General features: G+C 67.1%; 171 protein-coding genes, 2 tRNA genes, 1 pseudogene and 1 riboswitch. Of the genes and pseudogenes, 91 read left to right on the top strand and 83 right to left on the bottom strand.

The genetic code is table 11. The features are described 5' to 3' along the window. Positions 1-520 (bottom strand): annotated as a pseudogene (locus AC1DFE_RS05670) (hypothetical protein); the annotation flags it as partial. Between the two features lie 410 nt (positions 521-930). On the opposite strand from AC1DFE_RS05670, the gene AC1DFE_RS05665 reads away from it, so the two are divergent. Both AC1DFE_RS05665 and AC1DFE_RS05660 read left to right on the top strand, forming a co-directional pair. Continuing rightward, positions 931-1,803: a PRC and DUF2382 domain-containing protein gene (locus AC1DFE_RS05665; RefSeq protein ID WP_476904926.1), complete on the top strand. Its 873-nt coding sequence runs from the start codon at positions 931-933 to the stop codon at positions 1,801-1,803. 102 nt (positions 1,804-1,905) lie between these two features. Beyond that, the gene (locus AC1DFE_RS05660; protein WP_476904925.1) at positions 1,906-2,625 is read left to right on the top strand and encodes a MarR family winged helix-turn-helix transcriptional regulator; all 720 of its coding nucleotides are present in this window, start codon (positions 1,906-1,908) and stop codon (positions 2,623-2,625) included. A 123-nt stretch (positions 2,626-2,748) separates the two neighbouring features. Here the strand turns inward: AC1DFE_RS05660 and AC1DFE_RS05655 are convergent, their stop codons facing one another. Together AC1DFE_RS05655 and AC1DFE_RS05650 are read right to left on the bottom strand one after the other, a co-directional pair. Continuing rightward, positions 2,749-2,925: a hypothetical protein gene (locus AC1DFE_RS05655; protein WP_476904924.1), complete on the bottom strand. Its 177-nt coding sequence runs from the start codon at positions 2,923-2,925 to the stop codon at positions 2,749-2,751. Positions 2,926-3,013: 88 nt separating this feature from the next. Next, entirely contained in the window at positions 3,014-3,367 is a 354-nt protein-coding gene (locus AC1DFE_RS05650; protein WP_476904923.1) for a hypothetical protein, read from the bottom strand. Positions 3,368-4,353: 986 nt separating this feature from the next. On the opposite strand from AC1DFE_RS05650, the gene AC1DFE_RS05645 reads away from it, so the two are divergent. Beyond that, positions 4,354-4,545, top strand: a complete 192-nt coding sequence (locus AC1DFE_RS05645) for a hypothetical protein (protein ID WP_476904922.1) — start codon at positions 4,354-4,356, stop codon at positions 4,543-4,545. A gap of 150 nt (positions 4,546-4,695) precedes the next feature. On the opposite strand, the gene AC1DFE_RS05640 is transcribed toward AC1DFE_RS05645, so the two are convergent. Continuing rightward, positions 4,696-5,157 carry a DUF4383 domain-containing protein gene (locus tag AC1DFE_RS05640; protein WP_476904921.1) on the bottom strand — a complete coding sequence of 154 codons (462 nt, stop codon included), beginning with the start codon at positions 5,155-5,157 and terminating at the stop codon, positions 4,696-4,698. Between the two features lie 177 nt (positions 5,158-5,334). Between AC1DFE_RS05640 and AC1DFE_RS05635 the strand changes: the two genes are divergently transcribed. Further along, positions 5,335-6,654, top strand: a complete 1,320-nt coding sequence (locus AC1DFE_RS05635) for a cell division protein PerM (RefSeq protein WP_476904920.1) — start codon at positions 5,335-5,337, stop codon at positions 6,652-6,654. A gap of 28 nt (positions 6,655-6,682) precedes the next feature. On the opposite strand, the gene AC1DFE_RS05630 is transcribed toward AC1DFE_RS05635, so the two are convergent. Further along, the gene (locus tag AC1DFE_RS05630; protein ID WP_476904919.1) at positions 6,683-7,126 is read right to left on the bottom strand and encodes a hypothetical protein; all 444 of its coding nucleotides are present in this window, start codon (positions 7,124-7,126) and stop codon (positions 6,683-6,685) included. A gap of 39 nt (positions 7,127-7,165) precedes the next feature. Between AC1DFE_RS05630 and purN the strand changes: the two genes are divergently transcribed. Then, the gene (gene purN / locus AC1DFE_RS05625; RefSeq protein ID WP_476904918.1) at positions 7,166-7,741 is read left to right on the top strand and encodes a phosphoribosylglycinamide formyltransferase; all 576 of its coding nucleotides are present in this window, start codon (positions 7,166-7,168) and stop codon (positions 7,739-7,741) included. 48 nt (positions 7,742-7,789) lie between these two features. Here the strand turns inward: purN and AC1DFE_RS05620 are convergent, their stop codons facing one another. Together AC1DFE_RS05620 and AC1DFE_RS05615 are read right to left on the bottom strand one after the other, a co-directional pair. Next, on the bottom strand, positions 7,790-8,425 hold the full coding sequence (locus AC1DFE_RS05620; protein ID WP_476904917.1) for a hypothetical protein: 636 nt from the start codon (positions 8,423-8,425) through the stop codon (positions 7,790-7,792). 454 nt (positions 8,426-8,879) lie between these two features. Further along, the gene (locus tag AC1DFE_RS05615) at positions 8,880-10,232 is read right to left on the bottom strand and encodes an MFS transporter (RefSeq protein ID WP_476904916.1); all 1,353 of its coding nucleotides are present in this window, start codon (positions 10,230-10,232) and stop codon (positions 8,880-8,882) included. Positions 10,233-10,477: 245 nt separating this feature from the next. Between AC1DFE_RS05615 and purH the strand changes: the two genes are divergently transcribed. Then, on the top strand, positions 10,478-12,148 hold the full coding sequence (purH, locus tag AC1DFE_RS05610) for a bifunctional phosphoribosylaminoimidazolecarboxamide formyltransferase/IMP cyclohydrolase (RefSeq protein ID WP_476904915.1): 1,671 nt from the start codon (positions 10,478-10,480) through the stop codon (positions 12,146-12,148). Positions 12,149-12,283: 135 nt separating this feature from the next. Here purH and AC1DFE_RS05605 read toward each other — a convergent pair whose 3' ends face one another. Both AC1DFE_RS05605 and AC1DFE_RS05600 read right to left on the bottom strand, forming a co-directional pair. After that, the gene (locus AC1DFE_RS05605; RefSeq protein WP_476904914.1) at positions 12,284-12,418 is read right to left on the bottom strand and encodes a hypothetical protein; all 135 of its coding nucleotides are present in this window, start codon (positions 12,416-12,418) and stop codon (positions 12,284-12,286) included. 28 nt (positions 12,419-12,446) lie between these two features. After that, a complete protein-coding gene (locus tag AC1DFE_RS05600) occupies positions 12,447-13,448 on the bottom strand; it encodes a trypsin-like serine peptidase (protein WP_476904913.1) in 1,002 nt (333 codons plus the stop codon). A gap of 304 nt (positions 13,449-13,752) precedes the next feature. Between AC1DFE_RS05600 and AC1DFE_RS05595 the strand changes: the two genes are divergently transcribed. Then, positions 13,753-15,972: an NADP-dependent isocitrate dehydrogenase gene (locus AC1DFE_RS05595; protein WP_476904912.1), complete on the top strand. Its 2,220-nt coding sequence runs from the start codon at positions 13,753-13,755 to the stop codon at positions 15,970-15,972. Between the two features lie 118 nt (positions 15,973-16,090). Here the strand turns inward: AC1DFE_RS05595 and AC1DFE_RS05590 are convergent, their stop codons facing one another. Beyond that, on the bottom strand, positions 16,091-16,834 hold the full coding sequence (locus tag AC1DFE_RS05590) for an SRPBCC family protein (RefSeq protein ID WP_476904911.1): 744 nt from the start codon (positions 16,832-16,834) through the stop codon (positions 16,091-16,093). Positions 16,835-17,104: 270 nt separating this feature from the next. On the opposite strand from AC1DFE_RS05590, the gene AC1DFE_RS05585 reads away from it, so the two are divergent. Further along, positions 17,105-19,321 (top strand): catalase, encoded by a 2,217-nt coding sequence (locus AC1DFE_RS05585; RefSeq protein WP_476904910.1) that lies wholly within the window; start codon positions 17,105-17,107, stop codon positions 19,319-19,321. A gap of 71 nt (positions 19,322-19,392) precedes the next feature. Here the strand turns inward: AC1DFE_RS05585 and AC1DFE_RS05580 are convergent, their stop codons facing one another. From AC1DFE_RS05580 to AC1DFE_RS05530, 11 genes are all read right to left on the bottom strand, one after another. Then, entirely contained in the window at positions 19,393-19,917 is a 525-nt protein-coding gene (locus AC1DFE_RS05580; RefSeq protein WP_476904909.1) for a mucin-associated surface protein, read from the bottom strand. Further along, positions 19,914-21,104, bottom strand: a complete 1,191-nt coding sequence (locus AC1DFE_RS05575; protein WP_476904908.1) for a serine/threonine-protein kinase — start codon at positions 21,102-21,104, stop codon at positions 19,914-19,916. The genes AC1DFE_RS05580 and AC1DFE_RS05575 overlap by 4 nt, the downstream gene beginning before the upstream one ends. Before the next feature lie 225 nt (positions 21,105-21,329). Then, positions 21,330-22,958 (bottom strand): hypothetical protein, encoded by a 1,629-nt coding sequence (locus tag AC1DFE_RS05570; RefSeq protein WP_476904907.1) that lies wholly within the window; start codon positions 22,956-22,958, stop codon positions 21,330-21,332. 87 nt (positions 22,959-23,045) lie between these two features. Continuing rightward, positions 23,046-23,819 carry a hypothetical protein gene (locus AC1DFE_RS05565; protein ID WP_476904906.1) on the bottom strand — a complete coding sequence of 258 codons (774 nt, stop codon included), beginning with the start codon at positions 23,817-23,819 and terminating at the stop codon, positions 23,046-23,048. 554 nt (positions 23,820-24,373) lie between these two features. Beyond that, positions 24,374-25,444 (bottom strand): Gfo/Idh/MocA family protein, encoded by a 1,071-nt coding sequence (locus tag AC1DFE_RS05560; protein ID WP_476904905.1) that lies wholly within the window; start codon positions 25,442-25,444, stop codon positions 24,374-24,376. 114 nt (positions 25,445-25,558) lie between these two features. Further along, positions 25,559-26,284: an ABC transporter ATP-binding protein gene (locus tag AC1DFE_RS05555; RefSeq protein ID WP_476904904.1), complete on the bottom strand. Its 726-nt coding sequence runs from the start codon at positions 26,282-26,284 to the stop codon at positions 25,559-25,561. Between the two features lie 2 nt (positions 26,285-26,286). Beyond that, positions 26,287-27,723, bottom strand: a complete 1,437-nt coding sequence (locus AC1DFE_RS05550) for an ABC transporter permease (RefSeq protein WP_476904903.1) — start codon at positions 27,721-27,723, stop codon at positions 26,287-26,289. Positions 27,724-28,042: 319 nt separating this feature from the next. Further along, positions 28,043-29,143 (bottom strand): substrate-binding domain-containing protein, encoded by a 1,101-nt coding sequence (locus AC1DFE_RS05545; RefSeq protein WP_476904902.1) that lies wholly within the window; start codon positions 29,141-29,143, stop codon positions 28,043-28,045. A 54-nt stretch (positions 29,144-29,197) separates the two neighbouring features. Next, positions 29,198-30,475 (bottom strand): multiple monosaccharide ABC transporter permease, encoded by a 1,278-nt coding sequence (gene mmsB / locus AC1DFE_RS05540; RefSeq protein WP_476904901.1) that lies wholly within the window; start codon positions 30,473-30,475, stop codon positions 29,198-29,200. Positions 30,476-30,478: 3 nt separating this feature from the next. Further along, a complete protein-coding gene (gene mmsA, locus AC1DFE_RS05535) occupies positions 30,479-32,074 on the bottom strand; it encodes a multiple monosaccharide ABC transporter ATP-binding protein (RefSeq protein ID WP_476904900.1) in 1,596 nt (531 codons plus the stop codon). A gap of 129 nt (positions 32,075-32,203) precedes the next feature. Then, on the bottom strand, positions 32,204-33,394 hold the full coding sequence (locus AC1DFE_RS05530) for an ROK family transcriptional regulator (RefSeq protein WP_476904899.1): 1,191 nt from the start codon (positions 33,392-33,394) through the stop codon (positions 32,204-32,206). A gap of 237 nt (positions 33,395-33,631) precedes the next feature. Between AC1DFE_RS05530 and AC1DFE_RS05525 the strand changes: the two genes are divergently transcribed. Next, positions 33,632-34,435 (top strand): nitrilase-related carbon-nitrogen hydrolase, encoded by an 804-nt coding sequence (locus tag AC1DFE_RS05525; protein WP_476904898.1) that lies wholly within the window; start codon positions 33,632-33,634, stop codon positions 34,433-34,435. A 28-nt stretch (positions 34,436-34,463) separates the two neighbouring features. Here AC1DFE_RS05525 and AC1DFE_RS05520 read toward each other — a convergent pair whose 3' ends face one another. Continuing rightward, positions 34,464-36,098, bottom strand: a complete 1,635-nt coding sequence (locus AC1DFE_RS05520) for a PucR family transcriptional regulator (protein WP_476904897.1) — start codon at positions 36,096-36,098, stop codon at positions 34,464-34,466. Next, positions 36,085-37,320 carry an alanine racemase gene (gene alr, locus AC1DFE_RS05515; RefSeq protein ID WP_476904896.1) on the bottom strand — a complete coding sequence of 412 codons (1,236 nt, stop codon included), beginning with the start codon at positions 37,318-37,320 and terminating at the stop codon, positions 36,085-36,087. The genes AC1DFE_RS05520 and alr overlap by 14 nt, the downstream gene beginning before the upstream one ends. Before the next feature lie 101 nt (positions 37,321-37,421). On the opposite strand from alr, the gene AC1DFE_RS05510 reads away from it, so the two are divergent. Together AC1DFE_RS05510 and AC1DFE_RS05505 are read left to right on the top strand one after the other, a co-directional pair. Next, on the top strand, positions 37,422-38,960 hold the full coding sequence (locus AC1DFE_RS05510) for an amino acid permease (RefSeq protein ID WP_476904895.1): 1,539 nt from the start codon (positions 37,422-37,424) through the stop codon (positions 38,958-38,960). Positions 38,961-38,993: 33 nt separating this feature from the next. After that, positions 38,994-40,727: a flavin monoamine oxidase family protein gene (locus AC1DFE_RS05505; RefSeq protein ID WP_476904894.1), complete on the top strand. Its 1,734-nt coding sequence runs from the start codon at positions 38,994-38,996 to the stop codon at positions 40,725-40,727. A 67-nt stretch (positions 40,728-40,794) separates the two neighbouring features. Here the strand turns inward: AC1DFE_RS05505 and AC1DFE_RS05500 are convergent, their stop codons facing one another. The 3 genes from AC1DFE_RS05500 to AC1DFE_RS05490 all read right to left on the bottom strand — a co-directional run bounded on the left by AC1DFE_RS05500 (position 40,795) and on the right by AC1DFE_RS05490 (position 43,182). After that, positions 40,795-41,319, bottom strand: a complete 525-nt coding sequence (locus tag AC1DFE_RS05500) for a gamma carbonic anhydrase family protein (RefSeq protein WP_476904893.1) — start codon at positions 41,317-41,319, stop codon at positions 40,795-40,797. A 36-nt stretch (positions 41,320-41,355) separates the two neighbouring features. Beyond that, positions 41,356-41,676, bottom strand: a complete 321-nt coding sequence (locus tag AC1DFE_RS05495) for an SMR family transporter (protein ID WP_476904892.1) — start codon at positions 41,674-41,676, stop codon at positions 41,356-41,358. Between the two features lie 93 nt (positions 41,677-41,769). Further along, positions 41,770-43,182 carry an aminotransferase-like domain-containing protein gene (locus AC1DFE_RS05490; protein ID WP_476904891.1) on the bottom strand — a complete coding sequence of 471 codons (1,413 nt, stop codon included), beginning with the start codon at positions 43,180-43,182 and terminating at the stop codon, positions 41,770-41,772. A 118-nt stretch (positions 43,183-43,300) separates the two neighbouring features. On the opposite strand from AC1DFE_RS05490, the gene AC1DFE_RS05485 reads away from it, so the two are divergent. After that, a complete protein-coding gene (locus AC1DFE_RS05485; RefSeq protein WP_476904937.1) occupies positions 43,301-44,167 on the top strand; it encodes a DMT family transporter in 867 nt (288 codons plus the stop codon). A gap of 24 nt (positions 44,168-44,191) precedes the next feature. On the opposite strand, the gene AC1DFE_RS05480 is transcribed toward AC1DFE_RS05485, so the two are convergent. Next, positions 44,192-44,551 (bottom strand): class I SAM-dependent methyltransferase, encoded by a 360-nt coding sequence (locus AC1DFE_RS05480; RefSeq protein WP_476904890.1) that lies wholly within the window; start codon positions 44,549-44,551, stop codon positions 44,192-44,194. Positions 44,552-44,619: 68 nt separating this feature from the next. Beyond that, the gene (gene purU, locus AC1DFE_RS05475) at positions 44,620-45,480 is read right to left on the bottom strand and encodes a formyltetrahydrofolate deformylase (RefSeq protein WP_476904889.1); all 861 of its coding nucleotides are present in this window, start codon (positions 45,478-45,480) and stop codon (positions 44,620-44,622) included. Positions 45,481-45,522: 42 nt separating this feature from the next. Then, positions 45,523-45,609: riboswitch (ZMP/ZTP riboswitch) on the top strand. A 174-nt stretch (positions 45,610-45,783) separates the two neighbouring features. Between purU and glyA the strand changes: the two genes are divergently transcribed. The 13 genes from glyA (at position 45,784) to AC1DFE_RS05410 (ending at position 57,901) form a co-directional block, all read left to right on the top strand. Further along, positions 45,784-47,088, top strand: coding sequence for a serine hydroxymethyltransferase (gene glyA / locus AC1DFE_RS05470; RefSeq protein WP_476904888.1), 1,305 nt, complete (start codon positions 45,784-45,786; stop codon positions 47,086-47,088). Between the two features lie 3 nt (positions 47,089-47,091). Then, positions 47,092-47,991 (top strand): bifunctional methylenetetrahydrofolate dehydrogenase/methenyltetrahydrofolate cyclohydrolase, encoded by a 900-nt coding sequence (locus AC1DFE_RS05465; RefSeq protein WP_476904887.1) that lies wholly within the window; start codon positions 47,092-47,094, stop codon positions 47,989-47,991. A gap of 214 nt (positions 47,992-48,205) precedes the next feature. Then, positions 48,206-49,402 (top strand): sensor histidine kinase, encoded by a 1,197-nt coding sequence (locus AC1DFE_RS05460; RefSeq protein WP_476904886.1) that lies wholly within the window; start codon positions 48,206-48,208, stop codon positions 49,400-49,402. After that, positions 49,399-50,064, top strand: coding sequence for a response regulator (locus tag AC1DFE_RS05455; RefSeq protein WP_476904885.1), 666 nt, complete (start codon positions 49,399-49,401; stop codon positions 50,062-50,064). Before AC1DFE_RS05460 ends, AC1DFE_RS05455 begins: the two co-directional genes overlap by 4 nt. Positions 50,065-50,411: 347 nt before the next feature. Further along, positions 50,412-50,732 (top strand): SHOCT domain-containing protein, encoded by a 321-nt coding sequence (locus AC1DFE_RS05450; protein WP_476904884.1) that lies wholly within the window; start codon positions 50,412-50,414, stop codon positions 50,730-50,732. A gap of 177 nt (positions 50,733-50,909) precedes the next feature. Beyond that, positions 50,910-51,863, top strand: a complete 954-nt coding sequence (locus AC1DFE_RS05445; protein ID WP_476904936.1) for an ABC transporter ATP-binding protein — start codon at positions 50,910-50,912, stop codon at positions 51,861-51,863. A gap of 97 nt (positions 51,864-51,960) precedes the next feature. Beyond that, positions 51,961-52,779: an ABC transporter permease gene (locus AC1DFE_RS05440; RefSeq protein WP_476904935.1), complete on the top strand. Its 819-nt coding sequence runs from the start codon at positions 51,961-51,963 to the stop codon at positions 52,777-52,779. Then, positions 52,776-53,609, top strand: a complete 834-nt coding sequence (locus tag AC1DFE_RS05435; RefSeq protein WP_476904883.1) for an ABC transporter permease — start codon at positions 52,776-52,778, stop codon at positions 53,607-53,609. The genes AC1DFE_RS05440 and AC1DFE_RS05435 overlap by 4 nt, the downstream gene beginning before the upstream one ends. A gap of 62 nt (positions 53,610-53,671) precedes the next feature. Next, positions 53,672-54,235 carry a hypothetical protein gene (locus AC1DFE_RS05430; protein ID WP_476904882.1) on the top strand — a complete coding sequence of 188 codons (564 nt, stop codon included), beginning with the start codon at positions 53,672-53,674 and terminating at the stop codon, positions 54,233-54,235. Positions 54,236-54,245: 10 nt separating this feature from the next. After that, on the top strand, positions 54,246-55,079 hold the full coding sequence (locus AC1DFE_RS05425; protein WP_476904881.1) for an exodeoxyribonuclease III: 834 nt from the start codon (positions 54,246-54,248) through the stop codon (positions 55,077-55,079). Between the two features lie 18 nt (positions 55,080-55,097). Beyond that, a complete protein-coding gene (trpS, locus tag AC1DFE_RS05420; RefSeq protein WP_476904880.1) occupies positions 55,098-56,186 on the top strand; it encodes a tryptophan--tRNA ligase in 1,089 nt (362 codons plus the stop codon). 4 nt (positions 56,187-56,190) lie between these two features. Beyond that, entirely contained in the window at positions 56,191-56,799 is a 609-nt protein-coding gene (locus AC1DFE_RS05415) for a 2'-5' RNA ligase family protein (RefSeq protein ID WP_476904934.1), read from the top strand. Positions 56,800-56,836: 37 nt separating this feature from the next. After that, on the top strand, positions 56,837-57,901 hold the full coding sequence (locus AC1DFE_RS05410) for a YihY/virulence factor BrkB family protein (RefSeq protein ID WP_476904933.1): 1,065 nt from the start codon (positions 56,837-56,839) through the stop codon (positions 57,899-57,901). On the opposite strand, the gene AC1DFE_RS05405 is transcribed toward AC1DFE_RS05410, so the two are convergent. The 5 genes from AC1DFE_RS05405 to sdhC form a co-directional block, all read right to left on the bottom strand. Continuing rightward, positions 57,858-58,628 (bottom strand): alpha/beta hydrolase family protein, encoded by a 771-nt coding sequence (locus tag AC1DFE_RS05405; RefSeq protein ID WP_476904879.1) that lies wholly within the window; start codon positions 58,626-58,628, stop codon positions 57,858-57,860. The two genes, AC1DFE_RS05410 and AC1DFE_RS05405, sit on opposite strands and share 44 nt — an antisense overlap. A gap of 148 nt (positions 58,629-58,776) precedes the next feature. Further along, positions 58,777-59,559, bottom strand: coding sequence for a succinate dehydrogenase iron-sulfur subunit (locus AC1DFE_RS05400; RefSeq protein WP_476904878.1), 783 nt, complete (start codon positions 59,557-59,559; stop codon positions 58,777-58,779). Between the two features lies 1 nt (position 59,560). Then, entirely contained in the window at positions 59,561-61,363 is a 1,803-nt protein-coding gene (gene sdhA, locus AC1DFE_RS05395) for a succinate dehydrogenase flavoprotein subunit (RefSeq protein ID WP_476904877.1), read from the bottom strand. Between the two features lie 105 nt (positions 61,364-61,468). Then, a complete protein-coding gene (locus AC1DFE_RS05390) occupies positions 61,469-61,960 on the bottom strand; it encodes a succinate dehydrogenase hydrophobic membrane anchor subunit (RefSeq protein ID WP_476904876.1) in 492 nt (163 codons plus the stop codon). Positions 61,961-61,963: 3 nt separating this feature from the next. Next, a complete protein-coding gene (gene sdhC / locus AC1DFE_RS05385; RefSeq protein ID WP_076798412.1) occupies positions 61,964-62,344 on the bottom strand; it encodes a succinate dehydrogenase, cytochrome b556 subunit in 381 nt (126 codons plus the stop codon). A 257-nt stretch (positions 62,345-62,601) separates the two neighbouring features. On the opposite strand from sdhC, the gene AC1DFE_RS05380 reads away from it, so the two are divergent. From AC1DFE_RS05380 to AC1DFE_RS05285, 20 genes are all read left to right on the top strand, one after another. Further along, positions 62,602-63,735, top strand: a complete 1,134-nt coding sequence (locus tag AC1DFE_RS05380) for a mannose-1-phosphate guanylyltransferase (RefSeq protein ID WP_476904875.1) — start codon at positions 62,602-62,604, stop codon at positions 63,733-63,735. Positions 63,736-63,811: 76 nt separating this feature from the next. Continuing rightward, positions 63,812-65,011 carry an amidohydrolase gene (locus AC1DFE_RS05375; protein WP_476904874.1) on the top strand — a complete coding sequence of 400 codons (1,200 nt, stop codon included), beginning with the start codon at positions 63,812-63,814 and terminating at the stop codon, positions 65,009-65,011. 126 nt (positions 65,012-65,137) lie between these two features. Beyond that, complete coding sequence (locus tag AC1DFE_RS05370) at positions 65,138-65,572, top strand: MarR family winged helix-turn-helix transcriptional regulator (protein WP_476904873.1); 435 nt, start codon at positions 65,138-65,140, stop codon at positions 65,570-65,572. An 82-nt stretch (positions 65,573-65,654) separates the two neighbouring features. Next, positions 65,655-66,086: an organic hydroperoxide resistance protein gene (locus AC1DFE_RS05365; protein WP_476904872.1), complete on the top strand. Its 432-nt coding sequence runs from the start codon at positions 65,655-65,657 to the stop codon at positions 66,084-66,086. After that, positions 66,083-67,111 (top strand): NADP-dependent oxidoreductase, encoded by a 1,029-nt coding sequence (locus tag AC1DFE_RS05360; protein WP_476904871.1) that lies wholly within the window; start codon positions 66,083-66,085, stop codon positions 67,109-67,111. Before AC1DFE_RS05365 ends, AC1DFE_RS05360 begins: the two co-directional genes overlap by 4 nt. Before the next feature lie 181 nt (positions 67,112-67,292). Further along, positions 67,293-67,724 (top strand): cytidine deaminase, encoded by a 432-nt coding sequence (locus AC1DFE_RS05355; protein ID WP_476904870.1) that lies wholly within the window; start codon positions 67,293-67,295, stop codon positions 67,722-67,724. After that, the gene (locus AC1DFE_RS05350) at positions 67,721-69,034 is read left to right on the top strand and encodes a thymidine phosphorylase (RefSeq protein WP_476904869.1); all 1,314 of its coding nucleotides are present in this window, start codon (positions 67,721-67,723) and stop codon (positions 69,032-69,034) included. Before AC1DFE_RS05355 ends, AC1DFE_RS05350 begins: the two co-directional genes overlap by 4 nt. A gap of 2 nt (positions 69,035-69,036) precedes the next feature. Beyond that, on the top strand, positions 69,037-69,654 hold the full coding sequence (locus tag AC1DFE_RS05345; RefSeq protein WP_476904868.1) for a DedA family protein: 618 nt from the start codon (positions 69,037-69,039) through the stop codon (positions 69,652-69,654). 102 nt (positions 69,655-69,756) lie between these two features. Next, complete coding sequence (locus AC1DFE_RS05340) at positions 69,757-70,443, top strand: DedA family protein (RefSeq protein WP_476904867.1); 687 nt, start codon at positions 69,757-69,759, stop codon at positions 70,441-70,443. Between the two features lie 88 nt (positions 70,444-70,531). Beyond that, a complete protein-coding gene (locus AC1DFE_RS05335; RefSeq protein WP_476904866.1) occupies positions 70,532-71,677 on the top strand; it encodes an adenosine deaminase in 1,146 nt (381 codons plus the stop codon). A gap of 82 nt (positions 71,678-71,759) precedes the next feature. Further along, entirely contained in the window at positions 71,760-72,383 is a 624-nt protein-coding gene (locus AC1DFE_RS05330) for a MazG nucleotide pyrophosphohydrolase domain-containing protein (protein ID WP_476904932.1), read from the top strand. A gap of 119 nt (positions 72,384-72,502) precedes the next feature. Next, positions 72,503-73,783: a phosphopyruvate hydratase gene (gene eno, locus AC1DFE_RS05325; RefSeq protein WP_476904865.1), complete on the top strand. Its 1,281-nt coding sequence runs from the start codon at positions 72,503-72,505 to the stop codon at positions 73,781-73,783. Positions 73,784-73,870: 87 nt separating this feature from the next. Next, complete coding sequence (locus tag AC1DFE_RS05320; protein ID WP_476904864.1) at positions 73,871-74,707, top strand: FtsB family cell division protein; 837 nt, start codon at positions 73,871-73,873, stop codon at positions 74,705-74,707. Positions 74,708-74,782: 75 nt separating this feature from the next. Next, a complete protein-coding gene (locus tag AC1DFE_RS05315) occupies positions 74,783-75,505 on the top strand; it encodes a DUF501 domain-containing protein (RefSeq protein ID WP_476904863.1) in 723 nt (240 codons plus the stop codon). Beyond that, positions 75,502-76,458 (top strand): Ppx/GppA phosphatase family protein, encoded by a 957-nt coding sequence (locus AC1DFE_RS05310; RefSeq protein WP_476904862.1) that lies wholly within the window; start codon positions 75,502-75,504, stop codon positions 76,456-76,458. The genes AC1DFE_RS05315 and AC1DFE_RS05310 overlap by 4 nt, the downstream gene beginning before the upstream one ends. A gap of 18 nt (positions 76,459-76,476) precedes the next feature. Continuing rightward, complete coding sequence (locus AC1DFE_RS05305) at positions 76,477-77,865, top strand: S8 family serine peptidase (RefSeq protein WP_476904861.1); 1,389 nt, start codon at positions 76,477-76,479, stop codon at positions 77,863-77,865. Positions 77,866-77,908: 43 nt separating this feature from the next. Next, positions 77,909-79,375 carry an NAD(P)/FAD-dependent oxidoreductase gene (locus AC1DFE_RS05300; RefSeq protein ID WP_476904860.1) on the top strand — a complete coding sequence of 489 codons (1,467 nt, stop codon included), beginning with the start codon at positions 77,909-77,911 and terminating at the stop codon, positions 79,373-79,375. Between the two features lie 192 nt (positions 79,376-79,567). Beyond that, entirely contained in the window at positions 79,568-80,518 is a 951-nt protein-coding gene (locus tag AC1DFE_RS05295) for an N-acetyltransferase (protein WP_476904859.1), read from the top strand. Positions 80,519-80,538: 20 nt separating this feature from the next. After that, positions 80,539-80,612: transfer RNA gene (locus AC1DFE_RS05290), tRNA-Leu, on the top strand. A 173-nt stretch (positions 80,613-80,785) separates the two neighbouring features. Beyond that, complete coding sequence (locus tag AC1DFE_RS05285) at positions 80,786-82,135, top strand: ABC transporter substrate-binding protein (protein WP_476904858.1); 1,350 nt, start codon at positions 80,786-80,788, stop codon at positions 82,133-82,135. 72 nt (positions 82,136-82,207) lie between these two features. Here AC1DFE_RS05285 and AC1DFE_RS05280 read toward each other — a convergent pair whose 3' ends face one another. The 4 genes from AC1DFE_RS05280 to AC1DFE_RS05265 are packed head-to-tail and all read right to left on the bottom strand — an operon-like array spanning position 82,208 to position 86,306. Further along, complete coding sequence (locus AC1DFE_RS05280) at positions 82,208-82,978, bottom strand: ABC transporter ATP-binding protein (RefSeq protein ID WP_476904857.1); 771 nt, start codon at positions 82,976-82,978, stop codon at positions 82,208-82,210. Further along, a complete protein-coding gene (locus AC1DFE_RS05275; protein WP_476904856.1) occupies positions 82,975-84,036 on the bottom strand; it encodes an ABC transporter ATP-binding protein in 1,062 nt (353 codons plus the stop codon). Before AC1DFE_RS05275 ends, AC1DFE_RS05280 begins: the two co-directional genes overlap by 4 nt. Further along, positions 84,033-85,001 carry a branched-chain amino acid ABC transporter permease gene (locus tag AC1DFE_RS05270; RefSeq protein WP_476904855.1) on the bottom strand — a complete coding sequence of 323 codons (969 nt, stop codon included), beginning with the start codon at positions 84,999-85,001 and terminating at the stop codon, positions 84,033-84,035. Before AC1DFE_RS05270 ends, AC1DFE_RS05275 begins: the two co-directional genes overlap by 4 nt. Before the next feature lie 9 nt (positions 85,002-85,010). Next, the gene (locus AC1DFE_RS05265) at positions 85,011-86,306 is read right to left on the bottom strand and encodes a branched-chain amino acid ABC transporter permease (RefSeq protein ID WP_476904931.1); all 1,296 of its coding nucleotides are present in this window, start codon (positions 86,304-86,306) and stop codon (positions 85,011-85,013) included. Between the two features lie 347 nt (positions 86,307-86,653). Here AC1DFE_RS05265 and AC1DFE_RS05260 point away from each other — a divergent pair, with 347 nt between their 5' ends. After that, positions 86,654-87,550: a Bax inhibitor-1/YccA family protein gene (locus AC1DFE_RS05260; protein WP_476904854.1), complete on the top strand. Its 897-nt coding sequence runs from the start codon at positions 86,654-86,656 to the stop codon at positions 87,548-87,550. A gap of 205 nt (positions 87,551-87,755) precedes the next feature. Here the strand turns inward: AC1DFE_RS05260 and AC1DFE_RS05255 are convergent, their stop codons facing one another. The 4 genes from AC1DFE_RS05255 to AC1DFE_RS05240 are packed head-to-tail and all read right to left on the bottom strand — an operon-like array spanning position 87,756 to position 92,381. Further along, positions 87,756-88,994: an acetyl-CoA C-acetyltransferase gene (locus AC1DFE_RS05255; protein WP_476904853.1), complete on the bottom strand. Its 1,239-nt coding sequence runs from the start codon at positions 88,992-88,994 to the stop codon at positions 87,756-87,758. A 35-nt stretch (positions 88,995-89,029) separates the two neighbouring features. After that, the gene (galK, locus tag AC1DFE_RS05250; RefSeq protein WP_476904852.1) at positions 89,030-90,190 is read right to left on the bottom strand and encodes a galactokinase; all 1,161 of its coding nucleotides are present in this window, start codon (positions 90,188-90,190) and stop codon (positions 89,030-89,032) included. Then, positions 90,187-91,365, bottom strand: coding sequence for a galactose-1-phosphate uridylyltransferase (gene galT, locus AC1DFE_RS05245; protein ID WP_476904851.1), 1,179 nt, complete (start codon positions 91,363-91,365; stop codon positions 90,187-90,189). The genes galK and galT overlap by 4 nt, the downstream gene beginning before the upstream one ends. Beyond that, the gene (locus AC1DFE_RS05240) at positions 91,362-92,381 is read right to left on the bottom strand and encodes a DeoR/GlpR family DNA-binding transcription regulator (protein ID WP_476904850.1); all 1,020 of its coding nucleotides are present in this window, start codon (positions 92,379-92,381) and stop codon (positions 91,362-91,364) included. Before AC1DFE_RS05240 ends, galT begins: the two co-directional genes overlap by 4 nt. Before the next feature lie 186 nt (positions 92,382-92,567). Here AC1DFE_RS05240 and AC1DFE_RS05235 point away from each other — a divergent pair, with 186 nt between their 5' ends. From AC1DFE_RS05235 to AC1DFE_RS05220, 4 genes are all read left to right on the top strand, one after another. Next, positions 92,568-93,563, top strand: coding sequence for an aldose 1-epimerase family protein (locus AC1DFE_RS05235; RefSeq protein WP_476904849.1), 996 nt, complete (start codon positions 92,568-92,570; stop codon positions 93,561-93,563). Positions 93,564-93,686: 123 nt separating this feature from the next. Further along, positions 93,687-95,108 (top strand): AI-2E family transporter, encoded by a 1,422-nt coding sequence (locus AC1DFE_RS05230; RefSeq protein ID WP_476904848.1) that lies wholly within the window; start codon positions 93,687-93,689, stop codon positions 95,106-95,108. 3 nt (positions 95,109-95,111) lie between these two features. After that, positions 95,112-96,350, top strand: a complete 1,239-nt coding sequence (ilvA, locus tag AC1DFE_RS05225) for a threonine ammonia-lyase (protein WP_476904847.1) — start codon at positions 95,112-95,114, stop codon at positions 96,348-96,350. Between the two features lie 7 nt (positions 96,351-96,357). After that, positions 96,358-96,963 carry a rhomboid family intramembrane serine protease gene (locus tag AC1DFE_RS05220; RefSeq protein WP_476904846.1) on the top strand — a complete coding sequence of 202 codons (606 nt, stop codon included), beginning with the start codon at positions 96,358-96,360 and terminating at the stop codon, positions 96,961-96,963. A 142-nt stretch (positions 96,964-97,105) separates the two neighbouring features. Here AC1DFE_RS05220 and greA read toward each other — a convergent pair whose 3' ends face one another. Together greA and AC1DFE_RS05210 are read right to left on the bottom strand one after the other, a co-directional pair. Beyond that, positions 97,106-97,600, bottom strand: coding sequence for a transcription elongation factor GreA (gene greA, locus AC1DFE_RS05215; RefSeq protein WP_476904845.1), 495 nt, complete (start codon positions 97,598-97,600; stop codon positions 97,106-97,108). 190 nt (positions 97,601-97,790) lie between these two features. After that, positions 97,791-98,261: a DUF4307 domain-containing protein gene (locus AC1DFE_RS05210; RefSeq protein WP_476904844.1), complete on the bottom strand. Its 471-nt coding sequence runs from the start codon at positions 98,259-98,261 to the stop codon at positions 97,791-97,793. Positions 98,262-98,345: 84 nt separating this feature from the next. Between AC1DFE_RS05210 and mca the strand changes: the two genes are divergently transcribed. The 3 genes from mca (at position 98,346) to AC1DFE_RS05195 (ending at position 101,896) form a co-directional block, all read left to right on the top strand. Beyond that, on the top strand, positions 98,346-99,251 hold the full coding sequence (mca, locus tag AC1DFE_RS05205) for a mycothiol conjugate amidase Mca (protein WP_476904843.1): 906 nt from the start codon (positions 98,346-98,348) through the stop codon (positions 99,249-99,251). Positions 99,252-99,411: 160 nt separating this feature from the next. Next, the gene (locus AC1DFE_RS05200; RefSeq protein WP_476904842.1) at positions 99,412-99,690 is read left to right on the top strand and encodes a hypothetical protein; all 279 of its coding nucleotides are present in this window, start codon (positions 99,412-99,414) and stop codon (positions 99,688-99,690) included. Next, a complete protein-coding gene (locus AC1DFE_RS05195; RefSeq protein ID WP_476904841.1) occupies positions 99,668-101,896 on the top strand; it encodes a thioredoxin domain-containing protein in 2,229 nt (742 codons plus the stop codon). Before AC1DFE_RS05200 ends, AC1DFE_RS05195 begins: the two co-directional genes overlap by 23 nt. Here the strand turns inward: AC1DFE_RS05195 and trhA are convergent. Further along, positions 101,877-102,611 carry a PAQR family membrane homeostasis protein TrhA gene (trhA, locus tag AC1DFE_RS05190; protein ID WP_476904840.1) on the bottom strand — a complete coding sequence of 245 codons (735 nt, stop codon included), beginning with the start codon at positions 102,609-102,611 and terminating at the stop codon, positions 101,877-101,879. The genes AC1DFE_RS05195 and trhA overlap by 20 nt on opposite strands. Before the next feature lie 176 nt (positions 102,612-102,787). Here trhA and AC1DFE_RS05185 point away from each other — a divergent pair, with 176 nt between their 5' ends. Both AC1DFE_RS05185 and AC1DFE_RS05180 read left to right on the top strand, forming a co-directional pair. Then, positions 102,788-103,549 (top strand): isoprenyl transferase, encoded by a 762-nt coding sequence (locus AC1DFE_RS05185; RefSeq protein ID WP_377993060.1) that lies wholly within the window; start codon positions 102,788-102,790, stop codon positions 103,547-103,549. Between the two features lie 268 nt (positions 103,550-103,817). Next, positions 103,818-105,254 (top strand): PhoH family protein, encoded by a 1,437-nt coding sequence (locus AC1DFE_RS05180; RefSeq protein WP_476904839.1) that lies wholly within the window; start codon positions 103,818-103,820, stop codon positions 105,252-105,254. A gap of 300 nt (positions 105,255-105,554) precedes the next feature. Here the strand turns inward: AC1DFE_RS05180 and AC1DFE_RS05175 are convergent, their stop codons facing one another. The 3 genes from AC1DFE_RS05175 to AC1DFE_RS05165 form a co-directional block, all read right to left on the bottom strand. Continuing rightward, on the bottom strand, positions 105,555-106,205 hold the full coding sequence (locus tag AC1DFE_RS05175) for a GNAT family N-acetyltransferase (protein WP_476904838.1): 651 nt from the start codon (positions 106,203-106,205) through the stop codon (positions 105,555-105,557). A 92-nt stretch (positions 106,206-106,297) separates the two neighbouring features. Continuing rightward, the gene (locus AC1DFE_RS05170; protein ID WP_476904837.1) at positions 106,298-106,840 is read right to left on the bottom strand and encodes a hypothetical protein; all 543 of its coding nucleotides are present in this window, start codon (positions 106,838-106,840) and stop codon (positions 106,298-106,300) included. A 73-nt stretch (positions 106,841-106,913) separates the two neighbouring features. Further along, a complete protein-coding gene (locus AC1DFE_RS05165; RefSeq protein WP_476904836.1) occupies positions 106,914-107,696 on the bottom strand; it encodes a hypothetical protein in 783 nt (260 codons plus the stop codon). A gap of 57 nt (positions 107,697-107,753) precedes the next feature. Here AC1DFE_RS05165 and AC1DFE_RS05160 point away from each other — a divergent pair, with 57 nt between their 5' ends. Beyond that, on the top strand, positions 107,754-108,305 hold the full coding sequence (locus tag AC1DFE_RS05160; RefSeq protein ID WP_476904835.1) for a prepilin peptidase: 552 nt from the start codon (positions 107,754-107,756) through the stop codon (positions 108,303-108,305). Positions 108,306-108,405: 100 nt separating this feature from the next. On the opposite strand, the gene AC1DFE_RS05155 is transcribed toward AC1DFE_RS05160, so the two are convergent. From AC1DFE_RS05155 to AC1DFE_RS05135, 5 genes are all read right to left on the bottom strand, one after another. Continuing rightward, entirely contained in the window at positions 108,406-110,121 is a 1,716-nt protein-coding gene (locus tag AC1DFE_RS05155) for an MDR family MFS transporter (protein ID WP_476904834.1), read from the bottom strand. Continuing rightward, positions 110,118-110,801, bottom strand: a complete 684-nt coding sequence (locus AC1DFE_RS05150) for a TetR/AcrR family transcriptional regulator (RefSeq protein ID WP_476904833.1) — start codon at positions 110,799-110,801, stop codon at positions 110,118-110,120. The genes AC1DFE_RS05155 and AC1DFE_RS05150 overlap by 4 nt, the downstream gene beginning before the upstream one ends. A 291-nt stretch (positions 110,802-111,092) precedes the next feature. Beyond that, positions 111,093-112,520, bottom strand: a complete 1,428-nt coding sequence (locus AC1DFE_RS05145) for a class II fumarate hydratase (protein ID WP_476904832.1) — start codon at positions 112,518-112,520, stop codon at positions 111,093-111,095. Positions 112,521-112,607: 87 nt separating this feature from the next. Next, positions 112,608-113,222 (bottom strand): carbonic anhydrase, encoded by a 615-nt coding sequence (locus AC1DFE_RS05140; protein WP_476904831.1) that lies wholly within the window; start codon positions 113,220-113,222, stop codon positions 112,608-112,610. A 9-nt stretch (positions 113,223-113,231) separates the two neighbouring features. Next, positions 113,232-113,927 (bottom strand): DUF4245 domain-containing protein, encoded by a 696-nt coding sequence (locus AC1DFE_RS05135; RefSeq protein ID WP_476904830.1) that lies wholly within the window; start codon positions 113,925-113,927, stop codon positions 113,232-113,234. A gap of 178 nt (positions 113,928-114,105) precedes the next feature. On the opposite strand from AC1DFE_RS05135, the gene glpX reads away from it, so the two are divergent. Further along, complete coding sequence (glpX, locus tag AC1DFE_RS05130; RefSeq protein WP_476904829.1) at positions 114,106-115,143, top strand: class II fructose-bisphosphatase; 1,038 nt, start codon at positions 114,106-114,108, stop codon at positions 115,141-115,143. A 225-nt stretch (positions 115,144-115,368) separates the two neighbouring features. Beyond that, the gene (locus AC1DFE_RS05125; RefSeq protein WP_476904828.1) at positions 115,369-116,280 is read left to right on the top strand and encodes a hypothetical protein; all 912 of its coding nucleotides are present in this window, start codon (positions 115,369-115,371) and stop codon (positions 116,278-116,280) included. 22 nt (positions 116,281-116,302) lie between these two features. Here the strand turns inward: AC1DFE_RS05125 and AC1DFE_RS05120 are convergent, their stop codons facing one another. Genes AC1DFE_RS05120 through AC1DFE_RS05100 form a run of 5 tightly spaced genes read right to left on the bottom strand, consistent with a single transcriptional unit; the run spans position 116,303 to position 121,948 of the window. After that, complete coding sequence (locus AC1DFE_RS05120) at positions 116,303-117,262, bottom strand: lipid II:glycine glycyltransferase FemX (protein ID WP_476904827.1); 960 nt, start codon at positions 117,260-117,262, stop codon at positions 116,303-116,305. Between the two features lie 5 nt (positions 117,263-117,267). Beyond that, positions 117,268-118,518 (bottom strand): mannose-6-phosphate isomerase, class I, encoded by a 1,251-nt coding sequence (gene manA, locus AC1DFE_RS05115; RefSeq protein ID WP_476904826.1) that lies wholly within the window; start codon positions 118,516-118,518, stop codon positions 117,268-117,270. Between the two features lie 32 nt (positions 118,519-118,550). After that, the gene (locus tag AC1DFE_RS05110) at positions 118,551-120,209 is read right to left on the bottom strand and encodes an LCP family protein (RefSeq protein ID WP_476904825.1); all 1,659 of its coding nucleotides are present in this window, start codon (positions 120,207-120,209) and stop codon (positions 118,551-118,553) included. A 9-nt stretch (positions 120,210-120,218) separates the two neighbouring features. Further along, positions 120,219-120,806: a 5-(carboxyamino)imidazole ribonucleotide mutase gene (gene purE / locus AC1DFE_RS05105; RefSeq protein WP_476904824.1), complete on the bottom strand. Its 588-nt coding sequence runs from the start codon at positions 120,804-120,806 to the stop codon at positions 120,219-120,221. Continuing rightward, the gene (locus AC1DFE_RS05100; RefSeq protein WP_476904930.1) at positions 120,803-121,948 is read right to left on the bottom strand and encodes a 5-(carboxyamino)imidazole ribonucleotide synthase; all 1,146 of its coding nucleotides are present in this window, start codon (positions 121,946-121,948) and stop codon (positions 120,803-120,805) included. The genes purE and AC1DFE_RS05100 overlap by 4 nt, the downstream gene beginning before the upstream one ends. Positions 121,949-122,190: 242 nt before the next feature. Here AC1DFE_RS05100 and AC1DFE_RS05095 point away from each other — a divergent pair, with 242 nt between their 5' ends. After that, complete coding sequence (locus AC1DFE_RS05095) at positions 122,191-122,757, top strand: GtrA family protein (RefSeq protein WP_476904823.1); 567 nt, start codon at positions 122,191-122,193, stop codon at positions 122,755-122,757. A 22-nt stretch (positions 122,758-122,779) separates the two neighbouring features. On the opposite strand, the gene AC1DFE_RS05090 is transcribed toward AC1DFE_RS05095, so the two are convergent. Beyond that, positions 122,780-123,478, bottom strand: a complete 699-nt coding sequence (locus AC1DFE_RS05090) for a TIGR03089 family protein (RefSeq protein WP_476904822.1) — start codon at positions 123,476-123,478, stop codon at positions 122,780-122,782. A 350-nt stretch (positions 123,479-123,828) separates the two neighbouring features. Here AC1DFE_RS05090 and AC1DFE_RS05085 point away from each other — a divergent pair, with 350 nt between their 5' ends. From AC1DFE_RS05085 to AC1DFE_RS05075, 3 genes are read left to right on the top strand one after another with little or no spacing between them, the layout of a single operon-like run. Next, a complete protein-coding gene (locus AC1DFE_RS05085) occupies positions 123,829-124,389 on the top strand; it encodes a WhiB family transcriptional regulator (protein ID WP_476904821.1) in 561 nt (186 codons plus the stop codon). A 29-nt stretch (positions 124,390-124,418) separates the two neighbouring features. After that, positions 124,419-127,778 (top strand): glycosyltransferase family 2 protein, encoded by a 3,360-nt coding sequence (locus AC1DFE_RS05080; protein ID WP_476904820.1) that lies wholly within the window; start codon positions 124,419-124,421, stop codon positions 127,776-127,778. Then, complete coding sequence (locus tag AC1DFE_RS05075) at positions 127,771-129,498, top strand: DUF5719 family protein (protein ID WP_476904819.1); 1,728 nt, start codon at positions 127,771-127,773, stop codon at positions 129,496-129,498. The genes AC1DFE_RS05080 and AC1DFE_RS05075 overlap by 8 nt, the downstream gene beginning before the upstream one ends. A 17-nt stretch (positions 129,499-129,515) precedes the next feature. On the opposite strand, the gene AC1DFE_RS05070 is transcribed toward AC1DFE_RS05075, so the two are convergent. Then, a complete protein-coding gene (locus tag AC1DFE_RS05070; RefSeq protein ID WP_476904818.1) occupies positions 129,516-130,028 on the bottom strand; it encodes a metallopeptidase family protein in 513 nt (170 codons plus the stop codon). Positions 130,029-130,149: 121 nt separating this feature from the next. On the opposite strand from AC1DFE_RS05070, the gene AC1DFE_RS05065 reads away from it, so the two are divergent. The 4 genes from AC1DFE_RS05065 to AC1DFE_RS05050 all read left to right on the top strand — a co-directional run bounded on the left by AC1DFE_RS05065 (position 130,150) and on the right by AC1DFE_RS05050 (position 133,792). After that, on the top strand, positions 130,150-130,527 hold the full coding sequence (locus tag AC1DFE_RS05065) for a DUF3499 domain-containing protein (protein WP_476904817.1): 378 nt from the start codon (positions 130,150-130,152) through the stop codon (positions 130,525-130,527). A gap of 71 nt (positions 130,528-130,598) precedes the next feature. Then, positions 130,599-130,838, top strand: coding sequence for a Trm112 family protein (locus AC1DFE_RS05060; protein ID WP_111904130.1), 240 nt, complete (start codon positions 130,599-130,601; stop codon positions 130,836-130,838). A 52-nt stretch (positions 130,839-130,890) separates the two neighbouring features. After that, on the top strand, positions 130,891-132,372 hold the full coding sequence (gene ahcY / locus AC1DFE_RS05055) for an adenosylhomocysteinase (RefSeq protein ID WP_476904816.1): 1,482 nt from the start codon (positions 130,891-130,893) through the stop codon (positions 132,370-132,372). Between the two features lie 187 nt (positions 132,373-132,559). Next, positions 132,560-133,792, top strand: a complete 1,233-nt coding sequence (locus AC1DFE_RS05050) for a L,D-transpeptidase (RefSeq protein WP_476904815.1) — start codon at positions 132,560-132,562, stop codon at positions 133,790-133,792. A gap of 38 nt (positions 133,793-133,830) precedes the next feature. On the opposite strand, the gene AC1DFE_RS05045 is transcribed toward AC1DFE_RS05050, so the two are convergent. After that, complete coding sequence (locus AC1DFE_RS05045) at positions 133,831-134,643, bottom strand: RDD family protein (protein ID WP_476904814.1); 813 nt, start codon at positions 134,641-134,643, stop codon at positions 133,831-133,833. Positions 134,644-134,711: 68 nt separating this feature from the next. Between AC1DFE_RS05045 and AC1DFE_RS05040 the strand changes: the two genes are divergently transcribed. Next, complete coding sequence (locus AC1DFE_RS05040; protein ID WP_476904813.1) at positions 134,712-135,704, top strand: stage II sporulation protein M; 993 nt, start codon at positions 134,712-134,714, stop codon at positions 135,702-135,704. A gap of 156 nt (positions 135,705-135,860) precedes the next feature. After that, the gene (locus tag AC1DFE_RS05035; RefSeq protein WP_476904812.1) at positions 135,861-137,123 is read left to right on the top strand and encodes a TIGR01906 family membrane protein; all 1,263 of its coding nucleotides are present in this window, start codon (positions 135,861-135,863) and stop codon (positions 137,121-137,123) included. 26 nt (positions 137,124-137,149) lie between these two features. Here AC1DFE_RS05035 and AC1DFE_RS05030 read toward each other — a convergent pair whose 3' ends face one another. Together AC1DFE_RS05030 and AC1DFE_RS05025 are read right to left on the bottom strand one after the other, a co-directional pair. Next, positions 137,150-138,979, bottom strand: a complete 1,830-nt coding sequence (locus tag AC1DFE_RS05030) for an AMP-dependent synthetase/ligase (protein WP_476904811.1) — start codon at positions 138,977-138,979, stop codon at positions 137,150-137,152. Between the two features lie 55 nt (positions 138,980-139,034). Then, entirely contained in the window at positions 139,035-140,741 is a 1,707-nt protein-coding gene (locus tag AC1DFE_RS05025) for a dolichyl-phosphate-mannose--protein mannosyltransferase (protein WP_476904810.1), read from the bottom strand. Between the two features lie 270 nt (positions 140,742-141,011). On the opposite strand from AC1DFE_RS05025, the gene rsmI reads away from it, so the two are divergent. Further along, entirely contained in the window at positions 141,012-141,833 is an 822-nt protein-coding gene (gene rsmI / locus AC1DFE_RS05020; protein ID WP_476904929.1) for a 16S rRNA (cytidine(1402)-2'-O)-methyltransferase, read from the top strand. 257 nt (positions 141,834-142,090) lie between these two features. After that, positions 142,091-143,590, top strand: a complete 1,500-nt coding sequence (locus tag AC1DFE_RS05015) for an NAD-dependent succinate-semialdehyde dehydrogenase (RefSeq protein WP_476904809.1) — start codon at positions 142,091-142,093, stop codon at positions 143,588-143,590. Between the two features lie 107 nt (positions 143,591-143,697). Here the strand turns inward: AC1DFE_RS05015 and AC1DFE_RS05010 are convergent, their stop codons facing one another. From AC1DFE_RS05010 to AC1DFE_RS04995, 4 genes are all read right to left on the bottom strand, one after another. Further along, on the bottom strand, positions 143,698-145,107 hold the full coding sequence (locus tag AC1DFE_RS05010) for an MFS transporter (RefSeq protein ID WP_476904808.1): 1,410 nt from the start codon (positions 145,105-145,107) through the stop codon (positions 143,698-143,700). Between the two features lie 333 nt (positions 145,108-145,440). Further along, positions 145,441-147,978, bottom strand: a complete 2,538-nt coding sequence (locus tag AC1DFE_RS05005; RefSeq protein ID WP_476904807.1) for a transglutaminase TgpA family protein — start codon at positions 147,976-147,978, stop codon at positions 145,441-145,443. Then, entirely contained in the window at positions 147,975-149,399 is a 1,425-nt protein-coding gene (locus AC1DFE_RS05000; protein WP_476904806.1) for a DUF58 domain-containing protein, read from the bottom strand. Before AC1DFE_RS05000 ends, AC1DFE_RS05005 begins: the two co-directional genes overlap by 4 nt. Before the next feature lie 14 nt (positions 149,400-149,413). Then, positions 149,414-150,523 carry an AAA family ATPase gene (locus AC1DFE_RS04995; RefSeq protein WP_476904805.1) on the bottom strand — a complete coding sequence of 370 codons (1,110 nt, stop codon included), beginning with the start codon at positions 150,521-150,523 and terminating at the stop codon, positions 149,414-149,416. A 228-nt stretch (positions 150,524-150,751) separates the two neighbouring features. On the opposite strand from AC1DFE_RS04995, the gene AC1DFE_RS04990 reads away from it, so the two are divergent. From AC1DFE_RS04990 to AC1DFE_RS04970, 5 genes are all read left to right on the top strand, one after another. Then, complete coding sequence (locus tag AC1DFE_RS04990) at positions 150,752-151,639, top strand: TatD family hydrolase (RefSeq protein WP_476904804.1); 888 nt, start codon at positions 150,752-150,754, stop codon at positions 151,637-151,639. A gap of 294 nt (positions 151,640-151,933) precedes the next feature. Continuing rightward, the gene (locus tag AC1DFE_RS04985; protein WP_476904803.1) at positions 151,934-153,094 is read left to right on the top strand and encodes a ubiquitin-like domain-containing protein; all 1,161 of its coding nucleotides are present in this window, start codon (positions 151,934-151,936) and stop codon (positions 153,092-153,094) included. Between the two features lie 202 nt (positions 153,095-153,296). Next, the gene (gene rsmA, locus AC1DFE_RS04980) at positions 153,297-154,184 is read left to right on the top strand and encodes a 16S rRNA (adenine(1518)-N(6)/adenine(1519)-N(6))-dimethyltransferase RsmA (RefSeq protein WP_476904802.1); all 888 of its coding nucleotides are present in this window, start codon (positions 153,297-153,299) and stop codon (positions 154,182-154,184) included. Further along, complete coding sequence (locus AC1DFE_RS04975) at positions 154,184-155,152, top strand: 4-(cytidine 5'-diphospho)-2-C-methyl-D-erythritol kinase (RefSeq protein ID WP_476904801.1); 969 nt, start codon at positions 154,184-154,186, stop codon at positions 155,150-155,152. The genes rsmA and AC1DFE_RS04975 overlap by 1 nt, the downstream gene beginning before the upstream one ends. Positions 155,153-155,187: 35 nt before the next feature. Next, positions 155,188-157,014 (top strand): ABC-F family ATP-binding cassette domain-containing protein, encoded by a 1,827-nt coding sequence (locus AC1DFE_RS04970; RefSeq protein WP_476904800.1) that lies wholly within the window; start codon positions 155,188-155,190, stop codon positions 157,012-157,014. Positions 157,015-157,144: 130 nt separating this feature from the next. Here the strand turns inward: AC1DFE_RS04970 and AC1DFE_RS04965 are convergent, their stop codons facing one another. Further along, positions 157,145-157,744, bottom strand: coding sequence for a TetR/AcrR family transcriptional regulator (locus AC1DFE_RS04965; protein ID WP_476904928.1), 600 nt, complete (start codon positions 157,742-157,744; stop codon positions 157,145-157,147). A 246-nt stretch (positions 157,745-157,990) separates the two neighbouring features. On the opposite strand from AC1DFE_RS04965, the gene AC1DFE_RS04960 reads away from it, so the two are divergent. From AC1DFE_RS04960 to sufU, 9 genes are all read left to right on the top strand, one after another. Next, positions 157,991-158,062, top strand: a tRNA-Gln gene (locus AC1DFE_RS04960). Positions 158,063-158,184: 122 nt separating this feature from the next. Continuing rightward, complete coding sequence (gene glmU, locus AC1DFE_RS04955) at positions 158,185-159,675, top strand: bifunctional UDP-N-acetylglucosamine diphosphorylase/glucosamine-1-phosphate N-acetyltransferase GlmU (protein WP_476904799.1); 1,491 nt, start codon at positions 158,185-158,187, stop codon at positions 159,673-159,675. 5 nt (positions 159,676-159,680) lie between these two features. After that, on the top strand, positions 159,681-160,661 hold the full coding sequence (locus tag AC1DFE_RS04950; protein ID WP_476904798.1) for a ribose-phosphate diphosphokinase: 981 nt from the start codon (positions 159,681-159,683) through the stop codon (positions 160,659-160,661). 303 nt (positions 160,662-160,964) lie between these two features. Then, positions 160,965-161,576 carry a 50S ribosomal protein L25/general stress protein Ctc gene (locus AC1DFE_RS04945; protein ID WP_476904797.1) on the top strand — a complete coding sequence of 204 codons (612 nt, stop codon included), beginning with the start codon at positions 160,965-160,967 and terminating at the stop codon, positions 161,574-161,576. 118 nt (positions 161,577-161,694) lie between these two features. Continuing rightward, complete coding sequence (pth, locus tag AC1DFE_RS04940) at positions 161,695-162,279, top strand: aminoacyl-tRNA hydrolase (RefSeq protein ID WP_476904796.1); 585 nt, start codon at positions 161,695-161,697, stop codon at positions 162,277-162,279. Positions 162,280-162,454: 175 nt separating this feature from the next. Then, positions 162,455-165,193 (top strand): helix-turn-helix transcriptional regulator, encoded by a 2,739-nt coding sequence (locus tag AC1DFE_RS04935; RefSeq protein ID WP_476904795.1) that lies wholly within the window; start codon positions 162,455-162,457, stop codon positions 165,191-165,193. Continuing rightward, on the top strand, positions 165,171-167,936 hold the full coding sequence (locus AC1DFE_RS04930) for a LuxR C-terminal-related transcriptional regulator (protein ID WP_476904794.1): 2,766 nt from the start codon (positions 165,171-165,173) through the stop codon (positions 167,934-167,936). Before AC1DFE_RS04935 ends, AC1DFE_RS04930 begins: the two co-directional genes overlap by 23 nt. A 501-nt stretch (positions 167,937-168,437) precedes the next feature. Next, positions 168,438-169,763 (top strand): SufS family cysteine desulfurase, encoded by a 1,326-nt coding sequence (locus AC1DFE_RS04925; protein ID WP_476904793.1) that lies wholly within the window; start codon positions 168,438-168,440, stop codon positions 169,761-169,763. 30 nt (positions 169,764-169,793) lie between these two features. After that, the gene (gene sufU, locus AC1DFE_RS04920) at positions 169,794-170,243 is read left to right on the top strand and encodes a Fe-S cluster assembly sulfur transfer protein SufU (protein WP_476904792.1); all 450 of its coding nucleotides are present in this window, start codon (positions 169,794-169,796) and stop codon (positions 170,241-170,243) included. Positions 170,244-170,271: 28 nt separating this feature from the next. Here sufU and nhaA read toward each other — a convergent pair whose 3' ends face one another. From nhaA to AC1DFE_RS04900, 4 genes are all read right to left on the bottom strand, one after another. Then, entirely contained in the window at positions 170,272-171,669 is a 1,398-nt protein-coding gene (nhaA, locus tag AC1DFE_RS04915) for a Na+/H+ antiporter NhaA (RefSeq protein WP_476904791.1), read from the bottom strand. Between the two features lie 139 nt (positions 171,670-171,808). Next, positions 171,809-172,030 (bottom strand): SCO4848 family membrane protein, encoded by a 222-nt coding sequence (locus tag AC1DFE_RS04910; RefSeq protein ID WP_476904790.1) that lies wholly within the window; start codon positions 172,028-172,030, stop codon positions 171,809-171,811. 4 nt (positions 172,031-172,034) lie between these two features. Beyond that, entirely contained in the window at positions 172,035-172,532 is a 498-nt protein-coding gene (locus AC1DFE_RS04905; RefSeq protein ID WP_476904789.1) for a DUF2505 domain-containing protein, read from the bottom strand. A 36-nt stretch (positions 172,533-172,568) separates the two neighbouring features. Next, entirely contained in the window at positions 172,569-174,092 is a 1,524-nt protein-coding gene (locus AC1DFE_RS04900) for an SDR family oxidoreductase (RefSeq protein ID WP_476904927.1), read from the bottom strand. A 273-nt stretch (positions 174,093-174,365) separates the two neighbouring features. On the opposite strand from AC1DFE_RS04900, the gene mfd reads away from it, so the two are divergent. After that, a complete protein-coding gene (gene mfd / locus AC1DFE_RS04895; protein ID WP_476904788.1) occupies positions 174,366-178,148 on the top strand; it encodes a transcription-repair coupling factor in 3,783 nt (1,260 codons plus the stop codon). 5 nt (positions 178,149-178,153) lie between these two features. Continuing rightward, on the top strand, positions 178,154-178,975 hold the full coding sequence (locus tag AC1DFE_RS04890; protein ID WP_476904787.1) for a metal-dependent hydrolase: 822 nt from the start codon (positions 178,154-178,156) through the stop codon (positions 178,973-178,975). Positions 178,976-179,056: 81 nt separating this feature from the next. Here the strand turns inward: AC1DFE_RS04890 and AC1DFE_RS04885 are convergent, their stop codons facing one another. The 6 genes from AC1DFE_RS04885 to nirB form a co-directional block, all read right to left on the bottom strand. Then, positions 179,057-179,290, bottom strand: coding sequence for a hypothetical protein (locus AC1DFE_RS04885; RefSeq protein ID WP_377950014.1), 234 nt, complete (start codon positions 179,288-179,290; stop codon positions 179,057-179,059). Between the two features lie 46 nt (positions 179,291-179,336). Then, complete coding sequence (gene deoC, locus AC1DFE_RS04880) at positions 179,337-180,080, bottom strand: deoxyribose-phosphate aldolase (protein ID WP_476904786.1); 744 nt, start codon at positions 180,078-180,080, stop codon at positions 179,337-179,339. A 71-nt stretch (positions 180,081-180,151) separates the two neighbouring features. Then, the gene (locus AC1DFE_RS04875) at positions 180,152-181,018 is read right to left on the bottom strand and encodes an FAD-dependent oxidoreductase (protein WP_476904785.1); all 867 of its coding nucleotides are present in this window, start codon (positions 181,016-181,018) and stop codon (positions 180,152-180,154) included. A 256-nt stretch (positions 181,019-181,274) separates the two neighbouring features. Continuing rightward, positions 181,275-182,441 carry a uroporphyrinogen-III synthase gene (locus tag AC1DFE_RS04870; protein WP_476904784.1) on the bottom strand — a complete coding sequence of 389 codons (1,167 nt, stop codon included), beginning with the start codon at positions 182,439-182,441 and terminating at the stop codon, positions 181,275-181,277. Between the two features lie 14 nt (positions 182,442-182,455). After that, positions 182,456-183,490 (bottom strand): uroporphyrinogen-III C-methyltransferase, encoded by a 1,035-nt coding sequence (gene cobA / locus AC1DFE_RS04865; protein ID WP_476904783.1) that lies wholly within the window; start codon positions 183,488-183,490, stop codon positions 182,456-182,458. Between the two features lie 2 nt (positions 183,491-183,492). Further along, positions 183,493-186,138, bottom strand: a complete 2,646-nt coding sequence (gene nirB / locus AC1DFE_RS04860; protein WP_476904782.1) for a nitrite reductase large subunit NirB — start codon at positions 186,136-186,138, stop codon at positions 183,493-183,495. 295 nt (positions 186,139-186,433) lie between these two features. Between nirB and nirD the strand changes: the two genes are divergently transcribed. After that, on the top strand, positions 186,434-186,799 hold the full coding sequence (nirD, locus tag AC1DFE_RS04855; protein ID WP_476904781.1) for a nitrite reductase small subunit NirD: 366 nt from the start codon (positions 186,434-186,436) through the stop codon (positions 186,797-186,799). Positions 186,800-186,838: 39 nt separating this feature from the next. On the opposite strand, the gene AC1DFE_RS04850 is transcribed toward nirD, so the two are convergent. Then, on the bottom strand, positions 186,839-188,602 hold the full coding sequence (locus AC1DFE_RS04850; protein WP_476904780.1) for a phospho-sugar mutase: 1,764 nt from the start codon (positions 188,600-188,602) through the stop codon (positions 186,839-186,841). 131 nt (positions 188,603-188,733) lie between these two features. Between AC1DFE_RS04850 and AC1DFE_RS04845 the strand changes: the two genes are divergently transcribed. After that, positions 188,734-189,261 (top strand): RrF2 family transcriptional regulator, encoded by a 528-nt coding sequence (locus AC1DFE_RS04845; RefSeq protein ID WP_476904779.1) that lies wholly within the window; start codon positions 188,734-188,736, stop codon positions 189,259-189,261. A 131-nt stretch (positions 189,262-189,392) separates the two neighbouring features. Here the strand turns inward: AC1DFE_RS04845 and AC1DFE_RS04840 are convergent, their stop codons facing one another. After that, positions 189,393-190,211: a purine-nucleoside phosphorylase gene (locus tag AC1DFE_RS04840; RefSeq protein ID WP_476904778.1), complete on the bottom strand. Its 819-nt coding sequence runs from the start codon at positions 190,209-190,211 to the stop codon at positions 189,393-189,395. Positions 190,212-190,328: 117 nt separating this feature from the next. Here AC1DFE_RS04840 and AC1DFE_RS04835 point away from each other — a divergent pair, with 117 nt between their 5' ends. Together AC1DFE_RS04835 and AC1DFE_RS04830 are read left to right on the top strand one after the other, a co-directional pair. After that, positions 190,329-191,744: an NAD(P)H-quinone dehydrogenase gene (locus tag AC1DFE_RS04835; RefSeq protein ID WP_476904777.1), complete on the top strand. Its 1,416-nt coding sequence runs from the start codon at positions 190,329-190,331 to the stop codon at positions 191,742-191,744. A gap of 186 nt (positions 191,745-191,930) precedes the next feature. Next, positions 191,931-192,302: a hypothetical protein gene (locus AC1DFE_RS04830; protein WP_476904776.1), complete on the top strand. Its 372-nt coding sequence runs from the start codon at positions 191,931-191,933 to the stop codon at positions 192,300-192,302. Between the two features lie 115 nt (positions 192,303-192,417). Here the strand turns inward: AC1DFE_RS04830 and AC1DFE_RS04825 are convergent, their stop codons facing one another. The 4 genes from AC1DFE_RS04825 to AC1DFE_RS04810 form a co-directional block, all read right to left on the bottom strand. Further along, the gene (locus tag AC1DFE_RS04825) at positions 192,418-193,125 is read right to left on the bottom strand and encodes a hypothetical protein (RefSeq protein WP_476904775.1); all 708 of its coding nucleotides are present in this window, start codon (positions 193,123-193,125) and stop codon (positions 192,418-192,420) included. Positions 193,126-193,212: 87 nt separating this feature from the next. Continuing rightward, a complete protein-coding gene (locus AC1DFE_RS04820; RefSeq protein ID WP_476904774.1) occupies positions 193,213-194,775 on the bottom strand; it encodes an FAD-dependent oxidoreductase in 1,563 nt (520 codons plus the stop codon). Next, positions 194,772-196,973 carry a molybdopterin oxidoreductase family protein gene (locus AC1DFE_RS04815; protein WP_476904773.1) on the bottom strand — a complete coding sequence of 734 codons (2,202 nt, stop codon included), beginning with the start codon at positions 196,971-196,973 and terminating at the stop codon, positions 194,772-194,774. Before AC1DFE_RS04815 ends, AC1DFE_RS04820 begins: the two co-directional genes overlap by 4 nt. Position 196,974: 1 nt before the next feature. Then, entirely contained in the window at positions 196,975-198,402 is a 1,428-nt protein-coding gene (locus tag AC1DFE_RS04810; RefSeq protein ID WP_476904772.1) for an MFS transporter, read from the bottom strand. A gap of 282 nt (positions 198,403-198,684) precedes the next feature. On the opposite strand from AC1DFE_RS04810, the gene AC1DFE_RS04805 reads away from it, so the two are divergent. Further along, entirely contained in the window at positions 198,685-200,097 is a 1,413-nt protein-coding gene (locus tag AC1DFE_RS04805; RefSeq protein ID WP_476904771.1) for an MFS transporter, read from the top strand. Positions 200,098-200,331 lie beyond the last annotated feature (234 nt).

Below are 200,331 nucleotides of genomic sequence, written 5' to 3'. Positions count from 1 at the left end.
AGCCCGGATCCCGGTTGTCCAGCCAGGAAGCGACCGATTCGGAGCGGTCGGCGGCCTGCCGGATCAGGTCCGCGGCCACCCCCTGCTGGTCMGGSGCGTCGGCCATGGTGCGCAGCTGYGAGGAGATGGTGCGGATGCCTTCGGCGGCCYTGGCCTGCTGGGTGCCGGCCTGGTCCGTGAGGTCCGACTTCGCCTGGTGCAGCAGATCCTTGGCGCTGTTCTTGGCTTCATACGCGACRTTCTTGGCCTCGGTCTTGGCCGTCTCGGCCACGTTCTGCGCGGCGCCGGCAGCCTGGCCCGCCACGTTCGCGGCCTCGTCCTTCGCCACGTCCTTCTTCGAGGCGTCATCCTGGTACCCCGTGGTGCCTGGGTAGTCGGAGGTGCCTGCGCCGGTGGTGCCGTAGCCGGCGGTGCCCGCTCCAGTTTCGCCATAACCGGTGGTGCTGGGGTCGTAAGCCGGGTTCTGTGTGACCGGGGGAGTGGTGAGGTCTTCATCCTGCGGCCATTGGTTCTCAGTCATCTTCGCTCTCTCTTTCCGAAAGGGGCAGCTGCTGTACAGGAACCAGCGTTGCTGGCATGTAATGGTAAGCATGTTTACTAATAAATAGTAAGCACGCTTGTCATTCTTTCCCACCCCTTCTTTCTTGGTTCTGACATGAGGGGGTAGGGTGCCGCAGGATGGCGCGGGTTGCCGGGCGCCCGGGGGCGGTTGATCCCAAGAAAAAAGCTAAGCAGGCTTGCCAACCTGATAGTAAGCATGCTTAGGGTGTAGGTGTGGGGTCGGATGACCTGCCACGGCGCGACGGTGGATTCCCGCCACGCACGGCACCTGCCGGTCTTCGTGGCCATGGCGCCGTAGCGGCCCATCGCCGCCGCCGGTTGAACGTGAACAGCCAAAGTGAACAAGTAGTCAACATCCAAGGAGACAGAATGCTCGCCAAGGAACACATCGACGACCTGCTCAACAAGAACGGAAACATTCTCTCCACGGACGGCGCCAAGATAGGGTCTCTCGGCCAGGTCTATGCCGACGACGACAACGGACAGCCAACGTGGGTCACCGTACGCACAGGCCTTTTCGGTACGTCCGAGTCCTTCATCCCCCTCGAAGGTGCCCGCGTTGACGGAGCCGACATTGTGGTCCCTTACAGCAAGGACCAGGTTAGGGATGCCCCGCGCGTGGAGGCGGAGGGACACCTTGATCCGGCAGAAGAGGACCGGCTTTATGAGCACTACCAGCTGATCGGAACGGTAACATACACCGAAGCCAGGAACGGGCACACCGCCGGCACCAGCGACGCACCGGGCAGGTCAGCTGCCGGCCTTTCCGCCACTGAGCGGGATGCAGGATTCGCTGCTGCAGGGGGCGGCGGTACGTACAGCGCGGCGGATGACAGGGCTGGTATTGACACGGCAGCACCGGCCGACGATGACGCTATGACCCGTTCAGAGGAACGGTTGGATGTCGGCACGGAGAGGCACGCTGTCGGCCGGGCGCGTCTGCGCAAATACGTGGTGACGGAAAACGTTACTCGGACAGTTCCCGTGCGGCGCGAGGAGGTGCGGCTGGAACGTGAACTGATCACGGAAGGAAACCAAGGCGCTGCCCGGAGCGGTCCGGGCATCAGCGGAGCCGAACACGAAGTGGTCCTGCACGAAGAACGTCCCGTGGTGGACAAGGAAACCGTTCCCGTTGAGCGGGTCAGGCTGGACACGGAAACCGTCACCGACGAAGTGACGGTAGACGAACAGGTCCGCAAGGAGCGCATTGAGGCCGACGGCGTAGACGACACCCGCCGCTGACGTTGCCCACACCGGGGCCGGGGTTTCCGGCCCCGGTGTTCTCGGCATTTCAGGCTGGCGGCGTTGCCGGCCGGGGCTCAAAGGGAAAGAAGGTTAAAACCGATGGTCCCGAATCCTGACGCGGAGCAGTGGGGACCTCACCAGCTGCTGTCCATGGCCGCCAGGCTTGTCCAGCGCAGGCAGGACCAGGCCTTGGCCGAACTCGGCCTTACCCACGCCGCGGTCATCGCACTGCAGGGCCTCGTCGAAGGGCCGCTGAACCAGGAAGAGTTGGCCGCCGACATCAAGGTCCGCAGTCAGTCCATCGGCAGGGTTCTGGTTCGCCTTGAGGCGGCTGGGCTGGTGGCGCGTGAGTCCAGTTCCCTGGACAGGCGGCACAACGAGGTATCCATTACCGAAGCAGGCCGCCAGGCGCTGGAGGCAGCCCGGAAAGCCGAGCAGGACGCGCTGCCCCCTGATGTCGTCGAGGGCACCGTCCTAAGCCGGGAGTTGGCGCGGGTTATCAGCTACTTTCCCGGCCGTGCCAAAGCCGTCTCGGGCAGGAACCAAGATCCAGCCGCAGACGACGCCGCGGAAGCGGACTCTCCCGTAGCCGGTGCACCCACCAAAGGCGCGGCGCTCACAGAGGCTGCGCCCACAGAAGGTGCGCCCACAGAAGGTGTGCAGAAGGCTTCGAATGCGGACATGTCAGCAGAACCCGCGGAGGCGGCACTGCCCGCAGGGGCAGACGAGGTTGCTGCGCAGGACTCCACGCAGGAGTCGCAGGGCCGAGCCGGCACCGGTCATAAGTCAAACGCATCGGGCGACACCAGCCCGAACTGAGGCGGACTAGTCATGGAGAGGATAAGTGTCGCCGCGCCGCGCGCGGCGACACTTATCCTTGCTGGCTTCCAACAGCGTCCGATCGCAGGGCAGGACTGTACTCGAGCTTGACTGGGACAATCCTTAGCGTCGCTGTTGCATCGGGTCCGGCCAGTTGCCGATGACGCTGGACATGGGGTCGGGCCAGTTTCCGATCCGGCCGCGCATGGGGTCGGGCCAGTTTCCGGTCCGGCCGTTCTGGACTCCGGACTGCGGACGGGACGGGCGGGGGGCAGCAGACAGCGGGGCGTGGGTAGACATGATATTTTCTCCTGACTGAACTGATGGTCCATACGCAGAACTGCGCAGGCGGTCGTTTCTGCCCGGAACATGGGCAGAGCTGACCTGTTCAGTCGGGGGAACACCCCGGGTCGGAGGCTGGGCTGGCAGGAAGGTCCTGGGCAGGATCGAACACGCGGGCACCGGCTCGCAGCGGCGTCCGGTCCCAATCTCCTGCCGTTTCAGCGGTCTGTGCGCCGGAGCCCTCGGAACCTGAGGAGGAGTTCCCTGAGGCTCCCTCGCTCACGGCAAAGAACTGAAGATGGCTGTCGCCGGGCGGCGTGTCGCGGTGCGGTTTGGGTGCGGCGGCGCTGACGACTGCGAGCTCTCGCTGCTCGGGCGTGGTCATCTGAAGCTCGGCCAGCGAGAGGCCCGTGCCGCCGAGCGGCAGGCCGGCGACGGTCGCCGGCATGTCCTCGAGCACTGTCTCTACCGATGTTGCGGCCTGAGCCCCGTCTGCGGTCTTCCGAGGGGTCGTCCCCGGCCTAACCGCCGGGCGCGAAGCGTAACCAGCCGGCGCAGCAACATCCGGCTGGTTGCCCCCGGTGCCGGGACCCGGCGTCGAAGGCTCGATGCCCGGCTGCGGAGCCACCGGCTGTTCCAGCCCCGGTACTGACGGGACGGAGACGGACGGGACGGGCACCGCCGGGACACGTACGGAAGGAACAGACACTGTCGGGACACGTACGGAAGGGACGGGCGCCGATGGAACGGGTAAGGCGGGGAGCGGAACAGACGGAATGACCTGCCCCGCCGGTTTTGCTGGCAGCTGAGGCACGGACGAAATGGCGCCTTTTGTGGCTGTGACTACGCTGTCCACCTTGCCGAGCACGGGTGCCGTCGCGGTGGTCACCGTGGTAACCGCCCTTGACGCCTCACTAACGACGGTTCCGGCGGCGCCTGCAACTGTGCCGACCACCGTCGATACAGGTTTGGTGACTGCCGTAGGGAGACCGGGAGCCGCCGGCAGGGCAGGCACGACCGGCAGCAGCTTGGTGGCCTGAGCCGCTCGGGGACCGGTGGAAGCGAGAGGAGCAGACATTGCGGGCTTCGCGGTGGCAGACACGGGCGGGGTGTTCAGCGAACCCGCATTTAGCGAACCCGTATTGAGGGAACCAGTGTTCAGGGAGCCAGCGCCAAGTGAATCGGCCGTCACAGTGTCCCCGGAAGCTGCATCGGCGGATGCCGCGCCCCAAATAATCCAAGCCATTGCCAGGAGAACGGGCAGCAGCAGGGCGCGCGGGATGGTTGTTTTGAGTAAGCGCACCCTGTTGCCCATTTGCATCACCCCCCAGCGCAATGGAAGGCCAGAATATGCCCGTCGCCCGGTTCCGTCCAGAGGGAAATCATTCGCGCATGCTGGCGGGTGCGTTAAATCGCAATAAAATTGAAGCAGAAGGTGCTTTAGGGATGTCAGGATCCATCGTCGTCGTCCTTGTGCTGCTTGCCGTAATAGCCGTCGTCGCCATTGCGGCCACAGTGGTTGCCGTCCTGCGCGACGGGCGCGGCAAAGTCCGCCCCGAACCGTCCGAGGAGCCCTGGACTGCCGGGAATCTGCCCAGCGAGCCTTACGCCCGTATCCGTTTCAAGTCGGGCTTTTAACTGCCCCCGCATGGCCAGGAAAGAGCGGACGCAAAGTTGGTGCAGCCGCCCACGACTCTGCGTGGCCGCCTGCACCAACCGGTAGTACGAATACTCAGATTAGATATCTACTCATTCGCGGCTCCTAGTTCCCGGCGTTCGCGTTCCGGGCTATTTCCTGTCCTCGACCGAATGCCGTGAAAACATCCAGCCGGCGGCAATCATCAGCACGCCCAGCACCATGTGCGTCCAGTTGTCCAGCATGTTCAGCGACAGGAAGTTGGCCGCCGACTCCACTCCGACACTGAGCCCATAGATGCTAAGGACGATGTACAGCGCACCGGCGCCCATGAGGAACCTCCGCGCGCCCATCTCGCCGCGGGACATGCCCCACCCGGTTGCCCCAATGACCAGCTGCACGATGTTGAGCAGCATGGATACCTGGAACAGGCCGAGCACCATGGCGTGCGAATCGGGCCCGAGGAACATCATTTCGCCATACCGTGCGGTGATCCCCGGGATGAACCCGAGCACACCGGCCACCATCAAGACAGTACCTACACCCATGCCAGCGTTCTGGACGTCAGTCCTGCCAAAGTGGACGCCGTGTGCATGTGGGGATGCGGTAGTCATTTTCTGCCTCCAACCACTGAATGCGGACAAGCTAATTTTACGTCGGGCCCTCCGAAAAAGCGCTCGCCGTTGGGCTTGCCGTGGACCGGCGCGGGCACACTTAGCGTTTGATATTCCCGCGCCGTTGAGCCTGTCGAAAACAGGGGAGCCGGGCCGCGCATGGCACGATGGGAGGCGATGAAACTGCGTGCTGACCAGACCGGAGACCGTGGCCTTCCCATGCCCTTGTGGCTGCAGGGCGGGCTCGAGTCCGCGCAGGCGGCCATCATTTCGGCGCTGGTGGTCATGGCCCCCATCGTTGCGGTGTGGGCGACCTCAGGATTCGGGAGCATTGGCCTCGAGGCCCTGGCGCGGCTTGCGGGCCAGGCCTGGCTGGCCATCCACGGGGTACCCCTTTATCTCACCACCGTGGGGGAGGGCGCTGCCGCGCGGCCCGAGACCGGCACATTGACGCTCCTTCCGCTGGGCCTGACCCTTATCCCGTTCCTTCTGGCCTGGCGGGCGGGCCGGCGCCTGGCCCGGGCGTCGTACACGGACCAACTTTGGCAGGCGCTGCTCGGCTCGTGGCTGGTTTATGCGGGCTTTGGCATCGCCACCGGGTTTATCTGCCGGACCGAGGACGTCGCGGTTTTCCTGTGGTGGGCCGGGCTACTCCCGCTGGTTCCGTTCGGCCTCGGCATGGTGATCGGCGCGCGGCGGGAGGCCGGTTCGTGGAGCCGGCTGATCGGCGTCGATGCCGTTGACTGGATCTCCCGCACCAGCCAGCACTCGCGATGGGCAGGTTCGTACCTGGCCTCCGCAGCCAAAGCGGGCTTCGTGGCCGTTATCGCGGCGCTCGCCATCTCTGCAACGCTGCTGGCCGTCGACCTTTTCATCCACTGGAACCTCGTGGTGGCGGTCTATGAAGCGCTCGACGCCGGACCCGTGGGAGGCGCGGCACTCACCATCGCGCAGCTCGGCTTTCTTCCCAACCTGGCGGTATTCGCCCTCGCCTGGCTGACCGGCTCGGGATTTGCGCTGGGCGCAGGTTCGCAGGTGGGTCCGCTGGGCACCGCCGTGGGACCGCTGCCGACCATCCCCGTTTTTGCGGCGATCCCGGCCGGCCCCCTGCATTTCGGGCTGGTGGCGCTGGTGGTTCCCGTGCTCGCCGGAGTGCTGGCCGGCTGGTGGTTCCTGCGCGAAGGTGAAAACCACTTCGATGAATGGCTGTCCATCAAGGTCAACGTCCGCTGGCTGACCGCGGCCGCGTCCACGCTTTTCCTGGCCCTCATCATCGGGGCCGTGGCTGGCGTGCTTGCGGCAGCCCTCACCTGGCTGGCGCGCGGCTCGGCCGGCATCGGCCGCCTCAGGGACATCGGCCCGGACCCGTTGTGGACGGCAGTCTGGCTTACCGCGGAAGTCGGAATCGGCGTCGTAATTGGCTACGCAGCGGGACCGTGGCTGGAACGCCGGCAGCTCCGGACCGCCGACGTGGGGGCGGCCCCGAGCAGCAAGTAACCTCGGCGCGCCGTTTGGTTCGCGAGCCCTAGCGGACTGGCTGCTGCAGCGGGCCGGGCAGTGAGTTCTCCAGCTGGGCCAAGCACTCCGTGCTTGCCTTGCTCGTCAATGCCTGGCGGGAGCAGTGTTGGAAGTCCCGGACCTGGTTGAAGAACAGCGCCGAGGTCAGGACCAGGAGAACCATCACGGCCGAAACCACCAGGCCGGAAATCGTTCCGAACAGGACCAGCCTGGATTCCCTGAACCGGACCGCCCGGATGAGCACCACGATCCCCAGCACGAGCGCCGCCGCCGTCAGTATGGCCGTGAGCCACAGGTAGGCGATGTCCAGCTGGAACACGAAGAAGGCGCCCAGCACGGCAACGATGAACATGCGGAACAGCGTGTGCGTCTTCTGGAGCGAGGCTTTGGCCTCCTCGCTGAGCGGACGCGCGGTCCGCTGCGACCCCTGGGGGCCCGGAGTGGGGTTCATGTTTTCCAGCCTACGCGAGCAGCCGCCTAAGCTTGAGCAATGCGCATAGTAGTCCTCGTCTCCGGAACCGGTTCCAACCTCCAGGCCGTCATCGACGCCGTGCAAGCCGGGGACCTGGACGTGGAGATCGCCGCGGTGGGCGCGGACCGCCCCGGGACGTACGGCGTGGAACGCTCTGCTGCCGCCGGTATTGACACGTTCGTGGTGGACTTCAAGGGCTACCCGGACCGCGCGCAGTGGAACGCCGCGCTGACCGAAGCGGTTGCCGCGTACCAGCCGGATGTGGTGGTGTCCTCAGGCTTCATGCGGATCGTGAGCCCTGAGTTCATTGACGCGTTCGACGGTAAATACCTCAACACGCACCCCGCGCTGCTGCCATCATTTCCGGGCGCCCATGGGGTCCGCGACGCCATGGCCTACGGCGTGAAGGTCACGGGCTGCACCGTGCACTGGGCCGACGCCGGCGTGGACACGGGGCCCATCATCGCGCAGGAGGCCGTGGCCATCGAGGACAGCGACACCGAGGAATCCCTGCACGAACGGATCAAGGTGGTGGAGCGCCGGCTGCTGGTTTCCACCCTGACGTCCCTCGCCGCCGCGCACGTACCCAACTGACYCGCAGTTGTTGTCGTTTTGAGCCCTCAAAACGACAACAACTGCGAGTCASTTGGGTGACCAGTCCCTGCTGAGTAGCGCGGCGCGGACTTTCGCGATGGCGGCCCGAGCATCATTCCGCATGTGGCGCTTGGAGATCCTGACAAGCAGCCAGCCGGCGCGGCTGTAGTCCTCCTCCCTGGCAATGTCACGGACGATCTGCTCGGCTCCCGAGTGGCCCTCACCTTCGTATTCGGCCGCCACCCGCTGTTCGGGATAGCCAAGGTCGGGTTGACGTACGACGCCGGGACAGAGTTCGGTGCGTACATTGAGTTGCGGTTCCGGCAGGCCAGCCTGCTCCAGCGCCAGCCGTAGCCGCGTTTCCGGCGCCGAATCCGCACCGACCCTCGCCAAGTCGAGGGCGAGTCTGGCTTTCCGGATGCCCGGTGTACCTTTATGCCTGTCCAGCATGTCGGCCAACTGCTCCAGCGTGGAGTGCGGCTCCGTCCTGTCTTCAAACTCGGGTCTGGGAACTCGCAGGAGATGGTCCGCCACCACAGCTAACTCATCAACACTCATCTTCCGCGCGACGTCCAGCCAGGTACGGACTCTGCTTGTCACCAGCAGTCCATCCACGCAAACGATTTCGTCGTCGAAGAACTGTCCCACATGACCGACGACGCCCGTGCGGCGCGGAATGGCCATCGTATCCGGCCGGGAGATATGGACACGCGGATCCCGTTGACCGGGGAGGAACCCAGGGAACTGCCAGAAGGTAAAGGCGGTGGCGTGGGATGCAGCCGAAAACTCGGTCACCCTCGTGAATGGCCGGATTGTCTCCGGCGGGAACGGCGCTAACCCCCGGCTGGTTCCGTAGGTGGGCACTCTGATGCCCCGGCTGGGTGAGTACAGCGAACCGTGCCGCAAGCGCCTCAGGCTGACACCGGCGTCGACCGCTTCCTGGAACGTGAATGGTGCCAGGGCAAGCGGCTCGGGAAGAGGTTGAGGAATCTTCACGGGACCATGGTCGCAAACCTGAAACCTGCTTCGGCGGTTATCCACAGGCCAACGTGCCGCTAGCCCAACTGACTCGCAGTTGTTGTMGTTTTGAGGGCTCAAAACGACAACAACTGCGRGTCAGTTGGGGAGAAGAGGAGCGCTACTCGAGGCGGCGCTGGCGGGTTTCGGGGGAGAAGAACGCCATCCACAGGACGGACAGGACCACCAGTGCGCCGGCGAGGGCGAACGACGTTGCCAGGCCCAGCTGCGGCCAGAAATAGTTCGCAAAGATGAGCGGGCCGAAGCCTGCCCCCAGCCGCGAGAACGTTGAAGCCCAGCCAAAGCCGCTGCCCCGCAGTTCCGTGGGGTACAGCTCGGAAACGTACGTGTAGAGCACCGGAATGGCCACCTGCACCACGAACCCGAACACCAGCAGCCAGAAGACCGCGGCGGCGGGCACATCCACCACGAACGCCACCACCACCAGGACAAGCGCGGACAGTGGCCCGGTGATGGCCAGCAGCCACCTGCGGCCCACGCGCTCCACGAGCAGCGCTGCCGCGATGACGCCCAGAAGCCCGACGGCGGCCATCCCCGCCGTCGTCAGGAACGCCTTGTATTCGGCGAACCCGGCGCCGATCAGGATCCGCGGCATCCACGTGAGGGACAGGTAGTAAACCAGCAGGATGCTCATGAACAGGGCCCATGCGGCGGCGGTGATCTTCCAGTTGAACTGCCAGACCCCGCGCAGCTGCTGTAACGCGCTGCCCGCGGAAAGCCGCGGCACTGTCTGCGGCTCGGGCAGGCTGTAGGCGCGGGCCTCGGCTCCGGTGGCCTCGACCAGGCCGTCAATCACGCGGGCCGCTTCGTCGCGGCGGCCCTTGCGGATCAGGAACAGCGGCGACTCGGGCACGCTGCGCCGGATCCAGAACACCAGCAGGGCAGGCAGCACCATAACTAGCATGGTCAGGCGCCAGTCCGCGAAGGCGGCAACGAGCCAGGCGGAGACGAAGCCGCAGAGCGCCGCACCCACAGGCCACCAGCCGTCCATGGCGGTGAGGACCCTGCCGCGCTGCTTTCGGGGTGTGAATTCGCCCACGAGCGCGTAGTCCACGGGAATGCAGCCGCCCAGGCCGAATCCGGCCATGAAGCGGAAGACGCAGAACCAGAGGAAGTCCGGGGAGAAGGCACCGAGAACCGTGAAGACCGAGAAGATCAGCAGCGTGGCCGTGAAGGCCTTCCTGCGCCCGATGGTGTCCGCGATGGTGCCCCAGATGAAGGCGCCCACGGCCATCCCGATCAGGTTTGCCGTGCCGATCCAGCCGGCCTCGCCCGGGGTGAGGCTCCACTGTGTGGACAGCAAAGGAATGAGGATGCCGTTGAGGGTGACGTCCCAGGCGTCGAACATGAATCCGAGGCCGCCGATCACGAAGATCCGGCCCTGAACCTTCCAGCGCCAAGGCAGTTCCTGGACTACCTGCTCGCCACTGGGCACAGCGGTATAAATATTCATCTCGGCCTCCTGCTTAAACCTTACGGTGCGGAAGGCCCCGGAAGGCCCCGGAAGGCCCCGGAAGGCCCCGGAAGGCCCCGGGGCACCGGGGCCGGAACGCCTGGCCGCGCTGGGGCAGAAGGCCGGGGGATGCCGGGGTCTTCACACTGGGACCGCCAGCAGGAGAGGGCCCGTCGACACGATAAACTGGGCCGTATCCCCACCAACCGCGGCACACCAACCGCGAGATAAAGACGGAGACTTTCGTGAGCTTGACGCAGCTTGACCGTGTTCCCATTCGCCGGGCCCTGATCTCGGTATACGACAAGACCGGTCTGGAGGAGCTCGCCAAGGGCCTGCACGCAGCAGGCGTCAAAATTGTTTCCACCGGCTCGACCGCCAAGAAGATCGCCGCGGCCGGCATTCCGGTCCAGGAAGTCGAAGAAGTCACCGGTTCGCCGGAAATGCTCGACGGCCGGGTCAAGACCCTGCACCCGCGCGTCCACGGCGGCATCCTCGCCGACCGCCGCGTCCCCGCCCACATGGAAACCCTCGCCAAGATGGAGATCGAGGCCTTCGACCTCGTGGTGGTGAACCTCTACCCGTTCGTGGAGACGGTGAAGTCCGGCGCCGCGCAGGACGACGTCGTGGAGCAGATCGACATCGGAGGCCCCGCCATGGTGCGCTCCGCTGCGAAGAACCACGCCGCCGTCGCCATTGTGGTGGACCCGGCATTCTACGGCGACGTGGTCCGCGCGGCCGCCGAGGGCGGCTTCGACCTCAAGACCCGCCGCCGGCTGGCAGCGAAGGCGTTCGCGCACACCGCTACGTACGACACTGCCGTGGCCACCTGGACCGCCAGCCAGTTCCTCGACGAGGACGGTGACGGCGTCATTGACTGGCCCGCCTACGCCGGCCTGGCCCTGGAACGCTCCGAGGTGCTGCGCTACGGTGAGAACCCGCACCAGCAGGCCGCGCTCTACGTGGATAAGGCAGCCCCGGCAGGCATCGCCCAGGCGGACCAGATCCACGGCAAGGCCATGAGCTACAACAACTTCGTGGACGCCGACGCAGCACTCCGCGCCGCCTACGACTTCGCCGAGCCCGCCGTGGCCATCATCAAGCATGCCAACCCCTGCGGTGTGGCAGTGGCGTCCGCCGACGCCGCCGACCCGATCGCCGATGCCCACGCCAAGGCCCACGCCTGCGACCCCGTCTCCGCTTTCGGCGGCGTCATCGCCGCGAACCGCACGGTGACGGCCGGCATGGCCCAAACCGTGGCCGGCATCTTCACCGAGGTGGTCATCGCCCCCGGCTTCGAGCCCGAGGCCGTGGAGATCCTCTCCAAGAAGAAGAACATCCGCCTGCTGTCCCTCCCCGAGGGCTACGGCCGCTACCCGGCTGAAATCCGCCAGGTCTCCGGCGGCGTGCTGGTACAGGTCACGGACAAGGTGGACGCCGACGGCGACAACCCCGCCAACTGGACGCTCGCCGCCGGCGAGGCAGCCGACGACGCCACGCTAGCCGACCTCACCTTCGCCTGGACCGCCTGCCGCGCGGCCAAGTCCAACGCCATCCTGCTCGCCTCGAACGGTGCAGCGGTGGGCATCGGCATGGGCCAGGTCAACCGCCTGGACTCCTGCAAGCTTGCCGTTGAGCGGGCCAACACACTGGGCCTCCAGGTTGAGTCCGACGTCGACGGCGCCGGCGGGGCTTCAAACGCGAACGCCAGCGGCGCCCCTGCCCGCGCCCGCGGCGCGGTGGCAGCCTCCGACGCGTTCTTCCCCTTCGCCGACGGCCTGCAGATCCTGATCGACGCCGGCGTGCGGGCCGTGGTCCAGCCTGGAGGTTCGGTCCGTGACGAGGAAGTCGTCGCGGCGGCCAACGCTGCGGGCATCACCATGTACTTCACCGGCGCCCGCCACTTCTTCCACTAATCCCCCCGCCCTAACCTCGCTGCGCTCAGCTAGGGAACCCGGGCGGCGTGGGCCCAGCAAAGCTTCACTAAGAATGCAAAGCCCGACGGCGGCTGCCCCCTTAAGGGGACGGCCGCCGTCGGGCTTTAACCTGGTCTAGCTTTCGTCAGTTTCGGGCTGCCGTTCCTCCGGGACCGGCAACCGGATGTCCCTGGGAACAGCTTCGGCCATCCGTTCCGGGGTCCAGTAGGCCAGGACCTCTTCGGGCGTCTGGCTGACGCTGTGGCTCACCGCAGCGTCAGCGGAACCCGCATTTTCCTCACTTCTTCTGTGCACTGTCGTAGACCTTCATGGTGGTCGAGCCCCAGTACGGCCCGAACATGGTGGTTGAACTCGTTCCGTACCCGTAGCTGTTGACGGAATTCTGGAAGCCGTCCGCCCCGCTTACGGCGTCCGGGTTGCTGCCCTGGGCAAACCACGGGCCGCCCGAGGAGCCGCCCGTCATGTCACAGGCTATGCCCTGCGAATTGAACTGGGGGTTGATCGTGTCGTCCCTGGCCGTGCCCGTGCAGCTGACCAGGGTCTGGCCGGTGAACGGGGCCGCGGCCGGGTAGCCAAAGGACTTGTACGTCAGGCCGCGGGACTGGTTGAACTCCACGCCGGATGCCCCCACCACGTCGGCCAGGTACTTGCCTCCCACCCGGGCCACCACGGCAAAGCCGGTGTCGTACCGGATGTCGCCGCCGGAGGTCCAGTTCCGTGCGGCGTGCAGGGAGCGGGCCGGCCACTGGCCGTAGGGGGCCGTGCCGTTGATGTACCCGGGAACGAAGACCCAGTTGGTGGCGAAGGCGCCCGGTCCCTCATTGACGCAGTGGCCGGCGGTGGCCACCAGGCTCTTGTTGTCGGCGGAAATCGAGTTGCCGGAGCAGACGTAGTTGTTTCCGGCGAGGGTGAAGAAGACCTTGCCGACGTGCTTCACCGGCGCTTCGTTGGCGTGCAGGGCCGTGGTTACCGTGGTCTGCGGGGCGGTACCGGCGAATCTCGTTAGCGCTCCCGACTCCACGGCAGCCGCGGAGGGGCCCTTGTTGTCCTGCCGGGCCACGGCCTTGGCGGCCAGTACATCGCCGGGGACGGCGGCGCGCATGCGCTCGGGCGTCCAGTAGCCCTGCGGGCTGGACGCGGGCGTGCTTGCGACCTGCAGTTGGGTTGAGTCCTGCGACGTTGCAGAAGAGGCTGTGGCGCCGCCGAGGGCGCTCAATACCAGCAGCAGCCCTGTGGAAAGGCCCAGAAGGCTGCCAGCCAGAGTCTTTTTGCTCGTCATTGCGGTCCTACCTATCAGGTGGGGCGGGCCCCTGGAGGCACGCCGGGTGACTGATTGATCTGCCCCTGCCGCAAGGGGTTCCAACTGGGTTCAGCCGCCGAAGCGGTATTTCTTTATGAGAGAAAGATTAGAGGTCCACGGCGCCGGGGACAATGGATAGTGTGAGCGAAGACACGGGAACGGGGTCATTCAAGGGCATCGGGCCGTCCGGGTAAGGTTCATCCGGTTCACCTCGGGTAAGTTAAAGGTTGGTGAAATAGCCGGAATACCAGATACAAGCCGACCTTCAGGGAGACGCCCGAGCATGGCCAAAATTATCTATACCCACACCGACGAAGCGCCAATGCTGGCCACATATTCGTTCCTGCCGATCATCGAGGCGTTCGCGTCCACGGCAGGTGTGCAGGTGGAGACCCGCGACATTTCGCTGGCCGGGCGCATCATCGCCGTCTTCGGCGACTACCTCACTGAAGAGCAGCAGATCGGCGACGCACTGGCAGAACTCGGTGAACTGGCGAAGAAGCCGGAAGCCAACATCATTAAGCTGCCCAACATCAGCGCATCCGTGCCGCAGCTGAAGGCCGCCATTGCCGAGCTTCAGTCCCAGGGCTACAAGCTGCCGGACTACCCGGACAACCCCACGTCCGACGAAGAGACCGCCATCCGGTCCCGCTACGACAAGATCAAGGGCTCCGCCGTAAACCCGGTCCTGCGTGAAGGCAACTCGGACCGCCGTGCGCCGCTGTCGGTCAAGAACTACGCCCGCAAGAACCCGCACTCCATGGGTGCCTGGACTCCCGAGTCCAAGACCAACGTGGCACACATGGAAGCCGGCGACTTCCGCTCCAACGAAAAGTCTGTGGTGGTTCCGGCCGACGGCACCATCGAAATCCAGCTGGTCCGCGAGGACGGCACGGTCAAGGTCCTGAAGAAGGCCTTCCCGGTCCTCGCCGGTGAAGTGATCGACGGCACCGTGATGCGCGCCGCCGCCCTGGACGAATTCCTGGCAGCACAGGTAGCCCGCGCCAAGGACGAGGGCGTGCTCTTCTCCGCACACCTGAAGGCCACCATGATGAAGGTCTCCGACCCCATCATCTTCGGCCACGTCGTCAAGGCCTACTTCTCCGAGCTGTTCGACACCTACGGCAAGCAGCTCGCAGCGGCAGGCCTCAGCCCCAACAACGGCCTCGCCTCCATCCTCAACGGACTGGACGAGCTGCCCGAGGACGTCCGCGAAGGCGTCCAGGCCGCCATCAAGAAGGGCCTCGAAGAAGGCCCCGCGATCGCCATGGTCGATTCCGACAAGGGCATCACCAACCTGCACGTCCCCAGCGATGTCATCGTTGACGCCTCCATGCCCGCCATGATCCGCACCTCCGGCCACATGTGGGGCCCGGACGGCAAGGAAGCAGACACCCTGGCGGTGCTCCCGGACAGCTCCTACGCCGGCATCTACCAGGTTGTCATCGACGACTGCCGCGCCAACGGCGCCTTCGACCCCACCACCATGGGCACGGTTCCGAACGTCGGCCTCATGGCCCAGGCTGCCGAGGAATACGGCAGCCACGACAAGACCTTCGAGGCCCAGGTCCCCGGCAAGATCCAGGTGGTGGACGGCTCAGGCAACGTCCTGATCGAGCACGAAGTTGCCCCGGGCGACATCTGGCGTGCCTGCCAGACCAAGGACCTGCCCATCCGCGACTGGGTGAAGCTGGCCGTGAACCGCGCCCGCGCGTCCCAGACTCCGGCAGTGTTCTGGCTGGACGAGACCCGCGCCCACGACGCCAAGCTCATCGAGAAGGTCCGCGAATACCTGCAGGAGCACGACACCGAGGGCCTGCAGATCGAGATCCTGTCCCCGGAGAAGGCTACCGCCTTCACCTTGGAGCGCATCCGCAAGGGCGAGGACACCATCTCCGTCACCGGCAACGTGCTGCGCGACTACCTGACCGACCTGTTCCCGATCCTGGAACTCGGCACCAGCGCCAAGATGCTGTCCATCGTTCCGCTGATCAACGGCGGCGGGCTCTTTGAGACCGGTGCCGGTGGCTCGGCCCCGAAGCACGTCCAGCAGCTGCTGAAGGAAGACCACCTTCGCTGGGACAGCCTGGGTGAATTCCTGGCGCTGGCCGTCAGCTTCGAGCACCTGGCCAACACCACCGACAACCCCCGCGCGCAGATCCTGGCCGACACCCTGGACCGCGCCACCGGCACGTTCCTGCTCGAGAACAAATCCCCGAGCCGCAAGGTCGGCGAAATCGACAACCGCGGCAGCCACTACTACCTGGCGCAGTACTGGGCACAGGAACTGGCCAAGCAGACCGAGGACGCCGAACTGGCAGCCGCCTTCGCATCGGTTGCTGACGCACTGACGTCCAACGAGGAAGCCATCGTTTCCGAACTGCTGGAGGCCCAGGGCCAGCCGGTGGACATCGGCGGCTACTACCGCCCCGACGCCGAGAAGGCTGCCGCCGTCATGCGGCCGTCCGCCACGCTCAACAAGATCGTCGCCAGCCTGAGCTAACTTTTTGGCTCCCGGCTTCGATACCGAGCCAAGGAAACGCCCCGCCACTCGTTTGAGTGGCGGGGCGTTTTTGTCCCTGCTGGGACCGGCGGCTGCTTGGACGAGCGGGAACCGTGGGCTACCGGTCGGGAATGTCGTCGCGGCGGGTGTCCGTGTGCCGGGTTTCGGTCCGCGGCTCGCCGGCGTCGGTGTCCCCGTAGGGCGCGTCGACGGCCATGTCCGGGTCCGTATCCACGGGCCGTTCCGTTGCCGAGGCGTCGTAGGCGTCGCCGGACTCGTAGCTGCGGCCCGGAACCGCGTCCATGCCAGCCGCCTCCGAGTAGCCGATGTCCGCGCCGGGGTCGCCATTGCCACCGGCTGCCGTAGCGCCAACGCCGGCCGTCGCCGAGCCCGTGTCGCCTTCCACATCGCCGCCGCTGACGCTTTCACGCCAGGCGCCGGTTTCCGTGTCCCGCTCCTCGATGAACTTCTTGAACTTCCTCAGGTCCGCTGCGACCTGCCGGGAATCAAGACCGGTGGCTGCGCCGAGCTTCTCCATCGCGGATTCGGGCTCCCAGGTCAGTTCCACGTTGACCTTGGTTTGGTTGGCTTCCAGGGACTCAAACCACACGGTGCCCGAGTTCCGCGGTTCGTTCAGGCTCTCCCACGTGACCCGCTGGTCCGGTTGCTGGACGGTGATCTGGGCGTCGTACTCACGCTTCACGCCGGCAATGCTGGTTTCGAAATGAACAGTGGTGTCATCAAGCTGACGGACGGCGTCCACGCCGCTCATGAAATTCGGGAAATCCTCAAACTGGGTCCATTGGTTGTAGGCCTGGCGTACGGGAACATCGACAGTGATCGATTCCTGGACAGTTGCCATGCTTGGTTCACTCCTTCAGCGTACGGGCGGATGACCCGTGGTTCTGATTGCCCTTGTTCGGATGGAACACCTCCAACGTAGCCGGAAGCCGCCGGCATTTGAAGAGAGAAGTAAGTCTGCTGACTATGAAGCGCAGGCCGCCTAAATGACGGACTGTGGTTGTGGTGACCACCGGGTTTCATAGGGTACTAAGCAGGCTTATCTTTCGGTGGGTGCCCAGCGCCCCAATGCCGAGTCCGGTTAGCCGCCGCTTCGGAAAGGATCATCTCTGTGCCTGAAGAAACAGCAATCAACATTCCGGGAGCACCGGCAGGCGAGCAACCCGCCGTCGTCGAACCCACTACGCCGCGGGAACCGCTGCCGCCCAAGCCGGACCAGCAGGGGCCGGAAGCGGTGTCCCCGACCGGCAGCCCCACAGGTGCGCCGGAACACTCCCGGGCGCAGTCCGGGCAGTACCTGACTACAGCGCAGGGCCTCCGGCTGGCGGATACCGACCACTCGCTGAAGGCCGGTCCGCGGGGACCCATCCTGCTCCAGGACCATCACCTGCGGGAGAAGATCACCCACTTCGACCACGAGAGGATTCCGGAGCGCGTGGTGCATGCCCGGGGCGCCGGGGCCCACGGCGTGTTCCGTTCGTACGGCACTGCCGCCAATATCACCAGGGCAGGCTTTCTCGCGAAGGACGTCGAAACTCCGGTGTTCGTCAGGTTCTCCACGGTCCTGGGCTCCCGCGGCTCTGCCGACACCGTTCGGGACACCCGCGGATTCTCCACCAAGTTCTACACCGACGAGGGAACCTACGACCTGGTGGGCAACAACATTCCCGTGTTCTTCATCCAGGACGGGATCAAGTTCCCGGACATTGTGCACGCCGCGAAGCCGCATCCGGACCGCGAGATCCCGCAGGCCCAGAGCGCCCACGACACGTTCTGGGATTTCGTGTCCCTGCACACCGAGGCGCAGGCGCACACCATGTGGAACATGTCGGACCGCGGGATCCCGCGTTCCTACCGGACCATGGAAGGCTTCGGCGTCCACACGTTCCGCCTGGTCGACGCCGAGGGCGCCACGACGCTGGTCAAGTTCCACTGGAAGCCGAAGCAGGGCGTGCACTCCCTGGTGTGGGAGGAAGCCCAGATCATCAACGGCATGGATCCGGACTTCCACCGGCGGGACCTGGCTGACGCGATCGAGGCCGGCGCCTACCCGGAGTGGGAGCTGGGCATCCAGACCTTCCCGGACACCGAGGACCAGATGTTCGAGGGAATCGACCTGCTGGATCCCACCAAGTTTGTGCCCGAGGAACTGGCCCCGGTCCAGCCGATCGGGCTGATGACGCTCAACACCAACCCGGTCAACTACTTCGCGGAGACGGAGCAGGTGGCTTTCCACCCAGGGCATCTCGTGCCGGGCATCGACGTCACCAACGATCCGCTGCTGCAGGTCAGGCTGTTCTCTTACCTCGACACCCAGATTTCGCGGCTGGGCGGACCGAACTTCGCTCAGATCCCCATCAACCGTCCGCAGGCCCCGGTGAACGACATGCTACGCGACGGCATGCACCAGACCGCCGTCCACGCCGGGGTGGCGCCCTACCGGCCCAATTCCCTCGACGGCGGCTGCCCGTTCAAGGCTGGGGCGGACGTCGGGGCCTTCGTCGATGTGCCGGAAGCCGTGGCGGAAGCCATCAAGCAGCGGAAGAATCCGGCCTCCTTCGACGATCATTACAGCCAGCCCCGGCTGTTCTTCCGCAGCCTCACGCCGGTGGAGCGGGACCACGTGATCCAGGCCTACACGTTCGAGCTGGGCAAGTGCTACGAGAAGACGGTCCGTGAGCGCCAGCTGCTCGCGCTGGCCAACATCGACGCCTCGCTGTGCGCCGCGGTGGCCAGTGGGCTGGGCATGCCAGCTCCCGAGGGCACCGAGGACGTGCCGGACGCCCAGACCAGCCCTGCCCTGTCGCAACTGGGGAGGTCCTGGCCGGTCGCGGGCCGCGTCGTCGGGATCGTGGCGGACGGGTCCAGCGACCTCGAAGCCATCCGGGACGCCCGCAAGGCGCTCGACGACGCCGGCATCGTACCGCTGGTGATCGCACCGTCCGGTGGGACGCTCGGGGGAGAGGGCGACGGCGGCATCCCGGTTCAGCGGACCTACCTCACCGCCCGCTCAACCGAGTTCGACGCGGTTATTGTGGCGGGCTCCGGAGCGCCGGCGGACGACGCCGAGCAGGGGCTGGACGCCGAAGCCGGTGACCCCGGTGGATCCCTTGATCCCCGCGTCGTGCTGTTGCTGTCCGAGGCCTTCCGCCATGCCAAGGCCATCGGGGCGTGGGGATCAGGCTCCGCCGGTGCGGCCGCGGCGAGTATCCGGGACGACGCGGCCGGGGTGGTGCTGGGCGACAGCGCCGAGCAGGTGGTTCCGCAGATCCAGGAGCTGCTGGCTTCCCACCGGGCGTGGGAGCGCTTCCCGGCAGCAACTTCCTGACGGGCGGACAAACGTCCTGACGGGCGAGGAACCGTCCTGCGTGTTGAAGAACAGGGACTGGTCCCGGGGGACTAGTCCTTGTTCTTGCCGGGACCCTTGTCCTTGTTTCCACCCGGGCTGCCCTTGCCCGCGTTGCCTTGCTTTCCGCCGTTCGCGGGAACCGGGGCGGGGGCGGGGGCTGGAAGCGGGACCACGGCTGCCGGCGCGGTTGTCGGTGAAGGTTTCGCGGAGGCGGCTGCCGCGGCCTGCGCGGCTGCATCGGCGGCAGCCTTCCTGGCGGCCTGGACTGCCGCAAGGTCGGTCCGCACAGAAGTGATAGCCGCCGTGATGCTCCGGTGGCGTTTGAAGGAAACCTGCCCTTCAGCCGCCGCAGCATCCAGTTCGGAGGACAGCCGGTCCAGGGACTTCAAGGCGGCGGCGGGGTCGCTTCCGGCTGCAGCCTTGCTGACTTCCAGAACGCGCTGTTGAAGCTTTGCGGCCGCGTCTGCCTCGAGTTCCGGCGCGCCGGCGCAGCCAGCGAGTCCTGCTGCCAACATGCATCCCGTGAGGATGGCCAGCGCACGCCGCCACGCTGCCGGTGCCTGGCGTGGGCTCATGGTTGAACGCTCCTTTGCAGCTCCACGAGATGGTCGCCCAAGGTGCCGGTGACGCTGGGGTAGGGGACGACGGCGGGCGTTACAGCTGAGTTGGCAGCGACGGTCATCGCCGCCGCGCCGCCCAGCAGGACGGCTGCCGCAAGTGCGGCGCCAAGGCGGAAGGCCCGCCGCCTCTTCGCTCCAACCGTTGTGATGTTCGGGCCGGCGGGAGTATTGGCTGTTGTTTTGGCGGTGGGCTGCGTTTCCGAAAGCCCGGCCGGGAGTATCGACGGCGGCCGGGCCGGCAGCGCGGGGAGAACGCGGGTGTGCTCCTCGGTCAAGTCCGCCGGGGCTGACTCCGGAGATACCAGTGCATGCCGTAGGGCCACTTCCAGGTCCGCGGCGGAGGGCCGCTCCAGCGGGTCGAGAGCGGTCATGGAGGCCAGCAGGTGCTGCCATTCCGTGGGCAGGTCATCAGGTATTTCGGGGGCCCGGTGCAAGCGCGCCACCGCTGATTCCACCGCGCTGCCCGGATACTCAACAGTGCCCTTTATGCATTCCAGGAGCACAAGGCCGAGCGAGTAGATGTCCGAGGCGGGCGAAAGCGGCGAGCCCATGGCCTGCTCGGGGCTTAGGTACGCAGCCGTGCCCACCATGGTGCCGGTGGCGGTCAGCCGGGTGCCGTCCACAATCCTGGCAATGCCGAAGTCTGTCAGCTTGGGCCGCACCGGCTCGCCGGGACGAACCTGGACGAGGAGGATGTTGGCGGGCTTGATGTCGCGGTGGATGATGCCCAGCCCGTGGACGTAGGCGAGGGCGTCGGCGATCCCGGCGCCGATGACGGACAGTTCGTCGAGCGGAACGCGGCTGAAGCGGAGGCGGCTGCGCAGGTCCTGCCCGTCCACGAGTTCCATGGTGAGGAAGGGCCTGGGCTGTTCCGGCACGCGGGTGTCCACGCCGGCGTCGAAAAGAGTGACGAGGCTGGGGTGGTTCAGCGTTGCCAGGAGCCGGATCTCGGCTTCTTGCCGCTTGAGTTCATCGGCTTCTGCGGCGTGAGGCGTGAAGAGCTTCAGTGCCACCTCCCGGCCCAGATTCTGATCCCGGGCCGCGTAGACGCACGACATGCCGCCGCGGCCGATCACCCCGCCCAGCCGGTAACGCCCGCCCAGTACATCCGTTGTCACCCCGGTGGGCGTTTCTTCTAACACGTTGCCATCCTTATCAGCTCTGGCTCGGTGTTAAGGGTAATACGTTTACTTAGTAATTGACGCCGTTGTCTGGTGCGTGGGGAGCGGCCCGACGCGGACCCGTGAGGAGCCGTGCTGACGGGGCGCGGCTTCGCCGGCGGCCCGTCATCCGACAGTCCCGAGGACTGCCGTGATGCGGACCGCCGACGAAAGGCGGCTATTCCTGTCGGGGCAGAGGCCGGACTGCTATGCCTTCTTCCTGCGGATCACCAGAAGTGCGCCGATGGCGAGCAGGACCAGGGCGATCGGCAGCAACCCAGCATCGGCTCCCGTATTGGCGAGCGTCTGCTGCGCGGCGGCTACGTTTCCGTTGGCCATGTTTGCCGTGGTTGCCGTGCTTTCCGATGCGGAGACGCCCGTGGTCAGCGAGCCGGCAGGCAGGATGGCGGCACCCGTCGTGGCGGTCGCCGTGCCACTGCCCGTACCCGTTGCGGATCCGCCGGCGGTGTCGGTCCCGGTTCCGGTGCCGTCAGTGCCGTCGGTCCCGTCGGTCCCGGTTGCCGTGCCGTCGGCGCCGGTGGTGCCATCCGTTCCCGTTCCTTCACCCGGATCAGAGCCGTTGCCGGTTCCGTCACCCGGATCAGTGGCAGGAGGCGCCGTCACAGTTCCTGCGCCAAGTCCGATGCCGAGGTCGACACCCAGATTTACAGACGTGTCAGTTCCCGTACCGAGGCCCAAATCGACGGTGCCTTCAGCACCATTTCCGAGAGACCCGGTGTTGCCCAGGTTGACGTCGACGACGCCGGACAGGTCAGGCGTGGTGCTGCCTGTTCCGGTGCCGCTGTTATTACCGAGGCTAACGTCGACGAGGGCGTCAGCGAGGGTGCCGTCAGTGCCGTTCCCCATGACTGCGGTGTTGCCGAGGTTCACGTTGAGGGCGGCTGCGACGTCGGTGGCGGGGACGGTTGTCCCGGTGTCTGTTCCGGTCACTGCGGTGTTACCGAGGTTGACGTCGAGGGCGGCTGCGACGTCGGTGGCGGGGACGGTTGTCCCGGTGTCTGTTCCGGTCACTGCGGTGTTACCGAGGTTGACGTCGAGGGCGGCTGCGACGTCGGTGGCGGGGACGGTTGTCCCGGTGCCAGTTCCGGTCACTGCGGTGTTGCCGAGGTTGACGTCGAGGGCGGCTGCCACGGCGGCGGCGGGAACCGTTGTGCCAGTTCCGGTCACTGCGGTGTTGCCGAGGTTGACGTCGAGGGCGGCTGCCACGGCGGCGGCGGGAACGGTTGTCCCGGTGCCCGTCGTCGTGTTGCCGAGGTTGACGTTCGCGGCGGCTGCGACGTCGGCGGCGGAAACCGTTGTGCCAGTTCCGGTCACTGCGGTGTTGCCGAGGTTGACGTTCGCGGCGGCTGCGACGTCGGCGGCGGGGACGGTGGTGTCTGTTCCGGTCACTGCGGTGTTGCCGATGTTCACGTCCACCGCAGCCGTGGCAACAGCGGCTGGAACAGCCGTACCGCCTCCGGTGCCGGTCCCGCCGAGGTTGACGTCTACCAGGGCCGTCGCGTCTGGTGCCGCCGCGGCAGTGCCGCCGTTCGACGTACCGCCGTTCGACGTACCGCCGTTCGACGTACCGCTGTTCGACGTACCGCTGTTGAGGCCGAGGTCGGCAGAAACGCTCACCGCGGAAGAATTCGACGGCGCTGGGCCACCCAGCAGACCCAGCGACGTCGAAGCATTAAGGTCCGCCGAAGCGGTTGCAGACGCGATGTTGACCGCGCCTGTGGCAGTGGTGTCCGCGCTCGCCGCGGTTGCGCCGAGCGCAAGAAGCCCCCCGGCGAAGAGGGTGCCTAATAGGCCCCTGCGTATTGTCTGGTGCATTGTGGTGTCTCCTGAAAAGTTGTTGTCAGGCGCTCAGGGCAACCCGATTGGCCGTGTGTCTGCCCCGGGGAGGCAGAAAGGGCCCAACTAGTCAGGAGAGGAGCCGGGGTCGATGGCCACCGGCGAAGGAACGTGCTGAAGGGGTCCGCTGACAGGGACAAAGCCCATGAGCGGCAGGTATTCAAAGGGGCTGTTTAGCCAGGCGGCCGAAGCAGAAGGGCCGCCGGAGGACGGGCCGCTGCCCGAGCCTGAGGCCGGAGACGGCAGCAGCGCTTCGGGCGACGGCGTACCGTCTCCACCGGATGACGAGTCTCCGCCAGCGGGAAGCTTCGGGGCAGGCCCCTGGTGGTTGGCGGCTTTCGGCGCAACCGGGTGGCTCGAATGCGCAGGGAATCCGGCGGCAGGCTGGACATACTGTGCAGACACCACGGAGGGCCTGGCAGCGATGCCAGACACGGCCACGGGACCTGCGGGAACTCGTCCTGTATCGGCGAGGTTAATCAGAGGCCGCCGCTCGGGAACCACGACAAGGCCCGCCTTGACGTCCGCGACCGGCGCAGCTGTCGGAGCCATCAGAGGCGGTGTTTGCGTGAGCACATCAGAGACCGGCGCGACAGGAAGCTCGACAGGCAGGACTTCAGTTACCGGGCGTACGGCCTCAGGCACCGGGCTCATGGCATCGGTCACTGGCTTCACAACCTCGGACACCGGTTTCGCGACAGTTCCGGCTGGGTCCGTCAGCGCGCCGGCAACCGCAGAGGCGACAGGATCGGTTACGCCGCCCACTCCGTCGCCGGGAAGTGCCTCTGCCAGGGGCAGTCCGCCAAGGGCAGCGTCAACAGGCTCGACAACGTCTCCCACAACGGGAGCCACGACGGCCACGGGTGTTGGGACCGCTGGCACGGAAGGAGGTGGATTTGTTGGCGGAGCCGTACCGATGGACGGCTGTTCAGCCGGAGCCGGCGCAACCGTTACCGGCAATGATGCCGGGAGGGCTGCCGGATCGACGGCCGGAAGTGGGAGCGGAGCTATGGCCAGTGTGGGTTGAGCAGCAGCTCGGGCTTGGTGTGCATTTGAGGAAACCAGCGCACCGACGCTGCCCGCCACACTGTCCGTGCTGCCTTCGACGGACGAGACCGCCGAGGAGATACGGCCGCCAAATGGATCGGATTGGTGCGAATTATCGGCGTCGGCGGCCGGCGCCGACACAGCCAGCCAGGCAATAGCAGCAGCACCGGCAAAAAGAGCCGGGCGCACAGGGCGCAACGCTGACCACGACAAAGCCGCTATGGTCATGCTTAACACCCCCCAGCTCACCGAATGAATCGACGATCGACTACAGCCTAAGCCTGCCCCAAAGTGAGAGTCCAGACCCGGGAGAATGATTCTTTCGATTGGATGAAGGACGCAGAGGCTCAGTGGGCGTCGTTGGGGTACGCGACACCGAGCTGGGCGCGCACGCCATCGAACAGCCGCATCGTATTGAGTGAGTCCTCAAGGGGCATCACCGGGCTTTCGGTGAGGCCCTGCTGGACGCATCGAGTGACCTCACGAAGCTCGTAGGTATAGCCCCGCCCCGCCACCTCGAAGAGTTCTATCCGCGGTGTCTCCTGTCCGATCCCCACCACCAGCTTCTTGGGGTTGTTGATCGACCCGAGTGTCTGCAGGTATCCCAGGCTTCCGGCAACCGTCGCGGTGCGGGGGCCGTGGGCGAGCAGGGATGAGGTGAGCTGCGCCTGTGCGCCATGGTGGTAGCCCAGGGTGAGCGCATTCTGGGCGTCTACGCCGTCGTCGTTCAAGGTGCCCATGGCACTGACTGTCTGCGGGAAACCCAAGGTACCGAGGGCCCACAGCAGCGGGTAGACGGTGATGTCGAGAAGCGCGCCGCCGCCGTCCTGCACAGCCCAGAGCCTGGCGGTGGGGGAGTAGGGTGCCGGAAAGCCAAGGTCCGCAGTCACCCACTGGACAGTTCCGAGTTCGCCCGAATGCGCGATGTCGAAAGCCCTCTGCATGCTGGGCAGGAAGCGGCTCCACACGGCTTCCATCAGGAACAGCTTCTTTTCGCGGGCCAGCTCGATCAGCTCGGCAGCCTCGCGGGCATTGATGGTGAACGCCTTTTCGCAGAGCACATGCTTGCCCGCGCGAAGGGCCGCCCGCACCACCCGGTGGTGCTGCGCGTGCGGTGTGGCCACGTACACCACGTCCACCGAGTCGTCGGCGAGGAGGCGCTCATAGCCGTGCTGTCCGCCGTCGTCCCCGTACGCCACAGCAAAGCCGAACTCGGCGGCAAATGCGTCTGCGGTGTGCTGGGCGCGGGAGCTGACTGCATACAGTGCTGCGTCTTCCAGCAGCGCCAGATCCCGCGATACCAGGGACGCGATCCGGCCGGTGGCGATGACACCCCACCGCAGTTGGCGGCCCGTGGCGGCGAGCGGATCCTGGTTGGACTGGCTGAAGAGCCACGGCTTGGCGATCGGTGACGTCATGACGCCATCCTCTCACCCGGGTGCGGGAGCGTTGGTTTAAAACGTGCGAAAGGTGAGGGAGGGTTTTCCGGGCCGCCCCCACCTGTCGCGCCAACTACGACGCTGCCGCGCAAACTATACTGCCGTGGCTGCCCCGACTGCCGCCGGCTCGGCAGCCCGGCCGCGGACGGGTTCCTCCGTGAGCCTGCCCTGCTGCAGCCGGAACCTGCGGTCCGTCTTGTTGGCAAGCGTGCGGTCGTGCGTCACAACGAGGATGGTGGTGTTGTGGTCGCGGCTGAGGGAGCTGAGCAGCTCGATGATGTGCTCGCCGGTCTGCTCATCCAGGTTGCCCGTGGGCTCGTCGGCGAGGATTAGCTTGGGTTCGTTGGCGAGGGCCCTGGCGATGGCCACACGCTGCTGCTCGCCGCCGGACAACCGGTTGATGCGCCGGACGTGCTTGTCCGGATCGAGCTGCACCTGTTCCAGCAGTGCCCGTGCCCGCTCGGCCCGGGCGGACTTCCGCATTCCGGCGAACTCCATGGGCAGCATGACGTTGTCCAGAGCGGAGAGGTTGGGCACCAAGTTGAACTGCTGGAACACGAAGCCAATGTCGCGGCGCCGGTACTCCGTCAGCTTGCCGTCGGGCATGCCCGCCAGACTCACGCCGTTGACGACGACGTCTCCGCTGGTGGGCTTGTCCAGCGCACCCAGCAGGGAAAGCAGCGTGCTTTTGCCGCTGCCGCTCTTGCCCACGATGGACGCCAGCGTGCCCTGCTCCAGCTCGAAGCTGACGCCGTTCACCGGCTTGATGGTGCGGTCGCCGGACTTGAACGTGCGGACGAGATCCTTGACTTCAATCATGGCTATTCTCCTCGGAGGACTTCGATGGGGCGGATGCGGGCGGTGAGCAGGGCCGGAACCAGCGCGCCGATGATGGCGACGCCGAACACTGCCGCGATGCCGGCGGCAAGGATGCCCGGCGACACGCTGGCGGTGACGGAGGTGAGCAGTTGGGACGCGCCGCCGAACGGTCCGCCCTGGCCGCCGCGGAAGCCGCCGGCGAAACCGCCGATGCGCTGGCCGGTGGGGGCCGCCGTCGTGCTGGTGCTGGAGCTGACCAGTGCGGAGGCGATGTTGCCGCTGGCGAACGAGGCGATGATGGTGCCCACAACGCTGCCGAGGGCCACCAGGACCAGGGCCTCGAGCACGAACTGCAGTCCGATGGTGCGGTTCGGCGCGCCGATGGCCTTGAGCACGCCGATTTCACGGCGGCGCTCGCGGACCAGCATGACCATGATCAGGAGGATGATCAGCCCGGCCGTGCCGAGTGCTGCGATGAACGCCACCATGGAGATGTTCTTGACGCTGTCCAGGGATGTGACGGCGGTTTCGAGGTTGCGCTGGCCCTGCGTGACGTCGGCCTTGTTGGTGCCGAGCGCGCTCTGCAGTGCCGTCTTGGCTGCGTCGACGTGCTCCATGCTGTCCACCGTGACGATCATCGTGGACAGCTCGCCGGGCAGCTCGGCCAGGGTCTGGGCCGTGGGGAGCGTGACGTAGAGGGCGTTGTTGCCGAACGCGGTGCCTGCGTCGAACAGGCCGGCGACGGTGAAGGTTTTGCTGTTGATGGTGAAGGTGGAGCCGACCTTGAGGTTGTTCTTTTCGGCGAGGGTGGTGCCCAGCAGCGCCTTGGTGGACTCGGCCGTATAGTCCCCGAGCCCGATGCCTGAGGTCAGTTCGAGTGCCTTGCCGGTGCTGTCCACCCCTGCGCCGGTGCCGGTGGCGGTGATGGGAAGGGACCGTGCAGGCTGGGCGGTTCCGGTGGTCCCAGTGGTTCCCGTAGTTCCGGAGCTGGCCTGGTTGCGCGCGCCGAGCGTTCCGGCATCGACGGCCGCGGTGAGGCTGGTGGTCAGCGTGGTGGTGGTCTGGCCGCCCAGGCCGCCCTGCCTGCCCGGACCGGCCTGGGTGCCGGCCGCCGCCTGCGCGGCAGCTTCGGTCGCGTTGCGGAGCCGCAGCGCCTTGGTTCCGACGACGGCGGTCACGTTCGGGACGCCGGCCGCCGTCGCGGCCTGTTCGGCGGTGAGCGGCTCCCCGCCGCCTTCAAAGCCCTGGCCGCCGGCCGGGTTCACGGTCAGCACCGTCCCCACCGACGCGTTCAGCTCATGGACTTTGGCCCCGACGGCCTGGTTGGCCACCAGCATGGCAAGGGCCAGACCGATGGCGACCGCCAGCACGGCCACAACCGCGGCGGTTCGGACCTTGTTTCTAAACGCATTGCCTACACTTCGGGCGAGGACGCTCACTGCACTCCTTGGGATCACATGCCGGGGGATTGGCCGGCTTCGGATCCCACACTGGTCCCCGCTGCTGTGCAGGGAACGGGGCGAACCTATGTTTTCCCTGTGAAGCTAGCTAGGAGCGCAGGACGTGAGAGGGGGTCGGGTCAGGTGTTGCAGGGAGTGAGCGAGGGTCGGGTCAGGTGTTGCAGGGAGTGAGAGGGGGTCGGGTCAGGTGTTGCAGGGAGTGAGAGAGGGTCGGTGGCATGCAAAGAGCCCCGGCCCTCCCTTGTGAACTGGTCACGTGCGGGGGAGCCGGGGCTCTGTTGCGACAGCGTCTGCGGTGTTACTTGGTGATCGGTCCCAGTACCGGATCGCCTTCGTAGGCGGTCTTGACGTTTGCCTTGGTCACGATGACCGGCTCCAGCAGGTAGGCCGGAACGGTCTTGACCTTGTTGTTGTAGGACTTGTCATCGTTGATCTCCGGCGTCTTGCCGGCCTGGATGTCCTTGACCATGACGATTGCATGTTCAACGAGCTTGCGGGTGTCCTTGTTGATGGTGGAGTACTGCTCGCCGGCCATGATGGACTTGACCGATTCAACCTCGGAGTCCTGACCGGTAACCACCGGAAGCGGCTTGCCGGCACCCTTCGCCGACGTCAGGATGGCGCGGGCCAGGGTGTCGTTGGGGGAGAGGACACCATCTATCGCGGCGCTGGTGTAGGTGCCTGCGAGCAGGGTATCCATGCGCTTCTGGGCGTTCTCTGCCTTCCATCCCTGGGTCACAGCCTGCTCGAAGGACTTCTGCCCGGAGAGCACCTTGAGGGTACCGTCGTCGATCTTCGGCTGCAGCACGCTCATGGCGCCGTCGAAGAAGACCTTGGCGTTGGCGTCGTCCGGGGAACCGGCGAAGAGCTCGACGTTGTACGGGCCCTGCGGCTTCTTGGCCTGCATGCCTTCCAGCAGCGCCTTGCCCTGCAGCTCGCCCACCTTGAAGTTGTCGTAGGCCACGTAGTAGTCCACGTTCGGTGTGTTCAGCAGCAGGCGGTCATAGGCGATGATGGTGGCGCCGGCGTCCTTGGCCTGCTTCAGCTGGGTGCCGAGCTGCGCGCCGTCGATCGCGCCGACGACGATGACCTTGTCTCCCTTGGTGATCATGGCGCTGATCTGGTTCTGCTGCTCCGAGACGCCGCCGTTGGCGAACTGGACGTCCGGCTTGAACCCGGCCTGGCTGAGCCCGTCGTTGAACAGCTTCTCGGCAAGGACCCAGTTCTCGCTGGTCTTCTGGGGAAGCGCGACGCCGATGGCGGAGTCCTTCGGGAACGCCTCACCGCCGGAGCTTGCGCCGCTCGTTGTGCCGGTGTCGGAACGGCCGCAGGCTGTCAGCGCCAGTGCCGCAATGGCAGCGATTGCTGCCGCCTTTCCTGCCTTACCAATCATTCGCATGTGCTCGGTTCACTTTCTATAGGGGTGGGAAATGATCCGGGGAGCGGGTGGTGCTCAGGCTTCCCGGGAGATGGTTTCCTTGGTGGAGGTCACTTCGTCCGGCTGGAGCGCGGTGCCGCCGCTGGGGCGGTTGAAGCTCTGGGTCAGCATGCCGATGATGGACCGCTTGCCCTGGCTCTTGTTGTAGACGTCGAAGGCGACGGCGACCAGCAGGACCAGGCCCTTGATGATCTGGGTCAGGTCGGCGCCGACACCCAGGAGCTGCAGCCCGTTGTTCAGCACGGCCATGACCAGGCCACCGACGATCGAGCCGATCACCGTACCCACGCCGCCGGTGACGGCTGCGCCGCCGATGAACACAGCGGCGATGGCATCGAGTTCCCAGCCGACGCCGTCGAAGGGTCCGGAGGCCGTGGAACGGCCCACGAAGATCATGCCGGCGAGGCCGGCCAGGATGGACATGTTCATCATCACCAGGAAGTTGACCTTCTTGGACTGGACGCCGGAGAGCTCGGCTGCGTGGCGGTTGCCGCCCACTGCGTAGACGTGGCGGCCGACGACGGTCTTGGCGGAGATGAAGCCGTAGATCAAAACCAGGACGGCAAGGATGAGCCCGGGGATCGGGAACGAGGTTCCCGGCCGGCCCGTGGCGAACAGGTACGTGGCGTACAGGATGGCGCCGCAGACCAGCACGAGCTTGGTGACGACGACCCAGCCCTCGGGGACCTCGGCGCCGAGCGCCTTGGAGGTGCGGCGGGCGCGGATTTCACTGAAGATCACGAACGCGACGCCCAGCAGGCCGAGCAGCAGGGTGAGGTTGTTGAAGCCCGTGTTCGGGCCAACCTCGGGAAGGTATCCCGAACCGATGTACTGGAAGTCGTCGGGGACCGGGATGGTGTTGGACTTGCCCACGAACTGGTTGAAGCCGCGGAACAGCAGCATGCCGGCCAGCGTCACGATGAAGGCTGGAATCCCCACATAGGCCGTCCAGAACCCCTGCCAGGCGCCGATCAGGGCACCGAGGGCGAGGCCCAGCAGAATGCCCAGGTACCAGGGGATGCCCCAGTCCCTGATGGCCAGGGCCACTGTGACGCCGACAAATGCCGCCACGGAGCCCACCGACAGGTCGATGTGGCCGGCGATGATCACCAGCACCATGCCGATGGCGAGGATCAGGATGTACGAGTTGCCGTTGAAGAGGTTGATCACGTTGCCCGGAGTCAGCGTGCGGCCCGCGGTGGCGAATTGGAAGAAGACGATCAGTGCCACCAAGGCGAAGATCATGCCGAATTGGCGGGTGTTGCCGCCAAAGAGCTTCTTGAGCGCGTTCATTTGTCAGTCCTTGTTCTGGAAGGTTCTGGAGGATTCCAGAGGGTCGGCGGTTTTTCTGGCGGAGGTCATGAGCTTCATCAGGCTCTCCTGGCTGGCGTCGTCCTTATCTAGGACGCCGGTGATGGACCCTTCGAAGATGGTGTAGATGCGGTCGGAGAGGCCCAGCAGTTCGGGGAGCTCGGAGGAGATCACGATGACGCCCTTGCCCTGGTTGGCCAGCTGCTGGATGATCCCGTAAATCTCGTATTTGGCGCCAACATCAATGCCGCGGGTGGGCTCGTCCAGGATCAGCAGGTCCGGATCGGTGAACATCCACTTGGCCAGAACCACCTTCTGCTGGTTCCCGCCGGAGAGCTTGGCCACACCCTCCTCCACGGACGGCGTCTTGGTGCGCAGGGATTTGCGGTACTGCTCGGCCACGGTGAATTCCTTGTTGGTGTCCACAACGAAGTGCTTGCTGATCTTGTGCAGCGCGGCCGAGACGGTGGTGGTTTTGATGTCATCCAGGAGGTTCAGGCCAAGGGACTTCCGGTCCTCGGTGACGTAACCGAGGCCGGCATCAATGGCCTGTTTAACGCTCTTGAGGTGAAGTTCCTTGCCGTTCTTGTAGATATGGCCGCTGATGAAGCGGCCATAGGAGCGGCCGAACACCGACCGTGCCAGTTCCGTGCGGCCGGCGCCCATGAGGCCGGCGAAGCCAACGATTTCGCCCCGGCGGACGAAGAAGTTGGAGCCTTTGCAGACCATGCGGTCCTGGACCTGCGGGTGCCCGACGGTCCAGTTCTTGACCTCGAACAGAACCTCGCCGATCTTGGGCTCGTGGTCCGGGAACCGGGATTCCAGCGTCCGGCCCACCATGCCCTTGATGATCCGGTCCTCGTCGACGCCGTCGGCCTTCACATTGAGCGTCTCGATGGACTTGCCGTCGCGGATGATGGTGATGGAATCCGCGATCTGTTCGATCTCGTTGAGCTTGTGGGAAATGATGATGGAGGTGATGCCGCGGCCTTTCAGGCCCAGGATCAGGTCCAGCAGGTGCTGGGAATCGGATTCGTTCAGCGCCGCGGTGGGCTCGTCGAGGATGAGAAGCTTCACGGACTTGTTAAGCGCCTTGGCGATCTCCACCAGCTGCTGCTTGCCGACGCCGATTTCCTTGACCGGAGTATCCGGGTCCTCCCGCAAACCCACCCGCGCGAGCAGCTCGCGGGTCCGGGTACGGGCCTCGGCCCAGTCGATCACGCCGCGCTTGACCGGCTCGTTGCCCAGGAAGATGTTCTCCGTAATGGAGAGCTCCGGGATCAGGGCGAGCTCCTGGTGGATGATCACAATGCCGGCGTGCTCGCTGGCCCGGATGTCCTTGAACTGCTGGACCTCGTTTTGGTACACGATGTCGCCCGTGTAGCTGCCGTAGGGGTACACGCCGGAGAGCACCTTCATGAGGGTGGACTTTCCGGCACCGTTCTCCCCGCAGATCGCGTGGATTTCCCCGGCCTTCACCCGAAGGCTCACATCAGACAAGGCTTTAACGCCGGGAAATTCCTTGGTGATGGAGCGCATCTCCAGAAGAACCGGCTCGCTTTGCGTGTTGAGGGACGTCATTTGCCCTTACGCCTCCAATGCATTGACTTCGTTGTCTTCCCTGCAATCCGCAGGGCCGTCTGATGAAAAAAGTAGATGGAGCATGCCCTTGTCGTCAAGTATTTAACGCAACGGCGGGATAACGAAACGCTACGTTCGCCTGATTCCGGCGTGCTGGAAGACCAGCGATGCCGCGCCCAGCGCCTCCGCGCGGTCATTTAGGGACGACATGGTCAGGGTGGTGGTTTCGCCGATGACCGGCACGGCGTGCCGCACCAGACCGCGCCGGATGGGGTCCAGCAGGATGTCGCCCAGCCCCGCCAGGGGACCGCCCACCACGATCACTTCGGGGTTGATCAGGTTTGCCACGTTCCCGAGCGCCCTGCCCACGGCAAGGCCGGCGTCGTCCACCACGCGCAGGGTGGCGGCATCCCTCGACAGCGCCTTCCGGACGATGTCCTCGGGCGTGAGCGGGCGCTCCTCGCCCCGGCTCAGGAGCTCGATCATGGTGGTGGTGGACGCGATGGTCTCCAGGCACCCCCTGTTGCCGCAGCGGCAAATCAGTCCGTGTTCGTGGATGGTCGCATGTCCGATTTCGCCGGTGATCCCGACGTTGCCGTAGTACGGGTTGCCATTGAGGATCAGGCCCGCGCCAATGCCGGAACCGATCTTCATGAACAGTAAATTGCTGATGCCGCTGTGCGGTCCCCAGGTGACCTCGGACAGGGCCCCCAGATTCGAGTCATTGTCTATGAATATGGGGAAAAGGAACGCCTCTTCGAGGCGGTCCTGGATGTCGATGCCCACCCACTCGGGCAGGATCGCCCCCTGCGCGACGGTGCTGGTCCGGCGGTCGATGGGGCCGGGGATTCCGACGCCGGCACCCACCACCGCGCTGCGCTCCACTCCGCTGTCCGCCAGCAGTTTGTCGAGCAGGGCGACGGCGGCCTGGATGCCCTGCTCGGCCTGGTGTCCGAGGGGCAGGAGTACCGATTCCTCGGCGATGATGTGGTAGCTGAGCGAGGCAAGTACCACGCGCAGGTGCCGCCGGCCGAAGTCGATGCCCACCGCCACGGCACCGTTGCTGTTGAGCCGGACGTTGAGCGCGCGCCGGCCTGAACTGGTGGTCGGCTCGGTGGAGGCCAGGCCCGAATCCTGCATGATTTTGACGATGTTGGACACTGTCGCGGTGGACAGTCCCGTCTGCCGTGCCAGTTCCGCCTGGGTCGAAGGACCGTTGAGCAGGCATTCGATGATCCGTTGCTGGTTCAAGTGCCTGAGCGCGGATTGCGACCCGGGGTTTTTGGTTCGGCTCCTCGTTGAGCGCGATGGTGAGGGCATGAAATGAACATTGCACCATCGTCGGCCTTGTAGTCAAGAAGTTAACGCAATGCCCTGCGAAGTGGACCAGCATGCGGAAGCACGCGGGCAGCGGGCAAACCGCCCCGCGGGCAGTTCGGGACGGTGCAAATGGACCGGCCGGCGGCCGCCGCCCACGGATACGCTGAAGGAAACGACGCCCGGTGCTGGGCGGGGCGTCCACGAAGACTCGAGGTGATCACGGTGAAGCTGGCGCTGATGCAAGCGAACTCCAGTGTTTTGGACATCGACCGGAACTGCGGAGCCATCGAGCAGGCCGCGCGCAAGGCCTCGGAAGCGGGGGCCGCGGTGCTCCTGACACCCGAGCTTTTCCCGGTGGGCTACGCCCCGCTGCGCGTCCGGGCGGAGCTGGACCCCGGCGTCTTGCCCGGCATCCGGCAGGCTCTCGCCAGCATCGCCGCCCGCCACCGGATCGCGCTGGTCTACAGCCTGCCCGCGGTCACGGACGACGGGCAGTGGCAGATCACCGCCACGGTCCTGGACGGCCGGGGAAACGAACTGCTCAGCTACGCCAAGGTCCACCTTTTCGGCCCGGAGGAGCGCAAGGCGTTCAGCCCCGCGGAAGCAGCCCCCGCCGTCGTCGATCTGGGGGGCATCAGGACCTCGCTGGCCATCTGCTACGACGTGGAGTTCCCCGAGACCGCGCGCGCGGCGGCCGCGGCGGGCGCCGAGCTGCTCCTGGTTCCCACGGCGCTGGCCCACGGCTTCGAGTCTGTTCCGCAGGTGCTGCTGCGCGCCCGCGCGCTGGAAAGCCAGCTGACCGTCGCCTATGCCAACCACTCCGGCGAGGAGGGCGGCTGCGACTTCCTGGGCGGAAGCGTCATTGCAGGCCCCGACGGCGAACTGCTCGCCTCTGCCGGTCCTGGCCCGGAACTGCTGTACGCGGAGGTCAGCGCGGAGGCGGCCCGCGTGGCGCGGGACGCGGTGCCCTATCTGCGCGAACGCCGTCCCGATGTTTACCGCTCCTGGGAAGAAGCCCGAGGCACCGCAAAGCCGTCTTAGGCAGCGCGTCAGGTTGCGTTAGGCAGCGTCAGGTCGCGGCCGGCAGTTCGTCCGCGTACTGCAGCGCAATCCAGAGTTCGGCACGGACCTGAGCCTGGTTCAGGTCCGTGTCCAACAGCTCGGCCACCGCGTTGATCTGCCGCCTGACGCTGTTGCGGTGCAGGCCCAGTGCCTTGGCGGTGGCATCCCAGTTGCCGTTCTCGCCGAGCCAGGCCCGCAACACGGACAGGTGGGCTGTGCAGCGGTCGCTGTCCTGGCTGAGCAGCGGCTCCAGCAGCCGGCCAGCCAGCATGGTTCCCGCTTCGTGGCCCAGCAGTCCCGCGACAGTCCACGTCACTTCGCCCACCCTGGCGCTCTTGCCGGTCCTCTGGACTCGCTGCCGCAGCGCCGTCACCCGCTGGTAGGCGCTGCCCAGATCCGTGAGCTCGGTGGTGTCCCCGACGACCAGCAGCCACCCAAGCTTCTCGACTTCGGCGAGCAGTGCGTCGTCCACCCTGAGCCGGGTGATGGCAGCAAAGCCGAAGTCCGTCATTTCCACGAGTTTGGTGTCGAACAGGCGGCGCCACTGCAGCAGCTCCCGCACCGGGCTCTCCGCCGCGCGTCCGGCGGCCTGCCCCGCCCGGATGCCCTGCCCCGCCCGGATACCCTGGACAACGCGCAACGTACCGGAGCGCGTGGCCGAAGTGCTTTGGGCCAGCAGGTCCCGGAGTCCATTGATGTGCCGGGCCCCGCCGGCAAACAGGCTGTCCGGGTGCAGCAGCAGCGACGTCGCCAGCTGGCTCGGTGCCAGTGACCCGCTGGTCCGTTGCCGGACCAGTAGCTCAAGGAGTCCGACGGCGGAGGAGACGACGCTGTTCTGCGCGGGCGTCAGCGGCGAGTCAGTACCCAGCACCAGCGCGCCAAGGTTCGCGTCGCGGGTGCTGCGCAGCGGGTGGCCGAACACGAGCGCAGATCCGGGAACGTCGTAGGAATCCATCTCCACCCTCGGCCCGCTGCCGGCCAGGAGCCGCTCGAGCAGGGGCTGCAGGGTGGAGACCTCAACGCCGGAGCCCGCCCTGGCCCGCAGCCGCCCGTCCGCGCCGACCAGCACGGCCCAGACGGGGACCCTCTGGACCAGCGCGGCCAGGAGTTCGTGTTCGGGCCGGGCGGACAGGACGGCGCGCATCAGCTGCCTGTTCGTGTCCGCGAGGTGGCGGAACACCTTCGCATTGTCCGACTCCAGCAATTGCGAGAACTCGAGCCCGATGGCGGCAAACGGGACAGTGCTGGGCACCCTCACAAGGGTCAGGTTATGCCGGACGCAGGCTTCCACCACAGTGTCCGGGACAGCGTCGAAGTATGGCTCCAGGCCGAAGCCCAGGGCCCCGACCCCGGCCTTCACCAGGCGCCCGACGTAGGCGTCAACCCGTGCGGCGTCACCGGCGTCGCCAACGAAGGGCAAACCTGCGGTGAGGAGGAACTCGCCGTCGAGCAGGTACGGCGTGGGGTCCTCCAGCTCACTTGGCTCAACCCAGCGAAGCAGGCCTGCGCCGTTGCCGCCGTCGTGCAGAACGGTGAGCTCGGGCGGCAGCTTCGCCAGGAACTGTTCCAGGGTGACCACACTCAGCCGCTCCGCTGCACCGGCTGCCTGGGCGGTTCGCCGCCCGGCCTCAGGCGGAGACATCGGGTGCCCCGTCCCCGGGCTCCTCGTAATCCGGGCACTCGTGCGCCTGCGGGAGGCTGTAGGACCTGGGCAGGCGCGGCGCGATCCTGTTGATGATCTCGTCGCCGTGGCTTCCGATTGCGGCGCCCCATTCATCGGCGCTCGCGGCCCCGCTGCGGGGATCGCCGAACAGGACGGCCGTATCACCAACGCTGACTCCGCCAGGCTCCGGACCCAGATCCACCATGAACTGGTCCATGCACACCTTGCCGATCACGGGAACTCTTCTGCCGCCCAGCTGCACAACGCTCCGGCCGGAAATGCCCTTCGGGATGCCGTCCGCGTAACCCAGCGGGATCAGCGCCAGGGACCTCGGCTCGTGGGTGATGGCCTGGTGCTCGTAGCTCACGCCGGTGCCGGCCGGAACTTTCTTCACGAGCACCACGGGTGCTGTCGCTGTGAGCGCGGGCCGGAGACCGTAATGGGCCGGGTCAAGGTGGTCCGCCGGGGCGAGTCCGTAGATGGCCAGCCCCGCCCGCACCATGTCGAACGCAAATTCCGGCCGGTCCAGGATGTTTGCCGAACTGGAAACGTGGCGCAGTTCCGGATTCAGTCCAGCCTCGCGGGCCTGGCGGACGGCCGCTTCGAAGGCATCGACTGCGGCGGCATTCCCGGGGTGGGCGGGAACATCCGCCCACGCCAGGTGGGTCCAGATGCCGCGCACCGCAAGGTGACCGGCGAGTTCCGCCTCCCGTGCTGCGGCCACCAGACCAGGCCAGTCCTCGGCACGGGCGCCGCCACGGCTCAGGCCGCTGTCCAGCTCGAGGTGGACAGCGGCTGGCTGCCCCAGGGAACGCGCGATACCCGCCACGATATCCAGTTGGGTGACGCTGCCCAGCGAGATGTCGACGTCGTGGCTGACCGCCTCACGGATCGTTTCGCTCGACGCGGTGGCAAGGTACAGCCACGATAGGACGGGTGCCGTGATGCCGGCCCGGCGCAGGGCCAGGGCCTCGGTAAGCTGCGCGGTACCTAGCCAGTCGGCGCCGGCGGCGAGGGCTGCGCGGGCCACGTCGATCAGGCCATGGCCGTAGCCGTTCCCCTTCACCACCGCCATGAAATGCGGCGCGGGCGTGAGCTCCCGGAGAGCGCGGACATTGTCTGAAATGGCGGACAGGTCAACGCTGACCTGCCCGGTAAGCACCGCCTCGGGCATGCTTGTCTGTTGTGCAATACGTCTCATGCCAGAACACTATAGGTCATTTTGCACACCCATGAGATTCGGCTCACACCCCTAGGCTGGAGACACGGAAAGCCCCGACTACCCACGAACGGACGTCAACGATGACTGTGCCCACCCAAGCAGGACAACGGCCTCCCGTGCAGGCAGGCCGCCCCGGACTGGCGGCCCAACTGCTCCGCCGCAAGCCGATCGGACAGATGGTCCAGGAAGCCGAGACCGGCCACGGCGGAACCGGCCTGGTCCGCAGTTTCGGGGTCCTGCAGCTGACGATGATCAGCGTGGGCGCCACCCTCGGCACCGGCATCCTCGTGATCCTGGGCGAGTCCGTGCCGCTGGCCGGACCGGCCATCTGGATCTCGTTTGCCATCGCCGGCCTGGCGGCACTGCTCTCCGCCGTGTCCTATGCCGAAATGGCCGGACTCGTCCCGGCTGCGGGCTCCAGCTACTCGTACACGTACGCCACCATGGGTGAGGGCATGGCCTGGATCTGCGGCTGGTGCCTCGTGCTCGAATACGCAGTTTCCGTCGCGGCGGTGGCAGTGGGCGCCGGCCAGTACGTCAACGAAACGCTGGCGGTCTTCGGCCAGACCCTGCCGGATGCGGTGTCGCAGCCACCCGGGGACGGCGGCCTGGTCAATGTCCCGGCCATGCTGATCGTGGTGCTGGCCATGGTCCTGCTGGTGCGCGGCGCCAAGGAGAGTGCGTGGATCAACACCGCGATCGTTCTGATCAAGGTGGGCATCCTGATCTTCTTCTGCGCCGTGGCCTTCACCGCCTTCAACGGCGGCCACTTCGAGCCGCTCCTGCCCATGGGCGCCGCAGGCGTTTCGGCTGCCGCCTCCCGGGTGTTCTTCTCCTATATCGGATTCGACGCCGCCTCCACCGCGGGCGAGGAAGCCCGCAACCCCAAGCGCGACCTGCCCCGGGCCATCATGCTGTCCATGCTGATCGTCACCACCATTTACGTGCTGGTTGCCGTAGCCGCCATCGGCGCCCGTCCGTGGGGCTGGTTCGACGGCACCGAGGCCGCACTGGTGAAGATCCTGGAGGAAATCACCGGACAGCCGTGGATCGCGCTGGTGTTCGCCGTCGGTGCCGTCCTCGCGATTGCCAGCATCGTGCTGACCGTCCTCTACGGACAGACCCGCATCCTCCTGTCCATGTCCCGCGACGGGCTGGTTCCCCGCGTCTTTGGCCGCGTCTCGCACCGCACCGGCACACCGGTTGCCGGAACGCTGATCGTGGGAACCGTCGTCGCCCTCACCGCGGGACTGGTCCCGCTCGGGGCGCTCGCGGACGCCACCAGCATCGGCACCCTGTTCGCCTTCGCCCTGGTGAACGTGGCCGTCATCTACCTCCGCCGCACCCGGCCGGAGCTCGCACGGACCTTTCGGGTTCCGCTGTTCCCGCTGACACCGATCCTGGGCGCGCTGATGTGCGCCTACCTGATGGCCAACCTTGGCGCCGAAACATGGGTGACCTTCGGGATCTGGATGCTTGTGGGACTGGCCGCCTACTTTGGCTACGGCAGGCGGCACTCTCGGGTGGCCGCGCTGGGGCAGGAGGAATACCGTGAACTATCCGGCCGTGATTTTTCCCCAGCTCCAGCGCCCGCTGAAGCGGCAATCCTTCACCAGTAAGACAACAGACGAGACCACGGAGACAGAACTTCCATGACAACCGCCACTGAACTGCCGGCATCTGACCCGTCCAGCGCGAGCACCACTGCGCCCGGCCTGCCCGGGGCCGGAGCGCCGGGCCAGGCCCCGGTGACCATGCTGAACCCGGACTTCCCGTTCAGCTACGACCACTACCTGTCCCACCCGGATGGCCTGGGTTCGGTCCCGCCGGAACTGTACGGAACTGAGGTCGCTGTCGTGGGCGCCGGGCTGTCCGGGCTGGTCACGGCGTACGAACTGATGAAGCTCGGGCTGCGTCCGGTGCTCTACGAGGCCGACCAGCTCGGCGGACGACTGCGCACGGCCAGCTTCCCGTCAGCACCGGAGGTGGTGGCAGACCTGGGCGGCATGCGGTTCCCGGTTTCGGGCAAGGCCTTCTACCACTATGTGGACCTGCTGGGGCTCGAGACCCAGGACTTCCCCAACCCGCTGGCCCCGGCAACCTCCAGCACCGTGATCGAGCTGGCGGGGCAGAAGCATTACGCCGCCACCTCTGCCGACCTTCCGCCGTTCTTCCGCGAAGTGGCCGAGGCATGGAAAGCGGCAGTGAACGACGGCGCGCAGTTCACGCAGATGCAGGAGGCCATCCGGGCTCGGGACACGGCCCGGATCAAGGAACTGTGGAACGAGCTTCTTCCGGAGCTCGACGAGGAGACCTTCTACGGCTTCATCGCCGGGAGCCAGTCGTTCCGGAAGGCGGGCTTCGCTCACCGCGAGGCGTTCGGGCAGGTCGGCTTCGGCACCGGCGGCTGGGACACGGACTTCCCCAACTCCATCCTGGAGATCCTGCGCGTCGTGTACACCGACGCCGACGACCAGCACCGGCTCGTCGCCGGGGGAGCGCAAAGGCTCCCCGAGGCACTCTGGCGCCACGCGCCGTCGGGCATGGTGCACTGGCCGGAAGGGACGTCCCTGGCGTCCCTGCACTCCGGTTCCCCGCGCGGCGCCGTCGAGCGGATCAGCCGCGACGCCGACGGCAACCTCCGGATCCGTGAGCGATGGGGGAGGGAATCCTCCTACCCGGCCGTGGTCACCACCTGCCAGTCGTGGCTGCTGTCCACCCGGATCCACACCGAGGAGGCACTGTTCCCGGCTGAGCTGTGGACGGCGATCGAGCGCTCGCACTACATGCAGTCCTCCAAGACGTTCGTGATGGTGGACCGGCCCTTCTGGAAGGACATCGATCCGGAAACCGGCCGGGAGGTGCTGTCCATGACGCTGACGGACCGGCTCAACCGCGCCACCTACCTGCTGGACAACGGCCCGGACAAGCCCGCCGTGATCCTGCTGTCCTACACGTGGAATGACGACGCGCTGAAGTGGCTGGCGCTCGACGCCGACGAACGGGTGGAGCTGATGCTGCACTCGCTCGAGCAGATCTACCCCGGCGTGGACATCGCCAGCCACATCGTGGGCCAGCCCATCACCGTCTCCTGGGAAGCCGACCCCAACTTCATGGGCGCGTTCAAGGCGAACCTGCCCGGCCACTACCGCTACCAGCAGCGGCTCTTCACGCACTTCAAGCAGGACAAACTGCCGGAAGCCCAGCGCGGCATCTTCCTCGCCGGCGACGACGTCTCCTTCACCGCCGGCTGGGCCGAGGGCGCCGTGACTACCGGCCTGAACGCAGTCTGGGGCGTGGTGAACCACCTCGGCGGTTCATCGGCGGCGGGCAACCCCGGCCCCGGCGACCTGCTGGACGAACTGGGCCCGATCAGCCTGGACTGACCCGCGGGCCCGCAACTGGGTGGCACGTCAGGGCGTTCCCAGCGCTGGGAACGCCCTGTGCTGCGACCTACTCGGGGGCGTGGAGTTTGCGGTGCGTCTGGGCCAGCTCGCGGTAGTGCGCCGCGTTGCGCTTTACGCCGTCGAACTCCTCATCCGTGAGTTCGCGGCGCACCTTGGCCGGGACCCCGGCCACCAGCGAGCGGGGCGGGACTACCGTCCCTTCCAGCACGACAGCGCCGGCCGCCACGAGCGAGCCGGCGCCGATCACCGCCCCGTTGAGGATGGTGGCGCTCATGCCGATGAGGCAGTCGTCCTCGACGGTGCAGCCATGGACGACGGCGCTGTGCCCCACACTGACGCGCGCCCCGACACTGCAGGGGAAGCCGGGGTCGGCGTGCAGCACCACGTTGTCCTGCAGGTTGCTGCCGGTCCCCACGGTGATGGCGGCGGTGTCTGCGCGGACCGAAACGCCATAGAACGCGCTGGCGTCCTCGGCGAGCGTGGCGCGGCCGATGATCGACGCCGTCGGCGCTACGAAAACGGAAGGGTGGATGTCCGGCGAGTCACCGGCAAAGGGGTAAATGGGAGCCATGCCCCCAGCCTAGGACACGGTGCACCGGGAATCCCGTCAGTGCGCTCCGCCGACGTTCAGGACGACGACGCCAGCGACCACCAGGGCGATGCCGAGGACCTTCATGAGGTTCAGTTCCTCGCCGAGGAAGACGGCGCCAATGGCCACGATGGCCACCGTGCCGAGCCCTGACCACAGGGCATACGCGACGCCGACCGGCACACTCTTGATCACCTGCGACAGCAGGGCGAAGGCAACCCCGTAGGCCGTCAGGCACCAGACGCTGGGCCAGAGCCGGCTGAATCCTTCTGTCGACTTCAGCAGGCTGGTGCCCAGGACCTCCGCGGCGATCGCCAGTACCAGGTAGACGTAGCCCAAGAGATGTGTCCTTTCTTATTGCTGGAGCCGAGCGGCGTGCTGCCGGCGCTCCGCACCCAAGGTCCCATCCTAGGTGCGCGCAGGACACGGGTCTTACCCGATGGTGCGCGAGAGCTCGCGGCCGAGAATCCGGGTGCCTTCGGGGAAGGCACCCGGGTTGGGGCCCGCGTAGTTGAGCCGGATGAAAGGCCCTGCCGGTTCGGCGGGGAACCACTCCGTTCCGGCCGCGATGATGACGCCGGCGCTTTCGCAGTTCCGGGATAGCTGTTCGACGTCCGTCCCGTCGGGAAGGCGTGCCCAGAGGTTCAGCCCACCCTTTGGGACATTCTCAATGTGGGCCTGCGGTGCGTACTGACTCAGGCTTGTGAGCAGAAGATCGCGGCGGGACTGGAGTTGGTGCCGGAGGCTTTTCAGGTGGGCCTGCCAGGCCGGTTGTGTGACGACGTCGAGTGCCGTGGCCTGGAGCAAGCCGCTGACATACATCGACTCGGCTGCCCGGTCGGCAAGGATTCGTTCGCGCGCAGGGCCGCGGGCGATGACTGCGGCCACGCGGACGGCAGGGGAGACGCTCTTGGTCAGTGAACGCAGATACACAACATGACCGGAATCGTCGCGGGCCGCCAGGGGTTGGGCTGTGGTGGTGATGCCGAAATCGTGTGCCCAGTCGTCCTCGAGCAGGAACGCGCCGTTTTTGCGCACGACGTCCAGAACCTGTTCGCCGCGCCGGCCGTCCCACTGAGCGCCGGTGGGGTTCGCGTAGTTCGGCTGCGCATAGAACATCCGTGCCCTCGTGTCCTCGAAGGCACGGGCAATTTCCTCCGGGTCCGGTCCGGCGGCGCCGCTGGGCACGGGGATGACCCGGACGCCGGCCTGCGCCGCGGCCAGGATGGCACCCCAGTACGTCGGCGACTCCATGAGCAGCGGCTGCCCGTGGCCGACCAACGCCCTGAAGATGGAACTGAGGCCGCTTTGGCTGCCGGGAAGAACGACGACGTCGCTCGGGGTTGGCGGGGTGATACCGGCCGGCGTGGAGCTTCCGAGCTCATGGGCAAACCAGGATTGCAGCTCCGGCAACCCCGCCGCCGGGGGACGGGACAGCGCTGCCTCGGCCCGGGCGGCCCGCGTGAGCGCCGCGCGCACCAGCCGCTCGGGCAGGAGTTCGCGGTCCGGATAGCCGGAATGGAACGCGATGACGTCGTTCGGTGCGGGCCGCATCGCCGCGGAAGCGGGCCAAAGAGGCGCCTGCGGTGACCGCAGGGCCCCGGTCTGCCAGCCATAGTCCGCGGGCCGCGCGGTCCGGACGGCGCGGACGAATGTCCCCACGCCCGGCCGGCTCTCGATGACACCTTCCCGCGTGAGCTCCTGCAGGGCCTTTTGAACGGTAACGGGGCTGGCCTGGTACTCCGCGACGAGCGATCGGGTCGACGGCAGCCGCGACCCCGGCGCCGCCCCGGCGACCCATTCTCTCAGTCGCGACGCGATCCGCGAACTGCTACCGTTGTTCATGAGAGACAATAGTAGCGCTACTGTTCCTGTTCGCCTAGTGATATCGGCGGCCAACGGCCCGTCACCCGCTGGTGCTTCACCCAACGGCCCGTCACGTACGGGATCCCCACGCGCCGGAATCTGGTGGGGCCTCCTGGGAGTGCTGGCGTTCTCGTTCACCGTTCCGCTTACCCGCCTGGCGGTGGAAGGGCTGTCGCCGCTGTTCATGGGATCTGCCCGGGCGATAGTCGCTGCCGTCCTGGCTGGCGCGGCCCTGGCGCTGACGCGGCAGCGCCTGCCGCGCCGCGTGCAGTGGCTTCGGCTGGCGGTGGTCGCCGGAGGGGTCGTCGTCGGGTTCCCCATGCTGACGTCCTTCGCCCTCACTGCCGCGCCGGCCAGCCACGGAGCGGTGGTGATCGCCCTGCTCCCGGCTGCAACTGCAACGATGGCGGTTCTCCGCGGCCGCGAGCGGCCGAAAGCGGCATTCTGGGTCGCGACCGGAGCGGGCGCCTTGGCCGCGGTGGCCTTCGCCCTTGCGCAGCCCGGCGGCTTCGGCCAACTGGGCTGGGCGGACCTGCTGTTCTTCGGCGCCGTGCTGGCCGCTGCCGTGGGGTACGCCGAGGGAGGGCTGCTGGCCCGCGAGCTTGGCGCGTGGCAAGCCATATCGTGGGCTCTCGTCCTCGCCTCGCCACTGATGGTGGTTTTTGTGGGAATCTCCGTGTCCCAGCAGCCGCCTTCAGGTACAGCGGTGCAGTGGGCTGCCTTCGCTTACCTCGGCGTCGTCAGCATGTTCTTGGGCTTCTTTGCCTGGTACCGCGGCCTTGCCATCGGGCCGATGGCCCAGGTGAGCCAGGTCCAGCTCGCCCAGCCGGTGATAAGCATCTGTTGGGCTGCGTTACTGCTCGGCGAGCAGCTGACATGGGCCACCGTCGTCGGGGGACTTGCCGTCATACTATGCGCCGGCGGCGCGGTCCGCGTGAGGCTCGAACGGCGGCCAGCCTCCTAGCGCAGCGGTCGGGTCCGCCGGTGATTAGGGGAGGACGACGGCGATCGGCGCACCCGGTTCTGCCACGCGCTCAAGCTCCCGTACGACGTCGTCCGCCTGGTCGTCCGTGAGCCCCTCCAGCGACTGGACTGCCCAGACCGCGGGGAAGGTATTCGCGGCGAAGGGCAGGCGCGCGGGCTCCGCCACGGATACGCTCAGGCGCCGGGCCATGGCGTACCGGACGTTGCCGTCGAACGGATCGACGCCCGTGTAGTGGATTCCGGCCTGGACGAACCGGAGGCCGTCATCGCCCGGGCCGCAGCATACGTCCAGCACGGCGTGCCTGCCCTGGGCCTTGAGCAGGGCGATAAAGGGTTCCAGCGCGGTTTCTGTCAGCAGAGTCATCGTGTTAACCAGTCTTGGTTAAAAGCCGCCGTGTGTGAACCGTGCGGCGGGGGTTCTGCCGAAGACGGTCAGTTAAAAACCACCGTCCGGTTGCCGTCCAGGAGCACACGGTGTTCGGCGTGCCACTGCACGGCCTGGGCGAGGGTGCGGCCCTCCACGTCCCGGCCCATCTGGACGAACTGCTCCGGCGTGCGCGCATGGTCCACCCGGATGACTTCCTGCTCAATGATCGGGCCCTCATCCAGTGCGGCGGTGACGTAGTGCGCGGTGGCACCGATCAGCTTCACTCCCCGGGCATGGGCCTGGTGGTAGGGCTTGGCGCCCTTGAAGGACGGCAGGAAGGAGTGGTGAATGTTAATGGCTTTGCCGGTCAGCTCGGTGCACAGGTCGTCGGAGATGATCTGCATGTAACGGGCAAGGACGGTCAGTTCGACGCCTTCTTCGGCGATGATCTTGCGCAGCTGGTCCTCGGCCTGGTCCTTCGTGTCGGCCGTCACCGGGATGTAGTGGAACGGGATGCCGTAGAACTCGGCCAGCTCGGCCAGGTCGCGGTGGTTGGAGACGATCGCGGGAACCTCGATGGGCAGGGTGCCGGAGCGCTGCAGGAACAGGAGGTCGTTCAGGCAGTGGGCCGACTTGCTGGCCATGAGCAGCGTGCGGACCTTCCGCCCCACCGGGTTCAGGTTCCACTGCATGCCGAAGGCCTCGGCCACAGGCTCCAGGGCTGCGACCACCTCGTTCTGGGAAGCGGTGGTGGTGGCTTCCACACGCATGAAGAAGGTACCGGTGGACTCGCTGCCGTACTGCTGGGAGTCCGTAATATTGCAGCCCGCCACGAGCAGGGCGCCGGCGACGGCGTGGACAATTCCGGGACGGTCAGGGCAGGACAGGGTTACTACGTACGATTTGGCGAGCTGGTCTTCATTCACGAAGAACAGCCTACCCGCGCGTCGGCCCCGCTTTTGGTAGTGTGGTGGCGTCGCAACTGGCGTTTGGGTGGCTAACCACCAGGGAGCGGCGCTCACGAAGACCACGGATCGTACGCCTGGGCCGAGGGTCATGTTTTGCCGGTAACGCTGCTCTTCTCGAAGTGCAGCGACGCCACAGCGCTGCTGCGCCCTTGATTGACCTGCGCCCGGAACCTTTTCCGGATGGTGGTCATCGAGGGGCGACGCAACGTGCCAGCCGGTAGCCTGACCTTAGCAGTGCCCATCCCTAGCCAGGAGTTCTTCGTGACCACTTCACCGACTTCCGTCAGCACCTCCTTCGTCAGCAACCAGCCGCTGGCTGAACTCGATCCCGAGATCGCCGCAGTACTGGACCAGGAACTCGGCCGCCAGCGCGGCACCCTGGAAATGATCGCCTCGGAAAACTTCGCCCCGCGCGCCGTCATGGAAGCCCAGGGCTCCGTTCTGACCAACAAGTACGCCGAGGGCTACCCGGGCCGCCGCTACTACGGCGGCTGCGAATACGTCGACGTCGCCGAGCAGCTGGCGATCGACCGGGTCAAGGACCTGTTCGGCGCAGAATACGCCAACGTCCAGCCGCACTCCGGCGCGCAGGCCAACGCCGCAGCGCTCCACGCCATGATCACCCCCGGCGACAAGATCCTGGGCCTCTCCCTGTCCCACGGCGGCCACCTCACCCACGGCATGAAGCTGAACTTCTCCGGCAAGCTCTATAACGTCGCCGCCTACCAGGTCGAGGAAGACAACTTCCGGATCGACATGGACAAGCTGCGCGAGCAGGCCATCGCCGAAAAGCCGCAGGTGATAATCGCCGGCTGGTCCGCCTACCCGCGCCACCTCGACTTCGCCGCGTTCCGCTCCATCGCCGATGAAGTTGGCGCCCTGCTCTGGACGGACATGGCGCACTTCGCCGGCCTCGTCGCAGCAGGCCTGCACCCGAGCCCGGTCCCGCACTCCGACGTCGTCACTTCCACCGTGCACAAGACGCTGTCCGGCCCGCGTTCCGGTGTGATCCTGGCCAAGCAGGAGTGGGCCAAGAAGCTCAACTCCGCCGTCTTCCCGGGCCAGCAGGGCGGACCCCTGATGCACGTCATCGCCGCCAAGGCCGTGGCCTTCAAGATCGCCGGCACCGCCGAATTCAAGGAGCGCCAGGAGCGCGTCCTGGAAGGCGCCAAGATCATCGCCGACCGCCTCAACCAGTCCGATGTTGCCGAGGCCGGCGTCTCCGTCCTCACCGGCGGCACCGACGTTCACCTGGTGCTGGTTGACCTGCGCAACTCGCAGCTGGACGGCCAGCAGGCAGAGGACCTCCTGCACTCAGTGGGCATCACCGTCAACCGCAACGCCGTGCCCTTCGACCCGCGGCCGCCGATGGTCACCTCCGGCCTGCGTATCGGCACCCCGGCCCTGGCCACCCGCGGCTTCGGCGCCACCGAATTCACCGAGGTCGCCGAAATCATCGCCACCGCGCTGAAGGCCGGCTCCGCCACCGACGTAGAGGCCCTGCAGGCCCGTGTTGACAAGCTCGCAGCCGACTTCCCGCTGTACCCGCAGCACGAGCAGTGGTAATCCATGACTGAAACCGCAAAAACCGCGCAGATCCTTGACGGCAAGGCTACCGCCGCTGCCATCAAGGCCGAGCTGACCGAACGGGTGGCCGCACTCAAGGCCAAGGGCGTCACTCCTGGACTGGGCACCATTCTGGTGGGGTCTGACCCCGGCAGCACCTGGTACGTGAGCGGCAAGCACAAGGACTGCGCCGAGGTGGGCATCAACTCCATCCGCCGCGACCTGCCCGAGGAAACCACGCAGGACGAGCTCCTGGCCGTGGTCCGCGAGCTAAACGACAACCCGGAGTGCACGGGCTACATCGTCCAGCTGCCGCTGCCCAAGCACATCGACCAGGACGTCATCCTGGAGGCCATGGATCCGGAGAAGGACGCCGACGGCCTGCACCCGATGAACCTGGGCCGGCTCGTGGCCAACATCAGCGGTCCCATGAAATCCCCGCTGCCCTGCACCCCCAAGGGCTGCGTGGAACTGCTCAGCCGGCACGGCATCGACCTGAAGGGCAAGCGCGTCCTCGTGGTTGGGCGCGGCGTGACCATCGGCCGACCGGTGGGCCTGCTGCTGACCCGCAAGGACGTCAACGCCACGGTGGTGCTGGCTCACACCGGCACCACCGACCTGTCCGCCGAACTCCGGCAGGCCGACGTCGTGATCGCCGCGGCCGGTGTGCCGCACCTGGTCAGGGCGGAGGACCTGAAGCCTGGTGCCATTGTGCTCGACGTCGGCGTGAGCCGTGTTGACGACGGCACCGGCAAGGCGGTGGTCACCGGGGATGTGCACCCCGACGCCGCCGACGTCGCCGCCTGGCTCTCCCCGAACCCGGGCGGCGTGGGTCCGATGACCCGCGCCATGCTCCTGGCCAACGTGGTGGAAACAGCGGAACGCCACGCGGGCATAGCGTAATCCTCACCGCACCCTGACCTCGCAAGTCCGATCCGGCTCCCTGCCCTCGCAAGCTCGGGCCGGGGCCCTCGCCGGAGCGGCTCCACGGCCAGGGAACCTTGCGGGCGTGGGCCCAGCTCACCAGTGCCACGTAGGGCGCCTACTCCTCCGGGAGTAGGCGCCCTACGCCGTTAAGCCGACGACGGGCGGGGCCTTCCCGGCTAGGCTCGGACCTATGCAGCGCCGTTTCCGGGGACCGCCCACAGCAGCCATCGTGGTTGCCGTGGCCGTCTTCGAGGTGGTGGGCACGGTGTTCGCCTCCGCCCGGCAGCCGGACCACCGGCCGCTGAATGCCCTAGCGTTCGTCCTCCTGTTGGCGGGGCCGGCGGCCCTGTCGCTGCGCCGGCGCGCCCCGCTCGTGATGCTTCCTGCCGCGGCGGCGTCCGTCGCGGCGTATCTGGCGCTCGGTTACGCGTGGGGCCCGGTGTTCCTTTCGTTGGCACTGGCGATCGTGTTCTCGGCCGCGGCCGGCAAGCGCTGGCAGACGTGGGCCGTGGCCGGGGCATGTGCAGCGGTCCTGGTGGCCGCGGCGGCGCGCAGCGGCGACGAGTTCGGCCTGATCCGGGCATTCGCCGGCACGTCGTGGCTGGCCATTCTCGTGCTGATGGGGGAGTGGGTGCGGCTGCGGCGCGAACGGGTGGCGGAACGGCGCCGCCAGCACGAGGCCCGCGAACAGGCGGCCCGGGACGAATACCGGCTGACACTTGCCCGCGACATCCACGACGTCGTCGCCCATTCCCTGTCGCTCATCAACGTCCGTGCCTCGGTGGCGCTGCACCTGGGGGAGAAGGACCCGGCCCAGTTCCGCCCGGCGCTGGAGGCCATCAAAACGGCGAGCAAGGATTCGCTGGCCGAGATCCGCCAGCTGCTGGGCGTGCTCCGCGAGGACGCCCCGCTGACCCCCGCGCCGCCACCGCGGCTGGACCGCCTTCCGGGGCTCGCCGACGACGCCCGCCGCGCCGGGCTCGAGGTCAGCCTGACCCAGCCCGAGGCGGCCGTTGTGCTGCAGCTTCCGGACGCCGTCCAGGAAGCTGCGTACCGGATCGTCCAGGAGGCACTGACCAACGTGGTGCGGCATTCCGGGGCCCGGAAGGCCGCCGTCGTTCTGGCCCTGGAGGGTACGACGCCGGTGGGGAACCCCGGAAGGCAGCTCACCGTGACCGTTGACGACGACGGCGCCGGGGCCGCCGGGGAGCCCGAAGGCAACGGGGTGACGGGGATGCGGGAGAGGGCGGCCGCCGTCGGCGGTTCGCTGCACTTCGCGCCGTTGAACCTGGCGCCGCTGCAGCCGGGCTGGCGGGTCCGGGCCGTGATACCGGTGGCGGGGCCCCCGGCCGGACCCCTGCCGGGGCCGGAACGGGAGGCGCGGTGATCCGCATCCTGCTGGCCGATGACCAGAACCTCATCCGTGCCGGCTTCCGTGCCCTCCTGAACGCCGAGCCGGACATGGAGGTGGTGGCCGAGTGCGGGACCGGCCGCGATGCCGTCCGCCTCGCCGCCCGGGAGCGTCCCGACGTGGTGCTGATGGACATCCGCATGCCCGAGACCGACGGGCTGGAAGCCACCCGGAAGATCATGGCAGACCAGGGCATGGCCGGCACCCGCATCATCATCCTCACCACGTTCGAACTGGACGAATACATCGCGGAGGCGGTGCGCGCCGGCGCGGCAGGGTTCCTGGTGAAGGACACCGAGCCCGAGGAGCTGCTCCGGGCCGTCCGGGTGGTCCACGACGGCGATGCCCTGCTGTCGCCGTCGGTCACGCGGCGGATCATGGCCCAGCTGGCCCTGCAGTCCCGGGCTGCGGCGGCTCCCGTGTCGCTGGAGAACATCACCGAGCGCGAGCGTGAAGTCCTGCGGCTCGTGGGCGAGGGCCTGAACAACGCCGAGATCGCGGAGCGGCTGGTCATCACGCCGCTCACGGCCAAGACGCACGTCTCGCGCATCATGACCAAGCTGCTGGTCCGGGACCGGGCACAGCTGGTGGTGCTGGCGTACGAATCGGGGCTGGTGCGGCCCGGCTGGGCCGGCTGAGGCAGCAGCGGCCGGACTCCCGCCGTCGGACAACCACCCGCCGCGCTCCGGCACCGACGCTCTCTCACTCCCTGCACCAAATCGACCGACGCTCTCTCACTACCTGCAGGTTTCCCGCAACGCTCTCTCATTCGGCCAAAGGTGTGCCGCGGGAGCTGAGAGAGGGTCCGCTTAAAAGCTGCAGGAGGTGAGAGAGGGTCCCGGGCAAGGCAGTAGCGGCCGGACTCCCGGCGGAGTACGCGGGGCGCCCAAAGTGACTCCCGCCGTCGGACGACCCGCCGCCGTCGGACGGCCAGACTCGAAGCAGAGCCGAAAGACGGCCCTTACCGAGATTTTGGGAGCATGACATGACTTCATCCCTAGCCACCACTTTCGTGGTCCAGCCCGCGCAGCTGTTGGCCGATCCCGTCGCCCACGGCCCGTGGGGCACAGGATTCTCACCGTGGTTCCTGCTGTTCCCGCTGTTCTGGATCCTGGTGATCGGACTGTTTATCTTTTTCGCCCGGCGCACCTGGCGCAGGAATCACGAGTGGGCCACCTCCCGCGGCGGCGAAAGCGTCCTGCGCGAGCGATACGCACGCGGCGAAATCGACGAGACCGAATACCGCCAGCGGCTGGAGGTCCTGCGCGGGGACTCCCGTGGGGACTCCCGGGGGAACCGCAGGTAACGCGAACAGCAACGCGGGGTCAGATACCGCCCACTGGAGCCCCGGAATTGGGCGATATCTGACCCCGCGTTGCTGTTCCGCGTTTTTTGAGATTTAGCTATTCCTTTGGCCAACGCCGCGTACTAGCGTAATGGGGTGCCCGAACTCCATTCCGCTGAAGGAACGTCCAAGAAGCCTGTGCCCGCAAACGAGCCAGGGCCCGCGGCGCCGCGGTATGTGATCACCGCCGAGAACCTGACCAAGACCTACGGCGACGTCACCGCCGTCGACGGCATTTCCTTCAGCGTTCCCGCGGGGGAGTCCTTCGGGCTGCTTGGCCCCAACGGCGCCGGGAAGTCCACCACCATGAAAATGATCGGCGGAGTGTCCCAGCGGACGTCCGGGAAACTGACCATCATGGGGCTGGATCCGGAGCAGAATGGTCCCGAGGTCCGCGCACACCTGGGCGTGGTGCCGCAGCAGGACAACCTGGACGAGGAACTCAAGGTCCGGGACAACCTGCTGGTCTACGGCCGCTACTTCGGCCTGCCCATGAGCTACCTGAGGCCGAAGGCGGACGAGCTGCTCGAATTCGCGCAGCTGACTGACAAGGCCAAGTCCAAGGTGGACGCCCTGTCCGGCGGCATGAAGCGGCGCCTCACCATCGCGCGGTCGCTCATCAACGAGCCCCGCATCCTGCTGCTCGACGAGCCCACCACCGGCCTGGACCCGCAGGCGCGGCACATCCTGTGGGACCGGCTGTTCCGGCTGAAGGAGCAGGGCGTCACGCTGATCCTCACCACCCACTACATGGACGAGGCCGAGCAGCTCTGCGACCGGCTGATCGTGGTGGACAAGGGCCGGATCATGGCGGAGGGCTCGCCGGCATCGCTCATCCGCGACTACTCGACCCGCGAGGTGCTGGAGCTGAGGTTCGGTTCGGAACGCAACGCCAGCATCGGCGCGGAGCTCGAGGGCATCGGCGAACGCGTGGAAACGCTCCCGGACCGGGTACTGATCTACACCCACGACGGCGAGGCGGCGCTGGAAGAAGTCTCCGCGCGCGGGCTGCGGCCGCTGACCTCGCTGGTGCGCAGGTCCTCGCTGGAGGACGTGTTCCTCCGGCTCACGGGCAGGAGCCTCGTTGACTGAGCCGTCGCCTGCGGTGCCCGCCGCCGGGCGCTCCACAGGCGCTGCCGCCAGGTCCGCCACCGCCAATCCACAGGAAAGCCCGACGGCGGGACACACCTTGCGCGCCCATCCGCCTGAGGTGTCGGCCGCCAAAGCGCGGCGCTGGGGCGCCTTCTACTACGCCGAGCAGGTCCTGCGCGTCATGAAGGGGTACGGCTGGTCGATCTTCCTGTACAGCGTGGGCCAGCCGGCGGCGTACCTGTTCGCGATGGGCGTGGGCCTTGCCACGCTGGTGGACACCAATACTGCCTCCGCGTTTGGCGGGGTCAGCTACATCGCCTTCATCGCGCCGGCCCTGCTCGTATCCGCGGCGGTCATGACCGCCGCCAACGAATTCACGTTCCCGGTGATGGACGGCTTCAAATGGCGCCGCGTCTACTACGGGCCGCACGCCTCCCCGCTGACTCCGGAGCAGATTGCGGCCGGGCAGATCATCGCGGTCACGCTGCGGTTTCTGCTGCAGTCCGTCATCTACTTCGTCATCGTGGCCCTGTTCGGCGCATCACCGAGCGGCTGGGGCTGGGGATCGGTGCTGGTGGCAACACTTGCCGGACTCTCGTTCGGCCTGCCGCTCATGGCCTACGCGGCTTCCATCAAGGAGGACAAGGGCCAGTTCGCCATGGTGATGCGGTTCATCGTCATGCCGCTCTTCCTGTTCTCCGGCACGTTCTTCCCGCTGGACACGCTGCCGGTGCTGGTCCGCTGGATCGGCTGGATCTCGCCCATCTGGCACGGCACGGAACTCGGGCGGGTGATGACCTTCGGCTACGAGGAATCCCCGGTGCTGACCATCATCCACGTCGCGTTCCTGGTGGCCCTGGCCTGGTTCGGGTGGGCCCTCACCAAGCGCCAATTCATCAGGAGGATGGGACAGTGACAGTCCTCACCCAGGGCCACGCCGTCACGGCCGAGGCCCGGAGCCGGCGCTTCGGCCCGCTGTACTCCCGCAATGCCCGCGCGGTGATCGGGCGCGGGCTGATGGCCACCAAGAGCAGCAACTGGCTGGTCATGCTGTCCGGGTTCTTCGAACCGGTGCTGTTCCTGATTTCCATGGGTGTCGGGATGGGGGCCGTGGTGGGCGCCGTCACCGGTCCGGGTGGCCAGGAGATCAGCTACGCGGCGTACATCGCACCGGCGCTACTGGCGGTTTCGGCCATGAACGGGGCGGTTTACGACTCCACCTGGAACGTCTTCTTCAAGATGAACTTCGCCAAGCTCTACCAGGGGATGCTGTACACCTCGCTCGGCCCATTGGACGTGGCCATCGGGGAGATCTTCCTGGCCCTGCTGCGTGGCCTGCTGTACGCCACCGGCTTCACTGCGGTCATGGGGCTGATGGGCCTGATCAGCACCCCGTGGGCACTGCTGATGATTCCGGCCTCGGTGCTGATCGCGTTCGGGTTCGCGAGCTTCGGCATGGGCATCACCAGCTTCATGAAGACCTTCCAGCAGATGGACTGGGTGAACTTCATCATGCTGCCGATGTTCCTGTTCAGCGCCACGTTCTATCCGCTGAGCGTCTACCCCGAGTACATCCAGTGGCTCATCCAGGCCATGCCGCTATGGCACGGGGTGGAGCTGCTGCGGCAGATCAGTGCCGGCTCCTTCACCCTAGCCACGGCCATCCATGTGGGCTACTACCTGGTGATGATCGTGCTGGGCCTCATGCTCACCACCGGCAGGCTGCGGAGCCTGTTCCTGAAGTAGACGGGTGTTCGCCGCCGGTGGAAGCGTCCCGGGGCGCTCCGCGGATTTGAGAGAATAGCATCATGCAATCTCTCGGCAGCTCCAAGTCGTCATCCACCCCGGGCCGGGGCGGATTTTCCATGTTCCGCATCAGCGGTCCGGGCCTGCTGGTCCTGATCACCGCCTTCCTGGTGGCAGTGATCTTCGCCGCAAACCAGAACGACGTCGTCGGCTGGGTAGTTGCCGTCATCGCACTGTTCTGGCTGGCGCTCGCCTCCTTCGTGGTCTTCAGCATCCAGCGGGCGGCCAAGAAGGCCGGAGCAAAGATCAACGAGGCGCACAACGCGTTCAACGCCGCCACCGGCCGCGCGCCCTCCACCGTTTCGGCCGACCACGGCGGAACCCGCCTCGTCCGCGAACGGGGCGAGGCGGAAGAGCTCCGGGACATGAAGCTGGACCACTCGTTCAAGATTGTCCAGGTGCAGGTCCGCGTTGTGGAGCAGGAGCGTGCCAAGGGCGCAGCCGCGGACCAGGACACCATCCGCCGCGCCCTCGAGACCATCGAGATCACCGCCACCAATGGCCGTGACATGATCAAGTCGTCCGGCGGCTCGGGCGAGCCCGTGACCGGAACCATCATCGACTAGAGTGGAACGGGTGAGCTCGGCATTGAAGAAGGACCACCTTCGCATCGCAACAGTCAACGTCAACGGCCTCCGTGCTGCCTACAAAAAGGGCATGGCCGAATGGCTCGCGACCCGCGAAGTGGACATCCTGACGCTGCAGGAAGTCCGGGCCCCTGATGCCATCGTCCGCCAGCTCATCGGCGAGGGGTGGCACATCCTGCATGCCGAAGCCGAAGCAAAAGGCCGCGCCGGCGTCGCCATCGCCTCCCGCGAGGAGCCCCTCGTCACCCGCGACCACATCGGCGACGACTACTTCGCCACGGCCGGCCGCTGGGTGGAGGCGGACTTCCGGGTCCGCGACGCCGAAGGCAACGCGTCCCAGCTGACCGTCGTGAGCGCCTATGTGCACTCCGGCGAGGCCGGCACCCCCAAGCAGGAGGACAAATTCCGCTTCCTGGATGTCATGAGCACACGCCTGCCCGAGCTCACCAAGCACAGCGACCACGCCCTGGTCACCGGTGACCTCAACGTCGGCCACACCGAGCTGGACATCAAAAACTGGAAGGGCAACGTCAAGCGTGCCGGCTTCCTGCCGGAGGAGCGCGCCTACTTTGACCGCTTCTTCGGTGAGGAGATCGGCTGGAAGGATGTTCACAGGGGCCTGGCGGGTAACGTCAATGGCCCCTACACCTGGTGGTCCCAGCGCGGCCAGGCCTTCGACAACGACACAGGCTGGCGCATCGATTACCACCTGGCCACCCCCGCCCTCGCGGCCGCCGCAGTGCAGGCCGTCGTGGACCGGGCGCCCTCGTGGGACACCCGCTTCTCTGACCATGCCCCGCTGGTAGTGGACTACCGGCTCTAGTTCCAAAGGCTCCGACGAATGACCTCCACTTCCACCGTGACCGACGCCGCAGCTGCGCAGCCCGAAGCAGCAAACGGAACCCAGCCCGCCGCCGGAATCCGGCACCGCATCCTGTCCGGCATGCAGCCGTCCGCCGATTCATTGCACCTTGGCAATTACCTCGGCGCCCTCGTGAACTGGGTACGGATGCAGGATGAGTACGACGCCATTTTCTTCATCCCGGACCTGCACGCCATCACCGTCCCCCAGGACCCCGCCGAGCTGGCCCGGAGGACGCGGGTCACTGCCGCGCAGTACATCGCCGGCGGCGTGGACGTGGACAAATGCACGCTGTTCGTGCAGTCACAGGTGCCCGAACACGCCCAGCTGGCCTGGGTCCTGAACTGCATCACCGGCTTCGGCGAAGCGTCCCGCATGACGCAGTTCAAGGACAAGGCACACAAGCAGGGCTCCGAGCACGCCAGCGTGGGGCTGTTCACCTACCCCATCCTGCAGGCCGCGGACATCCTGCTCTACCAGCCGCACGGGGTCCCCGTCGGCGAGGACCAGCGCCAGCACGTCGAGCTCAGCCGCGACCTCGCCGCCCGGTTCAACTCCCGCTTCGGTGAGACCTTTACCGTGCCCAAGCCCTTCATCCAGAAGGAATCGGCGAAGATCTACGACCTGCAGAACCCCACTGCCAAAATGTCAAAGTCCGCGGAATCACCCGCCGGCCTGATCAACCTGCTCGACGACCCCAAGGTCACGGCCAAGCGGATCAAGTCGGCGGTCACGGATACGGAGACAGAGATCCGCTTCGACCGGGACACCAAGCCCGGGGTGTCAAACCTGCTGACCATCTACTCCGCCATTACCGGCCGGTCTGTGGATTCGCTCGTTGGCGACTACCAAGGCAAGATGTACGGCCACCTTAAGGTGGACCTTGCCGAGGTGGTGACGGAGCGCCTGACCCCGATCCGCGACCGCGCCAACGAACTGCTGGCGGACCCGGCGGAACTGGACCGGCTGCTGGCCCACGGCGCCGACAAGGCCCGCGCAATTGCCTCGGGCACACTGCAGGATGTCTATGCCAAGACCGGCTTCCTTCCATATGCCGGAGCCCGCTAGCGAGATGCCGGCCCCCATGCCCGCCAACAGCGGAGTCAGCGACGGAATGAGCCTCGGGGTCATTCTGGGCTTCCCGCCTGAGATCGCCGAGGAACTGCAGCGGTGGCGGGCATCTTTCGGGGACCCCATGGCCACCGTCATTCCGGCGCACATCACGCTCGTCACCACCACGCCCACGCATGACTGGGAAGCCGCCCGGGACCACGTGCGGAAGGTGGCCCGGACGCAGGTGCCGTTCATGGTGACCATCTGCGGAACCGGGTCCTTCCGGCCCGTCTCCCCGGTGGTCTTCATCAACGTGGAGGACGGCTTCCAGGAGTGTGTTGACCTGCACGAAAAGCTCCAGACCGGACCGCTCGAACGCGAGCTGCCCTTCCCCTACCATCCCCATGTGACCATTGCCCACGACGTAGCACCTGAAAGCCTTGATGAGGCCGAAACGGTGCTGAAAGACTACAGGGCCACCTTCCCGGTGGTTAGCATGGGACTTTACGAGCACGACACCGACGGTATTTGGCAGCTACGGGAAGAGCTTGACTTTGGTACCGAACCAGACGACGAACGGGACGCCCTCCGAGCGACCAACGCCGGCGGGGCCTCCGCTCCCCACTGAGCGTGCACAGCTCAAGCTTGAGGTCATCCGCAAGCAGGTGGAGTGGGGCAAGGTCCGCAGGTCCGGGCAGGGAACGTTTCCGCAGCTCATGGCCCTGCTCCAGTTCCTGCAGGCCCGGCTGAACGCTGTCCGCCCGATGCGGGCGTGGCAGCACTACACCCGGCAGCACGGCCCGCTGATGAGCGCGGGCACCGGCTTCAACATGTTCTTCTCCATCACCGGCCTGCTGACCACCGGGTTCTCCATCGCGGGCCTGGCGCTCCGCGGCCAGCCCGCGCTGCTGGACCGGATCACGGCCAGCGTCGCCGGGAGCGCCCCCGGGCTGCTGAAGGTCGACGGCGGCGACGGGCTGGTGGATCCCAAAGATCTCCTGAACCCGGACGGTCTTGGCTGGACGGCCGTCATCGCCGCGATCGTCACCGTGATTACATCCCTGGGCTGGATCGCAGGCCTCCGGGAGGGGCTCCGCGGTGTGATGATGCTGGGTCCGCTCAAGCTCAATCCCCTAGTCCTCAAACTGCACGACGCCGGAACGCTGCTGCTGCTCGGCGTCGCCCTGGTCATCAGCTCGGGTGCCTCCCTGGTGTTCGGCACCGCGGCGGGCTGGGCGATGGAGCAGCTGCACCTGGACCCGGCGGTGGCAGGGCCGGTGGCGGCGCTGATCAAAATCGCCGTGCCGCTCGTCCTGAACTGGATCACGGCGCTGATCATGTTCCGTCTGGCAGGAGGCCTCAAACTCTCCCGGCAGGCGCTGCTGGAAGGAACCATCCTCGCCGGCGTGGGCACCACTGTCCTGCAGGTCTTCAGCACCGAACTCCTCGCCGGGGCCGGGCGCAACCCCATCCTGGCACCGTTCGCCATCATCATCGGCCTGCTGATCTGGTTTAACCTGGTCAGCCAGGTCTACCTCGTTTCCGCGTCATGGTCGGCGATCCGCGAGGAGGACCTGAAGGCGGCTCCGGCAGCCAAAACCACGGGGTGGGGGTCACGTCAGGTGCAGCCCGGAAAGACGCCGGTGGAACGGCAGCACCCGGCCGAGCATCCGCGCCCCGTGGGCGTCAGTGTCCGGCGTCGAGGTACTGGTCGGCCCACGCCGCGATAATCTTCGCCGCCCGCGCCGCCTGCCCCTTGCCGGTCAGCAGGTGGTCGCTGCCCTCCAGTGAGACGAAGTTCCGCGGGTGGCGAGCGGTCTGGAAAATTGTGCTGGCATTCTCGATGCCCACGGTGTTGTCCGTGGGGGAGTGCAGGACCATCAGGGGCTTGTGCAGCCGCCGGATGCAGTCCGTCAGGTCGGCGTTCTCGAGGTCCTCCACGAAGTGGCGGCGGATTTCCACCCGTTTGCCGCCCAGGTCCACCTCGGCGCTGCCCTCGCTGAGGATCTTGTCCAGTGCCGCGTCGAAGACGTGGGCGACATGCTTGGGGGAGAAGGGCGCCCCGACGGTTGCGACGGCATCGACCTCGGCGATTTCGGACGCGGCCGCGAGGACGGCGGCGCCGCCGAAGGAGTGCCCCACGAGCAGTGAGATGGCCCGGCCCTCGGCCCGCATGTACTCGGCTGCCCGGACCGTGTCCGCCACCTTGTGGCTGAAGGACCCGGCCGACCACTGCCCTGCGGAGCCGCCGAGGCCCACGTTGTCGAAGCGGAGCATGCCAATCCCGTTTTCCGCCAGGGCCTTGCACATCCGGGACGCCGCGGGGCTGTCCTTGCCCAGCGTGAAACCGTGCGAAAAGACGCCCCAACCCTTCACCGGGCCGTCCGGCACATCGAGGATGCCGGAGAGCAGTTCGCCGGTGGTGCCTTCGAACGAGACTTTTTCGGAGCGGGACACGGCGTCCCCTTTCGTATGATGCGAATGGCTTTACTGGGCAAATGGCTTACCGGGAAATACGGGTCGCGTTGCAGGGAAAACGACGACGGCGCCGCTCACCGTACGTTTCCCGTACGTGGTGAGCGACGCCGTCGTCCGCGGTTGATCCTTAGATCTTGCGGGCCAGGATGGCCTGCTTGACCTCTGCGATGGCCTGCGTGACCTGGATGCCGCGGGGGCATGCCTCGGAGCAGTTGAAGGTGGTGCGGCAGCGCCACACGCCTTCCTTGTCGTTGAGGATCTCCAGGCGCATGTCGCCGGCGTCGTCACGGGAGTCGAAGATGAACCGGTGGGCGTTCACGATCGCTGCCGGTCCGAAGTACTGGCCGTCGGTCCAGAACACAGGGCAGGAGGACGTGCACGCGGCGCACAGGATGCACTTGGTGGTGTCGTCGAACCGCTCACGGTCCTCGGCGGACTGCAGGCGTTCCTTCGTGGGTTCGTGGCCCTTGTTGATGAGGAACGGCATGACCTCGCGGAAGGACTGGAAGAACGGCTCCATGTCCACGATCAGGTCCTTCTCCACCGGCAGGCCCTTGATGGGCTCAACCGTGATGGGCTTGGACGTGTCCAAGTCCTTCAGCAGGGTTTTGCAGGCGAGGCGGTTGCGGCCGTTGATGCGCATGGCATCGGAACCACAGACGCCGTGTGCGCAGGAACGGCGGAAGGAGACGCTGCCGTCCATTTCCCACTTGATCTTGTGCAGGGCGTCCAGCACGCGGTCCGTGCCGTACATCGTCAGCTTGAACTCGTCCCAGCGGGCTTCGGCGGAAACCTCGGGGTCGTAGCGGCGGACGCGCAGGGTGATGTCGAACGTCGGGATTTCCCCGCCGCCGCCGACACCGGCGGGAAGTTCGATCTTGGAGGCTGGCTCAGCAAGTTCAGCGGACATATTAGTACTTCCTCACCATCGGCTCGTAGCGCGTAAAGACAACCGGCTTGGTGGCAAGCCGCACACCGGCGATTGCCTCCTCCGCGGAACCGTCGGCCGGTGCGTGGTCTTCTTTGTACGCCATGGAGTGCTTCATGAATTTTTCGTCGTCGCGGTCGGGGAAGTCCTCGCGGAAGTGGCCGCCGCGGGATTCCTCACGGTGCAGGGCAGCAACCGTCATGACCCGTGCCAGTTCCAGCAGGAACCCGAGCTCAACGGCCTCGAGCAGGTCAAGGTTGAAGCGCTTGCCCTTGTCCTGGACGCTGATGCGCTGGTACCGCTCCTCGAAGGACTCGATGTCCTTCAGGACCTGGTTGAGCGTGTCTGCCGTGCGGAACACCTGCATGTTGGCGTCCATGGTGTCCTGCAGTTCCTTGCGGATCGCGGAGACCTTCTCGGTGCCGTTCGCGTTGCGGGCCACATCCAGCAGCCGGATGGTGAAGTCTTCCGGGTTCTCCGGCAGTTCCACGAAGTCAGCCGTCTTGGCGTACTCGGCGGCGGCAATGCCGGCGCGCTTGCCGAACACGTTGATGTCCAGCAGCGAGTTGGTGCCCAGGCGGTTGGAGCCGTGCACCGAAACGCAGGCAACCTCGCCGGCAGCGTAGAGGCCCGGGACCACGGTGTCGTTGTCCTGCAGGACCTCGGTGGTGATGTTCGTCGGGATGCCGCCCATGGCGTAGTGCGCCGTCGGGAAGACGGGAACCGGCTCGGTGTAGGGCTCCACGCCGAGGTAGGTGCGGGCGAACTCGGTGATGTCCGGCAGCTTGGCGTCGATGTGGGCCGGCTCAAGGTGCGTCAGGTCAAGGAGCACGTAGTCCTTGTTCGGTCCGCAGCCGCGGCCTTCACGGACCTCGTTGGCCATGGAGCGGGCAACGATGTCACGCGGCGCAAGGTCCTTGATGGTGGGGGCGTAGCGCTCCATGAAGCGCTCACCCTCGGAGTTACGCAGGATGGCGCCTTCACCGCGGGCGGCCTCGGACAGGAGGATGCCCAGGCCGGCGAGGCCGGTCGGGTGGAACTGGAAGAACTCCATGTCCTCCAGGGGGATGCCGCGGCGGAACGCGATTCCCATGCCGTCACCGGTGAGGGTGTGGGCGTTGGAGGTGGTTTTGAAGACCTTGCCGGCGCCGCCGGAGGCGAACACCACGGACTTGGCCTGGAAAATGTGCAGCTCGCCGGAGGCGAGGTCGTAGGACACGACGCCGGCCACGCGCTTCTGCTTGTACGGCGTGCCGTCCTCGCGCACGGCGTCTTCCTCGACGGTCAGGAGGTCCAGGACGTAGTACTCGTTGTAGAACTCAACGTTGTGCTTGACGCAGTTTTGGTACAGCGTCTGGAGGATCATGTGGCCCGTGCGGTCGGCGGCGTAGCAGGCGCGGCGCACCGGAGCCTTGCCGTGGTCACGGGTGTGGCCGCCGAACCGGCGCTGGTCGATCCGGCCCTCGGGCGTGCGGTTGAACGGCAGGCCCATCTTCTCGAGGTCCAGCACCGCGTCGATGGCCTCCTTGGCCATGACCTCGGCGGCGTCCTGGTCAACGAGGTAGTCGCCGCCCTTGATGGTGTCGAAGGTGTGCCACTCCCAGTTGTCTTCCTCGACGTTGGCCAGGGCTGCACACATGCCGCCCTGCGCCGCACCCGTGTGGGAGCGGGTGGGGTACAGCTTGGTCAGTACTGCTGTTCGCGCACGCTGACCGGACTCGATCGCGGCGCGCATCCCGGCGCCACCGGCACCGACGATGACGACGTCGTACTTATGGACCTGCATACCAGACGCTCTTTCTCTCAAAATTCGCAATAAAACAGCGGGCGGTCTGAGCCGTCTCCGCACAAAATTGCGGCCCGCCAAAGGATGGCGGGCCGCCACGGGATGCTACGCGGGGCAGAATCCGCCGGGCAGCTGAACGCCGTTCACTACCGGGCACGGGTTGAAGGTGAAGATCACCAGGGTGCCGAGGATGATGATCACGGCGGAGGCTGCGCAGAGGACCATCTTGAACCAGAAGCGGGTGGAGTCCTTCTCGGCGTAGTCGTTGATGATGGTGCGAACGCCGTTTGTGCCGTGCAGCATGGCGAGCCACAGCATGGCCAGATCCCAGAACTGCCAGAACGGGTCTGCCCACTTGCCGGCAACAAAGCCGAAGTCGATGGCGTGGATGCCCTCGCCCACCAGGAGGTTCACGATGAGGTGGCCGAAGATCAGCACAACCAGGACCACGCCGGAAAGGCGCATGAACAGCCAGGCGAGCATTTCGAAGTTGCCGCGCGAGCTGCCGGTGCGGCGGTACTTCGGGGCGATCTTGCCGGACTCGGGCTTGCCGCCGATCTGTCCGCTGCGCGGGGACTGGATCTCAGTTGCAGACATGGCTTAGTGACCTCCGAGCGCGAGGGACAGGTGGCGGATGGCGAAGGCGACCATGGTGACGACCCACAGGCCGAGCACCACCCAGAGCATCTGACGCTGGTACTTGGCGCCCTTCTTCCAGAAGTCGACGGCGATGATCCGCAGGCCGTTGAAGGCGTGGAACACGATCGCTGCGACGAGGCCCGTTTCACCCAGGGCCATCAGCGGGTTCTTGTAGGCACCGATTACCGCGGTGTAGGCCTCAGGCGACACCCTCACCAGCGAGGTGTCCAGCACATGGACCAACAAGAAGAAAAAGATCACTACACCAGTAATGCGGTGTCCAACCCAAGACCACATGCCTTCACGGCCGCGGTACAAGGTGCCAGCTGGTTTCGTCGGCACTGAATAAACCTCCCTGCGACACAGCGGCGCTGGCGTGGGATCCACGCGGGGGGAACGCCTACTGCGAGAGCACTCGTAGCTCAGGCCTAAATCTAGGCTTCGCTCACAGCTTATTCAATTCAGGCGTTCCTTGCCCGCCAGCTACTGTACGGATTTTCGGCTATTTTGAGACGAACACCACATCTGTGGACACTGTATCCGCACTCCGGGCCGCGGCGAAAGGCCGCCTTGAGGTACGTCGGCTAAAGTAGGCACTGATGAGTAACGACAAAGTGACAAGCCAGGATTCACCTCTCAGCCGTTTTATCGCTGTGATTCCTGCGGGCGGTGTGGGGACCCGCCTCTGGCCTCTGTCACGCGCAGCAGCTCCCAAGTTCCTTCACGACCTCACCGGTTCCGGAAGCACGCTTCTGCGTGCCACCTATGACCGCCTCGAACCGCTGGCAGGCAACCGCGTCCTCGTGGTCACCGGCGTGGCGCACCGCGCCGCGGTCTGCCGCCAGCTGCCCGAGGTCGAGGACGGCGACCTCGTGCTCGAGAGCGAACCGAAAGACTCCGGTGCCGCGATCGGCCTGGCCGCAGCCATCCTGCACCAGCGCGATCCGGACATCATCATGGGCTCCTTCGCCGCGGACCATGTGATCAGCCCCGACGGGCGCTTCCAGGACGCCGTCCGCGAAGCCATCCACACCGCCGCGGCCGGCAAGATCGTGACCATCGGCATCAAGCCGACGCACCCGTCCACGGGCTTCGGCTACATCCGGTCCGGCAACTCGCTCCACATTCCCGGCGCGCCAAGTGCCCAGGCCGTGGTGGAGTTCGTGGAGAAGCCGGACGAGGACGTCGCCCAGCAGTACGTCGAGAGCGGCGAGTACGTCTGGAACGCCGGCATGTTCGTGGCGCCGGTTTCGCTCATGCTCAAGCACCTGGAAGCGAACCAGCCCGAGCTGTTCACCGGTCTCCAGGAAATCGCCCAGGCCTGGGACACTCCGCAGCGTGACGAGGTCACCGCCCGGATCTGGCCCACGCTGCCCAAGATCGCCATCGACTACGCGGTGGCCGAGCCTGCAGCGGCGGCCGGGGACGTCGCCGTCGTGCCCGGTTCCTTCCGCTGGGACGACGTCGGTGACTTCGCCTCCGTGGGCCGGCTGAACAGCGCCAAGGAAGTGGACGAAGTGACCGTCCTCGGCGAGGGCGCCCGTGTCTTCACCGAAAATGCCAGCGGCGTGGTGGTCTCGGACACCAAGCGTGTCATCGCGCTGATCGGCATCAAGGACGTCGTTATTGTGGATACCCCCGATGCGCTGCTGGTTACTACCAAACAGCACTCACAGCGGGTGAAGCAGGCTGTGGATGCGCTGAAGGCAAGCGGCGACACCGACGTCCTCTAGCTGGCCATAACGCGAACAGTACGTAACGCGGAGAAGGCGATGCCGCTAATTTTTGCGGCCTCGCTACAGTTGAGGTGTGCGCAATTACACTACTGAAGCTGAGCCCACCGCCCTGGTGGGGCCGTGGCTCGAGCCCCTGCTGCCGGAACTGATCGATTTTCGCCGTGATCTGCATGCGCACCCCGAACTCTCCTTCAGGGAATTTCGGACCACGGACAAGCTGGTGGAGCGGCTCGAAGCTGCCGGCCTCCAGCCCCGCCGGCTGGAGGGCACCGGCCTGACCGTGGACATCGGTGAGGGTCCGATCGCCACGGCCCTGCGCGGCGACATCGACGCCCTGCCGATCATTGAGGAAACGGGGCTGCCGTTCGCCTCGAAAAACCATGGCGTTACGCACGCCTGCGGCCACGACGTCCACACCACCACCATGCTGGGCATCGCCCTGGTGCTGCACGGCATGCACCAGGAGTCCCCGCTGGGCGGATCCGTGCGCATCATCTTCCAGCCAGCCGAGGAAACCATGCCCGGCGGGGCGCACTCCTGCATCGAGCAGGGCGTCCTCGAGGGCGTGCCCCGCATCCTGGCGCTGCACTGCGACCCGCGCATCGAAGTGGGCAAGATCGGGACGCGCATCGGCGCCATTACCTCGGCCTCGGACACCATTCGGATCGAACTGTCCGGCCGCGGCGGGCACACGTCACGTCCACACCTGACCGAAGACCTGGTGTTCGCCCTCGCCCAGATCGCCGTGAATGTGCCCGCCGTCCTGTCGCGCCGCGTGGATGTCCGCAGCGGCGTCTCGGTGGTGTGGGGGCACATCTCCGCCGGCTCAGCGCCCAACGCGATCCCCGGCACCGGCTACATGGCCGGGACCATGCGCTGCCTGGACCGCGACGCCTGGCACAGCGCCGGCGAATTGCTGGATGAAGTGGTTCACCAGGTGGCGGCGCCGTACGGCGTCGACGTCCGGCTGGAGCACACCCGCGGCGTCCCGCCGGTTGTCAACTCCGAGCACGAGACAGCGCTGATCGAGGCCGCGGCACGCGCCGAGATCGGCGAGGGCGCAGTAGTGCTGACGCCACAGTCCATGGGCGGCGAGGACTTCGCCTGGTTCCTTGCCGAGCTGCCGGGGGCCATGATGCGCCTCGGCACCAAGACTCCCGGCGGCGAGGAGTACGACCTGCACCGCGGCGACTACATCCTGGACGAGCAGGCCCTCGGCTTCGGCATCCAGGTCCTCACCGCCGCTGCCCTCCGTACCATCCGCGACCTCTAGGCCACTGCGCGCGAGCTGGCAGTCAGTGCCCTCAAATTCTACGTTTGAGGGAATCAGCTGCCAGTTCGCGCTTTCCTTTGGCGAAGTAAGTTGTGCGCAATTGAATTGTGGCCTACCGTTAAGACCATGCCCGATGCTCCCCGTCTTGACCGCCAAGTGTGCTTTGCCCTCTACTCCGCGTCGCGGGCTGCTACCGCCGTTTACCGTCCGATCCTGGACGACCTCGGCCTGACCTACCCGCAGTACCTCGTCATGCTGGTGCTCTGGGAAAGCGAGCCGCGTGGCGTGCGGGAGCTGGGGGAGGAGCTGGGGCTCGACTCCGGCACCCTTTCGCCCCTTCTCAAGCGGCTCGAGGCGCTGGGTCTCGTGGAGCGCCGGCGCTCGGCCGAGGATGAGCGCAGGGTTGCCGTGCACCTGACCGAGGCTGGCAGCGCCCTGAGCAGCAAGGCGTCCGGGGTTCCCCGCCAGCTCGCCGATGCCGCAGGACTGACTCCCGGCGAACTTGATCAGCTGCGCGAAACCCTCGGCAAGCTCACAGAAGCCCTGCACAATTCGCTCTAAGGCCGCGCCCGGGTCCCATTTCACCAGCGCGGCGCCCTAAACCGCCCCAAACCACCAGACCCCCGAACCAGAAGGAAACACAGTGAAGACTCTCTACACAGCCGAGGCTCTCGCGTCCGGCGAAGGCCGAGACGGTTCCGCGCGGACCAAGGACGGCAAACTCGACGTCAACCTCGCCAGCCCCGTGGAACTTGGCGGCAGCGGCCACGGCACCAACCCCGAGCAGCTGTTCGCCGCCGGATACGCGGCATGCTTCCATTCCGCCCTCCGGGTGGTGGGACGGCAGGCCAAGGCCGACCTCACTGACTCCGCCGTCGCAGCCAAGATCCACTTCGGCGCCCTCGAGGGCCGCGAGGGCTACGGCCTGGCCGCTGAGCTGGAAATCGCCCTCCCGGCACTGGACCGCCGCACCGCCGAGGCGCTGATGGCCAAGGCACACACCATTTGCCCGTACTCCAACGTGACGCGCGGCAACATGGACGTCGCACTGACGCTCGTGGAGTTCGCAGCGTGAGCGCCGGAGCTGCAACCGCGCTGCCGGTGACCACCCGGGAGATCCAGCTTGCCTCCCGCCCGGCGGGGCGGCCGGTCCCGGAAAACTTCCGGCTCGCCGAGACGGCAGTCCCGGCCCTCAAAGAGGGCCAGATCCTGGTCCGGAACCTGTTCATCTCCGTGGACCCGTACATGCGCGGCCGCATGAACGATGCCAAATCGTATTCGGCGCCGTTTGCGCTGGACGCAGCGCTCGACGGCGGTGCCGTGGGTGAGGTGATCGCGTCCCGGTCCGAACAGCGCAAGGTGGGGGACGTCGTCGTCCATCAACTCGGCTGGCGGGAGCATGCGGTGGTGGACGCGGAGCGGACAACTCCCGCGGACACCAGCCTCGCCCCGGCTTCGGCGTTCCTCGGCGCGCTCGGTATGACCGGACTCACGGCGTACGCGGGCCTGCTGAAGGTGGCGGAGTTCAAGCCCGGGGACGCCGTGTTCGTCTCGGGGGCGGCCGGCGCCGTGGGTTCGCTCGTGGGGCAGATCGCCAAGGCGATGGGGGCCTCCCGTGTCATCGGCAGTGCGGGCACGCCGGAGAAAGTTGCCCGGCTGCTGGACCTGGGCTTCGACGCAGCCTTCAACTACCGCGACGCGCCGGTCCTGGACCAGCTCAAGGCCGCGGCGGGCAGCAACGGCATCGACGTGTACTTCGACAACGTCGGCGGCGAGCACCTTGAGGCCGCGCTGTCCGTCCTGAACGTCGGGGGCCGTGTGGCCCTGTGCGGTGCGATCGCGCAATACAACGCGACGGAGCCGCCGGCCGCGCCGCGGAACCTCGCCGTGGCGATCGGCAAGCAGCTCACGCTGCGGGGTTTCCTGGTGGGCGGCCAGCGCCAGCACGCCGCCGAATTCGCCGGGCGGATGGCCGGCTGGCTTGCCGACGGCACCGTCCGTTACGACGAGACCGTGGTGGACGGCCTGGAGAACGCGCCGCAGGCCTTCATGGACATGCTCGACGGCGGGAACACCGGGAAGATGCTCGTCCGGCTCTAACCACTACAACAGTCGTCCCCCCCGAGCGCGGACAGACACCTAATCCCCCTGTCGGAGGGGGCCGCACGAGTCCGTTCGCGCTTGGCGCGTTACCCGGCCGGTGCGCAGGACACTAAAGTGGGCTCATGAGCGCGCTTCGGCGCACCTGGGTGCCGGCCAGCGGCATCCCGTACGCCAAGGGGTGACGGCCGTGCAGAACGACGCCGGAGAAACGGACGGCATCATCGACTGGAAGGCCCTGGAGGCCGCCGCCGTCGATGCCATGAACAACGCCTACGCGCCGTATTCCAGCTTCCCGGTGGGGGCTGCGGCCTTCACCGCGGACGGCCGGATTGTGAGCGGCTGCAACGTGGAAAACGCCAGCTACGGCCTGACACTGTGCGCCGAGTGCGCCCTCGTGGGAAACCTGCAGATGACCGGTGGCGGCCAGCTGCGGGCCTTCTACTGCGTTGACGGCGGAGGCAACGTGCTCATGCCCTGCGGACGCTGCCGGCAGCTGCTGTACGAATTCCGCGCACCCGGCATGGAGCTCATGACCACGCAGGGAATCAGGACCATGGACCAGGTGCTGCCCGACGCATTTGGCCCGGAGCAACTGGAGGGAACCCCGTGACCCAGCAGAGCGAGGCGTTTGACGCCGTCGACATTATCCGCACCAAACGCGACAAAGGCGCGCTGGGTCCGGAGCAGATTGCCTGGACCATCGATGCGTATACCCGTGGCGTCATCGCGGAGGAGCAGATGGCCGCGCTGAACATGGCCATTCTGCTTAACGGCATGGACCGTGCCGAGATCTCGCAGTGGACCGCGGCGATGATCGCCTCGGGGGAGCGGATGGACTTCTCGGGCCTCCGGAGGCCCGACGGCGGCGTGAAGGTAACGGCCGACAAGCACTCCACGGGCGGGGTGGGGGACAAGATCACCCTCCCGCTGGCGCCCCTCGTCGCCGTTTTCGGCGTGGCGGTGCCGCAGCTGTCCGGGCGCGGTCTGGGCTACACCGGCGGCACACTGGACAAGCTAGAGTCCATTCCCGGCTGGCGTGCGGACCTGACCAACGCTGAAATGATGGCCCAGCTCCAGGACGTGGGCGTGGTGATCTGCGCCGCCGGTGCGGGGCTCGCCCCGGCGGACAAGAAGCTCTACGCGCTCCGTGATGTCACCGGCACCGTCGAATCCATCCCGCTGCTTGCGTCGTCCATCATGAGCAAGAAGATCGCGGAGGGCACGGGCTCGCTGGTGCTGGACGTCAAGGTGGGCAGCGGGGCGTTCATGAAGGACGAGGCCGGGGCACGCGAGCTTGCCGAAACCATGGTGGCCCTCGGCAAGGACGCCGGGGTTGAGACCGTGGCCCTGCTGACCAACATGGCCACGCCGCTGGGGCTGACCGCGGGCAACGCCATCGAGGTGGAGGAATCCGTTGAGGTTCTCGCCGGCGGCGGGCCGGCGGACGTCGTGGAGCTGACAGTGAAACTGGCAGAGGAGATGCTGCGGTGCGCCGGGGTTTCCGGCGCCGATCCGGCAGCCGCGCTCAGGGACGGCAGGGCCATGGACGTATGGAACCGGATGATCGAGGCGCAGGGCGGGAACCCGCGGGCGAAGCTGCCGGCGGCCAGGGAGTCGGAGACCATCCTCGTGCCCGCCGACGGTGTTCTGGTGGAGCTCGACGCGTTCGCCGTAGGCGTGGCCGCGTGGCGGCTGGGTGCCGGCCGGGCCCGGAAGGAAGATGCTGTGCAGGCCGGCGCGGGCGTCCGCCTGCACGCCAAGCCGGGCGCCGCCGTCCGCGCCGGCGAGCCGCTGATGACCCTGCTGACGGACACCCTGGAGAAGTTTGACCGGGCCAGGGAGGCCCTGGAACACGCCGTCACGATCGCGCCGGAGGGTTCCAGGGCCGCCCAGCAGCTGATCATCGACCGCATCGCCTGACCGTGCAGGCCATCAATGACTTCATCCTGGCGGCCGCCGGCCAGCCATGGGTTCTGTTCATAGTCCTCGCCTGCTGCATCATCGACGGCTTCTTTCCGCCCATTCCCAGTGAATCGGTGGTGGTGGGACTTGCCGCCGTCGCGGCCACTGCGGACGCCCCCAACCCGTGGCTTCTTGCCGCGGTGGCGGGGCTGGGCGCCTTCACGGGCGACAACGCCGCGTACCTCATCGGCCGCGGCGTGGGCACGCAGCGCTGGCGGTGGATGCGCGGCGCGCGGATGCAGCGGGCGTTCCGGTGGGCCGGGCGGGAGCTGCGCAAGCGGCCTGCGTCGCTGATCCTCGTGGCGCGGTTCGTTCCCATCGGCAGGGTGGCCGTGAACCTGACCGCCGGCGCCACGCATTACTCCCATCCGCGCTTCATGGGGCTCACTGTTCTGTCTGCAACCCTTTGGGCCTCGTATTCGGTGGCCATCGGGCTGTTCTTCGGCCAGTGGTTCGAGCAGAATCATTTGCTGGGGGCCGCAATCGCCATAGTCTGTGCCATTGTGCTGGGCGTCCTGGTGGATCTCGGCATCAACCGGGTCCGGGGGCGCATTCCGGATCCGTCCCGCGAAGGTTGACTTTCCAAGCAGGGCGTAGCGGACTATCCTCCGGCCGTGCGACACTAAAGAGCGATTTGCATCGCTTCCCGACTTGTTATAGCCCCTAGGAGCAACACCCGCGTGGAGTTTATAAATGATGCTGTGCTCCATGCAGCGGGCCAGTGGTGGATTTATCCCGTCTTGCTCATGTTTTTCTTCGTTGACGGGTTCGCCATGGTGGTCCCCAGCGAGACGCTCATCGTGGCACTGGCAGCGTTATCCCGCAGCAGCGGCGAGCCCAACCTGTGGATTCTAGGCCTGACGGCCCTGACTGGCGCCATGGCCGGTGACAACATGGCCTACATGCTGGGCCGGAAGATCGGCTTGAACCGCTGGAAGTGGATGCGCCGGCCCAGAGTGCAGAAGGTCTTCGGCTGGGCGCGCTACGAACTGGAGAAGCGCGGGGCCGTGCTGATCTTCACAGCCCGCTATATCCCGTGGGGACGCGTCGCCGTGAACTACGTCGCCGGAACCACAGGCTTCCCGCACCGTCGGTTTTTCGTCTTTGATGCCTTCGCTTGCCTCACCTGGGTGGGCTATTCGATAGGCATCGGCCTCGTTGCCAGCTCAGTCCCACTGCTGCACGAATATCCTCTGCTGGGCGCAGGCATCGCCGTCGTGTTCGCCATCCTGCTGGGCATCATCATCGACCACGCGCTCCGCTGGTGGCACAAGCGGCTCGGCCGCAACGACGCCCCCGAAGCTCCGGCGAAGAGCCACGCCCCGGAAAAGGGCAACATCCCGGATGAGCACAGCCGCGTGGCTTAGCAGTTCCGCTGCGCGGCCCTCTCGGCAGCCCGTCGCTATGCAGGCGCGCGCGTTGGCATTGCCGCCGGTCCAACCCTAGAGTTGGTACGTGACTGAGCCAATCGTTGACGCCGCCCCTGCCCTAGATTTCGACCTGAAGAGCCTGCCCAAGGTATCCCTTCACGACCACCTGGACGGCGGCCTGCGCCCTGCCACCATCATTGAGCTGGCGGAGGCAGCGGGGCACACCCTCCCGTCCACAGACCCCACCGCGCTGGGCGAATGGTTCCGTGAATCCGCCGACTCCGGTTCGCTGGTCCGCTACCTTGAGACGTTCGATCACACTGTCGCCGTCATGCAGACCAAGGAAGGCCTGTTCCGCGTCGCCAAGGAGTTCGTGGAGGACCTCGCGGACGACGGCGTGGTGTACGGCGAAGTGCGCTGGGCACCTGAGCAGCACCTGCAGCAGGGGCTGACCCTGGACGAGGTTGTTGAGTCCGTCCAGGAAGGGCTCGAAGCCGGTGTGGAGGCCGTGGCCGAGACCGGCCGGGAGATCCAGGTGGGCCAGCTGATCACGGCCATGCGGCACGCCGACCGCGGCCAGGAGATCGCCGAACTCGCCGTCCGGCACCGCGACAAGGGCGCCGTCGGGTTCGACATCGCCGGCGCCGAAGACGGCTTCCTGCCCTCGCGCTTCCGGGACGCCTTCACCTACCTGGCTGAGAACAACTTCCCGGCCACCGTGCACGCCGGCGAAGCCGCCGGACTGGACAGCATCCAGTCCGCCCTGGTTGACGGCCGGGCGCTGCGCCTGGGCCACGGGGTCCGCATTGCCGAGGACATCATGGTGGAGTTCGACGAGGACGACGCCGACGACGAGGACAGCGACAACATCGGCCTGGTCACCCTCGGCAACCTGTCCAGCTGGGTCCGCGACCGCGGCATCGCCCTGGAAATCTGCCCGTCCTCCAACCTGCAGACCGGCGCCATTGCCGGCTTCGGCGAGGGCATCGAAAGCCACCCCCTGGACATGCTGTACCAGCTGGGCTTCAACGTCACCATCAACACCGACAACCGCCTCATGAGCGGTGTGACGCTTACCGACGAGTTCGAGCTGCTGGTGGAAACCTTCGACTACGACCTCGATGACCTGCTGGAGCTCACGCTCAACGCGGCCGAGGCGTCCTTCCTGCCTCTGGAGGAAAAGGAAGCCCTGGTGGAGTACATCAACGAGGCATACGGCGACCTTGGCTGAAACCGTCCGGCAGCCTGAACCTACCGGTGAGGTGGCGGAGCTGTTGTGGGTGATAGCTGCGCTCCGGGAGCACTGCCCCTGGATGGGCGCCCTCACCCACGAGTCGCTCGTGGAGTATCTGCTGGAGGAAGCTTACGAAGTGGCCGAGACCATCGAAACCGGTGCGGATGAGGCTGAGCTGAAAGGTGAGCTGGGCGATGTGCTGCTCCAGGTGGTGCTGCACGCCCGGCTCGCCGAGGAGCGCGGCGTCTTCGGCTTCGGCGATGTCGCGCGCGGCCTCACCGAGAAGATGATCCGACGCAACCCGCATGTGTTTCGGCCGGATGGTTCCCTGCAGGACTCCTTTCCCGCCACGGTGGAGGAGATCGTGCTCAAGTGGGATGCCGTGAAGAAGGCCGAAAGCCCGGAGCGCAACACGCCTTTTGAGGGCATCCCTGTAGCTCTGCCCGCATTGGCCCAGGCCCAGAAAACCCTGGACCGGGCCGAACGGGCCGGGCTGCCAGCGCGGGTTCGAGAAAATCCGCCGGTTGAAACCCCGGTGGTTGAGCTTGCCGAAACAATAGAAACTGAAGCAGAACTTGGCGAGCTGCTGCTCGCCGTCGTCCGTTCCGCCCGTAACAGGGGGTTCGACGCCGAACGCGCCCTCCGCCGGGCCGTGCGGCGATACCAGAACCGCCAGCAGGAATCGTCCGCGTCCGGATCATGACGTCCGGGTTCTGGATAGGTTTCCGTAACGTGCACCACTCTCGACTACGCTAGTCCCAGACGAGGACGTCGACATTTTCCGCTAAAGTCCCCAGTAAATCGCCCACAAGGAGCACATCCATGGCGCTTATCGATGCCATCCACGCCCGCGAGATCCTCGATTCCCGTGGCAACCCCACCGTCGAAGTTGAAGTTCTCCTCTCCGACGGCCAGATCGGCCGCGCTGCCGTTCCCTCCGGTGCATCCACCGGCGAGCACGAAGCCGTTGAACTGCGCGACGGCGATAAGGGCCGCTACCTCGGCAAGGGTGTCCAGAAGGCCGTTGACGCCGTCATCGACCAGATCGCACCGGCCCTGACCGGCTTTGACGCCACCGACCAGCGCAGCATCGACCAGGCCATGATCGACCTGGACGGCACCCCCAACAAGGGCAAGCTGGGCGCCAACGCCATCCTCGGCGTCTCGCTGGCCGTTGCCAACGCCGCAGCAGCCTCCGCTGACCTGCCGCTGTACAAGTACCTGGGCGGCCCGAACGCGCACGTCCTGCCCGTGCCGCTGATGAACATCCTCAACGGTGGCTCGCACGCGGATTCCGACGTCGACATCCAGGAATTCATGATCGCCCCGATCGGCGCCGAGACCTTCTCCGAGGGCCTGCGCTGGGGCGTTGAGGTTTACCACAACCTCAAGTCCGTGCTGCAGCAGAAGGGCCTCTCCACCGGCCTCGGCGACGAGGGCGGCTTCGCCCCGAACCTGCCGTCCAACCGCGCTGCCCTGGACCTGATCCAGGAAGCCATCAAGAACGCCGGCTACACCCCGGGCACCGACATCGCTTTGGCACTGGATGTTGCCTCCTCCGAGTTCTTCAAGGACGGCGCCTACCAGTTCGAAGGCAAGGCCCTGAGCGCCTCCGAGATGAGCGCCTACTACGCTGAACTCGTTGCCGACTACCCGCTGGTTTCCATCGAGGACCCGCTGGACGAGAACGACTGGGAAGGCTGGAAGATCCTCACCGACACCATCGGCGACAAGGTCCAGCTGGTGGGCGACGACCTGTTCGTCACCAACCCCGAGCGCCTGCAGCAGGGCATCGACGCCGCCACGGCCAACTCCCTGCTGGTCAAGGTCAACCAGATCGGCTCGCTGACCGAAACCCTGGACGCCGTTTCCCTGGCCCAGCGCTCCGGTTACACCACCATCACCTCGCACCGCTCCGGCGAAACCGAAGACACGACGATCGCCGACATCTCCGTTGCCACCAACGCCGGACAGATCAAGACCGGTGCCCCGGCCCGCTCCGAGCGCGTTGCGAAGTACAACCAGCTGCTGCGCATCGAAGAGGAACTCGACGACGCCGCACGCTACGCCGGCCGCAGTGCTTTCCCGCGTTTCAAGGCCTAGTAGCCAAGGAAACAGCTGACCGGTGGCTATGGTGGAAAGACCATAGCCACCGGTTTTGTTTTTGGCGCCACACGTTACAGGAGTGTCATGGCTACCCGCCGTCCCAAAGTTCCCAGGGTGACCCCACCAGCACAGCAGTCCTCCGCCGACCCGGCCGGGGGAGACGTCATCCAGGCGGACTTCGGCGGCCGGCGGGCAAGCCATGCCGCCCATGACTCGGGAACGGGACACGAGGCCAAGACGCAGGGCAGGGCAGCGGGCAGCGGCACTGGTGCTGGCACGAAGACCGGCGCCGGTATGAAGACTGGCTCTGGCACTAAAACCGGCGCTGGTACCACGGGCGCGAGTTCAGGGGCCGGCGCTCGCACCAAAGGGGGCCTGGCCGCGCAGGCCGGCGCGGGTACAGAGTCCGGCACCGGTACAAAGTCCGGCACCGGAGCCAACAGCGGCTCTGGAAAGACTGGCAGTGCGGGTCCCGGCCGCGGCAAATCCGGCTCATCGGCGGCAACCACGGAGGACCACTACCTCGACCCCGTTCCTGCCAAGGCGTTCTCCGGGCGCATGCTGGCGCTGGCGGTGGTGATGGTTGCCATCACCATCATGCTGGCCCCCACCGTGAAGATCTTCATCGACAAGCGGGCGGAAATCGCGGCACTGCAATCGGACATCGCGGGCAGCAAGGCGGACCAGGACAACCTCAAACGGCAGGTCTCGCGCTGGCAGGACCCGAACTATGTCAAGCAGCAGGCGCGCGACCGCATTAACATGGTTATGCCGGGAGAGACCGGCTACTGGGTGTTCGGCGGCGACCTGCCGGCCGGCTCATCAGGCAGCCAGCCCAGTGCAGCACAAGCAGAAGACCCCGCCGACCTGCCATGGGTGGATTCCCTCTGGGAGTCCATCCGGCGCTCGGCAACAGACTAGGAGCGGCGCCCGCCGCGGGACTGCGTACCGGATTTTCGGGGCAGCCAGATCCGGGCAGGAAGGACGGCCACGCCAGTGGACGACAACACGGCAACCGCCCCCGGGGAATCCAGGCCATCAGCGCAGGATCTCGATGTGCTCAGCCGCCAACTGGGAAGGCCGGTGCGCGACGTCGTGGAAATCCCGGCTCGCTGCGTCTGCGGCAACCCGCTCGTGGCGGCAACATCGCCGCGGCTGAGCAACGGAACCCCTTTCCCCACGACGTTTTACCTGACCCACCCCGTCATCACGTCAGCGGTCTCCAGGCTTGAGGCGGCCGGCCTCATGAACGACATGAATGACCGGCTCGCCGCCGACGACTCCTTGGCCGCCGCTTACCGCGCGGCCCACGAGGCCTACCTGGCCGCACGCGCCGACATCGGGGCGCGGTCGGGGATCGGCGACGTCCCGGAGATCGACGGCGTCTCCGCCGGCGGCATGCCCACCCGCGTCAAGTGCCTGCACGTCCTGGTGGGACACTCCCTGGCCGCCGGGCCCGGTGTGAATCCGCTGGGTGACGAAGCCATCGCGGCTATCAGCGAATGGTGGACCGCCGACCGCTGCTACTGCGGCGGCGCCTGGGACACGGCCGGTGAAGCGCCGTCCAGGGACCTCAGCCGTCACGGCCCGCAGGGGCTGCCGGAGATCGTCGGCCGGCCGGCACCCGTCCGGAAACCGAAGGCGGACGCAAAGATTGCAGGCGCCACCACGGCGGAAACATCCACGTCGGAAGCGACCACCACGGAGGCCGGAGCATGACCCGGGTCGCCGCCATTGACTGCGGAACCAACTCCATCCGCCTGCTCATCGCCGACATTGACCGCAGCAACGGCGCCACGAAACTCACCGACGTGGTGCGTGAAATGCGCGTGGTGCGGCTCGGCCAAGGCGTTGACGCCACCGGCGAGCTGGCGCCCGAGGCACTGGAACGCACGTTTGCGGCCACGGCTGACTATGGTGCGCTCATCCGCGAGTACCAGGCGAGGAAGGTCCGCTTCGTAGCCACGTCGGCCAGCCGGGACGCGCGGAACCGCCAAGTCTTCGTGGACGGGATCCGGGACCTCCTTGGGGTGGAGCCCGAGGTGATTACCGGCCACGAGGAGGCCGCGCTGTCCTTCGCCGGCGCCAGCAGCGTGCTGCCTATCTCGGCAGAGGACAAGGTGCTGGTGGTGGACCTGGGCGGCGGCAGCACGGAGTTCGTGCTCGGTGACGCCAACGGTGTGATTGCCGCCAAATCCGTGGATATCGGCTGTGTCCGGCTGACCGAACGCCATCTCACGTCGGACCCGCCCACGGCCGACCAGATCGCCGCAGCGGAGGCCGACGTTGACGCCGCCCTTGCCGAAGCGAAACTGGACGTTCCGCTGGAACGCAGCACCGCCGTCGTCGGGGTGGCCGGCTCAATCACCACCATCACGGCGCACGCACTCAAGCTGCCCGAATACCTGCCGGCAGCCATCCACGGCACCGAACTCTCCATCTCCGCCATCCAGGCGGCGGCCACCGATTTGCTGCAGATGCCGCGGGCGCGGCGGGCGGAACTGCCGTACATGCACCCCGGCCGGGTGGACGTCATCGGCGCCGGCGCCCTGGTCTGGCGGCGCATCCTCACCCGCATGGGCGAGCTCAGCGACGGCCGCATAATTACGGCCACTGCCAGCGAGCACGATATTCTTGACGGAATTGCCCTAAGTGCCGAGGCACCGAGTTAACCGAGTATTGGATCCTGAATGACCAGAGCAACAGCCCGGTTCCGTCGGACGGTCTCGGCCCTTCTGTCCGCGGTGCTTGCCGGTGGCATCGCCGCGTCCGCCGTCGCCACAGCACCGGCCGCGTACGCCGATTCCTGGCGGGACAGGGAATATTGGCTCAAGGAAGCCGGCATCACCAAGGCCTGGGAGGTCTCCAAGGGCGCCAACGTGAAGGTGGCCGTCATCGACAGCGGTGTCGACGGCAGCCATCCCGACCTTAACGGCGTGCTGGCCGGCGGCCACGACGTCTCCGGCGCCGGCGCCGCTGACGGTGAGAAGAGCATCGGTGCCAAGCCCGAGCACGGCACACTCGTGGCCACCATGCTCGCGGGCCGCGGCCACCAGCCGGCGAAGAAGGCGACGGCCAGCGCCAAGGCTTCCCCGAGCGTCACTGCTTCTGCGTCCACAGCCAGGCCGGACGGCATCATGGGTGTGGCGCCCGAGGCCCAGATCCTCTCCGTGTCCACCTGGCTGGGATCGGCCAACCCCGGCGGCAAGAGCGACCAGGACCAGATCCCGGAAGCCGTGCGCTGGGCCGTGGACAACGGAGCCAAGGTCATCAACATTTCGCTGGGCAGCACCTCGCCGGAATGGCCGCAGAGCTGGGACGCCGCCTTCCTGTACGCCGAGCAGAAGGACGTGGTCATTGTGGCTGCGGCCGGCAACCGGGTGGGGGGCAACGTGCAGGTGGGGGCTCCGGCCACCATCCCCGGCGTGCTGACGGTCGCTGGGCTGGACCGGAACGGACAGGCCAGCACCGATTCCTCCTCCCAGGGCATCAGCATCGGGGTCGCGGCCCCCGCGGAGAAGCTCGCGGGCGGATTGCCCGGCGGCAGCTACGCGGAATGGGCCGGCACGTCCGGTGCCACCCCCATCGTCTCCGGGGTTGCGGCGCTGATCCGCTCCAAGTGGCCTGAGATGAGTGCCAAGCAGGTCATCAACAGGATTGTCTCCACCGCCAAGGACGAGGGCGCGCCGGGCAAGGATCCGCTGTACGGCTTCGGCGTCCTCAACGCGGAGGCGGCGCTCAAGGACGATGTGGCGGAGACAAAGGCCAACCCGCTGGGTTCCATTGCAGACTGGATCCGCGTCCACCGGCGCGGGAATCTCGCCACTCCCGCTCCCGAGCCGACGTCCGAGGTGCCGACGGCGGTGCCCACATTGCCCAAGGCGACCGTGCCGGTTGCGGTGCCGCCGTCGCAGTTGGACAGTGCTCTTCCGGCGGCCGTCGTCCTGGGGTTCGGCGGGCTCTTCGTGGCCATCATCGCGGCCGGTGCTGTCCAGCTGCGCCGGGCCTACCGGGGGTCCGGAGGCGGCGCGGATGAACCGGACACCGGTGCCGTGACCAAGGTCGATCGGGCAGACTAGCCTAGTTAGTGAAGATTTTCACAAAGTACGGTACTCTGGAGTTATGGCAACCACCCCACAGCTCCAGGATCGTCCGCGTGTGCTCGTCGTCGGCGGCGGGTACGTCGGCCTCTACGTAGCACTCAAACTGCAGAAGAAGATCGCGAACGCAGGCGGCATCGTCACCGTCGTCGATCCGCTGCCCTACATGACCTACCAGCCGTTCCTGCCGGAAGTTGCCGGTGGCAACATCGAGGCCCGCCACGCTGTGGTCTCCCACCGCCAGCACCTCAAGCAGACCGAGCTCATCCAGGGCCGCGTCGTGTCCATCGACCACGCCAACCGCACGGCAGTGGTTGCCCCTGCTGACGGCGGCGACAACTTCGAGGTGCCGTACTTCGACGTTGTGCTTGCCGCCGGCGCCATCACCCGCACGTTCCCCATCAAGGGCCTCGCGGACAAGGGCATCGGCCTGAAGACCATCGAGGAAGCCGTTGCGCTGCGCAACAAGGTCCTTGACCGCATCGAGGTTGGCTCCACCATGACCGACCCCGCCGAACGCGCCCGCGCCCTGACCTTCGTGGTGGTGGGTGGCGGCTTCGCCGGCATCGAGTGCATCACCGAAATGGAAGACCTCGCCCGCGCTGCCGTCCGCAACAACCCGCGCGTCAGGCAGGAGGAAGTCCGCTTCGTCCTCGTCGAGGCCATGGGCCGCATCATGCCCGAGGTCACCGCGAAGCAGGCCGAGTGGGTCGTGGAGCACCTCCGCAGCCGCGGCATCGAGGTCCTGCTGAACACCTCACTGGACAACGCCGAGAGCTCCCTCAGGCTCATCAACCTGCCGGACAAGTCCCTGGCCCAGGAATTCGAGTCCGACACCCTCGTGTGGACCGCCGGTGTGCAGGCCAACCCGATGGTCCGCTCCACCGACTTCCCGCTGGAGCCCCGCGGCCGCGTCCGCGTCCTGCCGGACCTGCGCATCGCGGGCGACGAAGGCATCATCGACAATGCCTGGGCGGCCGGTGACGTTGCCGCGGTTCCCGACCTTACCGGCGCCGGCCTGCCGGACGGCACCTGTGTTCCCAACGCCCAGCACGCACTGCGCCAGGCCAAGCGTCTCGCCAAGAACCTGTGGGCTTCCCGCTGGGACAAGCCGCTGGTGGACTACAAGCACAAGAACCTCGGTGCTGTGGCCGGCTTCGGCGAGTGGAAGGGTGTTGCGAACATCAACCTGCTAGGCCGCATCGGGCTCAAGGGTCCGCTCGCCTGGCTGGCACACCGCGGCTACCACGGGATGGCAATGCCGACGTTCGAGCGCAAGTTCCGCGTGATCCTCAACTGGATCCTCGCCTTCTTCGCGGGCCGTGACACCACCCAGCTGCTGGACCTGGACAACCCGCGCGGTGCCTTCGTGGCTGCTGCCACCCCGGCGCCCAAGCCCGCTGCCGCTGCGCCTGCCGCTCCGGCTGAGAAGCCTGCCGCCGCACCGCAGGCCGGCGCCAAGGATCCTGTCAAGGCTGAAGCCAAGTAGGTCCCCACCGCCTCCCTCGCCGCTGCCTCCCCAATCTCGCAAGCTCGATTGGGTCGCCGCGGCAGTGTGGGCCCAGGCGGAGGCCCCACCGACGACGACGGCGGCCGTTCCCTTCCGGGGAACGGCCGCTTTCGCATTTCCCAGGCGGGGCGGTCCTCCGGGTGTGCCGGGATGCACACATAGACTGGCTGCATGACGGGTGAAAAGAACCTCCAAACACTCCTCGCCTCGATGCATCCGGTGCTCCGGGACGGGGAATACGTCTACGCGCTCTGGCCGCACGGCAAACCGCTGACTGGACACATCGAGGCAGCCGTCCGCGAAGCCGAAGGGCTCACGGTGGTCCTGCCCCGGGCCGAAGCGGATGCCCTGGACCTGCCCTACGACTTTGTGGCGGCCTGGATCACCCTGGAGGTCCACTCGGCCCTGGAGGCGGTGGGCCTGACCGCGGCGGTCAGCAGGGCCCTGACCCAGGCCCGGATCAGCTGCAACGTGCTGGCCGGTTTCCACCACGACCACCTGCTGGTGGCGGTCGGCGATTCGGCGCGGGCGCTGGAGGTCCTGGCGGAGCTCGCTGCCGCAAACGCCCCCGGGCCAGAACCGGTACGGGAGGTAGTGCTGCGTAGCGAGCAGCCGGGCGACCGCGACGCCCTCCTTGCACTGACTGCAGACGCCTTCGCCATTTCCCCGGTCACCGGACTGCCGGTGGAGGGGGAGCCGGTGGAGGTGAGGGTGCTCCGCGGGCTGTTGGTCGCTGAGGAGTACCTGCCCGAGTTCAGCATCGTCGCCGAACTCGAGGGCGAAATCGTTGGTCACGTCATCAGCACCCGTGCATGGGTGGACGACCTCGAGCTGCTGGGCCTCGGGCCCATCGGGGTAACGCCGCGGCTGCAGCGCCACGGCATCGGTTCGGCGCTGATGCGTGAGACCGTTGTCCGCGCCAACGCCGCGGGGGAGAAGGGCATCGCCCTGCTCGGAAGCACCGAGTACTACCCGCGGTTCGGCTTTGTTCCGGCGTCGTCCCTGGGCGTCGAGGCGCCGGAGGAGAACTGGGGCGACCATTTCCAGCTGCTGCCCCTCGCACTGTGGCCCGGCGGCGTCCACGGCACCTTCCGGTACGCCGGGCCCTTGGCCGCCGTCTGAGGCGATACGATTGACCGGGCGCCCCAGTAGCCCAATTGGCAGAGGCAGCGGACTTAAAATCCGCGTGTTGTGGGTTCGAGTCCCACCTGGGGTACAACTTTTCTCCTCGGCGTCGCAGGTGTTCCAATATGCAACGAGTGTTATGAGGATGTGACCTTAGTCACTTATGTTCAGGCTCGAATTGGATTAGCTTGAACTTAGCTCAGGAACCCCTGACCAAAAATCGCATCAAAGGCCGTTCGCACCTTTCGATCGAGGAGACTCTAAATGATTTCACTCCCCCAGGCGGCGCCCAGGGTGGCTAAGCTCACAGCGCTTAGCATCGGCGTCGCCCTTCTGGCCACGGCTTGTGGTGGCAGTTCCACTCCAAGCGCGACAGAATCCTCTGCAGCGGCGACTGGCGGCATCTCCTGTCCTGCTCCCAGCGCCACGGCCGGGGCAAGCAGCACCGCCACAGAGACCGGCAACGTGCCGGCAGCAACCACCATCACCCCCACGCCGCTTAAACTGGGATCGCTCCTGCCGACGACGGGGTCGCTGGCGTTCCTCGGCCCGCCCGAAATCGCCGGTGTTAACCTCGGCATCAAGGAAGTCAATGACGCCGGCGGCGTACTCGGCAAGCCGGTCCAGGTGGTCCACCGCGACTCGGGCGACACCAAGACCGACATTGCCACGCAGTCCACCACTGCACTCCTCGGCCAGGGTGTCAGCGCCATTATCGGTGCTGCCTCCTCGGGTGTGTCCAAGACCGTGATCAACCAGATCACCGGCGCCGGCGTCATCCAGTTCTCGCCCGCGAACACGTCCCCGGACTTCACCACCTGGGATGACAAGGGCCTTTACTGGCGTACGGCTCCCTCGGACGTGCTGCAGGGCAAGGTGCTGGGCAACTACATGGCCACGTGTGGCGCCCAGACGGTGGGCATGATTGTCCTGAACGATGCCTACGGCACCGGTCTGGCAAAGAACGTCAAGGCAGCTTTTGAAGCAGCCGGCGGCCAGGTTGTGGCCGAGGAACTCTTCAACGAAGGCGACTCGCAGTTCAGCAGCCAGGTGGACAAGGTCATCGCCGCCAAGCCGGATGCCATTGCCCTGATCACCTTCGACCAGGCCAAGAGCATTGTTCCGCTGGTGACCGGCAAGGGCATCAAGCCCACGCAGCTGTTCATGGTGGACGGCAACACGTCCGACTACAGCAAGGACTTCCAGCCCGGCACGCTGAAGGGCGCCCAGGGGACCATCCCCGGCACTTTCGCCAAGGATGACTTCAAGAAGAAGCTCCTCGCCATCGACCCGGCCCTGAAGGACTACAGCTACGCCGGCGAGTCCTACGACGCCGTGAACCTGATTTCGCTGGCTGCAGAGGCTGCCAAGAGCACCAAAGGCACGGACATTGCCAAGCAGCTCAAGGCAGTTTCTGAGGGCGGCGAGAAGTGCAACGACTTCGCGTCCTGCGTCACGCTGCTCCGCAACGGCAAGGACATCGACTACGACGGCGAGTCCGGTCCGGTGACCTTCTCCGACGCCGGTGACCCGACTGAAGCCTTCATCGGCATCTACCAGTACGGCGACGACAACAAGTACACGCCGGCCAGGGAAGAGTTCGGCAAGCTGTAAGCCGCTTTCCCTCCCCGCAGCAAGAAGCCCCCGTCCGGCAGTTCACAGGACGGGGGCTTCTTGCTGCGGTGCCTAGTTCTCGTCGGCCAGCGTGCCGAGGTACAGCTGGATGACCTTGGGGTCCTTCATGAGCTCACGGCCGGTGCCGGTGTAGGCGTCCCGGCCCTGGTCCAGGACGTAGCCGCGGTCGCAGATCTGCAGGCAGCGGCGGGCGTTCTGTTCCACCATGATGACGGACACGCCCGCACGGTTGATCTCGTGCACCCGCAGGAAGGTCTCGTCCTGCTTGACGGGGGAGAGGCCTGCCGAGGGTTCGTCCAGCAGCAGCACTGCCGGCTCCATCATCAGGGCCCGTCCCATCGCCACCATCTGCCGCTCGCCGCCGGACAGGGAGCCCGCCCGCTGCGCCCTGCGTTTCCCGAGTTCCGGGAAAAGGCCGGTGACGAAGTCGAAGCGCTCGGCGAAGTCCTTGGGCCGCTGGAACATGCCCATCTGCATGTTTTCCTCGATGGTGAGCGTGGCGAACACGTTGTTGGTCTGCGGCACGAAACCGACGCCCTGGGTTACCAGCTTGTTGGCCTTGAGCCCGGTGATGTCCCGGTCCCTGACCACCACAGATCCGGAGTGCACCTTCACCAGGCCGAACATGGCCTTCAGCAGTGTGGACTTTCCGGCCCCGTTCGGGCCGATGATGCCGATCAGTTCGCCCTTCCGGGCCTCGATGCTGCACCCGTTGAGGATGTTGACGCCGGGGAGGTAGCCGGCCACCAGATCGGTGACTTTGACGACGACGGCATCCTCGGCTGCGCTGCTTGCGGCCGCTGCCGCGCTCGTGGCACTCATTCCTTGTCCTTGTCTGTCCGTCCGGCGTTTATGTGCCCGGTGTCTGGGCGTCCGGTGTCAGGGCCGGCCTCGGTGATCGTGGGCGGCGCGGCGTCCACCGCGATCATGCCCGCGTCCTCGGTGCCAACGATTGACTCCTCGTCCGCCGCCAGTTCCTGCTCGAGTTCCCTGATGCCCTCGGTGTCGCCGAGATCGACGTCGTGGTGGGCGCCCAGGTAGGCGTCGATGACGGCGGGGTCCTTCATGACCTCGCCCGGAGGTCCCTCGGCCACGATCTTTCCTTCGGCCATGACCACCACCCAGTCCGCGATGTGCCGGACCATGTGCATGTCGTGTTCCACGAAGAGGACTGTCATGCCCTCGGATTTCAGGTTCTTGATGTGGTCCAGCAGCGACTGCGTCAGCGCCGGATTGACCCCTGCCATCGGTTCGTCCAGCATCACCAGCTTGGGCCGGACCATCAGGGACCGGGCCATTTCCAGCAGCTTGCGCTGGCCGCCGGACAGCGACGCGGCGTAGTCGTCCTTCTTGGTGTCGAGCTTGAACTTCTCCAGCAAGACGTTGGCGTGCTCGGTGATTTCCCGCTCGCGGCCGCCCCAGATGTTCTTGAACAGCGCCTTGGACAGCCTCTCGCCCGGCTGGTTGGACGCGCCCAGCCGCATGTTTTCCATAACGGTCAGCTTGCCCATGACCTTGGTGAGCTGGAATGTGCGCACCATGCCCATCCTGGCCACCTTGTAGGAGGACACGCCTGCGATGCTCTGGCCCTCAAACTGCCACTTGCCCGAGTTCGGTGTGTCAAAGCCGGTGAGCAGGTTGAACAGGGTGGTCTTGCCGGCCCCGTTGGGGCCGATCAGGGCGGTGATCTTGTGCCGCGGGATCTCCAGGTACTCGACGTCGACGGCGTTGATGCCGCCGAAGGTACGGGTGACGTTCTCAGCGACCACGATCGGATCCCGCTTCTTGCAGCCGGGGGCGTTGTCTCCGACGGCGATCGGCCGGGCGTCCGTCATGTAGTCGACGCCGGCTTCCATTGATTCCTCGCTGTGCTTGCTCATGCGAACGCCAGCTCCTTCTTGTTGCCAAAGACACCCTGCGGCCTGAAGATCATCAGCAGCATCAGGGCGATGCCCACCAGGATGTAGCGCAGCTGGCCGGCCTGGACAGTGGTCAGCCAGGTCACCGCGCCGGATTCGATCAGCCCGTACAGGATGCCCTGGGTGAGGGACAGGACCACCCAGAAGATCATTGCGCCGATCACCGGCCCCAGGACAGTTGCCATGCCGCCCAGCAGCAAGCAGGTCCACAGGAAGAACGTCAGCTCGGTGCCGTAGTTGGCAGGCTGCACGGCGCCGCGGGGGAGCGTGAAGATCATCCCGGCCAGAGCGCCGAAGATGCCGCCAATCACCAGGGACTGCATCTTGTGGGCGTACACGTTCTTGCCGAGTGAACGCACCGCGTTCTCGTCCTCGCGGATGCCCTTCAGCACGCGGCCCCAGGGGCTGCGCATCAGCAGCCAGACGAGGACGCAGCCCACCGCCACGAGTGCCCAGCCCACCACGCGGATGAAGAAGTCACGGTTGTTCATGCCGAAGTAGGAGCCCTCCGGGAACGGATTCATGGAATAGAACCCGGTTTCGAAGGCAGCCAGGCCGTTCGCGGAGCCGGTCACGGACGTGAGCTGGTTGGTGGTGACGACGTAGCGGACGATTTCCGCCGCCGCGATGGTGACGATGGCCAGGTAATCCGCCCGCAGGCGGAGGGTGGGAATGCCCAGCACCAGCGCAAAGAGCACGGAACATACGACGGCGATGATCAGGCCCACGAAGAAGGGCACCCGGAAGGTGAGGGTCGAGATGGCGAAGCCATAGGCGCCCACGGCCATGAAACCGGCCTGGCCGAAGTTCAGCAGGCCCGAGTAGCCGAAGTGCACGGCGAGGCCGAGCGCCGCGAGGGCGTATGCCGCCGTCGTCGGGCTTAAAAGTTCGCCGGCTGCGCTGGAAAGAATAAATCCGAAGTCCATGGCTGTCTCCTAACCCACCCGCTCGCGGCGGCCCAGGATGCCCTGCGGCCGGAACAAGAGGACAACGATCATGATGAAAAGTGCTCCCACGTACTTGAGGTCCGCCGCGAGGCCGAACACGGTGGTCAGTTCGACGAAGATGCCGACGATGATTGATCCGACGAGGGCGCCGAAGACGGTGCCCAGGCCGCCGAGGGTGACGCCGGCGAAGATGAGCAGCAGGATCTGCGAGCCCATGTCGAAGGTGACGCCCGGGCGGTAGTAGGCCCAGAGGATACCCCCGAGCGAGGCCAGCATGCCGCCCGTGATCCAGACGAGGCGGATCACGCCGTCGACGTCGATTCCGGAGGCGGCGGCGAGGGCGGGGTTGTCGGCCACGGCGCGGGTGGCCTTGCCGAGCCGGGTCTTCAGCAGCACGATGCCGATCAAGGCGATCACTGCCGCGCTGATGACCAGGGACCACAGGTTGTTGGGGGAAATGGAGACCGGGCCGAGCTCGATTTCCGCGCTCTGCGCGAACGGCAGCTGCTGGGTGGCTCCGCCGAAGTAGAACTGGATGATGTAGCGGACCGCCAGTGCCAGGCCGATGCTGACGATCATCATGGGTACCAGGCCGGTGCCGCGGCGGCGCAGCGGACGCCAGAGCCCGGCGTCCTGCGCGTAGCCAAAGAGTCCGCCGCCCACCAGGGCCAGGACGATGGCCAGCCAGAAGGGCAGGTTCAGGGCGTTGAACGCGAAGACCAGCACGGCGCCGAGGGTCACCATCTCACCGTGCGCGAAGTTGGTGAGCCCGGTGGTGCCGAAGATCAGGGACAGGCCTACCGAAGCCAGTGCCAGCAGGAGGCCGAAGCTCAGGCCGGCCACGAGCCTGTTGAGCAGATTCTGGCCGAAGTCCTGCTGCTGCACCACGATGCCTTTGCCGAAGGCGAAGATGACCGACAGGTTTGAGGTCTGGCTGAAGGCGACAGTCCGGGGATTCGCCTGGCCCTCGGCGAGTTTGATCCCCTTCGGGAGAGTGGACTCGTCGAGCTGGATCTCGTAGCTGCCCTGGGTGGGGACGCCGATGCTCCAGGACCCGTTGGCGCCCGACTTTGCCTCACCGGTGAACGTCCCGCTCTTGGCCGTGATCTTGACACCTTCGATGGGACGCCGAGAATCGTCTCGGAGGAAGCCGCTGATGGTGTCCTGGAACTGCTGGTTCGACGGGGGTGGTGTCGGAGCTGGAGTAGCGGCCTGCGATGCCGGCGCTGCGACAAGCAGAAGTGCTATGACGGCGGAGGCAATGGCCCCCCATACCTTCAGCAGCCCGGCCGGCCGGCGGATGGGCAGGCCTCTCGGTGTGCGTCTCAAAATGAAAACCTCCACGTGGGGGTGGTTGCGGCTGCGTCGTTGCAGCCGCTGCGAACGGAGGGCGGCGGATATCCGTGCCGGTGGAGCGGGCATTGACTAGCTGTGATATCCGTCACCCTGACCCGCTTATCGTACAGCGCAAGCAGTACAAACCGCGTGGGCGGAGCTGGCCATCAGATAGCGATCCGGTAACAACTGAAATGCCCGCCACCAGAAGGAACTTTCCGTGCCGCTGGTCCGTGGAAATTGGTAGCGTGACCAGTAGATTCATCACTCAACCCCATACATGGAGGACACCCGCAATGGCACTTGGCGGAAACCCGATCTTCAACGGAAAGAATTTCCGTGGAGCCACCCAGGCACCGCCTGTCCCGCAGGCGTACGGCCACAACAACTACGGCCAGAACCAGTTCGGCCAGCCGGGCTATGGGCAGCCTGGCTACGGCCAGCAGAACATGTCCACCGACCAGCTGCAGCAGATGTACAACCGGCCTGCCGCCGGCCCCGCCGAGACGGGGCGGATGACCTTCGACGACGTCATCGTCAAGACCGCCATCTGCCTCGCGGCAGTGGTGGTTGGCGCTGCCGTCACGCTGACCGTGGGCCTCTCGCTCGCCAGCATGCTCATGATCGTCGGCGCGCTGGGCGGCTTTGCGCTGGGCCTCGTCAACACGTTCAAGAAGCAGCCGTCGCCGGCCCTGATCCTGGCCTACGCGGCCCTCGAAGGACTCTTCCTGGGAGGCCTGACGCGCATCCTTGACGGGCTGTACCCGGGCGTCGGCCTGCAGGCTGTCATCGGCACGCTGTCCGTCTTCGCCGTGACCCTGGTGCTCTTCAAGAGCGGCAAGGTCCGCGCCACGCCCAAGGCGATGCGCTTCTTCATGATCGCCACCATCGGGTACGCAGTCTTCGCGCTGATCAACATGGTCATGATGTGGACCGGCGCCGTGGATTCCCCGTTCGGCCTGCGGACGAGCATGGAGATCGCTGGCATTCCGCTGGGCGTCTTCATCGGCCTGCTCGCGATCGGCCTCGCTGCCTTCTCGCTGATCATGGACTTCACCAGCATTGAGGCCGGCGTCCGCAGCGGAGCGCCGGAGCGCTTCTCCTGGACCGCCGCCTTCGGCCTGACCGTCACGCTCGTGTGGCTGTACGTGGAGATCATCCGGCTGCTGGCCATCCTCCGCGGCGACGACTGACGGGACTGACCGGCGGCGACAAAGCTGCGCCGGGCATCCCGCCGTCGTCATGCATTAGTTCGAGGGATTCAATAGCTCCAACAAGAGTGGGCCCCGCCAACCGGCGGGGCCCACTCTTGTATCAGGACTGGAGTTTTTGTCCACTTATTAGGACTTCGGGGGCCATTTGGAGCCATTGTGTGGACAAAAACTCCAATGGAGGGGGCTAGGTGAGCCGTTCCAGCACCACGGCCATGCCCTGCCCGCCGCCGACGCAGAGGGTGGCGAGGCCCAGCGTTCCGTCCGTTTCACGGAGGCCGTTGATGAGCGTGGTGGCCATCCGTGCGCCGGTCATGCCGAACGGATGGCCCAGCGCGATGGCACCGCCGTGCACGTTGAGCTTCGCGGGGTCGATTTTCAGTTCGCGGGCGCTGGCCACCACCTGGACGGCGAAGGCCTCGTTGAGCTCCACGAGGTCAACGTCCCGCATATCCAGCCGGGCACGGTCCAGCGCCTGCCGGGAGGCTTCCACCGGTCCCATTCCCATCAGTTCGGGGGACAGTGCGGTGGCTGCAGTGGAGACGATTTTGGCCAGCGGCTCCAGCCCCAGGTCCCGGGCCAGATCGTAGCTCATGACGACAAGGGCCGCTGCGCCGTCATTCAGCGGGCACGCGTTGCCCGCCGTGACGGTTCCCTCCCGCCGGAAGACCGGCTGCAGGGCGCTGACGGCATCGAGGGTCACGCCGGGCCGCGGTGAATCGTCCCGTTCCACCAGCGTGCCGTCGCGCCGCCCGTATGGCGTGATTTCGCGGGCATAGAAGCCGGAGGCGATCGCCGCCTCGGCCCTGTTCTGGCTCAGCACGGCCCATTCATCCTGGTCGGCCCGGCCGATGCCGTAGGAGGTAGCCACGTTCTCCGCTGTCTGGCCCATCGCGATGTAGATGTCCGGCATCCGGCCGCCCAGCCGGGGATCCGTCCAGGGCGTGTTCGACTCCGCGCGCGCGGCTGTGCGGTGGCCCGCCGGTTCGAACAGCGGGTTGTGGTTTTTAGCTCCGGTTTCGCCCGCCCCGGCCCATTCCTGGTAGCGCGACACGGCTTCGACGCCGGCCGCCACGAAGGCCTGCCCCTCGCCCGCCCGGATGGCGTGGAAGGCCATCCGGAGGGTCTGCAGGCTGGAGGCGCAGAACCTGTTGACGGTGGCGGCAGGCACGTTGTCCAGGCCGGCGAGGATGGTGACCACCCGGGCCATGTTGGAGCCTGCCTCACCGCTAGGTTCGGCGCAGCCCAGGTAGAGGTCGTCCAGGCCCGGTCCGGTGTCTCCTGTGGGGTCGAACGCCGGCAGCTTGGCCAGCGCGGCCCGGACCATGGCCGCCGCCAAATCGTCCGGCCGCTCATCCCTCAGTGATCCCTTGAAGGCGCGGCCGATCGGGCTCCTGGCGGTTGAAACAATGACTGCTTCAGGCATGTGACCAGCCTACGCCCGCACTCCCGCAGGAACAGCTACGCCAGCCGCATGGCCCCGGCCGCCGGGGTGACCGTGAAAATGTGCGGCGCCGTGTACCCCGCCGCGGCAAAGGACCGTACGACGGCGGTACGCACCTGCTGCTCCTCGCTCACCGGAGTCAGGGCGATGGCGGCGCCGCCGAACCCCCCGCCGGTCATCCGGGCGCCGATGGCGCCGCTGGCCCGGGAGGCTTCGACGGCGAGATCCAGTTCCGCACAGGAGATCTCAAAATCGTCGCGCATGGACGCGTGGCTCGCATCCAGCAGGGCGCCGATGGCCGACGGGCCCTGCTGCCCCAAAAGTTCCACGGTCTGCAGCACGCGGTCGTTCTCGGTGACCACGTGCCGGACGCGGCGGAACGTGACCTCGTCCAGCAGCCCGCTGGCCTCTTCCAGATCGCCCGGCGTGACGTCCCGGAGCGCCCTGACGCCCAGTACCTCGGCGCCCAGTTCGCAGGAGGCCCGGCGGGAGGCGTAGCCGCCGTCGGCATGGGAATGTGACACCTTCGTGTCGATGACCAGCAGGACAAGTCCGGCCGCCTCGGCCTCGAAGGGGACCAGTTTGACGCTCTGGTCCCGGCAGTCCAGGAAGACGGCGTGGCCCTTTGATCCGCGCAGCGAGGCGGACTGGTCCATGATGCCTGTGGGGGCGCCGACGAAGTCGTTCTCCGCGCGCTGGGTGGCCAGCACCATGTCCTCCGGGCCCATGCCCGCGGCGGTGAGGTCGTTGAGTGCCGAGATCACCGCACACTCAATGGCATGGGATGAGGACAGCCCGGCGCCGAGGGGCACATCGGAGTGCAGCAGCAGGTCCAGGCCCGGGACGGCGATGCCGCGCTGCTGCAGGGACCAGATGACGCCCAGCGGGTACTTGGTCCAGCCCTTGGCCGTCCCGCCCTCCAGCGACGAGGTGTCCGCCGTCGTGATTCCCTGGTCACCGTACGTCGAGAGCAGCCGGACGGTGGAGTCCGGCCGGACCCCCACGGCCACGCGGGCAGTCCGGTCGATGGCGAACGGCAGCACGAAACCCTCGTTGTAGTCCGTGTGTTCGCCGATCAGGTTGACCCTGCCGGGAGCCTGCCAGACGCCGTCGGGCTCGCGGCCGAACGCGGCGTGGAACCGGGCCTCAAGGTCGGTGGTGGTGGCGGGGGCGGTCATGCGTGGGCTCCTTCGGTGAGGTTTGGTTCAACAAGGCCGGGGGCAGCCGGAGCGAGTGCCTCGGCCGCGGATGCCGGAACGGTCACCGAGCGGAGCCGCTCCGCGACCTGTTCGGGGGTGGTGTCGTTAATGAAGGCACCCATGGCGGCCTCGGAGCCGGCCAGGAACTTGAGCTTGTCAGCCGCGCGGCGCGGGGACGTCAGCTGCAGGTGCAGGTAGCTCGCCGGGCGCAGCAGGTCATCCACGGGGGCCTGGTGCCACGCGGAAATGTAGGGCGTCGGGGTGGGGTAGAGGGCGTCGAGGCGCTTGAGCAGGTCGAGGTAGACGTGGGCCAGCTCGTCCTTTTCCTCCCCGGTCAGCCCCGCCAGGTCTGGGACCTGGCGGTGCGGAACCAGGTGGATTTCCAGCGGCCACCGGGCAGCGAACGGAACGTATGCGCTGAAGCTGTCGCTTTCCAGGACCATCCGGCTGCCGTCCTCCCGTTCGGCCCGCAGCAGCGAGCCGGTCAGCGTCTGCTGCCCACCGGCGTCGTCATAGAATTTGCGCGCGGCAGCGCCCATGACGGAGCCACGCGGGGTGACGTAGGGGTAGGCGTAGATCTGGCCGTGCGGGTGGTGAAGCGTGACGCCGATGTCCGCGCCGCGGTTCTCGAACGGGAACACCTGCTTGATGCCGGGGAGCGCGCTGAGGGCCGCCGTCCGGTGGGCCCATGCCTCCACCACGGTACGGGCACGGGTTTCGCTCAGGCCGCTGAACGATCCCGTGTGCTCCGGGGTGAAGGTGACAACCTCGCACCGTCCGTAGGCGGGGCCGGTGGTACCCCAGCCCGGGTTGGCCGGGACGGGGCCCAGGGCCGGGCCGAGGGAGGGGAAGCGGTTCTCGAACACCACGACGTCGTAGTCCGGGGCGGGGATCTCCGACGGATTGGCGTCTGTGGTGGGGCAGATGGGGCACTGGTCCGCGGGCGGCAGGTGGGTGCGCGTCTGACGGTGCGCGGCCACGGCCACCCACTCGCCGGTCAATGCGTCGAACCGGACTTCACCGGGCTCACCGCGGGGCGGCAGGTCCCTGCGGTCCTGTGCCTCTTCGACGGACCGTGGGCGGGCTGAGCCGGCGTCGTCGAAGTAGAGCAGTTCGCGGCCGTCGGCGAGCTGGGTGCTGGTGATGTGGGTCATGCGTCATGTCCTTTGAACGCGGTCGCGGGCGGCGTCTGGCCGTCCGGGAGGCTGGTGGGGCGGGGAGTGAAGGGGGCTGGTGTCGAGGGGGTCGGTGTTGGGGTCGCCGGGCTGTCGGTGGCCGGGCTGCCGGTGGAAGATGTGCCGGGAACAGGCGTCCCGGGAACAGGCGTCCCGCGAACACGTGTCCCGCACACCGGCGTTCCGGGAACCGGCGTTAGGGGTGCCAACCGCAGCTCCCCGACGGACTGCCGGAGCAGTTCCTCGGCTGCGGGTCCAGCGTCACCGGCGGGACCGGTGCGGATCCGGGCGTCGGTAATGAGGGTGCCGACGGCGGACAGCGGGGCGATCCCGGCGAGCCCCACGGTCCCGTACTTGGTGGAATCCGCCAGCACGGCCAGATGGTCCGACGCCGCGATCATGGCGGCGTTGACCTCGGACTCGAGGAGGTTCGGCGAGGTGATGCCGGCCTTCGGATCGAAGCCGTGCACGCCCATGAAGCACAGGTCGGCGTGCAGCTTGTCCAGTGCATGCACCGTCACCGGGCCCACAAGGGCCTCCGACGGAGTGCGCTGGCCGCCCAGGACCACGGTGCGGATGCCGCCGTCGCGGGACATGGAAGCCAGTGCATTGGCCACCATCAGGGAGTTGGTTGCCACGGTGAGCCCGATATCCCGGGGGAGTAGCCGGGCGAGTTCGTGGGTGGTGGTGCCCCCCGAAACCAGCAGGGTCATGCCGGGCCGGAGCAGCGTGAGCGCCTCCGCGGCGATAGCACGTTTCGCCTCGGTCTCCTGTGCAGACTTGGCGCCGAACCCGGGTTCGAGGGCGCTGTATGCGGAAGCCCGGGTGGCACCGCCGTGAACCCGCAGGAGCAGGCCTTCGGCGTCTAGGGCGTCGATGTCGCGCCGGACGGTCATTTCGGAGACGCGGAGCAGGCCCGCCAGTGCAGCCACGCGGACGGTGCCCTCGGTGTCGAGTTCCTGGAGGATGCGGTGCTGCCGTTGCGTTGCCAGCACGTTGTTCCCCCTTTCTCGAGAGCCTTTTTCTCGGGGCTCAGCTGCCTGTGCGCCCGGTCACGCTTTGTGCCTGTTCCCATTGTGGCACAAAGCGATCAAAAACAAATACTTTCTAACAAAAGATAACAAGTGTCGCGCCTTTCGCAAGGTGCCAGTGCAGTGGTGCGTGCGTTGTACGGTAGGTCCATGACTTCCGGCGCGACTTCCGAAACCAGCGATTCCCCCGTGGCCAGCGATTCCGGCGTGGCGAGCGATTTCCCCTCGGCTCAGCGGCGTTACGCCACGGGCAGGCAGTACGAGCTCAGGCGGGGCGACGCGCTCGCCGTGGTCACCGAGCTGGCTGCCGGGCTGCGGTGGTACAGCCGCGGGGACGTCCAGCTGACGGAGTCCTATGGCGATTCCGACATTCCGCCCGGCGCGACGGGCATCACCCTGGCGCCCTGGGCGAACAGGGTGGAAGACGGGATCTGGCACCTGGACGGCAAGAAGCAGCAGCTGGACATCACTGAAGTTTCCAAAAACAACGCCAGCCACGGGCTTCTGCGTAATGCGGCGTATTCCCTCGTTGCCGAATCCGAGTTTGCGGTGACCCTCGAGGCGCCGGTGTTTCCCCAACACGGCTACCCCTTCCTGGTGCGGCACCGCGTGGAGTACTCGCTGGCCGAGGATCTGGGCCTGGAGGTGCGGCAAACGCTGGTCAACGACTCCGAGGCCGGGGCGCCGTTCGTGCTGGGTGCACACCCCTATCTCCGGATCGGTGATGTCCCCTCGGAAGAGCTCACACTGACTGTGGATGCCGCAACGAGGCTGGTGGCCGATGAGCGGCTCATTCCGCGCAGCGCCGAACCTGTTTCCGCGGACAGCGACCTGAGGCGGGGGAGAACAGTGGGGGAGTTGGACCTCGACGTCGCCCTGACCGACCTGGCGTTCGACGGCGGGATTGCCCGCCACACGCTGACCGCGCCGGACGGCCGCAGCGTCAGCCTGTGGCAGGACAGCACGTGCCCGTTTGTCCACGTGTTCGTCAGCCGCATCTACCCGGGCCGGACGGCAGCCGTGGCTCTGGAGCCGATGACGGGTCCGGCAAATGCCTTCAACTCCGGGGACAGCCTCCGCTGGCTGGCGCCCGGGGACTCGTTCACCATCACCTGGGGCATCCGCGCTGACCTGGCTGCTGCGTAAGGGCTGCGTGACCGGAGCAGTGCCTGAAGGATCTGTGTGGGACGAATCGGTGCCTGATGGATCGGTGCACAGGCCGGCCGTGCCGCGTTTCCCATAGCCGGGCGGCTAGGGAAGTATTGGGCTATGACGCCAGCTAGGGACGCCACACCAGACGAGGCAGCCACCACGAGTGCCAGCACGACAGGCAGCGCCAGCACGACGGGCATCGCCAGCGCTCAAGGCAGTGCCAGCATGGCGCCCGGTGCCACGGGCAGGGCGAACAGCGCAAACGCTGCCCGGCCCTTCGGGCGCCTGGAGCCGGGGCGTATCCGGACCGACCGCGACCTGGACCAGGACATTCCCTACGGCGTCCGCATTGCGGCGGCCTGGGCCTGGCGGCTGGGCCTGATCCTGCTGGTCGGCAGCGCCCTGATCTGGCTGCTGGCCAAGGTCACCTTCCTCATCATTCCCGTCATGGTGGCGGCTCTGCTGGCGGGCCTGCTCAGCCCTGTGGTGCGGTGGCTGCGGAAATCGCGCGTCCCGAACGGGGCCGCCGTCGCCATTACGGTCCTGGGCTTCATCGGACTCATTGCCGGCGCCCTGGCCCTTGTGGGCAGGCAGTTGGCGCTCGGTTTCCAGGAGCTGTGGAACGAGGCGCTGACCGGCGTCCAGCAGGTCCAGGACTGGCTGGCCGAGGGCCCGCTGCACCTGACCGCAGCCCAGATTGACCAGTACATCAAGGAGGCCGCGGCCGCGCTGCAGAACAACAGCAGCAGCATCCTCAGCGGCGCCCTGTCCTTCGGGAGCACCGCCGGGCACTTCGCCGCGGGGCTGGTCCTGGCGCTGTTCATCCTGATCTTCTTCCTCCTGGAAGGCGGCCGGATCTGGGCCTTCCTGGTCCGGCTCCTGCCGCGGCAGGCACGGATCCCCGCCGACGGCGCCGGGCGGCGCGGGTGGGCGTCCATGGTCAGCTACGCGCGGATCCAGATGTTCGTGGCCTTCGTTGACGCCGTCGGCATCGGCGTCGGCGCGGCGATCATCGGTGTCCCGCTGGCCCTGCCGCTGGGGGTACTGGTCTTTATCGGCTCCTTCATCCCCGTGGTCGGTGCGCTGGTGACGGGCGCCATCGCGGTGCTGCTCGCCCTGGTGGCCAACGGTCCGGTCAACGCCCTGGTCATGCTGGGCATCGTGCTGCTGGTGCAGCAGCTGGAAAGCCATATCCTGCAGCCGCTGGTCATGGGCAAGGCCGTCGCGCTGCATCCGGTGGCCGTCATCCTGTCCGTCGCCGCCGGTTCCTACCTCGCCGGAATCCCCGGGGCGCTGTTCTCGGTCCCCATTCTGGCCGTAGCAAATTCGGCGATTCGGTATATTGCTGCCAGAACGTGGGAATATGAACTTGTGCCGGCTGCCGCGGGCCTGGCCCCAGCCGACGAGGACAACACCTTCAGGGATGTCCGGCTGCCGGGCTCGCATGCCGGCCACGGCAGCGCTGCCGGCACTGCACACGGCGCCCGGGGCGGCAACGCCGCCCCCGGTGCCGACATCGAATCACCCAAAGGAGAATAGTTCGTGAACACCCCCGAAAGCCTTCCCGTCACGCTGGACGATGTCCTTGAGGCGCAGAAGCTGCTGGACGGGATTATTGCGCGGACACCGGTGGAGTCCTCCCGGGCCCTGGGCGCCATGGTGGGCGGCGAGGTCTACTTCAAGTGCGAGAACCTGCAGCGCGCCGGCTCCTTCAAGGTGCGCGGCGCCTACGTGCGGATGGCCCGCCTCTCCGAATCCGACAAGAAACGCGGCGTGGTGGCGGCCTCTGCCGGCAACCACGCGCAGGGCGTGGCAGTCGCCGCCAAGAGCCTGGGCATCAACGCCCGAATCTACATGCCGCTCGGCGTGGCGCTGCCCAAACTCGCGGCGACGCGCAGCCATGGCGCGGAGGTGGTCCTGCACGGGCACAACGTGGATGAGGCCCTCGCCGAGGCCCAGCGGTACGCCGACGACACCGGAGCCGTGTTCGTCCATCCCTTCGACAACGTGGATGTCGTGGCCGGCCAGGGCACCCTGGGGCTGGAGATCCTCGAACAGGTGCCCAACGTCGACACCATCCTGATGGGGGTCGGCGGCGGCGGCCTGCTGGCCGGCGTCGCGGTGGCCGTCAAAGCCCGCGCCAAGGAGCTCGGCCGGGACATCCGCATCATCGGCGTGCAGGCGGAAAACGCGGCTGCGTACCCGCCGTCGCTGGCAGCGGACGCCCTGGTGCCGCTCAAGAAGGTTTCCACGATGGCGGACGGCATCGCCGTCGGCCGCCCCGGCCAGCTGCCGTTCAGCATCATCCGCGAGCTGGTGGACGATGTGGTGACCGTCAGCGAGGACTCCCTGGCGCGGGCCCTGATCTTCCTGCTGGAACGGGCCAAGATGGTGGTAGAGCCGGCCGGTGCGGTGGGCGTGGCGGCCCTCATGGACGGCAAGATCGAAAACCCGGGGACCACCGCCGTCGTCCTGTCCGGCGGCAACATTGACCCCATGCTGATGCTCAAGGTGATCCAGCGCGGCCTTTCCGCCGCCGGCCGGTACATGACCGTGCGGATGATGCTTGATGACCGCCCGGGCTCGCTGGCCACGATCGCCCGCATCATCGCCGAGAACGACGCCAACGTGACCGGCCTCGACCACACGCGCGTGGGCGGCTCCATCAGCATGGGCGACGTCTCCATCACGGTGAACCTTGAGACCAAGGGCCACGAGCACGGCGAACAGGTCCTCGGCGCGCTGCGGGCCGAAGGCTTCCAGCCGATTGTGGTGCACTAGGAGCGGCATGCTTGACAGCCAGGGAGAGGCGCCGGCCACCAGGGAAACGGCTGCCGCCCGCGCCAAAGCCGGGCTGCTGGTGGTGGGATCCTTCGTGGCGCTCCTGTTCGCCATCGAGCTGCTCAACACGGTGCTGCTGCACTCGCTGAACGGCATCTTCGGGCTCAGGCCCAGAAGCGCCGACGGCATCCTGGACATGCTCACGTTCCCGCTGCTGCACGCCAACCTCAACCACGTGCTGTCGAATGCACTGCCGCTGATCATCTTCGGATTCCTGGTTTTTCTCTCCGGGATCCGGGTCTTCCTCACGGCCGTGGCCTGCAGCTGGCTGGGTTCCGGGCTCGCCGTCTGGCTGATTGGCTCCGGCGGGGTCACCGTGGGCTCGTCCGGCCTGGTCTTCGGCCTTTTCGCGTTCCTCCTGGTGCGCGGGTTCTTCAACCGCAACTGGTGGCAGATCGTGCTTTCGGTGGTGCTGTTCCTGGCCTACGGATCCATCCTTTTCGGGATCATTCCGAATGTGGCAGGGTATGTGTCCTGGCAGGCACACCTGGGCGGCGCCGCCGGCGGCGTCCTGGCCGCCGTCGTGCTGAGGGCACGGACCTCCCGCCGCTGAACGCCAGTGGCGCGCCCCTTAGCGCACAGCTCTTGAAGCCACGACTTTTCAAAGCACTGCGCCTTAAAGCACGACGCCGGCCGTCCCCGTAGTCGGGGAGGCCGGCGTCGTGCGTTTGCTGGGACCGAGGACGGTTGCGGTGTTAGCCCGAGTAAGGCTTGGCGGAAAGGATCTCCACGGAGATGTCCTTGCCGTTGGGGGCGGTGTAGCTGAGCTTGTCGCCCTCCTTGTGACCCATGATCGCGGAACCGAGCGGGGACTTCTCGCTGAAAACGTCCAGATCGGAGTCGCCGGCAATTTCCCGGGAGCCGAGCAGGAAGGTCTCTTCATCGCCGGCGATGCGGGCGACGACGATCATGCCGGGCTCAACGATTCCGTCGTCGGCCGGTGCCTCGCCCACGTGGGCGTCGCGGAGCAGGACGGTCAGCTGGCGGATGCGGGCTTCGATCTTGCCCTGCTCTTCCTTCGCAGCGTGGTAACCGCCGTTTTCCTTGAGGTCTCCCTCCTGGCGCGCAGCCTCGATTTTCTGGACGATTTCCGCCCGGCCGGCGCCGGAAAGGTGGTCCAGCTCTGCCTTCAGGCGGTCAAAAGCTTCCTGGGTAAGCCAAGCTGCAGGCGCGCTGTTAGTGGTAGACACGGACTTCTCCTCTAGTGGTGTACAAGCGGTCATACAAACAAAGACCCCGCCACGGTGGCCACCTGTGGAACTCAGTAACCATCTCAGCGGGGTAAAGGTATTGATCCATTGTAGTCAATCCTGTGGAGTAAACCCAATGACCGAGCGGTGTGGCTCACATTCTCTATGTGGCTGCCGTTCTCCTGCGGGCCTAGGAGGCCGCGGGCTTCGGGATCCAGCAGTTGTCCACGACGCCCGAGACGGCCTGAGATTCGGTGCGCAGGAGAACCCGCTGGGCGACTGTGCGTCCGCCGTCGGCACTCTGGCCCTGAGCCTCCTGCTCCACCGGCGGAATGTCGATCACCTTCCACCCGACCACGGCAAACTTGGAGTCGAGCGCCTTGATGGCGCACTTTACCGCCGTGCCGGGTTCCCTGGTCACCTGGAAGTCCACCTGGACCTGGGTGGCATCCGCGGTACGGTAACCGATGTCCTTGTACGTCACAGAGGCGGCGGCACCGGACGTGGACACCCACGCCAGGGTGCCCATCCCCACTGCCAGCGCGGCGATTCCCGTCCAGCGCTTGGCCTTTCCGGACATGCTGCGCTTTGGACGGCCGTAGCGATTGGCTAGGCTAATGTCTGCAGGCTGGGCAGTGCCCGACTTGTCCTCGGTAGTCACCCTTCCAGTTTAGTGGCGATTACCCGGGGCAAGTTCCGGCGTCAGCATTGCAGTCAGTCCCAGGAGAAAGAGGAGCAGTCCCAGATGACAGCGTCCACCAGCCAGCCGCCGAAGCTTCGCCTGCTGACAGTCCACGCCCACCCGGACGACGAGTCCAGCAAGGGCGCGGCCACCATGGCCATGTACGCCGCCGCCGGGGTGGACGTCATGGTTGCGACCTGCACGGACGGCTCCCGTGGTGACATCCAGAACCCGGCCATGGAGAGCGAGCCCCACCCCAAGCGGGACATGGCAGGCGCCCGCCGCCTCGAAATGAACGAGGCCGCCCGGATCCTGGGCATCCAGCAGCGCTGGCTGGGCTTCGTGGACTCGGGGCTGCCCGAGGGCGACCCGCTCCCGCCGCTGCCGGCCGGGTCCTTCGCGGTGCAGTCCCTGGAACGGGCGGCGGCCCCCCTCGTCAGGCTGGTCCGCGACTTCAAGCCGCACGTCATCGTCAGCTATGACGAGAATGGCGGCTATCCGCACCCGGACCACATCATGGCCCACCGGGTTACGGTGGAGGCCTTCGAAGCCGCAGGGGACCCCGCCCGGTATCCGGGCACCGGGGAAGCGTGGGAGCCGAGCAAGCTGTACTACGACCGCGCCTTCAGCCCCGAGCGGTTCCGCGCCCTGCATTTTGCCCTGGAGGAGGCCGGGCTCCAGTCGCCCTACGCACAGCGGCTCGCCGCCTGGCTTGAGGCCGACGCCGAAGGGCACACGCCGCCGCCCCCGATGCACGAAACCACTACCCAGGTGGACTGCGGCGACTTCTTCGCGGCGCGGGACGACGCGCTCCGGGCCCACCGCACGCAGGTTGATCCGCTGGGCTTCTTCTTCGCCGTGTCAGCGGAGATGCAGGCGCGCGTCTGGCCCTGGGAGGACTACACGCTGATCCATTCGAGGGTGGCCTCTGAGCTGCCGGAAAAGGACCTCTTCGCGGGGCTAAGATAGAGACAAGAGACATTTTCTATCCCTTGTAGAAAATGTCGCGTAGACGACCCCGCGTAGTCGACCGTGTGGCGGCGGAAGCGGCCACGGCCGCGCGCGTACCAACGGCCAGGCGTCAGCCCACGGGGCGGACGCCGGCCCCAGCCTCGAGAAGGTTTGAACAGTGCACCATTTGCTCATCGCCCTGGCATCGTCCCCGGCACCCTCGCCGGGGCTGAAGCCCGGCCTGTCCCAGGACCAGGTCACTCCCGGCCTCCTGGGATTTCTCCTGACCGCCTTCATCGTGGTGCTCACCGCGCTGCTGATCGTGGACATGGTGCGCCGGATCCGCCGGGTGCGGTACCGTGCCCAGGTGGAGGAGGAACGCCAGGCTGCCGCGGGGGAGGCCGACATTGCCCGCGACGACGCCGCCAACGGCAATGCAGGCCGCGCCGACACCTGATCCGAAATCGGGGCAGACCGGATCAGGGCCGCCCGGGCCGGGGGAGCATAACGCCCTCGGCGCGGAACCCTCTGCCTACCTGCGCCAGCACGCCGGCAACCCGGTGCACTGGCAGGCGTTCGGGGACGCCGCCTTTGCGCGGGCAGCGTCCCGGAATGTCCCGGTGTTCCTGTCCATCGGCTACGCCGCCTGCCACTGGTGCCACGTCATGGCCCGCGAATCCTTCGAGGACCAGGCCACCGCCGACTACCTGAACGGGCATTTCGTGGCGGTCAAGGTGGACCGCGAGGAACGTCCCGACGTCGACGCCGTGTACATGGCCGCCACGCAGGCCATCAGCGGCGAGGGCGGGTGGCCCATGTCCGTCTTCCTGACCCCCGAGGGCCTGGCCTTCCACGCCGGCACCTACTTCCCGCCCCGGCCCATGCCGGGGCGCCCCTCCTTCCGCCAGGTCCTCGAGGCGGTGCATGAGGCGTGGACGGAACGCCGCGACGCCGTGGAGCAGAACGCCCGCTCGCTCGCACAGAACATGGGGCAGGTGCAGCTTGCGGCTGCCGTGGACGTAACCCGTCCGCCCGAGCAGCTCGACGCGCGCCTGCTGCCCGCCGCGGTGCGTTCATTGGCGGGGTCCGAAGACGCCGACGACGGCGGGTTCGGCGCCGCCCCCAAGTTCCCGCCGTCGGCAGTTCTGGAGTTCCTGGTCCGGCACGCCGCGGTGCCGTCGGAGACGGCCGGGGAGGCCAGGGGGATGGCTGGGCGCACCCTCGCGGCCATGGGCCGCTCGGCTCTCTTCGACCAGCTCGACGGCGGCTTCGCCCGGTATTCGGTGACGCGCGACTGGTCCGTTCCGCACTTCGAGAAGATGCTCTACGACAACGCCCAGCTGCTGCGCGTCTACGTGCACTGGGTCAGGCTCGGCGGAACAGCCGGGTTCCCGGCAGCCGAGGCGGCGGATATTGCCGCGCGGACTGCAGACTGGATGCTCTCCGCGCTGGGCCTGCCGGAGGGTGGTCTGGCATCCTCGCTGGATGCCGACACCGTAGTGGACGGCGAGCACCACGAAGGGGCCACCTACCTCTGGACCCCCGATGATCTGGAGCGGGTGCTCGGCGCGGAGGACGCCGCGGCCGTCGCCTGGATGATGAACGTCGGTAGCCGGGGCACCGTCTCGGAGCTGGGTTCGCCGCTGCACCCCGGCCGGGCGCTGGGCGGCGACGAGGCCCGGCTCTGGCAGGACGCGCGGCCCAGGCTCCGGGAAGCCAGGGTACGCAGGCCGCAGCCCGCGCGGGACGAGAAGGTGGTGGCGGGGTGGAACGGGCTTGCTGTTGCTGCGCTCGCGGACGCCGGGGCGGTGCTGGACAGGCCGAACCTGGTGGCGGAGGCAGCCAGGATCGCCGGCTACCTGGAACGCGTCCACTGGCGGCCGGCAGCGGAGGAACCGGCAGCGGGGGACCCGGCAGCGGGGGTGCAGGCTCCTCCGGTGCCGGCCGCAGGGAGGCTGGTCCGGGTTTCGCATGGCGGCACCTCCCGGGGGATCGGCGGGCTGCTCGAGGACTATGCCTTCTGTGCGGACGGTTTCCTTGCCTTGTACTCGGCCACGGGCGACCCGCATTGGTACGCGCTGGCAGAGCAGGTGATCGAGGCAACCCGGGCGCGGTTCGTGGACGGCGGAACGCTTGCCGATTCCGCCGGGGAGTCGCAGCAGGTGGTCAGCGCCCAGGGCGGAAAACCGGGTCTGGAGTTTTTTGACGACGCGACGCCAAGCGGGGCTGCGGCTTTCGCCGGGGCGCTGCTGGGCTACGCTGCCCTGTCCGGGTCCGCGGAGCACCGGATCATGGCCGGGAACATCCTGGGGCTGGTGCCCCCGCTCGCCACCAGGGCGCCGCGCGCGGCGGGCTGGCTGCTGGCCACAGCGCAGGCCGCGCTGGCGGGACCGCTGGAGGCCGCCGTCGTCGGACCTGCCGGTCCCGAGCGGGACGCCCTCCACCGCGCCCTGCTGCTGTCCCCGAGCCCGGGGCTGGTGGTCGCAGTGGGGGACGCAGAAACGGACGACGGCGGGACGCCGGCCGAGGTGCCTCTGCTGCGTCACCGGCCTGCCGGACCCGGCGGGGAACCGCTGGTGTACGTGTGCCGCGGTATGGTCTGCGACCGGCCCGTGGCAACCGTCCGGGAGGCCCTCGACCGGGTCAGCTCAGGACTGCGATGAGGATGGCCGCGAAGTGCGCGCCGAAGGCCAGCACCGTGAAGGCGTGGAACAGTTCGTGGAAGCCGAAGTGCTGGTAGCTGAAGTTGGGCTTCTTGAGCGCGTAGAACACGGCCCCGGCGATGTACAGCGCCCCGCCGACGCAGATGAGCAGGGCAGCCGGGACGCTCGCCGCGAAAAAGGCGGGCAGGTAGAACAGGGACCCGCAGCCGAGGCCGATGTAAATGGGCACATACAGCCAGCGGGGCGCGTCGGTCCATAGCAGCCGGAACAGTACACCCAGGATCGCGGCGGACCAGATCAGCCACAGCAGTACCTCCGCCGCCGTCCTGTCCAGGAGGCTCCACGCGAGCGGCGTGTAGCTCCCGGCAATCACCAGCATGATGTTGGTGTGGTCGAGCCGTTTGAGGATGCGTTTGACGCCGGGGGACCAGTTGCCGCGGTGGTACACGGCGCTGACGCCGAACAGCAGGACGCCGGTGAGGGCATAGATGGCGGACGTGATCTTGCGGTCCGCGGTGGGAGCCACAGCAACCAGGACAATCCCCGCCGCCAGGGCGAACGGCGCTGTGACCGTGTGGATCCAACCCCGCCACTTGGGTTTGATCGTCAGCAGTTCGGCGATGCGTGCCGCGGCGTCGTCGACGGCGGTGGGCTCTGCCTTAGGCGTGCGCGGCTCCGGGGCGCCCGGTCCGCCGTCCGGGGCGTTGCTTTTCATGCCCTCCAGAATAACCTACGACCCAGTAAGTTACTGACGGGTAATGCGTCTGCTGCCAGGTCCTCGACGTTCAGCCGTCCGGGCCGCCAGCCGCCGCCTGCACGCGGCCGCACCCTCCGGGCGGTAGCCTAGGACTTGCACAAAAGTCGTACAGAGGAAGTCAGGTGAGTCGCCGGATGGAATGGCCCGGGTTCCTCTATGGCTTCTACGAGCGCAAGCTTCTCCGCTCCCTGGAGCCGGAGCGGATCCCCCGGCACATTGGCGTAATGGTGGACGGCAACCGGCGCTGGGCCCGGCAGTTCAACGCCCCCACCAGCCAGGGCCACCAGGCCGGCGCGGACAAAATCCACGAGTTCCTCGGCTGGTGCCAGGAGCTGGGCGTGCGGGTAGTCACGCTGTACATGCTGTCCACGGACAACATGAGCCGTTCCGGCGAGGAGCTTGACCTGCTCATGGGCATCATCGCCAACACGCTGGACCGCCTCGATGAGGATGCCGACATCTCCGTCCATGCCATGGGCGCCCCCGAGCTGCTGCCGGATTACCTGGCGGAGCGGCTGACCAAGCTGACAGCCCGGACTCCGGTGCGCGAGAAGCTGCACGTTAATGTGGCCGTCGGGTACGGCGGCCGCCGCGAGATCGTGGACGCGGTGCGCGAGCTGCTGCACGACGCCGTGGCGCACAACGCGGACATCAGCGAACTTGCCGATTCCCTGAGCGTGGAGGACATCTCACGCTTTCTCTATACCCGTGGCCAGCCAGACCCGGACCTGGTCATTCGGACCTCCGGCGAGCAGCGCCTCTCAGGCTTCCTGATGTGGCAAAGCGCCTACAGCGAGTTCTACTTCTGCGAGGCCCTCTGGCCGGCCTTCCGGAAGGTGGATTTCCTCCGCGCCCTCCGCGACTACGCCGGCAGGCAGCGGCGCTTCGGTTCCTAGCGCTTTTCGGGTGTTCCTGCCGCTTTTTGGCCGCCGCGTTCACGTCGAATTCACACACCGGCAACAGGAATCGCCGGAGAAAGACGTTGGAAATTAGTTCGGGGCGATTTACGTTGAATCCATCAGCAGGCAAACCGCCGGCTGATCGGGGAGGCCAGTACATGGAGCGATTCTTCGCACCGGTTGTATGGGAGGCCGGATCCGGCCTCGTGGCCGAGCCGCCTCACCAATAACAATTCCGGGCATGTGCCCCGGGGCTGGAGTCGATGTGGCTATTTCTGAACAACTGCCCGACGTCATCACGGACAAGGGTGAGAAGGCTACCTCTCGCGCCAAGCGAGCCAATTCAAAGACCGGTGCGGACACGAAAGACGCCGCGGCCGGTCTTGCTGTTTCCGGCCAACAGACTGAATCCCAGCCAGCAGTCTCCACGTTCGTCATCGATACCTCCGTGTTGCTCTCCGACCCCCGCGCTCTGCTGCGCTTCGCCGAGCATGAAGTCATTGTGCCGATCGTGGTGATCACCGAACTTGAAGGGAAGCGGCATGACCCTGAACTCGGCTACTTCGCACGGAAGGCGCTCCGGCTCCTTGATGACCTTCGCATCCAGCACGGGGGGCTGAACCGGCCCATCCCGCTGGGTGATGCCGGCGGTACGCTCATGATCGAGCTGAACCACATCTCGGCCGAAGTCCTGCCGGCCGGATTCCGCGGTGGGGACAACGACAGCCGCATTCTCGCCGTCGCCAAGAGCCTCTCCAACGAGGGGCGCAACGTCACGGTGGTGTCCAAGGACCTCCCCATGCGGGTCAAGGCCTCGGCCATGGGCCTGCTGGCCGATGAATACCGCAACGAGCTCGTCAAAGACTCCGGGTGGACCGGCGTCGCCGAGATCGATGCGAGCGACGAGGAGATCTCCACGCTCTACGGCCACGAACCGGTCTTCATCCCGGCGGCGGCAGAGATGCCCGTCAACACCGGCCTTGTGGTGCTCTCCAGCCGCGGCTCGGCCCTGGGCCGCGTCGGTGCCGACAAGCAGGTCCGCCTGGTCAAGGGGGACCGCGACATTTTCGGCCTTCATGGGCGCTCCGCGGAGCAGCGGCTCGCCATCGACCTGCTGATGGACCCCGCGGTGGGCATCGTGTCCATGGGCGGCCGTGCGGGCACGGGCAAGTCGGCCCTTGCCCTGTGTGCCGGCCTGGAGGCGGTGCTGGAACGCCGCGAGCACCGCAAGGTGATCGTCTTCCGCCCGCTCTTCGCCGTGGGCGGCCAGGAGCTCGGCTACCTGCCGGGCTCGGAACAGGAAAAGATGAACCCCTGGGCGCAGGCGGTCTTCGATACCCTTGGCGCCCTTGTGAGCCAGGAAGTCGTGGAGGAAGTCATGGACCGCGGCATGCTGGAGGTCATGCCGCTGACCCACATCCGCGGACGCTCCCTGCACGACGCCTTCGTGATCGTGGACGAGGCCCAGTCGCTGGAAAAGAACGTTTTGCTGACCGTCATGAGCCGGATCGGGCAGAACTCGAAGATCGTCCTCACCCACGACGTCGCCCAGCGCGACAACCTCCGGGTTGGACGGCACGACGGCATCGCAGCCGTCGTCGAAACCCTGAAAGGCCACCCGCTCTTCGGTCACATCACCCTCACCCGCTCCGAGCGCTCGCCCATCGCGGCGCTCGTCACGGACCTGCTCGAAGGGGCGTAGTTGTTGGCGGGGTGCCGTGGCATAGCGCGAAGGGCCTTGGCCGGGTTCGCCGGGCCACGGCCCTTCGCCGTCGCTCGTTCATCTTCTCAACGGAACCGCTGCGATTCCGTAATTTGGACAAGCTCAACCAGCGACGACGGCGACCGGACCAACTAGCGGCCGCGGGGTCCCGCGAAGGAGCGCATCGCGGCGCATCGGACGCCCGGAGGTCGCCAGCGACCGGAGGGTGTCCCTATGCGTCGTGTCTAAGCGACGGCGGGACTCCGTTGCCGCGGAAACGGAAGCACACCGCCGCTTGCCTCAGCCGATCCCCAGGAGAAAGCTTGCCGTGGGTTCGTGGCCTTCCACTTTTAGTTGCCAGTCGGGGCGGATGAACGTTGCCGGCGTGAGGCGGACACGTTGGACCGTTTCCTGCTTGCTGCCCCAGGACATGCGGGTCACGCCGTTCAGTTCGTAGCCCAGAGAGCGGGAGACGCCCAGAGATGCGGCGTTCCAGTCGGCGGCCTCGGATTCACAGACTTCGGCGCCAAGCCAGTCAAAAGCGTAAATGGCGACGGCGGCCCGCATCTCCTTGCCGAAGCCGCGGCCGTGCGCACTCCTCCGCAGCCATGACCCTGTGGTGACTGTGCGGAGAACCGAAAAATCCCGCGCTGAGATGTCCTGGCAGCCGAGGAAGGTGCCGTCGAACCAGATGCCTAGGATCAGGGCCCAGGATTCCGGCGTGGAGGCGGCGCGGCACTGCCAGTACCAGCGTGCCATGTTGGGTCCCAGTTCGTCGGCGGGGACCGCGGTCCAGGGCGTGCTGAACGGATTGCGGCCCTGTTCGTGAATGCCGCTGGCTGCAGCCTCAACCGCGGCCGGGATGTGATCGTCGAGCAGCGGCCGCAGCATGAGCCGGGGAGTGGCCAGGGTGAGAGCGAATGGAGGCCACACGGAGTTCAGCTCGGTCATGCCGGAAGCCTAGCCGATGGCTGGCCGCCCGCGGGTTGCCGCCGGAACCCATGCCGGAGAACCTCGTGTCCGGGCTGCGGAGGTTGCGGTCGTCAGCTGGTGTGGTGCGACTGGCCGAGGGACAACCGGGTGCTGCCGGGCCCTTCCAGCACCAGGGCAATGGCCTGGTTGGGAAGCTCGAAGACCATGGTGGCGTCCGCTGTATCTCCCTGCTTGAGCTGCGTCTTCCCGGGGGAGGTCCACAGCGGGTGGATGCTCGTGGCGCCCAGCCCGGTCACCGTGAATTCCGACGTGTCCAGCGTGACGCCCTTGCCCTCCAGGGCGGTGAACTGCACCAGTATACGGACCCGGTGGGTGCCCGCGGACGGGCCCTCATCCAGAACCTGGACGCGTTCCGGCGGAAGCCAGCCGTCCTTTTCCAGCGGGATGATGCCGCTCACCCGCGCCGTTCCGCCGGGGATCACCGCGCTGGCACCCAGCGGTGTGCTGGCCTCCGGCTTGGCGGTGAGGAAGAGGTAGCCGAGCACGAGTCCCAGCGCACAGAGCAGGGAGAGCGGGATCAGCAGCAGCTTCCTGCGCCGCCGGCTGCCGGTCTTGCCGGTGCCGGTGTCAGGTGTCGATACGTCGGGAGCCATGGTTGACATGACCTGAGTGTGCGGCCGGCAGCTTGGAAAAAACCTGCGCGGGCCCCGCATTCCGGGCGGCTCGTCAGGCGGGGTTGGGCCGCAGTGGCCACTGGATGTGTTCGCGCACGTCAGTGAGGTTCATCGGCTCGGCCACGAAAAGATCGTCCAGCATGTACTCGTCCACGGCCAGGATCCGGATGCGGTGACGCGGAAGCTGGCTCTCGCCGTCGACCGGTTCAGCGGCCACGCAGACGCCGGTCCCGGCATCGATGCGGATCCGGGTCCGGCCGGGGCCGCAGAGGGGTGCGCGAGGATCCAGCGGACGGTACCCGGCATTCGGGGAGACCACGGTTTCCAGCGCCGGGCGGCCTTCGTGCGTCACCTCCTGTACGGGCTCCAGCACTTCGACCGCGTTGGCGTTGGGGAACTCCAGGGGAACCGGCGCATTGCCCGCAAGCTCCACCGGGTCCAGGGCAGCAGCGAAGCGGCCGTTTCCGAACGAGGGTTCGCCGTAGGCGGCTTCCGGGCGGCGCCGCACCAGTCCGCCGTCGTCGTAGACCGGGGTCACCAGATGCGCAGGGAGAAGCCACGATTTCCGGGTGGCGCTGATGTACAGGCCGTCGCGGGAATCGTTGATGCCCGTGGTGCTGCCGAGCAACGTGCCGTCGCTGGACTCCAGGCGGAGGGCGCCCGGCCGGCGCAGCCAGGCACGGACGGTGCCGGCGCCGGGAATTTCGGTGTATTCGAAGCGCAGGGACTGCCATTTCCACGGGGAGGAGCGGCAAAGGTTGCGAAAGGAGGCGGCCGACGTGGGCGTGGCACCGCCGCCGAGTTCCTGCCGGTGTTTGGCGTCCCAAGTCCCCATATCCACAGTTTACCCACGGCCCCAGCGGCAGGCCGCGCAATCCAGTAGCATCCGAGAGTGATCCAACGACTCGGCGAACTATGGGAAGCAGCACCACCGGCATTCTGGCTGCTGCTGGCCGCGTGTGCCTACTTCGCCGTGATGGCGGTGCGGCTGACGGTGATCGACGTCCGCCACCACCTGCTGCCGAACCGGATTGTCTTCCCCTCCTACGTGGTGGCCGGGGTGCTGCTGCTGGGGACGGTGCTCACCCTGGCGGCAGTGGAACCGTCCGCACTGCCCGACGGCGCGGCCCGTCTTTTCGGCGTGCCCGCACTGAGGATTGTGGCCGGGGGAGCGGTGCTGTGGCTGTTCTACTTCGTGCTGCGCCTGGTGTACCCGCCGGGCATGGGGTTCGGTGACGTGAAACTCGCCGGCGTCCTGGGGCTGTACCTGGGCTACCTCGGCTGGCCGCACGTCTTCGCGGGGACGTTTGCCGCGTTCCTGCTCGGCGGCCTCTGGAGCATCGGCCTGCTGGCACTGCGGCGCGGCACGCTCAAGTCGGCCATTCCGTTCGGGCCGTTCATGCTGGCCGGGGCAGCCGCGGCGATGGTCCTGCTGCCCGCCTGACCGGCGCTACGCCGAACCGCCAGGCCCTAGCCACAGCGCGAACGGACAGTTGAGGCCCCGGGGCACGCGCCCCGGGGCCCGGCAGTAGTCCGGCGTCAGGTCAGCGGCGCTGGCCGGCCAGCTCGCCGTCGTCGTCCTTCACACCGTCAGCCTCAAGCAGTTCCGGCTCACGAGCGGCCGGGCCACGCGATTCAGGTTCGCGCAATGCCGGTTCCCGCAGGGCGGCTTCGAGCCGTTCGGCCTCCTCGCCGCCCACCGCCTCGCCGCGGGCCACCATGCCGGCCGTGTCCGAGAGCGGGATCTGCTTCAAGGTGATGGCCAGGACCAGGGCAACGGCGATGAACGGCACGAGATACCAGAACACCGGCGCGAGGGAATCGGCATAGGCATTGACGATCGCGTCCCGGAGCTGGCCGGGAAGCTGGCCGAGCGTCTGCGGATCCAGCGTCCTGGTGGACTGGGAAGCCTGGTCGGACGATGCACCGGCGCCGGTGAAGGCATTTGTCAGGGACTCGGCCAGCCGGTTGGTGAAGATGGAGCCGAACACCGCCACGCCCAGGGCAGCCCCCACTTCGCGGAAATAGTTGTTGGTGCTGGTGGCCGTGCCGATCTGGTCCGCCGGGACGGAGTTCTGCACCACGAGGACGATGACCTGCATGATCAGGCCGAGGCCCGAACCKAACAGGAACAGCTGGACGCAGATGACCCAGATGGGCGTCTCGGCGGAGAGCGTGGTGAACCACAGCATGGCGGCGATGGTGAGGCTGGCGCCGAGAATCGGGAACATCTTGTATTTGCCGGTCTTGGAAATGCAGATGCCCGAATAGATCGACGTTCCCATCAGGCCGGCCATCATCGGGAGCATGAGCAGGCCGGACTCGGCGGCCGAGGTGCCCGACGACATCTGCAGGAACGTGGGCACGAACGCGATGGCCGCGAACATGCCCAAACCCAGAGTGAAGCCGATGGCGGTGGAGTTCACGAAGATCCGGTTGCGGAACAGGCTCAGCGGAATGATGGGGTCTTCCGCGCGGCGCTCGACGGCGACGAACGCTGCGGCGGCGAGGACCAGGCCCGTCCCGAAGGCCCATGTGACGGGCGAGTCCCAGCCCTCGTCCTTCTTGCCGCCGAAGTCGGTGAATAAGATCAGGCAGGTGGTGGCAACGGAGAGGAACAGGACGCCCAGGATGTCGATCCGCTTTTCGGCCTTCTTGTTGGGAAGCGTGAGGGCGAACCAGGCGATGGCGAAGGCGGCGATGCCGACGGGAATGTTGATGTAGAAGGCCCACTCCCAGGTGAGGTGGTCTACGAAGAACCCGCCCAGCAGCGGGCCTGCCACTGCCGAGAGGCCGAAGATGGCGCCGAGGGGGCCCATGTACTTGCCGCGCTCCTTGGCCGGAACAATGTCCGCGATGATTGCCTGCGAGAGGATCATCAGTCCGCCGCCACCCAGGCCCTGGATGGCGCGGAAGATGACGAAGCCCCAGAAGTCCGTGGCAAAGGCACAGCCCACCGAGGCGAGCGTGAACATTGCGATGGCCACCAGGAAGAGGTTCCGGCGTCCAAGGATGTCGCCGAACTTGCCGTAGACCGGCATAACAATGGTGGTGGCCAGGAGGTACGCGGTGGTGATCCAGGCCTGGTGCTCGACGCCGCCGAGCTTGCCGACGATGGTGGGCATGGCCGTGGAGACGATGGTCTGGTCGAGGCTGGAGAGCAGCATGCCGGCGATCAGTGCGGAGAAGATGATCCAGATGCGTTTCTGGGTCAGCAGCAGCGGTCCGGCTGCGGGTTTGGAACTGACGGCGGTGCTCATGGCTGTCCTTCTGCGGAGGGGGAAACGGGATCGGAGGCGGGGCGGGAATACGGCTGGGAGAGCAGCAGCCGGGCGGCTTCGAAGTTTTCGAGCAGCAGCTCCCGGTACGTGCGGGTGTTGCCTTCGGAGAAGTAGGCGAGGCTGGTGTGCCGGGCGATGTTGCCCATGACCACCACGGCCATCCGCACCACGGGATGGTCGGCCGGCACGCCTTCGCGTTCGGCGAGGAGCCGGGCGAAGTGGGCTTCCCGTTCCTCCGTGGAGCCGATGATCTTGAGCATCAGCTGCGGTTCCTTCTTGATGACGCCGATCAGCTCGCGGGTCTCCTCCTCGGAGCTGCTCATCCGCTCTGACAGGCTGAGCGACAGCTGCAGGAGGTCCTGGAGCAGGCTGGCGGAGAGCTCGCCCTTCGGCGAACCCTGTCCGCCGCGGAGGAACTCCTCGAAAACATCCTCGGGCATCTCGTCGTCCACGTGCCCCAGGATGGCGTCTTCCTTGCTGGGGAAGTAGTTGAAGAAGGTCCGCCGGGAGATGCCGGCCTGTTCGCAGACGTCCTCCACGGTGTAGCCGCTAAGGCCGCGCTCGGACGTCAGGGAACGGGCGACGGCGGTAATCGCCGCCCGTGTCGCGGCCCGCTTGCGCTCGCGGAGGCCGCCGCCAATAGTTGCACTTTCATTCACAAAGTAAAGTTTTGCACTTGGATGGAATTAGTGCAACTTTCGCGCGACGCCGCGGCGCACGAGCTCAGGCGCCGGGCGGGGGTGATGAGTTTTTGTCCACGTATCGTGACCTCGAGGGCCTCCAGGTCGCGATACGTGGACAAAAACTCCCACGGCAACCGCAACTTTAAAGGGAACGACGGCGGCCGCCCGCCTTCGCTGGGAAGGTGGGCGGCCGCCGTCGTAAGCGGGGACCTATGCCTCCGAGGGTTCCCTGGCTGAGCGGAGCGAAGCGAGGGAGGCGGCGGGGACCTATGCCTTGTGGGCGGGAGCCGTCATGGTGGTGACGTCCAGTGCCTTGTCCAGATCGGCCTCGGATACCTTGCCTTCGCCGTCTCCGACGAAGCCGAGCTTCTCGGTGGCCAGGCGGACGGTCAGGCCTTCCTTGACGGCCGTCTTGGCGATCTTGGCGGCATTTTCGTAGCCGATGAACTTGTTCAGCGGGGTAACGATGGACGGTGAGGCTTCGGCGAGGAAGCGGGCACGCTCGACGTTGGCCGTGATGCCGTCGATCATCTTGTCGGCCATGACGCGGCTGGTGTTGGCCAGCAGGCGGACGGACTCGAGCAGGTTCGCGGCCATGACCGGGATGCCGACGTTCAGTTCGAAGGCGCCGTTGGTGCCGGACCAGGCGATGGCGGTGTCGTTGCCGATGACCTGGGCGCAGACCATGATGGAGGCTTCGCAGATGACGGGGTTGACCTTGCCCGGCATGATGGACGAGCCCGGCTGCAGGTCCGGAATGGCGATTTCGCCGAGGCCGGTGTTGGGGCCGGAACCCATCCAGCGCAGGTCATTGTTGATCTTCATGAAGGAGATGGCAATGTTGCGCAGCTGGCTGGAGGCTTCGATGAGGCCGTCGCGGTTGGCCTGCGCCTCGAAGTGGTCGCGGGCCTCGGTCAGCGGCAGGCCGGTGTCCGTGGCGAGCAGCTCGATGACGCGCTCCGGGAAGCCGGCCGGGGTGTTGATGCCGGTGCCCACTGCGGTGCCCCCAAGGGGAACTTCGGCGACGCGGGGGAGTGCGGCGTTGATGCGCTCGATGCCGTAGCGGACCTGCGCGGCGTAGCCGCCGAATTCCTGGCCCAGAGTGACCGGAGTGGCATCCATGAGGTGCGTGCGGCCGGATTTGACGACGTCCTTGAATTCAACGGCCTTGCGCTCCAGGGATTCGGCGAGGTAGCCGAGGGCCGGAATGAGGTCGTTGATCAGGGCCGAGGTGGCTGCAACGTGGACGGAGGTGGGGAATACGTCATTGGAGGACTGCGAGGCGTTGACGTGGTCGTTGGGGTGGACCACCTTGTCGCTGCCGGCCGCCTTGAGGGCGCGCGAAGCCAGTTCGGCGAGAACCTCGTTGGTGTTCATGTTCGAGGACGTGCCGGAGCCGGTCTGGAAAACGTCGATGGGGAAGTCGCCGTCGTACTTGCCCGTAGCCACCTCGTCGGCAGCCTCCGCGATCGCCTTGGCCAGCTCGCCGTCGAGCACACCCAGTTCAGCGTTGGCCTGGGCAGCGGCCTTCTTGACCCGGGCCAGCGCCTCAATGTGCGCACGTTCCAGGGTTTTTCCGGAGATCGGGAAGTTCTCGACTGCACGTTGCGTCTGCGCGCGGTACAGGGCGTTCACGGGGACGCGGACTTCGCCCATCGTGTCATGTTCAATGCGGAACTCTTCAGTGGAAGTCATGGGGCTAGCTTAGGACGCCCGGGCGCCGCATCGAAAACCGTGAACGGCTTGCTACAGGCGGCCTGCCCGGGCGCTTTCAGGCCTCTTCTAGAGCTCGCCGATTCCGGAAACAAGCTCCGCGCGGCCGTCCGCGAGGCTGTAGGAGAGCCCAATTACCGCGGCCCGTCCCGTTTCGATTGCGTCCGAAATCACACGTGAGCTGTCCACGAGGCGCTGTGACGTCTGCTTGACGTGCTCCACCACCATGTCGTTGACCTCCGTCTGGTCGTTGCGGAGCGAGGTGAGGACCGACGGCGTGATGCGCTCGACGAGGTCCCGGATGAAGCCCGCAGGCATCTGGCCGGTCTCGACGGCGGCTTTTGTGGCCGTGACCGCTCCGCAGCTGTCGTGGCCCAGCACCACGATCAGCGGAACGCCCAGCACGCCGATGCTGTACTCGAGCGAGCCGAGGACGGCGTCATCAATGACCTGTCCGGCGGTCCGGACGACGAAGACGTCACCAAGTCCGACGTCGAAGATAATTTCCGCGGCGAGCCGCGAGTCGGAGCAGCCGAAGATCACCGCGAAAGGATGCTGGGTTTCCACCAGGGAAGAGCGCCGGGAGGCGTCCTGGTTCGGGTGCGAGGATTCACTGTTGACGAAGCGTTCATTGCCTTCGCGCAGACGGCGCCAGGCCAGGGCAGGGGTCAGGTAAGTGGTCACGGCCCCACCTTACGGTGTGGGGCTCGCCGAGGGGGAAACGGTGACAGCGGGGTTACTTTCAAGGGACTTGACGACGGCGGCAGCCATGACCGCGAATTCGTCCAGCTGGGCGTCGCCGGCCAGCACAACGGTAGTGCCGCGGTAGGCGAGGACCATGCTCTTCTCACCCTTGCCTGTGTCATGGAGCTCCCAGTCCTTGCCGCCGGCGTTGCGTGTGCCGGTGACCGGGGCGTTCTTGGTCTGCTGTACGAGCCAGGTGGGGTTGGCCTTGCTGGCCTGAGTCAGGCCGATGAACTTTTCCTTCGGGGTCACGTACCCCACCTCCCAGGCCGCGACGCCCGTGCCGCCGGCCGCCGCCCAGCGGGCGTAATTCGGGTGGAATGTGTCGCCCACCGCGGGGGCCACCGGTGTGAATCCCGCCACACCGGCCGCGTCTTTGGCCACGGCGCTGACGTCGATGTTGGGGCGGAAGCCATCCGATTTCGGCGACGGATTCATCAGGACGAAGGGCAGGAACGCAGCGACGCTCACCAGCAGGGCGATGATCATGCCGAGCACCGAGGCGTTGGCCCGTTTCGCGGCGGCCGCGGGAATTACGGGCCTGACGGTCTGGCCGGCCGTCTCTGGGGCGGGGGCGGGAGCCTGCACACGGCTCGAGGGGGCGGACTGGTCCTGCGTATCACTCACCCTTCTATAGTCGCCCATGCGGGGTCCGAACTCACATTCGAAGCCGACGGCGGTGAGGCCAGCCGTCCGTTACGAGGCGGGGTCATCCTCCGCCCGGGCCCCTCGGCGGCGACTATGATCAGTTACAGAGGAATCACCGCGATGGTCGACTCAGTCCTAGCGGGCCCAATGATCGCCACTCGAAGAAGAGGTTCACGTGTCACCAGCGTCCATTAACCAGAAGTACTCAACGCTTTCCCCGTCGCTCGCCGTCGGAAGCGACGAGCCGGACCGCAACCTCGCCCTTGAACTTGTCCGCGTCACCGAAGCCGCGGCTATCGCCGGCGGCCACTGGGTGGGCTTCGGCGACAAGAACAAGGCGGACGGCGCCGCCGTCGACGCCATGCGTTCCTTCCTTCACACCGTCCACTTCAATGGCGTCGTGGTCATCGGTGAAGGCGAAAAAGACGAAGCCCCGATGCTGTTCAACGGCGAACAGGTTGGTGACGGCACCGGCCCCGAGTGCGACGTCGCCGTCGACCCCATCGACGGAACGCGCCTGACGGCACTGGGCATCAACAACGCCCTGGCCGTTCTGGCCGTCGCTGAGCGCGGCTCCATGTTTGACCCCTCCGCCGTGTTCTACATGGAGAAGCTGGTCACCGGTCCTGAAGCCGCCGACATGGTTGACCTGCGTTTACCCGTCAAGCAGAACCTGCACCTGATCGCCAAGGCCAAGGGCGTGAAGGTTAACCAGCTCAACGTCATGATCCTGGACCGAGACCGCCACCGCCCGCTGGTCGAGGAGATCCGCGAAGCCGGCGCGCGCACCAAGTTCATCATGGACGGCGACGTCGCAGGTGCCATCGCGGCCGCGCGCTCCGGCACCGGCGTTGATGCCCTCATGGGCATCGGCGGAACCCCGGAAGGCATCGTGGCGGCTTGCGCCATCAAGTCCCTGGGCGGCGTGATCCAGGGCCGGCTGTGGCCGACCAGCGACGACGAGAAGCAGAAGGCGATCGACGCCGGCCACGACCTCGAGCGGGTCCTGTCCACGAACGACCTCGTCACCAGCGACAACTGCTACTTTGCCGCCACCGGCATCACCGACGGCGATCTCCTGCGCGGCGTACGGTACAACAAGGAGAAGGTGCTGACGCAGTCGATCGTTATGCGCTCCAAGTCCGGCACCATCCGCTTCGTGGACGGCGAGCACCAGGCCAGCAAGTGGGAAGGCTACGCCCGCAAGAGCTAGCCCCTCGCTTTTCAGGGCGCCCGCCAGCGCCCTGCTAGCGCGAACTGGCAGCTAATGACCCAAATTCACCATTTGCGGGCGTTAGCTGCCAGTTCGCGTTTAAGCCGCAAGTTTCCCTGTGGATAACTCTTAATGCGGCCGGATTCGCCCCAGAATGAATCCATGTCGCGTAGCCCGGTTCCAGCCCAGATTCCTCACGGATCATTCCTTGCTGAGGATGCGGAGATGCTCGGGCTCAGCCGCAAACAGGTGAGCCGGGAAGGCATATTCACGCCGTCCCGCGGAATCAGGCTCCTGATGCACAGCACAGGAACGGTTGCCGACAATGTGCGTGCCTACTGCCGGCTGGATCCGGTATCAGTCCTCACCCATTCAACGGGCGCAAGGATCTTTTGCATTTGCCTGCCCGCGTGGCTGGACCACGACTGGCGAATCCATATCGCGCGTCCAGCTGATGGCTGGAAACCACGACGCCGGAATGTGGTGGGTCACCAACTGTCGTTCAAATCCGGTGAAGTGATGATGTTCGACGGGGTGCGCCTCACTTCGCCCGCACGGACATGGCTGGATCTAGCATCCCTGCTGAATGTCGATGAACTTGTGGCGGCAGGCGACTCGATCGTCGTCGGGCATGGTGATGAGTTTCCGGTTCCACGAACGCCTTTGGCAACCATCCCCGACCTGCAGAGGATAGTGGGCCACCACCCGGGCATGCGTGGCGTGAAAAAAGCGAGACTCGCCTTGGATATGATCCGGGTGGGTGCGGATTCAGCGCCGGAAACAATGATGCGGTTGGCGCTGGTGCGTGCAGGTCTCCCTGAACCTGCACTTAACGTTGTCCTGCGCAACCGTCTCGGACAACCGGTGGTTTGGCCGGACGCGGCCTACCCGGATCAGAGGATTGCCCTTCAGTACGACGGCGTGCATCACGGCGAGTCTGTGCAGTACCTCCGCGACATCGCGCGCCAAAGCCTAACTGACAGCCTGGGCTGGCGGGAGATCCGCGTTCAGAAAGGTGATCTGGAGGGTGCCCGGCCCTTCGTAGTTGAGAAGGTAAGAGCCGCTCTAGGTGGGCCTTCATGGGCTGCGGCCGCCGGCATGAACTGGCAGATGATGACCTCAAAACCAAGGTTTTAGGTCATCAGCTGCAAGTTCGCGCTCAGGGGGTGGAGCGCTTGATGAGGGCCTTGACGCCGTCGCGGAGCTTGCGCGCCACCTGGTAGGCAGCGTAGCGGGGCCGGTTGACGGGCAGGTCCCACGTGCCGGGGTAGGCGATTTCCCGGCCGCCGAACGACTTCTTGAACGCTGTGAACCCTGCCCACTTGTGGTCGGGCTGGTCGGCCGGGGCCACGCCCCACAGGTCAACGTGTTTCAGGCCCTTCTCCTGGGCATCGGCCATGAGCGTCACCAGGAGGGGAATGCCGGCGCTGAGTTTCCGGTGCGTGTCATCCATGGCCGCGTGGGCGTACGTCCGGGTGTCCGCGGAATCGTAGGCCAGCGCTGCCGCCACCGGGCCGCCGTGAAGGTCCGCGATGAACAGTGTCGCTGCGCCCGCGGGCATGAGGGACTGCGCCACCTGGGTCAGGTACTCGTCGCTTTGCGGTTTGAAGCCGTTACGGCGTGCCGTCATGTGCAGGAAATTCAGGAGGACACGAATGTCCTCGGGGTCCTGCGTGGAGCGGAACGTCACACCCTTTTTGTGGATGTTCCGGTACAGGTTCCGGTTGACCGGCTTCATCTCCGCGAGCACGTCTTTGAAGTCCCGTTCCAAGTCCACGATCCAGCTGAGTTCGGGCTGCTGGTTGACCGGGGCAGGCTGCAGGCCACGGCCCCGGAGCGCCGCCGGAGCAGTCTCCGGATCGAGGCCGGCCGTGACCGGCTCGATCCGGACAAACACCGCACCGCAGGACTTTGCCAGCCCCCGGAGGGCGGCCAGCGCGGCGTCGAACGCCTCAACCGACTCGGCCACAGGGCCGTAGGGCGCATACAGGACCTTGCCCGCGGGGTTCTTCTCCTCGATCGCCAGGAAGCTCCAGCCGGGGCCGGACTGCCGGTGGACGTGGCGGCCCAGTGACTTCTGGAAATCCTCCCAGGCCTTCGTTTGCAGGAAATACTCCACCGCGCTTACGCCTTCATGGAGGTGGTTACCGCAAAGGCTATGGCGTTCTCTGCCGAACCGGACACGGGATGGACGTTGACCGGCGCTTCCGAGGCCGGCAGGAAGGCGCTCTCGCCGTGGCCCAGCTGCAGGTCGCCCTTCGGCGAGTCGAGGAACACGGACCCGGCCACGACGATAATCACCGCTGCGCCCGACTGCGCCAGCGGAACAGGCCGGCCGTCCGGCTGCAGTTCGATCCGCTGGAGCTGGAACTCGCGGAAGGGCGGGAAGTACAGTTCCTGTCCGAGTTCGGAGGTTTCCGGCCGGAGCATGGGGAGGCCCACCGATTCGAAGACGATGGTGTCCAGCAGCTCGGGAATGTCGATGAACTTGGGTGTTAGTCCGCCGCGGAGCACGTTGTCCGAGGATGCCATCACCTCGACACCCAGGCCGTGCAGGTAGGCGTGGACTTTGCCTGCCGGGAGGTAAACGGCATCGCCGGGTTGCAGGGACAGCCGGTTGAGCAGCAGGGAGATCAGCACGCCGGGATCGCCGGGGTATTCGCTGTTGAGGCTCAGTACCGTGGACAGTTCCAGCTGGTAGGGAGCCATGGGCGCGCCAGAGGCCAGCACATCGACCACCCGTGAGGTAGCTTCGCTGACTGCCTCGCCGCCGGCGATCAGCCGTTCGAACGCAGACCTCAGCGCCTTCTCCTCCTCGGGCTGCGAGAGGTCGTCGATGACGTCCTTCAGAACCTGCGGGACGCCGTCCCCGGGAAGCTCAAGGCAGCCTGCCAGGTGAAGGAAGATGTCGCGGGACTTCTCCGGTGCACGGAACCCGCACAGCGACTCGAACGGGGTCAGCGCGAAAATCATTTCCGGCTTGTGGTTGTCATCATGATAATTGCGGTTCGCCGCGTCGGCCGGGATGCCGGCGCCGTTTTCGCGGGCGTAACCGGCTCTGGCCTGCTCAAGGCTCGGGTGCACCTGCAGTGACAACGGCTTCGCGGCGGCGAGGATCTTGGCCAGGAAGGGCAGCCGGGGACCGAATTCGGCCACCGAAGCCGCGCCCAGGAAATGGTCCGGGTCCTCATTGATGAGTGCGTCCAACGGCGTCGTGGTGCCGTCGGGCCGGATGGCCACCGACGGCGAGTCAGGATGGGCACCGATCCACAGCTCGGCTTCCGGACCGCCGGACTCCGGCCGGCCAAGCAGGCCGGCGATCGCCGTCGTCGATCCCCAGGCATACTGCCGCAGGACATTGTCTATCTGGTACACGCCTGGTGTCCCCCCTCTGTTGGTGTCAATGCTCAAAGCGGTGCGCACTGGCCGTTGGTGGCCACCAAATCGCGGATGGCCTGCTCGTTGCCCTCCCGCTTGAACTGGTCCAGCATCGCTTCCGTGATCGGTTTCCCCTCAGGCGTGGTGGTCACCGGCGTGAAGTCCGACGACGACGATGGCGACGGTGACGGTGCGGGGGTGGTGGCCGGAAGACCCGCCAGGGCGCCTGCCACGGGACCTGCGGCGGAGAGCCCGCTGCCGGGCACGGAACCCGGTTGAAGCAGCGTGTCTGCCGGCGCGGCGGCCGGCGACGATGCGGAGCTGGCGGAGGCGAGCAGTTTCTTGACGCGGTCGTGGATGACATCAAAGTCGGGCACCGTGGAGAAGGACGCCGCGAAGTCCGGTGGCCCGATAGTGAGCCGCTTGACGTCCTGGCCCTTGGCTTTCATGGCAAGGTCCACGAAACTGCCGAGCTGGCTGGAAGAGATGTTGGACTCCACCACCTTGGTGCCGGCATTGGCGATGTCCTCGAATTTTGCCAGCAGCGTTGCGGGATCCAGCTGTTTGAGCATGGCCTGCTGGACGCACTGCTGCCGCTGGATCCGGGCGTAATCGTCCACGAACTCGCGGGAACGGCCGTACCAGAGGGCGTGGTAGCCGTCCAGCTTCTGCTCGCCGGCCGGAATCCAGCCCAGCGGCATGCCGTGGATGCCGTTGGCCTCGTCAACCATGTCGCCGCTGATAGGCACCCAGCCGCCGGCCTTGATCCGGATGCCGCCCATCGCGTCAATCAGCTTCGCGAAGCCGTCCATGTCCACCAGCACATACGCCTGCACCGTGATCCCGAGGGTGCCGGAAACGGCTTCCAGGGTTGCCTGGGCTCCTGGATCCGCAACGCCGGGGTAGAGGTCCTTGTGCTTGTTCGTGACCTCGGTGTTGATGGCGTTGATGAGGCATTCGTCGCCGCAGTTGTAGCCGTCCGGATAGATCTTCCGCATGGGCGACCCCTGGCTGAACTGGGCGTTCTGCAGGTTTCGCGGCACAGAGATGATGGCGGTCTGGCCTGACTTGGCGTCGACGCTGAGCACGGACAGGCTGTCCGGGCGCCGGCCGGTCCGGTCAGCGCCGGCGTCGCCGCCCATCATGAGGAAGTTGTAGCGGCCGTCCACGGGGTCGATGGCCGGTCCGTTGGCGTTGAAGATGCTGCCGATCGCATTCCGGCTGACGTTGAGCAGGTAGGCGGCGTAGCCCAGCGATCCGCTGCTGACCACCATGGCGAGAACAAGGGCAATCACGACGGCGGGACGCTTCCGGGTGGGCAGCAGCACCGGCCGGATCAGCCGCAGGGTGTTGACGAACAGCACCAGCCAGCCCACCGCCAGCGCGGCAAGGACCAGCACGATGAGCAGCGAGGCCCCCGGATTGGCGATGATGTTGATCAGCAGCGTCCGGTTGATGAACAGCAGTGCCAGGGCCAGGACCGCGAGCAGCCAGGCACCCAGCGTCACACGCAGCGCGATCCGTCCCAGCTTGCGGTCCCCGGCCACGATCTGGGCGCTGCCGGGCACCAGCAGCGTGAGCAGGATCAGCAGGAAGGCGCGCTTGGTCCGGACGGGTTCAGCAGCGCTCGACGGGTTGCGGACGGGATCCGTCAGGAGGCCCTGGGACGGCAGTTCGGTGTTGGACATGGCAAATCCCTATCGGCTGCTCCGGAGAGCCACGTTCGCCTCGGAGAAGACTTCGTTGACTTTCTGGCGGAGGTTGGCGCCCTTCCGGCTCGCCACGTCGTTGAGTTCCTGGGCAAAGTCCAGAAGTTCCGTGCGGAGGCGGGCGGCAAGGTCGTCGGTGCCGGATGCCAGCATCCGGACGGCGAGCAGGCCCGCGTTCCGGGCGCCGGCGATGGAAACCGTGGCCACCGGAACCCCGGCGGGCATCTGCACGATGGAGAGCAGTGAATCCATGCCGTCCAGGGTCTTGAGCGGGACCGGAACACCGATCACGGGCAGGGGAGTGACGGAGGCCAGCATGCCCGGCAGGTGCGCGGCGCCGCCGGCGCCGGCAATGATCACGCGGAGGCCGCGCTCGTGCGCCGTCTGCCCGTAGCGGATCATCTCGGCGGGCATGCGGTGGGCGGAGACAACATCCGCCTCAAACGGAATACCGAACTCGGCCAGGGCGTCAGCGGCGGCCTCCATGACGGGCCAGTCCGAGTCAGAGCCCATGACGAGCCCTACGAGGGGGGAAGGGGCGCCGGTTTCCGGGGCTGCAGCGGATTCGGGGCTCATGGGTTCTCCTCGGTGGTGCCTGACGACGCGGCCGGCAGTCTGCCGTCACGGATGATGTTGGCCACAGTGGTGGCGCGCTGCCGGAGGGAGTCAACGTCCGCGGCGGACGCGCCCACCAGGTTGACGTGGCCGATTTTGCGGCCGGGCCGCACGGACTTGCCATAGCAGTGGACCTTGGCGGCCGGTTCTGTGGCCAGCGCTGCCGGGAAAGCGGAGAACAGGTCCTGGTTGTCCCCGCCCAGGAAGTTCTTCATCACAGCAACCTGGCCCAGGACATCGGTAGCGCCCAGCGGCAGGTTCAGGACCGCCCGCAGGTGCTGTTCGAACTGGCTGGTGACAGAACCGTCCTGTGTCCAGTGCCCGGTGTTGTGGGGGCGCATCGCCAATTCGTTGATCAGGAATCCGGCGCCGGTGCCCGGCGTCTCGAACATCTCCACGGCCATGACGCCGGTGACGCCGAGTTCATTCGCGATCCGGAGGGCGGCCTCCTCGGCGGCCGCAGCCACCTCAACGGAAATGTTCTGTGCCGGTGCGATCACTTCGTCGCAGACACCGTCCACCTGGATGGTGTGGACCACGGGCCAGGCACGCGAGTCGCCGTCGGGGGTGCGGGCCACGAGCGCTGAGAGCTCGCGGCTGAACTCCACCTTGGCCTCGGCAAGGAGCGGGCTCATCGCCTGGAACCAGTCGGCCGTTTCCGCGGCTTCCTCCGCGGAACCGACGATCCGCACGCCCTTGCCGTCGTAGCCGCCGCGCGGCGTCTTGAGAACCACGGGCCAGCCGATCCGGTCGCCGAAGCTGACCAGGGCCGCGACGTCGTCCACCGCGGCCCACTCGGGGTTCGGCAGTTCGAGGCGGTCGATGGCAGCGCGCATGACCAGCTTGTCCTGGGCATTGACCAGCGCATCCGGACCGGGCTGGACGTTAACCCCGGCTTCGATGAGGGCATAGAGGTGGTCGCCCGGGACGTGCTCGTGGTCGAAGGTCATCACGTCCAGGCCCTTGGAGAATTCCATCAGGTCCGTGAGGTCCTTGTAGTCACCCACGGGGGCATGGGGAACAGCGGAGACCGCGGATACGTCTTCGCCTTCAGCCAAAACACGGAGTTCAAAGCCTAGGGCGGTGGCGGCCGGGGCCATCATGCGCGCAAGCTGGCCGCCGCCAACCACGCCGATTACTGGAAAAGTCACATTTCCAGCCTACAGAAAAGCAGCGCGGTTGCTGTCTTTCATGGCTCTGAACGTCCACAAGTCGCCCGATTTTGGCCGCGCACCTGCCGATGAGTCCGTCCGGAGCAGGGCGCTCCGAGGATACTCCCGGCAAACGGGGCTAAAATGGGACCTTGGCCCAACGGCCCCCATTATTCAGACGGCCACGGAGGGTCATGATTAACACACTTGCAGAGCGCATCCGGGGACTCGCCTCGCTTTTCTGGCGCGAGGTCGCGAAGTTCGGTGCCGTGGGCGGTGTGGCATTTGTCATTGACAACGGGCTGACGTACTACCTGATGCATGGACCCATGACGGACAGTGAGGCCAAGGCCCGCTTCGTGGGCGCCACCGTGGCCACCATATTTTCCTGGATCGCCAACCGTCTTTGGACGTTCCGGCACCGCCGCCAGGCCAACGTCGTGCGTGAATTCGTGATGTTCATCCTCATCAACGGCATCGGCATCGGCATTTCCACAGGGTTTACGGCCCTGGCAAAGTACTCGCTGGGTGTCACGGACAAAAACATGCTCTTCTCCGCCGGCGTTGTGGGCATTCTGGTCGCCACGGTGGTCCGCTTCTTTGCCTACCGGTTCCTCGTGTTCAACCAGGAACTGGACCAGGAGCCGGAGTTCTCGCATGACCACGAGATCATCGAGGTGCACCACCACTCCGCCCAGCCGGCGGAGCGCGTCCTGGAACCGGACGTGGAGGACCCCGAGCGGCCCGTCCGCCGGAGTTAGGCGTCCGCCTGAGCTAGCAAGTTCACTCGCCGTGGATGCGTTCCGCCGTGAGAAGCTTCTCCGTCAGCTCCACATCGCCGTGCACCAGGACCACGGAGCCGTCGCTCTTCCACGCGCCAAGGGCGTTGGCCAGCGCAGCTTCCAGTCCGTCGGCTGCGCGCACCAGGAGCCTCGCGCTCGCTTCGTGTCCCGCGGCAAACTCCGCCAGGAGGGCTTCGTGCCGGATAGCCGCGCCGTCCGAGCTGCGGACCGCGGGTCCTCCCGGGTCGGGGTCGTTGTGGGCCATGAAGACGTCGCCGTGTGAGCGGACTTCCGCGGCGTAGTCGAGGACTCCGGCGGGAAGGTCGCCAGGCCACCGCATCGCCAGGGCCGGCAGCGGAACGGCAACGACGGCGTCGAATGCGTCCTCTGCCGCCGCCGGTTCGCACGTGGCGAGCAGGTCCGCGTCGCCGGGTCCAAGCACCACCTCCATGCCCAGCTGCCACGCGGCGAGAGCCCAGATTATCGATTTCCAATGCGCGGGCAGGTCCAGACGCAGCCGCGTCCCCGGTTCGGCGTCGAGTTCGTCCTGGAGCAGATTGCTGGTCTTTGCCACCCAGTTGTCCAGCACCCGCCCGGAGAGTTCCACCCGCTCCGCGTCGGGCCCGTACCAGGTCAGGCGGGGTGAGGTGGAGTGGCCCGAGCGCAGGGCCGTCATCAGATCAGTGGCCGGGATATTCATGGCTTCATCTTGCCACGCCTGCCCGCGTGATCTCCGGCACAAAAGTTTGTAGCTTCCTTTGCCGTAACACCCCGGAAGCCGGGAGAATTGCCGGGATTGTGCGCGCTCCCGGCATGATAATAAGGGTGCTGTCAAATTCCCGGGGCGCGCCACGCGGAGCTGAGAAAAAATTCCCGGGCGTGGCGCGCCGGCTGATTTACCCCGGCATTGATTATTATTCCGTCGCAGCTTGACTCCCCACTACTTACACACGTGTAATTAGGTATTGAAAAGCCGCGGCGAACTCACAGGAACACCACGTAGTGTCCTGGACGTCGGGCCGGGGGCCGCACTACTCAGGAGGGGACGCCATGGGGCAAGCGGAGCGTATGCATGATGATGCTGTTGTGGCCGGCCAGGCCACAGCAAAGTACAGGTCACGGGGGGTACCCAGCGACTGGTACGTGGATCCGGCCGATCCGGACGCCGCAGAGCGGTACAACGCGGACGCGTCTGCCTCGTTGCAGGACCAGGCCACAGCCTTCCTGGCCCAGCATGACGCCCTCCAGAATGAGTCCCTGCTGGCCGGACAGCCGGAGCAGGGCGAGGACGATTTCGATCCCCCCATGGAGATCCGGAACCCGGCATCATCCACCCTGGCTCAGCCAGTGTGGATCGGATTGCCCCTGGGGCAGGATTTCGACGACGAAGGCGAGCTCGGCTGGCAGACTGACGCTTTGTGCGCCCAGACGGATCCGGAGGCCTTTTTCCCGGAGAAGGGCGGTTCCACGAGGGACGCCAAGAAGGTCTGCGGTGCGTGCAGCGTACGGTCGCAGTGCCTGGAATATGCGCTGGCAAATGACGAGCGTTTTGGGATTTGGGGTGGCCTCTCCGAGCGTGAGCGCCGACGGCTGAGGAAGCGAGCGGTCTAATTCTTCAGGAAGTACACGTCACTGCCGTTGTGGTAGCCCACAACGGCAGTGATTATTTGCCCAGGACACTCTTAGCGCTGGCCGGACAATCCCGGCCGGCGGACGCCGTGATCGGGGTGGATACCGGTTCACAGGACAATTCCGCTGCCCTCCTGCGGCGCGCCCTCGGCGAAGCCAACGTCACCACCGTCAATAACGGTAAGACCGGGATGGGCGCCGCCGTCCGCGCAGGGCTCGCCGCTTTTGCCCCCTGGAACCCTCAGGGCACGAGGGACCGGTCCGAATGGATCTGGCTGCTGCACGACGATGCCGCACCTGCCCCCGAGGCGCTGGCGGAACTGCTGCACGCCGTGGAGCGTGCACCCTCCGTTACGGTGGCAGGCTGCAAGCAGCTGGACTGGAGCGCCGGGCGGCGCCTGATCGACGTCGGACTGTCCACCAGCCGCTGGGCGGAGCGGCTCACGCTGATCGAAGCCGACGAACTCGACCAGGGCCAGTACGACGGACGTTCCGATACTTTCGCCGTCAACTCTGCCGGAATGCTGGTCCGGCGGGACATCTGGGAGCACCTCAAAGGCTTTGATCCTGCGCTTCCCGGCACCGGTGACGACGTCGACTTCTGCTGGCGGAACCGGCTGGCCGGACACCGCGTGGTGGTGGTTCCCAGCGCCAGGATGTTTCACGTGTCCCACCGCCCGCACGCCCTTGGCACGGCCTCTGCCGCGCACCGGGCACAGGTCCATCTGCGGCTAAAGCACGCCCCGCTGTGGGCGCTGCCGCTGCATGCTGTTGGCGCCCTCCTCGGCAGCCTCCTGCGGCTGGTCTTCAGCATCGCCGTGAAGGACCCCGGGTACGGCTTTTCGCAGCTCCTGGCCACAGCCGCGGCCCTCGCCAGGCCTGCTGCCCTCGCCCGCGGGCGGCGCAACGCTGCCCGCACCCGCCGCGTCCGCCGCTCCGTGGTCAAAGCACTCCAAACTGAACGGCGCGAAGTGTGGGGCCACCGGCGCTCCCTGATGGAGGCCCTGGGTGCAGACGACGCCCCGGCTTCCGAGGACAGCAATGACCCGCTGGAGGAACAGCCCAGCGGCGACTCGACGGACGACTTCGCAGCCCTGTCCACCAACGAGCGGGGCTGGGTGGGCAACGGTGCCGTCGCCGCGGCGATCCTCGCCACCGCAGCATCCTTCGCCGGCCTTGCCGCCCTATTCCAGGCCGACGCCGCCGCGGGTGGCGCGCTCCTGCCGGTCTCAGCCCGGCTGGAGGACATCTGGCACCACGCCTCCAGTTGGTGGATCGGGCTGGGCGCCGGACTTCCGGGGCACGGCGACCCCTTCGGCTATGTCCTCTGGATTCTCGGCCTGCTGGGCGGAGGAAACGCGAACGGCGCCGTCATCTGGCTGCTCCTGCTCGCCATGCCGCTCTCCGGCCTGGCTGCCTGGTTCGCCTCCGGTGCCCTGACCTCCTACCGCCGCTTCCGGCTGGCGGCTGCACTGGTCTGGGCAGCCGCGCCTGCCCTGCAGGTGGCCGTCAACCAGGGGCGCATCGGAGCCCTGCTGGCGCACCTCATGATTCCGCTGCTGGTCCTGGCGCTGCTGCGGGCCACCGGCTCCGCGCTTGGACGCTTCGCTCCCGTTCCGGACGGCTCTGCGGAGCAGCCGCCGGTCAAGCCCGGAGTCAACGGCACGCCGTCGTGGACGGCAGCGGCAGCCGCCGGCCTGGCGCTGGCGGTTATCACCGCCGCCGCCCCTTCGCTCCTGCTGCCGGCAACCGTCGTGATCATCGTCCTGGGCCTGCTGCTGCGCAAGCGCGGGCGAACCCTCTGGTGGGCGCTCCTGCCGAGCGCTGCCCTGTTCGTTCCGTTTGCCCTCTCCACCCTGGACCGGCCCCGGGCCCTGCTCGCCGACCCCGGCCTGCCGCTGCCCTTCGACGCCGCTCCGATGTGGCAGCAGATCCTCGGCCAGCCGCTCAGTTTCGACCCTGCCGGCGGTCTGTCCGGGCTGGCGCTCTTTTCCGGCGGCGGCGTCCCCTGGGCATTGCTGCTGGCCCTCCTGATCGGTGCACCGCTGCTGGCGCTGGCCGTTGCGGGGCTCGTCATTCCGGTCCGGATCCACCCGGACCGCCGCGGCCGCGTGGCCAGGGCCCTCTGGGTCGCGGCGCTGGTGGCGCTTGCCGGCGGGTGGCTGACAGCCCATGTTGCCACCGGGACCGGCCCGGAGGCGCTCGTGGTACCGTTCACCGGCCCGGCCGTTTCGGCCGCCGTGTTCGCACTGCTTGGGGCCGCCATCGTCGGCGGCGACGGACTGCTGACGCTTGCCGGTTCCCGGGACGGTGGGGCCGGCGCGGCCGGAACCGTGTCCCGCCGTGGCGGGGGAGCGCGGCACAGCGCCGTGGCCCGCGGTGCCGCGGCTCTGGCGCTGGTGCTCCTGCTCGCCGGACCCCTGGCCGGGCTGGCGGCGTGGACAGTGCAGAACGTTGTGCAGCCGGCCGATGCCGCAGTCCGCGCTGACACGGCGGGCCTTGGCACGCCCCGGCTCGTTGGCCCCACCGCCCCGCGGACGCTGCCCGCCACCGCCGTGGACCGCGGTGAGGGACCGGAGCAGACCCGGACGCTGCTGATCAGCACCAGCGAGGATGGAACGTATGGCGCCACCCTCATGCGCGGAGGCGGCACCACGCTGGACAGCCTCTCCACCATCGCCTCGGCCCGGGACATCCTGGGCAGCCCCGGGCAGGAATCGGTCCGCGACGATGACGAGGTCACCGCGGCTCTGCGCACCACCGTGGCAACACTCGTGGCTGCCCGCGGCGTCGACCCGCGGCCCGAACTGGAGCGGCTCGGCGTCGGCTTCGTCGTCCTGCGCGCCGCAGACACGGCTGCGCAGCTGACCGCCAGCCGGATGGACGCCGTTCCCGGGCTGGCGGCCGTGGGGCCCACCGATTCAGGCTGGCTCTGGCGCGTGACACCCCTGAACGCCGCTGTCCTGCAGCCCGCCGACGTCGCCCACCGGGTACGCATCGTGGACGGCAAGGGCGCCACGATCGGCCTGGTCCGGTCGGATCTGACCGGCGCGGATGCGTCAGTGCCCAAGGGGCCCGAGGGCCGGCTGCTGGTGCTCGCCGAGCGGGCAGATCCCGGCTGGTCAGCCTGGCTGGACGGCCACAAACTGACCTCCACCACCTCCGGCTGGTCCCAGGCGTTCACGCTGCCTCCGCAGGCAGGCCAGGTGACTGTCCGGTATGAAAGCCCGTGGGCGCTCTGGACCGGCATCCTCCAGGCCGCGGTAATCGGCCTGACGGTCCTGCTGGCACTGCCGATGCCGGCCCGGCGCCCCAATACCGGCCTGTCCAGGGACGAAGGCTCCCTGCGTAAGGAATACCAGAATGCATAAGGAAGAGAACGACGGCGGAACTCCCGGTCGCCGGGGCAGCGGTCCGGCAGGCCGGGCTACTGGAAGAGGTGCTGCCGGGAGCAGTGCTGCCAGAAGCAATGCCGCTGGGGCCAGCACTTCCGCAAGCCGTTCCGGCGGAGCCAGCCGCATTGCCGGCCGCCGCGGCATTGTGGCCGGACTGCTCTCCGCTGCGGCCATCCTCGCCGCCAGCGGAGGCCTTGTTGCGGCAACCACCCTTGCGCCGCAGCCGTCGGCAGCCAAGCCGCTGGACGTTGCGGAAGCGGCGGTGCCAGCCGGAAGCGTCCAGGACGTCTGCCCGGCTCCTGCCCGGCTCCTCGAAGGCACGCCGGTAGGAACCGACCCGCAGTTCAGCCCCGAATCGGCCACTGCCAAGAGCGCCGTGTCCGCGGCCGTGGTCAGCTCGGCGGGCAGCGCCCTTCCCGGCAGCGCGCTGTCCGCATTGAAGGGGTCCGAGCTGGTGCGGATCGCCAAGGCGCCCGGCTCGGCGACAGCTCCGGCAGGCTCCTCCGGTCTGCTCGCTGGCGTCGTCGAGGGCCAGACCGTGGACGACGTCAGCGTGCTCTCCGCCGACGCGCTGGCCAACCGGCAGCCGGCGGCGGCAGCCCTCATGACCTACACGGCAACTGACGGGGACCTCCAGGGTTCAGCGGCGGCGGCCTGCCAGACACCCTCAAACGACCTCTGGCTCAGCGGCGCCAACACCGCGCTGGGCCGCAGCAGCGTCCTCAACCTCACCAATGCCTCCACCACCCCCGCGACAGTGAACCTCGAGCTCTACGGGAAAGCCGGCCAGGTGAAAGCCTCCGGCAGCCGCGGCCTGCTCGTGGGACCGAAGTCGACCCGCTCGATCGTCCTGGCCGGTCTCGCTCCGGGCGAAGAACGGCTGAGCGTGCACGTCCGAAGTTCGGGCGGGCCTGTGAGTGCCCTGATCCAGCAGAGCGTGCTGCGGGGTCTGACCTCCGGCGGCTTGGACTTCATCGCGCCGGGGATCTCCGCAGCTCCCGCCCAGGTGGTCACGGGCCTCGATATCCAAGACTCCGGCGACGTAAAGACACTGACCGGCGAATCCGGTTTTGACGACGCCGGCCCGTCGCTGCAGATCACCGTTCCCGGCCCATCGGACGCCGTCGTGGAGGTCAAGCTGTTTGGCCGTGCCGGGCAGCAGGCCCTGCCGGGCGGAGGCGTTGTCACCGCCAAGGCCGGTTCCGTCACCGAGGTGCCCCTGTCAGGCGTTCCCGCCGGCCAGTACACCGTCTCGGCCACGTCGGATGTCAGCATCGTGGCCGCCGCGCGCGTGAGCCGGGGACTGAAAACCAGCCAGAGCCTGGACTTCGCGTGGTCGCCTGCCACGGACCAGCTGGGCAGCCAGCACGTGGTCCCGCTTCCCCAGGGCGGGGAGCGGCTGCTGGTCTTCGGCGCCCTCGACGACAGGGCCACCATTTCCTACACCCCGATCACGGCCGACGGGAAGCTCCGCACCGCGGCCACCGCAGACATCGCCGCCGGCACCACCACAACCCTGAAGGCAGCCGACCGGATCGGGAACTCGGCCGTCGTCGGATACCTGGTATCCGCCTCCGGCGGAGCGGCCTACGGCACGGTGCTGCTGGAACGGGAAGGCCGGAACGACGTCTCTACCGTAGCCATCGCGCCGGGCGCAGAGGGACAGGAAAAGGTGCCGGTGACGCTGGGTTACTAAGGGCGGATGTCCGCTGCCTAGTAGCGCCGGCGGTATACCGGATCCAGGGTTTCCGGGGCCACGCCCAGCATTTCGGCGGTGTGCTCCACCACCACGTCATGCACCAGGTCCTGGAGTTCCTCCTTGACCGGGCATGCCTGCTCCACCACGCGGCGGTACAGCGTGATGGTGGGGCCCTCGTCCTCGGTGGCAGGGGTGTAGCAGCCCAGGGGAGCGGGTGAGCCGTCGGCCAGAAGCTGTTCCAGGTTCGGCGGGATCTCGTCCACGGCGAACCGGACGCCGTCGAGCGGCTTGCCCCAGATGTCATGGAGCCGCTGGGCGGAGTCCATGACCAGTTCGTCGAACCGGTCGGAGCGGCTCCGGTAGCCGGGGAGTGTGGGCAACAGCAGTTCGCCGCGCAGGCCGCGGCCGTGCCGGTTGCGCCGGCGTTGCGCGAAGCTCCGGCCAGCGGGAGCCTCGGCGGAGTCCCTGGGAGCTTCCGGGTCAGCCAACCGGACCGTAAAACCCGAAGCATGGTGCGATGACTGCATATACAGACTTTAGACCCGCCGAATGATTTGCGCGACATAACCCGGCCTGTGCGCCGCGGCCTCGGCGCGGCCCGCCGTCAATGTCGGGAATTCGGTCCTTGGCGGAGTATTCTGTGTTTTCGTGGGTGCAATACGTCAGTGTTCCAGGTCAGCCTGCCGCCAGTCTGCGGTGGCCACTTTGACGTACGTCTACGCGGACTCCACCGCCGTCCTCGGCCCCCTGGCCACCTACGCGGAGCCGCACTGCTACGATCTGTGCGAGCAGCATGCTGGCTCGCTGACCGTTCCCCGTGGCTGGGAAGTTCTCCGCCTCGCCATGCCCTCGCAGCCGCCGCAGCCCGGCCCCGACGACCTTCTCGCCCTGGCCGACGCCGTCCGCGAGGCGGCGTCCCGCCCGGCGTCCCCGGGGCAGCGCGCCGCGCACTCGGCACTGGAGGCGCCCGCCGCCACCGAAGGCACCCGCCGCGGCCACCTGCGCATCCTGCGCGAACCGTCCTGACGCCGAACTGACGGTAGGCTGGAAGCTGAAATCCGTCAGCCACAGCGCTTGCCCAGCAGGGAGCATCCACCATGCCAAAGATCAGTCCTGAACTGTTGTCCGTCCTGCGGTGCCCGGTCACCGGATCGGCACTGACCCAGGAGGGCGAGGAACTCGTCTCCACGTCGGCGGCGGAGAGCGGCGAACGGCTGCGGTACGCCATCGAAGACGGCATTCCGCTGCTGCTTCCCCCTGAGCTCCGGGCTGCGGCCACCGCCGCCCGGTCAGACCAGCACGACGCCGGCCCCGCAGCGGCCGCCCCCACCGCCTAACACCCAGCCAGCACCGCAGAAGGCTAGACGCCGGATACAGCAAAGGATTCCCATGACGTTCGATTACAAGGTTGCCGACATCTCCCTGGCCGAGGCCGGGCGCCACCAGATCCGCCTCGCCGAGCACGAGATGCCGGGGCTCATGTCGCTGCGACAGGAATTCGGACCCAGCCAGCCCCTCAAGGGCGCGAGGATCGCCGGGTCGCTGCACATGACCGTGCAGACCGCGGTGCTCATCGAGACCCTCACGGCGCTCGGCGCCGAGGTCCGCTGGGCCTCCTGCAACATCTTCTCCACCCAGGACGAGGCCGCCGCCGCCGTCGTCGTGGGCGGCGGCACGGTAGAGGACCCCCAGGGCGTTCCCGTGTTCGCCTGGAAGGGCGAAACTCTGGAGGAATACTGGTGGACCGCTGAGCAGATCCTGACCTGGCCGGGCGCTGACGCCAACCCAGAGCTGGGCCCGAACATGATTCTCGACGACGGCGGCGACGCCACGCTGCTGCTGCACCGCGGCGTGGAGTTCGAAGCAGCCGGCGCCGTTCCGGCCGCCGCTGCGAACGACCCCGAGGAATACGCGATCGTTCTCGGCGTCCTGCGCCGGACGCTCGCCGAGGACCCGAAGAAGTGGACGCGGCTCGCCGCCGGGATCCACGGCGTCAGCGAGGAAACCACCACCGGCGTGCACCGCCTCTACCAGCTCGCCGAACAGGGCAAGCTGCTCTTCCCGGCCATCAACGTCAACGACTCCGTCACCAAGAGCAAGTTCGACAACAAGTACGGCATCCGGCACTCCCTGCCGGATGGCCTCAACCGCGCCACCGATGTCCTGATCGGCGGCAAGGTCGCCGTCGTCTGCGGCTACGGCGATGTCGGCAAGGGGGCCGCCGAGGCACTCCGCGGACAGGGCGCCCGCGTCATCGTCACCGAAATCGACCCCATCTGTGCACTTCAGGCAGCCATGGACGGCTACCAGGTGGCCAAGCTGGAGAGCGTGCTGGACCAAGGCGACATCTTCATCACCACCACGGGCAACAAGGACGTCATCATGGCCGAGCACATGGCCGGCATGAAGAACAAGGCCATCGTGGGCAACATCGGCCACTTCGACAACGAAATCGACATGGCCGGCCTCGCCCGGATCCCCGGCATCCGCAAGGTGGAGATCAAGCCCCAGGTCCACGAATGGGTCTTCGGCGGAGACTCGGCCGACAGCACCCGGTCCATCATCGTCCTGTCCGAAGGGCGCCTGCTGAACCTGGGCAACGCCACCGGCCACCCGTCATTCGTGATGAGCAACTCCTTCGCCAACCAGACCATCGCCCAGATCGAGCTGTTCACCAAGAAGGACCAGCCCGAAGGCGAGCGGGAATACGACAACCAGGTCTATGTGCTGCCCAAGATCCTCGACGAGAAAGTGGCGCGGCTGCACCTCGGCGCCCTCGGTGTTGAACTGACCGAACTGTCCAAGGACCAGGCCGACTACCTGGACGTGGACGTGGCAGGTCCGTTCAAGCCGGAGCACTACCGCTACTGACAGTCACCCGCAACGGCGCACACCAGTGCGCCGTTGCGGCCGCAGTGCGCCGTGGCAACCCGGCGCGCCGCAGGCCACCGCGTCAGCGGTAGCAGCGCTCTGCGATAAAATTTGACTGGTCAGCGTTACGGCTGGGCACACGGATGTATGCCGGTCGGCAGCCCGGGGGGACACGGAGAAACCAGTCATGACGGAAAAGAACAACCGGAAAACCGGCAAGATCATCGCGGTCGTTGCCATCTGTGCTGCCGTTGCCGCCGGTGGAATCGGCGTCGCCACCGCTCCCGGCTGGGCCAACCCCGCACCGCAATCCGAGGCGTCCAGCCCCGTCCGCAACGAGCCCGGCCTGGCCGCGCCCGTCGTCAAGGCCGTGGAACTGGGCGTGACACCGCTCGATGGCGCCAAGGGCGTCAACCCTGCCGTGGCGCCATCCGTCAAGGCAGTCAACGGCCGGGTCAAGGACGTTGTGCTGGCACCCACGGCCGAAGGAGACCCCGTCAAGGGCACCGTCAGCGCCGACGGCAGCACGTGGACGGCCGAGGACCCCCTGCAGTTCAACACCCCGTACAGCTACAGCTACACCATCGTGGATGGGGCCGGCCGAGAAACCAAGAAGGCCCAGACGTTCACCACCGTGGAGCCCGCCAACGAAGCGGACGCCGCCGTGTACCCGGAGAACGGCTCCACGATGGGCGCAGGGCAGCCCATCGACATCGTGTTCAGTGAACCGGTCACCAACAAGGCGGCGGTGGAAAAGGCCGTCAAGATCGCCGTTTCCTCCAAGCAGCCAGTCGCCTGGCACTGGTACTCGGACCAGAAGGTGCGCATCCGCCCCCAGAAGTTCTGGGCGTCCAACACCCGGGTCAGCATGGACATGAAGCTGTTCGGCGTGGACTTCGGCAACAGCATGATCGGCAACTTCAACGCCAAGGTGCAGTTCAAGGTCGGCCAGCAGCGCCTGGCAGTGGTGGACGACGTCACCAAGACCATGAAGGTTTACTTCGACGGCAAACTGGTCAGGACCGCGCCTGTCACCCTGGGCGGCCCCGACTGGCTTTCCCCGTCCGGCTACGCCGTGATCATGGAGCAGGAACGGCACTCCAAATTCAACGCCGGAAGCATCGGCCTGAAGCCCGGTGACAAAGGGTACTACGCGCCGCTGACTGTGGAGTATGCCAACAGGCTTACGTCCTCTGGTGTCTATGTCCATCAGGCGCTTGAGTCCGCATGGAGCTACGTGGGCGTATCCAACATCTCCCACGGCTGTGTGGGGCTGCTGCCCCTGGACGCTGCATGGTTCTTTAACAACATGAAGTCCGGCGACGTGGTCCAGGTCCTGAATACCGGCGCCGCCCCAATCGAGCCGCTCGAGGGCTACGGCGACTGGAACATCCCCTGGGCCCAATACGCCAAGCGGTAGGCGCCACCAACCGAGCACCCGGGGCAGCGGGCCGGACGCTAGCTGTCCGGGGACGCCGTGAACGGCAGCCGGTGCAGCCGTTCGCCGATCCTGTTGCTTGCTGTCCGTGCCGCGCCCAGGCGCCGGAGTTCCCGTGTCCGGCGTTCGGCCAGCACGGCAGCCAGGTAGTCGTCAGGAGTGGTTCCGGGCGGCGGCGACGGCGCCACATACCCGGATATCTCGGTGGCCAGCGCTGCGGCCATGCCGCTGCGTGACAGCGGCGACATCCGTGGCGCCTGGCGCATGAACTGGGCGGCGCGCCGTCCCACGGCATCCGGCATCCGGCCGATGTCTGCGGTTTCGGCCCAGGCGGCCAGGTGCCGCGGAGTCAAAGCGACGATCGCGGGTTCCACCGGGACCCGCCGCCGCAGCGAATAGGTGCCCGCAACGATGTCGCCCAGCCGGCGGGACCTGCCGTCAAAGAGGGCGACGGCGATGGCAACCCCGCCGAAGGTCAGGTAGATCTCCAGGAAGCCGATCAGGGCCCTGATGACCGCGTGCCGGAAACGGACGGCCCCGCCGTCGTCACGCACTATCCTCAGCCCGGCCGCCATTTTCCCGAGCGAGAGGCCCCGGCTCAGGGTCTCCACGGTTGCCGGGACAATGACGAAGCACAGAACCACGCTGACCAGGGTGAGTGCTCCGGCGGCGGCTTCGTCCAGTTCATCCCGGGCTGCGCCCACCGCCATCAGTGTTGCTATCAGCAACGCGCCATGCACCAGGATGTCGAGCAGCAGGCCGAGGGCGCGGGCCGCGAAGGACGCCGGACGGAGTTCAAGGACAACTGCCTCGCCCGTGATGAGTGGACTCAATTCCTGCCCCAAACGTCGTTCCGCCACCGGTCGCCTAAGTCTAGTTCGCGGCAGGCTAGGGTAGGAGCGTGGACATGGACGCCTTCTCCGCCGTCAACTCGGACACATGGTCGCGGCTGCACCACTTGGCGAACAAGCGGCGCCTGAGCGGTGCCGACGCCGATGAACTGCTGCGCCTGTACCAGGTGACCTCCGCCCACCTCTCCCTGCTGCGCTCCACCGCGCCGGAAAGTGGCCTGTCCGCGTCCCTTTCCGCCACGCTGGCGCAGGCCCGCACCCGCTTCACCGGTGCACGGTCGAACTTCATGGCAGACCTGGCGCAGTTCTTCGTGCTGGCGCTCCCGTCCGCCTTGTACCGGATCCGCTGGCTGACCGTGGCCTGCGGCGCCGCGTTCTGCCTCGTCGGCTGCGCCTACGCCCTCTGGATAGGCACATCTCCCGAGGCCCTGCGTGCCGTTGCCTCGGAAGCGGAAGTCCAGCGGTATGTGGACGAGGACTTCATCGACTACTACTCGGAGAATCCCGCGGCGTCGTTCGCCGGCGCAGTCTGGACCAACAACGCCTGGATCAGCGCCCAGGCCGTGGCTCTGGGCATCACCGGTTTCTGGGTACCCATGATTCTGTTCACCAACGCCCAGGGTGTGGGGGTGGCCGCCGGGATGTTTGCCGCGGTGGGCAAGACGGACGTCTTCTTCAGCTACATCCTGCCGCACGGCCTGACGGAATTGACCGCAGTGTTCGTAGCCAGCGCCGCCGGGCTGAGAATCTTTTGGGCCATGGTGTCCCCGGGCCCCCGGACCCGGTCCCGGGCCGTCGCAGCGGAGGGGCGGTCCATGATCACGGTGGCGCTGGGCCTGGTCCTGGTGCTGTTTGTCTCGGGCCTTGTGGAGGGCTTTGTTACACCGAGCACGTTGGCTGTGTGGGAGAAGATCAGTATCGGCGCGGCGGTGCTGGCGGCATACTGGTTATATGTGCTGGTCTGCGGGGGACGGGCCCACCGCGCCGGCGCACGCGGCGACCTGGGCAGCCAGGACGCCGGCTATACAGAACTTGCAGCCTGATTAATACCGCCAGCTGATTATTCCTGCCGGTGGCGGGGTGGCACATCGTGGTGCCGGAGTGCCTGACGGTAGGCTCTTGGGGAGATACAAAGCGCTGCCTGGCTCCGGCATTCCCGGTGACCACGGGGCGTGGACGCCTACGGAAGTGAAGCTGCAGTGAAAGACAATTCTCCGACCCCGTCCGGACGCCTTGATCCGCGGCTGGATCCGGCGGCCACCCCCGCCCTGGATCCCGCGGAGGATTCCGACGTGCCGGCATTTGAATGGATGAAGCCCGCATCTGCAGCACGCGCCGCCCAAGGGGCTGGCCCCGCCGGTCCGGAGCCAGCCCAGGCAGGAGCCCCGGCAGCAGGTTCGTCAGCAGCCCAGCCGGGCAGCCGTGCCGACCGCAAGGCGGCAGAGGCGGCCGCCGCGGACAGTGCCGAGACAGTCCGGGACTCGGATCTGGACCGGGACACCGGTTCTCCCGCCGGGGGCGCCCGCTTCAATGAAGCCGCGCCTTCCAGTGAAAACTCGCCTTTCCGTGAACCATCGCCTTTCCGTGAACCATTGCCCACGTCCGCCCTCCAGGTCCGTCCGCCGCAGGAAGAAGTGGAGCGCCGCAACGCGGAGCGCGAGCAGGCAGCCAGGGCCAAGCCGGTGCTGCCCCGGTTCCTGCAGGTCCTGCTGGCCATTTTCTACCCCGTGATCCTTCTGGTCCTTGCGGTGCGCGCCGTGACCAGCCCCCTCTTCCTCTGGGTCGAATACCACCGGCCCGGTTTCCCCGGGGACGGTTACGGCTTCAACGCGGACGACCGCATGACGTACGGCTCCTACGCCGTGGACTACCTCAGCAACTGGTCCGGTCAGCGCTATTTGGGCGACCTGGTTAACCGGAGCGGCGAAAAGCTGTTCAAGGACGGCGAGGTCAGCCACATGGCCGACGTGAAGCTCGTCTTCCTGTCCACCTTCGGAGCCGGGGCACTGCTCATCCTGATCAGCATCTTCGCGATCATCTACCTGCGGCGGCGCACGCCCGGCGGAGTCCGGCGCGGGCTGTTCGCCGGCTCCATTGTGACGCTGGTGCTCATCATCGGCCTGGGCACACTCGCCGCCCTCGGGTGGGAGCAGTTCTTCACCGAGTTCCACCGCATCTTCTTCGCTGCCGGCTCCTGGACCTTTGCCCTGGAGGATACGCTGATTCGGCTCTTCCCCGGGCAGTTCTGGATCGACGCCGGCCTGGTCATCGCCGCGCTCGTCCTGATCACGGCGGTGGTGACGCTGATCCTGACTTGGCCCACCCGCAGGCGCCGCGGACTTGCCCCGGCCCGGAAGGGCCGCAAGGGCGGCGATGTTGAGGGCGACACCGAGGGCAGCGACGTCTCGGAGGAAGCCCGCGCTGAGAACGCTCCGGAGGCAGGCACAATCCGTCCCGCCTAGCAGAAACCCCTGCACGGCAGGGCAGCTCAGCCGTACAGTTGCTCGATTTCCGCCTCAAAATCCCTGACGACGGCGGCCCGCTTGAGTTTGAGGGAGGGCGTCAGGTGCCCGGACTCCGCCGTGAAGGCGGCATCCAGAACCCGGAACTTGCGGATGGATTCCGCCTTGGAAACAAGGCTGTTGGCCTCGTCCACCGCTTCCTGGATGGCGCTACGGACCGCTGGATCCGTACGGGCTTCCGCGGGGCTTAGCAGCGGAACACCGCGCGCCGAGCACCAGTGCTCCAGGCCTTCCGGGTCAAGGTCAACCAGGGCGGTAACAAACGGCTTTCCGTCACCCACCACCACGGCGTGGCCCACCAGTTGGTGTTCGCGGATCTTCTCCTCGAGCGGCCCGGGCGCCACGTTCTTTCCGGCGGCCGTGATCAGCAGGTCCTTCTTGCGGCCCGTGATGGTGAGGAACCCGTCGGCGTCCAGGGAACCCAAATCCCCGGTGCGGAAGAAGCCGTCCGTGAACGCCTCGGCGTTTGCGGCCGCGTTGGCGTGGTAGCCCTTAAACACGCCGATGCCCCTGACCAGAACTTCACCGTCCTCGGCGATTCGGATGGTGGTGCCCGGCGCCGGGATCCCCACCGTGCCCACCCGGGCGAGGGCCGCGGTGTTCACCGTGCAGGGCGCCGTTGTCTCCGTCAGGCCGTAGCCTTCGAGCACCGCTATCCCCGCACCCCTGAAGAAATGCGCGTCGCGGGCACTCAGCGGGCTCGCGCCGGAAACAGCGTACTTCATGCTGCCGCCGAACACCTGGCGCAGCCGGCGATACACCAGGCGGTCGAAGAGTGCGTGTTGCGCCCGCAGCACGGTGCCCGGGCCGGTGCCCGCTCCGCGCGCGGCGGCATCCGCGGCTTCCGAGTAACGGACCGCCACCCCGGCGGCGGCACTGAACAGCCGCGACTTCCCGGCATCCTTCGCCTTCTGCTCTGCTCCGGCATGGACCTTCTCGAAGATGCGGGGGACGGCCAGCAGGAAGGTCGGCCGGAAGGTTTCCAGGTCATCCAGCAGCTGGGCGGCTCCGGAGCTGTGGCCGAGAGTGACTCCGGCGCTCAGGCACACCACCTGGACGGCCCGGGCCAGCACGTGGGCCAGCGGCAGGAACATCAGGGTCCTGGCATTCTCCTGCTGCAGCAGTTCGGGCAGGAAGACCACGATGTTCCTGGCCACAAGGGCGAAGTTTCCATGCGTGATCTCGCAGCCCTTGGGCCGGCCGGTGGTGCCGGAGGTGTAGACCAGGGACGCTACGTCCGGGAGCGCGGCTGCCGAGCGGTGCCGCTCCAGTTCGGCGTCCGTCACCCCGGCCCCCGCGGCGGCAAGGCTGGCAAGGTTGGGGGCGTCGCCGTCGTAATCCATCCGCACCACCGGCACCAGGCGGCCGGCCAGAACGCTGGAGGCGGACAGCACCTGGTCCAGCAGCGCCGCCTTCTGGCGGTCCTCAACGAAGACCCGCCCGGCGCCGGAGTCGGACAGGATCCACTCCACCTGGCTTGGCGACGAGGTCTCGTAGACAGGCACGGTGACGCCGCCGGCAAACCAGATGGCAAAATCCACCAGCGTCCACTCGTAGCGGGTGGCCGAAAGAACCGCGACCGTGTCGCCGGGCGCCAGCCCTCCGGCAATCAGGCCTTTCGCCAGGGCTGTGACTTGGTCAAGGAAATGTCCGGCCGTGATGTTCTGCCAGCCGCTGGCGTCCCGGCGGGCGTAGACAGCGTGCGAAGGATTCTGCCGGTAGCAGTCCAGGAGCAGGTCGGTGACGTTGCTGCTGTCCTCCAGGGCAACCATCAGTTCCGTGCTTGCTTCCCTCACAGGGGGGTCTCCATTCCGTTGATGATCACGTCCGGGGTCCACCTGCAATCGTGCCTTAGATCCAGGAGGGCATCCACATCCTGAGCCGCCAGTCCTGGTACGTGATCATTTCGGCCGTCCACACGGGGTAGAAGAAGGACGAGATTAGAACCGCCGCCACGAGGAACAGGGCCACCCCGTACAGCCCCGAGCGCCGGCGCCACGGCGGGTCGGTTGTCTTTCCCAGCACCAGGCCCAGGCAATACACCAGCGCCAGGACCAGGAACGGCTCGAAGGACACCGCGTAGAAGAAGAACATGGTGCGTTCCGGATACATGAACCACGGCAGGTAGCCGGCGCCGACGGCGGCCAGCACCGCCCCGGCGCGCCAGTCGCGCCTGCCCGCCCACCAGAAAAGAAGGATGACGAGCGAGATGGCGGCGCTCCACCAGATCAGCGGGTTGCCGACCGACAGGATGGCAGAGGTGCAGTTGGCGAAATCGCAGCCCGGAGTGCCCTGTTTGGGGGACTCGTAGAAGAACGAGGTGGGCCGGCCCATGACCAGCCAGCTCCAGGCGCTCGCCTCGTACGGATGCTCAGAGCTGAGCCCCTGGTGAAACTTGTAGGCCTCAAGGTGGTAGTGGGCCAGGGACCGCACGGAATCAGGCAGCCAGCCCCACTCCGCGCTGGGGTTCGTCTCAGCCCACCGCCGGTAGTAGGCATCCGTGGACCGGAACCATCCGGTCCAGGTAGCGGTATACGTCACCGCGGCCACCGGTACGATGCTGGCGAACGCGAGGAGGCCGTCCTTGATGATTCCGGCGCTGATCCAGCCGCGGACGCCGGCGCTCCGGCGGGCGCTCAGGTCCCAGAACACCGTCAGGAGCCCGAAGCCGGCCAGGAAGAACAGGCCCGACCACTTGGTGCCGACGGCAAGGCCCAGACAGATGCCCGCAGCAATCCGCCACCAGCGGACTCCCAGCCACGGGCCGGACAGCAGCTGGCGGGTGGACGGCCTGCCGGTGGGGGAGGCGGCCGCCTGCCGGCTGAGCCTGGTGGCCATCCGGCGCCGGCCGTCGTCGCGGTCCAGCAACAGCGCGCCGAACGCCGCCAGGACCCAGAACATCAGGAAGATGTCCAGCAGCGAGGTGCGTGACATGACGAGGTGGTGGCCGTCGACGGCGAGCAGCAGTCCCGCTGCCGCTCCCAGGATCAGCGAGCCGAACAGCTTCTGGGCGATCAGTGCGAGGAGGGCGACGGACAAGGTGCCGGTCAGCGCCGCGGCGAACCGCCAGCCGAAAGGGTTGTCTGCCCCGAAGAGCCACATGCCGGCCGCGATCATCCATTTGCCCACGGGCGGGTGCACAACGTATTCGGGGGTGTTGAGCAGAATGTTGGGGTTGCCGGCCACGAACGCGTCATTTGCCTTGTCGGGCCAGCTCCGCTCGTAGCCGCTCACCAGCATCGAGTAGCCGTCCTTGACGTAGTACGTCTCGTCAAACACGAGGCTCCGGGGGACGTCCAGCCGGACGAACCTCAGGACCCCTCCCACAGCAGCGGTGAGGGCCGGAACCAGCCAGAACCATAGCCGGAGCGACGGCGGGTAGTCCCGCCAGGTGCGGATGCCGCCGATCAGGCGGCGGCTGAGGGCCTCGGCCGTGAATGCTTCGGAGGGGCGGCTGATCCAGCGCTTTCCGTGCGTCCCGCGGCCTTCCGTGGCGGGTGCGGAGGGCGGGGTACTTGGTGGTTCGGCCCCGTCAGGCCGCACGGAGGTCTGCGTCACGAGCCCATGCTACCGTTTGCGGTGCAGGAGTTGGCCGGGCGGCAGGGCTCGGAGCAGGCCGGGCGGCAGTAGGCTGGATCCGTGGACCATGAAGCGAGCACCGCCCCCGTCAGCAGTTCCGGCCCCTCCAGCAGTTCAGAACAGGCCCGCAGTTCAGAACCGGCCGGCAGTTCAGAACCGGCCGGCAGTTCAGAACCGGCCGGCAGGTCCGAACCTGTTGGCACCGATGGCAGAGCGGAGCGGGACGTCCGTGGCGGCGGTCCGGGGCGGATTGTCCTTGCGGCAACGCCCATCGGCAACGTGGGCGACGCTTCCGCCCGGCTCGTGGAGCTGCTGGCGACGGCGGACATCGTGGCAGCCGAGGACACCCGGCGCCTGCACCGCCTTGTGCAGAGCCTGAACGTCGCCGTCAGCGGGCGGATCGTCAGTTACCACGAGCACAACGAAGCCACCAAGACCGCGGAACTCCTGGAGCAGGTCCGTTCCGGGAAAACGCTTGTCATGGTCACCGATGCCGGCATGCCCGCGGTCTCCGACCCCGGCTTCCGGCTGGTCGAAGGGGCCGTGGCCGCCGGCCTCACGGTCACGGCCGTGCCCGGGCCCTCCGCCGTCCTCACCGCCCTGGCCCTGTCCGGACTGCCCACGGACAGGTTCTGCTTCGAAGGGTTCCTTCCCCGGAAGGCCGGCGAACGCTCCGCCCGCCTGGCGGATCTCGACGCCGAACGGCGCACCATGGTCTTCTTCGAGGCGCCGCACCGGCTTGAGGCCATGCTGCGGGCGCTGCACGATCGCTTCGGTCCGGACCGGCGCGCGGCGGTGTGCCGGGAACTCACCAAGACCTACGAGGAGGTCCTCCGCGGTTCACTGCGCGACATGCTGCAGTGGGCGGAGGCCAACGAGGTGCGCGGCGAGATCGCCGTCGTGGTGGCAGGCGCACCGGAGCGCGCGCCCGGTTCGCCCGAGGACGGCGTGGCTGCCGTCAACGAACTCGTGGCAAAGGGCGTCCGGCTCAAAGAAGCGGTAGCGGCCGTCGCCGAGGAAACCCGCGTCAGCAAGCGGGAACTGTACTCCGCCGTGCTCGCGGCGCGCTGACGTTACCGCCCTGGTGCACTGATCCCAGCCTGCGCCGTGGGGCCGCCCCATACCCCCGGCAGCGCCGTCCGGGCGGCGGCTGTGCAGCTGCACAACAAATGGCGGAACCGGCAGTGCGCCGATGCGTAGACACTGCGGAGACGCCGGCAGTACCGTGGCATTAATCCAGCCAAGCATGCAGCGGGCGGCAGGCGGCGGCAAGCCGTGTGCAGGAGCTGCACATAACCGGCAATCCGATTGCTGACGAGGGAGTCACCGTGTCTGTTACTACACAGTCCACTGCCACCGCAGAACGCGAAAGCGAATTGCTCGCGTCTGTTCCCACCGGCCTGCTGATCAACGGCGAGTGGCGTCCGGCGGCGTCGGGCAAGACGTTCGACGTCGAGGATCCCGCCACCGGGAAGGTGCTGCTGAGCATCGCCGACGCCGGCGCCGAGGACGGCGCCGCTGCCCTGGACGCGGCTGCCGCAGCGCAGGAGTCCTGGGCCAAGGTCCCTGCCCGGGAGCGCGGGGAGATCCTGCGCCGAGCCTTCGAGCTGGTCACCGAGCGGGCCGAAGACTTCGCGCTGCTGATGACCATGGAAATGGGCAAGCCGCTGGCCGAAGCACGCGGCGAAGTCACCTACGGCGCCGAGTTCCTGCGCTGGTTCTCCGAGGAAGCCGTCCGCGCCTTCGGCCGTTACTCCGTCTCCCCGGACGGCAAGTCCCGGCTCCTGGTCACCAAAAAGCCGGTGGGCCCGTGCCTGCTGATCACGCCGTGGAACTTCCCGCTGGCCATGGCCACCCGCAAGATCGCCCCCGCCGTGGCCGCCGGCTGCACGATGGTGCTGAAGTCCGCGAACCTCACTCCGCTGACCTCGCAGCTGTTCGCCGCCGTCATGCAGGAGGCGGGCCTGCCGGCGGGCGTCCTGAACGTGATCCCGACCTCCACGGCAGGTGCCACCACCGGCCCGCTGATCAAGGACCAGCGCCTGCGCAAGCTCTCCTTCACCGGTTCCACCGAGGTGGGCCGCCGCCTGCTGTCCGACGCCTCGGAGACGGTCCTGCGGACCTCGATGGAGCTCGGCGGCAACGCCCCGTTCGTGGTGTTCGAGGACGCCGACGTCGATGCCGCCGTCGCCGGCGCGATGCTGGCCAAGCTGCGGAACATGGGCGAGGCCTGCACCGCCGCGAACCGGTTCATCGTGCACGAGTCCGTCGCGGACGAGTTCGCGGAGAAGTTCGCGGCGAAGATGAAGGACATGACCACCGCGCGCGGCACCGAGCCCGACTCCAAGGTCGGCCCCCTGATCGACGCCAAGAGCCGGGACAAGGTCCATGAGCTGGTCACCGACGCCGTGTCCGCCGGCGCCACCACCGTCGTGGGCGGCGCGCCGGTGGAAGGCCCCGGGTACTTCTACCAGCCCACCATCCTCAAGGGCGTCACCGAGGGAACCCGGATCCTGTCCGAGGAGATCTTCGGCCCGGTCGCCCCGATTATCACCTTCTCGTCCGAGGACGAGGCCGTGCGGCTGGCCAACAACACCGAATACGGCCTGGTGGCCTACGTCTTCACCAAGGACCTGAACCGCGGCATCCGGATGGGCGAGCGGCTCGAGACCGGCATGCTCGGCCTGAACGCCGGCGTCGTCTCCAACGCCGCCGCACCCTTCGGCGGCGTCAAGCAGTCCGGCCTGGGCCGTGAAGGCGGCCTCGAGGGCATCGAGGAATACCTCTACACCCAGTACATCGGCATTGCCGACCCCTACGCCGGCTGACAAGCCTGGCGCCGGATAGCAATCCCGGACGAACAAAGAACGCACCTGCGGCAGGAGACTGCTGCAGGTGCGTTCTTTGCGTGGGGGCGGTTCCCGGCGCCGCCGGGTCAGCGGGCGGCGGCCCGGGCGATCGCGTATTCCTCGCGGGAAACCGGTGTGGCGTCCGGTGATCCCAGCTCGCTCAGCGGAATCCGGTGCGTCTCTTTGGCGGACCAGGCCGCTATTGCCCCGACCACCGTGATGCCGAAGCAGATGGAGCCGACGGTGAGGGGAACGTTTGCCGACCCCGGGGGAGCCACGACCGCAAAGAGGCTCGGCAGGAAGGATGTGATCAGGAGCCCGATGTTCTGCGAGATGGCGAACCCGGTGACCCGCGTGCGGGAGGGAAAGAGCTCCTGGAAGAAGCTGGCGAACGTGGCGTTCCAGACCTGGTACAGGGTGCCCCACATGAGGATCGCGAGGACGATGGTGAGCGGCACGTTGTTCTGGCTCACCGCGTACAGGTACCCGTAGGCCAGTGCACCGGAGCCCAGCGAACCGACGATCATCAGCGGCCGCCGGCCGAACCGGTCCGAGAGGTTCCCGAACCAGGGGATGAGGGCAAGGGCGACGACGTTGGCCAGCACCGGGATCCAGAGGTAGACCGTGGTGCTCATGCCGACGCCATAGCCGGGCTGCGTGGCGTAGGCTGCACCGAAGACTGCCACCGTGACGCCCACAACATTGACCAGGGTCATGCAGACCGCACGTACAACATTCAGCCCGCTTTCGCGCAGCACCTGGACCACTGGCATCTTGGGAACCTCGCGGTCCGACTTCTCCTGCACAAAGACAGGGGTCTCCTCGACCCGGCGGCGGATCATGTAGCCGGCAAACACCACCAAAGCACTGAGGAGGAACGGGACGCGCCAGCCCCAGGCGTGGAAGTCCTCCGGGGACAGCACCGCCGAGAGGGGGAGGAAGACGGCGGCCGCGATGATCTGCCCGGCCTGGGTCCCCTGGAGGGCGAAACTTGCATAGAAGCCGCGCCGGCCGAAGGGTGCGTGCTCCACGATCATGGCGCTGGCCCCGCTCAGCTCCCCGGCCACGGCGAATCCCTGGACCAGGCGAACGACCAGGAGCAGCGCGGGGGCCAGGATTCCCACCTGGTCATAGGTGGGCAGAAGGGCTACGGCGAAGGTTGAGGCGCCCATCAGCAGCATGGCCAGGACCAGGACGTTCTTGCGGCCGTGCCTGTCGCCCCACTGTCCAAGGACGAACGCCCCGATCGGCCGGGCGATGTACCCCACGGCGTAGGTGCCCAGTGACGCGATCAGAGCGACGGTCGGGTTGCCCGCCGGAAAGAACACCGTGGGGAAGACCAGCGCAGCGGCCTGGGCGTAGATGAACCAGTCGTAGTACTCGAGGGCGCTCCCCACCCAGCCGCTCGCAGCAGCCTTCCGGGTGCTGCTCGACCCGGGCGTGCCGGGCTGTCTGGGTTCGGCTGAGCTCCGCGGCTTGCGTGTGTCGCTCTTCATGTCGTCCTCCTTTGGACAATTGTCTGCCCCGCCGGATTCGCCCCGTTGCCGGGCATCGGATCAGGTGGGAAGGTTGCGCCTCGCGCCGCCAAGGCTGCTGCGGTCCGCGGACATTTTCTCTGCTTGCCCACACTTGCATACCGCTTGGAATGCGCTTTCCCGTTTCTCAAAGATAAGGTGGCGGCGGTCACATGTCAAACGTCGGGAGTGTCGGGGGAGGGCAGGACCGGTCAACCGGGAACGTCGACGGGCGGGGCATCCGCCGGGAACGGGGGCCGGCCAGCTGGGCGGGCACGTGGCCTTCCCGCAGGCTCCTAGCCTTCCTGCGGGCGGCTAGCCTTCCCGCAGGCGGCGCAGGCCGTTGCGGGTCCGGCGCCAGAGCACCGCTGCGGCGCGCCCTGCCCGGACGGCCGCCAGGGCCAGGACGCGGAAAGGCCAGCCTGCCACCGACCCCCAGCGGGACAGGACCGACGGCGGCAGCCAGTCGGCGCGGAGCCGGCCACCGATGCCGGCATTGCGGCGCAGCGCCTGCCGCACCTGGCCGATGTGTTTGGTGGCGGATTCCTCCGTCAGCGCGCGGCGTGCGTCATCCCGGCCTGCGGGCCGGCCGTACTGATGGCGTTCGTAGGCGTCCGTCAGGGCCGTGACAGCATCGACGGTCACGGAATCCGCCGTCACGGCGTCCTGCCCGGGACCGTTGCCGGGGTCTGTTGCTGCCCGCGGATGCATCGCCGGGGAAGCGTGCAGGCGCGCCGAGAAAGTACGGGGAGTCTCGCTCGGGTCCGGACGCACGCCGTAGTCCGTGGCCAGGTCCTGGAGCTCAGACCAGACCAGAGGGGGTGTGGCCAGACGGTTCCCGCCGGGACCCGTTCCCCTGAGCCGCCGGGCCCGGACGCCTCCGCGCACCAGGCGCGGTGAGGCTGCGAGCAGGACCAGCAGCAGAACCCCGGCGGCGGTATAGAGTGCGGGCGCAAGCTGGTTCCCGGCGTCGGCGGTGCCTGCCCCGGGAAGGGGGAGCGGGGCCGGGGACGGCGAGGGAGCGGCACTGGGGCCGTTGCTCGGAACCAGGCCGTCATTGTTCTGGTCGTTGGTGCTGGCGCCGCCGGACGTTGCGGAGTCTTGCGCGTAAGGCGGCACCACGCCCCGGGAGGGGGTCGGCTCAAATGGAACCCAGCCGAGGCCCTGGAAGTACAGTTCGGGCCAGGCGTGGGCATCGCGGGCGTCGACCTCGTACTCCGGGAGCGCTCCCTGGCCGGCGACGGACACCGTCGCACCGGTCTGCCTGCCGGGCGCGTAGCCCACGGCTATCCGGCTCGGAATGCCTTCGAGCCGGGCCATCACCGCCATGGCAGAGGCGAAGTGGATGCAGTAGCCGCTCTTCTGGGTCAGGAAATCCGCCAGGACGGACAGTCCGTTTCCGTCATATCCGCCCTGGACGGGCGACTCCAGGGAGTAGGTGAAGTCCGGCCCGCGCAGGAACCGTTGGATCGCCATCGCTTTGGCATAGGCGGTCCGGCTATTGGCGGTGACGGACTCGGCAGTGGTGCGGACGATATCCGGAACATTCGACGGCGGCCTGATGAACTCCTCCGAAACGCCGCGGACGGGAGCGGAGGATGCGTCCAGCAGTTCCGTGGTCAGCTTTGGCACCGAGGACTGCACCAAATACTGCTGGTCCCGCGAATTGGTGTCGGTGCCTTTTATGCTGAGGGTCGCAGGATCCCAGCTCCACCGCCCGGTCAGCCCGTTGACGGATTCGGGTGCGTACGGGACAGGAAGGTAGGGACTGGTGAAGTCTCCGGTGTTGACCACCGTCACCTGCCGGGTCTGTTCGGGTGCCAGAATCTCGTAGCCCACGTCCATCCGTCCGGTGCCTGCCCGGCGGTTGGAGGCGCGGTCGTCCGGGGACCAGGACTCGCCGTCGAAGCGATCCACCGTAACCGACCGCAGGTAGAGGGGCGTGGTGGCGTTGGTGGCGTAGGTGATCCTGCCCTCGCCCGTCGGGGTGCGCAGGCTGTTGCCCAGGCTGATCATCGGGTTCAGTCCCGTGGCCGATCCCCAGGGGTTCAGCCGGGAGCCCTGGGGGAAGGTCCCCTGGTCGAAGCCGGGAACCACAAGCTGCAGCAACAGCGTGGCCACCAGTGCCACAGCTCCGGTCAGGGTGGCCCGCCTGACCTGGCCCGGGTTGCGGGCCGTGTCCGCCTGGGTCCGCGCATCGGGGGCAAACCATTGGCTGCACGCGAGGATCACCAGATAGCCGGCCGCCGTCGTGACGAATCCCAGCCATCCAACGCTTTGCGGTTTGATCATGGCCGGAACGACGAGCACCGCCAGCAGGCCCAGGCCGCTCGTGGCGGGCATGCCCAGGGGGAGGGCCAGCGCATCCACGAGGATAACGACGAGTCCGAGCGCGGCGCACGCCACCAGGACGATGCCGGCGTTGGGCGCCACCGGCGAGCTCTCGCCCAGCACCGTTTCGCTCGCCCGGCGCAGGTGCCTTCCCAGCGCGTCGAGGGTGGCCTGCGACGGGATGAAACCGGCAATGCTGTCCCGGCGGAAGAACGTGAACGTCAGGATGAAGGCCAGGGACGTAATGCCTCCGGCGGCCACCAGTACGGGCGCGGCGCGGAACCTGCGGAGCAAGGCCATGCTCAGGGAGACCACCACCACCGTGGTCAGGACCGGCAGGAACCATGCCCAGCCCCGCAGGACCCCGTTGAGGGACAAAGACGCGCCGCAGACGGACACCGCCACCGCGCCGGACATGACCCAGGGAAAAGCGCCGGCGCCGAACCTTCCGCTGCCGGGGGAGGCGGGAGCGGGCTGCGGCCGGACCTCGGCCTCCGCCGGCCTCTGCGGAGTCAGTGTCATCGCCCTACCTCCGCTCCGCGGCGCACGTCCGCTGCAGCCGTCCACATGGCGGCATCGCCCTCGTCGAAATACATCCAGGCAGCCGGCAGCGACGTGGACGCCTCGACGGCAACAGCGCGCCAGCCGCCCAGGCGCAGGGCCTCCAGCACATCGTGGCATTCCGCCGGCTTGTCCGTGATCACCACGGCAAACGCGTTGGCAGCGTAGCCGGCCGCAGGTGCGAGCGCACGGGCCTCCGCCAGTGATATTTTCCCGAGGAGCGCCAGGACCGGTCCGCGCATCCGGTGGGCCGCGAGCTTGTCCATGAGCCGGTCATCAAAGACGGACTGGACCGGATCGGCACCGCCCGCATGCTCGCGGCGGGCGGTGTCATGGTCCCGGCGCGCGTGGTGCGGGCCCGTCAGCTGGATTGCGGCGAGGCTTTCGGCGATGGACTGCAGGCCGGCTGCCCCACCGTACTCCTCGCTGTCCGGCTCCGGGGCCGAGGGCGAACGGCGGAAGGCAGGATCACCCGCGGCGTCCAGGAACCGCAACGAGTAATTGAGGTCGGCGAGGTGGGCGCCGACGGACATCGCTGCCGTGACGGCCCACTCGAAGGTGTCGCTCGTAACGAGGTCGCTCCCGTCGTCGGACGGGCCGCCGAATACCGAGCCGTAGCCCGAGGAATGGGCGGTGTACCGGTGGTCCAGGATGACCGTGGCCTCGGGCGTGGTGACCGATTCTTCCTGCCGGACCATCAGGGCGCCGTGGCGGGCCGTCGCCGGCCAGTGCACCCTGCGCATCGGATCGCCGTGCCGGTATTCGCGGGTCATGACGTCGTCGTCGCTGGGATTGGCCCTGGTCCGGGTGGCCGTGATGCCGTCGTTGCCCCGTGCGCCGGCAAGGCCGGTGGACGGGAGTTCGACGGCGGCCGGTGTGACGGTCAGCGTGTCGCCGTCGTCGATGGAATGCCTGTGCAGCGACAGCCCGAACGGATCCGTGAACTCGGCGGTGACGGGGCCGATGGTGAACTGTCCGCGCTTTCCCGACCGCAGGTGGTACTCGTAGCGGCTGGTGCCGCCGGAGGCGGATCTGGCGGGAAAACGGAACGCCGGTGATTCACCAAACCGCGGCGGCAGCAGCTCCTCCATGATGACGCGGCCCGTGCCCGGTCCGGTCCGGGCGACGGCGAGCCGGACCGTGGTGATGGAGTCTGTCTCAACGGTGGAGGGGCTGAACTCCCGGTATACCCGGAACCGCGGTTTCACCACCCTGATGCCGGCGAGAGATACGAGCGGCAGGACCACCAGCAGGACGCCAAGGGCCAGAAGGTCGCGGCGGCCCATGACCTGGGCGGAAAGCAGGGAGAGGCAGCCGGCCGCCAGGAGTCCCCAGCCCCGGGAGCTGAAGAGATGTCGGGGGAGTCTGTCCAGCAGTGCCACGGTTATGGTCCTGACTAGCGGCTATGGCGGAGTTCGGGTGAGGTCCGCCCGGCGTTGGCCGTGTCTGTCATCTCCTGGCTGACGGGGATCCGGGAAAGCACGCCGCGGATGACGCCCTGCGGGGTCTCGCCCGTGCTGGCGGCCCTGCGGTCCAGGATGATCCGGTGCGCCAGCGCCGCCTCGGCAACGGCGACGACGTCATCTGGCAGTACGAAATCACGGCCGTCCAGGGCCGCCGTCGCCTTCGCGGCGCGGAGCAGCTGCAGCATGGAGCGTGGGCTTGCCCCCAGGCGCAGGATGGCGCTGTCCCGCGTGGCGCGCCCGACGGCCACGGTGTACTCCTTCACGGCCTGGGAGACGAACACCTGCTGGACGGTGGCGATCATGGCAGCCACATCCGCCGCGGTGACCACCGCCTTGACCCTGGCCAGGGGCGATGTGGACTGGTGGGTCTCAAGCATTTCGATCTCGGAGTCCTTGTCCGGGTATCCCATGGAGATCCGGGCCATGAAGCGGTCCCGCTGTGCCTCCGGCAGCGGATACGTGCCCTCCATCTCGATGGGGTTCTGGGTAGCCACCACCATGAACGGTTCACCGAGCTTGTAGGAGTGTCCGTCCACCGTCACCTGGTGCTCCTCCATGCATTCGAGCAGGGCGGACTGCGTCTTGGCGGAGGCCCGGTTGATCTCATCGCCAATCACGATGTTCGCGAACACGGCTCCCGGGCGGAACTCGAACTGGCGCGAGGACTGGTTGTAAATGGAGACGCCGGTGACATCCGAGGGAAGAAGGTCGGGGGTGAACTGAATCCGGCTGACGGAACAGTCGATGGTGCGCGCCAGTGTCTTTGCCAGAAGCGTCTTGCCTACGCCGGGGACATCCTCCAAAAGCAGGTGGCCCTGGGCCAGCAGGACAGTCAGTGCCAACTTCGCGGCCTCGGCTTTGCCGTCGATGACAGTGTCGATGGCGGTGAGGATGCGTTCGCTGGCCGCGCGGAACTCCTGGGCGTCCAAGGGAACTGTCTTGTGTCCGTTGAGAGCGTTGACGCCCCGCGCAGCACTTCCAGTGAAGCCCTGTCCGCCGGGAAGTGCTTCCTCGATTGTGATGCGTCGGTGCGGTTCCATCGGCAACCTTTCAGCCCAAAATGAAGCGGAACGAAGCGGCGGAGCCCGCCGTTGCCCGCGTTGGGCGCTCACATCCGTCCGTACCAGCGTACTAACACAACTGCCATGGCTAACAGAGAGTTCCCCGTTAATCTCCGGGCAATGCCAAGCGGAAAAACAGCAGCCGGGCGGTGGGAAGGCACTGCCCGGTGGCGGGACGAGGCATCCGCGCGCTATTAGGCTGGAGGGATGCGGCATTCCCTGACTCCCCGGCCCTACCGGGCGCCCGGCAGCGACGGTTCCGGCAGGCACGGCTACCCGCCGGCGCCCGAACCGCTGCCCGTTCCCGTGATGGACAACCACACCCACCTGGACTTCCCTAGTGACGATGTCCGGGTGGAGATCGCGGCGGCCCTCGACGCGGCCGAAGCCGTGGGTGTCTGCGGGGCCGTGCAGGTGGGCTGCGACCTCGAGTCGTCAAGGTTTACCGTGCGCGCCGTCGACCTGGATCCGCGTCTTCTGGGGGCGGTGGCCCTGCACCCCAATGATGCGCCGGGCTACGCCGTCCGGGGCGAGCTTGAGGATGCCCTGGCGGAGATCGAGGAGCTTGCCGCCCACCCCCGGGTGCGTGCCATCGGCGAAACCGGCCTGGATTTCTTCCGGACGGAGGGGGAGGGGCTGGTCCATCAGCGGTATTCCTTCCGCCGGCACATCGACATAGCGAAGCGGCTGGACCGGACACTGCAGATCCACGACCGGGACGCCCACAACGACGTGGTCAAGGTCCTGCGCGAGGAGGGCACCCCGGAACGGGTGGTTTTCCACTGCTTTTCCGGGGATGAGGAGCTGGCCCGGATCTGCAACAGCGAAGGATGGTTCATGTCCTTTGCCGGAACCCTCACCTTCAAGAACGCCGCAAATCTCAGGGCAGCTCTCGCCGTGGCCGATCCGGAGCTGGTGCTGGTTGAGACCGACTCGCCGTTCCTCACCCCGCACCCGCACCGCGGCCGGCCCAACGCCAGCTATATGGTGCCGTACACCGTGCGGGCAATGGCGGAATTGACACACACGGACCTGGCCGAGCTGTGCGGCCAGGTGAGCGCAAATTCCGTGCGCGCATACGGATCCTGGGACTGAATACAACTCCGGATGACGCCGGTAATTGCATACCGGGTAGGCAGATATTTTGGATGCTTTATAACGCTTCGGTTACAGTGAAAAACTATTAGCCGGGGTCGGGGAAGGCCTCCGGATGATGTAACTCACTTTCGTGACAGGCAGGGCGCCTTCGGATGTCCTGCCATGTGAGTGTGGCGACGCACATGCCTGCGGCGCGCTCCGGCCTGTCCGGAGCCCACCTTTCGGTGACCGCCGCGGGTCCCCCTGTGCGTTTTTCCCCGTGCCCGGATGGCTCAAAAGTTACGGGCAATCGTGGTCAACTTCTTCACGTCGGACGGCAAGTTCAGTTTCATCAAGGTCGGCACTCAGCTGGTGGTGCTCTCGGCCCTCGTGCTGGGGCTCGTTGCCTTTGTGGGCAACAACAAGACGGTCACCCTGAACGTCGACGGGAAAGTCAGCTCCGTCCAGACCTTCGGCGGCACCGTGCAGCAGGTGGTGAAGAGCGCGAACGTCGAGCTCCACGCGGCCGACCGCGTCACTCCCGCACTGGGCGCCAGCGTTGAGAACGGGTCCGTCATCAACGTGAACCTCGCCAAGGCTGTGAAGGTGAGCCTGGATGGCGCAGAGAAGACCGTGAGCACCACGGCGCAGGACGTGGGCGGGCTCGTGACCCAGCTCGGCGTGGCCAGCGCCTCGGAGCTCTCCGTGCCGAAGGACGCGCAGCTGTCCGTGGACGGCTCCTTCGTTTCCATCTCGACGCCTAAGACCGTCAGCATCATCGCCGACGGCAAGGCCAAGAAAACCACCACCACGGCTGCCAACGTCGGCGAGGTCCTCAAGGATGCCGGGATCCGGCTGGCCGCCGCCGACCGGACGTCCCAGCCGGCACACGCACCGGTGGTCAACAACATGGTGATCAAGGTGTCCCGCGTTGCCGGGAAGACCACTACCGTCACCGAAGAGGTTGCGTTCCAGACGCTCTCCACCGACAGTTCCTCCCTCGCCAAGGGTGAGGAAAAGGTCACCCAGCCTGGCGTTCCCGGTGAGACCACCCTCACCTACAAGCTCGTCCTGGTCGATGGCCGTGAGGCCTCCCGGACACTTGTCTCCAAGACCACCACGCGCGAACCGGTGACCGAGAAGATCACCGTCGGCACCAAGGAAGCGCCCAAGCCCGCGGCGGCCGAGGCCGACAGCGGAAACACCGGGGCCGCAGCTCCGGCCATGTCGAACGCGGGCATGTGGGACAAGATCGCCCAGTGTGAATCCGGCGGCAACTGGTCCATCAACAGCGGCAACGGCTACTACGGCGGCCTGCAGTTCGACGTCCAGACCTGGATCAGCGCCGGCGGCGGCGCCTACGCCCCGAATGCCAGCCAGGCGTCCAAGGCGCAGCAGATCGACATTGCCAACCGTATCTACGCCGAGCGCGGCCTCCAGCCGTGGGGCTGCGGCTGGGCCGCCAGCAGCTAGCCAGCGGCGGCAAATCACCCTTCGCCGCTGCGGCAGCTGACCACTGCCGCGGCGGCTGCCAAGGCCGGGTCCCGAAGCTCCGGGCCCGGCCTTTGCCGTCCCCGCCCAGGATCGGGCCCCGCCCGGTGCTGGGCCCGGCCCACGAAAGAGCCCAGTGCATTAACTACCGGTTCCATATGGAACGCCGGGATAGGATACCTAGGTGACTGACCCGATCCCCTCCGCCTCCGGCACCGCGCCTGCTCCACTGTTCGGTGCCTCCGATATCCGCAGGCTGGCCGGGGAGATTGGCGTCCGCCCCACGAAGACGCTGGGCCAGAACTTCGTCATCGACGGCAACACCATCCGCAGGATCGTGGCATCGGCCGGCATCGGCCCGGAGGAGACGGTCCTGGAGATCGGACCCGGGCTGGGGTCGCTGACGCTGGGTCTCCTCGACGCCGCAAAGTCGGTGGTCGCCGTCGAAATTGACCCCGTCCTGGCTGCGAAGCTGCCGGAGACCATCCGGCAATGGCGGCCCGACGCCGTCGGCGACTTCCACCTGGTGCTCGCCGACGCCATGAGGGTGAAGGAACTCCCGGCCGAGCCGGCAGCGCTCGTCGCCAACCTTCCCTACAACGTCGCGGTGCCGGTGGTGCTCCACCTGCTGCAGCACTTCCCGTCGATCCGGCACGGCCTCGTCATGGTCCAGGACGAAGTTGCCGACCGGCTCGCCGCAGAGCCCGGGTCCAAGATTTACGGCGTGCCTTCGGTCAAGGCCGCCTGGTACAGCAGCATGCGCAAGGCCGGCGTCATCGGCATGAACGTGTTCTGGCCCGCGCCGAAGATCCAGTCCGGGCTTGTGGCGTTTACCCGGCGCGAGCCCCCGGCAACCACCGCCAGCCGCGAGGAGGTCTTCGCCGTGGTGGACGCCGCGTTTGCCCAGCGCCGCAAGACGCTCCGGGCGGCCCTGGCAGGCTGGGCCGGCAGCGCCGCCGAAGCGGAGCGCTGCCTGGTCGCGGCCGGCGTCGCCCCCACAGCCCGTGGCGAAGTGATCGACATTACCGCGTTCGCGAGGATCGCCGAAGCCCGCCGGGCCGCGGGAGCCTGATGGCTCTCCAGAGCGTGCGGGGGCGCTTTGCGGCCAGGACCGTCCGGGTCAAGGCGCCGGGCAAAGTTAACGTCTCGCTGGATGTCGGGCCGCTGCGGCCGGATGGCTACCACTCGGTGGCCAGCGTGTACCTGGCGGTGTCGCTGTACGAGGAAGTTGCGGCCACCAGCAAAGCCGCAGAGGGCATCACCGTCAGCATCAGTGCCGAGAGCACGCTGGACCTCGACGCGGTGGACATCCCGCTCGACGAGCGGAACCTCGCCTACAAGGCGGCAGCCATCATGGCCGATGTCTCGGAACACTCCACCGGCGTGCACCTGGAAATCACCAAGCGTGTGCCCGTGGCAGGCGGCATGGGCGGTGGCTCCGCGGATGCTGCCGCCACCCTCCTGGCCTGCGACGCGCTGTGGAACAGCGGCCTGTCCCGGGACGAACTCGCCCAGTTGGCCGCCGAGCTCGGGGCGGATGTGCCCTTCGCACTTCTGGGCGGCACGGCCGTGGGGCTGGGAGTGGGCGATGACCTGTCGCCCGCGCTGGCCAAGGCCCAGATGGACTGGGTGCTGGTCACCGCCGAGTTCGGGCTGTCCACGCCCGAGGTATTCCGCACCCTGGACCGGCTCCGCGACGCCGAGGGCCTGGACGCCGAGGAGCCCCGGACGGTGGACCCGAAGATCCTGCAGGCCCTCCGCAGCGGAGATGCCGATGCCCTGAGCAGGGTGCTGGTCAACGACCTTCAGCGGGCGTCCATCGAACTCGCCCCCGGGCTCCGGGACACCCTGGGCCTCGGCGAGTCCTGCGGCGCCATTGCCGGGATCGTTTCAGGTTCCGGACCCACCGTGGCCCTGCTGGCGCACAATCCCGAGGCGGCGGAGAACCTCGCCGGGGAGTTGCAGCACAAGGGGCTCAATGCGCTGGCCGTCCACGGTCCGGTGCCCGGTGCCCGCATCATCTCCGATACGCTCCTTTAATACCTTCCAACCAACACATCAGAAAGCAGTTCCCCGTGGCACACCTGCTCGGCGGCGAGAACCTTATGGTCTCGTACGCAACCCGCACCGTTCTTGACGGCATCACTCTTGGACTCGAAGAGGGTGACCGGATCGGCATGGTCGGCAGGAACGGCGATGGCAAGTCCACGCTGATGCGGCTGTTGGCTCTGCGGTCCACGCCTGATTCCGGCCGGGTCACCAAGCGCGGGGACGTTAACGTCGGCTACCTGGACCAGAGCGACGTCCTGGACGCCGACCTGACGGTCGGCACCGCCATCGTCGGCGACCAGGCGGACTACGAGTGGGCCCGCAATCCGCAGATCCGCGAGGTTATGGGCGGACTGGTATCCGACGTCGACTGGCACGCCAATGTGCACGCCCTCTCCGGCGGCCAGAAACGGCGCGTCGCCCTGGCGAAGCTGCTGATCGAAGACCATGACGTGATCATGCTCGACGAACCCACCAACCACCTCGATGTCGAAGGCGTCGCCTGGCTGTCACGCCACCTGAAGACCCGCTGGCGGGTCAACCAGGGCGCGTTCCTGGTTGTTACCCACGACCGCTGGTTCCTCGATGAAGTCTGCAACAAGACCTGGGAAATCCACGACGGGATCATGGACCCGTTCGACGGCGGTTATGCCGCCTACGTGCTGGCCCGCGCCGAGCGTGACCGCTCGGCGTCGGTGATGGAAAGCAAGCGCCAGCAGCTCGTCAAGAAGGAACTGGCCTGGCTGCGCCGCGGCGCCCCTGCCCGAACGGCCAAACCAAAGTTCCGGATCGAGGCCGCCAATGCCCTGATCGCCGATGTGCCCGAGCCCAGGGATTCCATGGCACTGAGCAAAATGGCAACGGCGCGCCTCGGCAAGGACGTCCTGGACCTCGAGCACGTCTCCCTTGACTTCCTGGGCGGAGACGCCGGCCAGAAGCTGTTCGACAACATCACCCTGCGTCTTGCCCCCGGCGAGCGGCTGGGGCTCGTTGGTGTCAACGGTGCCGGCAAAACAACCCTGCTGAAGCTCCTCAACGGCGAGATCCAGCCGACTTCGGGCAAGGTCAAGCGCGGAAAGACCGTTGTCACCGCCGTGCTGACCCAGGAGGTCAAGGAACTCGACGAGGTCGCCGACCTTCGCGTGATCGAAGTCATTGAACGCGAAAAGCGTTCCTTCAACGTGGGCGGCAAGGAATTCAGTGCCGGCCAGCTGGTGGAACAGCTGGGTTTCACCAAGGAGAAGCAGTGGACCCCGGTCGGGGATCTGTCAGGCGGGGAGCGGCGCCGTCTGCAGCTCCTGCGCCTGCTGGTGGGGGAGCCCAACGTGCTGATGCTGGACGAACCCACCAACGACCTCGACACGGACACCCTGGCCGCCGTCGAAGACGTCCTGGACGGCTGGCCGGGCACGCTCGTTGTGGTCAGCCACGACCGCTACCTGCTGGAGCGCGTCACGGACCACCAGATGGCTTTGCTGGGCGACGGCAAGATCCGCGCCCTGCCCCGCGGCGTGGACCAGTACCTCGAACTGCGCGAAGGCACCCTGGCCGGCTCCACCATCACCGGCGGCGGCAACCCCGCCACCGGTGCCAGCGGCAGTTCCGCACCTGCCGTCGCAGGCCCCTCCGAGGCCGAGAAGCGCGACGCCCGCAAGGCCAAAAACCGGATCGACCGCCAGCTGGGCAAGTTGACGCAGCAGGAAGAGAAGATCCACGCACAGATGGTCAAGAGCACAGCCGACAACGACTTCGACGCCATGGCCGAGCAGAACAAGAAGCTGAAGACCCTGGCCGAAGAACGCGAAGCCCTGGAACTCGAATGGCTCGAGGCCCTGGAGGTCCTCGGCGAGTAACCGGTTCGGAGTTTTTGTCCAGATATTGGGCGCTAACGGCCTCCGAAGTCCCATTATCTGGACAAAAACTCCATCAGGAGCGGGCCAGGAAACCCCGACGGCGATCTGCCGGACGTGGGCGGTGAGGAGCCTACTGCTCGCTGCGGAGTTCCGGGTCTTTTTTGAGGCCCGTCAGGCCATTCCAGGCGAGGTTGACGAGGTGGGCGGCGACGGCCCGTTTGTCGGGCTGGCGGGCGTCCTGCCACCATTGGCCCGTCATCGCCACCATGCCCACGAGCATCTGCGCGTACATGGCGCCGTCGGCTGCGCTGAATCCACGGCGGGCGAATTCGTCGGACAAAATGTGTTCCACGCGGGCCGTCACGTGCGAGAGCAGCGTGGAGAAGGCGCCTTCGGGCTGGGACGGGGGAGCGTCCCGCATGAGGATGCGGAAGCCGTCGGTGCGTTCCTCGATGTAGGTCAGCAGGGCCAGGGCGGCGCGTTCCACGAGGACGCGAGGCTTGGCTTCGTCGGTAAGGGCGTCGTTGATCGACGCCAGCAGGATCCGGAACTCGAACTCGACGACCTGCGTGTACAGCCCTTCCTTCGAGCCGAAATGCTCGTAGATCACGGGCTTGGAAACACCGGCCGCGGCAGCGATCTCCTCGATGGTGGTGCCGTCCAGCCCGCGGATCGCGAAAAGCGTGCGGCCTACTTCGATGAGCTGGGACCGCCGCTGGGGTCCGGTCATCCGCGACCGGGGGATCCGCCCCGCCACTGCTTCGGGCCTTACCGGCAGGTTCCCCGGACCGTCAGTTGTCCCTGTGCTGTTGCTCACCGTCCCATCATGCCTTATGTCAAGCGGCCGGCAGGGGTGGCGGCGGGTCCCGGCGCGCTGCCTAAACCGGTGCCGGCACATCGGAATCGCCGAGGTCGCACGAGCGTCAACGTTCGTGGCAGAATTGGTTCTCGTGCCCGGGCTTAGCGCCGGGCATAGTCCGCCCTGGTGTAATGGCAGCACCCCGGCCTTTGGAGCCGTGGAGTATAGGTTCGAATCCTATGGGCGGAACAGCTGCATCAGAGGCGTCCAGTAGGATGAACCCTGTTGCCGGTTCCGGGCACAGGCCTGGACACCGCCGCGCAGGCAGCCGCGGATGCAGTACAGCGCAACCGAGCAAGGAGAGCCCGTACGTGAGCCCCGAGAAGTCCGGCCCAGCCGCCGTTATCGTCCTAGCTGCAGGTGCCGGTACCCGGATGAAATCCCGTACCCCCAAGATTCTCCACGAAATCGGCGGCCGTTCCATGGTGGGCCACGCCCTCCTCGCCGCCCGCAGCATCAGCCCCGAACGCCTGGCCCTCGTGGTCCGGCACGAGCGCCACCGCGTCGCTGCCCACCTCACCGAGCTGGATCCCGACGCCCTGATCGTGGACCAGGACGAGGTCCCCGGCACCGGACGGGCCGTCGAAGTTGCCCTCGAAGCCCTGGACGCCAAGGAGCCTGTCGCCGGAACCGTCGTTGTCACGTACGGTGACGTCCCCCTGCTCACCGGTGAAATGCTCGCCGAACTGGTGTCCACCCACGAGCGCGAAGGAAACGCGGTCACCGTGCTCACCGCGGTCCTTGACGACGCCACCGGCTACGGCCGAATCCTCCGCGGCGAAGACGGCACGGTGACGGGCATCCGCGAGCACAAGGACGCCACCGACGCCGAGCGTGCCGTTCGCGAGATCAACTCCGGCATCTACGCGTTCGAGGCCGCTGTCCTCCGGGACGCGCTCCGCCACGTCACCACCGACAACTCGCAGGGTGAAAAATACCTGACGGACGTGCTCGGGCTGGCGCGGAAGGCGGGCGGCCGCGTGGCCGCCGTCGTTACCGCCGACCGCTGGCAGGTGGAGGGCGCCAACGACCGCGTGCAGCTCGCGGCCCTGGGCGCCGAGCACAACCGCCGGATCGTGGACGCATGGATGCGTGCCGGCGTCACCGTCGTGGACCCCGCCACCACCTGGATCGACTCCACGGTTGCCCTGGCTGAGGACGTCCGGATCCTGCCCAACACCCAACTGCACGGCGCCACCACCGTGGCGAGGGACGCCGTCGTCGGCCCCGACTCCACGCTGACGGATGTCAGCATCGGGGAGGGCGCCAAGGTGACACGCACGCACGGTTCCGGTGCAGAGATCGGCGCGGGGGCCAGCGTCGGCCCGTTCACCTACCTGCGTCCGGGAACGGTCCTGGGCGAGACCGGCAAGATCGGCGCCTTCTACGAAACCAAGAACGTCAGGATCGGCCGCGGCTCCAAGCTGTCCCACCTGGGCTACGCGGGGGACGCCGAGATCGGCGAGGACACCAACATCGGCTGCGGCAACATCACCGCAAACTACGACGGCGAGAAGAAGCACCGCACGGTGATCGGCTCGGGCGTGCGCACCGGTTCCAATACAGTATTCGTCGCTCCGGTCACGGTGGGGGACGGCGCCTACAGCGGCGCCGGTGCCGTGATCCGCAAGGACGTGCCCGCCGGTGCCCTGGCACTGTCCATGGCAGCACAGCGCAATGCCGAGGGTTGGGTCACCGCCAACCGTCCCGGCTCGCTGTCCGCGGAACTGGCAGAAGCCGCCGCGGCCCGCGAAGCCCGCACTGATTCCTCAAATTCCCCCGCATCTACAGAAGAGGGCTAGCAACCATGACCGAAATTACGGCTCACGGCGAGAAGAAACTGGTGCTCGCCGCAGGGCGTGCGCACCCGGAGCTTGCCCGGGAGATCGCCAAGGAGCTGGGCACGGAACTGCTGCCTGTGGACGCCTACGACTTCGCCAACGGCGAGATCTACGTCCGCGCCGGGGAGAGCGTCCGCGGAACCGACGCCTTCGTCATCCAGGCGCACCCGGCACCGCTGAACAACTGGCTTATGGAACAGCTGATCATGATCGATTCGCTGAAGCGTGCCTCCGCCAAGCGGATCACTGTGGTGTCGCCGTTCTACCCGTACTCGCGCCAGGACAAGAAGGGCCGCGGCCGCGAGCCGATCTCCGCACGCCTCGTCGCGGACATGTACAAGACCGCCGGCGCTGACCGCATCATGAGCGTGGACCTGCACACCTCTCAGATCCAGGGCTTCTTCGACGGACCGGTGGACCACCTCATGGCCATCCCGCTGCTCGCCGACTACATCCGCACCCGCGTCAGCGCCGACAACATCACCGTGGTCTCGCCGGACACCGGCCGCGTGCGCGTGGCCGAACAGTGGGCCGAGCGCCTGGGTGGTGCACCGCTGGCATTCGTGCACAAGAGCCGTGACCTGACCGTGCCGAACCAGGCCGTGTCCAAGACCGTGGTGGGCCAGATCGAGGGCCGCACCTGTGTCCTGATCGATGACATGATCGACACCGGCGGAACCATCTCCGGCGCCGTCCAGGTGCTGAAGAACGCCGGCGCCAAGGACGTCATCATCGCCGCGACGCACGCGGTGTTCTCCGACCCCGCCGCCCGGCGCCTGTCCGAGTCCGGCGCCCGCGAAGTGGTGGTCACCAACACGCTGCCCATCTCCGCGGACAAGCACTTCCCCGAGCTCACCGTCCTCTCCATCGCGCCGCTCATCGCCCGGGCCATCCGGGAAGTGTTCGACGACGGATCGGTCACCAGCCTTTTCGACGGCAACGCCTGACGACCGCTGCCTGCGATGGGCCCACGCCAGCAGGATTCCCTGGGTGAGCTTGGGGCGCTTGCGAGCTCAGGGAGCTGGTGGGACCGTTTTCAGTAAACGGGCCGGACACTGGTAGGATTTCTCCGATACCTTGGCGAGGGAGAGCGCCGGAAATCCGTTTGCGCGGAACACCGGAGTGCTGGTCTCCGTTATCGACTGGGTCTGAATCACCCTTCTGGTGGGGCCGCCTACGGGCCGCCCGGCGTTGAAGGTCACTCCAGACCTCCGCCCTTGCTGAACCACCAAATCCACGAGGAGATTCACATGTCTGAGCAGAAGCTCGCAGCAGAAGCACGTACCGAATTCGGCAAGGGCTTCGCCCGCCGCGCCCGCGCCGCCGGCCAGATCCCCGCCGTGATCTACGGCCACGGCGCAGAGCCCATCCACATCACCCTGCCGGCCAAGGCCACCACCCTGGCAGTCCGCACGGCCAACGCCCTGCTGTCCCTGGACCTCAACGGTGAAGGCCACCTGGCACTCGTCAAGGATGTCCAGCGCGACCCGATCAAGCAGATCATCGAGCACATCGACCTCCTGACCGTCCGCCAGGGCGAGAAGGTCACCGTGGACGTTCCCGTGCAGCTCGTGGGTGAAACCGCTCCGGGCACCGCTCACAACCTGGAGCTCACCGTTATTTCCCTCGAGGCCGAGGCAACCCACCTGCCCGAGTCCGTTGAGGTCAACATCGAGGGCCGCGCCGCCGGCGAGCACATCCACGCCTCCGACCTGGCGCTCCCCAAGGGTGCCGTCCTGCTGACCGACGCCGAGGCGCTGGTTGTCAACATCTCCGAAGCCGCAGCAACGGCCGAAGGAGAAGGCGAAGCCGGGGAAGCTTCCGCAGCAGAGGCTCCGGCCGCAGAAGCTGCTGCCGAGTAATTTCGGGCGCAACTTTCCGCGCCGCACACGGCGCGGACCGGTGGCCGGGTCCTTTGCGGGCCCGGCCACTGCCGTCCCGGCCCCGCATGCGTGCATACCCCCGCCTTAGGATTGATTCATGACTGACACCTGGCTGATCGTAGGCCTTGGCAACCCTGGACCCGAATACAGCGGCAACCGGCACAACGTCGGCCAGATGGTGCTGGACGGGCTGGCCGGACGCATTGGCGGGAAGTTCAAGGCGCACAAGGCCAGGGCCCTGGTCCTCGAGGGCCGGCTGGGTATCGGCGGACCGCGCGTCGTGCTGGCGAAGCCCGGCACCTACATGAACGTCTCCGGCGGGCCCGTGTCTGGGCTTGCCAGGTTTTACGACGTCGAGACGTCCCGAGTGGTGGCCGTCCATGACGAGATCGACATTCCCTTTAACACAGTGAAGCTGAAGATCGGCGGCGGCGAGGGAGGGCACAATGGCCTCCGGGACATCTCCAAGGCCCTTGCCACCAAGGATTACGTCCGCGTCCGGGTGGGAGTCGGCCGGCCGCCGGGCCGGATGGACACCGCCGACTACGTGCTGCGGGACTTCGGCACCGCTGAAAAGAAGGAACTGCCCTTCCTGCTCGACGACGCCGCCGACGCCGTGGAGCTCCTCATCAGGGAAGGCCTGACAGCCGCGCAGCAGCAATTCCACACCGCTAAGGTGTAAGCGCCTTCAGCCAAGGTTTTTCCTCCATTCCGCCCTAACCCTCAAGGTCGCATCAAGGTCTGCGAAATGTGAACGCAGTGCCCTATATCCCCGCAAAGTAACGGGGTAGTCTACTTTCTAAGCGGGGGAGGCGATGGAGCCTTTATCCTGCCGGGCGGGATGTAAGGAAAAGTTCATGTCAATTGAGCCACTGAGCTGGGGACGTGGGTCTACGGCGGGCGTGCTGGCGGGACCGGCAGGCGTCGCCGGCGGGACGGACCTCCAACGTTGGTCCGTTCCGGCGCGCAGCGCAGACCTTGAAGCCATCCGCACTGCGCTCACAGATCCTGAGTCCCTGGGCGTCGTTATCACCGGTGCCCGCGGCGTGGGCAAATCCTCGCTCGCCCGCACTGCCGTGTCCGATCTTGGCCCGGATGTCTGGGCTCTTCAGCTGCGCAGCCCCCTGGCCGGCTCGCAAACCTCCTACGGCTGCCTCGCCTTCCTCCTTGCCCGCCTTCCGCAGTCCGCGCTGGGTTCCCCCACAGCCATCCTGCAGGGAATCACTTCCCTCATCCGCAGCGACGCCGCCGGCCGGGACTGCATCATCACCCTGGACACCACCGGCCAGATCGACGACATGAGTGCCGGCGTCATCCTGAACATCATGCTCACCCATACCGCCCGTGTCATTGCCATCGCGCCCAGCACCAGCGACCTGCCGGCGGACTTCCACTGGCTGCTTACCGACCGGCGGCTGACGGAAGTCCGGCTGGATAACCTCAACGAACTGCAGACCCGGCAGGTGCTGCTGACGCTGCTGGGCCACAGGGTGTCGGCGTCGTTGGTGAGCACCTACCACGCCATCGTGGGCGGCAACCCGCTCCTGCTTAAGGCCCTGGTCACAGAGCAGCAGCAGTCCGGAAACCTCGTCCTCTCGGATTCCGTCTGGACCCTGCGGGACAGGGTGGTGCTCGACGGCGCCACAGGACTCGATGACATCGTCCGTTCGCGCTGGTCCCGGGAATCACCTGATACCCGCGAGGTCATCGAAATGCTTTCCTGCGCCCGGCGCGTCCCGCTGGCCCGGCTGACCGAGATCTACGGGACTGCCACGGTGGCCGACATGGAGGACTCGGGGCTGCTGACGGTTGGCGAGACCGAGGACCGCTGGGTCACCCTGCGGGAGCAGTACCTCGGGGATGTGGTGCGTTCCTGGCTGAGCATTTCCCGGCGGCGTGAACTCCGCACCCTGCTGTTGGACGGCCATGAACCGGAACTCTCCATGATGAGCATGGAGGAGCGGATCGAGTTTGCCGCCTGGACCAGGGAGTGCCAGGCCGAGCTCAGCCCTTCCATGGCGGTGGCCGCCGCGGAGGCGGCGGTGCAGCTTTTCGATCCCCGGTTCGCGATTTCCTGTGTTGAGGGCATCAAGAGGACCGACGACGTCTGGGTGGAGGCCCAGCTGTACAAGGCCACGGGCTACCTGCTGCTCGACCTGCCGGTGCAGGCCATGGCTGCGTTGGAGGACATCACCCAGATACAGCTGAACGCGCTCGACGAGGAGGCCTTCGCGCGCGTGGTGTCAGCCAAGAGCCGGGTCATGGTCTGGCTGCCGGAGCTGTGCGACAAGGTGCCGGATGAGCTGGAAGCTGCCCGGAAGAGACTTGGCGTTGCTGCGGGGGCGGCATCCAGCTGGCCGGATCCGCTTGGCACGGCAGCCAACATCATCACCCTGGCCGAGTTCGAATACAAGTCCTTCATCGGCGACTTCGCCGCCATGATCGGTGAGCTGGAGGAGGCATCCGACCCCGCGTTCACCCAGGACCCCGCGCTCAGGATCCAGGCGTCCCTGATCCTCATGAGCGCACTGTCCGCCGTCGGCCGGGAAACCGATGCCCTCCAGCTGATGCGGCGCGTTGGCGGACAGCTCTCCGATGCGGGGCTTTTGACCGGGCTGCGGGAGCGCTTCTCCCTGACGGCGTTTAACGTGCTGCTGCAGGCCGGCCAGTGGAAGCGGTGCCTGGAGCTCGTTGGGCCGCCGAAGGGGCAGGAGGAGCGCCGGCTGGCGTACCGGACGTCCGCCACGGAACTGGCGGCCGGCATCGCCTACGTTTTCTCCGGCCGGGGCGCGGTAGCCCTCGATTCGCTGCTGTCCGCCGTCGCCCAGCTCGAGCTGCGCCCTGTGCTGAACATGCTGCAGTCAGCCTACGCCGCCACTGCCTTCGCCTACGCCCAGATCGGCAATGCCGGGCAGGCGCACAAGTACCTCGACAAGCTCCGCGGGGTGCGCGGGCACTGCAACTTCCGCACGCTGTTCGTCACCGAGTTCTGTGCGGATATGGCCGGGCGCTGGCTGGGGGACACCGACGCCGTGAAGCGGCTGCTCGAGGCAGCAAACCGCGACATCGCTGCCGGCCGGTACACGCTGGCGGGGATCAGTCTGCTCGGAGCCACCGTTAACGGTACGGACGAGGACTTCCGGCTCATGGAGGACGTGGCAGGCCACCGCCAAGGGACCCTAGCCGAGATTTCACGGCTCATCGCCGTGGGCAGCCGCACCAAGGACGCCAAGGTTCTCCTGGAAGGCGCGCACCTGTGCGCGGAACTGGAACTCGACGCCGTGGAGGCACGCTGCGTTGCGCTCGCCGTCGACTTTGCCCGCCACTCCGGCGATTCCGCCTCCGCCCGGGTTGCCCAGGCGCGTCTGGACAGCCTCACCGCCACAGTGCCCAGCCTCCCGATCGTTCCCAGCAGCGGAAGCCCGCTCCTGACCGCGCGCGAGCGCCAGATCTCCCGGCTGGCCGGAAGGGGCGTATCCAACCGCGACATCGCCCTCGAGATGGGCGTATCAGTCCGAACAGTGGAAGGCCACCTGTACCAGGTCTTCACCAAACTCGGCGTGACTTCCAGGGGTGATCTGCCTGGCCTCGTCTAACAGCTCTGCTCCCAGCAGCTCCTCACCCGGCACCCATTCCAATGGCGTCTCTAGCAACGGCCGCGGTACCAAGGCGGAATCCGAACTCCCACTGCTCACTGGCCGCCGTGAGGCAATAGAGCACGTTTGCACGATCATCCGGAGCCGTGCCAGCCAGGCCGTTTACCTGATGGCGGGCCCCGGCGTCGGAAAGACCTCCGTCACGGACGCTGTACGGGAGAAGCTGGCGGCAGAGATGACCGTCCTGCGCATTCATGGCAGCTCCGCGCTGGCCAAGGTCCCCTACGGTGTGCTGGCGCCCTATACCGCGGGGCTTGCCCCCGAGGAAGCGGACTCACCGGTCGCGGTGCTGCGGGCGGTCTGGGCCTATTTCCAGGAGCTGAAGGGAAGCAGCGAGCTCAAGGGCGGCAACGAGGCCCCCGTCCTCCTGGTGGTGGACGACGCCCATCACCTCGATGAGGCGACCGCCAGCATGGTGGTGGACATGACGTCGGCCGGCTGGGCCACGGTGCTGGCTGCCGGTCGGCCGCGGCCGGGCCTGCCCCAGCCTCTGAACCAGCTCTGGTATGACGGCTTGGCGGAACGCATCGATCTCCGGCCGCTGAACGGCGAGCAGGTCAGGGAGGTGGTGGAACACACCCTGCAGGGGACGGTCCCGGTCAGCACCGTCCAGTCGCTGTGGTCTGCTTCGGGTGGCAACCCGCTGCTCCTCGACTGCCTGCTGGACGACGCAACAGCCGACGGAACGCTGGTCCAGCGGAACGGGATCTGGGTGCTGCTCGGCCCGTTGCCGGCCGACGGACCCAGGCTTTCGGACCTCGTGGTCAAGGATCTCCTCCGGCGGACGCCGGAGGAGCAGGATGCGCTTAAGGTGATCGCCTTGGCGGAGCCGGTGGCCAGGGGCCTGATCGAAGATGTCTGCGGCGCCGGCGTCGTCCGTTCCCTGCTGGACAACCAGGTGGTGAGCGAGTCGACCGCGCCGCACACCGAGCTTCGGCTCACCCATGCCATCCTCGGCGAATCGACGCGGCGCCAGGTGTCCGTCTCGCGGAGCCTGCAGCTGCGGCAGAAACTCGATGCCCATCTGGATACCGCTGCCGCCAGCGCAGAGGGCCGATTGCGGCTGGTCGAATGGTCGCTGGAATCCGGCCTGGAAGTTCCCGACCGGGACCTGCTGGACGCCGGACAGTTGGCTGCGACCACATTCAACAACGCGGGCGCGCGGCTCATGGCCGGACACGTCCAGGCCCCGGAGCTGCAGGCCCATGCACGCTCCATCACCGCCAGGGCCCATTTCAACGAAGGGAAGTACCGCGAGGCCGCCGAACTCCTTGACAGCTGCTGGCTGGAGCTGGGGGACGATCCGGAAGCTCCGCAGGTGCTCATGCTCAGGGCGTCCTCCCACATGGCGCTGGGAAAGCCCGTGCGGTTGCTCAGGGCTGAATCACGCCAGCAGCTCGAGGAGGCCGGGATCGCCCTGGCCGACGCCTGGCAGGACAGGATCCATGGCCTGATGGAGATGGCCGCGGCGGGAGACCACGAAGGTATCGCCAGCGTTATCTCGGCGTTGGGGACCACGGACGCGTACAGTGCAACTGCCGTTGAAGCGACCCAGCACGCCGTGGCGCAGGCGCTGCTAGCCCAGACGCTGGTCTCGGCCGGCCGGTCACACCAGGCCTACGCCGCCGCCATGGCCGCCGGTCCCTTTCTGCCGGCGCTCAACGGCGGACTGTATTTCTTCAACGAGTTCGTCCTGACCCGGCTGGCGCTGACCACCCTCGCTGCCGGAAACTGGGAGTCGGCCGACCATGAGCTCTCGACGTATCCGGCGGAGCGCACCGAAGGTGCTTCAACCTTCGGTGGCGGGATCCAGGCGCTGCGCGGCCTGGGACTGCTGCGGCAGGGGCAGCTGGAGCGCGCCTACGAGGTCCTCCTGCCCGCGGTTGAAGCGCTCCGGGTCAATGACCCGCTGCAGGAGTTCAGGTTCGGTTCGTCTCTTGCGTTCTACGCCGCAGCACGGCTGGGCGACACCGCCCAGGCAAAGCGGCTCGAACAGGACTTCATCTCGGCCAGGCACGCCAGCGGACCCGGCTGCGACGCCGTCGCGGAAGCCTATGCGGCCGCCGCGGCTGAATATCTCGACCGGAAGGGCAGCGGACTGGACAGGCTCCGTGAGCTCGCGGCGTCCGAACCCGTCGCGGACCACCCCGGGACCAGGATGGAGTGCCTGATCCTATGCTCGGAGCTCGGCGAGCGGTCGCTGGTGGAGGAGCTGGCTTCCCTCGCCGCCTCTGTTGAGGGACGGTGGGCGGCCGGCTGGCACCAGCTTGCCCAGGCCTGGGCCTCGGAGGATGCGGACGTTCTCATGGAAACAGCCGGCGCCCTGGAGGAAGCGGGCCTGGTGAATCTGGCGCGCGAGGCGTATGCCAGGGCCGGCGCCCTGCTGGACGCTGCGGGGGAGCGGCGCCGGGCCCGCCAGGCGATCGCGCACCGGGAAAAATGCGACCAGGAGCTCGGGGAACGGTTCCGGGAAAGCCCGTTTGTGGCCTCGGTCCCCAGTGTCCACCTGACCCGCCGCGAGCGGGACATCGTGGAACTGGCGGTGCAGGGCCTGTCCGATCGCGAGATTGCACAGAAGCTGATGGTGTCCGTACGGACCGTCGAGGGGCACCTGTACCGCAGCTACGTTAAGCTCGGCGTCCGCCGGCGGGACGAACTCGCGCTTGCCCTTCCCAAGAAGTAGCGCTTCCCAAACTGATTTTTAAGCACTCCCGGCCGAAATCCGCGCCGTTCCGGGCCCGACGCCGCCACCTGCGGGAACCAGTAGTTGAGTACTCAGAAAAACGAGTACTTGATACTGGTGCAGCGGGCGCCAGTACGCGATTAACTAATAGTGGCAGCGGAAGCAGGGCTGATCTCCCCCCGAAGCTGCCACCAGATTTCTCAGGTCTCGCACCAGATTTTCCGGCCCCCTGGGTCCGGGCAAAGGCGGGGCCGGCGACGTCAGAGCCTTCTGAGACCGAGGCTCTCCCCCCAGCCGTCGCCGGTCCTTTGAACTGAATATCCGCCGTTTTACGGCAAGATGTTTTACGGCAAGATAAGGGCGGCCCGCAGCGACGGGGGCCGCCCTTGGCGTGTCCCCAAACAAGCCTGCCCGTGCTGGCCGGCTGCTCCTGCCCGTGCCGCCACCCAAAACGTGCTGTGGGACAATTGAGAGGTACCTCGAGGCACCCAAGGAGTCCCATTGGCCCTAGTATCAACGCCAACCACGCTGACGCGTGCCCTTTCTGCGATGGACAATGCCGAGGTCCTGCGGATCCGCAACGACTTTCCCGTGCTGAACCAGACGGTCAACGGCCGCCCGCTCATCTACCTGGATTCCGGCGCCACCTCGCAGAATCCGCTGAGCGTGATTGAGGCCGAGCAGGAGTTCTATGAGCAGCGCAACGCTGCCGTTCACCGCGGAGCCCACCATCTTGCCGTGGAAGCCACCGAGGTTTTCGAGGATGCCCGGCAAACCGTCGCCGACTTTATCGGGGCGGCCTATGAGGAAATCGTCTGGACCTCCAACGCCACCGAGGGCCTCAACGTCATCAGCTACTCGTTGTCGAACGCCGCGCTGTGGGCTGCCCAGGGCCGCGGCGACTCCCGGCTGCGGGATCTGGCCCTGGGACCTGGCGACGAAATCGTGGTCACGGAAATGGAACACCACGCAAACCTGATTCCCTGGCAGGAACTGGCCTACCGGACAGGTGCCACGCTGCGCCACATCCCCGTGGACGACGCGGGGGCGCTGCGGATGGATGAGGCAGCCGAAATCGTGGGGGAGCGCACCCGGCTGCTGGCCTTCACCCACGCGTCCAACGTGCTGGGCACCATCAACCCGGTCAGCCACCTTGTGGGCCTCGCCCGGCAGGTCGGCGCCATGGTGGTGCTTGATGCCTGCCAGTCGGCGCCGCACCTGGCCCTGGACGTCAAACAGTTGGATGTGGACTTCGCCGTGTTTTCCGGGCACAAGATGCTGGGGCCAACCGGCGTCGGAATCCTTTACGGCAAGCAGGAGCTCCTGGACGTGCTGCCCCCGGTGCTGACCGGCGGTTCCATGATCACCACCGTCACCATGGAACGGGCGGAATACCTCCCCGCCCCGCAGCGGTTCGAGGCAGGGACCCAGAAGATTTCGCAGGCTGTGGCCCTTGCCGCGGCCGTCAACTATCTGACGGAAACCGGGATCGACCGGGTGCACCGCTGGGAGTCCGAGCTTGGCCAGCGCATGGTGGCCGGTCTGGAAGCCATCGACGGCATCCGCGTACTGGGCCCGGCCGCCGGCCAGGACCGAATCGGCCTGGCGGCCTTCGACGTTGCCGGTGTCCACGCGCACGACGTCGGCCAGTTCCTTGACGCCCGGGGGATCGCGGTCCGCGTGGGCCACCATTGCGCCCAGCCGCTGCACCGGCGCCTTGGCCTGACGGCCACCACCCGGGCCAGCGCCTACTTGTACAACACCACCGACGACGTGGACGAGTTCCTGGACGCCGTGTCCGGTGTCCGCACCTACTTCCGGGCGTAGCCCCGGATCCCCGAAGACAGGTACCTGAGCATGAGCCTCGACCAGCTTTACCAGCAGATCATCCTCGACCACTCCAAGGCCCGGCACGGCAGCGGCCTGGCGGCGGCCGATGTCCCCGACGGCGCCTCCACCGGCCAGTCACACCAGCTCAACCCGGTGTGCGGCGACGAGGTCACCCTGCGCGTTGCCGTGGACCACGGCACGGTGACACAGCTGGCATGGGACGGGGCGGGCTGCTCGATCTCGATGGCTTCGGCGTCCGTGCTGAGTGAGATGGCCGAGGGCATGTCCGTGGATGAGCTCCGCTCGGTGATCGGGAACTTCCGTGACGTCCTGCGGTCCCGGGGAAAAATCCACGCCGACCCGGAGATCCTGGGCGACGCCGCCGCCTTCGAGGGCGTGGCCCGCTACGCCGCGAGGGTGAAGTGCGCCATGATCTCCTGGGTTGCGGCCGAGGACGCCCTGAACCAGGCAGCCTGACCGCTCCTCGCTGGCGGCCCCGCCCCGTTCAGTGGTCCTGTTCGGACCGTTCGAAGACATCCGGGACGCCGTTGCCGTCGTCGTCCCTTGCCTCCTCCGCTTCCAGCCGGCGGTAGTGCCTGTTGCGGGCTTTAAGCACGACGGCGGCCAGCGCCGCGGCGGTCAGCGAACCGGCGAGGATGGCAACCTTTGCATGATCGTCGTGGGCCGAGCCGGATCCGAAACTCAGTTCGGCGATCAGCAGCGAGACCGTGAAGCCGACTCCTGCCAGGAGGGACAGCCCGGCGACGTCCACCCACTTCAGCCCGTCGTCGAGCTGGGCGCGGGTGGTTTTCGTGATGAGGACCGTGGCCCCGAAGACGCCGAAGGCCTTGCCCACGATCAGTGCTGTCACGATGCCCACCGCCACGGGGTCGGCCAGGGCGGACATCAGTCCCGACGTACCGCCGAGAGCGACGCCCGCGGAGAAGAACGCGAAGACAGGGACGGCGAAGCCCGCAGAGAGAGGCCGGAGCCGGTGTTCAAGCCGTTCGGCCATGCCGGTTTCGCCGCCAGAGGCGCTGCCTTCAGTGATGCTGCCCCCAGTGCTGCTGCGTTCAGCGGCACTGTCTTGCTGGGGGGACCGCCGCGAGACGGCCACGGGGACGGTGAAGCCGAGCAGGACGCCGGCCACCGTGGCGTGGATGCCGGACGCGTGCACCAGGCCCCACGTGGCCGCGGCCAGCGGCACCAGCAGGTACCAGTGGCTGATCCGTTTCTGCACCAGCCAGGCGAAGAGCCCCAGCGGGACAAGGGCGGCGAGCAGCAGGGCCGGCTGGAGCCCGGAGGAATAGAAGAACGCGATGATGCCGATGGCGATCAGGTCATCCACCACGGCGAGGGTGAGCAGGAACGTTCTTAGCGCCGCCGGGAGGTGCGTGTTGATGACCGCCAGCACGGCAAGCGCGAAGGCAATGTCGGTAGCGGTGGGGATCGCCCACCCCCTCAGCGCCCCGCCTCCTTGGTTCCAGACGATGGCGGAGTAGATGATGGCCGGCAGGGCAACGCCGCCAACGGCCGCTGTTACCGGGACCACTGCCCGGGAGGGCCGGCGCAGATCGCCGGCAACAAACTCGCGTTTGAGCTCCAGGCCGGCGATGAAGAAGAACAGGGCAAGCAGTCCGTCTGAGGCCCAGTGCCCCACACTCAACTGCAGGTGCCACGGCTCGTAGCCCAGCGTGAGGTCGCGCAATCCAAAGTAGGCGTCGGCCGCGGGGGAGTTGGCCCAGATCAGCGCGGCGGTTGTGGCGGCCAGGAGGAGCGCACCGCCGACGGTCTCCGTCCGCAGGATGGCCGCAATGCGGAGGTACTCGGGATAGGTGGAGCGGCTGAGCGCCGGGAATTTGCGAGAGGGGAATTTGCGGGCTGGGAAGGACGGCTTGGGCATTTAAGCTCCTCGCGAGGGGTCGGCTAACGTCTTGCCGACCAGACTTCCCGGCGCACCCTGCACCTAGCTTATCTGATTGGCTTCGCTGCGGAGCGTCACCGGATGAGCCGGTCAGCCTGCGCCGGTCAGCCTGCGCCGGTCAGCTGACCAGTGCCGCGATGCCGATCGCGGCGGTGGCGGCACCCAACACCATGGAAACCGTCACCAGGACCACGTGGACGGTGAGGAACTTCGTGGCCTTGCCGGCGGCGTCCCGTGCCCGCGGGTCCTTCATGACACGGCGCAGGAACTGCGGCCAGACCACGAGGGACCAGACGCCCGCAACGACCAGGACCAGGGCAAGGAAGGCAGGGACGTCCACAGGATTAGTGGCTTTCGAGCCAGGCCTGGGCCTGCTGTGACTGGATGTTCAGTGCCTTGCCCACGATGGGCTCGGCGGCATCGGCGATCTTGCCGCCCAGGAACGGCACGGAGGACGTGACGTTGCCTTCGAGTTCCACCCGGGTGCTGCCGCCGTCCGCCACGAGCCGCTGGACCGCGGTCACGTCGATCGGCGCGCCGGCGATCTTCAGCGAGATGTTGCTCCGGCGTGAACCGTCAGCGTCCGGGGCGTCCCAGTTTTCCACCTGGGTCACCTTCAGGCTTTCGCCGACGAACTTGCGGGCGATTTCGGGCAGGCGCGTCGTGGGCAGGGTGCGCACGGACGTGGTGCTGAACTCGCCGGCGATGTCGCCCGCCACGGTGAAGGACTCGAGGCTGCCGCCGACGAATTCGCTGGTGTGGCGCTGGAAGTCCTCGTTCGCGAAGACTGCGGTGACGCTGTCGACGCCGTGGGGAAGGGTGGTGGATGCACTCAGTGCCATTGATCCTCCGTCGTTGTGGGTCAGAACGCTTTTTGCTCACCACATCCTACGGGGTTGGCCGCCGTTCCCCGGCACGGGAGGTCCGGCACCCAGCTCTGCGGCGTCATGCTTTTCCTCGGCGGAGAGCTTCCGGGCGGCCGCGGTGATGTTGCGGGACATGGCCGGGAAGATGATGCTGTGGAAGGGAAGGACAGCCAGCCAGTAGAGCCGCCCGCTGAGGCCTTTGGGGAAGAAAATCGCCCGCTGGCGGTAGCGGCTTCCGGTGCCGTCGGGCTCCACGCAGAGCTCCAGCCAGGCCCGTCCGGGGGCGCGCATCTCCGCCCGCAGGCGGAGCAGGCGGCCGCGCTCGATCCGTTCCACGCGCCACCAGTCCACCACCTCGCCGGCCACCAGATGGTGCGGATGCCGCCGGCCGCGGAGCAGGCCCGCTCCACCCGAGAGCTTGTCCAGCCAGCCGCGGGCGCTCCACGCCAGCGGGAGCGAGTACCAGCCGTTGCGGCCGCCTATCCCCTCAATAATCGTCCAGACGTGTCCGGGATCCACGTCGCTGGCAAACGTCCGCTCATCGACGTACACCCTGTGTCCGGCCCAGCCGGGGTCGCTCGGCAAGGGGTCGGCGTCGGCGCCTGCGCTGGCCCAGGTGGTTTCCACCTGGCCGTCCCGTTCCTTGCCGAGCGCCAGGGCGACGGCCCTGCGGTAGCCGGTGAGGCCGCCGTCGGGCTGTTCGATGTAGTTGTCGATGTCGTGTTCGGCGGAGACCGCATCATGCTGCAGGGACTGGACCAGCGGCACGGACATGGACAGCGGAATCGGAGTCACCAGGGCAACCCACAACCCGGCCAGCCGGGGTGCCGGCACCGGCAGTGCCAGGACCGGGCGCGGCGGCAGGCCCGCCTCGGCCGCGTATTCCTTCATCATCCCGGCGTAGCTGAGAACGTCCCGGGAGCCGATATCGAAGGTGCGGTTGAGGGGTTCCACGAGTGAGGCGGCCGCGACAAGGTAGTACAGCACGTCGCGCACGGCGATGGCTTCGATCCGGTTGCGGACCCAGCTGGGCGCGGGCATGAGGGGCAACGTCTCGGCGAGGTGGCGGATCATCTCGAACGACGCCGAGCCGGAGCCGATGACCACCCCGGCCTGGAACACGAGGGCGTCCACCGGGCCGGTGAGAAATACTTCGCCCACCGCCTCGCGGGAGCGCATGTGCGTTGACAGTGCCGTGTTGCGCGGGTGCAGGCCGCCCAGATAGACGATCCGCCGGACGGAGGCTGCCGCCGCTGCCCCGGCCACAAGCTCGGCCATCGCCTTTTCCTTGGCCTCGAAACCGGAGCCCGCTGCCATCGAGTGCACCAGGTAGTACAGGACGTCCACGTCCCGCAGGGCATCCCCCAGGGCCGCGGAGTCGTCGAGGCTGCTGCGGACCATCTCAACGTCGTCGAGCCAGGGGACGCCGGCGATTTTCTCCGGTGACCTGACCAGCACCTTGACCCGGTGCCCGGCGTCCAGCAGACGGGGGACCAGCCGTCCTCCGATGTACCCCGTGGCGCCTGTGACAAGCACTGTTTGGGCGTCCGCTGACCGGGCGTCGGGGCTGCTGCCGGCTCCTGCCGTGCCGCCAGTACTGCTGTGGTTTCCGGTCTGGTCGCTCACGGAGTCTCCTTGGGGCGGCGTGGCTGTGATGAACGTCACCTGCCCAGCAAGCTTAGCAATCCGGCGGAGGGCGTCCGGATGCCGCCGGTGTGCCTGCAGGGGTAGGCTGGAATCCCCGGCATTCGCACGAATCCGGGTTTTCGTGTTGCCTGCGTTCGAATGAGATTCCAGGAGATCCTGCCCATGAGCTCCAAAGGCCAGAGCCCCACCGGCCAGCCTTCGACCGGCCAGCCCTCAAGTGGCCAGCCCTCAAGTGGCCTGCCCCTCAGCGGCCTGCGCCGCGTCCTCCATGCGGACAGGACATTCGCCCGCGTGCAGGCCGAGGCGGGGAGGGGATTCAGCGTCCGCAGCGAGGATTACCAGATCAGTGCCCCGGCCGGGCTGCGGCCGGTGCTCCTGGCCGAGATGGCGGACGGCCTGCTGAACGCTGCAGGAAACGGCACCGCATCCGGTGACCACCCCGCACCGGGTGTGGTCCTTGCCGTCACGGCGACGGGTCGTGAGGCCGAGGATCTTGCCGCCGCGCTGCGCGCCTATCTGCCGGCCAGTGCCGTGGCCGAGTTCCCCAGCTGGGAAACCCTCCCGCACGAGCGCCTGTCCCCGCGTTCGGACACGGTGGGCAGGCGCCTGTCCGTCTTGCGGCGCCTCGCTCACCCTGAAGACGGTGCGCATCCCGGAGGTGCTGCCCACTCAGAAAACGCTGCCCACTCCGAAAATACGACGGCGGGACCCCTCCGAGTCGTCGTCGCGCCCGTCCGCGCCGTGGTCCAGCCGATTGTGGCCGGTCTGGGGGAACTGGTTCCGGTGACGCTGAAGGTCGGCCAGGAGGTCCCGTTCAATGACGTGATCCGGAATCTCGCGGCCGCCGCTTACTCCCGCGTGGACATGGTCACGCACCGCGGCGAATTTGCCGTCCGCGGCGGCATCCTGGACGTGTTCCCGCCCACCGAGGACCATCCCGTCCGGGTGGAGTTCTTCGGCGATGAGGTGGACCAGATGCGCTGGTTCGCCGTCGCCGACCAGCGCTCGCTGTCCGCCCCCGGCGTGCATCACCCCACCGAACTCCACGCCCCGCCGTGCCGCGAAATCCTCATCACCCCGTCAGTCATGTCCCGGGCTGCCACGCTGAAGCCCCAGCTGCCCGCCGCTGCCGACATGCTGGAGAAGATCGCCGGCGGCATCGCCGTGGAAGGCATGGAATCCCTGGCGCCGGTCCTCGTGGACGCCATGGTCCCGTTCATGGACCAGCTGCCCGCGGGTTCCATCTCGGTGGTCATCGAACCGGAGAAGGTCCGTACCCGCGCCCACGACCTCGCGGCCACCAACGAGGAATTCCTGGAAGCGGCCTGGTCCACGGCCTCCGATGGCGGGACGGCGCCGCCTGATCTTAGCTCGCAGGCCTCAGCCGCCCTGCACTCCGCCAGCTTCCGGTCGCTGGCCGAGACCCGCTCGGCGGCCCTCGGGCACGAGGTGTCCTGGTGGTCCATCACGTCGCTGGCCACCGACGAGGAACTGACACCGGACATCGACGTGCTCAACCTCCACGTCCGCGAGCCGCGCGGCTACCAGGGCGACGTGGCCGAGATGATGGACTTCATCGGCTCGCACGTGCGGGACCAATGGCGGATCGTGGTGGCCACGGAAGGTCCCGGCCCGGCGCAGCGCCTGGCCGAACTGTTCCACGACGCGGACATCCCCTGCGCCCGGGTGGACACACTGGACCACGAACCCCAGGCGGGGATCATCGAGGTGACCACCGCCGCCGTCGGACGCGGTTTTGTCCTGGACGGACTGAAGCTCGGTCTCCTGACCGAGGCCGACCTGCTGGGCCGCACCTCGGCAGGCTCCACGAAGGACATGCGCCGCATGCCGTCCAAGCGGCGGAACGCCGTGGACCCGCTGCAGCTGGTGGCCGGCGACCATGTGGTGCACGAACAGCACGGCATCGGCCGGTTCGTTGAGCTCATCCAGCGCAAGGTGGCCGGGGGCGGTGACGGCGTGCGCGAGTACCTGGTGCTGGAATACGCCGCGTCCAAGCGCGGCGCCCCGGGGGACAGGCTTTTCGTGCCCACCGACCAGCTGGACCAGGTGACGCGCTACGTCGGCGGCGAAACCCCCGTGCTCAGCAAGATGGGCGGCGCGGACTGGGCCAGCACCAAGTCCAAGGCGCGCCGGGCGGTCAAGGAAATCGCCGGCGAACTCATCCGGCTCTACTCGGCCCGGATGGCCTCGCGCGGCCATGCCTTCGCGCCGGACACGCCGTGGCAGCGCGAGCTGGAGGAGGCCTTCCCGTACGTGGAGACGCCGGACCAGCTCACCACCATCAACGAGGTCAAGGCCGACATGGAGCGCGAGATCCCCATGGACCGGCTGGTCTCCGGCGACGTCGGTTACGGCAAGACCGAGATCGCCGTCCGCGCCGCCTTCAAGGCCGTGCAGGACGGCAAGCAGGTGGCGGTGCTGGTGCCCACCACCCTGCTGGCGCAGCAGCACTACGAGACGTTCACCGAGCGGTTCTCCGGCTTCCCGCTGCGCGTAAAGCCGCTGTCCCGGTTCCAGGGGTCCAAGGAAGCCAAGGAAACGGCGGAGGGCGTGAAGAACGGGTCCGTGGACGTGGTGATCGGCACGCACCGGCTGCTGTCCAAGGACTTTGAGTTCAAGGACCTGGGCCTGGTGATCGTGGACGAGGAGCAGCGGTTCGGCGTCGAGCACAAGGAGGCGCTGAAGAAGATGCGCACCAACGTCGACGTCCTGGCCATGAGCGCCACCCCGATTCCGCGCACCCTGGAGATGTCGCTGACCGGCATCCGCGAAACGTCTACGCTGGCCACGCCGCCGGAGGAACGCCACCCGGTGCTCACCTATGTGGGGCCGTACACGGACAAGCAGACCTCCGCCGCCATCCGCCGCGAGCTGATGCGTGAGGGCCAGGTGTTCCTCGTCCACAACCGCGTCTCCACGATCGAAAAGACGGCGGCGAAGATCCGCGAGCTTGTCCCCGAAGCCCGCGTCGAGGTGGCCCACGGCAAGATGTCCGAGAGCCGGCTGGAGCAGATGATTGTCGACTTCTGGGAGAAGCGCTTCGACGTCCTGGTGTGCACCACGATCATCGAAACCGGCCTGGATATCTCCAACGCCAACACCTTGATTGTGGACGGCGCGGACAAGTACGGCCTGTCGCAGCTCCACCAGCTGCGCGGACGCGTGGGCCGCGGACGCGAGCGTGCCTACGCCTACTTCCTCTACCCCTCCGAGAAGCCGCTGGGCGAGGTGGCGCTGGAACGCCTGAAGGCGGTGGCCACCCACAACGAGCTCGGCGCGGGCATGCAGCTGGCCATGAAGGACCTGGAAATCCGCGGCGCCGGCAACCTGCTGGGCGGTGAACAGTCCGGCCATATCCAGGGCGTCGGCTTCGACCTCTACATCCGGCTGGTGGGCGAGGCCGTGGCCGAGTACCGCGGCGAGGCCGAGGAGAAGGCCGCCGAGATGAAGATCGAACTGCCCGTCAACGCGCACCTGCCGCACGATTACGTGCCGGGGGAACGGCTGCGGCTGGAGGCGTACCGCAAGCTGGCGTCCGCCGTCACCAACGAGGCCATCGACGAAGTGCTCGCCGAGCTCGTGGACCGCTATGGCGAGCCGCCGCTGCCCGCACAGAACCTCGTCGCCGTCGCACGCTTCCGGGTGGGTGCCCGCGAAGCCGGGCTCTCCGACGTCGCCCTGCAGGGCAACTTCATCAAGTTCTCCCCGGCGCAGCTGCCAGAATCGAAGACCATGCGGCTTAACCGGATGTACCCGGGCGCGCAGTCCAAGCCCGCCCTCGACGCCGTCCTCATCCCCAAGCCGAAGACGGCCAGGATCGGCGGCCGCGACCTGCAGGACGCCGAGATCCTGGCATGGGCCGACGGCGTCATCCGCAACATCTTCTCCGACGCGCCGGTCCCGGCCGAAGCCACGAAGGGCTAGCCGTGATGGGAGGACACCACGCCGCGTCAGGGGCCGCGGCGTGGGTGGCTGTTGCCGCGACGGGGCCGTACACGCTGGGCTGGTATCCGCTGGACGCCACCGGCGTGCTCATCGGGGGTATGGCGACGGCGGGCACGGCCCTCGTCTGCGACTGGGACCACCGCTCCAGCACCGTGGCCCACTCGCTGCCGCCGCTGTCCAACATGATCGCCGTGGGCATCGAGAACGCCAGCGGCGGCCACCGGCAGGGCACGCATTCGGTGCTGGGCGCGGCCATGTTCGTGCTGCTCGCCGCGGTTGCGGCGCAGATCCAGCTGGACACGCCGTGGGGTGTGCTGTCCGTCGGCGCCGGGCTGCTGTGCATGTTCATGATCAATATCGCGGCCAAGGCGCTGAAGCTGTTTCCGAAGTCCGGCGTGATCAGCAACTGGGCCTTCGCCCTGGTCATGGCCGGCCTGGTGACCTGGTTTGCGCCCCACCAGTGGACCTGGCTGCCCATGTCCATGCTGATCGGCGTCGTGGTCCACATCGTGGGGGACATGGTAACCACCGGCGGTGTTCCGCTGCTCTGGCCGCTGGTGATCAAACCACCAAAGTTCCTGCGCCGGATGTGGGTGCTGAGGAACTTCTGGCGGCCCAACGGCGCCTTCTCCATCCCGCTGCTGGGCCGGGCAGGGTCGCGGCGGGAGTGGCTGGTGCTGATTCCCGTCAGCGGTTACGCGATGGTGGGAATGTGCCTGGCAGCCTGGTCGCTGGCCGGTAGTCACTTCCCCGCGGCGCTGGCCCTGGCCGGCCGGCTGGCCAGCAGCGTGCTCGGGCTGCCCTGAAAGCTCGACTGTCCTGATTCAGGAGTTAAAAGCGGAAGCCCCGGATAAATCCGGGGCTTCCGCTTTCAACAAATCTGGGTTTTAGTATTCGCCGGCCGAATCCGAGCGGCCGGTGATGGTCTGCGGAATCCAGAATGCGAGGGCGAAGAGGCCAAGGCACACGGCCATCGGCCACGGGTTGCCCAGCGTCAGGAAGGACAGCGAGTAGATGGCACCCAGGAACAGGGCCATGATCACCACAAAGAGAACAATGCTGCCGGCCAGGGGGTTCTCGTTCTGCGGCGTCTTTACCTGCTGGTCAATCTTGCTGGACATTCATTCCTCCTCGGCCCCGCGGGGCTCAAACTGTGGCTGCCGCCGGTCAGTACGCAGACGAACCCTGTTCGCCTGTGACGATTGCAATACCGGAGCTGGCGCCAATACGTGTTGCACCTGCAGCAATCATAGCCTGTGCGTCCTCGAGGGTCCGCACGCCGCCGGACGCCTTGACGCCCAGGTCCGGGCCCACGGTGCGCCGCATGAGGGCCACATCTTCGGCGGTGGCGCCGCCGCCGTTGAAGCCCGTTGACGTCTTGACGAAGTCGGCGCCGGCCTCGACGGCCGCTTCGCAGGCCAGGACCTTCTGATCCTCGCTGAGCAGGGCAGTCTCGATGATGACCTTGAGGATCGCCTCCCCGGCGTGGACCTCCTCGGCTACGGCCTTGATCTCGTCCACCAGGGCGCCTCTGTCCGCGGCCCTGGCAGCAGCGACGTTGATGACCATGTCCACTTCGTCGGCGCCGTCCAGCACGGCCCCGCGCGCCTCGAACGCCTTCACGTCGCTGGGCGTGGCGCCCAGCGGGAAACCCACCACGGAGCATGTGAGCACGCCGGTGCCCTTGAGGGCTGTTTTGACTGTCTTGACCCACACCGGGTTCACGCACACCGACTTGAACTTGTACTCGGCAGCCTCTGCACACACCTTGAGGATGTCCGCCTCGCTGGCCTCCGGCTTCAGCAGCGTGTGGTCAATGAAGGAAGCGATGCCCGGCGCGTCGCTTCCTTCCCCGGGAGATCCTGCGGGGCTGGTCGCGGCGTCCGTTCGGGCGCCTGCTTCGTTGCTCATGCTGGTCCTTTCCAGGCCGGGGCCCCGGGTGTCGCGGCGTCCTTGCGAACCATCCTGCCACAGCAGGAACGCTACGCAGCCGCGGCCAGCTGCCCCACCGAAAGCGCCGCCATGAGCTCGGCGGCACAGGCGCCTGCAGCTGACCCGGACGAGACCAGCAGGCCCAGCCGCACGCCGTCGAACGCTGCCGCATCACCGATGGCCCATATGCCCGGCACGGAGGAGCGGAAGTCGCGGCCGACGACGATCCCGCCGGCCGCTGCCGTCTGCACGCCGGCGGCGGCGGCGGCGGCCAGGCCGTCCCGGGGCGTGCGGTCCTCGGCGAGGACCACGAGGTCGCCGTTCATGCGGCTGCCGTCCTCGAACACGACGCCGGCGGCAGGCAGCACGGAGCCGGCAAGCGTCGGCACGACGGCGGCGGGCCGGGCCGTGGTGCGGACGGGCCGGACACCGCGGGCACGGAGCACCGCTTCTGCCTGCCCGGCGGCGGGACCGGTGCCCACCAGGATGCCCAGCGGCCTGCGGCCAAGGACCCGGGTGACCTCCTTGACGGCGTGGCCGATCTTGGCGGCGTCGTCGATGGTGGAGTAGCTGAGGCAGCGGCCGGAGCCGTCGACCGGCGAGTCCACCGGGGCCGAACCGGTGGCGATGACCAGCTGGTCGTAGCCGAACTCCATGCCGTCGGCGGTGGTGACCACCTGGGACCCGGCATCGATGTGGCTGGCGGGCTGGCCGAAGCGTATGGAGACAAACGGCAGGGCGGCCAGTTCCAGCAGCTCGTCTGGGGCGTCGTCGCGGCTGCTCAGGACCGTGACGGTCCCGGAGAACTGTGCTGCGGCGAGCTGTGCCACGAGCGCCTGGGCGGCCGGGCCTGCCCCGGCGATGAGGATTTTGTTGGAAACGGTGGCGGTGGACGGAAACTGTGCCGGAGCGGACATGTGCGGGCCCTTTCGAATGCTGCACCAGGCGGGCCGATCTGGGGCCCTGTTGTGCTGATGGGACCCAGCCTAGGGGGAGCGTTTTTCGCGGGTGTTTCACTGGTGTTGCCTGTTTTTCTCGGCGCGTTCGCCAGTATTTACGGACCGGTAATGACGTGGGTCACACCGCGCTGCCTCAACGGGAACAAGGCAAACGCGGGGTCACCTACGGCCCAATCGGAGGGCCTTATTGGGCGCTAAGTGACCCCGCGTTGCGCTAGACGCGGAGGCGGTAGCCGCGCTTGACCACGGTCTCCACGAGCTTGCCGTCCGGCAGGGAGGACCGCAGCCGGCTGACCGTCATGTCCAGCGCGTGAACCGAGCCGCGAAGTTCCAGCAGCTCGGACAGGGACTCCCGGGAGAGGACCGCACCGCCGGCGCCCAGGAGCGCGCGGAGCAGCAGCAGCGGCGCCGGGGCGATCTCCACCGGCTCGCCGTCAATACGCAGCGACCGGCCGCGCAGCTCCACGTTTCCGGAACGCGTGTCCAGCCGGCGGACATGGTTCAGCGCGAGGTGTTCGCACACCAGCCTGATCAGCGCGCCCATCCGGAACCGCTCCGGCACCAGCGGAGTGATGCCGGCATCCACCAGCGGCTGCGCCGTCACGGGACCGACGACGGCGGTGGTCACGGTGGTCTTGAGGCTCTCCACGAGCTGCTTGTACAGCCCCATCTCGTGGGCCGTGCTCCACATGGCGTCCACGGCCGGGGCACTCGTGAACGTGAGGACGTCCAGATTGCCGCTGCACGCAGCCTCGATCAGGCGGGGGAGCCGGTCGGCGCCGTCGGGCTTGACCCAGCGGTAGGGGGTCACGGTCAGGACCGTGGCGCCGGACATCCGCAGCCGTTCCAGCTGGCGGACGTCCGTGTAGCCATGCAGCTGCACTGCCACGGTCTTGCCGCGCACGCCCTCGGCCAGCAGCATGTCCACCAGCGTTGCGGTGGTCTCGTCGCTGCTGATTCCGACGTCGGCCAGCCCGGCCGCGCGGACGGCGCCGCGGGCCTTGGGTCCGCGGACGAACATCCGGCAGGCACCCAGGGTTTCCAGCAGCTCCTCACCGATTCCCGACGCGTCCGCCGCCTCGCACCAGCGGCGCATGCCGTAGGCGGTGGTGGCGATGCAGAGGTCGGGCTTGGCCGCGATGATCGCCTTAGTGTCCTCGATGAGGCTGATGTCCTCGTTCACGGGGGCGATCTTCAGTGCCGGGGCATGCAGGACCTCGGCACCGCGGCGTTCCAGGGCCTCGATGAGGTCCCGCGAACGGCGGTGCGAGGTCACGCCGATCCGGAAACCCTCCAGTGGGGCCTCGGCGGCCGCCTCCGGTGCCGCTGCGCTGAGCGCGGTTTCGGTGGGTGCTGTTTCAGTGGGGGCTAGTGCATTCATTGCGTTCATGCCTATCACGAACCCAGCAGCGAAGCCGCCAGGCGGTCGAGCTCCGCCTCGGCCTCGGCATGCCCGCGGTTGGCCTCAGCCACCCGCACCACCTCGCCGATCACCAGGACGGCGGGGTTGCTGCAGCCGGCGGCGGCAGTTGCGATATTGCCTAGTTCCGCGATGGTGGTCCTCTGGCCCGGCCGGTAGCCGCGCTCCACAACGGCCATGGGCATGTCCGTGCGCATCCCGGCGCGGCGCAGGCCGGCGGCGAGATGGTGCAGCGTGCCGATGCCCATCAGCACCACGATGGTTCCGCCCAGGCCGGCCAGGTGCGTCAGTTCCTTCTCCGTCAGCGGCGCGTGGCCGGACACGACCGTGAACATGTGGCTGACTTCACGGTGCGTCACGGGGATGCCGGCGGCGGCCGGCACGGAGATGGCGCTGGTCACGCCGGAAATTACGCGGACAGGGACGCCGGCGGCGACGCAGGAGGCAACTTCCTCCCCGCCGCGGCCGAAGACATACGGGTCGCCGCCCTTGAGGCGCACCACGTTGTTACCTTCCAAAGCGGAGGCGACCATGAGCTTTTCGATGTCGCCCTGGCTCACCTTGTGGTGCCCCGGGCGCTTTCCGACGTCGACCAGTTCGGCAGAGGTGAGGGACGCCAGCTCCTGGTACGGGGCCAGCCGGTCGTAGAACACGACGTCGGCATCGCGCAGGGCCTTGACGGCCGCCACGGTCAGCAGCTCGCCGGTGCCCGGGCCGCCTCCAACCAGCGTGACGTGGCCGGCCCGGCCGGCTGCCGGCTCGGACGCCACCGGGATGCCGGCGGCGCGGCAGCGGTCCAGCAGCGGCTCCCAGCCGGTCTGGCCGTCGTCGACGGCTGCGACAAGGAACGGACGCTCGGGCAGGGGGCCGTCGTGTCCGGCACCCTGCGGGGTGCTGAGGCGGTAGACCACGGCGCCGGCTGCCCCGTAACGGCGGACGGCCTGGCGTGCGGCGAACTCCGAGCCGGTGACCAGGACGTCGCGGCCGGTGAGATCAATGCTGAGCTGCATGCCTATACCTCGTTCTCATCAATCAGTTCCGGTGTGGCGGGCCGCATCGGGATGGTGGACCCGATCAGTACTTTCCCTTTTTCCTCAGCCGTGGCCGGGCGCATCTGGCCGCGCTCGTCCGGGACGAACGTGATGGAGTCGTCCTTCTGGTCGGGGGCGTTGACGAAGGAGCGGAACCGGCGCAGGCGCTCGGGGTCCTTCAGGGTGTCTGCCCACTCGTCGACGTAGGTGTCGACGTGCTTGGCCATGGCGGCCTCGAGGTCCTCGGCGATGCCCAGGGTGTCCTTGACCACCACGTCCTCGACGTGCTTGATGCCGCCGTCGAGCTCCTCCTGCCAGCGTGCGGTGCGCTGCAGGCGGTCGGCGGTGCGGATGTAGTACATGAAGTAGCGGTCGATGTACTTGATCAGGGTTTCGTCATCCAGGTCCTTGGCCAGCAGCTGGGCGTGTGCCGGCGTGGCACCGCCGTTGCCGCCGACGTACAGGTTCCAGCCGTCCGCGGTGGCGATCACGCCGACATCCTTGCCGCGGGCTTCGGCACATTCGCGGGCGCAGCCGGAGACGCCCATCTTGAGCTTGTGCGGGCTGCGGAGGCCGCGGTAGCGGAGCTCCAGCTGGATGGCCATGGCCACCGAGTCCTGGACGCCGAAGCGGCACCAGGTGGAACCGACGCAGGACTTCACCGTGCGCAGGCTCTTGCCGTAGGCCTGGCCGGACTCGAAGCCGGCGTCCACCAGTTCCTTCCAGATCTCCGGGAGCTCCTCCAGCCGGGCGCCGAACATGTCGATGCGCTGGCCGCCCGTGATCTTCGTGTACAGGTTGTACTTTTCGGCCACGGCGGCAATGACGCCGAGCTTCTTCGGGGTGATCTCGCCGCCGGCGATGCGGGGAACCACCGAGTAGGTGCCGTCCTTCTGCATGTTGGCCAGGGCGCGGTCGTTGGTGTCCTGCAGGGTGCCGCGGCCGGCGTCGAGGACGTAGTTGCTGTTCTGGCTGGCCAGGATGTTGGCGATGGTCGGCTTGCAGATGTCGCAGCCGGCACCGGTGCCGTACTTGGCCATGACCTCCTCGAAGGAGGTCAGTTCCAGGACGCGGATGGTCTCGAAGAGTTCCTGGCGGGACAGTTCGATGTGCTCGCAGAGGGCCTTGGAAACTTCGACGCCGGACTTGGTCAGTTCAGTTTCGAGCAGTTTCTTCAGCATCGGCACGCAGGAACCGCAGCTGGTCCCGGCGCGGGTGCAGCCCTTGAGCTCGCCGAGCTCCTGGACGGGGGCGTTGCCCTCGCAGGCGCCACAGCCGTTGATGGTGTCGCGGATGGTTCCGGCGGCCACGTTGTTGCAGGAACACAGGATTGCGTCGTCTGGCAGCTCGGTCTCGGGGGCGTCGCCGCCGCCTGCAGCCGTCAGGTAGGCACCGGGTTCTGCGGGGAGCTCGCGGCCCAGGAGCGGTCGCAGGCTGGTGTAGGGGGTCGCATCGCCGACGAAGATGCCGCCGAGCAGGGTCTTGGCGTCGTCGGTGGTGACGATTTTCTGGTACACGCCGCGGGCGGGGTCTGCGTAGACGATTTCGAGGGCGTGCTCGGTCCGGGCGAACGCGTCGCCGAAGCTCGCCACATCGACGCCGGAAAGCTTGAGTTTGGTGGCGGTGTCGAAACCGGGGAAGGTGGCCTCGCCGCCATGCAGGCGGTCTGCCACGATCTCGGCCATGGTGTTGGCCGGTGCCACCAGTCCGAGGCACATGCCTTCGAAGTTTGCTACCTCACCGATGGCCCAGATGCCGGGCACCTGGGTGGCGCAGTAGTCGTTGATGACCACGCCGCCGCGGGGGCCCAGGTCAAACAGGGATTCTTCGCCTTCGGCCGCGCGGAAGAGTTCGTCACGAGGCTTGACGCCGATGGCCACGATGACGAGGTCTGCCGGGATGGCGCGGCCGTCGGCCATCAGCACACCGGTGACCTGGCCGTCGTCGTCCGCCTGGATTTCGGACGGGAACACGCCGCCGTGGACTTCGAAGCCCTTCGCCTCGATGAGGCGGCCCAGCGCCTGGCCGGCGCCTTCGTCGAGCTGCGTGTTCATCAGCCAGGGGGCACCGTTGATGACCACGGGGGTGGCACCGAGCTGTTCGGTGCCGGCTGCGGATTCGAGGCCCAGGAGCCCGCCGCCGATGGTGACGGCGTTAACCTTGCGGCCCAGCTTTTCGCTCAGTTCGGCGATGGACTTGTTGATGGCCCAGACATCTTCCAGGGTGCGGTAGACGTGCACGCGCTCGGCGCCGGGCAGCGGGAGCCGGGCGGCGTCCGAACCGGTGGCGACCACCAGTTCGTCGTATGCATAGGTGTTGCCGGCTGCGGTTTCAACGGACTTGCCCGCGGTGTCGATCTTCACGACACGCTCGCCGGTCTGCAGGATCAGCGACTCGTGGTCCCACATGGAAGCCGTACCCAGCGTCAGGTCAACAGTGCTGTCCGTGAGGGCCTTGCTGAGGGCAACGCGGTCATAGGGCAGGTGGGCTTCTTCGGTCAGAACAGTTACCTGCCAGCCTTCGAGGCCGCGGGCATGCATGGCATCAGCAAAACGGTGGGCTGCAGGGCCGCCGCCGGCGACCACAATGCGGCGCGGAGTCGATGAGGTTGAAGTCTGTTCGGTCACTGTGGGCCTTTCGCTGGGCCGCAGACGGTGCTCTGCAGCTTGTCCATCCAGACTAGGGAGGCGCAGTTTCGCTTCAGTTTCCCAATTGTTTCGTGAACTTAACTTCTGCATCACGGGATTGTTTCGGGCCCTGTGAGGTGTCTTTTACGTTATTGACACATTGACTGCACCCCTTCGAAACACCGTCACCCTAGCTTGGATATACGGCCGCAGCGGCGGCTACAGCAGGCGCAATCACACGTCTTGCAGGACCGGCCCGCCGCCGGAAAGCACGCAAAAGGGAGAGGAGCCGGACATGACGGCAACACTGGAACTTGAGGATCTTGCCACCGGATATGCAGCAGGCTGGCACCGCGTCTGCGCGGTGGAGGACCTGGAACTGGCCTGGGGCGAAGCGGCACTCGTGGCCGGCCGGCAGGTGGCCGTGTTCCGTACCGGGCCCCGTGAGGTTTTTGCCGTAGCGCAGGAGGATCCGGCCACGGGCGCCTTCGTCATGGCACGCGGCATCCTCGGATCACGTGGTACCCGCCCCACCATCGCCTCGCCGCTGCACAAGGAGGTCTACGACCTTGAGACGGGCGAGTGCTTCGGCAACGCGGACCTGCGCCTGGCGGCGTTCGGCACCCGCATCGTGGACGGCTTCATCGAGGTTGAGCTCTAAAAGCTTAGGGTCCCAGCGGCCCCGGCCCTTACCGGCTGCTTACAGTCCCAGGGCCTCGCGCACATCAGTGAGCACGTGGTCCAGCGCGGCCCTGGCTGCCAGCCGGGCTTCGGGCAGTTCAGCGGCCGAGCCCACGGCCTGGATGACCTCCAGGTAGCACTTGAGTTTCGGCTCGGTGCCGCTCGGCCGGATGATCACGCGGCTGAGGTCGCGGGTCACGTAGAGCAGCCCGTCGGTCGGAGGCAGCTGGTCGCTGCCTTCGGCCAGATCAACGAACGACTCCACGGCGGAACCGCCGAACGACTCGGGCGGGTTTACGCGCAGCCGGTTCATCATGGCATCTAGCAGCCCGAGGTCACCCACGCGGATGCTCAGTTGGTCGCTTGCGTGAAGCCCGTGCACCAGATACAGCTCGTCCAGGGTGTCGAAGATCGTCTTGCCCTCCGCCTTGGCGGCGGCCGCGAGTTCCGCGATGAGCACTGCGGCGGACAAGCCGTCCTTGTCGCGGACCTGGCCGGGGGCAACGCAGTAGCCCAGCGCCTCCTCATAGCCGTAGACGAGGCCCGGCACCCGGGAAATCCACTTGAAGCCGGTGAGCGTCTCCTCGTGCGCATACCCGGCCGCCGCGGCGATGCGTGACAGCAGCCGCGACGAAACAATCGAATTGGCGAACACGCCGCCGTCTGCGTCCGCACCGGAAGCACCGGAGGCGTCCTCGGCGGAGGCAGCCAGGCGCGCCACAACATGCGCTCCGAGCAGGGCGCCCACCTCGTCACCGCGCAGCATCCGCCACGCACCCGTGTCCGGGTCCTTCGCGGCCACCGCGGCCCGGTCAGCGTCGGGGTCGTTGGCGAGGACGATGTCCGCGTCCGCCTGCATTGCCTCCCCAAGCGCCAGATCCAGGGCTCCGGGCTCCTCAGGGTTGGGAAAACCGACGGTGGGGAAGTCCGGGTCCGGCTCCGCCTGCTCGCTGACCAGCGTCACGTCGGTGAATCCGGCCGCCTGCAGGACGGAAACAGCTGTCCCGCCGCCCACGCCGTGCAGCGGTGTCAGGACGATCTTCAGGTCCCGGGCCGGGAAGCGCCGGCGATCGGCCAGCGCCGCGGCGGCGGCCTGGTAGTCCCGTACGATCCCGGAATCCAGCACTGTCCATCCGCCCTCGGCAAGAGAGATCGAAGCAACGTCGGCCACAGCGCTGATTTCGGCGGCGATCAGGGTGTCGTACGGGGCCACGATCTGCGCTCCCCGGCCGCTTTCCTCCACCGCATGCCGGCCGAGGTACACCTTGTAACCGTTGTCCTGCGCAGGGTTATGGCTGGCTGTAACCATCACGCCGCCGTCGCAGTCCAGGGCCCGGACCGCGTACGCCAGCAGCGGCGTCGGCAGGGCAGCCGGCATCAGGAACGTCTCGATCCCGGCGGCGGTGAGCACTGCCGCCGTTTCCGCCGCGAAGATGTCGGAGCTGTAGCGGGCGTCATAGCCGACGACGGCGCGTGGCCGGCTGCCGGGCGCAGCCTCCGTCACCGTGCGGGCCAGGAAGTTGGCCAAGCCCGCCGCTGCGCGGCGGACCACGACGCGGTTCATCCTGTTGGGGCCCGGGCCCAGAGCGGCACGGAGGCCGGCCGTTCCGAACTGCAGCGTCCCCCGGAAGCTGTCTTCAAGCTCTTGCCGGGCGGCGGGGGTGCCAGCCTCGGTGAGTTTCACGAGCTCGGTCAGCGTCGCCGCGGTCCGGGGGTCCGGATCCGAGGCGGCCCAGGCGCGGGCGTCGTTGAGCAGCTGAAGATCGGCTTCGGAAGACGTCATGGAAACCAAACTATCGTCAAAGTGCGGCGGAACGGTGCCGGAGCGGCTTGCGGACCGGTCACATCTGCATCGGTTCACGGCAGCCGGCACGCTCTTGACAGGAAAAATTCTGGACACGTAGCGTCTGGGTTGTGAAGTTGAACCAGGGGGTGGAGTGGGCCCTCCACTGCTGCGTCAACATGGCGTGGGCGCCCGCTGGGGAACCGATCAGCAGCGGTCGGCTTGCCGAACTGTACAAGCTGCCGCCGGCGTACCTGAACAAGCAGCTGCAGTCCCTGGTGCGGGCAGGCGTCCTGCAGTCCGTGTCCGGCCCCAGGGGCGGGTTCCAGCTGGCGCGGCGGCCGGACCGGATCTCGGTGCTGGACGTGGTGCTGGCCATCGAAGGCCGGGAGCTGGCGTTCCGCTGCGAGGGCATTTTGGGGAACTGCCCCGGCGGCGATGCGGACGAGGACTACCGTCGGAGCTGCATCATTTCGCAGTCCATGCGCCAGGCGGAGCTGGCCTGGCGCACCGAGCTCGCGCGGCAGACCGTGGCAGGCATTGCACAGTCCCTTGAGCGGCGGTTCCCCGAGGCACGCGCCAGCTCGCTCGCCCAACTCCTCGCCGGCGACAACGCGGGGTCACCTAGCGCCCCTTCCGAAGCCCGCAACGGGCGCTAAGTGTCCCCACCCGCCCCCCTTCCCTCGCAAGTCCGCACCGGCTCCCTACCCTCGCAAGCTCGGGCTGGGGCCCTCGCCCGGGCGGCTCCACGGCCGGGGAACACGGCGGGCGTGGGCCCCCCGCGTTGCGGTTAGAGCCGGGCGATGATTTCCGCGAGGAGCTTGGAGATGCGCGGTGCGGCGGCGTGTCCGGCTTCGAGCACGTCCTCATGGCTCAGTGGGATCGGGCTGATGCCGGCCGCCAGGTTGGTGACGAGCGAGATGCCGAAGACCTCCATGCCGGCATGCCGGCCGGCGATGGCCTCCAGTGCCGTCGACATGCCCACAAGGTCGGCGCCGATCCGCTTGGCGTACTGCACCTCGGCCGGCGTCTCGTAATGCGGGCCGGTGAACTGGGCGTAGACGCCTTCGTTCAGCGACGGGTCCACCTCGCGGGCCAGCTCCCGGATCCGCGATGAGTACAAGTCGGTCAGGTCCACGAACGTGGCGCCCTCGAGCGGGGATGCCGCGGTGAGGTTGATGTGATCTTTGATGAGCACGGGAGTGCCCGGTGCCCAGTTTTCGTTGAGGCCGCCGCAGCCGTTGGTGACAACGAGCGTCCGGCAACCGGCCGCGGCCGCGGTGCGCACGCCGTGCACGACGGCCCGGACGCCCTTGCCCTCGTAGTAGTGCGTGCGGGCGCCGAGGACCAGGGCCCGCTTGCCGTCCCGGGTCAGCACGGAACGGATTGTGCCCACGTGGCCCTCCACGGCCGGCGCGGAAAAGCCCGGGACTTCCGGAGCCGCCAGCGTCGCGGTGGTCTCGCCGATGAGGTCGGCGGCCTCGGCCCAGCCGGAGCCCAGGACCAGGGCGATGTCGTGCGCTTCGACGCCTGTCTCGGACGCGATGTAGTCCGCGGCCGTGCGCGCTGCCTCGAAGGGATCCGTGTTCAGGAATTCTGTTGTGCTCACCCGGTCCAAGCTACCGTGCCGCGGCCGGCACGGTTGGCAGAAACGCGCCCCTCGGGGTTGCCCGGCCGGCCGCGGACGGTTGGTGGTCCGGCGCAGGATGCGGGAGAATGGTCGCTTGTGACTATGCATCCTGATTTCAGCGCCCCCCGAATCGCAATTCTCGGCGGAGGCCCGGGTGGCTATGAAGCCGCCATGGTGGCCGCCTCGCTGGGAGCCGTAGTCACTATCATCGAGCGGGCCGGCCTTGGCGGCTCCGCGGTGCTGACCGACGTCGTGCCGTCCAAGACGCTGATCGCGACGGCGGACCTGATGACCCGCGTCAGCGGTGCGGGGGAGCTGGGAGTCAAGTTCGACGTCGACGGCGGGGACTTCGTTCCGGTCATGCGGGCGGACCTCAAGCACATCAATGACCGCCTGCTCGGCCTCGCCCGCCAGCAGTCCCTCGACATCCAGACCGGCCTGGAGCACCAGAACGTCCGCATCCTGAACGGCTCCGGGAAGCTGGTGGACAACCACACCATCGAAGTCCTGACCGCCGACGGAACCGAAACGGTCGAGGCGGACGCCATCCTGCTCACCGTCGGGGCGCACCCGAGGGAGCTGCCCACGGCACGGCCGGACGGCGAGCGGATCCTGAACTGGGCGCAGATCTACAACCTCGACGAACTGCCGGAGGAACTGATCGTAGTGGGCTCCGGCGTGACCGGTGCCGAGTTCGCTTCCGCTTACAACGGCCTGGGCTCGAAGGTCACTCTGATCTCCAGCCGCGACCGCGTTCTTCCGGGTTCCGACACGGACGCTGCCGAGGTGCTGGAAGAGGTCTTCGAACGCCGCGGCGTGAAGGTGCTGTCCCGTTCGCGTGCCGAAACGGTGGAGCGGACCGACGACGGCGTGGTGGTCACCCTCGGTGACGGCTCCAAGGTCACCGGCAGCCACTGCCTCGTGTGCGTGGGCTCCATTCCCAACACCGCCGGAATCGGCCTGGAGGAAGCCGGCGTGGCGCTCACGGAAAGCGGCCACATCAAGGTGGACGGCGTGTCGCGCACCACCGCCCCGAACATTTACGCTGCCGGTGACTGCACCGGCGTCCTGGCGCTCGCCTCAGTCGCCGCCATGCAGGGCCGGATCGCGATTGCGCACTTCCTGGGCGACCAGGTGACCCCCATCAAGCTGCACCAGGTGGCGTCCAACATCTTCACGTCGCCCGAGATCGCGTCGGTGGGCGTGTCCGAGGCCGAGATCATGTCCGGCAAGTACCAGGGCGACATCATCAAGCTCTCGTTGAAGAGCAACCCCCGCGCCAAGATGCGCAATGTCAAGGATGGCTTCGTCAAGATCTTCGCCCGCAAGGGATCGGGCACCGTGATCGGCGGCGTGGTGGTGGGCGCCAACGCGTCCGAGCTGATCTTCGCCATCTCCATCGCGGTGAAGCAGAAACTGCACGTCGACGACGTCGCCAGCACCTTCACGGTATACCCCTCACTGAGCGGCTCCATCTCCGAGGCCGCCCGTCGCCTGCACGTGCACATGTAAGCGGCGCCCCGCGCATCCTGTGAATGGCGGTTTTGCTCCTAGTCGCCACCGGCAGAGCTGAGTAAAATTCAGACTGTCGATCCCCGGGATTGGCGGCACCGGGTTCCCGACAGACCGACCCACCAGCGGTCAGCTATGCGGAGAATTTCTTCCGAACGGTCGGACCGCGGAAGCCAGGAGCATGCCATGATCACTGTTCAAAAAGCCGCAGTCAACACCGCGCTCGTCGCGGCCCTCGTGGGCGGCGGTGCTTACCTCGCCATGGGTTATCCCGTCCTCGCCTCGTCGACAACAGGCAGCCAGTCCAGCACGGACTCCGCCCATGGCGGCCACCAGGCCAACGGGATTACCGAGCAGCTGCTGACGGGGAGCACCGCCACCCGGGTGCGGAACGCTGTGCTGGCAGCCAACACCGGCGCGACGGTCCAGCGGGTAGAGACCGACGCCGAGGGTGCCGTCTACGAAGCACACATCACCAAGGCAGACGGATCGCGGGCGACAGTGAAGCTGGACGGTTCCTTCAACATCACCGCCACTGAAGCCGGGTACGGACGCTAAGTATTGGGCGGGTTTGAACAGAGGGTCCGATAATGAGATCGGACCCTCTGCCGTTGTTCGGGTCAGTCCTCATACCGGCCAGTCGCTGTATCGCGCAGTAGTTGTGTGGGCTGGCTCAGGAGCAGGCGTATGGGGGAACGGCGTCGCCGGGCGCGAAGGGCTCGAACCAGCGCCGTACACCCAGTTTTTCGGGGTCCGGCTCGCAGTTGCCGTGCGGTTCGACGGCTCCATCCGTGTACAGGGCCTCAGAGTCGGCGTCCTCCAGCAGGACTTCCTCAACGATGGCCCGCCACTCTTCCGGGAGGTCCAGTTCGTAAATGTCCTCGGTGATCCGGGCCTGATCGAGCAGGCAGTGGACGGCGAGCTCGCCCGCGAGGCAGCCGGGGGCAGTCCAGCCGCGGGCAAGTGACGCGGTGACGTCGGAGGCCACCACAATGAACCGCTGCGTGAACTTGGCGTCATAGCTGGAGGCGAACTGCGGCGGCAGCGAGGACAGCACCGACGTTCCGGCGATGGCCTCGGGGGTGACGGTGTCCAGTTGGTGCAGCGTGCCAAGGTCGCGGAACAGCTGGTCGATGAGGATGCTGGAGGAATTCCAGAGCAGGCCGGCCAGCAGCCGGGTCTGGCGCACGGACCGCTCCCGACTGTCGGGGCTGGCGATGACCATCTCCGCCAGGTCCTCGGGGTCGAACTGGAGCCGCTGCTCGGCGGTCATGTCGTCGGGGTGCGGGTCCAGCCCCAGGAGCTCAAGGCTCAGCCCGGTGAGTTTGTCGGAATCAGCGAGGAGCTCGTCGGTGATGTCGTCGTCTTCGTCGGCATTCATGCCACCGATGCTACCGGCCAGCCAGTAGCATCCCCGATTTGTGTGACGCGGCAGCCTGGGGCAGCGCCCTGTCGCCCGGCACGGGCCTTAGGCGGCCGCACCCTGAAAGTGCTTCTCGATCAGGCCCTTGATGTCCTCGTGGCAGCCGCCGCACCCGGTGCCCGCGCGGGTTGCCGCGGAAACCTCTGCCACGGTGGAGCAGCCGCCGGCGACGGCCTCGGCAATCTTGCCTCCGCTCACGCCGGCGCAGCGGCAAACCGTGCTCTCGGGGTCGTTGGAGGCACCCGCCGAAGCCAGTTGGTCCGGGCCGTCGAGGCGCAGGAGCAGTGACCTGTCCGCGGGCAGTTCGGCGCCGCGTTCGAACAGCTGCACCAGCTCTCCTGCGGTGCGCGGCATGCCCACGCTGACCAGGCCCTCCAGCACTCCGCCGCGGGTGGTCATCTTCACGTAGCGCCCGTGCTCGGGATCGGCCCACTGCGCGATCTGCAGGCGCGGCCTGCCGTTGACCGCCCCGGCCGCCAGGACTTCCTCGTCCCACGGTTCTGCGGAGTTGTCCCCGGCCACAGCCATGTTCATGCCGCGGGCCTTCAGCACGATGACGCCCGGCTTTTCCCGGGGGAGCGGGGGCAGCGAGTCTGCATCCTCCGGGGTACCCTCGGACAGCAGCAGCAGATATTCGGCGAGCCATTCGGCCTGCCGCCAGCCCGGGCCCACCAGACCGGACGGTCCACGTGCGGTGCGGCACTCGACGCAGGACGGATCCGGGCAGCGGACCTCGGCGCAGTCGCCAATGGCGAAAATGTGTGGCTCGTGGTGTGCGCGCAGCCGGTGGTCCACCAGAATGCCCGTTTCGGTGGAGAGCCCGCAGCCCTCGGCAAGCTCGACGCGCGGGCGGACGCCGCAGGAGAGGACCAGCAGGTCGCCGTCGATCGCCGATCCGTCGTCGAGGAGCAGTGCCGAGAACCCGCCGTCGGGGGCGTTGTGCTCAATGCCGGTTGAACGGGCGTTGCCGGCCACCCGGACGCCGCAGTTGCGCAGGCCGGCGGCCAGGACGGCGCCGCCGCCGCGGTCGATGTTCCGGCCCAGCGGGTGCGGCCCGTTGTGCACCACGGTTACCGTGGCGCCTTCCTCGGCGGCCGCGAGGGCCGTCTCAAGCCCCAGCACGCCGCCGCCCAGCACCACCACGCGCTTGCGGCCTGCCACCGCCGTGCGCAGCACCTCGGCGTCGCGGAGGTCGCGGAGTGCTGTGACTCCCGCCGGAAGGACCGGCGCTGCAGGGTCAGGGTTCAGCCCCGTGAGGTTGGGGATCACGGGCCGCGAACCGGTGGCGAAGACCAGCCGGTCGTAGTGGGCCGAGGTGCCGTCGGAGAGGATGACGGACTGCCGTGCGCGGTCCACGCGCCTGACCTTTACACCCAGCCGGACGTCGACGCCGTCGGCCACCAGTGCTGCGGCGTCGGCGAGGGCCAGCGCTTCGGGGGTGGTGCGGCCAACTCCGAGGTCGGCCACCAGCACGCGGTTGTACGCGGCCTCGGTTTCCTGGCCGATGACCGTCAGGCCCACCTGCCCGGCGCGCAGTGCGGGCATCAGTTCGTCGACCAGCCGCGCCGCGACCGGACCGAATCCGACGATTACAATCTGCTCGCTCATGAGGCCTCCGCTGTCTGAAGAACACTGGTGATCGGGGCGGCCGCTGCCAGCCGGACCCAGACGTTGTTGTACTTGAATTCGGGCATTCCCGAGATGGGGTCCGTGGCTGCTTCCGTCAGCCGGTTCGCGCTTTCCAGCTCGGGAAAGTGGAACGGCAGGAAGACGGTTTCCGGGCGGATGGCGGTGCTGAGCTCGGCCTTGCAGACCACTTCACCGAGCCCGTTCGCCACCGAGACCTCCGCGCCGTCCGTGATGCCCATCGCCGCCGCGGCGGCCGGGTGGATCTGCATCCGCGCCTCGGGCTGGGAGGCCAGGAGCTCCGCCACCCGCCGGGTCTGCGCACCGGACTGGTAGTGCTCCAGCAAACGCCCGGTGATGAGGGTCATTGGCTTGGCGGCCGGGTCAGGATGCGCCATGGGGGTACGACGACGGCGGGGGGCCACCGGGGTCATGACCGCCTTGCCGTGCGGGTGGGCAAATGCCTCCAGGAACATGCGCGGGGTTCCGGTGCTGCCGGCGGGGTAGGGCCAGTACGCGGCCGCGCCGCTGTCCAGCATGGCGTAGTCGATGCCGGAGTAGTCGGCCGGGCCGCCGGCGGATGCCAGGCGCAGCTCCTCGAAGACCGTCTCCGGATCGTCGCTGTAGCTGGATGGCGCATCGAGGGCCTCGGCCAGCCGGGCCATGATCCACAGCTCGCTGCGGGCACCGGCGGGCGGCTGGATCGCCTGCCGGCGGCGGAGGACGCGGCCTTCCAGGTTGGTCAGCGTGCCTTCCTCCTCGGCCCACTGCAGCACCGGCAGGACGAGGTCGGCCTCGGCTGCGGTCTCGGACATGAAGAAGTCGCAGACCACCAGGAAGTCCAGGCTGCGGAGCCCGCGGATGACGGCGTTGGCATCCGGCGAGGCCACCGCGATGTTGGAGGCATGCACGAAAAGGCACCGGACGCCGTCGGGCTGTCCCAGTGATTTGAGCAGCTGCACGGCCGGCAGGCCGGGGCCCGGAATGAGCGACTCGGGAACGTTCCAGACCTTCGCCATGTGTGCCCGGGCGGCGGGATCGGTGATCTTGCGGTAGCCGGGCAGCTGGTCGGCCTTCTGGCCGTGCTCGCGGCCGCCCTGGCCGTTGCCCTGGCCGGTGAGGGTGCCGTAGCCGCTGCGCGCGCTGCCGGGCAGGCCCAGCAGGAGACTGAGGTTGATGGCCGCCGTGGCGGTGTCCGTGCCGTCCACGTGCTGCTCGACGCCGCGTCCGGTCAGGATGTAGCTGCCGCCCTGGCGTGCGCCGCTGGCCAGCCGCCGGGCCGTCTCGCGGATGAGCTCGGCGGGGACGCCCGTGATGGACTGGACCCGCTCCGGCCAGTACGCGTTGACGGACCGGGCCACGGCGTCGAAGCCGGTGGTGCGCGCCTGGATGTAGTCGGCGTCGAGGAGCCCTTCGTGGATCACCACGTGGGACAGGCCCAGCAGGAGGGTGAGGTCGGTGCCCGGAAGGGGCTGCAGGTGGATGCCGCCGCCGTCGGAGGTGAACGCGGCCGTGGCGGAACGCCGCGGGTCCACCACGATGAAGCCGCCGGCGTCGCGCACGCCCTGCAGGTGCTGGACGAACGGCGGCATGGTCTCGGCCACGTTGGAGCCGAGCATCAGGATGGTGCTGGCCGTGTCCAGCGCCTCAAGCGGGAAGGGCAGCCCGCGGTCCAGGCCGAAGGCCCGGATGCCCGCGGCAGCCGCCGACGACATGCAGAACCGGCCGTTGTAATCGATCCGGGAGGTGCCCAGTGCCAGGCGGGCGAACTTGCCCAGCTGGTACGCCTTTTCGTTGGTGAGGCCGCCGCCGCCGAACACGCCGACGGAGTCCGCGCCGTACTTGCTGCGGGCGTCCTTGACGGCGGCGGTAACGCGGCCCAGCGCTTCGTCCCAGGAGATGGGGCGGAAGACGCCGTCGGGTCCCTTGAACATGGGCTCGGTGACGCGTCCGGGGTGCTGCAGGAGCGACGCGGACGTCCACCCCTTGCGGCAGAGGCCGCCGCGGTTGGTGGGGAAGTCGCGGCCGCTCACTTCAAGGACCGGCACAGCCGGCACGGGGCCTGACCCCGGCTGCACAGCCGGGGCCAGGCCCGTTGCGGCCTGGGCCGCCGGGGACTTGAGCGTCATGGCGCACTGCAAAGCGCAGTAAGGGCAGTGCGTGTCGGCGCTTTTGGTCATGTTAGACGTGTCCCATCGCGTTTCGGTTGGCGTTGCGGATGTAGCAGAACCAGCAGACAGTGAGCATCAGGGCGTACGCTCCGACGAAGCCGTAGAACGCCGGGGTGTAGGAGCCGGTGGCGGTGTTGGAGGCGTTCAGCACCTGCGGGATGACGAACCCGCCGTAGGCGCCGATGGCGGAGATCAGGCCGAGCGCCGAGGACGCCAGGCGCTGGGTCTGCACCGAGCTGGCCCCGGAGCGGGCCGCGCGGCTGGACGTCGCGAAGATCACCGGGATCATGCGGTAGGTAGCGCCGTTTCCGAAGCCACTGGCGGTGAAGAGCATCAGGAACAGGACCAGGAAGAGCCAGAAGTTCTTCAGCGGCAGGGTCCAGATCATCGTCAGCGTGATGACGGCCATGGCGGCGAAGGCCGTCACGGTCATTCGCGCTCCGCCCATGCGGTCAGCCATGCGGCCGCCGTAGGGGCGGGTCAGCGAGCCGACCAGCGGGCCGAGGAAGGCCAGGGAGAGGGCGACTGCACCGACGGAGATGGAGGAGAAAGCCGGGAAGTAGTCCTTGATGAGCTTGGGGAAGACGCCGGCGAAGCCGATGAAGGAGCCGAACGTTCCGATGTAGAGCAGGGCCATGACCCACAGGTGGGGTTCCTTGACGGCCGCCAGGGATCCCGCCACGTCACCCTTGGCGCTGGTGAGGTTGTTCATGTACTTGTAGGCGCCAAAAGCTGCCAGCAGGATCAGCGGCACCCACATGAGCCCGGCGACGGGCAGGTTGACGGTGCCCGCGGCCAGCAGCGTGATGACGATCGGGACGGCAAGCTGTGCCACCGCTGCGCCGAGGTTGCCGCCGGCGGCGTTCAGGCCCAGCGCCCAACCCTTTTCGCGGGCCGGGTAGAAGAAGGTGATGTTGGCCATGGAGCTGGCGAAGTTGCCGCCGCCGAAGCCTGCAAGGGCTGCCACGAACAGCATGACGCCGAAGGGCGTTTCAGGATTGGAGACGCACAGGGCCAGACCCAGCGTGGGAATCAGCAGGAGCAGCGCGGAGACGATGGTCCAGTTCCTGCCGCCGAAGCGCGGAACCATGAACGTGTAGGGAATCCGGAGCGTGGCGCCGATGAGGCTGGGCATGGAGATCAGCCAGAAGATTTCGGAGGTGCTGAACGTGAACCCGGCGGCGGGGAGCTGGACCACCGCGATGGACCACAGCTGCCAGACGACGAATCCGAGGAATTCGGCGAAGATGGACCAGTTCAGGTTCCGGCGCGCGATGGAGCGGCCCTGCGATTCCCACTGGTGCTTGTTCTCGGCGTCCCAGTTGGCGATCCACCGCCCCGGGCGCTCTTCAAGGACTGGTGCGTCGGTGGCGGTGGTGGCGGCGGCAAGATCGAGGGAATTGTGGGTTCCGGCGTCTGCGGTGCGGTCAGCAGTCACGGTGTACCTCCTTGGGGAATGTTGTCCTTCCAAGGTAGGGACGACGCGTTTCGCAGACGGTCGCGGTTTGTTAACGTGCTGTGACATTTGCCTATCAGGCCACTCTGGGCGGCGTTAGGCTTGTCGGACGACCTCATGTTGAGACAACCCGAAATGTCCGCATGCCGGACTCACTTGTCCGTTCAATGGACTGCGGGAACTAAGATTGAACTCTGTTTTATCCCTATGTTTGGAGGGGCTTCCTGGCGAGGTCCGTCCATTTCTCATGAAAGCGTCCCCTACATGTCTTCCACTGCTACCTCGTCGCAGTCCGGTTCCGCGCGGCAGGTGAACTCACGTGGCCGCGTGATCGTCGCAAGCCTCATCGGCACCACCGTCGAGTTCTACGATTTTTACGTGTACGCCACTGCCGCGGTGCTCGTTTTCCCCAAGTTCTTTTTCCCCGGGCAGGATGAAACCACGCAGCTGCTGAGCTCGTTCGCAGTCTTCGGCGTCGCGTTCATCGCCCGCCCGCTCGGGTCTGTGGTCTTTGGCCATTTCGGTGACAAGTTCGGCCGCAAAGGCACCCTGGTTGCGTCCCTGCTGACTATGGGTATCGCCACGTTCCTTATCGGCTGCCTTCCCACGGCCACGGTGCCGGGCTGGGGATTCTGGGCTCCGGCGCTGCTGGTGATCCTGCGCTTCGCGCAGGGCTTGGCACTTGGCGGTGAATGGAGCGGCGCGGCGCTGCTGGCCACCGAAAATGCCCCCGCCAACAAGCGCGCCATTTATGGAACGTTTCCGCAGTTGGGGGCGCCGATCGGCTTCATTATTGCCAACGTTATCTTCTTGGTCTTCAGCTACACCCTGACTCCCGCGGCCTTCGAAGCGTGGGGCTGGCGTGTGCCGTTCCTGGTCAGCGCCGTCATGGTCATCATCGGCCTTTATGTCCGCCTCAAGCTCATCGAAACGCCGGCCTTCACCAAGGTTCTCGAAACCAAGGAAGTGGCCAAGCTGCCCATCGGGCGCGTCTTCAAGACCAGTGGGCGTCCGCTCATCCTTGGTGTGTTCATCATGCTGGCCACGTACGTGCTGTTCTATCTGATGACCACGTTCACGCTGACCTTTGGCACCCGCCCGGCCACCTTGGAAGCCGCCAAAGCGGCGGCGGAAAAGACCGGCAAGCCCATGACAGAGGCCGCAGCGGCTGCCTTTGTGCCGGGCCTGGGCTACACGCGCAACGACTTCCTCTGGATGCTGATCGTCGGTGTGGTGTTCTTCGGCATCTTCACCCTGGTTTCAGGCCCGATGGCCGAAAAGTACGGTCGCCGCAAGATGCTGCTCGGCGTGACCGCCGGTATCTTCGTCTTCGGCCTGGTGTTCGTCCCACTGTTCGGCGGCGGCTTCGTAGGTACCATGGCCCTGTTGATCCTGGGCTTCACGCTCATGGGGCTCACCTTTGGACCCATGGGGGCGCTGCTGCCCGAACTGTTCCCGACCAACGTCCGGTACACGGGATCGGCCGTGAGCTACAACGTCTCCAGCATCCTGGGTGCGGCGGTTGCCCCGTTCATAGCCGTGTGGCTCTGGGAAACGGCGAAGGGAAGCCCGGTCCTTGTGGGCGTGTACCTGAGTGCCATGGCAGTGCTGACGCTGATTGCACTCTTCCTGAGCAAGGAAACCAAGGACCTGGATTACGAGAACAACGTAGCCTGATTCTTAGTCTTTCTGCGGAAACCAAAATGCCCGGTGTGAATCACACCGGGCATTTTCATGTGCTGTTTCGGACGTCGAGCGGCCTTAGCCCGGGGTTTTCACGGGGCGCTGGCTGCGAGGCGTGTTTAAGCAGGGAAAGGGTGCTCTGAGCTGGGAAAATAGTGGTTGTCGAGACCGTTATTTGCCTTGCGAAGGAGCACCCTTTCGATGCAAAAGTATAGTCGCATGTTCCCG

The organism is Arthrobacter sp. 05T423 (assembly GCF_056396245.1).
The sequence above is the reverse complement of the archived record's forward strand: the minus strand, read 5'-3'. Positions and strand labels throughout refer to the sequence as shown.

What these genes read in the sequence shown, in the direction of transcription:
- AC1DFE_RS05665 (WP_476904926.1), top strand. Translation starts at nt 931, where the DNA reads ATGCTCGCCAAGGAACACATCGACGACCTGCTCAACAAGAACGGAAAC.
- AC1DFE_RS05660 (WP_476904925.1), top strand. Translation starts at nt 1,906, where the DNA reads ATGGTCCCGAATCCTGACGCGGAGCAGTGGGGACCTCACCAGCTGCTG.
- AC1DFE_RS05655 (WP_476904924.1), bottom strand. Translation starts at nt 2,925, where the DNA reads ATGTCTACCCACGCCCCGCTGTCTGCTGCCCCCCGCCCGTCCCGTCCG.
- AC1DFE_RS05645 (WP_476904922.1), top strand. Translation starts at nt 4,354, where the DNA reads ATGTCAGGATCCATCGTCGTCGTCCTTGTGCTGCTTGCCGTAATAGCC.
- AC1DFE_RS05640 (WP_476904921.1), bottom strand. Translation starts at nt 5,157, where the DNA reads ATGACTACCGCATCCCCACATGCACACGGCGTCCACTTTGGCAGGACT.
- AC1DFE_RS05635 (WP_476904920.1), top strand. Translation starts at nt 5,335, where the DNA reads ATGAAACTGCGTGCTGACCAGACCGGAGACCGTGGCCTTCCCATGCCC.
- AC1DFE_RS05630 (WP_476904919.1), bottom strand. Translation starts at nt 7,126, where the DNA reads ATGAACCCCACTCCGGGCCCCCAGGGGTCGCAGCGGACCGCGCGTCCG.
- purN (WP_476904918.1), top strand. Translation starts at nt 7,166, where the DNA reads ATGCGCATAGTAGTCCTCGTCTCCGGAACCGGTTCCAACCTCCAGGCC.
- AC1DFE_RS05615 (WP_476904916.1), bottom strand. Translation starts at nt 10,232, where the DNA reads ATGAATATTTATACCGCTGTGCCCAGTGGCGAGCAGGTAGTCCAGGAA.
- AC1DFE_RS05600 (WP_476904913.1), bottom strand. Translation starts at nt 13,448, where the DNA reads ATGACGAGCAAAAAGACTCTGGCTGGCAGCCTTCTGGGCCTTTCCACA.
- AC1DFE_RS05595 (WP_476904912.1), top strand. Translation starts at nt 13,753, where the DNA reads ATGGCCAAAATTATCTATACCCACACCGACGAAGCGCCAATGCTGGCC.
- AC1DFE_RS05590 (WP_476904911.1), bottom strand. Translation starts at nt 16,834, where the DNA reads ATGGCAACTGTCCAGGAATCGATCACTGTCGATGTTCCCGTACGCCAG.
- AC1DFE_RS05580 (WP_476904909.1), bottom strand. Translation starts at nt 19,917, where the DNA reads ATGAGCCCACGCCAGGCACCGGCAGCGTGGCGGCGTGCGCTGGCCATC.
- AC1DFE_RS05570 (WP_476904907.1), bottom strand. Translation starts at nt 22,958, where the DNA reads ATGCACCAGACAATACGCAGGGGCCTATTAGGCACCCTCTTCGCCGGG.
- AC1DFE_RS05560 (WP_476904905.1), bottom strand. Translation starts at nt 25,444, where the DNA reads ATGACGTCACCGATCGCCAAGCCGTGGCTCTTCAGCCAGTCCAACCAG.
- AC1DFE_RS05555 (WP_476904904.1), bottom strand. Translation starts at nt 26,284, where the DNA reads ATGATTGAAGTCAAGGATCTCGTCCGCACGTTCAAGTCCGGCGACCGC.
- AC1DFE_RS05545 (WP_476904902.1), bottom strand. Translation starts at nt 29,143, where the DNA reads ATGCGAATGATTGGTAAGGCAGGAAAGGCGGCAGCAATCGCTGCCATT.
- mmsB (WP_476904901.1), bottom strand. Translation starts at nt 30,475, where the DNA reads ATGAACGCGCTCAAGAAGCTCTTTGGCGGCAACACCCGCCAATTCGGC.
- mmsA (WP_476904900.1), bottom strand. Translation starts at nt 32,074, where the DNA reads ATGACGTCCCTCAACACGCAAAGCGAGCCGGTTCTTCTGGAGATGCGC.
- AC1DFE_RS05530 (WP_476904899.1), bottom strand. Translation starts at nt 33,394, where the DNA reads ATGCCCTCACCATCGCGCTCAACGAGGAGCCGAACCAAAAACCCCGGG.
- AC1DFE_RS05525 (WP_476904898.1), top strand. Translation starts at nt 33,632, where the DNA reads ATGCAAGCGAACTCCAGTGTTTTGGACATCGACCGGAACTGCGGAGCC.
- AC1DFE_RS05520 (WP_476904897.1), bottom strand. Translation starts at nt 36,098, where the DNA reads ATGTCTCCGCCTGAGGCCGGGCGGCGAACCGCCCAGGCAGCCGGTGCA.
- alr (WP_476904896.1), bottom strand. Translation starts at nt 37,320, where the DNA reads ATGAGACGTATTGCACAACAGACAAGCATGCCCGAGGCGGTGCTTACC.
- AC1DFE_RS05510 (WP_476904895.1), top strand. Translation starts at nt 37,422, where the DNA reads ATGACTGTGCCCACCCAAGCAGGACAACGGCCTCCCGTGCAGGCAGGC.
- AC1DFE_RS05505 (WP_476904894.1), top strand. Translation starts at nt 38,994, where the DNA reads ATGACAACCGCCACTGAACTGCCGGCATCTGACCCGTCCAGCGCGAGC.
- AC1DFE_RS05500 (WP_476904893.1), bottom strand. Translation starts at nt 41,319, where the DNA reads ATGGCTCCCATTTACCCCTTTGCCGGTGACTCGCCGGACATCCACCCT.
- AC1DFE_RS05490 (WP_476904891.1), bottom strand. Translation starts at nt 43,182, where the DNA reads ATGAACAACGGTAGCAGTTCGCGGATCGCGTCGCGACTGAGAGAATGG.
- AC1DFE_RS05480 (WP_476904890.1), bottom strand. Translation starts at nt 44,551, where the DNA reads ATGACTCTGCTGACAGAAACCGCGCTGGAACCCTTTATCGCCCTGCTC.
- AC1DFE_RS05465 (WP_476904887.1), top strand. Translation starts at nt 47,092, where the DNA reads ATGACTGAAACCGCAAAAACCGCGCAGATCCTTGACGGCAAGGCTACC.
- AC1DFE_RS05460 (WP_476904886.1), top strand. Translation starts at nt 48,206, where the DNA reads ATGCAGCGCCGTTTCCGGGGACCGCCCACAGCAGCCATCGTGGTTGCC.
- AC1DFE_RS05450 (WP_476904884.1), top strand. Translation starts at nt 50,412, where the DNA reads ATGACTTCATCCCTAGCCACCACTTTCGTGGTCCAGCCCGCGCAGCTG.
- AC1DFE_RS05430 (WP_476904882.1), top strand. Translation starts at nt 53,672, where the DNA reads ATGCAATCTCTCGGCAGCTCCAAGTCGTCATCCACCCCGGGCCGGGGC.
- trpS (WP_476904880.1), top strand. Translation starts at nt 55,098, where the DNA reads ATGACCTCCACTTCCACCGTGACCGACGCCGCAGCTGCGCAGCCCGAA.
- AC1DFE_RS05415 (WP_476904934.1), top strand. Translation starts at nt 56,191, where the DNA reads ATGCCGGCCCCCATGCCCGCCAACAGCGGAGTCAGCGACGGAATGAGC.
- AC1DFE_RS05400 (WP_476904878.1), bottom strand. Translation starts at nt 59,559, where the DNA reads ATGTCCGCTGAACTTGCTGAGCCAGCCTCCAAGATCGAACTTCCCGCC.
- sdhA (WP_476904877.1), bottom strand. Translation starts at nt 61,363, where the DNA reads ATGCAGGTCCATAAGTACGACGTCGTCATCGTCGGTGCCGGTGGCGCC.
- AC1DFE_RS05390 (WP_476904876.1), bottom strand. Translation starts at nt 61,960, where the DNA reads ATGTCTGCAACTGAGATCCAGTCCCCGCGCAGCGGACAGATCGGCGGC.
- AC1DFE_RS05380 (WP_476904875.1), top strand. Translation starts at nt 62,602, where the DNA reads ATGAGTAACGACAAAGTGACAAGCCAGGATTCACCTCTCAGCCGTTTT.
- AC1DFE_RS05370 (WP_476904873.1), top strand. Translation starts at nt 65,138, where the DNA reads ATGCCCGATGCTCCCCGTCTTGACCGCCAAGTGTGCTTTGCCCTCTAC.
- AC1DFE_RS05330 (WP_476904932.1), top strand. Translation starts at nt 71,760, where the DNA reads ATGGGCGCCCTCACCCACGAGTCGCTCGTGGAGTATCTGCTGGAGGAA.
- eno (WP_476904865.1), top strand. Translation starts at nt 72,503, where the DNA reads ATGGCGCTTATCGATGCCATCCACGCCCGCGAGATCCTCGATTCCCGT.
- AC1DFE_RS05320 (WP_476904864.1), top strand. Translation starts at nt 73,871, where the DNA reads ATGGCTACCCGCCGTCCCAAAGTTCCCAGGGTGACCCCACCAGCACAG.
- AC1DFE_RS05310 (WP_476904862.1), top strand. Translation starts at nt 75,502, where the DNA reads ATGACCCGGGTCGCCGCCATTGACTGCGGAACCAACTCCATCCGCCTG.
- AC1DFE_RS05305 (WP_476904861.1), top strand. Translation starts at nt 76,477, where the DNA reads ATGACCAGAGCAACAGCCCGGTTCCGTCGGACGGTCTCGGCCCTTCTG.
- AC1DFE_RS05300 (WP_476904860.1), top strand. Translation starts at nt 77,909, where the DNA reads ATGGCAACCACCCCACAGCTCCAGGATCGTCCGCGTGTGCTCGTCGTC.
- AC1DFE_RS05295 (WP_476904859.1), top strand. Translation starts at nt 79,568, where the DNA reads ATGACGGGTGAAAAGAACCTCCAAACACTCCTCGCCTCGATGCATCCG.
- AC1DFE_RS05285 (WP_476904858.1), top strand. Translation starts at nt 80,786, where the DNA reads ATGATTTCACTCCCCCAGGCGGCGCCCAGGGTGGCTAAGCTCACAGCG.
- AC1DFE_RS05280 (WP_476904857.1), bottom strand. Translation starts at nt 82,978, where the DNA reads ATGAGTGCCACGAGCGCGGCAGCGGCCGCAAGCAGCGCAGCCGAGGAT.
- AC1DFE_RS05275 (WP_476904856.1), bottom strand. Translation starts at nt 84,036, where the DNA reads ATGAGCAAGCACAGCGAGGAATCAATGGAAGCCGGCGTCGACTACATG.
- AC1DFE_RS05270 (WP_476904855.1), bottom strand. Translation starts at nt 85,001, where the DNA reads ATGGACTTCGGATTTATTCTTTCCAGCGCAGCCGGCGAACTTTTAAGC.
- AC1DFE_RS05260 (WP_476904854.1), top strand. Translation starts at nt 86,654, where the DNA reads ATGGCACTTGGCGGAAACCCGATCTTCAACGGAAAGAATTTCCGTGGA.
- AC1DFE_RS05255 (WP_476904853.1), bottom strand. Translation starts at nt 88,994, where the DNA reads ATGCCTGAAGCAGTCATTGTTTCAACCGCCAGGAGCCCGATCGGCCGC.
- galK (WP_476904852.1), bottom strand. Translation starts at nt 90,190, where the DNA reads ATGACCGCCCCCGCCACCACCACCGACCTTGAGGCCCGGTTCCACGCC.
- galT (WP_476904851.1), bottom strand. Translation starts at nt 91,365, where the DNA reads ATGACCCACATCACCAGCACCCAGCTCGCCGACGGCCGCGAACTGCTC.
- AC1DFE_RS05235 (WP_476904849.1), top strand. Translation starts at nt 92,568, where the DNA reads ATGACTTCCGGCGCGACTTCCGAAACCAGCGATTCCCCCGTGGCCAGC.
- AC1DFE_RS05230 (WP_476904848.1), top strand. Translation starts at nt 93,687, where the DNA reads ATGACGCCAGCTAGGGACGCCACACCAGACGAGGCAGCCACCACGAGT.
- AC1DFE_RS05220 (WP_476904846.1), top strand. Translation starts at nt 96,358, where the DNA reads ATGCTTGACAGCCAGGGAGAGGCGCCGGCCACCAGGGAAACGGCTGCC.
- mca (WP_476904843.1), top strand. Translation starts at nt 98,346, where the DNA reads ATGACAGCGTCCACCAGCCAGCCGCCGAAGCTTCGCCTGCTGACAGTC.
- AC1DFE_RS05195 (WP_476904841.1), top strand. Translation starts at nt 99,668, where the DNA reads ATGCAGGCCGCGCCGACACCTGATCCGAAATCGGGGCAGACCGGATCA.
- trhA (WP_476904840.1), bottom strand. Translation starts at nt 102,611, where the DNA reads ATGAAAAGCAACGCCCCGGACGGCGGACCGGGCGCCCCGGAGCCGCGC.
- AC1DFE_RS05185 (WP_377993060.1), top strand. Translation starts at nt 102,788, where the DNA reads ATGGAATGGCCCGGGTTCCTCTATGGCTTCTACGAGCGCAAGCTTCTC.
- AC1DFE_RS05175 (WP_476904838.1), bottom strand. Translation starts at nt 106,205, where the DNA reads ATGACCGAGCTGAACTCCGTGTGGCCTCCATTCGCTCTCACCCTGGCC.
- AC1DFE_RS05170 (WP_476904837.1), bottom strand. Translation starts at nt 106,840, where the DNA reads ATGGCTCCCGACGTATCGACACCTGACACCGGCACCGGCAAGACCGGC.
- AC1DFE_RS05165 (WP_476904836.1), bottom strand. Translation starts at nt 107,696, where the DNA reads ATGGGGACTTGGGACGCCAAACACCGGCAGGAACTCGGCGGCGGTGCC.
- AC1DFE_RS05145 (WP_476904832.1), bottom strand. Translation starts at nt 112,520, where the DNA reads ATGACTTCCACTGAAGAGTTCCGCATTGAACATGACACGATGGGCGAA.
- AC1DFE_RS05135 (WP_476904830.1), bottom strand. Translation starts at nt 113,927, where the DNA reads ATGGGCGACTATAGAAGGGTGAGTGATACGCAGGACCAGTCCGCCCCC.
- AC1DFE_RS05125 (WP_476904828.1), top strand. Translation starts at nt 115,369, where the DNA reads ATGCTCGGGCTCAGCCGCAAACAGGTGAGCCGGGAAGGCATATTCACG.
- AC1DFE_RS05110 (WP_476904825.1), bottom strand. Translation starts at nt 120,209, where the DNA reads ATGTCCAACACCGAACTGCCGTCCCAGGGCCTCCTGACGGATCCCGTC.
- purE (WP_476904824.1), bottom strand. Translation starts at nt 120,806, where the DNA reads ATGAGCCCCGAATCCGCTGCAGCCCCGGAAACCGGCGCCCCTTCCCCC.
- AC1DFE_RS05100 (WP_476904930.1), bottom strand. Translation starts at nt 121,948, where the DNA reads ATGATGGCCCCGGCCGCCACCGCCCTAGGCTTTGAACTCCGTGTTTTG.
- AC1DFE_RS05095 (WP_476904823.1), top strand. Translation starts at nt 122,191, where the DNA reads ATGATTAACACACTTGCAGAGCGCATCCGGGGACTCGCCTCGCTTTTC.
- AC1DFE_RS05090 (WP_476904822.1), bottom strand. Translation starts at nt 123,478, where the DNA reads ATGAATATCCCGGCCACTGATCTGATGACGGCCCTGCGCTCGGGCCAC.
- AC1DFE_RS05085 (WP_476904821.1), top strand. Translation starts at nt 123,829, where the DNA reads ATGGGGCAAGCGGAGCGTATGCATGATGATGCTGTTGTGGCCGGCCAG.
- AC1DFE_RS05075 (WP_476904819.1), top strand. Translation starts at nt 127,771, where the DNA reads ATGCATAAGGAAGAGAACGACGGCGGAACTCCCGGTCGCCGGGGCAGC.
- AC1DFE_RS05070 (WP_476904818.1), bottom strand. Translation starts at nt 130,028, where the DNA reads ATGCAGTCATCGCACCATGCTTCGGGTTTTACGGTCCGGTTGGCTGAC.
- AC1DFE_RS05060 (WP_111904130.1), top strand. Translation starts at nt 130,599, where the DNA reads ATGCCAAAGATCAGTCCTGAACTGTTGTCCGTCCTGCGGTGCCCGGTC.
- ahcY (WP_476904816.1), top strand. Translation starts at nt 130,891, where the DNA reads ATGACGTTCGATTACAAGGTTGCCGACATCTCCCTGGCCGAGGCCGGG.
- AC1DFE_RS05050 (WP_476904815.1), top strand. Translation starts at nt 132,560, where the DNA reads ATGACGGAAAAGAACAACCGGAAAACCGGCAAGATCATCGCGGTCGTT.
- AC1DFE_RS05010 (WP_476904808.1), bottom strand. Translation starts at nt 145,107, where the DNA reads ATGAAGAGCGACACACGCAAGCCGCGGAGCTCAGCCGAACCCAGACAG.
- AC1DFE_RS05005 (WP_476904807.1), bottom strand. Translation starts at nt 147,978, where the DNA reads ATGACACTGACTCCGCAGAGGCCGGCGGAGGCCGAGGTCCGGCCGCAG.
- AC1DFE_RS04995 (WP_476904805.1), bottom strand. Translation starts at nt 150,523, where the DNA reads ATGGAACCGCACCGACGCATCACAATCGAGGAAGCACTTCCCGGCGGA.
- AC1DFE_RS04990 (WP_476904804.1), top strand. Translation starts at nt 150,752, where the DNA reads ATGCGGCATTCCCTGACTCCCCGGCCCTACCGGGCGCCCGGCAGCGAC.
- AC1DFE_RS04975 (WP_476904801.1), top strand. Translation starts at nt 154,184, where the DNA reads ATGGCTCTCCAGAGCGTGCGGGGGCGCTTTGCGGCCAGGACCGTCCGG.
- AC1DFE_RS04965 (WP_476904928.1), bottom strand. Translation starts at nt 157,744, where the DNA reads ATGACCGGACCCCAGCGGCGGTCCCAGCTCATCGAAGTAGGCCGCACG.
- AC1DFE_RS04950 (WP_476904798.1), top strand. Translation starts at nt 159,681, where the DNA reads ATGACCGAAATTACGGCTCACGGCGAGAAGAAACTGGTGCTCGCCGCA.
- AC1DFE_RS04945 (WP_476904797.1), top strand. Translation starts at nt 160,965, where the DNA reads ATGTCTGAGCAGAAGCTCGCAGCAGAAGCACGTACCGAATTCGGCAAG.
- pth (WP_476904796.1), top strand. Translation starts at nt 161,695, where the DNA reads ATGACTGACACCTGGCTGATCGTAGGCCTTGGCAACCCTGGACCCGAA.
- AC1DFE_RS04935 (WP_476904795.1), top strand. Translation starts at nt 162,455, where the DNA reads ATGTCAATTGAGCCACTGAGCTGGGGACGTGGGTCTACGGCGGGCGTG.
- sufU (WP_476904792.1), top strand. Translation starts at nt 169,794, where the DNA reads ATGAGCCTCGACCAGCTTTACCAGCAGATCATCCTCGACCACTCCAAG.
- nhaA (WP_476904791.1), bottom strand. Translation starts at nt 171,669, where the DNA reads ATGCCCAAGCCGTCCTTCCCAGCCCGCAAATTCCCCTCTCGCAAATTC.
- AC1DFE_RS04905 (WP_476904789.1), bottom strand. Translation starts at nt 172,532, where the DNA reads ATGGCACTGAGTGCATCCACCACCCTTCCCCACGGCGTCGACAGCGTC.
- mfd (WP_476904788.1), top strand. Translation starts at nt 174,366, where the DNA reads ATGAGCTCCAAAGGCCAGAGCCCCACCGGCCAGCCTTCGACCGGCCAG.
- AC1DFE_RS04890 (WP_476904787.1), top strand. Translation starts at nt 178,154, where the DNA reads ATGGGAGGACACCACGCCGCGTCAGGGGCCGCGGCGTGGGTGGCTGTT.
- AC1DFE_RS04885 (WP_377950014.1), bottom strand. Translation starts at nt 179,290, where the DNA reads ATGTCCAGCAAGATTGACCAGCAGGTAAAGACGCCGCAGAACGAGAAC.
- deoC (WP_476904786.1), bottom strand. Translation starts at nt 180,080, where the DNA reads ATGAGCAACGAAGCAGGCGCCCGAACGGACGCCGCGACCAGCCCCGCA.
- AC1DFE_RS04875 (WP_476904785.1), bottom strand. Translation starts at nt 181,018, where the DNA reads ATGTCCGCTCCGGCACAGTTTCCGTCCACCGCCACCGTTTCCAACAAA.
- AC1DFE_RS04870 (WP_476904784.1), bottom strand. Translation starts at nt 182,441, where the DNA reads ATGAATGCACTAGCCCCCACTGAAACAGCACCCACCGAAACCGCGCTC.
- cobA (WP_476904783.1), bottom strand. Translation starts at nt 183,490, where the DNA reads ATGCAGCTCAGCATTGATCTCACCGGCCGCGACGTCCTGGTCACCGGC.
- nirD (WP_476904781.1), top strand. Translation starts at nt 186,434, where the DNA reads ATGACGGCAACACTGGAACTTGAGGATCTTGCCACCGGATATGCAGCA.
- AC1DFE_RS04850 (WP_476904780.1), bottom strand. Translation starts at nt 188,602, where the DNA reads ATGACGTCTTCCGAAGCCGATCTTCAGCTGCTCAACGACGCCCGCGCC.
- AC1DFE_RS04830 (WP_476904776.1), top strand. Translation starts at nt 191,931, where the DNA reads ATGATCACTGTTCAAAAAGCCGCAGTCAACACCGCGCTCGTCGCGGCC.
- AC1DFE_RS04825 (WP_476904775.1), bottom strand. Translation starts at nt 193,125, where the DNA reads ATGAATGCCGACGAAGACGACGACATCACCGACGAGCTCCTCGCTGAT.
- AC1DFE_RS04820 (WP_476904774.1), bottom strand. Translation starts at nt 194,775, where the DNA reads ATGAGCGAGCAGATTGTAATCGTCGGATTCGGTCCGGTCGCGGCGCGG.
- AC1DFE_RS04815 (WP_476904773.1), bottom strand. Translation starts at nt 196,973, where the DNA reads ATGACCAAAAGCGCCGACACGCACTGCCCTTACTGCGCTTTGCAGTGC.
- AC1DFE_RS04805 (WP_476904771.1), top strand. Translation starts at nt 198,685, where the DNA reads ATGTCTTCCACTGCTACCTCGTCGCAGTCCGGTTCCGCGCGGCAGGTG.